Below are 225,660 nucleotides of genomic sequence, written 5' to 3'. Positions count from 1 at the left end.
CATTTCGATGCGCGCATGGACGTCGTCCCAGACCGCACGATGGGTGAAATTTTCGACCGGGATCGTCCCGCCGAGTTCGCGGTTGATGCGTTCGAGCAGATTGAGATTGAACGCCGCGGTGACCCCGGCGGGGTCGTCATAGGCCCGTTCGAGAATCGCGACATCCTTGATCCGGTCGATACCGATCAGCAGCAGAGCGCCGTCGCCGAGCGCCTCGCGCCAATCCCGCAGAAGATCGACGGCGGTGCGTGCGACCATGTTGCCGATCGTCGAGCCGGGAAAGAAGCCGAGTTTGGGCAAGGCGGCGATTTCGCGCGGCAAGGATACGCGCTGGGTGAAATCGGCCTCGACCGGATAGATGGCGAGACCCGGGAAGCGCGCCGCCAGCGCGAGCGCGCTGTCGCGAAGAAAATCGCCCGAGATATCGACCGGAACATAGGCCGCGGGCGCAATCGCATCGAGCAGCAGCGGCGTCTTGGTCGAACTGCCCGATCCCAGTTCGACCACCGCGCGGCCGGGACCGACCGCCACGGCGATATCGGCGGCGTGGCGGGTGAGCAGGCCGGTTTCGCTGCGTGTCGGATAATATTCGGGGAGCGCGGTGATATCCTCGAACAACGCCGATCCGGTCGCATCGTAGAACCAGCGCGCGGGGACCGCCTTTTGCGCCTGCGACAGCCCGGCGTGGACGTCGGCGCGAAAGGCCATGTCGACGCCGGCGTCGTCGGCCGAAACCTGACGAAGATTGCGCACAACGCCCATGGTCAAAGATCCTTCGCGAGCCGCACGCCGGTGAACTGCCAGCGCTGGTGCGGGTAGAAAAAGTTGCGACAGGTCGGCCGCATATGGCCGCGCGGGGTCGCGACGCTGCCGCCGCGCAGCACGAACTGGCCGCTCATGAACTTGCCATTATATTCGCCGACCGCGCCGGGCGCGGCGCGGAAGCCAGGATAGGGACGATAGGCGCTGCCGGTCCATTCCCACACGCTGCCGAACATCTGTTGCAGGCCCGTGTCGGCGGCGGGCGCTGCGACGGGCTGGACGGGGCCGGCCGCATCGAGCTGTGCGCCCGAGGCGGGGTCGAGCACGGCGGCCGCCGCCTCCCATTCGATTTCGGTCGGCAGGCGCGCGCCGGCCCAGCTCGCGAAGGCGTCGGCCTCGAAGACGCTGATATGGGTGACCGGCGCCGCGGGATCGATGTCCTGCCAGCCCGCGAGAGTGAAATATCGCCCGTCCTGCCAGTAGGCGGGCGCCGCCACATCCTTGTCCTGCACCCAAGCCCAGCCGTCGCTGAGCCAGAGCGACGCGGTGCGATAGCCGCCGTCGGCGATAAATTGTTGCCACTCGCCGTTGGTCACGGGACGGCTGGCAAGCGCGTGCGGCGTGAGGAGCGCCGAAAAGCGCGGGCCTTCGCAGTCGAAGGCGAAGCCGTCGCCGGCATGGCCGATGCCGACCACCCCCTCGGCGCCGCGCACCCAGCGCATCGGCGCGGCGTCCCCGCTGCGCGTCAAAGGCGCCGAAAACTGCGCAACTTTACACTGAATCGCACCCTGCTCCCACACCGCGGGGCCGAGCGGATTCTGCGCGAAGAGATGCTTGATGTCGGTAAGCAGCAATTCCTGATGCTGTTGTTCGTGATGGATGCCGAGGGTGACGAGCGCCTGCGCTGCGCGCGGCAGATCGGGCAGCGCGCGCTGGACCGCGGCATCGACATGCGCGCGCCAGACGCGGATTTCATCGAGCGACGGGCGCGTCAGCAGCCCGCGTTGCGCGCGCGCGTGGCGCGCGCCTTCGGCCTCGTAATAGCTGTTGAAAAGAAAGGGATAGCGTTCGTCGAACAGCCGGTATCCGGGAAGATGATCGCGCAGCACGAAGGTTTCGAAGAACCAGGTCGTATGCGCGAGGTGCCATTTGGCGGGCGAGGCGTCGGGCATCGACTGGACGCTGGCGTCGGCATCGGACAACGTCGCGACGAGATCGAGCGACAGGTGCCGCGTCGCGGCGAAACGCCGGGTCAGCGCCTCGATCGGATCGGCCTCGGTCGCGGACGGAGCATCGGTTCGGCTGGCCATGGGCAGATAATCCCCCGGGGTGCGATTCGGTTTCGCGGCTGGCCCCGATTATGGGTGCACACCGATGGATTGTCTAGAACATTAAGGGAACAACGCCGCCCACGAGGCGATTGACCGCTTGCGACGGGGTGTCGGCTTTGGGGTGGGAAGCGGACGTTCCAGATTATCAAGTGAGATTGGTATCAACGAACATTTCGGCGAATTGCTGGGCAGGTAGTTTTACGCCATTTGCGGCCGCGATCCGCTGATTCTTGGTCCACATTTCTCGGATTAGTTCTGGCATTTTTTCGGGCAGTTCCATCGCAGTGGCGATTGCATTCTGCCAAGTCCCGTCGCCGCCGAAAGTGCCGGTAAGCTTTGGAGCCATTGCCTGTAGGCGTGAAGCGTCGTTCTCGGAGAGGTGGTCGACTGACCAGAGAACATAAAGCTCCAATAATCGAAGCATCGGCTTGCCGACGTAGCGCTCGGGGTCGGTGTTGGTAACAGTTTCGAGGGGCGGCGGCGCTGCTTCCTTTTTCGACCATGGCCAGCCCATAACCCCTCCCAATAATCTCAGAGAGCATAGACTGCCATGACGGGCTTATGTCCGCAATCGGTCGATAACGGCCATCCGACAGGCGATCCGACAGGCGGCCGCCATGCCTGCGTCAGCGCGTCGCGCCGGGTTTCCAGAGGATGTCACCGCCCGCCGCTGCGTTGATGTGCCGGGTGAGCACGAACAGATGGTCCGAAAGGCGATTGAGATAGGACAGCGCGATCGGGTTGAGGTCGCGCCCCTGCGCCGCGGTCACCGCCGCGCGTTCGGCGCGGCGCGCGATGGCGCGCGCGAGGTGCAGCCGCGCCGCGGCTTCGGTGCCGCCGGGCAGGATGAAGCTGCGCAGCGCGCCGAGTTCGGCGTTCATCGCGTCGATCTCGTCCTCCAGCCGCGCGATCTGGCCGGGCACGATGCGCAGCGCCATTTCGTGCGGTCCGAAACCGAACTGGATGTCGGGCGGGGTCGCAAGGTCGGCCCCGAGGTCGAACAGTTCGTTCTGGATGCGCGACAGCATCGCAGCTTCGTCGCTCGCCGGGTCGAGCACGGCGGCGGCAATGCCGATCGCGCTGTTCGCTTCATCGACGTCGCCGATCGCCGCCATCAGCGCATCGGACTTGGCGACGCGCGACCCGTCGACGAGCCCGGTGGTGCCGTCGTCGCCGGTGCGCGTATAGATCTTGTTGAGCTTGACCATGATACCGGGTGCGCGGCGCTTATTTGCCGGCGGCGACGAAGCCGATCAGGACGAGCAGGATGATGGTGATCGCCTGCCATTTGACGCGCGCCATCATCATCCGGTTCTGGAGCCGCTGGTTTTCCTCGACCTTGCCGTCGATCGCGGCGCGGTGTCCCTGCGCGAAATAGAGGAGCCCCCGCGCGAGCGAGAAGAGGACGAAGCCGGCGGCGACCACGACGCCAAGGACAAGCAGGATTTCCATGCCCTTCATTTAGGGATTTTGCAGGAAAAATCCAGTGGGAAGCCGGCCGTGCAAGAGATCGTCGGCGAGCCGCCGCCCGTCGAGACCCGCGGCGCGCAGCGAGGCGAGCGAGGCGGCCGCGTCGCGCTTTGCGAGCCGCTTGCCGTTGGGGCCGCAGACGAGGCCGTGGTGGCGGTAGAGCGGGACCGGCAGGTCGAGCAGGGCCTGGAGCAGGCGGTGGACGTCGGTCGAGGCGATCAGGTCGGCGCCGCGGATCACATGGCTGACCCCCATGGCGGCGTCGTCGAGGCTGCTCGCGAGGTGGTAGGAGGCGGGCGCATCCTTGCGCGCGAGGACGACGTCGCCATGCGCCAGAGGCGCGGCGCGGCGCGCGCCCTGCCCCTCCTCTTCCCATGCAAGTTCGCCGGTCGTGGCGACCGCCTTCGCCATGTCGAGGCGCCAGCAGTGCGGCTCGCTTTCCAGCCGCCGGCGGCGCTCGCTCTCCGCCAGATGGCGGCAGGTGCCCGGATAGGCCGCCCCCGCCGGACCGTCGGGCGGGCCGTGCGGCGCGGCGAGGCTCGCGGCGATGTCGGCGCGGGTACAGAAGCAGGGATAGACCAGCGCGCGCGACCGGAGAGCGTCCAATGCCGCCGCATAGCGATCGAGCCGCGCCGACTGGCGCACCGGATCGCCGTCCCAGTCGATCCCGAGCCATTCGAGGTCGGCGAGCGCGGCCGCGACATAGATCTCGCGCGAACGGCTGCCGTCGATGTCGTCGATGCGGATGCGGAACCGCCCGCCCGCGCCGCGCGCCGCGGCATGGGCGAGCAGCGCGCTATAGGCGTGGCCGAGATGGAGTTCGCCGGTCGGGCTCGGAGCGAAACGCGTCAGCATGGCGGCGAAAGGCAAACCAGATGCTGTGGGCGATCCGTATGATTCATTCCATATCTTGCGGAACATGCCCCCTTGACGCCAGATTCTGATGCGGCATGTAATGATGCTGTCACTTCGGGAAGGCAGTGGCGCGCCAACCCGCGCAGCACAGGGGGCAGCGTCCAAAAGCCATGTTCCATCCCGATCTTGCCCGACATCCCGACAGTTGTCCCGCGCTCGTCCTCAACGCCGACTATACGCCGCTGAGCTATTATCCGCTGAGCCTGTGGCCGTGGCAGACCGCGGTCAAGGCGGTATTCCTCGACCGCGTCACCATCGTCGAGAATTACGAGCGCGAGATTCACTCGCCGACGCGGACGATGCCGATCCCGAGCGTCATCGCGCTCCGCCAATATGTCAAACCGTCGCAATATCCGGCCTTCACGCGCTTCAACCTGTTTCTGCGCGACCGTTTTGCGTGCCAATATTGCGGATCGGCCAAGGACCTGACCTTCGACCATGTCGTGCCGCGCCGGCTGGGTGGACGCACCACGTGGGAGAATGTCGCAACGGCGTGCGCACCGTGCAACCTCAAGAAGGGCGGGCGCACCCCGGCGCAGGCGCACATGCCGCTCCACCGCCAGCCGTGGCGCCCGACGAGCTGGCAGCTCCAGGACAACGGCCGCTGCTTCCCGCCCAACTATCTGCACACGAGCTGGATCGACTGGCTCTATTGGGACGTCGAGCTCGAAGGCTGACGGGAACATAACGAACGCGACAGCGTAGGTTCACCGGGGCGGTTTTAGGGGACCGCCGACAAAAAAGGAGAACAGTCATGGTTCGTTTCGCCCGCACCCTCGCGCTCGGCCTCGCCACCCTGCCGCTCGCCGCCTGCGCGACGCTGATGCCGTCCGAAGAGCCGGTGTCGGTCACCGGCAGCATCACCTACCGCGAGCGCATGGCGCTGCCCCCGACGGCGCAGGTCGAGATCCAGCTCGCCGACGTCAGCCGGATGGATGCGCCGTCGCGCACGATCGCGCAGCAGAGCTTCACCGCCGACGGGCGGCAGGTGCCCTTCGCCTTCTCGCTCACCGTCGACCAGCGCAAGCTCGATCCGCGCGGCCGCTATTCGGTCTCGGCGCGGATCAGCGACGGGTCGGGGAAGTTGATGTTCATCACCGACACGCACAATGGCGTGACCTTTGACGGACGCCCGCGGATCGACATGGGGACGCTCGTCCTGATCAGGACGCGCTAGCTGTTCCCCGGACAGTCGATGTCGACGGGAATGTTCATCTCCCTGAGCATCTGTTCGATCCCGGCATAATCGAATTGCCATTCTTCATCGTCGCCGAGCGAGCGATCGCCCGGCGACATCGCTACGCCGCGGCAACAATAGCAGACACGCAGTTCCGCAACCTGCGCCCCGTCAGCATCGAAATACCGAAAGAAATGGTGCGGGATGAAACAGGCCGCCTCGGCGTCGTTCTCGAACTCTTCGCGCGTCATGCGATATCGAAAGACGGACCGGTCGAGGCGTGCACGCTGCGCGGGCGTAAGCAGAATACCATCCCCGTCATTCATGAGCTCCACCACGCGCGGCAGCTTGGGTTCTGTATCGCCTTTCACAAAAAGTCGAACTTCGACCGCCTCGCGCGGCGGGACCATCAACCGCCGCTCGCCGGGCTTTAATGCCCCAAGGCCTCCATGGGTGGAATTTGGCGCTCCCATCGTTGCCCCGAGCACCACTCCTATGGCCACGAAAAGCGCCACCCACATGGCGAAGACGGCATTCCGGCTTTTCATATTCGTCCCCCTATCAACGAGAATTGCGCGGCCCTGTCCGATTTGCAACCGCGCATCATCGCCGACAGTTCACCAGCCATTTGCGACAAACACCCAACCGGAACCTCCGGCTGGAAGGCCCAAGCAGACAGCATGCACAAAATTTCGGGTAGAGCGGGCGCATAGCTATGCGCCAAGCGCATAGCTTGACCCCGCACCTTCGCAGGTGCAGCAAAGGCGGCCATGGGCCCGCCGATACAGATCTCGCAAAATCCCGACATCCGCTATCTCGGGCGGATCCTCGGCGACGTCATCCGCGCCTATGGTGGCGACAAGCTGTACCGGCAGACCGAATATATCCGCTCGGCGAGCGTCGACCGGCATCGTGGCATCGCGGGCGCCGAGGCGATCGACCCGGGGCTCGACGCGCTGAGCCTCGACGACACGATCGCCTTCGTGCGCGGCTTCATGCTCTTCTCGATGCTCGCCAACCTTGCCGAGGACCGGCAGGGGGTTGCCGCCGAGCCCGAGGCGACGGTGGCCGCCGCGCTCGCGCGGCTGGCAGGCGACGGGATCGACGCGCGCGCCGTCGCCGCGCTGATGGAGGCGGCGCTGGTCGCCCCCGTGCTCACCGCGCACCCGACCGAGGTACGCCGCAAGTCGGTACTCGACCACAAGAACCGCATCGCCGAACTGATGCTGCTGCGCGACGCCGGGGTCGACGAGACCCCCGAGGGCGACGTGGTCGAGGATGCGATCCGCCGGCAGGTCGTGCTGCTGTGGCAGACGCGTCCGCTGCGCACCGAAAAGCTGTTCGTCGCCGACGAGATCGACAATGCGCTGACCTATTTGCAGGGCGTCTTCCTGCCCGTGCTGCCGAAGCTCTATGCGCGCTGGGAAGGCGAGCTGGGGCAGCGCCCCGCGAGCTTCCTGCGTGTCGGCAGCTGGATCGGCGGCGACCGCGACGGCAATCCCTTCGTCACCGCCGAGACGCTGCGGCTCGCGACGGGATCCAACGCCGCCGCGGTGCTCGGCCATTATATCGATGCGGTGCACGCGCTCGGCGCCGAGCTGTCGGTGTCGTCGGCGCTCGCGCCGGTGCCCGACACGGTCGAGGCGCTGGCCGCGGCGAGCGGCGACAGTGCGCCCAGCCGCAGCGACGAACCCTATCGCCGCGCGCTGTCGGGAATCTATGCCCGGCTGACCGCGACCTACGCCGCGATCGCGGGGCGTCCGGCGCCGCGCCCTTCGGCGCTGCCGGGCGAACCCTATGCGACGCCGGAGCATTTCCGCCGCGACCTCGTCACGCTCGCCGACGGACTCGAAGCGAGCGGCGAGGGCCAGCTCGGCGGGATCGGCGCGCTCGGGCGGCTGATCCGCGCGGTCGAGGTGTTCGGCTTTCACCTCGCAACGCTCGACATGCGCCAGAACAGCGCGGTGCACGAGCGCGTGCTCGCCGAACTGCTGAGGGTCTCGGGGGTCGAGGCCGATTATCTGGCGCTCGACGAGGAAGCCCGCATCGCGCTGCTGCGCCGCGAACTCGCCAGCAACCGCCCGCTCGCCGCGCCGTGGCACCGGTGGAGCGAGGAGACGGCGGGCGAGCTCGCGATCGTCCACGCCGCCGCCGATGTACGCGCGCGGCTGGGCGACGACGCGATCTGCCAGTGGATCATCAGCAAGGCCGAAAGCCTGTCCGACCTGCTCGAGGTGCATGTGCTCGCACGCGAGGCGGGGCTGTGGACCGCGGGCGGCACCGACAGCCTGATGGTCGTGCCGCTGTTCGAGACGATCGCCGACCTCGACGATGCCCCCGCGATCATGGCGCGCTATTTCGCGCTGCCCGAAATCGCGCCGCAGGTCGCCGCGCGCGGGCATCAGGAAGTGATGATCGGCTATTCGGATTCGAACAAGGACGGCGGCTATCTGACCTCGACCTGGGGGCTGCACCAGGCGTCGGACGCGCTGACCCCGGTGTTCGCGGCGGCGGGGACGTCGATGCAATTGTTCCACGGCCGCGGTGGCGCGGTCGGGCGCGGCGGCGGCAGCGCCTTTGCCGCGATCCGCGCCCAGCCCGCGGGTACGGTGCAGGGGCGCATCCGCATCACCGAGCAGGGCGAGGTAATCGCCGCGAAATTCGGCACCGCCGACAGCGCGGTCTCCAACCTCGAGGCGATGGTCTCGGCGAGCCTGCTTGCGAGCCTCGAGCCCGAGGGGCTGTGCGCGCAGGACTGCATGCGCTTCACCGCGGCGATGGACGCGCTGTCGGATACCGCCTTCGCCGCCTATCGCGGGCTGGTCTACGACACCCCGGCGTTCCGCGATTTCTTTCGCGCGATGACCCCGATCGCCGAGATCGCGACGCTCAAGATCGGGTCGCGACCGTCGAGCCGCACCAGATCGACCGCGATCGAGGACCTGCGCGCGATCCCGTGGGTGTTCAGCTGGGCGCAGGCGCGCACGATGCTGCCCGGCTGGTACGGGACGGGCGAGGCGTTCGCGGCCTTTGAAGACAAGCCGCTCCTCGCGGATATGGCGCAAAGCTGGCCCTTCTTCGGCGCGCTGCTCGGCAATATGGAGATGGTGCTTGCCAAATCCGACATGGGGATCGCGGCGCGCTACGCCGAGCTCGCGGGCGGTGTCGACGGGCATGACGCGATCTTCGGGCAGATCAGGGACGGCTGGCACCGCGCCCACGACGGATTGCTGACGATCACCGGCCAGACGCGATTGCTCGAAAACAACCCCGCCCTCGAGGCGTCGATCCGGCTGCGCCTGCCCTATATCGAGCCGCTCAACCTGCTCCAGATCGAGCTGATGAAGCGCCACCGCGCGGGCGAGACCGATCCGCGCATCGCCGAGGGTATCCAGCTGACGATCAACGCGATCGCGACCGCGCTGCGGAACAGCGGATAGGCGCGACTCCACCCGGCCCCGCCCGATGCAACCGGGGGCGGGGCCGGGTTCCGGCGCCTATTTCGAAACGATCCGCACCTCACCCCTGGCATTCGCCCCGTCGGGGGTGAAGCCGATGGTGAAAGCATCGCCATCCTTGTCGGTGCCCGCCAGCGTGTCGCCGGTGCGGCTCACCTTGACCGATTTTTTCGCGAACTCGCCCGCCATCCAGTCGGCCGCCTTTGCCGGCGTCGTCGGCGAGGTGAAGCCGAATTTCACCACCGCGTCCTTCGCGCCATCCTTGTCGTTCGCATTGATGTCCATCGTGGTGATCGTGCTGCCCGGAAACAGCTTCACCCCGTCGATGTCGAAATCGCTGGTGATGTCGAGATCGGCGATATCGGGAATGTCGAGGTCGATATTGACCCCGTCGCCGTCGATCTTGAGCTTGCCGCCGTCCTTGCCCGAGGTGATGCGGACCCCGCCCCCGTCGCCGTCGGCGTTGATGCTGACCTCGGGGCCCGCCTTCTTTTCCTCGCCCTGCCCGCAGGCGGCAAGGAGCATCATCGGCGGAATGAGGAAGGCGAAACGCATGGCACATCTCCTTGGTGAGTTATTAAGATAATACACTGCGGAGATTGGTGAGTCAATTTCCCCTCGCACCGTCATGCCGGACCTGATCCGGCATCCATAGCGGCGATGCCGTCATGGACCCCCGATCAGGTCCGGGGTGACGATGAAAGAAACGGCGCTTTAAGCGTCGATGCTGGTCTTGAGGTCGCCGTGCACCAGCCCGCCGTCGACGGTGATCGTATCGCCGACGACATAGTCGCCCGCCTTCGACGCGAGGAAGATCGCGGCGCCCGCCATGTCCTCGGGGACGCCGATGCGCTTCACCGGGATGCTCTTCGCGACCGCGTCGCCATGGTCGCGCGCGGCCTTGTTCATGTCCGACTGGAAGGCGCCGGGGGCGATCGCGGTGACGAGGATATGGTCGGTGACCAGTCGTGCCGCCATGCGCTTGGTAAGATAGAGGATCGCCGCCTTCGACGCGTGATAGCTGTAGGTTTCCCACGGGTTGAGGCGCATGCCGTCGATCGAGCCGATGTTGATCACCTTCGCGGGGCGGTCGGCGCTGCCCCCGGCCTTGAGCAGGCCGTGGAGCGCCTGCGTCAGGAAGAAGGGCGATTTGACGTTGATGTCCATCACCTTGTCCCAGCCCGCCTCGGGGAAGCCCTCGAACGGCTCGCCCCATGCGGCGCCGGCGTTGTTGACGAGGATGTCGAGGCGTTCCTCGCGCGCCTCGAGTTCCTTGGCGAGCGCGCGGCAGCCCTCGACGGTCGAAAGGTCGACGGGGAGCCCGATGACCTTGCCCGGATAGCGCGTTTCGAAGTCGGCGACGGCTTCCTCGATCTGCGCGGTCTTGCGCGCCGAGATGTAGACGCGCGACGCGCCCGCGGCGAGATAGCCCTCGACGATCATCTTGCCGATGCCGCGCGAGCCGCCGGTGACGAGCGCGATGCGGCCGTCGAGGCCGAACATGTTCTGAAGGTTCATAACCCTGTTCCTTTTTCCGTTCGTCCTGAGCTTGTCGAAGGACCGTTCTTCCCCGCGGCGTCCGAAAGAAAGGACGGCCCTTCGACAAGCTCAGGGCAAACGGGATTTGGGATTCTCGGTCGGCCTCAATAGCCGTTCATCCGGGCGACCTGGTCGATGTGGTAATGCACGTCGCCCATAAACTCGGCGAGCGCGCGGTCGCGTTTCATGTAGAGGCCGATGTCATATTCGTCGGTCATGCCGATGCCGCCGTGCATCTGGACGCCTTCGCGCACCGCGAGGTTGGCGGCGCGGCCGGCCTTGGCCTTGGCAACCGAAACCATCAGCTTCGCGCCCGCGCCGCCCTCGTCGAGCAGTTGCTGCGCCTTCATCACCGTAGCGCGCGCGACTTCCATCTCGCCATAGAGATGTGCGGCGCGGTGCTGGAGGCCCTGGAATTCGCCGATCAGTTTGCCGAACTGCTTGCGTTCCTTGAGGTAGGTGATCGTCATGTCCATTGCGCCCTGCCCGACGCCGACCATTTCGGCGGCCGCACCGGTGCGCGTCGCGGCAAGCAGCGCGTCGAGGATATCGCCACCGGCATCGACCTCGCCGATCACCGCGTCGGCATCGACCTCGACCCCGTCGAGCGTGACATGGCTCGCGAGGCTGGAGTCGACGAGGCGGCGCGGATCGGCGGTGACGCCCTTGGCATCCTTCGGCACCGCAAACAGGGTGATTCCGCCGTCGGTCTTCGCCGCGACGATGCTCATGTCGGCGACATGGCCGTGGAGGACGAAGCTCTTCCTGCCGTCGATACGGAAGCCGTTGCCGGCGCGCGTCGCGGTGGTGGCTATGCGATCAGGGCGGTGCTTCGCGCCCTCGTCGATCGCGAGCGCGATGATCGCTTCGCCCGATGCGATCGCGGGAAGCCAGCGGCTCGCCTGCGTGCCGCCCGCCTTGGCGAGCGCGGCGACCGCGCCGACGCTGGTCGCAAGGAAGGGCGACGGGGTCAGGTTGCGGCCGACTTCCTCGAGCACGATGCCCGCCTCCATATGCCCCATGCCGAGCCCGCCATGCGCTTCGGGAACGAGCATGCCGGGCAGGCCCATTTCGGTGAACTGCGCCCAGAGGCCCTGCGAAAAGCCGGTGGCGTCGGCGCTGTCGCGCAGGCTGCGGAGGTGCGCGACGGGCGCCTGTTCGGCCACGAAGGGCGCGACGCTGTCCTTGAGCATCGCCTGGTCGTCATTGTGATAGAGCGGCATATCTGTCCCAATCTCTTTTCGTCATCCCAGCGAAAGCTGGGATCGTTGGCGGTCCGAGCCGCCCTGTCCCGATAGCGGCCCCAGCTTTCGCTGGGGCGACGATTCACGCCCCCGGCAAATCCAGAATCCGCTTGGCGATGACGTTGAGCATGACTTCGCTCGTCCCGCCTTCGATCGAATTGGCCTTGGTGCGCAGCCAGGCACGCGGACGCGCGCCGCCCTTGGTCTCTTCGCTGTCCCATTCGAGCGCTTCGCTGCCGCCGCCCGACATGACGAGTTCGTGGCGGCGCTTGTTGAGTTCGGTGCCGACATATTTCATCATGTTCGACGAGGCGGGATGCGCGCGGCCGGTCTTCCACATGTCCATGAAGCGTTCGCCCATCGCGCGATACGCAAAGACGTCGACGTCGAACGCCGCCATTTCGGCGCGCAGGATCGGGTCGTCGAGTTCGCCATTCTCGTTCTTGCCGAGCGATTTCGCGAAGAGCGCGCCGATGCTGACCATGTCGCCGCCCGCGCCGCCGCCCGAGATCATCTCGCGTTCATGGCCGAGCAGATATTTGGCGACGTCCCAGCCGCGGTTGATCTCGCCGACATATTGCGTCTTCGGCACTTCGACATCGTCGAAGAAGGTTTCGCAGAAGGGCGAGTTGCCGCTGATCAGGAGGATCGGTTTGGTGGTGACGCCCTTGCTCTCCATATCGAAGAGCATGAAGGTGATGCCCTGATATTTGTTCGCCTTGTCGGTGCGGACGAGGCAGAAGATCCAGTCGGCCTTGTCGGCATAGCTGGTCCAGATCTTCGATCCGTTGACGACCCAATGATCGCCCTTGTCCTCGCCGAAGGTCTGGAGCGACACGAGGTCGCTGCCCGAGCCGGGTTCGGAATAGCCCTGGCACCAGCGGATTTCGCCGCGCGCGATCGGGTTCAGATAATGGACCTTCTGCTCCTCGGTGCCGAATTGCAGCAGCGCGGGGCCGAGCATCCAGATGCCGAAGCTGTCGAGCGGCGAGCGCGCGTTGATGCGCTTCATTTCCTGCTTGAGGATCTTGGTCTGCTCGGGGGTCAGCCCGGCGCCGCCATAGGCCTTGGGCCAGTCGGGAACGGTATAGCCCTTGGCGACGCAGGCCTCGAGCCACGCCTTCTGGGCGTCGTTCTTGAACACCCAATTGCGTCCGCCCCAGCAGACATCACCCTCTTCCCGGATCGGTTCGCGCATTTCGGCGGGGCAGTTCGCCGCCAGCCATTCCCGCACCTCGGTGCGGAAAGCGTCCAGTTCGCTCATCCTTTTGGCTCCTCTTCTGGCGTCAAATCTACGTCCGCTTCGCTACTTTACGCAAGCGTCAACTTGAGCCGTGCGGCCTGCCGTTACGGCGCCGTAGCGTCGGATCGGCCGCCGTTGACGCGGCCCGTTGCGCGCCTAAGCTAGGTGGCAAAAGAAAACGGGAGAGGTCCAATATGCGATTCGCAGGCAAGGTCGCCGTAGTCACCGGCGCAGCATCGGGCATCGGCAAGGCCGCGGTGCTGAAACTGGCGGCGGAGGGCGCGCACGTCTTCGCCGCCGACATCGATCTCGCGGGTGGACAGGCGCTCGCCGCGGCGTCGAACGGGAAGATCGATTTCGTCCCCTGCGACGTCACGCGCCCCGCCGACATCGAAGCGCTGATGAACACCGCGGCGGCGAAGGGGGGCGGCATCGACATCGTCTTCAACAACGCCGCGGCGGGAGGCGATCGCGCCCCGATCGACGAGATCACCCCCGAAGGCTGGGACCAGACGATGAACCTGGTCCTGAAATCGGTCGCGATGGGCATCCGCTACGCGAGCCCGCACATGAAGGGACGGAAAGGCGCGAGCATCGTCAACACCGCAAGCGTCGCGGCGCTCGGCGCGGGCTATTCGCCGACCGCCTATGCCGTCGCCAAGGCGGGGGTGCTGCACCTGACCAAGGTCGCGGCGACCGATCTCGCGCAATATGGCATCCGCGTGAACGCGATCTGCCCGGGTTTCATCAACACCAACATCTTCACCGCGTCGCTCGACGTCCCCGACGACAGCAAGGATGCCGCGAAGGCGATCATCGCGGGCATGAGCGCGGCGGCGCAGCCCGTCGCGCGCGGCGGCCAGCCCGAGGATATCGCCAATGCCGTCGCCTATCTCGCGAGCGAGGAGGCCTCGTTCATGACCGGCACGCATATGCTGGTCGACGGCGGGCTGACGATCGGCCAGCGCCATGCCTGGGACCCCGAGGCGCCGGGAATGTTCGACGCGCTCGTCGCGATGGAGGATGCCGCAAAGGCCGGGACGCCCGCGTGACCGCGATGGCGAGCGCGGTTCCCGTCCCCGCGAAATTGCCCGTCCGCCTGAAGGTCATGCACGGCCTCGGCAGCATCGCCTATGGCGTCAAGGACAACGGCTTTTCGACCTTTCTGCTGCTCTTCTACAATCAGGTCATCGGGCTCGACGCCGGGATCGTCGGCGCCGCGATCATGGTCGCGCTGATTGCCGACGCCTTTGTCGACCCGGTAATCGGCGAACTCACCGATCGCACGCGAAGCCGCTGGGGCCGCCGCCTGCCCTGGCTTTACGGCGCGCCGGTCCCGCTCGCCATCGCGTGGATGCTGCTGTGGCACCCGCCCGCGATGAGCGACGCGATGACGGTGGCCTGGCTGATCGGGCTCGCGATCATCGTCCGCTCGCTCGTGTCGATGTGCGAAGTGCCGTCGGTCGCGATCGTCCCCGAGCTCACCGCCGACTATGACGAACGCACCGTCGTGATGCGTTACCGCTTTCTCTTCGGCTGGGGCGGCGGCCTGATCATCCTGCTACTCGCCTATGGCGTGTTCTTCGGCGGCGCGAAGGGGCTGGTCGATCCCGACGGCTATTTCCCCTATGCGCTCGCCGGCGCGCTGATGATGGCGGGTGCGGTGCTGGTGTCGGCCGCCGGACAGCACAAGCGGATCGCGGTGTCGAACCTTCACGACGTCAAGCCCGCGACGACGCTGCGGCACATATTGGCCGAGATGCGCGACACGCTGTCGAACCGCGCCTTCCTGTGGCTGGTGTTCGCCGCGCTGTTCGGGTTCATCAACCAGGGCATCACCTTTTCGATGAACAATTATCTGCTCAGTTTCTTCTGGCAGTTCACGCAGGGCGAGATGATCGCCTATGTGTTCCTGCTCTTCGGATCGATGGTCGCCGCCTTCGTGCTGGTTGCGCCGCTGTCGGCCCGGCTCGGCAAGCGCGACGGCGCGATCGTCGCCGGGGCGATCTCGCTGCTGGTCAACAGCGGCATCTATTTCGCGTGGATCCAGGGCTTTTTCCCCGGCCTGCCCGGCAAGCCGAGCGTCGCGACGATGTTCGCGCTGGTGTTCGTTTCCAACAGTTTCTCGATCATGCTGATGATCCTGTCGTCGTCGATGATGGCCGACGTCGTCGAAGCGTCGCAGAGCGAGACCGGGCGGCGGTCCGAAGGGCTGTTCTTCGCCGGCTATTTCTTCATGCAGAAATGCGCGACCGGGATCGGCATCTTCATCGCAGGGCTGATCCTCTCCTTCGCCGCCTTTCCGGCGAACGCGAAACCGGGAGAGGTCGGCGACGCGGTGCTCGGCAACCTCGCGATCGGCTACAGCCTCGCGATCCTCGTGATCGGCGTCCTGGGGCTGATGGTGATGCGGCGCTTTCCGATTTCGCGCGCCGATCACGAGGCGCGGCTGGCGCTGCTCGACGACGCGGCGCGCGCCGAGCCCGATGCGACGGGCGCGCATCCGTAACGGAAAATATCCGGGCGCAACGAAAGGATGTAATTTTCGGGGCGCAGGGCTTGGCAAGCGGGGCCGAATCGGTCCAAAGGTTTACGCGAACGTAAAGGGAAGGATGCGAAGATGGATTTCGACCTCACCGACCGGCAGGTCTTTTGGCGCGACCGGGTGCGCGATTTCATCGATCGCAAGGTGCGCCCCGCGGTGCCCACCTATAACGAGCAGGACAAGGCGGGCGACCGCTGGAAGGTCATCCAGGTCGTCGAGGACCTGAAGGCCGAGGCAAGGGACGCCGGAATCTGGAACCTGTTCATGCCGCCGCGCAGCGCCGCGCACCACCATGTCGACGAAACGATCGCCTTCGAAGGCCCCGGCCTCAGCAACCTCGAATATGCGCTGTGCGCCGAGGAAATGGGCCGCGTCGGCTTCGCCAGCGAAGTGTTCAACTGCTCGGCGCCCGATACCGGCAACATGGAAGTGTTCCACCGTTACGGCACCGCGGCGCAGAAGCAGAAATATCTGGTCCCGCTGATGAACGGCGAGATCCGGTCGGCCTTCCTGATGACCGAGCCGCAGGTTGCCTCGTCCGACGCGACCAACATCGAGACGCGGATCGAGCGCGACGGCGACGATTATGTCATCAACGGCACCAAATGGTGGTCGTCGGGCGCGGGCGACCCGCGCTGCAAGATCGCGATCGTCATGGGCAAGACCGACTTCGCCGCGAAGCGCCATGCGCAGCAGTCGATGGTGCTGATGCCGCTCGACGCGCCCGGCGTGACGATCAAGCGCCACCTGCCCGTCTTCGGCTATGACGATGCACCGCACGGCCATATGGAAATCGAGCTCAAGGACGTCCGCGTCAACGCCGAAGAGGCGATGCTGCTGGGCGAGGGCCGCGGCTTCGAGATCGCGCAGGGCCGCCTCGGGCCGGGCCGCATCCACCATTGCATGCGCACGATCGGCGTCGCCGAGGAGGCGATCAGCAAGATGGCGAAGCGGCTGCAGTCGCGCGTCGCCTTCGGCAGGAAGGTCGCCGAATACAGCATCTGGGAACATCGCATCGCGCGCGCGCGCATCGACATCGAGATGACGCGTCTCCTGTGCCTCAAGGCCGCCGACATGATGGACAAGGTCGGCAACAAGTCGGCCGCCGCCGAGATCGCGATGATCAAGGTGCAGGCACCGAGCATGGCGCTCCAGATCATCGACGACGCGATCCAGGCGCATGGCGGGGCCGGCGTGTCCGAGGATTTCGGGCTCGCCAAGGCTTATGCGCACCAGCGCACCCTGCGGCTCGCCGACGGTCCTGACGAGGTCCACGAACGCGCGATCGCGCGGATCGAATTCGCCAAGCACAGCGACGCGAGCGATCCGGGCTTCTCGTCGGGTGACATCGGCGTTTCGCGTTAATTATCTCCGTTCGCCCCGAACCTGTCGAAGGGCCGTTCTTCTCTTTGACGACCGAGCAAGAAAGAACGGTGCTTCGACAGGTTCAGCACGAACGGCTTTGAGGGAAACATTATGACCAAAGCCGCGATTCTGATCGAGCCCGGCAAGCCGCTGTCGATCGAGGACATCGTCGTCGACAAGCCCCGTCCGCACGAGGTGCGCATCCGCACCGCCGCGTGCGGCCTGTGCCATTCGGACCTGCATTTCATCGACGGTGCCTATCCGCACCCGCTGCCCGCGATCCCCGGCCATGAGGCCGCCGGCATCGTCGAGGCGGTCGGCAGCGAGGTGCGCACGGTCAAGGTCGGCGACGCGGTCGTCACCTGCCTCAGCGCCTTTTGCGGGCATTGCGAATTCTGCGTCAGCGGCCGCATGTCGCTGTGCATGGGCGGCGACACCCGGCGCGCGCCCGGATCGGCGCCGCGCATCACGCGCCCCGACGGATCGCCGGTCAACCAGATGCTCAACCTCAGCGCCTTTTCGGAGGTGATGCTGGTCCACGAACATGCGTGCGTCGCGATCGACCCCGACATGCCGCTCGACCGCGCTGCGGTGATCGGCTGCGCGGTGACCACCGGCGCGGGAACGATCTTCAACGCGTGCAAGGTGACCCCGGGCGAGACGGTCGCGGTGGTCGGCTGCGGCGGCGTGGGCCTGGCGACGATCAACGCGGCGAAGATCGCCGGCGCGGGGCGCATCATCGCCGCCGACCCGGTGCCCGAAAAGCGCGAACTGGCGATGAGGCTGGGCGCGACCGACGTCGTCGACGCGCTCGCAGACGACGCCGCGAAGCAGATCGTCGAACTGACCAAAGGCGGCGTCGACCATGCGATCGAGGCGGTCGGGCGTCCGGCATCGGCGAGCCTTGCGGTCGCGTCGCTCCGCCGCGGCGGCACCGCGACGATCCTCGGCATGATGCCGCTTTCGGAAAAGGTCGGCCTCGGCGCGATGGACCTGCTCTCGGGCAAGAAGTTGCAGGGCGCGATCATGGGCGGCAACCGCTTCCCCGTCGATATCCCGCGCCTCGTCGATTTCTACCTGCGCGGGCTGCTCGACCTCGACAGCATCGTCGCCGAAACCATCCCGCTCACCCAGATCAACGAAGGATTCGACAAGATGAAGAAGGGCGATGCCGCGCGGTCGGTGATCGTGTTCGACCAATGACCACGGCCATGGACGCACAGAAACTCTTCTCGGGCACCGTCGCGCCCGAGGGCGCCGACCTGCTCGACGAGGCGAAACTCACCGCCTGGATGGAGGCGAATGTCGAGGGGTTCAGCGGCCCGCTGACGCAGGGCAAGTTCGCCGGCGGCCAGTCGAACCCGACATACAAGATCAGCGCGCCGTCGGGCAATTATGTCCTGCGCCGCAAGCCCTTCGGCCAGCTGCTCCCCTCGGCGCACGCAGTCGACCGCGAGTATCGGGTGCAGGCAGGGCTGTACAAGGCGGGCTTCCCCGTCGCGCGCCAATATGGGCTGTGCACCGACGACAGCGTCGTCGGCAGCTGGTTCTACGTCATGGGCATGGTCGACGGCCAGACGATCTGGGACGGCGCGATGCCGGGATCGACGCCGGAGAATCGCCGCGCCACCTATCATGCGATGATCGACACGCTCGCCGCGCTGCACAATGTCGACGTCGAGGCGGCAGGGCTGTCGGACTATGGCAAGCCCGGCAATTATTTCGGCCGCCAGGTCGACCGCTGGACCAAGCAGTATCGCCTCTCCGAAACCGAGACGATGGACGAGATGGAACAGCTCATCACCTGGCTGTCCGCGACTTTGCCCGAACAGACGCGCACCAGCGTCGTCCATGGCGATTACCGCATCGACAATATGATCTTTGCGAAGGACCGCCCCGAAGTGCTCGCGGTGCTCGATTGGGAGCTGTCGACGCTCGGCGATCCGCTCGCCGACTTCACCTATGTCGCGATGGCGTGGGTGACCGAAAATGGCGGGCGTTCGGGCGTGATGGACCTCGACCGCACGAGCCTCGGCATCCCCGAACTCGACGAGGTCGTCGAGCGTTATTGCGCCGCGACGGGACGCGACGGGGTTCCTGACCTGAACTGGTATTTCGCCTATAATTTCTTCCGCCTCGCCGGGATCATGCAGGGGATCAAGAAGCGCGTGATCGACGGCACCGCGTCGTCGAGCCATGCGAAGGAGATGTCCGAACGCGTGCTGCCGCTGGCGCAGAAGGCGTGGGACTTCGCGAAGAAAGCGGGCGCGTGAGCCTGTTCGACCTCGGCGGCAAGGTCGCGATCATCACCGGATCGTCGCGCGGCATCGGCCGTGCGATCGCCGAGGAATATGCCGACCATGGCGCGAAGGTCGTGATCACCAGCCGCAACCTCGGCCCGTGCGAAGAGGTTGCGGCGGCGATCAACGCGAAGCATCCGGGCGCCGCGATCGCGGTGTCGTCGAGCCTGTCGTCGAAGGAATCGCTGCAGGCGATGGTCGATGCCGGACGCGCGGCGTTCGGCCCGATCGACATCCTCGTCTGCAACGCCGCGTCGAACCCGCATTACGGGCCGATGGAAACGATCAGCGACGAGGCGCTGCGCAAGACGCTCGACCATAATATCGTCGCGCAGCACTGGCTGATCACGATGGTCGTGCCCGACATGCGCAGGACGGGATCGGGATCGATCATCCTCGTCTCTTCGATCGGCGGGCTGCGCGGTTCGCCGATCATCGGCACCTATGGCATCACCAAGGCGGCCGACATCCAGATGGCCAAGAATCTCGCGCGCGAGTTCGGGCCGTCGAACATCCGGGTCAACGCGATCGCGCCGGGGCTGGTCAAGACCGACTTCGCGAAAGCCCTGTGGGAAAATCCCGACAATCTGAAGGCGTCGGTGTCGAACGCATGTCTGGGGCGCATCGGCGAACCGCGCGAAATCGCGGGCGCAGCCGTGTTCCTGGGGTCACAGGCTTCGAGTTTCATGACCGGACAGACGGTCGTGCTGGATGGAGGTGTCGTGGTATGAGCGGAGCATTGGACAGCAAGGTCGCGATCATCACGGGAGCGGGCAGCGGCATCGGCCGCGCGAGCGCGCTGCGCTTCGCCGCCGAGGGCGCCAGGCTGGTGCTCGGCGACAAGACGGCGGCGGTGCACGAAACCGCGAAGCTGGTGCAGGAGGCCGGCGGCGAAGCCGTGGCGCTCGAGATCGACGCGGGGGTCGAAGCCGACGTCGCGCAGCTCGTGGCGACCGCGAAAGACAGCTATGGCGGCCTCGACGTCGCCTTCGCCAACGCCGGGATCATCGGCGACATGGGCGGCATTTTCGATTTCGATCCCGCCGCCTGGGCCGAGACGCTGCGCGTCAACCTGATCGGCCCCGCGCTGATGGTGAAGCACGCCGGCAAGGCGATGGTCGACCAGGGCCGCGGCGGCGCGATCGTCCTCACCGCGAGCGTCGCGGGTATCAATTCGGGCGCGGGCCCGGGGGCCTATTCCGCGTCGAAGGCGGGGGTGATCAACCTCGCCAAGGTCGCCGCGCAACAGCTCTCGACGAGCGGCGTGCGCGTCAACGCGGTGTGTCCCGGCCTGACCGAAACCGGCATGACCAAACCGACCTTCGACTATGCCAAGGCGAAGGAGGTCACGCACAAGCTGGGCCAGCTCAATCCGCTCCGCCGCGCCGCGCAGCCCGAGGAACTCGCCAATGTCGCGCTCTTCCTCGCCAGCGACCAGGCGAGCTATGTCAACGGACAGGCGATCGCGGTCGACGGCGGCCTCACCAGCTCGCACCCGGTGACGCGCCAGCTGCTCGGCCAGACCTCGCACTGACGAAAGGACGCGCGCGATGCAGTATCGGCAGCTGGGCGACAGCGGGATCGAGGTTTCGGCGATCTGCCTCGGCAGCTGGCTGACCTATGGCGTCGGGGTCGACGACAGCGCCGGACGCGCCTGCGTCGACGCCGCCTTCGACGCGGGCATCAACTTCATCGACACCGCCAACGTCTATGGCCGCGGCGCCACGGAGGAGTTTCTGGGCCGCGCACTACAGGGCCGCGCGCGCGACTCCTATGTGCTCGCGACCAAGCTCTTCTTCCCGATGTCCGACAGCGACAAGGGGCTCAGCCGGGCGCAGGTCGCAAAGCAGATCGACGCGAGCCTGACGCGGCTTCAGACCGACCATGTCGATCTCTACCAGTGCCACCGCTACGACCCCGACACCCCGCTCGAAGAGACAATGGACGCGCTCAGCGAGGTCGTGCGCAGCGGCAAGGCGCGCGCGATCGGTTTTTCCGAATGGGCGCCCGAACAGATCGAGGCGGCGGTCGCCCTCGCCCCGCCGTCGGTCAAATTCGTGTCGAGCCAGCCGCAATATTCGCTGCTCTGGCGTCGTCCCGAGGCAAAGGTGATCCCGGTCAGCATGGCCAACGGGATCGGTCAGATCGTCTGGTCGCCGCTCGCCATGGGGGTGCTCAGCGGCAAATACGCCGCCGCCGCCGCACCGCCGCCGGACAGCCGCGCCGCGGGCGAGGATGCGCATTTCATGGGCCGCTATCTGACCGATCCGGTGCTCGAGGCGGTGCAGCGGCTCACCCCCCTCGCCGACAAGGCGGGCTGCACCATGGCGCAGCTCGCGATCGCCTGGGTGCTCGCGCAGCCGGGCATCACCAGTGCGATCATCGGCGCGAGCCGACCCGAGCAGCTCAAGGAGACCGCAGCCGCGGCCGATCGCGCAATCGACCCGGCACTGCTCGCCGAAGCCGCCGCCATCCTCGAAGGAGTCCGCATTTCGTGAGCCGTTCCGTGATCCAGGGTTTCGACACCGCGCGGCTCGACCGCATTCCGGCCTTCCTCAAGGCCAAATATATCGACACCGGCCGCCTGCCCCACGCTGCGACCCTGGTGTCGCGCCGCGGCGAGGTCGCGCACCGCTCGTGCATCGGCGAGGGCCGGCCCGGCGAGGCGCTGAAGGACGACGCGATTTTCCGCATCGCGAGCATGACGAAGCCGATCACCAGCATCGCTTTCATGATGCTGGTCGAGGAGGGCAAGGTCGCGCTCAGCGATCCGCTCACCAAATATTGCCCCGAATTCGCGGATACCGGCGTGTTCGTCGCGGGGGGCGGCAACGTCCCCTTCCTGACGCGCCCGCCCGCGCAGCCGATCCGCATGGTCGACCTGCTGCGCCACACATCGGGGCTGACCTATGGCTTCCAGGAGCGTACCCCGGTCGATGCCGCGTATCGCAAGGCGCGGATCGACGATTTCGACGCCGATTACACGATGGACAGCTTCATCGCCGACCTCGCAAAGATTCCGCTCCAGTTCGACCCCGGCGCGCACTGGAATTATTCGATGGCGACCGACGTGCTCGGCGCGGTGATCGAGCGCATCGAAGGCAGGCCATTCGCCGAGGTGTTGCAGGCGCGCATCTTCGGCCCGCTCGGCATGGTCGATACCGGATTCCGGGTCCCCGCCGAACAGCAGCACCGGCTGGCCGACGCCTATGCCTTTCACCCCCGCGACAGGATGCAGGGGTTTGACGAAGGCGCGCGCAGCCGCTGGGCGAAGGACAGGAGCTTTCATTCGGGCGGCGGCGGGCTCGCCTCGACGGTGGGCGACTACCACCGTTTCTGCCTGATGCTGCTCGGCGGCGGCAAGCTCGGCGACACGCGGATCATCAGCCGCAAGACGCTGGACCTGATGACGTCGAACCATCTCGTCGGCGGGGGCGACCTGACGCAGCACAGCGTCGGCATCTTCAGCGAGGACGAGAATGCCGGGGTCGGTTTCGGGCTCGGCTTCGCGGTCACGCTCGATCCCGCGCGCGCCGGCATTCCCGGATCGGCGGGCGATTTCTACTGGGGCGGCATGTTCTCGACCGGCTTCTTCGTCGATCCGGTCGAGGAAATCTGTATGGTGTTCATGACGCAGCTCATGCCCTCTTCCACCTATCCCGTGCGGCGCGAGGTCAAGACCCTCGTCCACGCCGCGCTCGATGACTGACATTAGACCAAGGAGTTCTCCCATGTCCGAAGATACACCGATTTCCGTCACGATGGAAAAGGACGGCGACGTCGCCGTCGTCATCGTCAACAATCCCCCGGTCAACGCGCTCTCGTGGCACGTCCGCCAGGGCCTCGCCGACCATTTCGCCGCCGCGCTCGCCGATGACGGCGTCAAGGCGATCGTGCTGCGCTGCGACGGCGGCACCTTCATCGCCGGCGCCGACATCAGCGAATTCGGCAAACCGCCGCGCGGCCCCGATTTCAACGCGGTGCTCAACAGCATCGAAGCCGCGACCAAGCCGGTCGTCGCCGCGATCCACGGGACAGCCCTTGGGGGTGGTCTCGAAACCGCGCTCGTCTGCCACTATCGCATCGCCGTCCCCTCGGCGAAGCTCGGCGTGCCCGAGGTCAAGCTCGGCCTGCTGCCCGGTGCCGGCGGCACCCAGCGCCTGCCGCGCGTCGTCGGGGTCGAGGCCGCGGCAACGATGACCTCGCTCGGCGAACCCGTCCCCGCACCCAAGGCGAAGGACATGGGCCTCGTCGACGCGCTCGCGGGCGAGGATAGCCTCGCCGCCGACGCGATCGCCTTTGCCCGCACCAAGATCGCCGACGGCCCGCGCCCGACGCGCGAACGCGCGGTGTTCGGCGATGTCGGCGTGATCGAGCAGCTCAAGACCGCCAACGCCAAGCGCTGGCGCGGCTTCGACGCGCCTTACGCCAACCTCGCCTGCGTCGAGGCGGCGACGCGGCTGCCCTTCGACGAAGGCCTCGCCTTCGAACGCCAGGAATTCGGCAAGCTGATGTTCGGCAGCCAGTCGGCGGCGCAACGCCACATCTTCTTCGCCGAACGCCAGGCGGCAAAGATCGACGGCCTGCCCAAGGACACCAAGCTGCGCGACGTCAAGAAGGTCGGCGTGATCGGTGCCGGCACGATGGGTGGCGGGATCAGCATGAACTTCCTGCAAAAGGGCCTCCCGGTCACCATCGTCGAGATGGAACAGGATGCGCTCGACCGCGGCGTCGGCGTGATCCGCAAGAATTACGACGCGAGCGCCGCCAAGGGCCGCTTCAAGCCCGAGCAGGTCGACGCGATGATGGGGCTGCTGACCCCCTCGCTCAGCCTCGACGACCTCGCCGACTGCGACCTGATCATCGAGGCGGTCTATGAGAATATGGACGTCAAGAAGGAGCTGTTCGGCAAGCTCGACAAGATCGCCAAGCCGGGCGCGATCCTCGCGTCGAACACCTCCTATCTCGACGTCAACGAGATTGCGGCGTCGACCAGCCGCCCCGCCGACGTCGTCGGCATGCACTTCTTCTCGCCCGCCAATGTGATGAAGCTGCTCGAAGTGGTGCGCGGCGACAAGACCGCCGACGATGTACTCGCCACCGCAATGGCCACCGGCAAGAAGATCGGCAAGGTCGCCGTCGTCGCGGGCGTGTGCCACGGCTTCATCGGCAACCGCATGCTCGCGCCGCGCCAGCTCGAAGCGCAGAAGCTGCTGCTCGAAGGTGCGACCCCGGCGCAGGTCGACAAGGTCCACACCGATTTCGGCATGCCGATGGGGCCGTTCCAGATGTCCGATCTCGCCGGCGTCGACATCGGCTGGCACCGCGACCCCAACCGTATCGAAAGCATCCGCGACGCGCTCTGCGCCGAAGGGCGCTGGGGTCAGAAGAAGCAGGCGGGCTTCTACGACTATGACGACAAGCGCAATCCGTCGGAAAGTGCGCGCGTTGCCGAAATCATCGACCATTTCCGCCAGAAGGCGGGGATCGAAAAGCGAGAGATCAGCGATCAGGAAATCGTCGAACGCACCCTGTACCCGATGGTCAACGAAGGCGCGCTGATCCTCGCCGAAGGCAAGGCACAGCGCGCGAGCGACATCGATGTCGTGTGGATCTACGGCTATGGCTGGCCGGTCTATCGCGGCGGTCCGATGTTCTGGGCCGGGCTCGAAGGCACCGACAAGATCGCCGCGGCGCTCGAAAAGCACGGCTTCGAAGTCGCGCCTTTGCTCAAGGAGAAGGCGGCGGCAAAGGCCGGCTTTTAAACCTTTCGCACGATAACAAGAAAAGGCCGCCTGTCCCGATGCGGGGCAGGCGGCCTTTTCTTTGTCAATCCGTCGCCGCAATCCTGCACGGGACGTTGCGATTCAGGGTTAAAGCGCTGGCAGCATCTGCCGTTAGGGCGGAGTATGACGCCCATGCCGCTCCTCGCCGCCCTGCTGCTTGCCGGAAACGCGCTGGCCGCCGCGCCCGTGCCGACGCCGCAGGCGACCGCCGTCGCCGTGGCCCGTGCGCGCATATTGGCGCCCGCCGAGATACGGCGCGTGGACGGGCGGATCGAGGTGCGCACCGGCGAGCGCAAGGCGCCGACGCAGGTGCATCGGAGCGACCGCAAGGACGGCGGCGAGACGGCGGATTTTTACTGACTTGGCCCCAGTGATCGTCACCCCGGACTTGATCCGGGGTCCATTCACGCAGCGTTTGGAAGAATGGATCCCGGATCAAGTCCGGGATGACGAAACTGGTGGAAGATGGTTCCCGGCGTTCAGCCCTGCAAGGTCTGGATGATCGCCGAAAAGTCGCGGCCGTCCTTGTCGGCCTCGACGAACGCCTCGTAAAGTTCGCGTGCCTTCGATCCCATCGGAACGTCGGCGTCGACGCTTTCCGCCGCTTCCATCGCGAGGCGCAGATCCTTGAGCATCAGCGCCGCCGCGAAACCGCCGGCATAGCCATTGTCGGCCGGCGTGACCGGTCCGACGCCGGGCAGCGGCGCGTAAGAGGTCAGCGACCAGCATTGCCCCGACGAGACGCTGGCGATGTCGAAGAAGGTCTGCGGGTCGAGCCCGAGCTTCTGCGCGAGCGCGAGCGTTTCGCACGTCGCGATCATCGACGCGCCGAGCAGCATATTGTTGCAGATCTTCGCCCCCTGGCCCGCACCCGCACCGCCCGCGTGGATCACCGCCTTGCCCATCTTGGCGAGGATCGGTTCGGCGCGCGCGAAGCCTTCGTCGGTGCCGCCGACCATGAAGGTCAGCGTGCCGGCGTTGGCGGCGGCGATGCCGCCCGACACCGGCGCGTCGACCGCGACGAGGCCCCTGGCGGTCGCGGCCTCGATGTTGGCGCGCGCGGTTGCGACGTCGATCGTCGAGCAGTCGAGCAGCAAGGTGCCCGGAACGGCATTGGGGAAGACATCACCGTCATAGACGCCCGCGACATGCTTGCCCGCGGGGAGCATCGTCACCACCGCTTCGGCGCCGGTGACGGCTTCGGCGGCCGATGCGGCGCGCGTGCAGCCCGCCTCGACGGCGCGCGCCAGCGCCTCTTCGCTAAGGTCGAAGGCGCGGACGTCATGCCCCGCCTTGGCAAGATTCGCAGCCATGCCGCCGCCCATATTGCCGAGCCCGATGAATGCGATTTTCATATTTCTCTCCGTCGCCCCAGCGAAGGCTGGGGCCGCTATCGTTAGGACGCCTCCGATCCCAGCTTTCGCTGGGATGACGCTTGGCTCACCGCCCCTTCCACACGCCTTCGCGCTTTTCGATGAAGGCAGCCATGCCTTCGGCCTTGTCCTCGGTCGCGGCGAGGATCTGGAACAGGCGGCGTTCGTAGATCAGCCCCTGGTCGAGCGAGGTCTCGAACGCCGCGTTGACCATGTCCTTGTTCACCATTGCGGCCATCGGCGGCATCGATGCGATCAGCGTTGCGGTCTTCACCGCGTCGTCGACCAGCGTCGCATGGTCGACGACGCGGGCGACGAGGCCCGAGCGCTCGGCTTCGGCGGCGTCCATCATCCGGCCGGTGAGGCACATTTCCATCGCCTTCGCCTTGCCGATCGCGCGGGTCAGCCGCTGCGAGCCGCCCATGCCCGGTGCGACGCCGAGCTTGATTTCGGGCTGGCCGAACTTCGCCTTCTCCGACGCGATGATGAAGTCGGCCATCATCGCGAGTTCGCAGCCGCCGCCGAGCGCGAAGCCGTTGACCGCCGCGATCCACGGCTTGCGGACCTTCTTCACGAAGTCGCTCGTCCATTTCGAGAAGAAGTCCTCAAGGTAGAAGTCGGCGGCGGGTTTGTCGGCCATTTCCTTGATGTCGGCGCCCGCGGCAAAGGCCTTGTCGCCCGATCCGGTGAGGACGGCGCAGCGCTGGCTGTCGTCGGCCTCGAAGGCAGCGAACGCCGCGATCAGATCGTCAAGCACGCCCGAGTTGAGCGCGTTCAATGCCTGCGGGCGATTGAGCGTGACGAGCGTGACGGCGCCGCGCTGTTCGACGAGTAGGGTTTCGTATGCCATGCGATTCTCTCCGGATTTTTCGTCATGCCGGACCTGATCCGGCATCCCGCTTGGCAACGCTGCGGAAGCGGGACCCGGATCAGGTCCGGGGTGGCGAGGTTAAGCGAGGGGTTTCCATTCTTCGTCGGCGGGCAGCGGGGCGAAGATCGACGCGATCAGATCGTCGCCCACCCCCTCTGCCGTCGCCGGATTCCATTGCGGCGCATTGTCCTTTTCGACGATCACCGCGCGCACCCCCTCGGCGAAGTCGGGGCGCGTCAGCACGCGGCTGCCGATGCGATACTCCATCGCCATGTTCGCGGCGAAATCGGGCAGGTCGAGGCTGTCGGCGAGCTGACGTAGCGCGACCTTGCAGGTTTGCGGGCTCTTGGTGCGGAGCGCCGCGAGTTCCTTTGCCGCCCAATCGCCCGGATCGGCTTCGAGCGCGGCGAGGATGTCCTCGAGCCGGTCCGACGCAAAGAGCCGGTTGATTTCGGCGATATGCGCGAGGATTTTCGCCTCGGGCGGGGTTACCGACAGTTCGCCGAGGATGCCGCCGATACGATCGGGGTGTTCGGCGATGCGCGCCTTGGCCTCGGCGAGCTTGTCCGAGGGCAGATAATGGGTCGCGAGGCCGAGCGCGAGGCATTCGGCGCCGTCGAGCCGCGCGCCGGTGAGCGCGAGGAAGGGCCCGACGCGGCCTTCGAGCCGCGACAGATACCAGCCGCCGCCGACGTCGGGGAACAGGCCGATCCCCGTCTCGGGCATCGCGAGCCGCGTATTTTCGGTCGCGACGCGATATTTGGCGGGCAGCGAAATGCCGACGCCGCCGCCCATGGTGATGCCGTCCATGAAGGCGACCACCGGCTTGTCATAGGTGAAGAGCAGGTGGTTGAGCTGATATTCATCGTGGAAGAAACGGCGGCCCGAGGCGCCGTCGTCGGTCAGCGCCGAATTGCGCAGGAAGGCGATGTCGCCGCCGGCGCAGAAACCACGCCCCTCGCTATGGTCGAGCAGCACCGCCTGCACCGCGGCGTCGTCGCGCCAAGCGACGAGCGCCCCGGTCATGGCATGGACCATGTCGAGGTTGAGCGCATGGATCGCCTTGGGGCGGTTGAGCGACAGGCGGCCGGTGGCGCCCTCGGTCGAGATCAGCATATCGTTTGAAGATTCTGGGGTCATTGGCGCAGCAGGTCCCGTCCGACGATCATCCGCATGACCTGGTTGGTTCCCTCAAGGATCGAATGGACGCGGAGATCGCGCCAGAAACGCTCGATCGGATAATCCTTCAGATATCCGTAGCCGCCGAACAGTTGCAGCGCGTCGTTGACGACCTTGCTGCCATTGTCGGTCGCGAGCCGTTTCGCCATCGCCGAGAAGCGCGACTTGTCGGGGGCGTTCGCACTGACCTTCGCCGCGGCGAGATAGAGCAGCGCGCGCGAGGCTTCGAGGTCGGTCGCCATGTCGGCGAGGGTGAATTGCGTATTCTGGAAATCGGCGATCGGCTGACCGAACTGCTGACGGTCCTTCGTGTAGGCGATCGCCTCGTCGAGGCAGCGCTGCGCGCCGCCGAGCGAGCAGGCGCCGATGTTGAGGCGGCCGCCATCGAGCCCCGCCATCGCGAAGCGGAAGCCGTCGCCCTCGGCGCCGACGAGGTTTTCGACCGGCACGCGGCAATCCTCGAAGATCACTTGTGCCGTAGGCGATGCATTCCAGCCGAGCTTCTTTTCGGGCGCGCCGAAATTGAGCCCCGGCGTGTCCTTTTCGACGACCAGGCAGGAAATCCCCTTCGACTTCTCGTCGCCGGTGCGGACCATGCAGACATAGATGTCGTTGTAGCCCGCGCCCGAGATGAACTGCTTGGTGCCGTTGAGCACATAATGGTCGCCCTCGCGCTTCGCGGTGGTCTTGAGCGCTGCGGCGTCCGACCCCGAACCCGGTTCGGTCAGGCAATAGCTCGCGATCTTTTCCATGCTGACGAGGCTCGGCAGGAAGCGCGCCTTGATCCCGGCGCCGCCGAAGCGGTCGATCATCCACGTCGCCATATTGTGGATCGAGACATAGGCACTCGTCGCGGGGCAGCCATAGGCCATCGCCTCCATGATCAGCGCCGCCTCGAGCCGGCCGAGCCCGATGCCGCCCGATTCCTCGGCGACATAGATCGCGCCGAAGCCGAGCTCGCCCGCCGCCTTCCACACGTCGACGGGATAGTGGCTTTTCTCGTCCCATTCGGCCGCAAAGGGCGTGATGCGGTCGGCGGTGAACTTGCGCGCCATGTCCTGGATGGCGAGCTGGTCGTCGGTGAGCTGGAACTGGTCGGTCATTTTCCGTTCTCGATGATGGCTTCGGCTTCGATTTCGACTTTCCACTCGGGGCGGATCAGCGCGGGGATGACGAGCATCGTCGCGGCCGGGCGGATATCCTTGAATATGGCGCCGTGCGCATGGCCGACCAGATCGGCATCGGCGGGGTCGGTGATGTACATGCGCGTGCGCACGACATCGGAGAAACTGCCGCCGAGCGCGGCCAGCGCTTCCCCGATGATCGCCAGACAGCGCGCCGCCTGTGCGCCGGCATCGCCGGGGGTCGACGTGCCGTCGGGCTCGATCGGCGCGCAGCCCGCCACGTCGATCCGGTTCCCCACCCGAACCGCGCGGCTGTAGCCGTAGACGGGTTCGAATGGGGAAGCCGACGCATGATTGCGACGCGAATGGTCAGCCACAGCTGACCTGCGTGACCTTGTAGGCGTCGTCGTACATGATGTTCAGCCGGTCCTGCCGATAATCCATCGTCATCGCCGAACGCGGCGGGCCCCAGCGCAAGGTGCGCGCGCCGCTGGCCTTGAGCGCGCTCGCGCCGAGTTCGGGGCTCGCGGTCTGGCCGACGAACGACTGCGCGGCGTCGACCTTGCAGCTCATCTCCGCCGACGGCGGCGGGGTCGATTCGACAGGGGTTTCGCTGCTCGCGCAGGCAGCAAGCGGCAAGGCGGCGGCAAGTGCCAAGATGCGAATATCCATCCTTCGTCTCCCTTTCAAAACGCCGTCAGCCGGCACAGCGCGTATAGCGCAGCGACCCCGCGGTGCCACCCTCGCCATAGTCGCGGCGGACCAGCGCCTTGCCGCCGTCCGCCACGTCCAGCAGCATCAGCCGGTCCCATTCCTGCCCCTCGCCGCTGAACTTGTAGTCGGCGACGATGCGGTTCGCGCTGCGCTCGCGAACGCGCGCGAGTTCGCCGTGCGATTCGTGGAAACGCAGGTTCGCGGCGTCGATCACCAGCGCGGTCAGATCAGTACCCGGACGCTTGGCGCAATCGCCCGCGTCGAGCGCCCAGCGCCCCCGGATCGCAGCAGGGATTGCCTTGTCGCCGCTGCCGATGCCCGGCTCGGGCGCGACAGGCGGCCGAAGCGCGGGGTCGGGCCTATAGTCTTCCGCCCCCGCCGGTTCGGCCGGCGCGGGTGGTGCGGCATCGGGCTGCGCCGCGACGCTCGCTTTTTCTTCGGTCGCGGGCGCCCTCTTGTCCTCCGCACCGCCACACGCGGCGAGCAGCAGAACCAGGGGCATCGTCCATCGTATCATCATCCTTCTCCTTCGCGAGGAGAAATGCGCGATGTCCGACGCCGGTTTCATACCGCCTGCCTCGTCAGCCCATCGTCGGGATGACGAAGGCATTGCCGCCATCGGGCGACCCGTCGGGCCAGCGCGCGGTGATCGTCTTGACCTTGGTCCAGAACTTCACGCCTTCCATGCCGTGCTGGTTGGTGTCGCCGAACGCCGAGCGCTTCCAGCCGCCGAACGTATGATAGGCGACGGGCACGGGAATCGGCACGTTGATGCCGACCATGCCGACGTTGACGCGCGCGGCGAATTCGCGCGCGGCATGACCGTTGCGCGTGAAGATCGCGACGCCGTTGCCATATTGATGCTTGCTGGGCAGTTCGAGCGCGGTTTCGAAATCGGGGGCGCGGACGATCTGGAGCACCGGGCCGAAAATCTCTTCCTTGTAGCTTTCCATGTCGGGGGTGACATGGTCGAAAAGCGTCGGACCGACGAAGAAGCCCTTTTCGTGGCCCTGCAGCGCAAAGCCGCGGCCGTCGATGACCAGTTCGGCGCCTTCCTCGGCGCATTTGGCGATCCAGCCCTCGACCTTCTGCTTGTGCGCCTCCGTCACGACGGGGCCGTAATGCGCTTCGGTATCGGTCGACACGCCAACGCGGAGTGCTTCGATCGCGGGGATCAGTTTCTCACGCAGGCGGTTCGCGGTGTCTTCGCCGACGGGGACGACGACGGGCAGCGCCATGCAGCGCTCGCCCGCCGAACCGAAGGCCGCACCGGTGAGGTCATTGACCACCTGGTCGAGATCGGCGTCGGGCATGACGATTCCGTGGTTCTTCGCGCCGCCCATCGCCTGCACGCGTTTGCCGTTCGAAACCCCGCGGTTGTAGACATAATGCGCGATATCCGACGAGCCGACGAAACTGACCGCGCCGATGTCGGGATGGTCGAGGATCGCGTCGACCATTTCCTTGTCGCCGTGGACGGTCTGGAAAATCCCCTCGGGCATGCCCGCTTCGAGGAACAGCTCCGACAGGCGCACCGGGACCGAGGGGTCGCGCTCGCTGGGCTTCAAAATGAAGGCGTTGCCGACCGCGGTCGCGACGCCGCCCATCCACAGCGGGATCATCGCGGGGAAGTTGAACGGGGTGATGCCCGCGCCGATGCCGACCGGCTGGCGCATCGAATAGACGTCGATCCCGGGGCCGGCGCCCTGCGTATATTCGCCCTTCAGCACGTGCGGGATGCCGCAGCAGAATTCGATGACTTCCAGCCCGCGCTGGATGTCGCCCTTCGAATCGGCGATCACCTTGCCATGCTCGGCCGACAGCATTTCGGCGAGCTGGTTCATATTGGCTTCGACGAGGCGCTTGAATTCGAACATCACGCGCGCGCGGCGCTGCGGGTTGGTCGCGGCCCATGCCGGCTGCGCCGCCTTCGCCGCGGCGACCGCGCGGTCGAGGATGGCGCGATCGCCGAGCGCGACCTGCGCCTGCACGCCGCCATTATTGGGGTCGAGCACGTCGCCGAAGCGGCTGCCGCCGCCGGTGCCGCCGGCGATATGATGGTCGATCTGTCGCATTGTCCGAGTCTCCCGCAAGAAGTTGGCGCCGACTGACCCCAATCGCCGCACGATTGCAAGGGATAGACTTGCAGGACTATACTGCATAATTGCAGGCAATGGACTGGGACAGGCTGCAATATTTCCTGATGGTCGCACGCCACGGCACGCTCGCGCGCGCCGGGCAGGCGCTGCACGTCGACGCGACCACGGTGAGCCGCCGGGTGAGCGCGCTCGAGGCTGCGCTCGGCCAGACGCTGTTCGAGCGCGCGCCTTCGGGTTTCGTCCTGACCGCGGCGGGGCGCGCGCTCGTCCCGCACGCCGAGGCGATGGCGGCGGCGGCGGCGCGCATCCATCTGGCCGAGGGCGGCGGGTCGGCGCTGTCGGGACAATTGCGCGTCAGCGTCTCCGAAGGCTTCGGCAACAGCTTCATCGCACCGCGCCTCGCGGGCTTCGTCGCCGCGCATCCCGAGCTCGAGATCGACCTCGTCGCCTCGTCGGGTTTTCTCAACCCGTCGCGGCGCGAGGCCGACATGGCGGTGCTGCTCGCGCGGCCGCGCAAGGGTCCGCTGATCACGCGCAAGCTGTCCGACTACAGCCTCGGCCTCTACGCCCCCGCCGCGCGGCTCGACTGGCAGGACGCGGTCGCCGCGACACCGCTGTCGCGCGCGGGCATCCCGGTGATCGGCTATATGCCCGACATCCTCTATGCCCCCGAGCTCGACTATCTGGACGAGATCGAGCCGGGATTGCGCGCCAACATCCGGTCGTCGTCGATCCTCGCGCAGCGACGGATGATCGCGGGCGGCGCCGGGGTCGGCGTGCTCCCCTGCTTTCTCGCCGCGGGCGATCCGGCGCTGGTGCGCGTGCGCCCCGGCCAGACGATCGCGCGCGCCTTCTGGCTCGCGCTCCACCGCGACGTCGCGCCGCAACCGCGCATCCGCGCCTTCATCGACTGGCTCGACGCCGAGGTGCGCGAGAACCGGGGGCTGCTGGTTCCGGCGTCGCCGGAAATCTAGTCATCGTCATTGCGACCCCGGCAAAAGCCGGGGGAAGCGACCCAGAGCGGTTTACGCACATTCTGGATTGCCGCGTCGCCTTCGGCTCCTCGCAATGACGGGGGCGATGTGACGGGACGCGTCTTGACAAGCGCCCGACCGACAGCGCTAATAGAACAAATCAGGAACATCATGCCCAGCGAGTCGCACCCTTCTATCGCCGGCCTGCGCCGGCGTCTCGCCCGGATCACCGGCGAGACCCAGCCGCGCGCGACAAGCGCGGGGCGGCTCGCGAGCGGACATGCCGGGTTCGACGCCGCGCTCCACGGCGGCTTGGCGACCGGCCGTGTCCATGAATTTTTCGCCGCCGACGCGCTCGACGCGACGAGCGCCGCCGCCTTCGCCGCGCTGCTCGCGCTCCGCCTCCCCGGCCCGGCGCCGCTGGTCTGGCTGCGCACCGCCGACGCGGGACGGCGCGGCGGACATATTTATGCGCCGGGTATCGCCGAACTCGGCGGCGATCCCGACCGGCTGCTACTGATCGAGGCGCCCGACCCCCAATTGCTGCTCGCCTGCGCCAACGACGCGGTCCGCTGCGCGGGTTCGGCGGCAGTCATCGTCGAAAGCTGGGGCAAATTCCCCCTGCTCGACCTGACCGCGGGGCGCCGCCTCGCGCTCGGTGCGCGCGACGCGGGAACGACCCTGCTGCTGCTGCGACTGAATGCGGCGCCTTCCCCCTCGGTCGCCGAAACGCGCTGGAGTGTCGCCGCGGCACCCTCGCGCGCGCTCGAGGCCAATGCCCCCGGCGCTCCCGTCTTCGACCTCGAACTCCTGCGCTGGCGCGGCGGCGCGGCGGGCGGGCGCTGGCAAATGGAATGGCAACATGACGGACAAGTCTTCGGGGACCCGGCGCTATCTGGCGCTGTTCTTCCCGTGGCTGCCCGCCGAGCGATGGCTTCGCTCGGCGCCGCGGCCGCCTGACCCTCCACTCGTCTTCGCCGAAAAGGCACGCGGCGCGCTCCGTCTCGCGAGTGTCGATCCGGCGGCGCAGGCGGCCGGGCTTGCTCCCGGCATGCCGCTCGCCGACGCGCGCGCGCGGGTGCCCGAGCTGCTCGTCGTGGCGCACGATCCGGTCGCCGACGCCGCCTGGCTCGACCGGCTTGCCTTGGGCTGCAACCGCTATACGCCGCTGGTGGCGATCGACGCCCCCGACGGGCTGATCCTCGACATCGCCGGCACCGACCATCTGTTCGGCGGCGAGGCGGGGCTGGTCGCCGATGTCGAAATGCGTCTCGCCCGCCTCGGCATGCACGTCCGCATCGCGCTCGGTCCGACCGCCGACGCGGCGCGCGCGCTCGCGCGCTACCAGACGCGCCCCGCTCCCGACGAGACGCAGGCGGTGCGCCGCCTGCCCGTCGCGGCGCTCGAGCTGGAACCCGAGGCGACGACCGCACTGGTGCGCGCCGGCCTCAAGACGATCGGCGAGCTTGCGAACCGGCCGATGGCGAATATCGCCGCGCGCTTCGGCGCCGATGCTGTCGATGCGCTGCGCCGCATCCTCGGCGACGCGCCGAGCCCGCTCGACCCGCGCATCGCCCCGCCCCCCGTCGCGGCCGAGCGCCGCTTCGCCGAACCGCTCGGCAGCACCGCGCATGCCACGAAGGTGCTGGCCGAACTGGTCGGGGAAGCGATGGAAGAGCTGGGCGAACGCGGCAAGGGCGGGCGCCATTTCCGCGCCACCTTTTTCCGCAGCGATGGCCTGGCACGCAGCATCGCGATCGAAACCGGCCACCCGACGCGCGACACCGCGCTCGTCATGCGCCTCTTCGCCGAACGGATGGACAGCCTCGCCGACCCGCTCGACCCCGGTTTCGGTTTCGACATGATCCGCCTCGCGGTGCCGCGACTCGAAGCGCTCGGCGCGACGCAATTGCGGCTCGAAGGCGGCGCGGTGCGCGATCCCGTCATCGACGAACTCGTCGACCGGATGACGACGCGCCTCGGCCGGAAGCAGGTGAAACGTCTGCTCGCCGCCGACACGCATATTCCCGAACAGGCGCAGCTCGCGCTGCCCGCGATCGACGCCCCGCCGCCCGCACCGTGGCAGACCCCCGAGCCCGGCGAGCCGCCGGCGCGCCCCTTCCATCTCTTCGACCCGCCGCAGCCGATCGAGGTAATCGCCGAGGTCCCCGACGGCCCGCCGCACCAGTTCCGCTGGCGGCGGCAGGCGCATGCGGTGCGCCGCTACGAAGGCCCCGAACGTATCGCCGCCGAATGGTGGCGCCGCCGCGACAACGCCGGGCTGACGCGCGACTATTACCGCGTCGAAGATGCGCAGGGCCGCCGCTACTGGCTGTTCCGCCACGGGCTCTACGACGAAAAACCCGACCCGCGCTGGTATATCCACGGGGTGTTCGCATGAGCACGGAACCATCCCCGAGCGCTCCGCCCGAACTCGCCTTCGCCGAACTGGTCACGGCCACGAACTACAGCTTCCTGCGCGGCGCCTCGCACCCCGCCGACATGGTTGCCGAAGCGATCGCGCTCGGCATGACGGGCCTCGGCATCGCCGACCGCAACAGCGTCGCGGGGGTCGTGCGGGCGCTGACCGGGCTACGCAAGCTGGGTGAGGAAGCCGCCGAAGAGGGGACCGAACTCCCACCGTTCAAGCTCGTCGTCGGGGCGCGGCTGGTGTTCGACGACGGGACGCCCGACATAATTGCTTATCCGGCGACGCGCCATGGCTGGGGCCGCCTGACGCGCATGCTCACCATCGGCAATCGCCGCGCCGAGAAGGGCAATTGCATCCTCAAGTTCAAGGATCTGCTGATCCATTGCGAGGATCTGTTGCTGATCGCGATAGGCTCGGAGCAGGACGAATTCCTGCTGCACCGCCTCGCAAGGGCTGCGCCCGGGGCGCTGTGGCTCGGCACGACGATGCCGCATGGCGGAGCGGACCGCCGCCGCCTTGCCCGGCTCGAAGCGCTCGCCGACCGCGTCGGCATTCCGCTGCTCGCGACCAATGACGCGCTTTACGCAACGCGCGAGCAGCGGGCTTTGCACGATGTCGTCACCTGCATCCGCGAAGGCACAAATCTGAACGATGCCGGCCGCTTGCTGCGCGCCAATGGCGAACGCCATCTGAAATCGCCGAAAGAAATGCACCGCCTGTTCCGCACTTGCCCCGGAGCGGTCGACGAGAGCCTCAAGATACTCGATCGCATCAGCTTTTCGCTCCGCGATCTCGAATATGAATATCCGCACGAGCCGGTACCCGAAGGGTGGGAGCCGCAGAGCTGGCTGGAACATATGGTGATGGAAGCCGCCAACAAGCTGCACTCCGACGGATTGCCGCAGCGATGGCAGGATGTGCTCAAGGAGGAACTGACCCTCATCCGCAAATGCAATTTCGCCTGCTATTTTCTGACCGTCCACGACATCGTCAAATTCGCACGCACACAGAATCCTCCGATCCTGTGTCAGGGGCGCGGGTCGGCGGCCAATTCGCTCGTCTGCTACCTGCTCGAAATCACCTCGATCGACCCGGTCGCGAACAATCTGCTCTTCACGCGCTTCCTGTCCGAAGAGCGGCGCGAGCCGCCCGATATCGACGTCGATTTCGAGCACGAGCGACGCGAGGAGGTGATGCAATATGTCTATCGCCGCTACACAAGACGGCGCGCGGGGATCGCCGCGACGGTGATCCATTATCGCCCGCGTAGCGCGGTGCGCGAGGTCGGCAAGGCGCTGGGGCTCAGCGAGGATGTGACGCAGCGGCTCGCCGACACGACCTGGGGCAGCTGGGGCAGCGAGATGCCGATCGAGCGTTTCGTCGAAGCCGGCCTCGACCCCGAGCAGGACGATATCGCGCGGCTGCAATGGATGGTTTCGCAGCTGCTGACCTTTCCGCGCCACCTGTCGCAGCATGTCGGCGGCTATGTGCTGACCGAGGACCGGCTCGACGAGACCGTGCCGATCCATAATGCCGCGATGGAGGATCGCACCTTCATCGAATGGGACAAGGACGACATCGACGAGCTGGCGCTGATGAAGGTCGATGTGCTCGCACTCGGCATGCTGACCTGTATCCGCAAATGCTTCGACCTGATGCGGCTGCACGATCTGGGCGACCACCATCTCAAATCGCTCCCTGGAGAAGATCCGGTCGTTTACGACATGCTGTGCAAGGGCGACAGCATCGGCGTCTTTCAGGTCGAGAGCCGCGCGCAGATCAACATGCTGCCGAGGCTGCGCCCGCGTGAATTCTATGACCTTGTCATTCAGGTCGCGATCGTCCGGCCGGGGCCGATCGAGGGAGATATGGTCCACCCATATCTGAAACGCAGGAACGGCGAGGAAGCGGTGGATTATCCTTCGCCTGCTCCGCCGCACGATCCCAGGGAACTCTACCACCTGCTGAGCAGGACATGTGGCGTCCCGCTGTTTCAGGAGCAGGCGATGAAGCTCGCCATCGTCGCTGCCGAGTTCACGCCGGACGAGGCCAACGGCCTGCGGCGCGCGATGGCGACCTTCCGCAATGCCGGGACGATCCATCAATATAAGGAAAAGATGATCGGCGGCATGGTCCGCCGCGGTTACGAGCCCGATTTCGCCGCGCGCTGCTTCAAGCAGATCGAGGGCTTCGGGAGCTATGGCTTTCCCGAAAGTCATGCCCAATCGTTCGCCAAGCTGGTGTATGTCTCGTCGTGGCTGAAATGCCATCATCCGGCGGTCTTCGCCTGCGGCATCCTCAATTCGCAGCCGATGGGTTTCTACGCCCCCGCGCAGCTCGTGCGCGACGCGCGCGAACATGGGGTCGAGGTGCGCGAAGTCGATGTCAATTTCAGCGGCTGGGACAACAGCCTCGAACGGCGGGAGGATGGCGCGCTCGCGCTGCGGCTGGGGTTCCGGCAGGTCGACGGGTTTCGCGCGGAATGGGCGGAAAAGCTGGTCGCAGCGCGAAGCCATGACTTCACATCGATCGAGGAGCTCGCGCGCCGGGCCGGCCTGCCCGCGCGCGCGTTGCGCCTGCTCGCCGAGGCCGACGCCTGCCATTCGCTGGGACTCGAACGCCGTCCGGCGCTGTGGGACGCCCGGCGCGTGCGGCAGGGGGTGCTTCCCCTGTTCGGGGCGGCCGGGGCGGACGAACTCGGCGCCGAGGCCGATGCGCAACTGCCGCCGACCCCGCTCGTCGAACAGGTGCTGACCGATTACCAGACGACGCGGCTGTCGCTCAAAGGCCATCCGATGGCTTTCCTGCGCGACCGGCTCGCGCGCGAGGGACTGTCGAGTTGCCTCCAGACCGGCGCCGCGAAAAACGGCGCGCTGGTCCGCACCGCGGGGGTGGTGCTGATCCGCCAGCGCCCCGGCAAGGGCAATGCGATCTTCATCACGCTCGAGGACGAGGGCGGGATCGTCAATGTCTTGCTCTGGGCCCGCCAGTTCGAGCGCTACCGGCGTGCCGTCATGGCGTCACGGCTGATGGAAGTCGCGGGCGAGGTCCAGCGCAGCCGCGAGGGCGTCGTCCACCTGATGGCCAGTCGCATCGTCGACCGCACCGGCCTGCTCGACACGCTCGGCGACGGTCCCGCGCCGCACCCCGACCTTTGCCGCGCCGACGAGATCGCGCATCCGCAGCCGCCGCGCGGCGCGCGCCACGGCCATCCGCGCGACGTGCGCATTCTGCCCCGGTCGCGCGATTTCCATTGAGCCGCGCCGTATCCTTTTCAGCAGGTCAGCGCGGCCTCGAACAGACCGCGGAAGCGATCGGCGCATTCGGCGACCTCGGCCGCGTCGCCCGAAAAGCCGTCGACCATCATGATCGTGCGCAGCACACCCACCCCCGTCAGGATCGCGAGCAGCATGTTCGCGCGCAACTCGCCCTGTTCGCCGCCGATCAGTTCGGTCAGCGGGCCGAGCACGTCGAGCTGGACAAGGTCGCGGATGATCTGCCCCGCCCTGGGCGACGACGCCGAACGCAGCATGATGATGAACATCTCCATCCGCTGTTGCCGGTCGTCGCCCTCGTCCTCGACGACGATCTGGGCCAGAAAGGCAGGCAGGTCGGCGATGTCCTGCGCGTCGCGGAACAGCCGCGGCCGCGTTTCGTCGGCGAGCACTTCACGGAACAGCCCTTCCTTGCCGCCGAAGTACCGGCTGATCAGCGCGACGTCGACCTTTGCGTCGCCCGCGATGTCGCGCAGCCCCACGCCGTCATAGCTTTCGCGCAGGAAACGCTGGTGCGCCGCCGCGAGGATGCTCGCGCGCGTCGCGACAGCGTCACGCTTTTTGATTATGATCTCTCTCTCCATGCGCCGCATTTATCGCGGCTGAGAAATAAATCAACAGCTGTTGACTTGTTTTGTGATGCAGATTAGTCGGCGCGAACCGGCATCGTGCAGCGACTCCCCCCTCCCTGCCGCGCGGTGCCGGACCGCCCTGAAAAGAAAAGATATCGCCCATGACCCTGCGCCGCCCCCTCGCGCTTTCGCTCCTCCTTTCGCTGCTGCTTTCCGCCTGCTCGGGCAGCGACGACGCCCAGGGCGGCCCGCCCGCGCTGCCCGTGACCGCGGCGGCTCCGCTGGTGCGCGAAATCACCGAATGGGATGATTATGTCGGCCGGTTCGAAGCGGTCGACAGCGTCGAGGTGCGCCCGCGCGCCTCAGGCTATCTGCAGCGCGCGCATTTCACCGACGGCCAATATGTCCGCGCCGGGCAGTTGCTGTTCACCATCGACGCCCGCCCGTCGCAGGCCGCGCTCGACCAGGCGCGCGCGCAGCTCGCGCGCGCGTCGGCGACGCTCGCCAACGCCAAAACCGAGCTCGCACGCTCGACGACGCTCGCCGCGTCGCAGGCCGCGAGCCAGGAAGAGGTCGAGCAGCGCCGCGCCGCGGTGCGCACCGGCGAAGCCGATGTCGCCGCCGCCAACGCCGCGATTCGCGCCGCCGCGCTCAACGTCGGCTTCACCCGCGTCGTCGCGCCAATCTCGGGCCGCGTATCGCAGCGTCTCGTCGATCCGGGCAATTCGGTGAGCGCCGACCAGACGGTGCTGACGACGATCGTGTCGACCAGCCCGATCCACTTCAGCTTCCAGGGTTCCGAGGCGAGCCTGCTCGAATATGAACGCCGCGGCGACACGCTGCAGGGTTCGCCGGTGCGCATCAAGCTGCAGGGCGAAGATGACTACAGCCGCACCGGCCGCATCGATTTCGTCGACAATGCGCTGTCGACCGGATCGGGAACGATCGCGGTGCGCGCGGTCGTCCAGAACCCCGACGGCAAGCTGCGCCCCGGCCTGTTCGGCCAGCTCCAGCTCGCCGCCTCGGCGCCGCGCCCGGCGTTCCTGCTCCCAGATACCGCGATCGTCACCGACGGCGCGCGCCGCGTCGTCTATGTGATCGGCCCCAAGGACGTCGTCCAGGCACGCCCGGTGCAGCTCGGCCCCGTGATCGACGGGCTGCGCGTGATCCGCTCGGGCATCACCGCCAAGGACCGCGTGATCGTCGGCGGCCTCCAGCGCGCGATGCCGGGCAAGCCCGCCAAGGTCGAAGCCGGCCGGATCGGCAATGACGGCAAGGTCATCACCTCCAAGGTCGCCCCGGCGGCCAAGGCCCCGGCCGCCGCCGAGGGAGCGAAGAAGTGAATTTCAGCCGCTTCTTCGTCGACCGCCCGATCTTCGCGGCGGTCATCGCGATCTTCATCACGCTGATCGGCGCCTTCGCCTATCCGCAGCTGCCGCTCGCCCAATATCCGGAGATCGCGCCCCCGACGATCAGCATCACCGCGGCCTATCCGGGCGCCTCGTCCGAGACGATCGCCGAGACGGTCGCCTCGACGCTCGAGCAGGAAATCAACGGCGTCGAGAATATGCTCTATCTCCAGAGCAGCTCGACGCAGGGCGCCGCACAGATCACCGTCACCTTTCAGCCGGGCACCGACCTCGATGCCGCGCAGGTGCTGGTTCAGAACCGCGTCGCGCTCGCCGAGCCGCGCCTGCCCGAACAGGTGCGCCAGATCGGCGTGCAGGTGAACAAGCAGGAATCGGGCTTCCTGATGATCGTCGCACTGACGTCGAGCGATCCCGCGGTCGACACCGACTATGTCGGCAACTACGCCAACTCGACGCTGCGCGACCGGCTGCTGCGCCTCGAGGGCGTCGGCGGCGTGCAGATCTTCGGCGGCGGCAATTATTCGATGCGCGTGTGGATCGACCCCGACAAGGCGGCCGCGCGCAACATGACCGCGCCCGAAATCGTCGCGGCGCTGCAAAGCCAGAACGTCCAGGTCGCCGGCGGTTCGGTCGGCGCCCCGCCTTATGGCAAGGGCAACCCGGCGTTCGAACTGCCCGTCGAGGTCCCCGGCCGCCTCGTCACGCCCGAGCAGTTTTCCAATGTCGTCATCAAGACCGACACGCAGAACGGCGCGATCACGCGGCTGAAGGATGTCGCGCGGGTCGAACTCGGCAGCCAGGATTATGGCGTGCGCGGCGTGTTCGACGGCAAGGAAGGCGTCGGCATGGCGGTGATCCAGCAGCCGGGCGCCAACTCGCTCAACGCCGCCAATCTGGTGCTTCAGGAAATCGAGAAGGCCTCGGCCGACTTCCCCCCGGGGCTCGAATATTCGATTCCGTTCAACCCGACCGAATATGTCCAGGCGTCGGTGACCGCGGTGCAGGAAACGCTCGTCGAGGCGATCTTCCTCGTCGTGCTCGTCGTGCTCGTCTTCCTCCAGACTTGGCGCGCCGCGATCATCCCGATCGTCGCGATCCCGGTCGCGCTCGTCGGCACCTTCTTCGTCCAGCTCGCGCTCGGCTATTCGATCAACTCGCTGTCGCTGTTCGCGCTCGTGCTCGCGGTCGGCATCGTCGTCGACGATGCGATCGTCGTCGTCGAAGCGGTCGAAAAGCATATGCGCGAAGGGCTCGGCCCGCGCGAGGCCGCGCACCGGACGATGGGCGAAGTGTCGGGTGCGCTGATCGCGATCAGCCTCGTGCTCGTCGCGGTGTTCGTGCCGACCGCCTTCGTCCCCGGCATTCCCGGCATCTTCTACCAGCAGTTCGCGGTGACCATCGCGGCGGCGACGCTCTTCTCGCTGCTGACGTCGCTGACGCTGTCGCCCGCTATGGCGGCGCTGCTCCTGAAGCCGCACGAAACCGGCCACCGCGAAGAACCGAAAAATCCGCTCCTGCGCTTCGGCCGCCGCGCTGCGGACAAGTTCAACAGCGGTTTCGACAATCTCGCCGACCGTTATGGCCGCACGACCGCGAATCTGGTCCGCAAGACCGGACTGATGCTCGTCATCTATGCGGTGCTGCTCGCCTTCACCGGCTGGCGGCTCACCGACACCCCGACGGGTTTCATTCCCGATCAGGATCAGGGCGTGCTGATCGGCGTCGTCCAGCTGCCGCCGGGCGCGTCGCTCGACCGCACGAGCGACGTCCTGAAGCGCGCGCAGCAGGTCGTGTCGGGCGTCGAGGGCGTCGACAGCATTTCGACCTTCGCGGGCCTCGACGGATCGAGCTTCTCGACCGCGTCGAACGCCGGCACGATGTTCATCCGCCTGACCGACTGGGGCGAACGCGGCAAGGAACGCAGCGCGGTGGCGCTGTCGCAGCAGCTGTCGGGTGCGATGGCGGCGGCACTTCCCGACGCCAATGCCTTTGTCATCGCACCGCCCGCGGTGCCGGGGCTCGGCACCGGCAACGGCTTCACGATGATGCTCCAGGCGACCGGCGGCGGCAGCTATCGCGAGCTCGAACAGGTCACCGGCGCGATGATGGGCGGCGCCCAGCAGGTGCCCGAAGTGACGCAGGTCTTCTCACTGTTCAACACCGGAAGCCCGCGCATCTTCGCCGACGTCGACCGCGACAAGGCGCAGATGCTGGGGGTCGACCCGAGCCAGGTCTATGCCGCGCTCGGCACCTATCTGGCGTCGACCTATGTCAACGACTTCAACTTCCTCGGGCGGACCTTCCGCGTGACGGCGCAGGCCGAACCGACTGCGCGCAGCAAGATTGAGGATGTCGGCCGGCTGCAGGTGCGCTCGACCTCGGGCGAAATGGTGCCCCTCTCGTCGGTCGCGACCTTCCGCGACGACAGCGGACCGACGCGCGTCGTGCGCTACAACATGTTCCCCGCGGTCGAACTGCAGGGCGCGGCAGCATCGGGCGTCTCGTCGGGTGCGGCGCTGACCGCGATGGCAGGGCTGGCCGCCAAGACGCTGCCGGCGGGCTTCTCCTACGAATGGACGGGGCTTGCCTATCAGGAAAAGGCGGCGGGCAGCGGCGCGGTGCTGATCTTCCTGCTCGCGGTGGTCTTCGTCTTCCTCGTGCTCGCGGCGCAATATGAATCGCTGCCGCTGCCGCTCGCGGTGATCCTGATCGTGCCGATGTGCATTCTCGCGGCGATGCTCGGGGTCAATCTGCGCGGGATGGACAACAATATCCTCGTCCAGGTCGGTCTGGTCGTGCTCATCGCGCTCGCCGCGAAGAATGCGATCCTGATCGTCGAGTTCGCCAAGCAGGCCGAGGAACAGGATGGCATGAACGTGCTCGATGCCGCGGTCCATGCCGCGCGGTCGCGCCTGCGCCCGATCCTGATGACCAGCTTCGCCTTCATCTTCGGCGTCCTTCCGCTCGCGGTCGCGAGCGGGCCGGGACAGGAGATGCGGCAGGCGCTCGGGACGTCGGTGACCTTCGGCATGCTCGGGGTGACCATCTTCGGCCTGATCTTCACCCCCGTGTTCTATGTCGTGTGCCGCGGGCTCGGCGACCGGATGAAACGCAAGGGGGCAAACAAGACAGACAATGCGGACGATACGCCGCTGGAGGCGCAATCATGACCCGCAAGCTGAAACCCACCCTCGCGCTCGCCGCCGTCAGCGCCCTCGCGCTGTCAGCGTGCACCGTCGGTCCGCGCTATGTGTCGCCGACCCCCGCGGCGCCGTCGCAGACCCCCTTCCTCGAAGCGGGCAAGTCGCCCGCCTTCACCGGCGACCAGCCGCCGGGGCAATGGTGGAGCCTGTTCGGCGACCCGTTGCTCGACGATCTGGTAAGCCAGGCGCTGGTGGCGAACACCGACCTGCGTGTCGCCGCCGCCAATCTGGCGCAGGCGCGCGCGGTGCTGCGCGAATCGCGCGCCGGGCGGCTGCCGACGACGAGCGTCGGCGCCAGCGGTACCTATGCGCGGCAGCGCAACCCGCTCGGCGCCGGGTCGGTCGAGGGCGAAAGCTATGACGTCGGGCTCGATGTCGGTTACCAGGTCGACCTGTTCGGGCGCGTCGAAAGCGCGATCCGCGCGAGCCGCGCCGACGCCGATGCCGTGCAGGCGGCCTTCGACCTGACGCGGATCACCGTCGCGGCCGAAACGACGCGCGCCTATTCGGACGTCTGTTCGTACAATCGCCAGATCGCGGTCGCCGAAGACACGCTGCGCATCCAGCAGAACACCTTCGACCTGACGCGCCGCCTGTTCGAAGGCGGCCGCGCGACGCGGCTCGAAACCGGTCAGGCGGGCGCGCTGCTCGAACAGACGCGCGCCGCGATTCCGACGCTCACCGCGCAGCGCTCGGCGGCGCTCTATCGCCTCGCGGTGCTCACCGGCAAGCCGCCGGCCGAAGCGCCGCAGGCGGTACTCGCGTGCCAGGCGCCGCCCGAACTCGCACGCCCGATCCCGGTCGGCGACGGCGCGACCCTCCTTGCGCGGCGCCCCGATATCCGCCGCGCCGAGCGCCAGCTCGCCGCCGCGGCGGCGCGCGTCAACGTCGCCACCGCCGACCTGTTCCCGAGCATCCGCCTCGGCGGTTCGATCGGCACGACCGCGCCGTCGGTCTCGGGTCTCGGCTCGTCCGACGGCTTCCGCTTCTCGCTCGGGCCGCTGATCTCGTGGAGCTTCCCCAATATGGAGGTCGCGCGCGCGCGGCTGAAACAGTCCGAAGCCGGCGCCGACGCCGCGCTCGCGACCTTCGACGGCGCGTGGCTGTCGGCGCTCGAGGAAACCGAAGGCGCGCTCGCAGCCTATGCCGGCGAACTCGATCGCCTCGCGGCGCTGCGCCGCGCCGCGGCCGAGGCGGGCGAAGCGGCGCGCATCGCGCGGCTGCGCTATCAGGCGGGGCGCGAGGCTTTTCAGGTCGTGCTCGACGCCGAACGCTCGCTCGCCGCGATCAACGCCAGCATCGCCCAGTCCGAACAGGCGCGCGCGACAAGCCTCGTCTCGCTCTTCCTCGCGCTCGGCGGCGGCTGGCAGGAAACGGCGGTTTAGGCGGGCGACAAGGGCATCGTGTGTTAAATTCGCAGCATCCCCCAATCCGTTTGTGCTGAGCCTGTCGAAGCACTGTTCTTCTTTCTGCGACACCCGCAAGAAAGAACGGCCCTTCGACAGGCTCAGGGTGAACGGGTCATATGGCGCACACAGCGCGCCCAAGCCCCTCCCTGAAGGGGAGGGGTGGCAGGCCTTATCCCGCGATCTTTGCGCGCACGGCTTCGGCCTGGCGCATGATGTTCGCGACCACCTCGGCGCAGGTGGGGATGTCGTGGATTAGCGCCTGGCTCTGCCCGCTGGTCCAGATGCCGCCGTCGACGTCGCCGTCGCGCAGCACATTCTCGCGCCCGCGCACGCCCGCCATCAGATGCTTGACGTCGTCGAAGGTCTTGGTCGGGTCGCGCTGGATTTCGGCGACCTCGACCGACACGGCGTTCTTGGCGACGCGTGCGGTGTTGCGCAACGTCCGGCCGACGAGCACGGTGTCGGTCTCGTTCGCATCGACGATGCGTTGCTTCACATTCTGGTGGATCTTCGCCTCGACCGTCGCGCAGAAGCGCGTGCCCATGTTCACCGCATCGGCGCCGAGCGCGAGCGCGGCGATCAGGCTGCGTCCGTCGGCCATGCCGCCCGACGCGATGATCGGCGTGTCGGGGAGCGCGTCGACCGTCGCGGGCAGCAGCACGACGAGGCCGACATCATCCTCGCCGGGGTGGCCCGCGCATTCGAAACCGTCGATGCTGATGACGTCGACGCCCTTCTTCACCGCCGACACCGAATGGCGGACCGAGGTGCATTTGTGGATGACCTTGACGCCCTCTTCCTTGAAGCGCGGCAGATGGTCGGTCGGCGCGCGGCCCGCGGTCTCGACGATCTTGATCCCGCTGGCGATGATCGCCTCGCGATAATCGTCATAGGGGATCGGGTTGATCGACGGCAGCAGCGTCAGGTTCACGCCGAAAGGCTTGTCGGTCAGCTTGCGCGTCGCCTCGATCTCGTCGAACAGCGCCTGCCCGGTCGGATACATGTGCGCGGTGATGAAACCCAGCGCGCCGGCATTCGCGACCGCAGCGACCAGTTCGCCATAACCCACGCCGGTCATGCCACCCATCACGATGGGGGTCTCGATGCCGAACATCTCGGTGATACGCGTCTTGATCATGTGTCCTCCCATTTTCTGTCGCCAAGCCCTTGGCGCGCCCGCGGGTGGCGATCAAGCCCGATAATGCCGATAGCCACGCGCGCGCGGCTCGGGCAGGATGCAGGCGGTTCGGCACTGACGGAAGGAAGACGATGGTGATGAAACGGCGTATCGGGATGTCGCTCGCCCTGTTCGGCAGCCTGGCCGCACTCTCGGTGGCGACCGCGGCGCACCCCCCCGCCTACGACCTCGTGATCCGCGGCGGCACGCTCTACGACGGGTCGGGCGCGGCGCCGGTCGCGGGCGATGTGGCGATCCGCGGCGACCGCATCGTCGCGGTGGGCAAGGTCGACGGCAAGGGCAGGACCGAAGTGCCGGCGAACGGCATGGCGGTCGCGCCGGGCTTCATCAACATGCTGAGCTGGGCGACCGAATCGCTGATCGCCGACCCGCGCAGCCAGAGCGATATCCGGCAGGGGGTGACGCTCGAGGTGATGGGCGAAGGCTGGTCGATGGGCCCGATGAACCCCGCGATGAAGACGCAGGAAACCGAGCGCCAGGGCGACATCAAATATCCGATCGAATGGACCAGCCTCGGCGACTATCTCGGCTGGCTCGAAAAGCGCGGCATCGCGACCAATGTCGCAAGCTTCGTCGGCGCCGCGACGGTGCGCGTGCACGAGCTCGGCGAAGGCGACGTCGATCCGACCCCCGAACAGCTCGCGAGGATGCAGGCGCTGGTCCGGCAGGCAATGAACGAGGGCGCGCTCGGCGTCGGCAGCTCGCTGATCTACGCCCCCGGCTCCTATGCCGAAACCGACGAACTCGTCGCGCTCACCCGCGAGGCCGCGCAATGCGGCGGCATGTACATCAGCCACATGCGCTCCGAGGGCGACCGGCTCGAGCAGGCGGTCGACGAACTGATCGAGATTTCGCGCCGTTCGGGCGCGCCCGCCGAAATCTATCACCTCAAGATGGCGGGGCGCGACAATTGGGGCAAGCTCGCGCCGGTCGTGGAAAAGGTCGAGGCGGCGCGCGCCGCAGGGCAGCGCATCACCGCCGACATGTACACCTATACCGCGGGCGCGACGGGACTCGACGCGGCGATGCCGACCTGGGTGCAGGCGGGCGGGCTCGAGGCGTGGATCGAACGGCTGAAGGACCCCGCCATCCGCGCGCGCGTCGCCGCCGAGATGAAGGGGCCGGGGAGCGACTGGGAGAATCTCTATCATGGCGCGGGCGCCGACAAGATGATCCTGTCGGGTTTCAAGAACGACGCGCTCAAGCCGCTCACCGGCAAGACGCTCGCCGAGGTTGCGGCGATGCGCGGCAAGAGCCCCGAGGAAACCGCTATGGACCTTGTCGTCGAGGACGGGTCGCGCGTCGGCACCGTCTATTTCCTGATGTCCGAGGACAATGTGCGGCGGCAGGTGCAGCTGCCGTGGATGAGCTTCGGGTCCGACGCCGCATCGCAATCGGCCGAAGGCGTCTTCCTGAAATCGGGCGCACACCCGCGCACCTACGGCAATTTCGCGCGGCTGCTCGGCCGCTATGTCCGCGACGAAAAGCTGATCCCGCTCGAAGAGGCGGTGTACCGGCTGACCACCCTGCCCGCGACGAACCTCGGGATCAAGGAACGCGGCGCGCTGAAACCCGGCTATCACGCCGATGTCGTGATATTCGATCCCGCGGCGATCGCCGACCGCTCGACCTTCGAAAAACCGCACCAATATTCGGTCGGCGTCCGCGACGTTTTCGTCAACGGCGTCGCGGTGCTGAAGGATGGCGAACCCAGCGGCGCAACCCCGGGGCGTGCGGTGCGCGGCGCAGGCTGGCAGCGCTGCCGCTGACCGACACGCGGCGCGCGGTCAGGCCGGCGGCGGGGCGGACAGCGCCTCGGGCGGGTTGAGCGCGTTGATCGCCGCGCGCACCCGCGCCTCCGCCTCTTCGCGCGGCAGGCCCGCGGGGACCGTCTCGCCGACGCGATAGGTGATCGTTCCCGGCCATTTGACCCAGCGGCGCGGCGGATAGGCGATGCCGCTGTCCACCGCGACGGGGACGACATCGACGCCGAGCAGCCGGTACATGCCCGCAAAGCCCGGGCGCAGCGGCGGCGCTTCGCCGTGCGCGACGCGCGTGCCTTCGGCGAACAGCACCAGCGGGCGCCCCGCCGCGAGCGCCCCCTTCGCCGCGCCGAGCATAGCGCGCATCGCCTTGCCCCCGCCGTCGCGGTCGACCGGGATCAGCCCGTAAAAGCGCGCCGCCTGGCCCCAGACGGGGATCGAGAACAGCTCTTCCTTGGCGAACACCGCGGGATGCCGGAACAGCATCGGTTGCTCGACCGTCTCGAACGCCGATTCATGCTTGAAGACATAGAGCACCGGCGCATCGGGCATCGCGCCCTCGACGACGATGCGCTGACCGAGGAGAAAGCGGCAGAACAATCGGTGCGCCTGCGCCCAGATGCGCACGAACCAGATCGTCGCCTTGTGCGAGATCGGCAGCGAGATCACCGCGCCGATCGACGAAAAGCTGCTCATCGCCACGAAGGCGATCCAGAAGAGGATCGAGCGGACCAGCGCGACCGGATATTTCACAGGCCGAGCATCCCGCCCGCCAGCCCCGCGAGATATTTGTGATACTCGCGGAACAGCGTCGCGAAATTGGGCTGGCTGCGTACCGCATCGGGGACGATCTTAACGTCGCTGCCGATCGCGCGGCCGATTTCATATTCGGCACGGCGCATGTGCCAGTCGGTGGTGATCAGCCGCACGCTCTTGTAGTTGCGCCGCGCAACCCAGGTCGCGACCTCGGTCGCGTTCGAACGCGTGTCCTCGGCCTCGAAACCCAGCGCGATGCAGCAGTCGAACAATTGCTGCGGGCGCTTATATTCGGCGGCGAGTTCGCGCGGCTTGACCTCGCGCGCGACGCCGCTGATCAGCAGGCGCTTCGCGGTCCCCACCTCGAGCCGTTCGAGCGCGCGGTCGATGCGCCCGGGACCGCCGGTCAGCACGACGATCGCGTCGGTCTTTTCGTCGCCCGCGGGCAGCGGCAGCAGCAGCGCGAACCAGGCGAAGCCGAGCACCCAGACCAGGAACAGGATGGAAATCAGGCGCTTGATCATAAAATCTTCTTGAGCGCGGCGAGCAGGGTCAACCGCGCGGTCAGGGCTGCGAGCGCGATAGCCAATAGCGGCAGCGCTGCCAAGAGCGCCCAGCCCGCCGGCCCGAGCGAGGCGGTCGCGGCGAGCCCTGCGGTGACCCCCGACCATTGCCAACCGATCAGCAGGATGATCGCGGCGGCGACCGCCGTCCCCAGCGCGATGCCGTAGGCGGTGTCGATCGCGATGCGGCGCTGGAACAGCCGCGTGATCTGGCGGTCGGTGGCACCGATCAGATGGAGCATCTCGATCGTCGCATAATGGGTGCCGAGCGCGGCGCGCGCGGTCATGATCACGATCGCCGCGCTCGCCGCGGTCATCAGCACGACGAGCCCCGCCGCAACCCATGCGAGGCTGCGGATCAGTCGTGCGACCGGACCCAGCCATTCGGCGTGCGGGATGACGCGCGCGCCCGGCGCGACCTCGGCGACCAGCGCACGAAGCTGCGCGAGCTGGCCCGCGCGCTCGCCCCCGACAAAATCGATGTCGACGAGCGCCGGCAGCGGCAGCGAGCGCAGCACCGGATCGTCGCCGCCCGCGCTGCCGAGCCACTGGCCGAGCGTCGCGACCAGTTCCTCCTGCGCGACGCGACGCGTGCCGCGGATATAGGGCGCCGCGGCGGCGCGGCGGGTGAGCGCAGCGGCCTGCTGCGCGCGCACTTCGGGGTTGGCGGTGACGATCTGCACCGTCACCCGGCCGGCGATCGCGTCGCCGATATTGTTCGCCGCGCGCGCCAGCCCGACCCCCGCCCCGGCGGCGAGCAGGGTCAGCATCATCAGGATCGCGATCACCCACGGCGTGGGGCCCGACAGACGGCGGTCGGGCAAAAGACGGCGATGCTGGACGGGAACGCGCGGGATGATCATAGTGGCATCGCGCCCCTAGGCCCGGTTCGCCGGCGGGTAGCGCAGCGCCCCCGTCGGATCGGCGAGCCGGCCCTTTTCGAGCCGCATCATCTGCGCATTGTCGATGCGGCTGATCAGGTGGATGTCGTGCGTCGCGACGATCACCGTGGTGCCGAGGCGGTTGAGCGCCTCGAACAGGCCGAGCAGCCGCATCGCCATTTCGGGATCGACGTTGCCCGTCGGTTCGTCGGCGACGAGCAGCTGCGGACGCGCGATCACGGCGCGCGCGATCGCGACACGCTGCTGCTCGCCGCCCGACAGCGTCGGCGGAAAGGCCTCGGCGCGCTCGTTGAGCCCGATCCAGCTCAGCATCTCTCCCACCGGCCCCGCAAGATCGGACTCGCCGACCCCCGCGATGCGCAGCGGCAGCGCGATATTGTCACGCGCCGACAAATGCGGGATCAGCCGGAAATCCTGGAAGACCACGCCGATGCGGCGGCGAAACCCGGGCAGGCGATGGCGCGGCATGCTGACCAGATCCTCGCCGAACAGCCGCACCAGCCCGCGGCTCGGCCGCTGCGCGAGGTAAAGGAGCCTCAGCAGCGAGGTCTTGCCCGCGCCCGACGCGCCGGTGAGGAAATAGAAGCTGCCGGGCTGGAGATTGAAGCTGACGTCGGACAGGATTTCGGCATCGGGGCCATAGCGCAGCCCGACGCGGTCGAATTCGACCATCGCGCCGCCGGTGCGGCCGGGGGCGGCATCCGTCATGGCGTCACGCCGGAGCGGCGGCCCCGGTTTTTTCGCGTCCATGGTGCAGCACAGGCCCGCATGATGCGCCTCTCGCATGGCTTTCCCGCAAGGACAAGCGCCGAGTAGGCACGTCCCGGCGACGCGGGCCTTGCATGCCGCGAATCGCCGTGTTTAGAGGGGACATGATCCTCGCCTGCCCAGCCTGCCACACGCGCTACGTCGTCCCCGATACGGCGATCGGCGCCAACGGCCGCACCGTGCGTTGCGCCAATTGCCGCCACAGCTGGTTCCAGGAGCCCGCGGCCGGCGCCACCGCCGCGTCCGTGGCGCCGCCGATGGCACCCGCCGCGGCCCCGCCGCCGCCCGCCACGCCCGCCGCTGCGCCCGTCCCGCCCCCCGCTGCGGTCGCAGAACCGCCGACCGCCTCGCCGCCCGTCGCGCCGCCTCCGCGCGCCGATGCCCCGGTCGAAGCGCCGCCGCCCGAGACTCCGCCCCCCGCGGCGTTCGTGGCGCCCGCCGCACCCGAGCCCCGGGTCATGGTGACCGAAAGCGAGGCGCCGCTGCCGCATCGCCGCCCGCGCCGCAATCCCGCGAAGCGCTGGACGCTCGTCGCCGGGGCGGCCGCCGCACTGATGATCGCCGCGACCGGCGCGCTTTACTGGTTTGGGCTGCCCGGCTGGGCGCAGGGGCTGGGGCTTCCCGGGCTCGCCGACGAACCCGATCTCGTGATCGAGCTGCCGCCGAACCAGGACCATCGCGAACTCGCCGACGGCACCATCTATTTCGCCGCCTCGGGAGTGATCATCAACCCGACCGACCGCGAACAGCGCGTCCCGCCGATCCTCGCCGAACTGCGCGATGCGCAGGGAACGATCGTCTACAGCTGGACGATCAAGCCGCCGGTGCGAACGCTGCCGCCGAACGAAAAGGTCAATTTCAGCGAGGCCAAGCTGGACATTCCGCGCCGCGCCGAACAGCTGACGGTCAGCTGGGCGCTGCCGAAGAACTAAATCTGTCCTCCGCGGCCAGATTAAACCCGACCCGACCCGTGGCGTCACGCCGTCACAGGCTGAGCGCGGCCGCCAGCGACAAAAGGAAGCTCGTCAGCGTCGCGACGACGATCGGGGCGAAGCTGCGCCACCCCTGATCGAGCAGCAGGTGCAGCCGCGCCTTCATCGCGGTGGCGACGATCGCGAGCAGCAGCAGCGCCTGCGCGCCGTTCGCCGCGGCATCGGTGAGCGGCCGGGGGATCGCGACGAGCGAATTCACCCCCGCGACCGCAAGAAAGCCGAGAATGAACCACGGCAGGCGCAGCGGGATTCGCGCCTTGGTTCCTTCGGCTTCGCCGCTCCGCGCGAGCCACAGCCCGACGAGCATCAGCATCGGCGCGAGCAGCGCGACGCGCGCGAGCTTGACGATCGTCGCGACCTCGCCCGCGGGCGCCGAGAAGGAAAAGCCGCCGCCGATCGCCTGCGCGACGTCGTGGATCGACGCGCCGATCAGGAAACCCGCCTGCGCATCGCTGAGCCCCAGCTGCGCCGCGAGCACCGGATAGAGCGTCATCGCCAGCGCGCTCGCGACGGTTATGCCGACGAGGGTCAGCGTGAAGCGCGCCTGGTCGACGCGCTTGTCGCCGATCAGCGAATAGAGCGCGAGCGCCGCCGACGCGCCGCAGATCGCGGTCGCGCCGCCCGCGAGCAGCGCGGCGTGGCGGTCCTGCCGGAACAGTCGCGCGCTCGCGACGGTCACGACGATCACCGCGAGCATGATCAGTACCAGCAGCGCAAAGGGCCACGGGCCGAGTTCGGCCAGCTGCACCGCGGTGATTCGCGCGCCGACGAGCACGATGCCGATGCGCAGCGCGGTCTGCGACATCAGGTCGAGCCCGGCGTGGGTGCGCTTGTCCTGCGACAGGAAGCTCAACGACAGACCGATGAGCAGCCCCATCAGCACGATCGGCGCGGCGTAATGATCGGCGAGCCAGGCGGCGGCGAGCGCGGCGATGGCAGTAACGAAAGCGCCGGGCAGATAGTCGCGCCAGCGGTGGCGCGCCGGCGGATGCGCCTCGAGCTGCATCTCGCCGTAAAGGTCGGCGGCCATCGGCCAGCGCTCTGCGTCGAATGTCCGGCCCCGGTCCATGGCTCCGCTTTGCACATCCGCAGGCGGGCGTCGATAGGCCATTGTGGGCGCGCCGCTCCCTTGCTAGAGGCGCGCTTCTACCGGCACCCGTAGCTCAGCTGGATAGAGCGCTGCCCTCCGAAGGCAGAGGTCAAGCCTCAAAATCAGGCTTCCCATTCCAAATAGATGGTTGATTTTATTCGGAATTTTCGCGGTGTTTCAGCGAACCAATCTGGTGAAATCGCTTCACGTAAGCATGACGTAAGCATACTGCGTAGTATCATAGAGTACGAAGGGCCACCGCAGAGTGGCGCGGTCGCGAACCGAGCAGTCGGACCATCCTGCATCGAATCCGTTGACCGATGACCGTTTGACCGGCTAGGCAGCGCCGCGAAGCACCCGTAGCTCAGCTGGATAGAGTGTCGCCCTCCGAAGGCGAAGGTCACAGGTTCGAATCCTGTCGGGTGCGCCAATATTCGCAGCGTGGTGCGCGCCTTCATATCGTGGACGACATTTGGTGGCTGGATTCGTCCTGGCCCCCACAGGTTGTGGTGGACAGCGACTCCCAATTGTGATTCACACCGTTGAGGCGGGTTTGGGGGAAGCGAGCATGGGTGTTTCGGCGCTGCAAGTTCGGGAAATGGATCCGGATTTGGACGACAATTACCAGGAGCGGGTGAACGCTTGGCTCGTGAGCTGCTTCGGCGACGAGGCGGCCTACGATAGGCTCGATCGTACCCATCGATTTCTGGAAGAAGCACTTGAGCTTGCGCAAGCTGGCGGGTGCACGCGCGATGATGCCATCGCGCTTTTGAATTATGTTTTCACGCGGCCAGTCGGTGATGTCGCTCACGAAACAGGCGGTGTCATGGTCACGCTTGCTGGTATGGCGCATGCTCACAATGTCGACATGAACGCCGCCGGTGAAGCCGAACTGGACCGCAATCATCGCAGAACATCCGCAATTCGCGAGAAGCGGAGCCGCAAGCCGCCAAACTCGCCGCTACCCCAGTGACAACTGGAAGCGACCGCAGTGGCGCCACTGAAACCTCGGTTCTGCGGATAACGTCCTGTGATTGTGCTGTCGTTCGACACCCCAGAATTGAGGGATGGATGCACCAAGCTGCAGAATATGCAGGCGTGGATCGGACCCGTGGAAGCCCAATCCCTCGTTCAGATGATCGCGGACATTGAAGCGTTTCAGAATGCAGCTGAGATGATTGCTTTTCTTGGAGCCAACGTGGACGGGCAGGGTTGTATAGTGATAGATTTCAGCCGGAAGCATCGCGCGATATTGCGGCCCACACTTCCCGATGCGCCGCTCGACGCCGACGGGAGGCCTGTTTGGGCCCAAATTCGCCGCTTGATGTTGACCCAAATAGTGGAGCTCTGACGATGGAGAACACCACTTCACACGCCGATTGGTTTTCCTGCCCGGGAGACAGCCTTGTTGCCGCCATGCAGCGCCGCGGTGTAGCCGCGTCGGATCTGGCCGGCCGATTGTCAGGAGGAATGGCTCAGCTGCGTGGATTAGTGTCGGGGCTTGAGCCAATCGATCCTGAATCCGCGGCTGTAATTGGCCTCACGGTTGGCGGCTCGATTGAATTCTGGCTCAAGCGCCAAGAGAATTACGAGCTTGCTCTGGAGCGCGCGGTCGCGTCCGTCCCGCCGGAAGAGGCAACCGTGTGGCTTAGTGCAATTCCGGCGCCGGGACCGGCGGCTCGTGGCAAGTTGAACGACGATAGGCGCAACGAGGAGCTTCGGCGCAGGCTTGCATTCTTCGCCGTCGGAACACTTGGCGCTTGGCAAGGCCGGTATGGAGCCGAAAATCGGCAGGCAAGGTTTCGGACCTCGCTGACATTTTCCTCCCACGAAGGCCCGACCTCGTTGTGGCTGCGGGAGGCTGAACTTGAAGCTACCATTGCTGACACGGCCGTATGGAACCCAGAAGCGCTTGAAGCCCGTTTGAGGGAGATCAAGAAGCTTTCGTTCATCCGCCGGCCAGGCCGGTTCCTGCCACTCCTGAAAAAGCTCCTCGCGGAAGCGGGGGTCGCACTCGTGATAAAGCGTACGCCGCAAGGTTGCAGGGCTAGCGGTGCAAGCAGGATGATAACGCCTGAAAGGGCGATGATATTGTTAAGTTTCCGATACAGGTCAGACGAGCAGTTCTGGTTCACTTTATTTCATGAAATCGGTCATCTCCTGCTGCACGGCGCGCGGGCGTTCGTTGACGAAGACGAGATGCCTGACGACGCCTGTGAAGATGAGGCCAATGCGTTCGCCGCCTCGCTTGTCGTTCCCCCTCACATGGAGCGCGACTTCGAGAGTTTGCCGGCTCGGCATAAGGACATTACGCGGTTTGCTATTCTCGCGGATGTGGCACCGGGCCTTGTGCGCGGCCAAATGGAACACCGTGGACGAATTCCGCCGTTCCGATTGACGTTCTTACGAAGAAACTGGACTTGGGCAGAGATCGACGAGGCGATCGCTAGCCTTTGAAATGCTCAAACTGCCGCGGCTTTTTCTGCCAGTTGCAGAGTGAATCCTCCAAGATCTCCATGCCGACGTTCAGATGCTGGTCGAGCTGATTGAGTCTCGCCTGGATATCAGCGGTGGACACATTCGCTTTTCGATCATTAAAAAACAGCAGCTTCGCTCCATTTGTTGGACCCGTCGCCCCATCGAGATATGCCGAGCCGGCCTCGGCCGGGATCAATCCATATCTGGCCAGCATTGCGACCCAGTCGAAGCGTCCAAGGCGGCCGAACCCCTTAACTGGGATTGCCCGGTAGAACGCATCAAAAATAACATGGGGGTCATTGCCGGCCGCTTGCACCAGCCCGGCGAAGTGAGGCACATGACCGCCGCTCGCGGACACCCAACCGATATATGTCGCGAATGAACCGCCGATTGGACGGTTTGCATCAGGCCGCATGCTTTCATACTTTCTGTGGTTGCCGAATTTTCCGCGAATTTTTCGCCAGTTCGCTGTGAGCCAGGCCGTGAGCGCGGCCGGGTTTCCGCTCACTGTCGCCCAATCCCATTTACCTTGGCCGAGCTTACCGTACACGTCCTTGAGGCGCGTCCATCCGCTGACTTCAGGCTTAGCAAAAAACACCATGAGGAATATCAGCCACGCCGCCTCGTCGATTTGACCGGACTGAATCAGATAGACGACGCCAGCTTCGGCTTCGAAAGCCGGATCATTGGGATCCGCTCGCCGCGCCGATATCGCTCCGCGCTTTTGAAGGATCTCGAAATATTCCTCGCGCCGGATGCTCGCAATAATTTGTCGGCTCAGTACGTAGCGTTCAACCGGTGTAGGCATGCCCGGGAGGGGCGCAACGTTCTGTTCGAAGGCGACGAGCGCTTGCTCGATCTGTTGGCGCCGCGCTTCCTTTTTCGGCCACTTCATTCGCTCATTCCTTGATTTTTCGCTGCGGCTCGTTCGAGTTTTGCCGACTGCTTATCGCGCCGGTCATCGATATAGGTTTGGAACAGGGGGTCCGTCAGCCCGGATCGGATCGCGTCAATCTTGTCCGGGTGGTCGGCGAAGCGGGCCTGCACAAGGCGTAGGAGATCGGCCCAATAGGGTGGGAGGAGGGACATGAGCTCCGTCGGATCGCCGCTTCCCGTCCGGATCTGCTGCTCGGCCTCAAGAATTTTATCCACCAACGCGAACGGGTCGCCGGCAGGCATCGGAGGCATTTCAACCAGCCGGTGATGACCTTCTTGCGTGTAGCGCGATGCGTTTTCTTCATGCTCTTCGTACAGATGGAAGCTGCCGACCATCTGGATGTATTCACCGAGCCCAACCCCTAGACGATTAGCAATCATCTCCTGCAGCATCGTAAAACAGAACACGTCGTGTGGAAGCCCGAGATACGCATCATTCGAGCGCAATGATGCCATCAGATGAAGCTTTTCGTCCCTGATGAAGAACTGCAGCGTAGTTGTGCAGGGAACCTCTGCGTCGATCTTCAGGTCCTTCGCCGCATAGAGCTGCAAGACGGCGCGCCGGGTGTGGGGCTTTCTTTCGAGTAGATCAATTACGGCCTCAATCTGATCGAGACCATAGGTCGAGAAGAGGCGCGGCCCATAGGCACCGTTGATCCGACCATCCGGTCCGATCTCTTTCTTGTAGTTCGGAATATATGCGGTGATGAAATCGATGTCGTCAGATTTGGTCAGATACCAGAGAAACTCTCCCAGCGCGCTGAAAGGAAGCCCCCGATCATTTGATCGGCTTAGCCGAGCCCGCGGGTGACCGATCCGAATAGAAACGCCGATGAGTTCCCGGTGATCGCCGCGTGAGCCTTCATTGGGAACTCCCAAACTTTGCAACTTCTTATAGGCCTCGATAAGTATGTCATCGAGGCTATCGCCGATTATCTCCATTTGCCCTCCCCAGAGCTATATTTTCCGCTCTTAGATCGGTGTCCAGGACACTTCTCAATGGCAAAAGCGACATTTGATCCGATCTGAACTTAGATGAGGCTTCCCCCTTTTGTAGATGCTTATCGCAATTGCACTCAGCGGAAGGGCATACCTGTGCACTTTTCGCGCATTTATCTCCATATAGTCTCCAACATTGATCGATGAATCGGAAAGCATCGAGGTCTTCCGACGGGTTTCCCGGCAAGGGAGCGAGCGGGCTGGCGCTACGCCCCCGCCCGCGCACGCCACGCCTCTGCGGCGAAGATTGAGAGTGAGAGGGATTCAGGATGCCCCGTGACGGGCGGAGGCTTGGAGAGAGGCTCCAAGCGCTCGTCACGGAGACTTACCATGACCCTTCCCATCCCCGCTGCGACCCTGGACCCATTGGGGTACAAGGTTGATATATCGCGCGGCCAACGCATTGGTCGCGTCTCATCCGAATGGTTCTCGCGCCCCGATGATGAGCGCTATCTTTCGCTGAGTGAGCTTTATGAGGCGGTGCGAGCGCGGGCTGAGATTGCTACTGCCCGCACCGTCGAAACCCGCGCGATCCGGGTCGAGGCAGCGAGCGATAATCCCGAGCGGCTCAGCCTTCTCCTTCCCGATCGCCACGAGCCTGTGGCGCCGACCCACTGGTCATTCGGACAGCTTTGCAGCCTCGTGGGCGCGCCCTCCAGCTATCTGCGCCAGCTGCCTTCGGCGCTGGCGGGCATCAACATGCAGCATGGGTTGCTGGCGCATCGGGGCGAGCTGGTGAAGACCCTCGAGACTGGCGACGGCCGCACCGAACTGCGGGCGGTCACCGGCCCGGATTATGGTCGCATCTGGGATCATGAGCTCGTGTCGGCGGTTATGAAGATCGCCGGCGACGGCACGGGCGACACGCGCTGGAAGGTGCCGGGGACGCTCGACTGGTCGTCGATGCGGCACAATCCGTTCGTCGAGGTGACCAAGGACACGACGACGCTATATGCAAGCGACCGCGACGTCTTCCTCTTCCTCGTCGACGATGCGAACCCGATCGAAACGGGACGGTTGCCGAACGGCGATCCCGATCTCTTCTTTCGCGGCTTCTACTGCTGGAACAGCGAGGTCGGCGCCAAAACACTCGGCATGGCCACCTTTTTTCTGCGGGCCGTTTGTATGAACCGAAACATCTGGGGCGCCGAAGGCTTCGAAGAGATCAGCATCCGCCACAGCAAATTCGCCGCAGGACGGTTCGCGCAGGAGGCGGCGCCCGCGCTGGAGCGCTTCGCTTCGTCGTCGGCCGGATCCTTCCTGAATGGGATCAAGGCGGCGCGCGCCGCCATCGTCGCGCGCGACATCGACGAAAGGCAGAGCTTCCTGCGCAAACGCGGCTTCTCGAAGGGCGAAACCGACAAAATCATCGCGACGGTCCTGCAGGAAGAAGGCCACCCGCCGTCTTCGATCTTCGACTTCGTGCAAGGAATTACCGCGGTTGCGCGCGATCGGTCGCATCAGGACGCGCGCCTTGAACTCGAAGGAAAGGCCGCGAAACTGCTCGCTTCGGTGCACTGACTCCTGTCGGCTCACTTATCCGGCGTGGCCCTGTTCCGAAGAGGAAGAGGGCTGCGCCGGAGCCATGACGGGCCAGAGGTCGAGAGAGAGTCTCGCGGCCGCCCGTCATGGAGATGAGTCATGACGAAACATGTGAAAATCAGCCTCAGCGGCGCGCGCGATATCCCGTTCAGCGCCCTTGTCCTGAGCCAGGCGAATGTTCGCCGCGTGAAGGCCGGGGTGTCGATCGACAGCCTTGCCGCCGATATCGAGCGACGCGGCCTGCTCCAGAGCCTGACCGTTCGCGCCCAACGCGACGACGAAGGACAGGAAACCGGCAAGTTCGAAGTGCCGGCGGGTGGCCGGCGCTTCCGCGCGCTGCAGCGGCTCGTCAAGACCCGCCGCATGGCCAAGACCGAACCGGTGCCGTGCATTGTCCGCGACGACGACAGCGTGTCGGCCGAGGAGGATTCGCTTGCCGAGAATGTCCATCGCGAGCCGCTGCATCCGCTCGATCAGTTCCGCGCGATGCAGAAGCTCGTCGAGCAGGGGAGCGACGTCGAGACCATCGCCGCGACCTTCATGGTGACGCCGGCTGTGGTGAAGCAGCGGCTGAAACTCGCCGACGTCTCGCCGAAGCTGCACGACATCTATGCCGAGGACGGCATGACCCTTGAGCAGCTGATGGCCTTTTCGGTCGCCAGCGATCATGCGCGCCAGGAACAGGTCTGGGAGATGCTCCAGACGAGCCACAACCAGCAGCCCTGGTTCATCCGGGCGCGCCTCACCGAAGACAAGGCGCGCGCGTCGGACAAGCGCGTGCGCTTCGTCACCCTCGATGCCTATCTCGCCGCGGGCGGTCATGTCTTGCGCGATTTGTTCGAATCTGACGACGGCGGCTGGCTTGAGGACGTCGCGCTGCTCGATCGTCTCCAGACCGAAAAGCTCGACGCCGAAGTCGCGGTGATCGCGGCCGAGGGCTGGAAGTGGATCGAGACGGCGGTCGACTTCCCCTATGGCCATAACTTCGGGCTGCGGCCGATCGATGGCGAGGAACCGCCCGCGAGTGCGGAGGATGAAGCCCGCCTCGAAGCGCTTCGCGAAGAGGCCGACCGGCTCGAAGACCAATGGGCCGGCGAGGACGAAATCCCCGACGAAGTCGCCGCGCGCATCCAAGCGATCGACGAGGAGATCGCGCCCTTGGTCTCGAAGCCGCTTGTCTATGATTCCGCCGAGATCGCGATTGCCGGCACCTTCGTCAGCATCGATGTCGATGGCTCGCTCCATATCGAGCGCGGCTATGTCCGGCCCGAGGACGAGCCTGCCGAACCTGTCGACGAGACTACGGACGAGGCGGGCGGCGACGAGGGCGCTGGCGAGCGGCCGGATGACGCGATCGCGCCGGACAGCGAAAGCGCGCCTGCCGAAAGCGCAGAGGAGGAGGAGGACCCCGACGATCTGCTTCGCCCGCTTCCCGACAGGCTCGTCACCGACCTCACGGCGCATCGCACCCTCGCGCTCCGCGACGCGGTCGCATCGAACCCGATGGTTGCCTTCGCGGCCATTCTGCACGCGCTCGTTCTCGAGACCTTCTATACCTGCGCCATCTCGGCGAGCTGTGTAGGCATCTCGATGCGCAGTAACCGGCTGGTCGGCTACGGGACTGCGCTCAACGACACCGCCTCGGCGAAGGCGCTCACCGAGCGCCACGAAAGCTGGTCCGCGCGGCTGCCCGACGCGACCGATGCGTTGTGGGAGACGCTCGCCGCATTCGATGCCGATGAGCAGGCGGCGATCTTCGCCCATTGCGTCTCGTTCGGTGTCGATGCGACCTGGGAGCCGGCGACCCAATATAATCAGGGCCGGGTGTCGGCGCGCGCGGTCGCGGCACGCATCGAGCATTCGCACATCCTCGCACGGGCGGCTGGCCTCGACATGGTCGGCGCTGGCTGGACGGCGACGGTGGCCAATTATTTCGGCCGCGTCACCAAGCCGCAAATCCTCGCAGCGGTCGAGGAGGCTTGTGGTGCCGATGTTGCGGGCCGGCTCGTCGGAATGACGAAGCCGGAGATGGCGAGCGCAGCCGAAGAGCTGCTTCAGGGCAAAGGCTGGCTCGCCAAGCCGCTTCGCACGCCCGAGCCGGTCGGCGCAGCCGACTTGCAGGCGGCGAACGACGACGACGCACCTGAAACCGGCGGCGAAGATCGTGGCGGGGGAGACGAGGGCGATACGATCGAAGCGGTGGCGGCCGAATAGGCCCTTTCGCCATCCGAATATGGGAAGCCCGGTTCCGTGCCGGGCTTCCCTTTTTTCTGCCCCGGCCTTGAAAATGAGGACGCAACGACGAACATCGAGGCTTCGTCACTGGCAGGGGCTGCCGGTCCGCTTTGCACGGCGCTCTCGATCGAGAGGGCGCCGTGCGAACCGCGATGGAAAGGAGCCTCTATGTCCGATCCTGCCACCGAAATCGCTCGCCGGTTGAGCGAAAATGCCGAGGCGGTGTGCCGCCGCTACCTCTCGAATGGGCGTCGCGAGGGCCATTACTGGATGGTCGGCGACATCCACAACGTCGCGGGCCGGAGCCTCTATGTCCGCCTGTCGCGTAGCGCGGACGGGCGCGGCGCAGCGGGCAAATGGACCGATGCCGCCAGCGGGGACCATGGTGACCTGCTGGACATCATCGCCACCTCCTGTGGCCATTCCGATTTTCGCGAAACGCTGGAGGAGGCGCGCCGCTTTCTCAGCCTTCCGCCGGCACCTGTCGCTTCTCGAAACCCGGCTCCGCGCAAAGGTCCTGCTGGGACGCCGGAAGCAGCACGCAGATTGTGGGCCGCGTCGAAGCCTATGGCCGCGACCATTGCCCGTGCCTATCTCGCCGGCCGGATGATCCACGCCTTGGCGCCGAGCGAACCGCTGCGCTTTCATCCCCATTGCTTCTATCGCCGATCCGAAGACGACGCGCCGGATACAAGGCCGGCGTGGCCCGCCATGATCGCGGCCGTGACCGATCTCGAGGGCGCGATCACGGGCGTTCACCGCACATGGCTCCATCCCGAAACTGCGGACAAAGCCCCGGTCGCCTATCCGCGCCGCGCCATGGGGCATTTGCTGGGTCATGGCGTCCGCTTCGGGCGGGCGGCCCCGGTGATGGCCGCGGGCGAAGGTCTGGAGACGATCTTGTCGCTGCGACAGCTGCTGCCGTCGATGCCCATGATTGCCGGGCTCTCGGCCGCGCATCTCGGCGCCCTCGCCTTTCCCGCCGGGCTCCGGCGCATTTACATTGCCCGCGACGACGACACGGCCGGAGCGGTCGCGCTTGCCGTGATCAGCGAGCGGGCGACGGCAGCCGGGATAGAAACTGTGCCGCTTGAGCCTGAATGCGACGACTTCAACGGCGACCTGATGACGCTCGGATCATCCCGCCTCGGCGCGTCGCTTCGCCTGCAGCTCAAGGCAAGCGATCGCCGCGTGCATTTCTGAGGTCTTCGGAGGTGCCGGGACGGGGGTGTGGCCGGCTGCGGCAGCCTATTCTGGCCTGCTACTGCTGGGCGCGCCTCGGCCTTCGCGAGAGGGCGACTGCGCCCGGCAGGCCGGGAGCGCAATGGTGGCCGTTCGGCTATTTTCCGCCGGGGCCGTGCGGCCCCTTTGCATCGCGAGGCAAAATAGCCTTCGTCCGCCATCCTCCGCTGCGCTCCGGCCGCGGCGTCCGCCGCGATGCGAACCCGCCCTGCCGGTCGCGGGCCGTCGCCACGAAGGCCGCGCGAGGCGCGGCTCAGGCAGACGGAGACCTCGCATGAACGACGCAGGAGATACCGACCAGGCATACCCGCCCGAACCGGGCACCACGGCCTATTTGCTCCAGGAGATGCAGCTCTTCGGCCATCGGCCCTATGAAGACGAGCCTGATCCGCGACCGCTTCCCGATGCACGGATCGCGGGCGGAGCGGTCGCCGACATGTTCGACGCGCTGACGGCCTGCCTTGCCGACACGAGGATCGAACCCGACCTCGAGGACCTGCTGTGGCATCTGGTGAACCTCTTCCACCGCGCCGGCGACCGGGTTGAACGCGCGCTTGACGACAATGAGCAGCTCCAGCGACGGCTGCAGCGTGAGCAGGACGGCAGCGAAATCCGCTCGGTCGAACTTGAGCGCGCCATCCGCGAAGGCATTTCGCTGATCGAGCGGCGCGACGCGATGGAGTTCTTCCGCGAGGCCGCGGCAGAGCAGTTTCGCATTCATCTTCGCAAGGCTTGGGCACCGCGGACGGGATCGCGCGCGATGCATCGAACACTCACGGCATCGCTGATCGATAGCCGCGATTTCCTGGATGCCCGGCTTCGAGAGAAAGCGGCGGCACTGCTACCGGCCGGGACGCGCATCGCCTTCACTGGCGGCAGCGACTGCGATCCCGCGGCCATATGGGACGCGCTCGACAAGGCCAAAGCCCGCTACAATGACATGATTTTACTGCACGGCGCCACGCCGACCGGGGCGGAGCGCGCGGCAGCCTGCTGGGCCGAAAATCGCGGCACTGCGCAGGTCGCTTTCCGGCCCGACTGGAACCGGCACGGCAAGGCAGCGCCGTTCAAGCGCAACGATCGACTGCTCGAGGCTCTGCCAGTGGGCGTCATCGTCTTTGCGGGCACCGGCATCCAAGACAATCTTGCTGACAAGGCCGCGAAGATGGGCATTCCACTTTGGGATTTTCGGAACAAGGGGCGCTGAAGCCAATTTGGAGGGCGGATTGAGAATTAGCCTCAATCTGGTTCTATCTCTCGAATATAGTAGGAATATATGAGGTTAGCCTTCAATTTCACATTCTCCCAAGATCGCCTGGACCAGCGGCGGTCACGCCGTCGGCGGCCAGCCTTGTAAGAGGGCGGGGTTGCCGGCCCTTACGAGGGGCACGCGGATCGGCTGGTTCGGAAACGGCGGTCGGCGCGCCATGGTTCGTAATGCCGACGATCGACGCCGCCCACGTTTTCGAGCTCGAGTTCGCGCGTGTGAAGACCGGAGCCAACCTCGCCGATCTTCTTCGTGAGGCCTGCGCCGCGATGGGCTGCGCGTGGTTCGCGCTTAGCCATCACCTGGATTTTCTCGCAGCGCCTGAGAAGGGGGTTCGCGTTCACAATTATCCGGAGGATTGGGCCTATTGGTTCGATCAAAACCGCTTGGGCCCATCGGATCCAGTGCACAGGGCGAGCCAGCGCAGCAGGGCCGGCTTTCTTTGGCACGATATGCGCCGCTACGACACGCCGCGCGCCGGCGACGAGATCGTCCTCGCCGAAGCCCAGCGTCATGGCATCGGTGACGGGCTGACGGTGCCCGCCCATATACCAGGCGATGCTCATGGCTCGGTGTCTTTCGCATGGCGGCCGGGCAGCGCAGCCGATCCGGACGCGCTGCAATTTGCCCGTATGATAGGCGGGGCCGCCTTCGAGGCGGCGGATCGCATCGCTAATCCCGACCGCTCGCGCGCCGCTCCACGCCTTACCGACCGGCAGCGCGAATGTGTCATCTGGGCGGCCAAGGGAAATCCGATCTGGCGGATCGGACGCCATCTCGAGCTCTCGCCCGATACCGTTCGCGAGCATCTGCGCAATGCCCGGCTACGCTACGGTGCCAATGGCGGCATCATGCTGACGGTGCGCGCGCTCTACGATGGCGATATCAGCTTCGTCGACATCGCCCGTCGCTGAAAAAAACGCCGCACCCCCCTATCATGCTATGGTGCGGCTGAAAAAAGCGGTTCAATTGGATCGCCTCTTTGAAAGGAGGCATCCATGTTGCTTATCATCGACCATCAGAACCGAACGCGCGAGCATCAGGCGCTCCGCTCGATGTTCGAAGCGCGCAAGCGCGTTTTCATCGATCTTCTCAAATGGGATTTGCCGGCGCTGGCCGGGCGGTTTGAGCTTGATCATTTCGACGACGTCGATGCGACATATCTGATCGCGACCGACGAGGCCGGCAATCATCTCGCCTCGGCGCGGCTCCTGCTGACCACCCGGCCCGCTCTCCTCGACAGTCTATTCCCGGGGCTTGTCGCGGGTGACATTCCCCAAGGGCCTGATGTGCTGGAGATTACCCGCTTCTGTCTGTCGCCCGGAATTGGGGCGCGCCAACGCAGGATTGCTCGCGACGCCTTGCTGGTGGGGCTCGCCGACTTCGCTCTGGCGAATGGAATTCGGACCTACACCGGCGTCGCCGAGCTTCCCTGGTTCCGCCAAATCCAGACATTCGGATGGGACTGCCGGCCGCTCGGCGAGGCGGTCCTGCATCGCGGGCAGGCCCTCATGGCGCTGCGCATCGATATCGATAGTTCGACGGTCGCGAAGCTCGCGTCTGCGGGCATCGTCAGCCATGCTACCGCGGCATCGTCCGCGCGCGCCGCATGAGGAGGCCGGGATGATCATCAATCCAGCGCTCGACATCGCGACGCCCCCGTCACCCGCTGCCCGCAAGCTGATGGATGAAGGCTTTGCCATTTTGAGGAACGCAGTCCCTGTCTCGCTGATCGACCGGGTCGCCGAAGATCTTGGCCCTCGATATGCAGCAACGCCCTTTTGTGAGGGCGGCTTCTATGGCGAGCGCACCAAGCGGTTTGGACGCCTTCTGCTGCGTTCGCCGCACATGGCCGACCTGGTCATGAGACCGGCGATCCTCGATCTTGCCGAACATGCGCTTGGCAACTGGTGCGATAGGATCCAGCTCAACCTTTCCCAGGCAATCGAGCTTCACCCCGGCGCGCTGCCGCAGTTTCCGCACCGCGATCAAGATATGTGGCAGGGCGCGCTCGGCGACGTCGAATATCTCATCAACGTGATGTGGCCGCTTACGCCATTCACCGAAAAAAATGGTGCGACGATCATCTGGCCCCGGAGCCATGGCGTCGAAGCGCTCGTCGAGGAGGTAAAGGAACCGCCGATTATCGCCGAGGCCGACCCGGGCGATGCGATCGTTTTTCTCGGATCGACGCTGCACGGCGCGGGCGGCAATCGCAGCACGGATGTCAGGCGTGGGATCATTATCAGCTACTGCCTTGGGTGGCTCAAGCCTTACGAAAACCAGTGGCTCGCCTATCCGCCCGAGGTGGCAAAGGAGTTCCCACCCGATCTCGCCGCACTCGCCGGCTATGCTCAGCACCGTCCCAATCTCGGGAATTTCGAAGGACAATGCCCCTCGGTGCTGTTTGATGGATATCCGGCCGAACCACTGGCAGCCATCGATGCTCTTCGTCCCGACCAGGACGCCCTGCTTGCGGACTATGTCGCGGCTCAACGCGAGGGTCGCGAGGACCTAGCGGCATGAACGCGGGCTCGACCATGGAGCGGGTCTATCTCGACCTGAAGGCGAGGATAGTCGGCGGAGCATATCCGCCCGGTACGCGGCTCGACCCATTCCACCTTGCAAAGCGGCTGGCGGCAAGTCCAACGCCCGTGCGCGAAGCGCTTCACCGCCTGTCGGGAGAGCGCGTTGTCGATAGCTGGCATCAGGAGGGTTTTCGTCAGCCGATCTTCGCCGAGTCCGATCTTTGCGATCTTTATATTTGGGCGGGTGCACTTCTCGGGCTCGCACTTCGCGATCCGGCGCTTCGCCAATCCGAGACCGCGGCATTGCTTCCGACGATGGAAGTCGAGGACTATCCGGCACGAGTCGCGCGGCTGTACCGAGCCGTCGCTCTCCTGGGCGACAATCGCGAGATCCGTTTCGCAATCGCCAATATGATCGACCGAAGCGAGTTTTTCCGTGCTGCTGAGGCGCGCGCCGACCCGAATGCCGCTGAGGAACTCGCTTCGATGGAGACGGCCTTTCTGCGCGAACGCTGGGCCGAACTACGAAGGAAAAGTGCGGCTTTTCACCGTCGACGCGTGGCTCGCGCCGGAAGGGTCGCTGCCGAGCTTCGGCCCAGGTCGCAAACAATCGGATGATATTCTTCTGATCGGGAAAGCACATAAATTCTATTTTTTACAAAGGCGTAAGATCATGCCGCCGCAATCCCGCGGCATTTTTGGAGGTAGCGACATGACACGCGAAACCAATGACATCGTCGAACTGGGCTCGGTCAGCACCGAAACCGCCGGCGACCTCGGCCCGCCCGTCGAAATCGGCGGCAAGGACCGGCAGAACGGCATCAGCCTCGACTGAACCGTTCGTTCGGGTGTCGGCGCTTGCGCCGGCACCCGGATCGAGGAGGGAATTGCATGGGATGGATATTGGCACCGGGCGTCGGCTTCTGCCACGCCGGCGACGACCTCATCTTTCTCGACGTTCGGCGCGATCGCTATATCGAGCTCCGCGGCGAACGGCGCGCGGCGTTCGAGCGGCTCTGCGCCCGCGAGCCGAATGACAGCGAGGCAATGGAAGGCCTGATCGACACCGGGCTCTTTGCGCGAAGTGAAACTGCCACCGCGATCGTCCCCCTCGATGTCGACGTCCCGACGATGGATCTCGCCGCTGCACCCATCCCACGAAATCGTCTGGCATCCATCGCGGCCGCCGCGCATTCGCTCTATTGGGCGCGCCAGGCACTTCTTCCCGGACGTCTTGCCACGACCCTCGACGGATTTGCGGCGGCGAAGCGAGCAAGGCCAAGCGACCCCGACGACATCGGGCTCGCCGCACTGGCATCGGTCTATGGCGAAGCGCGCCGATGGGTTCCGGTCCCCCCACGCTGTCTGGTCGATGCACTCGCGCTCTATCGGCTGTCGCTTCGGAACGGCTTTGTCCCAACCCTCATCTTCGGTGTCCGCTCCAGCCCCTTTGCGGCCCATTGCTGGCTGCAATCGCATTCGGCCGTGCTGACCGGAACCGCCGAAGAGGCGCATAATTATCATCCGGTGCTCGCCATATGATGGACCGTGGAATTCTCGCTATAGTTGGGGCGCCGGGGCTCAAGGCCGCGGTGGCCCAGGCCGCCGCCGATCATGGTCTTGACCGCATCGACAAACTTGACGGTCTCGCGCTCTATGCCGGTGCTGGGCTGAAGCGCTCGCGCGCGCCGGCGTCCAACGTCATTCTCGGCGATCATTTCTCGAACGGGTCCTTCAGCGTCGAGTGGGGCAGTTTCCTCACATTCTCCGCGGGGACCGGAAGACCGACCGAGATCAGCCGCGCCCCGCTGACCGGCCTGCCGCTCTATTGGTGCCGCACGGGCGGCGGGCTGCTGCTCTTCTCCCATCTCGAACTTCTGCGGGGGCTCCATGTCGAGACCGGCGTTGACGTCGACTTCCTCCGCCACCTTCTCGCCTACAGCAACCACCGAACCGCGCGAACGGGCCTCGCGCGTATAGAGGAATTGCTTCCGGGAACGCGGCTCGCCTTCGATGGCCATGTGACGCAGGTCAAACCGATCTGGTCGCCATGGCCGCATGCCGGCAAGCAAATCTACTACCGTGACGCGGTGCCGCTGCTCGATATCACCATCCGGAAATGCGTCTCGGCCTGGGCGAACGAGCGCCGGGAAATCATGCTCGAGCTTTCGGGCGGCCTCGACAGCTCGATCGTCGCCGCGGCGCTTGCTGCCGGGGACCATGGTTTCGCCGCCGCGACGATTGCCACTGCCAGCCCCGACGGTGACGAACGTCGCTATGCCCGCGCCGTTGCCGAGCGCTGCGGCGCCGCGCTTGCCGAATATCTTCACGACGACAGCGAGCTCGATCTCGCCGCGGGTCCGCGATTCTTGTCGCCGCGCCCCGCGACTTACGGTGTGCTTGCCGGGATCGATGCGGCCCTCGGGGCCGCGACGGCGCAGCTGCCGGGCGCCAGCATCTTCACCGGGATCGGCGGCGACAATGTCTTCGCCATCACCCGGTCGATTCTTCCGGTGATCGATGCGCTCAAGACTCGCGAGCCAATCAGGCGGCCCGCCGCGGCGCTGCGCGATTGCGCCCGGCTGTGCGACGTCACCGTCTGGCATGCGGCGCGCGCGGTGTTCCGCCATTGGCGCCGGCCACCAGCTACCGGCTGGCCGCGCGACGACGACTATAGTTGTCGATCAGCATTGCCCGACGCCCCCTTGCCGCACATCTGGGACCATGGGGGCGAGCGCATTCCCCCCGGCAAGATCCGCCACGTCCAGTCGATCCAGCGCATCCTCGATTTTCTCGACCGGCCGGGGCGCTGGTATGGCCGCGACGTCGTTGCCCCACTGCTGTCGCAACCGGTTGTCGAGCTTTGCCTCTCGATCCCGGGCTGGCAGTGGGTCGCCGGCGGTCACGATCGCGCGGCGGCGCGCGCGGCCTTTGCGCCGCGCCTCCCCGAATTTGTCGTCTGGCGCCGCAACAAGGGACGGCTCGAGACACTTTGCGCCAAGGCGTTCATGGAACAGCGCGCCAGACTACGGCCGATCCTGCTTGAAGGGCGCCTCGCCCGCGAGGGGCTACTCGATCGCGAGCGGATCGAAGCCTATCTCGCGCGCGAACGCCTCGCGGGCGATTATGACTATTTCCGGTTGCTCGAGCTCGCCGATATCGAACTGTGGGTCGCGTCGGTCGAAGGCTTCGGGCGCGTGCCCGCGAGCCTCGCCCAGCGGGCATATTGACCGGCCTTGTCCGGATCGGGGTCGATATGGCCCTGCAGCCAGTAGCGAAACCAGTCGAGGTTGCGCTGGTAGACTGCGTGCTTTTGCCGCGGCTCGACCTTTATATGAGGGGCGAAGGGAAAGACATGCAGCTCGCCTTTGCCCGCGGCAGTCAGCCGCGCCTGCAGTTCGGGCGATTGCCGCGCCTCCTGCTCGGGGAGTTGCAGCAACACCGGAGCGTCGATCCGATCGACCTGAAGCGATGGCGAGCGGCGTCGCCAGTCAGCAAGATCGGTGTCGGGCGGACCCAGGCCCCAAACCTGTTGTAGGTTCTGGCGGAAGAAATCGCGGCCGATTCCTGCGTTGAACCAATAATAGGCGGGTTCAGCCTGAACCGAGGCAATCGACACCGCTTTCAGAAACTTGCTGTGCGTCGCCGTCCACATCGCGACTTCGCTCCCGAAGCTGAGGCCGCCCATGCCGACCCGCTGCGGGTCAGCGACGCCGCGGCGATCGAGCTCGGCAATCGCGGCGCGCACCGCGGCGAGCCCGAGATCGTAACGCGCCTCGCCGGTCGCATTGGACGTCGGCAGCTGGTTGATGCACAGCGCGGCGATGCCGCTGCGTGCTAGGGCGCGCAGCGGCCACTCATTGCCGAGCCCGCCGCGCAAATAGCCCGCACAGCGATAGTAGGTGATGAAGAGCGGCAGCCGCCCGGGGATCTTCGGACGGACGAGCCAGCCCGACGCGCGGCTGCCGCCCACCCGCCACTCGATCGCCTCGGTGAGAAGATCATCGCGGTCGGGAAGCTCATTGGGCTTGTCGAGAATTTGGGTGGCGCCATCGGCCAGTGCGATCCGCAAGAGGTGCGGCGGCGTCGCCGCATCTTCCGCCACGCAGAAGAGCGCCTCGCGCGTACCAGCGCAGGGCGTATTTTCACCCCCGCCGCCGAGTAGGCCCTCGGTCGTTATCAGCGGTCGAAGCCCCGTGGCGGGATCCCAGACAAGGATATTGTTGCGGATATGCCGGTCGCGCGTCGTTAGGGCGAACCGACCGTCGCCGAGCGCAACATGCGTCCACAATCGAGCGCCGCTCCCGCTGTCGCAGCGTTCCGCCTTCATGCAGATGCCCTGCGCCGCAGCCGCACGCTCCGCCGCCTCTGGCAACGCCGGTTGCGCAGTCGTCAGCATCTCGCTTTCATCGGCGGTGGCGGGGCGGTCATCACCGGTGGCCGGATGGCGCGTCCGGACTTGACGCGGCACCTTCGCCAGCAGTGCTTCGCGGTCGAACCAGTCGCCGTTGAGCCGCTGGCTCGCCGGGCGGCCCGCAATCATCGCGCCGCGGAATAATGTCTGGGCGAGGTCGACCCGCCCATCGACCAATATGCCATTGTCGCGTTCCGCTTCCTCGGCGCGTTCGATCGCAGCCCGCGACGGCCCGGTCTCGTAAATGAGGGTGCCTGTCGCGCTGATCGCGAAGCGCTCGACATCCGCGTCGCCGACCACATAGGGCGCGAAAGCCCCGTCGGGGCTGCCTTCCCACAATCCGGTGGCGCCGCCGATCGTTGCCCGGATATAGAAGTGCTCGCTGTCGGGCGCCCACCGCGCGGCACCCGGTTCGACAAGGCCGGTACCGTTCCAGCTCGCGGGCCCGCCATCGCCGACAGGACGCGGCGGCGATGCGCCATCGGCGGCGACGAGATACCAGCCAGTCTCGATCCGCCCGCTCACGGTCGACGGGCGCTCGCGGCGATAGAGCAGCCAGCGCCCGTCGGGAGAGGCCGCGAGCCCCGAGAAATCGGTCATCTCGACAAGCTCGCGGGGGCTGGTCTGGGCGACCGCCGGCGACGCGGCCGCAAGGAAGGGCGCCGCCCAGACCAACTTCTTCACCATCGGATCGTCGCCTGCACCGCGACCGATCGTCCCACGGGGCTCGCTTTCTCCGGATCATAGGCGAGCGCCGAATTGTTGGTGCGGCTCTCGACATAGGGTGGGCCGCGATCGAAGATGTTGAGCGCACTGATCGCAAGCTGCAGGCCGCGTTCGTTCTCGCCGCCGCCAAAGCGCTGCGACAAGCTGAGGTCGACGGTGGTCCATGATGGCACGCGCGCGGCGACGGCCGGGATCGGATTGAGATAGCCGCTTATGTAATTGACGAAGGCAGTCGCTGCGAAGCCATTCTTCGACCAGCCGGCGCGCCCGCGAAGCCGCCATTTGGAAGGGTTCGCGAACGTCCCCGCGACATCGATCGCGGGCGTTCCCGGCGTGAGCCGTCGGTCGATCCGGAAGATATGACTTCCGGCGAGTCCGAGATCGATCGTGCCGCCCGCCAGCTCCGGCGCATAGCCGATATCGAAATCGATCCCCGTCTGGCGCACCGACGAGAGGTTGCGCACCTGGCCGTCGACGATCGCATCGACGTCGCCCGGCGCCAGCCCGAGCGGGTTGGTGAAGGTCGGGAAGGCGAAATAATAGGCAAGGAGCTCGGACGAGGGATTATCATTCACAATTCCGCCGAAGAGATCGCGCCGCGTCAGAAAGCGCAGATAATCTTCGGTCACCGAGCCGATGCGGTCGCGATAGTCGACATCATAATAGGTCATCGCAGCCTTGAAGCCCGGCAACATGGCAGGCGCGATATCGAAGCCGGCGGTCCAGGTCGTGGCGCGCTCGGGTTTGATCCCGGGGCCATAGCCGAACAAGCCGATGACATTGGCGGTGCCGGTCGGCGAGGTGGGATCGGGCAGCTGGAACGTCGTATAGTTCGAGACGGTCGGACCGATCAGCTCGTCGAAGGCCGGGGCGCGGAAAGAGGTGCCGAAGCTGCCGCGCAGCGCGAATCCGGACAGTGGCTCCCAGCGGATTCCTATCTTTGGATTGGTGGTGCGGCCAACGTCGCTATAATCTTCCACGCGCCCGGCAATCGAAAGGTCGAGGCGATGAAATCCGGGCGTCGCATTGTCTTCGCCGAACAGCGGCACGAACAATTCGACATAGGCCGAGCGGACATGGCGCGGACCCGGTAAGCCGGTGAGCGGGGCCGTGCTCGGGACCAGGCGGCTGAGGTCGTTGATCGTCAGATTGGAATAACGCTCGCGGCGATATTCGGCGCCAAGCGCCAGCCTGATATCGCCGCCCGGCAAGTGCAGCAGCGGCCCGTCGGCGCGAAGCGCCGCCGACCAGCTTTCGAAATCGTCGCGCGAGCCGATGCTGCCGCGGATCGCCGCGATAGTCGCGGGATTGTTCGCCGTGCCATTGCCGAAGATATTGAACGCGGTGGCCGGGTTGGTGTCGGCTAGCGCAGCGGTCAAACGCGCCCGGTTCGGGATATTGATGCTGTCCGACCGGCTCTTCTGCCGGCCATAGGCTCCGCCGAGCTGCACCTGCCAACGCCCGAACGTCTGCTCGAGACCCGCCGCGGCGCTGATACCCCGCACGCGGCCTGTGTCGATCGGCGGGCCGAGGTCATTGGCAAAATTATAGTTGACCGTGACCGGCTGGTTCGTCCCGATCGGATCGACGTAAAAGGGGTTGGTGACGGGGACGCGTGCGGCGCTCAGATATTGATTGAGCGCGACCTTGCGATAGTTGCGCTGCGCAGCGAGGACGCTGGTGCGGAGCGTGAGGCTGCCCGTCAGATCGAGCTCGCCGGCGAGATAGAGGCTATGGACGCGCTGGCGCGGGAGCAGATCGCTCGCCGCGCGCCGGTCTCCTCGATTGCGCGTGCCCGCCGTCAGGTCGGCGGGCGTGAGCGCGGTGCCGTCCTGCCCCTGCGGGATGGCGAAGGTCTGGCCATTTGCGGCGGTAATCGTCCCCGGAACCGCGAAGAGCGAGCGATAGTCGGGGCCGCCGAACGGCCGAAGATCTTCGGTCGCAAAGCGCCGGTCCGCGGCGGCGAGCGCGTCGCGCTCGCTGAATTGATAGGCGAGGGTCACATGACCGCCGTTCCAGCGCGTTCCGAATATCTGGCCGAACTGACGTTCGCCCATGTCCCCGTCGGCGGTGCCGATCCGGAAACTCGTCTCGGCGCCTTCGAAGCGATTGCGCAGGCGGATGTTCACCACGCCCGCCACCGCATCGGCGCCATAGATGGCGGATGCGCCGTCAGTGAGGACCTCCACGCGTTCGATTGCGCTCAGCGGGATCAGCGAAATGTCCGCGAAGACGCCGCCGAGGCCGCCGAGCGCCGGACGGGCGCCGTCGATCAGGACCAATGTCGACGATGGCCCGAGGCCGCGAAGGTTGATGCTTGACGCATAGGTGCCGTCGGTCCCCGAGCCGTTGCGCGTCGTCGCACCCAATGTCGTCTCGTTCGGGCCGCCGCCGAACGACTGCGGCAGCGCCTGAAGCACTTGCTGGACCGAACCCATGCCGCTCTTTTCGATCTCGCTGCGGCTGAGTGTCAGGACGGGCGAGCCCGTGGGACCGGCTCCGCGGATCCTCGTGCCCGTGACGATGATGGTGCTTTCCCCGGATCCTTCAGTCGAATCTGCGCTCGCTGGCGCAGCGGCGTTTCCCGCCCGCAGCACGAGCGCGCCATCGACGAGTTCCGGCACCAGCCCCGATCCGGTCAGCAGCCGCGAAAGCGCGCGATCCGATGACATTCGTCCGCGCACCGAAGTCGACCGCCGCCCCTTGACCAGCTCGGTCGCGAAGAGGATCGGGCGCCCCGAGACCTCCGAATATTCCCGAAGCGCATCGCCGAGCGGCTGGGCCGCAATGTCATAGTCGCGCTGCTCGGTCTGCGCCTGCGCCGCGACCGGACAAGGCGCGCCGACGGCGCATCCCGCGCCCAGAAAAGCGGCCAGAAAATTCTTGTTCATCCCATCCTCCCAGCGGCCTGCATGGCCGTCTGAGGGGGCAAGACGTAAGCGAGTGAAAAACTCCTAGTTGGTCATCTGGGCATCAGCACATAGCCGCCCGCCTGCTCTTTCATGTCGAGGTCGAGCGCGATCGCAAGCTGGCGTGCGAGCGATCGTACATCCGAAACATCGAAGCGCCCGCTCACGAGCCGCCCGCCGATCGCCGTGTCGGCGAGCCGGATTTTGGCATTGCCGACACGATTGGCGCGGTCGATCACAGCGCCGAGGGGCAAGCCTTCCGCCACGAGAAGGTTCGCCTCGCGGCTTTCGGTGACGGGATTGACCATGGTGGTCGTCCCGCCGGCGGGCTTGGTCTCGATGAGCATGGGCGCATCCTTCTTGACGGCGGCGCGCTGGCCGGGACGGAGGCGAAGCGAGGTGCCCGGCCTGGCGGTGGCGCGAACCTCGACCGAACCTTCGACAAGATGGACGATCGGCCGCGGTCCCGTCAGGTCGACCTCGAAGATCGTGCCCAGGGCCGTGGTTTCGCTTCCGTCGGCCTCCACACGAAAGGGTCGGGCGGAATCATGGGCAACACTGAACCGGGCGCGCCCGCCGCGAAGAATGACGCGGCGTTCGCCAGGCGAAAATTTCGTCTCGATGCGCGCGCCATCCGTCAGCGCGACCCGCGTGCCGTCCTCGAGCCGCAGCTCGCCGCTTTCATTCCCGGCGACGACTGGCTCGGAGCCACGATTGCCGATCAGCACCCAGCCGAATGCGAGCGACACGGCAAGAATAAGCGCCGCGGCAAGCGCCCAGCGGCCGTTCCTCGCTGCCGGTGCGGGCGGAACAGCAGCTTTGCGATGGGCGGCGAGATACTCCGGCGCGACGCCGGCTGTCAGCAGCCAATTCTCTTCGGCCAAATCATAGGCCGCAGCATTTTCAGGATCGGCCCGCCATGCCTCGAACTCGGCTTTGTCTGCGGCCGTATGGGGCGCGCGTATGCGCGCGAACCAATAGTCCGCTTCCGTGTCGCGGTCGCTCACTTAGTGTCGGCCCGTGCCTTGCGGATTGCGATCATCGCCTGCGCGATATGCCATTCGACGCCCTTCACGCTGATCCCTTTCGCTTTCGCGATTTCCTCATAGCTCATGCCGTCGAACCGATGCATCACGAATATAGAACCAGTTTGGGGCTTTAATTTCTCGATCGCCTCTCCGACCCGCCGCATCGTGTCGCGGGCTTCGAGTGCGGCATGGGGGTCGGGGCCTGCGATATCCTCATCCTCGAAACTATGGTGCTGCGCTGTCTGGCGCGCCGTGTCGGCGCGCGCGCGGTCGGTAAGCAGATTGCGCGCGGTGCTAACGAGATAGGCGCCCGGCTTTTCGATCAGCGCCAGCTTCTGGCCCTTCGCCATCGCGAGGCGCCGAAAACATTCCTGGACGAGGTCACCAAGGTCCTGCTTCGGCGCACGGCGACGCAGATAGCGTGCAAGCGCAGGCTGATGCGCATTGTATATCGCTTCCATTCTGGCGGTCTGGCCGAAGCCCGTCCAGTCGCTCGGCGGCACGGGGTCGCCGCTGCTCAAGGCTTGTGAGCGGGCCTGTTCGTCTTCGAAATCCATGTCCATCGCCTTCAGGGCGGGCCGGAAGACGGGATGCCGGGTGGTAAGAACATACTCGGAAAAAATATGCGCCGCCGCCTTTAGCCCGAAGGCTTGGACATACGCGTCGGCCACCCGGCAACGGATGGGAATATCATAAAGGACCGAGCGGAATTCTTACGTTCCGGCACCGCGCGCCTTCTGGCCCGGTGCCTTGCAAGCATAACCCGACGTAACGTCAGGGCAAGGGTGCGTCGGGCAATTGGGTCCAGATTGAGTCTTTTTTGCTACCCGGAACCTCGAGGCGCCAAGATCAGATTTCCCGTTTTCGGATCGCTCGGCCGGTCCTATTTCGTGCTGCGCTGCAACGCTTGTTATTGATTTGTTCGCCTCTGTACCCTATGTGGGCATCAATCGCACCCGCCCGGCCTCTGTCCGCAAGGATATGCACACTGGGCGGGTCTTTTATTTTGGGCTCCGCTGACGCATGAATATGCTGCATGTCACGACCCTATACCAAGCCCACCCTCACCTATGCACAGCAAATTGCCCATCTCCGCGCCAACGGGATGGACATCGCAGATGAGCCCGCGGCAGAGGCGTGGCTGCGCCACGTCAGCTATTATCGCTTGAGCGCATACTGGCTCTATTTCGAACATCCCAAGGGGCAGGCGGGGCCGCGTTTTATTCCCGGCACAACGTTCGAACGCGTCACTGCGCTATATGATTTCGACCGCCTGCTTCGGCGCCTGCTCATGCGCGGAACCGAACATGTCGAAGTCGCGCTGCGCGGAAGCTGGGCCTATCACCTCGCCGACCTCGGCGACGGCCACAGCTATCTGGACGCCAGCCTCTACAGCGACCGGACCGACTATCATCTCCGCCTCTCGAAACTCGCCGGCGAAGTCGGGCGCTCGAACGAAACCTACATCAAACATTATCGGCAGAGCTACGACGTGCCGGCGCTGCCGCCGGTCTGGATGGTCGCCGAAATGATGTCGTTCGGCCATCTGTCGCGCTGGTACTCGAGCCTCGCCGACCGCGCGCTGCGCAGCCGCATCGCGGCTCCGCTCGGCCTTCCCGAAACGGTCCTCGTTCCGCTGGTCCGCCATGTGACCGACATCCGCAACATCTGCGCGCATCACGGCCGTCTCTGGAACCGCGGCTTCCTCGCGCCGCCCAAGCTCGCGCAGAAGCCGCAATCTCTTCAGGCGACGATCGACCAGAATGCGACCCAGGCCCCGGCGAAGCTCTACAATGCGATCTGCATGATCGGTCATGTCATCCGCACCGTCGCACCGGACTCGACCTGGATTGCGGACATGGCCGCTCATATTGCGACCCATCCCGAGGGCGACATCGGATCGATGGGCTTTCCGGCGAACTGGCAGCAGCGTCCGCTCTGGCTGCCCTGAACCAGTGGTAACGCGCTAACGCCGGCGATAGGGCTCGCACGCGATCCCGTCGCCGTCGCCGTCCATTTCGGGCCGGTACCCGGGTTGGCCTCGCCTCAGCGGGGCCGCACCTGCGGCCCAGGCTTCCTTGCAATTGCGGAAATATACCCCGGTCGGCGCCGGTGCGCGAACCGGCGCACGGGTTGGCGCCGCCTCCCGCGAAAGACTTGGCGTTCGGCGTCCCGGCCCCGGATGCGCTGCGCGGTAGTCCGCCGGCATCTGGAACGTGCCGGACCAAATGCCCGTGCCGGCTGCGCGGGCGCGTGCCTCGGCGGCGGCATAACGATCGCTGAAATGCGGCAGGGCAACGGCGAGCCCCGCATCGACCATCGCGCCGGCGAGGTCGACCGAACCCGCCCGGCACGTTGCGACGATCCGGCCATAATCGTCGACATCCTTCTGCTCACACAAGACCGATTTACCGGAGACGAGGCTTGCGAGCTTCGAGGCGGCTTCCTTGCCGCATATCCAAGGGGCTCCGCCGCGTTCGCAGCTCTGCCCCAGTTCGGGTGCATCGACGCCGAAAAGCCGAACCGATATTCCGCTGAGATTGAGCGAATCCCCGTCGGCCGCGCGGGCCGGGCCGCTGATATCCTGCGCGAAGGCCGGAGCGGCGAAAAGTAGCAGGGCGGCGATGATCGTCGGTCTCATGCCCTTTCCATAGCGTGATCCCGTGAGCAAATCCTTGCTGACCATCGCAATCCTGCACGCACGGAGCCAGCCGGTGCCGATCCGGCGAGATGAATGGCGCGTCCGCGCGCGCAACGGCGCCGCACCGCCTTTTTCCCCGGCCGGGTTCCCGTCCTCCTCGCGAGCGCTTCGCGCGCAAAAAGCCGGTGCGGCGCCGTCCTCCGCTGCCGCTTCGGCCCTTCGGGTGCGCGCACGAGCCTGCCGCCATTCCCTGGCCGCCGGTGCCCCGGGGATGGCTCCGGGCTTCGCAGGAGCAATATCATGGCCGCAATCGGTCTTGTCAGCGGAACGAACGAGAAGGGTTTTGTAGGCCAGCTCACGACAATCTCGATCCGTGTCCCCATCGAAATCCGCCCCAATCCGGGCAAGAACGGCGAGGTGCAGCCCGATTATCGCATCTGGTCGAACGGTGTCGAATGCGGTGCCGGCTGGCTTCGCCGCAGCGAGGCGTCGGGCAATCTCTATGTATCCTTGACCCTCGAAGCGCCCGAGTTCGGACCGCGGCGCATCTATGCCAATCTCGGCCGCGCAGCAGGGCAGGACAATCCCGACGTCTACGCCTTGCTCTGGAATCCGGCAGATTGACCACGGTCGGCGGCATCCTTGCGGCTGGTTCAATCTCGGCGTGCAAGGGTGTCGCCACCTTGTTAGGGTGACCGTAATGCGCAGCAGCCTTGATCATCTTCCCCCGCACAAACAGCGCGAGCTCGAACGGATCGTCCAGATCATCTTCGAAGAATTCGAGGATGTCTTGGCGCTCGCGACGCAGGACTGGAAGCGCAAGGGGCGCATATCCAAGATCATTCTTTACGGTAGCTATGCACGCGGCGGCTGGGTCGACGAGCCGCATACCGCGAAGGGCTATCAGTCGGATTATGATCTGCTGATTATCGTCAACGACGATCGGCTGACCGATCGCGTCGAATATTGGTCCAAGCTCGACGATCGCCTGATCCGGGAGCTGTCGGTGACGAAGACGCTCCGCACCCCGGTGAATTTCATCGTGCATAGCGCTGGCGAGGTGAATGCCGGGCTATCGCAAGGTCGCTATTTCTTCATGGACGTCGCGCGCGATGGGATCGCGATTTATCAGGCGGCCGACGATGAACTGCCGGAGCCGCAACCGAAGACGCCGCATGCTGCGCTGGAGATGGCGCGGGAATATTTCGAGGAGTGGCTGCCGGCCGCAACTGGAATGCTTTCTACGGCTCGGTTCAGTCAAAGGGAAGGGCGGCTGAAAGACGCGGCGTTTCTCATGCATCAAGCTACAGAACGTCTGTATAACTGCGCGCTGCTAGTCTGCTCATTCTACTCGCCGCACGTCCACAATCTCACGTTTCTGCGTACTCAGGCGGAGCGCATTGACCCACGGCTGTATCACGCTTGGCCAAGGGAAGCGAAAGCCGACCGATCACGGTTCGAGAAACTGAAGGAAGCCTACATCAAGGCTCGTTACTCGAAGCATTATCGGATATCGGACGAAGAACTGTCGTGGCTGGGCGAGCGCGTCGGGGAACTGGCTGAACTAGTGGAGGCCATTTGTTCCGAACGAATCGCTGCGCTTGAGTCGACAGTCGCCGCCGCGAGTTGAAGCCAGATTAGCTGGTTGTTGGCAGCCTCTAGGGCGAAGTCTAAGGGTGGTCGGTAGGCGGTTGTTGACCCCCTTTAGGAATTCCCCCGCTCCACCGCGTCACCGCACCACCAGCTCTACCGCATCACACATCACCGCGTCACCGGGAGTTTCTTGATTTTTCCCTATTTTATGGGCAAAACTGGTGATGCGCTAAATCATAAATGCGAACTCAACATTTGAGTTTGCCATATTAAGGCCTGTTTAATACCAGACATGGTATCAAAAAGGCTAACATATGTACGTGATGGCTTAATTTTTGTGGCGCAGTTAAACCTTGAGATTTGTCGCGGACGGTGGCATAAGGTGCTCATCGTGAAGACCGAGTGGGCTATCGCGGACTCCAAATCCGGGCTGGACCACTAAAGCGCCACTGGTGATGCGGGGCGGCGTGAGGTTTCGTAGCGAAGAGAGTGGGGGTTCAAACCTATTCCCGGGGGGCGGCTTCCATCCCCGCCCCCTTCCTTTCTGATGAGGCGATTATGGCAAAGACGCGTACCATCCTAGCTCGCCATCTGGAGGCGAGGGCTAAGATATGGCCAGACATCACGAACCAGATGCTCTGGGACCGCACCGAGCGGGACGGCTTTGCGACGGTGCCCCGCGCGATGCCGCTCATCATGAGCATCATGGACGATATGTCGGGGAAAGGCTTTCCAGTCGGACAGACCTTCTTTGAAATGTGGTGCCGCCTCTATGATGAAATGTTCCTTACGCTGAACCGTCCCGAGGAAATGGCCTTCTTTGCAGGTTTTTCCGGGCAGCGGGCGGGAAGGACATGGCGTGACCGCGTTAAGCGACTGGCAGACCTAGGTTTCATTGACGTGAAATCAGGACCGCTGGGGGATCTCTCATATGCCATTTTCCTCAATCCCTATCATGTGATCAAGCGAGCCTATCTCAAGGGTGATGTGTTCGAGGACAAGTATCGTGCACTCGTGTTTCGCATGAACGAAATCGGCGCTACCGATCTCGATGACATTGATGATGAAGGTAACATGATTCTGCCTCCAGACGAGGAGGAGGAAGCAGAACCGAAACCCAAGCCCAAATTAAAGATCGCTGGCGGTCGAAGGAAACGTGCACTCAAGCTTTAGCCTGTGGCGCTAATCTCCTTCTCTATTGCGACTTGACGGTGATAGGGCGCCATGAAGTCCTCAGGCATACGCGCACCGATTTGATTAAGCATGCCGCGCGCCAAATAGTGCACAGCGCCAGCCTCTTCGTCGGCCGTCAGCAGGCCATTAAAGAATGTTGCGTAGGTGGCGAAGATCACGTCTACCGCATCGTTGCGAGCATGTTTGGCCTTCCGTGTCACAGCGCCCTTCTGCACAAGCCGCATCATGTAGACGAGATAGGTCAAAGTGTGGCGGAAGAGGAAGTGATCGACGAGATTCTTGTTGTTCGGCCACCTCGGTTTGTCGGGGTGGGCCGCAAAGGAGTTCGCGGTCAGGCGGTCAACCAGCTCGAGAAATTTGGTGCCAGTCTCAGGTTTCCATTGCTCGTTTCTGCGCATTCGCTGCAGTTCGGCATCGGTGAAATGCGCACTGAATTCTGAAATAGAAAGGTGCATGTCCCCGGCCTTGGCAAGCATCGACTTCATATGATCGGCAGCCCATTTGCCTCGTTTCAATAGTTGAGACTGAACCGATCGATCTCCCGCCGCCGCGCGATCGAGCAGGCCGGAGAAGTCTGCGATAGCCTTCGTCTCGGTCTTGGACACTAGACGCTTGCCTATGCCCGGAGTGCGCGGTTCGACGAGCGCAGCTGCTCGGGTGCCCTTCAAGGCGAGTATTTGGCGGGGAAAATCTCGAAGAACGGTCCATGACGCCTGGATCGAGAGGAGGCTATCGCCCCCAAATGCCTCCATCGCCGCATAATCCGTCAAGACAGCCATATTGTCGGCAGAGGCCGATAGGAGGCCGCGCAGCTCTTCGCTCTGCATCTGGTTGCTGTCGACTACGATCCGCATGGGGTGCGGCATAGCGCAGCATAGCGGCCGGATCGATAGCCTTGGCTTCCGTCATCCGCCACGCCATTCTAAAGAGCGCGGGATCTGCTGGGCGCACTCTGGCCTCGCGGGCTCGGCCAGGGGTCGCGCTGATGTTGGGCCGCGCGGCGCACTCGGCTCGCGTTCCTTGCGGAGCGGCGGCTAGGCACTGACGCGCATCGCACGCCGCCCCGCTGCGGGCACGCCAAGAGCGCGATTATATTTGGCGCCCTGCGGGCGGTACTTGCTTCGGAGGCAATCTGCTCCGAGTATCTGGTTCCGGAGGGGGAAGAGGTCATGCAGATTTCTAAACTGGAGATCAGCAATTTTCGCGGCATCAGCGACGGTTGCGTTCGGTTTACTGACCACACAGTGTTGGTAGGCCCCAATAACTGTGGGAAAACGACTGTCATCGAAGCGCTCGCGTTGCTGTTCGGACGCGAGCGGATGGTCCGCCAGTTGACCGAGCATGATTTCCATGGGAGCGACCCGGCGGCAGCTGATCGGATAGGGCTGGTGGCTACGATCACAGGGTTTGAAGACGACGATCCCGCACATCACCTAGATTGGTTCCGCGACGACCGCGGCGTCGTTAAATGGCTTGATCCATTGACGGGGAATGTGGCGCCTGTGCGCGGCGATTTAAGTTGGAAACTTGCATGTCAGGTCGCTTTTTCAGCACGATTCCATAGGCCCAGCCTAGAGGTCGAAACCCTCCGCTATTTCTACGATGACCAAGCCATGGGTGATGTCTTCGTCGAGGAAGCTGCTACCCTTTTTCCCGCCCGGCTCATTCGAGAGATGGGCTTCTTTCTTGTGCCAGCGAGCCGTACTTGGGATCGAACAATTTCCTTTGGTTCGGAGTTGTTTCGCAAAGTCATAGCAGCCGGGGGCGGTCAGCCCTCGGAATCCGTCCTCACCGAGCGCGATCGGTTGCGGACGCCGGATGACCGACTTGAGCAGGATGAGCGCCTGGCACCGATTGTCGGGCGTCTCGACGAGGAGCTTCGCGGTTTCTTTCGGAGTGCTCCGACTCTCCATCTCCGGGTCACGGCGACCGACAGCGAAGGACTTCTCGACGCGGTAATGCCTCATTATGCGCACAACGGAGCGCCACTGGCCCTACCTGCAAAGCGGCATGGCAGCGGCTTGCTATCGCTTCAGCACCTGCTGCTGCTGCTCCAGTTCGGCCGCCTTCGTGACGAGGCAGGCGAGGGCTTTTGGATGGCGCTCGAAGAACCTGAACTTCATGTGCCTCCGGCGCTGCAGAGACGCCTCGTGAGACGAATTCAGGCGTTGTCCAGCCAGACTTTCATTTCGACGCATTCGCCCATGGTGGCCGCCTTGGCCGATCCCTGCGGCGTTTCGGTCCTAAGGAATGATGACGGCATTCTATCATCCGTTCCGCTGCTTGCTTCAGCTTTGCCGCCGAACACGCCAAACAGCATTCGGAAACTGTATCAAGTGAACCGCATGGAAACGATCGGCGCGATTATGCACGATTTCGTGCTCGTCCCTGAGGGGCGCACCGATTTCGAGTGGCTCGGCTTGCTCGTTCGGAGCGTCGATCTAAAGCAAGGCTGGGACGACGATCAGGAATGTCGCTTCGACTCTCTTTTCGGCGTGATCCCGACCCACGATGGCGCGGTCAGTGCGACGGTGTCTGCGATCTCCGCTCTTCACCCGCGCGTCATAGCGCTCGTCGATGGAGACGCTGAAGGAGTTGGCTACGCCAATGCTCTCGTCGGGGATAATGCACCAAACTCGGGTATTATTTATCGATGGCACGACGGTGCCGCACTCGAAGATGCGATTGGATGGATCGTCGAGGCCGATGCCGACGCCTGTTTGGCGGCGATGCAACTTGATCCGGTGCCCGCTGACGTGCCGAGCTTGGTCGCCCGGCTCAAATCGGAAAACCGTCCAACCGGAGGGCTGAAAAAGGACAGCTCGGCTTATGAGGAAATTGCCGACGCGATCGGTGCAAACGATGCGTGCCGCGCACGTGCGCGCGAACTTCTGAATGCCATCGCAGCAATTGCATTGGGGGAAGTGACGCCGCGCTTCGCCGCGGATCCGGCCTCGCCGGCTATTAGGATATTCCAGCCTTGACCGTACGTGCCGTCCAAGGCGGCGCCGGATGCGGTAAGACGCATCGGCTGATGGCCATGCTCGCGGAAACGCTGGAAGCCAAACCGCTTGTTGACGGACAGCGCGTTCTAGCACTTACATTCATGCACGGCGCGCGCCGACGTCTGTCTGATCGCTTGCGATCAGTGCCCGGTCTAGACGGAAGACGTGAATGCACTACGATCGATGGCTTTGCTTGGCGTATTTCTCGTCGGTGGCGCGGGCTGGCGAACTCTCTGGGGCTTCCACCTGTCACCGAGGAACAGTTCAACGCGGTCTGCGATACGGCGGGCGCGCTACTCGAACAGCCCGTGGTCGCGAAATGGGTTGCGTCGAGCTTTCCGATCATATTGGTCGACGAGGGTCAGGACCTTGGGCCTGAACGATTGCGAATGCTGGTTGCCATATCGCAATCGGTCGAACTGCTCGCCGCCGCAGACGAGTTTCAATGTCTCGACCAAACATTGCGACCAAACCCCTTTGTCGCATGGCTGGGGAATGTCTGCGAGCCAGAAGGTCTGGTCCATGTTCACCGAACCAACCGGCCCGGCTTATTGACCGCCGCAACAGCTATTCGTGCGGGAAATGCTCCGGCAAATGGCCAAGGATTCAAAATTCTGACCGGTGCGGGTGACCCGCTGGCAGCAACGATGCTCGCGAACGCTATTGCTTGGCGACAGGGCGACGACGTTGCCGTGATCACGCCGGCCGTTCAGGGCGGGTACGCCCAGCGTGCCGTGATCCGCGTGGGACAGGGGGCCATCGGACAGCATGGAAATGGTCCTTTTTCAATCCGTTGGGAGGGAACGGATCATGAAATGGCCGGATCTATCGTTGCAGCTCTCAACCTGCCCGACGTCGCTGACGCAGTCACCACTCTTCAAGCACTTGGCGAGCTACCACCGTCGGGACCGGCACGGGCGGCCGTTCACTGGGTAAGGAAACAGGTCGATGCGTGCGGCCGTGTCGCATTCAGCCGCGCCGACGTTGAACGGGTTATATCTCGAAGCGTTACGTTTCAGCGCCAACACGGGCATTCGCAATCACACGACTTCGTGGCCATGACCGTCCAGCAAGCCAAGAACCGCGAATTCGACGGTGTAGTCGTATTCTGGCCTTATCAGGTTGGGGGAGATGCTGAGCAAAAGCGACGCCTGCTGTACAACGCGGTCACGCGGGCCAAGCGATGGTGCAATGTCATTGTCCAGTCGCCAAATATCCTGAACGGGCCACCTTTCACCTGACCTTGTCGACCTATCGGCATCAGTATTGGTCAGACCCTTGATGGCTTCTCTAGCCTTTCGAAACATTCGCAAGGCGCCCGCGTTCCACCGTCGCTCCCGCATCAGGGCTGGCAGCACTCTGCTTCTCCACCGTGCAGAAGCGAAAAATGCTGAGCGCCTCCGAATTACGGGCGCGTCTTGGCATCTGAAGGCGCCGGTCAGCGCAGGCCGCGGAAGGTGACTGACCAGCGCGGCTGGTCCATCGCCGCAATACTATGTTCCCACTCGTCGCGGACCTCGCCGGCGAGATGATAGATCGACCGCGGCGCGAGCCCGGCGCTCGCGCGCTCGAACCGTTCGCCCCGGCGCCGGCGGAAGCGCATCGTCGCGGGTGCGCCGAGCGAGACGCCGATCACATGCTCGAACACCGGCCGGTCCTTGTGCCAGCCGATCCCCGCGCCGGCACCATATTCGATCAGCAGAACTTGCTCCAAAGCGCGGGGATCGAGACCGCCAAAGCGTGCGGCGCGGGCACGCAGCGGTTCAATCCAGTCCGGGATGGGGTCGCCGGGCGCGAAGCGCCCGGTCTGGAAATCATAGGTCCAGCCGAACGAGCGCGTGAGCCTCTTGCCTTCCCATTGCTGGAACTGGAACGGGGTGAGCCGCGCGGCTTCGATGCGGGCAATCAGCTCAGCCTCTTCCGCGTCGGTGATGACACCGTCGCAATAGACGAGGCCGGGAAGCAAGGTTTGGCCGAATAGATCGGCTTGGGGAGCCTGGCGCGGCGCCCGCGCGGCGCCGGCGCGTGTCACAGCGCGAGCGCGGCTTGCGTTCGCAGCGGCTCGACGAACAGCGTGTGGCGTGGCGGCTCCGCGAATAATTCTTCGTTTGGGAGTGTTCCGTCGAGCCAGTGCATCACATTGCGCCGCTCGATGATCACGCCGTGGCGCGACTGATAGGGGATCACATCGGCGCCGGCCGGAATCGTGAGGATGCGGTAGGACAGTGGCCAGTCCGCGAGCGGCGGGTCCCAGACTGCGGCGAGATAGAAGAAATTGCCGCTATCGAGCGTCACCCGGTAGCGATGGTCGCCGGTGCCCATGCGGAACTCCGACGCCGGGATCAGGCAGCGGTGGTTCGGGAAGGCGCGGCCTTCGGCGCGAACGAAGCGATAATTGATGCCGTCGGAGAAACGCGGATCGGAACCCCACACCGCATTGACCATTTCGACTTCGGTCATATCGTCGGGATTGCGGCGGACAAGCGCCGTCACGCCGCCGCTCGGGGCCTCGGAATCAAAGGGTGCTGGCGTGGCCGTCATGATCGGAACATAATGGGAACGACAGTGAGTCGCAAGGGCCAGGGGACGACCGCGGATGTGCAATGATTACAGGCTGGAAGTCGATATCGCCTCGATCACCGAGGATTTCGAGGACCTCAAGATCAGGATCGACATGCCCGAGGGCGCGCCGAACGTCCCTGCGCGCGAAGATGTCCGCATAACCGATATGGCCCCGATCGTCCGCAGCACGGATGGGGGGGGCATGGGCGACTTGGTGAACCGGCGGTGGAGCTGGCCCGGGCCCAGCGGCAAGCCGGTCTATAATTTCCGCTCGGAAGGGCGTGATTTTACATCGCACCGCTGTCTGGTGCTCTGTGACGGCTTCTACGAATTCACCGATCCCGCCGACAAGGCGCAGAAGCGCCTCGATAAGTGGCTGTTCACAATGAAGGAGCATCGCTGGTTCTGCATGGCCGGCATCTGGCGCGAGTATGACGGCGGCGAAGCCTTCACCTTGCTCACCATGGATGCCGGTCCCGATGTCGCGCTTTACCATCATCGCCAGATCATCCCGCTTGCGCGCGACCAATGGGCGGCATGGCTCGACCCGCGCGTCCCCGCATCCGATGTCCTCAAATGGCTGCCCGAAAGGAGCCTCGAGCCGACCCAGGTCTTCGGCAAGCCGCCCGCGCAGGGCGCGTTGGCGCTGTGACCGAAGACTATGACCTCGATCGTTTCGTCGACGCACAGGCGCAGGCCTGGCCGCGCGCCCTCGACGAGATCCGGCGCGGCCGGAAGCGCTCGCACTGGATGTGGTATATATTTCCGCAGCTCGCGGGGCTTGGGCGGAGCGCGATGTCGCAGCGTTACGCCATCGTGGATGCGGACGAAGCGCGCGCCTATCTGGCGCATCCACTTCTCGGCCCCCGCTATGTCGAATGCGTAGAGGCACTGCAGGATCTGGCCGGCAGCGACCCGGTGGCCATATTCGGCGACGTCGATGCCATGAAGCTCCGCTCGTCGCTGACCCTGTTCGAAGCTGCCGGTGGCACGTCGCTGTTGGCGGCGGCGCTTCATCGCTGGTTCGGGGGGCAACGCGATGAGCGCACGATGAAGCTGCTGGCCGTCCCGGACCCCGGCTGAACATTGCTCACCAGACCGAGGGGGACGGATGGAGTTCAACAATCGCGAAATTGCGACGCTGGTCTGGAGCGGAATTCTGATCGCGGCGCTATTCTTCAATGCGCCCGTCCGGTCCGCGTTTCGCGCGATGCTGAGGGCGATGGCCCATCGTGCGATATTGATGATTTTCGCGGCGGCTACAATCTACGTCGCGGCCTGCGTGGCATTCCTGTCCTGGTGGGGCATCTGGACGTCTGACAATCTCAAATCGACGGTCGCATGGTCACTGGCGTTCGTTCCTGCGACGCTCTTCAATGTGAATCGCATCGACGACGACCGCACCTATTTTGGTCGAACAATCAGAAGCACGCTCGATTTGACCGGCTTGCTGGTCTTCATCGGGGGGCTTCAAAGTTTCAGCCTTCCGGTCGAACTGGCGATCGTTCCGATCATGACCTTTCTGGCGCTCGTCCACCATGTCAGCGAGCGCGACGCGGCGCACGCACCGACCGCGCGGTGTCTCGGAACATTCCTTCTCATCGTTGGTCTCGTTGTGCTGGGCTACAGCATTTATGCGACTGTCATCGAATGGCCGAAGTTCGACGTGCGGCAGAATGTCAGCGAACTCCTTGTCCCGATCTTGCTGTCGCTCCTCTTTCTCCCCTTCCTCTACGGTGTTTCGGTCCTCATCGTTTACGATCGGAACTTTGCGAACATCTCTTTTGCTCTGCGCGATAAGGGCTTGGCGCGCTTTGCGCGGCAGCGCGCCTTCTTTGCATTTCGAGGCGATCTCGATCTCCTCAAGCGATGGCGGCATATCATCGTGCAACGCCGGCCAACGGATCGGTTAGGCGTCGTCCAAGCGATTGCTCAGGCAAGGCGCGAGCAGGAGCGCGCCGTGCGGCGACCATATGTCGATCCCGCCGATGGTTGGTCGCCCTATGAGGCGATGGAATTTCTGGCGTCCGAAGGCTTCGCTCTACCTGCCTATCTCTGGTACTTCGACCGGTATCGCGCGAGCGCCGTTCATAAATTCGGCGACGCGCCGCTTGCGAATCACGCGACCTATTATGTGGAAGGCGACGAGGCGCGGGCTACCCTTCTCACGCTCGATCTTTGGATGTGGGGGGCGGAAAATAAGGAAAGCGACGAACAACGTTTGGCCGAACTCATAGCTCTGCTGATGCACCGCGCCGTCGGGCCGGAGGCCGTTGCAGCCTTTCGCGGTGCGCTCGACGAGAAGGAGAATGGCGTCTCGCTCGAATGGAACGGATATATCTTCCGGATCGAGAGCGACGAACCTGGTCCGTCGGGCCAATTTTCCGTGAGCTTCACGATCGCCCACCCTGCGGAGCCGGGGCTGGCTTCAGCCGACGAGACTCTTCAAGACTAGCAAACGAGTCGCCCCGACGGTCACTATTCTCCGCAGCTCTAGAACGGTGGATTTGCGGCGAGCGCGACCAGCGGACTGTCGATCTGCTACAGAGATAGGAAATGGCCCGGCACCTGTATGGGCCAGTCGCACGTGCCGATGGGAGGGATCATGGCGCTGGAACTCGATATTGCGTGGATCGGCCTTGGCGGAGTTGTCGTCGGCGGGCTGATTTCGGGGCTGACAACTTGGCTCGTTCAACTCGGCGAACGAAGGAAGTACCGGCGCGAGCGATCTTGGGACCTGCGCCGCGAGGCCTATACGGGAATCATCGGCAGCCTTGACCGGGCGCGCGCGATCCTTGCCTATATCGACAAGGGCTATGACGAGGATCCGCACGGCTTCGACGGAAGCGAACATGAACTGCGGGCCAGCAAGCAGATGATCGAGCAGATGCAGGCCGCACGCTTCGCCTATCATGCGCAGCGGCTGATTCTGTCCCAAGCTTTCATTGCGCGGTACGAAACTTATCTCGCTGACATGGACGCTGTGCAGGAAGCGAATCTCGATCCACCTGAAAAAGCGCATCAGGCAACGACCGCGATTGCCGATGCAGTTCTCGCTCTTGAAACTCTGGCCGCTACCGAAATGGGTTTTGACTTCGAATAAGCCTTCATAATCCGTGGCTTCGGCCGCGACCGGCTGAGCATCGTTTCTGCCAGCTTGACGATCATCCCGACTCAATGGAACATAAAGGGAACAATTGAGTCGATATCAGCATGACCGCACCGCCTTTTTCACAGCCCCGGCCGAGTGCCGAAGAGCTTCAAGCGCTTCGCGAGACCGTGTCGCGCGTCGAGGCAGCGCGTGGTCCGGTGCTGCCTTTTAGTGTCCGGCCGCTCGATCGTCTCCTTGCCGGCGGCGGGCTCGATGGCGCGGGCCTGCACGAGGTTGCGGCCGCCTCGGCAAGCTGGAGCGACGATGCGGCGGCGACGCTGTTTACGGCCGGGATCGCCGCGCGCTTCGCGGCGGCGCCGGGTGTGTCCACGCTCTGGGCGCTGACGCGTTTCGATCTTTACGCGCCGGGGCTCGAACAGGCCGGGCTCGGGCCGGACCGCATCCTCTACGCTGAGGGCCAGAATGACCGTGAGCTTCTCGCCATGTGCGAGGACGCGCTGCGCGATGGCTCGCTTGCCTGCGTCGTCGCCGAGGTGAAGGCCGCCGACCAGACCGCGACGCGGCGGCTGCAGCTCGCCGCGACCGAAGGCAAAACGCCGATGCTGCTCTACCGCCGCTACCGGCGCTACGGCCAATGTCCGCTCACCGACCTTTCGCTCGCTTGCACCCGCTGGCGGGTGGGCAGCCTCGCGTCGGGCCCGTTGTCGATGCCGGGCGTCGGGCGCGGGCGCTGGTCGGTCGAACTTGTCCGGCAGCGCGGCGGGCCGCCCTTTTCTCTCGAACTGGAGGCGTGCGATGACCAGGGTCGCCTCGCTCTTCCTGCCGCAACTCGCCATCGAGCGCTTGCGGCAGGCGGCGCCGATCTCGCACTCGGGCACGCGGCCTGAACCTGCGCGGCTCGCACCGCGCCTCCCCGAACCCGTCGATGACAATCCCGGCTCCTGCTCGGTGCCGCGCGGCGGCGGCTGGCGACCTGGCGCGCGCTGGGCGCAAGACGCGCGGCCTGATCGAACCGCGATCGACGCGTTGCCCGCGCATCAGCGACCGCCGATGCGCGAGCTCGGACGCCGCAGCGAGCCGGCCGCGCCGGTCTTTCGCCTCGCTCGCGTCGATGATGGAAGCCCGGCGTCCGGCGCCGCGCAGCCGGTGCCGGCACGCTGGGGCACACGGCCCACCATCCTGATTGCCCGGGCCGGCCAGCGCGATATCGTGACTGCCGCCTGCCCGCTTGCGCTCGATCTCGGCCTCGCGCCCGGCATGGCCGCGGCGCATGCGCGTGCGCTTTTCACCGATCTCGACGTGCTTGAGGCCGAGCCTGACGCTGATCGGGCCTGGCTCGACCGGCTCGCCTTGCATGCCGTGCGCCACTGGACGCCGACTGCCGCCGTGTCGGAAAGCGACGGGCTCTGGCTCGATCTCACCGGCACCACCCATCTCTTCGGCGGCGAGGAGCGCTTCGCGGCGCGGCTGATTTCCTTCATGCGGCGCGTCGGCGTCACCGCGCGCGTCGCGATCGCCGGCACGCCGGGCGCCGCACACGCGCTCGCGCGCTTCGGCGGCAGCGCGGCTCTGATCTTGCCGGAAGGACGGGAGGCGGAGGCGCTGGGCGAGTTGCCGCTGCGCGCGCTTCGTCTCGCACCCGAGGCGCTGGCCTCGGCGGCGCGCTTCGGGATTGAGCGGATCGCCGATCTTTATGCCATGCCGCGTGGCCCGCTCGCACGGCGTCTCGGGCGCGGTGCGGTCGAGCGGCTCGACCAGGCGCGCGGCTTTTTGCCCGAGCCGATCGTGCCCGTTGTGCCGTTCGAGACGCCCCTCGTGTCGCGGCGCCTCATCGAGTCGATCGCGACCGCCGAGGCGATCGAACAAGTGATCACCGATCTGGTCGCCGATCTGGTCGCCGATCTCGAAAGGCGCGGGCTGGGGGTACGTGCTGCGGTCCTCCGCTGCGAGCGGGTCGATGCGCGCGAGCAACTGGTCGCGATCGGCACGGCGCGCGCGACACGCGATGCGAAGCATTTGCTCCGCCTGTTCAAGCTGCGTATCGACAGGATCGAGCCGGGGCTCGGGATCGAGGCGATGGCGCTCGCGGCCCCGCAGGTCGAGGAGCTCGCGCCCGAGGCGATTATCTCCGCGCTCGATGCCAGGCCGCCTGCGCCCGATATCGCGCCGCTCGTCGACCAGCTCGCGGGGCGCGCCGGCGCGGCGGCGCTGTTCAGGCTCGAGGGGCGCGAAAGCGACGTGCCGGAGCGCGCGATCGGACGGGCCGGCCCGCTTGCCCAGCCCACCGGCTGGCCCGCCTGGCCCCGACCCATCCGCTTGCTCGCGCGGCCCGAAGCGCTCTCCGACGTCGTTGCGCTGCTTCCCGATCACCCGCCGCGTCGCTTTGCATGGCGCGGGCGGAGCTATCATGTCGTTGCGGGCGACGGACCCGAGCGCATCCATGGCGAATGGTGGCGAACGACCCGCGAAATGTGGGCGGTGCGCGACTATTTCCGGGTCGAGACCGAGAATGGCGAGCGCTTCTGGCTCTTTCGGCGCGGCGACGCGATCCACGACAATACCGGCGATTTGAGCTGGTATATGCACGGCGTATTCGGATGACGACCCCCGCCACAACCTATGTCGAGCTTCAGGTCACCAGCCATTTCTCCTTCCTGCGCGGCGCCTCGGCGCCCGAAGAATTGTTCGCCGCCGCAGCGCTGATGGGACATTCAGCGCTCGGACTATGCGACCGCGGCAGCGTTGCGGGAATGGTGCGCGGCCTCTCGGGTCAGGAGGCGACCGGCGTCCGGCTGATCCCGGGCGCACGCGTCGATCTGCGCGATGGCCGGTCCTTGCTGCTCTATCCCAAAGACCGAGCCGCCTGGTCGCGGCTGACACGGCTGCTCTCGCTCGGCAAGGCGCGTGGCGGCAAGGGCAATTGCTGGCTCGATTGGTCCGATGTTGCAGCATGGGCCGAGGGCTTGGTCGCGGTATTACTTCCGGATACCGCCAGCAAGCGGTTGCGCCTCGACGTCGGCGAACTGCGAGACCTGTTCGGACCCGATGCCTATCTTGCCTTGTCGTTTCGCCGCCGGCCCGGCGACTTCGCGCGGCTGCGCGCGCTCGATACGCTCGCCCGCGGCGCGGGCATACGCAGCGTAGCGATGGGCGACATTCTCTATCATGCCCCGGAGCGCCGGCCGCTGCAGGACGTGCTGACCGCGATCCGCGAAAAGACGACGGTCGATGCGCTCGGCTTCAAGCGCGAGCGCTTCATGGACCGCGCCCTGAAATCGCCCGCAGAGATGGAACGACGTTTCGCTCTATTCCCCGATGCGATTGCGGCAACCGCCGATATCGCATCGGCGTGCCGCTTCGACCTCGGCGAGATCCGCTACCAATATCCCTATGAGGAGGTGATGGCAGGACGCACCGCGCAGGAGGCCTTGGCTGCACTGACCGAAGAAGGCGCTGCGCGCATGTTCCCGGGTGGCGTTCCGCCTGCATATCGCAAGCAGATCGATCATGAGCTGCGCCTGATCGGCGAGCTTGGCTATGCGCCCTACTTCCTGACCGTGAATTCGATCGTCGCCGAGAGTCGGCGACGAGGCATTCTCTGCCAGGGACGCGGGTCGGCGGCGAACAGCTGCGTCTGTTTCCTGCTCGGCGTCACCTCGATCGATCCGATCAAGCATGAACTGCTCTTCGAACGTTTCGTGTCGGGCGAGCGAAAGGAGCCACCCGACATCGACGTCGACTTCGAGCACGAGCGGCGCGAGGAAATTATCCAGTGGATCTATGAGACCTACGGGCGCCACCGATCTGCGCTGACCGCAGTGGTCACCCGCTACCGGACACGCGGCGCGGTTGCGGAGGTCGGCAAGGCGCTCGGCCTACCGCGCGACCTTACCAAGATGCTCACCGGCCTCGTCTGGGGCTGGTCGGTCGACGGCATTCCCGACGAGCAGATCGCGAGCCTCAATCTCAACGCCGACGATCACCGGCTGCGGCTAACGCTCGATCTCGCCCAACAGCTGATCGGCACGCCGCGGCACCTGTCGCAGCATCCCGGCGGTTTCGTGCTGACTGAAGAGCGATTGGACGATCTCGTGCCGATCGAGCCCGCGCGGATGGAGGACCGGCAGATCATCGAATGGGACAAGGACGATATCGACGTCCTGAAGTTTATGAAGGTCGATGTGTTGGGGCTGGGGATGCTCGGCTGCATGAACCGCGCCTTCAATCTGCTGCGCGAGCATAAGGGTGTCGACGTCGGCATGGCCGATCTGCAGGACGACGATCCGGCCGTCTATGGCATGATCCAGAAGGCCGACACCTTGGGCGTCTTCCAGATCGAAAGCCGCGCGCAGATGTCGATGCTGCCGCGCATGAAGCCCAAATGCTTTTACGATCTGGTAATCGAGGTGGCGATCGTGCGTCCGGGTCCGATCCAGGGCGACATGGTGCATCCCTATCTCCGGCGCCGCGAGGGAAAGGAGAAACCGGAATACCCGCGGCCCGAGCTTCGCGCCGTGCTCGAAAAGACGCTTGGCGTTCCGCTCTTTCAGGAGCAGGCGATGAAGGTCGCGATCGTCGGCGCGGGTTTCACACCCGCCGAGGCCGACCAACTCCGCCGCGCGATGGCGACCTTCAAGCTCACCGGCGGGGTATCGCACTTCTTTGACAAGCTCGTCGGCGGCATGGTTGCGCGCGGCTATCCTCGGGACTTCGCCGAGCGGACCTTCAAGCAGATCGAGGGGTTCGGGAGCTATGGCTTTCCCGAGAGCCATGCCGCGTCTTTCGCCAAGATCGCCTACGCCTCCTGCTGGATGAAACATCATCATCCCGATGTCTTCTGCGCCGCGCTACTTAACGCCCAGCCAATGGGCTTCTACGCGCCCGCCCAGATCGTTCGGGACGCGCGCAATCATGGCGTCGAGGTGCGCCCGGTCTCGATCAACGACAGCCACTGGGATTGCACGCTGGAAGAGAGTGATGGACACTATCGCGCCGTGCGCCTTGGCTTTCGGCAGGTGCGGTCGCTAGCCAATATCCACGGCGCCGCGATCGTCGGGGCAAGGGGCGATCTTCCTTATAATAGCGTCGAGGATGTCTGGCGCCGCGCCGGCGTGCCGCGCGCGGCGATCGAGCGGATCGCCGAGGCCGACGGCTTTGCCTGCCTGTCGGAAGACCGGCGGCAGGGCCTCTGGAAGGTCCGCGGGCTCGGCGAAGCACCGCTGCCGCTGTTCGCGGCAGCTGACGCCCGCGAGGCGAGCTTCTCTCCCGAGGGACTCGAACCCGCGACGGCGCTGCGGCCGATGACCGAGGGACGCGAGGTAGTGGAGGATTATCGCACGCTGCAGCTGTCGCTACGCGCGCATCCCCTGAGTTTCCTGCGCGAGGAACTCGAAGCGATGGGGATCGTCCGGTGCGCCGATCTCGCGGCGACCCGCGACGGGCGGAATATCGAGGTGGCGGGCGTCATCCTCGTGCGCCAGCGCCCCGGGTCCGCGAAAGGCGTGCTCTTCATTACGATCGAGGATGAGACGGGGATCGCCAATGGAATTCTCTGGCCCGATCGTTTCGATATCTACCGGCGACAGGTCATGTCGGCCTCGATGATCGCGATGCGCGGACGGCTCCAGAAGGAAGGCGAGGTCATTCATATCATCTGCGACCGGATCGTCGACCACGATGCGATGCTTCGCTCTATCGCGCAGGGCGATGTTTCAATTGCGCACGGGCGAGGAGATGGGGCGCGAAACGGCGGCGGACCGGATTCGCGCGATGCGCCCCTGCGCATCCGCAGCCATGATTTTTGCTAGGAGATATGGAGCGGCGAACCGTCGTCCCGGCCAGCCAGTAAATTCGGCCTAGCGGCGACCCCGGCAATCAGACTATCCGGACCCTATGACCGACATCAGTCTCGACAAACTGCTCGATATCTCGCGCGCCCATCCGGCAACAGACCAGGAAAAGCGCGAACAGGAAATCAGCTTCGTCATCGGCAATGAGAATATCTCAGGCCATGCGATTCACCGGGGGACCGTCACCATCGCGATGCCCCGCGTCTCCCGGGAGGTTCGCGGTAGCGTTATAGTCGGTGAGGACAAGCCGTCGCTTCCCGAAGAGATTGGCGGGCTGGCGCGCCAATATCGTTTCATTCAGAACTTGGCGGAACGCCGCGCGGCAGGTGAAGAAGTGCCCATAACGCCCGACCTTGTGTGCCAACTCCACGCGGTGCTCGGCAGCGGACGGAACCCGGCGTTTGGCGCCTATCGGACTGTCGACGTCGAGATGCTCGGCAGCGAACATCGCCCCGTGCCGCCGGACGAAGTGGCGGCTGCCGTGCAAGCGCTCTGCGACGATCTGGCCGCTAGCTGGTCAGATGTCGAAGCGATCGCTCTCTCTGCCTATGCGCTCTGGCGGCTGAACTGGATCCATCCGTTCATCGACGCAAACGGGCGTACAGCCCGGGCCCTTTGCTACCTCATTCTCAATTTGAAATTCGAGATGCTGCTTCCCGGTACGCCAATACTCGTTGAGCAGCTCAAGGAGCGGCGCGAAGACTTCTTCGACACGCTGACGACCGCCGATCTGAGCTATCAGCGAACCGGCGAGGCCAACCTAGCACCGCTAGGCAACCTGATCGAGGAACTGCTATTCCGCCAACTACGGAGCTTGCCGGCCCTCTCCGAAAGGGAGGAAGATCAACTCGCCAAAATTGTTGCTCGTCGCATTGAACCGCTGCCTCCGGCAGTCCGGCAACAGCTTTTCGGAGGGGTCGACATCGCGTTTCGGTCATGGTCGATCGGTGACTATTTCCTTCTGTATGTGACGTCGGCCGCAGCGCTGGTCGAAGCAGAGACGCTGACGTCGCGCTTCGGCCAGCCATTCCCGGGACTACTAGCGATGCCGGGTGAACGCGCTACGGTTAGTCTGCGGGCTTCCGAACGCGGGACGATCGCCCGGCCGCGGACGTTCGAGGTGCGTGACGGCGCAGCCTTGTGGCTGGAGCCCAATGGCGCCGTCACTCTCGAACAGCCCTCGGTCGCGTTGCAACGGCAATATGGACTGCCGATCAACTGGTCGCTGAGCGGAACACTATATGTCGTTCGCAAAGGTGACGATCTGACCGAGTTCTGGGCCAACGATATAATCGACATGCTCGTATCGCGGCACATACAGGGAGCGCACTGACATGGCGCTCGATGCTGCGGAATTTGCTGCCTTCGAGGCATTGGTGCGAGGCAACGCCAGACGCGAACTAGAATGCCGACCCTATCTCGAGCACGCCGAAAACCTGCTGATCCGGCAAACCCTTCTCAGCACAGTGAGATTCATTGAGGTCCGCAGTTTCGCCGGAGATGCCGACTTAGTCGTCGCCGCCGACGTGTTGACCGATACTGGTGACGTTGAACGGGTCGCCTACTTCTGGGAACTGAAAGCGCCACAATGCTTCCTGTTCGAATATGACGAGAACAAAAATCGCTGTCGACCGACCCCCGATTTCGTAAAGGCCGAAAATCAGCTTCTCCACTATCTCGACGAGGCAGTCGGCAGCGACAGCGCTCGCACGCGGTTCGGGGTGATGGACCGCAAAAATATTCGTCCCGGCGGGATAATTATCGGCTCCAAAGACAGGATCTTGCGCTCGCCGGCACGGGCGAGCGACGTAGAGTTGGCTCAATCGGCGCTAAAGATGCGCACCGATCGCCTCTATTATTCTCAAGGTATCCGGGTCCTTCACTGGGACCGGGTTCTGGATTGGGTTCGCCCGACGAACATAATATGATGCCAAGCGCCGCGTTGGGAAGGCAACGTGACACGCTTTCCATACGGGTGGCCTTCGAGGGGCTGATCGCTGGCATGTGACTTGTCTCCGGGGATAGCACAGCACGACGCCGCTGGTTGCGCTATGTGACCCATACTGAGCACTCGGCGGTCGCCGGTCCATGGCGCCGTTCGAAGCGGAGCAGGCAGCGCGAAACAAGGAGCACCCCTTTGTCCCTCGACGGCCCCGCACCGCCGTAACGAATACGCTGGCCGGTGGCAGAATCCTCTTTGCTCGAATCCCTCCCGCTGTTTTCGCCGCGATGCGGGTCTCGCTCCGCCTAGTGCCGTCAACCCCCTGTGGGGGTTTGCCCTCGCGTGCCGCTCGGTGACGGCGGCTTGCGGCCCCTCCTTCTGGCGACATCGGGGAAGGTCCCCGAACAACCAAGGAGACTTCAAATGTCAAGCATCGCAAATCTCACCGTCAAGGATGACGGCAGCTTCGAAGGCACGCTTGCGACCCTCATGGTCACCGCGCCGATCGCAATCGTCCCGAACGGACGCAAGGTGAAAGACGCCGAACCCGATTACCGAGTCATCAGTCGCAAGAATGGCTACGAACTCGGCGCTGGCTGGGTGAAAACTTCGCAGACAGGCACCGAATATGTTTCGGTGTCGCTCTCGGCCCCCGAGCTCGGTCAGATCTTCTGCAACATCGCGAACGCGCCGGGCGACGACGCAACTAGAAAGGTCCTGATCTGGAACCCCCCGAGCTGACCCGGTGGGAACCGGGTCCGCCCACCGGGTGGGCCCGGCGCCGGAAATTGCAGATGTCCAACGATCGCGCGAACGGGTATTCAGCATTCATGCCCAAGCTAGCCGATGCCGTGAGAATGTACGCACCCGAGCGGTGGGGCCAAGTCGACAGGTTTCGCACCTTATGGCCGACAACCTATAAATTCCGGGCGCGTGAGCAGCGCGTGCTCGCCGGCGTGGAAAACCATTTCCACAAGGCCCTGACACTCCTTTCGATCAGCGAGAATCTTTTACCTGCGCTCGACGGCGACGAGGCGGAGCTCGAAGAACAGGGCTTCACGCCGGCCAACAATGCTCGCAATCTGGCTGCCGTCCTCGAGGGCGTGATAACCGAGCTCTATTCGGTCATCGATTGCACGGCCGAGATGCTGCACATCATTTACGGACCAACCACGACGCGATTCCGAAAGTCGACCCGGGGCCTTTTCAAGGATGTCGACAAGTTCACAGGGTCATTCCCCGAGCGGCTGAAGATCCTTATCAGGGCCGCTGACTGGTACGGCGAGCTTCGCAACATTCGCGACGAGCTGACGCACCGGGACGTCGGTAGTTGTTCGACCGACAATGACACCGGACTGGTCCGATATTTCCACTCCAGCTTCTGGAATGGTGAGCGGACGGAACCGATCGAAGACATCTTTGGCTGGCTGCGCGACAAGCGTGACGCTGTGAATGTTTTCATAGGAACCGTGTTCCACGAGCTGAACAGCACCATCGTCGCTGGGAGTGTCACCCAAATGTGCGGGATGACAAAGGGACGAATGCTGATGCGGCTGCTTGATGCAGCGCAGCCGATCGATTTCCACAATGGCACCTGCCTCTCCGCGAACTGGTTCGAAGAGGAAGGAGAATTTCGATGTCCGTTCGCAGATGGCTGCGGGGCCTACCAACGAAAGGCGACGCTGGAGCAACTTCAAGCGGCATTCCCGTCGGGCTGAGATAAGTCACGTTGCTAAGGTCGGCCTCCGGCCTGCACCCCGAGACTATTCGCTGTGCCCTCGCCATCCTCTGCCGTCCTCTGCCGCCATACTGATCCGTTGATACCAAGGTAGCATTTCGAAGAGATCTGCGTGGAACGGGTATGGCTTGCAGCTGGTTTTGGGGGCATCAAAATCAGAATGGAGCGAAGAGAAAATCCATCCTTTCGGCTTGCTTGCCAGGTCATCGAGAGCGCCCAGAAGCGATTCCTCGGTTGCAGTCTTCAGGACAGTCTCCAACTCATGGATCGAACAAAAGGCAATGGGCCTGCGATCCTCGGCCAGAATATCGCCATTGGCATCTGCACGGGCATGCGCCTCGGCGATCACGCGATCGAGGGCGGCGCTGCGGGCCGCGAACCACTCGTCGAGAGCCAGCACCAGTCCTATCGCCTTTGGCGATGCCGAGCGTCCCGTCAGGCCGCGCCGACAATCCGAGAAGAAGCGCCAAGCTTGGTACACGCCACTGATGATCTCATCATAATCTTTCTCGACATTCGGCTTTTCCCCAAAACGGACCTCGGCGCCCATCCACCTCGCCTTACACTCGATAGCGAGCAGGACATTGCCTAACCCGTCGAAGAGGATGATGTCGGACGTATCCCTATGGTTGCGGCCGACTTTGTATCGCCATTCCGGCTCGAAGCGCGCTTCTGGAAGCATTTTCGATAGCAGCGAGAGCGAATAGGCTTCGAAGTGCTTTCCGCAGTCATTCCTCACCGAACCGGTTCCCCCGACAATGTCGAAGAATAGGCCCGCCGTCAGGCGATAAGCAATAAGGTCTGGAATCGGCGCGATCATTCGATTTCGCTTCCTTCCGAAGACGACGCACGGGTAACGGCGCAATATGCTCGGTCGGTACGCGGTCTGCTGTTCGGGTTGCCGCAACCGGCTCGCTTTAGCACGAATGTCGTCGATGGGTAACGAGATGCGCGACAATACCTTCTGGAAACTCGCGATCGGTAGCCCAAAATGCGCGAGCTCGCTTAAATCGCCCATCGGCGCGCACTCAGGCGCATCGACGTACATCGCCATCAGCGCATATCCGGTGAAAGTAAGGTCGTTGATATTGAGGCCGTAGGTGTCCGCCAGATGTTGAGCGCAGGCTCCCTGGCCATAGATGAACGCACTACGATACAAATCCGGGACGTTGAAGAAGCCGCGTTGCCAGTCAAACTGACGGGCGGCGATGCGGCCCATTTCGACGTACATGCTGGTCACATGGCGGCGTGCACCATATTCGGCATTCTCTATGTTGCGTAGCAGGTTCACAATATCCGCCAGCGACCGCCAGCTCCGACAATTGAACGTTCGATAGAAATCATGCTTCGGGATCGTCAGGAGCTCGTTGGCGAGAGTGTCGAGTTCCCACGGATATATCGACCGCTTCGAGAACATCTTTCCGGGCTCGAGATCTTTCGGGACATCCCACAGCAGCGCGCCATCTACATTTGCGTCGCCACTTTGAATAGCATTCACGCTCCAGACCGCCCGAAGGACCTTCTCGTCGTCCGCGAGCGAGAGCTGCGCACGAAATGCCTTTATCCAGCGAGCCAAATCGGAAGCGTCACCGCCCATGGTCAATCTTGGAACTAGGCATTTTCATTGAAGTCCATCGCCTGCTTCAAATCCTCGGACCGGTACCCCCTTTATCGGCAGACGATCGAAGATTTCACCAGTGTCACTTTTAGCAACAAGCAATCATGGGCCGCGCGTAGCTTCTCATCCATCATCAGGGCTATCTCTCGGAGGCGGAAACGAGCCTGATTACAGTGGGCATGCAAGCAGGTCTTGTCTAGCCGGAAGGAGGGGCCGTTCGCAGAATGGCACCGGCGGAAGCGAAACTATCCTTCGCTCGAATAGCCGCTGATCCTTGGACCGGGGCGATGCCTCCTTCAATCAACCCGCGAGGGGTCCCTGCGCTGCGCTTTGGGCCTCCGCTTCGCTGCGGTGATTGCGGCCCGTCCCCGTCCGGCGGGGCGACTGTCGAGCGGGAAGGTCCCGCTCCCGGACAGGAGCCTCGATATGCCGCTTTCCACCGCCCAATCGCTCGGCTGGAATCTCGCCCGCACGATGATGACGGTCATCGTCCTGATCGAAACCGCCCAGGGATATTCCGTGATGCCGCTCGATGAGTTCGACGGCGATCCGAGCTGCATCGTCTGCGAATATGACCCCTTCAGTCGCTGACATCGGCGAAAAACCCCCAAGGTGGTTCCAGTTACGGTTCCGCCTCCGGGGCGCCGCTGCTATGATCGGACAGCAGAATGCGCTGTGGTGGTGGTGGCGAGCGCGTCCGACGGGAGGGCGCTTTTGACCTTTATGATCATCCTCGGCGGCGCAGCCGCCCTCTATTTCATTTGGCTCCTGTTCCGGCTCGCCACCTATGCGCTGCCGATCTATTCGGCGGTTGGCGCTGGCCTTTTTGTTCACACGCAAGGCTATGGAACCACCGCGATGCTGTTCGCCGGCTTCGCTACCGGCCTGATCGTCCTTCTGACGGGGCAGGCGGTCTTTGCATCGGCCAAGTCACCTCTCCTCCGTTTCCTCGTCCTCCTATTGTTCGCCGTGCCCGCGGGATTTGCAGGATATCAGGCCATGACGGGGCTGCTCGGGCTACTGATCGACGTCGGTGTCTGGGCAAACTGGCTGGCGGTCGCCGGCGGACTTGGCACTGCCTCCGCGGCATAGCGCGGTCTCGCAGGCACCGCCCCGGCATCGGGAGCATCGGCACCAGACTCGCAGTCCAACAAGTTCAACTCTTCGACGCCGCAGGCCTAGGCTGTATCGACATTCAGGGATTCCCAAGAGCGTTGGTGTCTGATTCATGAGTTTCCGCAGATTGCGGAGGTATCATGGGTATCAAGCGGTACGAGTTGAGCGAGGCGCAGTGGGTTCGGATCGCGCCGATGCTGCCCGGCAAGGCATCTGATCCTGGCCGCACAGCATTGGATAACCGCCTGTTTGTGAACGGTGTTTTGTGGGTTTTGCGGTCGGGTGCGCGCTGGTCGGACCTGCCGGAGCGCTATGGCAAGTACAAGACTGTTCACAAGCGCTTCACCCGCTGGGCCGCTGCCGGGGTGTGGGAAGGCATCTTCACCTCGCTCGCCCGCGATCGGGACAATGAGTATCTGATGATCGACAGCTCGATCGTGCGCGCCCATGCCCAAGCGGCGACGGGTCAAAAAGGGGGCTCGGCGACCAGGCTCTGGGGCGCTCCCGAGGAGGACTGACCTCCAAATGGCATATCGCGGTCGATACCTTCGGACGACCGGTGCGCTTCATCCTGACCGGCGGCCATGTCAGCGATGCCAAGCTCGCGATCCCGTTGCTGACCGGTCTCGACGCTCGCCATGTCCTCGCCGACAAGGCTTATGACAGCCACGCCATCCTCGACCATGTCGAAACCAGCCGCGCTCGGCCCGTCATCCCCCAGCGCGTCTGCATGCCACGCCGACGCGATTTCGACCCTGCCATCTACAGGCTTCGCAACCGGATCGAGCGCACCATCGGCAAGCTCAAACAGCTACGCCGCGTCGCCACGCGATACGACCGCCTCCCACACAACTACCTCGCAACTCTATACCTCGCCGCCATCGCCTTCTGGTGCTGAATGTCGATTCAACCTAGGCTTCATTTCCTTCCCGTTCCGGCAATCCTTTCCCCTTCGTCTCGCACCAACACGGCCTCTCGACATGCGCGATCTGACAGCAAACCGCTGACGCTGGCCGGCTTGCCGCAACGGCGCGCCTTCGACTTTCTTCCCCCGGCGTGCCGCCGTTCCTCGCGAGCCAAGAAAGCCGGATCGCGCCGTCCTCCGCTGCGCTGCGGGCCCTGCGGGCTGCGGCGCCGTCCCCTTGCTGCCCACCGATGCGCATCGAGGCCGCGCTGGTGCGGCTCGAGCCCAAGGAAAGGACAGCATCATGACCAAGATCGGCAGCTTCACGAAGACCGCCTCCGGCGAATATCAGGGCGAGATCATCACCCTTTCGGTGCAGGCGAAAAAGGTTCGCATCGTCCCCGACGCCAATGCCAGCGGCAACGCGCCGAGCCACCGCGTTTTCATCGGCGAAGCGGAAGTTGGCGCCGCTTGGCCGAAATCCACCCAGGATGACCGCCCCTATCTCTCGGTCAAGCTCGACGACCCGACCTTCACCGGTCCGATCTTCGCACAGCTCTTCGCCGGCGAGGGCGAGGCGCATGATCTCGTGTGGAACCGCCCGACCCGGCGCGGCAACTGACCGGCAGGCCATCGCCGCCCGGACCTGCCGGGCGGCGATAGTCCCAATTTGAGGCCTTTTCCCGACGAAATCGGGAAGCGATGGGCTAAGTATCGGTGCTTTATGCGCCGATAACCAGAAGCAGGGTCGCTGAGGAAATCGGCAAAATGCCTTTTCTTTGCACTCACTTGGCTTCTGGAGGTGCGCATGCAACCCACACTCGACTGGCGGTCCCCGGATTTTCCGAAGATATTCGAACTATATGATCGCGCCGACTTCGCGCAGGAATTCCTGCGCCGTAATCCGCGCTACCGCGCCGCCTATCGCGCCGGCACGGCACCGGGCCGGTCTCGTGCCGCGCTTCGCCGGCTCGCCCGCCACTGGGGGTTGGTTTTTCGCCGTTGATCCCGATGCGCCTGCCGAACGGGCGCCAGCCCTTTGGCGCCCCGAACTCTGCCCGTCGATCGCCATAGCAGCGCCGGCTCCGTCGAGCCTCCGGGGTCTCCCCTTGGCAGACATCTGCGCTTCGGACGGCATTGTCGCCGAATGGCTAGCTCATCGCGAGTGGCATCTTGTCCTCGCGATCGGCGGCCGGCGATACCGCCTTTCCATCGCTGATTGCCTGGGAAACGAGGCGCTCGCTTATGTGGTGCCCGCCGATGATCATGTCGCTGCGCGGCAAGCGGCGACCGGGGCGCTCCACGACTGGATCGCATCGCGCACCGTTTCGGTCCCGCCGGGCCAGCCCGGCACAACCGAGCGCTGGCGGCTGGTGCAGTGGCTGCGGCTGCTCGACGCGCTCGACGAGAAGATAAGCTCGCGCGACCTCGCGGCAGCCCTCATCCTCCCTGACGCCCGCTCCTATTCCGCTGCCGAGTGGGACACATCCAGCGAGCGCCGCCGTATCGCGCGCTGGCAGCGCGGCGCGATCGCGATGCGCGACGGCGGCTATCTCACCCTGCTCGCGGGCGGCTGATCGGGACATTCCGCAGCCCGTCACTTTGTCCGTTCCCGGATCAAGCCCCGATTTCCGATTGTCGCCTCCTTCCCGCCGCCCCCCTCTCGGGTGTCCGGCACGGCATCAGGAGACCCTCGATGAGCGATTTCGCCGCCCCCATTGTCCCGCGATTTCTGAAAACCCCCGACGCCGCCGTCCATCTCGGACTGTCCGCGCGCACGCTTGAAAAGCATCGCTGCTACGGAACGGGCCCCGTCTATCGCAAGCTCGGCGGCCGTATCGTCTATGCGATCGACGAACTGAACGCCTGGGCCGAAATCGGGCGCCGCAATTCGACCTCGGACCCCGGCAAGGGCACCATTCATCCCGCGCGTCCGGTTCGGCGCTGATGCGGTGCCCGTCCGCTCCCGTATCGCCCGCGGGGCGCGCTTCGCGGCCACTCGCCGCGTCGCGCACCGACGTAACCGAAGTCGAACTGACCTGGATCGAAGCACGCCTCGAGCAATGGATCCGCTTCGGCCGCGTCGCGGGCGAGCGGATCGTGAGCCGCAGCACCAAGGTCGTTGCGTTCCGTCCCGGTGCCATCTTTGCCGTCGTTCGCTGGATGTCGAACGACTATGGCACCGTCCATTCAAGCATCGCGATCGTCGCTGCGACGGCAGCCGGAGCGCCTTATGCGACGCTTCCGTTCGTTCGCCCCGGCGGCGATATTCTGCTTCGCATCGACGGCTGGCCCAAGGTTCAACGTGTGCTCGCGGCGGTCGACGCCGTCGAGGCGGTCGGCATCGACGCCTGTGATGCCGCGCCCGAGCATTGGCGGCACGTCGGCAACCGCATTGCGATCGGAATGCCACCGCGTCCCTATGGCCGCGATCGCCATGCGGCGTGGCTTCGCCGCCGGGCGATCGAGGCATGAACCGTCACTATCTTCGCGCAACGGTGGCGGCGACTTTGCTGTTCGGCGGCTCGTTTGTGGCGGTCGCCTGGGTCGCCCCGGCGCCGCGCTTGCTGTGGAATGCGAGCGCGAGTGCGCCTATCGGACTTTACCGGGTCGACACAGGCGCGCGGCCGGCCGCAGGCGATCTTGTCGCGATCGAGCCGCCTCCGCCGCTCGGCGACTGGCTCGCGCAGCGTGGCTATCTTCCCCGCGGTGTGCCGCTCCTGAAGCGCGTAGCGGGCGTTCCCGGTCAGCGCATCTGCCGCACGGGGGCATTCGTCACGATCGACGGTCACGGCGCCGCGCGCGCTGTCGCGCGCGATCGGCTGCGCCGGCCGCTGCCCATATGGCTCGGGTGCCGGATCATCGGACGCGGCGAATTCTTCCTTCTCAACGCGGCGCCAGACAGTCTCGACGGCCGCTATTTCGGCGCGATTTCCGCGACCGGCCTGGTCGGCGTTGCGCAGCCGATCTGGACCCGCGCGGCGCCCGGCGCGCCGCTGCGCTGGCGCCAACCCCGCATCGATCCGAACCCAAACCTCGAACAGACAGGAGAATGATGATGATCATTGGCACGTTTCGCCACAGCAATGACGGTTATGAGGGCCGCATTCACACGCTCGGTTTCGACGCTGCGGTCACCATTGCCCGCGCGCCTTTCTCGGAAGTGGAGGGGGCTCCGGCGTGGAAGGTGTTTCTGGGAGACCCGGCTGCCGGCATCGAGATCGGCGCGGGACGTTTTCGCAGTGGATCACGCGGCATCTACCTAGCGCTGCAGATCGACGATCCTCTTTTGGCGGCGCCTTTGACGGCCAACCTGCATGGCTCGGATCAGCGGGACGGAGAACATTGGCTCATCTGGTCGCGACCTGACGCGCACGAGAAAGACTGAGCCATGGCCCTCGCGTCGGCCTTTAGCGTCGGCTTCGCGCTGCGCTGCGCGGTCGCCTGCACTGCAGCGTTTGGCGCGTTCGCCGTGCCGCCAGCTTGTGCTGCGACTGCGCCTGCGACGAACAATGCTGCGCATCCCTATGCAGCCCCGGTTGCCGAAGCGGCGCAGCGCTTCGGTATCCCGGAACTGTGGATATGGCGCGTCATGCACGCCGAGAGCCGCGGCAATCGGGGTGCCGTCTCGCACGCCGGAGCGATGGGTTTGATGCAAATCATGCCCGCGACCTGGACCATGTTGTCGGCGCGCCATCGGCTGGGAAACGACCCGTTCAACGTCCGCGCAAACATCCTGGCGGGCGCGGCCTATCTGCGCGCGATGTGGGACCGCTACCGCGACGTCCGCCTGATGCTCGCGGCGTACAATGCCGGACCAGGGCGCGCCGACGCCTTCGCGGCAGGACGACGCGGATTGCCTGCCGAGACGACTGCCTATGTTCGCCGGATCGCTCCCGAACTCGCCGCATCGGATCCGACTTCGTTTGTATCCGCGCCTGCGCCGGCGGTCCCAAGCTGGCGCGACGCGTCGCTTTTCGCAGCACAGCCGCCGGTGAGCGACAGGGGCGAATCGCGCACCGGATCGCTGCCGACGATGCGCGACGAGGCTGTCCGGCTGCCTATGCCGACCACGCCGAAAGCGCCGCCGAATCCGCTGTTCATTCCTCTGTCTGGAGCCGCCGAATGACGCCGGTTGCCACCCGCGACGGCAGCGCGCTTGGCTCGTCGTTCGGGCCAATTGCGGGTTGCTGGAGGGCTAGTCTGGGAGGGCGAGATAAAAGACGTGCCAGCTTCCGGCGCGTAGGTGGTTGGTTTCATGCAACAATCGCATATGGCTCCGGCGGCGCCCTGCCATACATAACAGGTGAAAATCCTTGCCTCGCAAAGGCTTGCGATATGGCAGCCGTCCCATGAGCTCCAGCGACAGCGATTTTCGGATCCGGCCGGGAAGAGGGCGCGATGCCGGTCGCGGTTCGGGCGGCAGGGGCCAGCGGCTCGCGGCGCAGGTTCGCCGCGCCGCCGCGCGGCAGGGGCTCACGCCCTTGCGCAAGGGCGGCGGTGGCGGCACGCTGCGGCTAGGGCGCGGTCGGCGCGCGGTGGCGATGGCGCGCTTCCGGGCGAACGGCCGGCGCGTCGTCGTCAAGGCGCGCATCGTGCGGCACAAGGGCATGCGCTTTCGCGCCGCGCCGCTCGCCAAACATATATCCTATCTCGAACGTGACGGCGTCACGCGCGACGGGCGCGATGCATCCCTGTTCGACGCTCAAGGCGACGCGGCGGACCGGAGCGCGTTCGGGGCGCGCTGCGACGGCGACCGGCATCATTTCCGTTTCATCGTCAGCCCCGAAGACGGGGGCGCAATGGACGATCTTCGCAGCTTCACGCGCGAGCTCATGAAGGACATGTCGCATGATCTCGGGACCGGCCTTGATTGGGTCGCGATCGACCATTGGAATACCGACAATCCGCACATCCACATCCTTGTCCGCGGTGTCGCCCGCGATGGATCTGACCTTGTCATCGATCGTGCCTATGTGAGCGAGGGCATCCGTTTCCGCGCCGAGGAACGCGTCACGCTCGAACTGGGCGTCAGAAGCGAGCGCGAGATGACCCAGGCGATCGAACGCGAGGTCGATGCCGAGCGCTGGACCAGCCTGGACCGGAAGATCGGACGCGCGACCGCCGAGAGCGGCGGCCTTCTCGATCTCCGCCCTGCACCCGCTGCCGATCAGGCGTCGGACCGGATGCTGCGCGGCCGAGCGGCGACTCTCGAGCGGCTCGGTCTGGCCGAGCGCCTCGGCCCCGCCATGTGGTTGGTCGATCCGGGGGCCGAACGCGCGCTGCGCGATCTCGCCGACCGCGGCGACATCATCAAGACGATGCACCGCGCGATGCAGCAGAGCGGAATGGCTTTCGACGCGTCCGTGCTGGCGCTGCACGGTGAGGCGCCGCGCGATCCGATCATCGGCGGCCTCGTCGCGCGCGGCCTCGACGACGAGCTCGCCGGCAGCGCCTTCGCGATCGTCGACGGCGTTGATGGCCGCACTCATCATATCCGCTTCGACGACATTGAGTGGACCGGCGATGGGAAGCCGGGCGCGATCGTCGAGTTGCGCAGCTGGGAAGGGCGCGGAGGCACCGCACGGCTGTCGCTCGCGGTGCGATCTGATCTCCCGCTTGGCGAGCAGATCGGGGCGCAAGGGGCAACCTGGCTAGATCGTCAACTTGTCGCGCGCGACACCGCCCTTGCGGGATCGGGATTTGGGCTGGCGGTGCGCGATGCGATGGACGCGCGCGCGACATTTCTCGAAGGCGAGGGGCTCGCCCGGCGGCAGGGTCAAAGGCTGGTGATGGCGAGCGGTCTCATCGAAACACTGAAGCAGCGCGACCTCGACACCGCGCAAGCCGTCATCGCGGCGCGAACGGGCCTCGCGCATCAGCCCCCGACCAACGGCGAGCATGTGAGCGGCATTTATCGCGAGCGCATATCGCTCGCTTCGGGGCGCTTTGCGATGATCGACGACGGGCTCAGCTTCCAGCTCGTTCCCTGGCGCCCCGCGCTCGATCGCCACCTCGGACAGCACGTCGCCGGAACGATGGCTGCGGGTGGCTCGATCGACTGGTCGCTCGGGCGCGGTCGCGGGATCGCTATTTGATGAAAGGTCGGACGGAATGAATGATCGTATCCTCTGGGGTCAGATCGCCGCGGTCGGCGCCATCGTGACCGCCGCGATATGGACCGCGACACAATGGACCGCGGCCTCGCTCGGATTTCAGCCCGAGCTTGGCGCGCCCTGGTTTCGGATTGAAGAATATCCGGTCTATCTGCCCCCCGCCTTCTTCTGGTGGTGGTTTGCCTTCGACGCCTATGCGCCGGCCATATTCCTCAAGGGCGCCGGCATTGCCGCATCGGGCGGCCTCCTCTCCATCATCGTCGCAATCGCGATGTCAGTCTGGCGCGCCCGCGAGCGCCGCCGCGCCGAAACCTATGGCTCGGCGCGTTGGGCGAGCAAGCGAGAAATCCGCAAGGCCGGCATGCTCGGGTCCGATGGCGTCATTCTCGGTCGCACGGGCAGCGCTTATCTCCGTCACGATGGCGCCGAGCATATTCTCTGCTTCGCGCCAACAAGGTCGGGCAAGGGTGTCGGCCTCGTCGTCCCGACATTGCTCACCTGGCCGGGGAGCTGCATCGTCCACGACATCAAAGGCGAGAACTGGCAGCTCACCGCGGGCTTTCGCGCGCAGCACGGCCGGGTTCTGCTCTTCGATCCTACCAACCGCGCCTCGGCCGCCTATAATCCGTTGCTCGAAGTCCGCCGCGGCGAATGGGAAGTGCGCGACGTGCAGAACGTGGCCGATGTGCTGGTCGACCCAGAAGGAAGCCTCGAGAAACGCAATCACTGGGAAAAAACGAGCCACGCGCTGCTCGTCGGGGCGATCCTCCATGTCCTTTATGCGGAGCCGGACAAGAGCCTCGCGGGGGTCGCGGCCTTCCTGTCCGATCCACGCCGACCGATTGCCGCGACGCTCCACCGGATGAAGGCGACCCGCCATCTCGGAGACCGGCCGCACCCGGTCGTCGCCGCGGCGGCGCAGGAATTGCTCAACAAGAGCGAAAATGAACGCTCGGGCGTTCTGTCGACCGCGATGTCCTTCCTCGGCCTGTATCGCGATCCGGTTATTGCGGCGGTCACCGGATCTTCCGAATGGCGGATCGCCGATCTTTTGGACGGGTCCGGACCGGTATCACTTTATCTGGTCGTCCCGCCCGGAGACATCAGCCGCACCAAACCGCTCATCCGCCTCATCCTCAACCAGATCGGTCGCCGTCTCACCGAGGAACTCGGGCCGCGCGATCGGTCGCGGCGGTTGCTTTTGATGCTCGACGAATTTCCCGCGCTGGGTCGCCTCGATTTCTTCGAAAGCGCGCTCGCCTTCATGGCGGGCTATGGCATCAAGGCTTTCCTGATCGCCCAGTCGCTCAACCAGATTGAGAAGGCCTACGGCCTCAACAATGCGATCCTCGATAATTGTCACGTCCGGGTAAGTTTCGCGACCAATGACGAGCGGACGGCCAAGCGCATCTCGGATGCGCTCGGGACCGCCACTGAAATGCGCGCGATGAAGAATTACGCTGGCCATCGCCTTTCACCTTGGCTCGGCCATCTCATGATTTCGCGAACCGAAACGGCGCGCGCATTGCTGACGCCCGGCGAGGTCATGCAGCTGCCGCCCGATGAGGAGATCGTTATGGCGGCAGGCGTCGCGCCGATCCGCGCGCGCAAGGCGCGCTATTATCGAGACCGACGGCTTATGGCCCGAATCCTTCCGCCCCCGGCCGTCGGCCGAACGCCGAAGCCACGAAGCGACGATTGGTCGCAGTTGCCGGAGCCACAACGGCCGGCTCCTGATAAGCGGGAGGGTGACGAGGAGGCCACCGACAGGACCGACGCAGAGAATGCGGGCATCCGGCAGGAGCCCGAGCTTCCGCTCCACGAGGATATCGCGCCCATTCCACCGGTCCCCACGGGTGAGTTTGATTTTGGCGAGGAAGATAGCCAGGGCGACGCCGCCCGCCTTCGTCAGGCCGCCGACCGCCGGATGGCGCGAAATGCTCGTACCGCGTCGCTCGATCCGAATGACGGGATCGACCTTTGACCAAGACCAGCATCAAACAGACCTTCCGCCTCGACGCCGACCTGGTTCGCCTTGTGGCGGAACGGGCGCGGCAGCGCCGGCTGACCCGCACCGAGATCGTCGAGGCCGCGCTCGCCTCTTTGCTCTCGGCCGATCATGAAGAACGGTTGGAGGCGGCGCTCTCCAAGCGGATCGATAAGTTGGCGCGAGGGCTCGATCGGCTCGAATGGAATCTCGACCTGTCGAACGAGGCCTTCGCGCTCTTTGTCCGCTTCTGGCTGACAAGTACCGCGCCGCTTCCGGACACGGCGCTACCCGCCGCGCAGGCGACGGGACGCAAAAGATGGGAGGGATTTGTGGAGTCGCTCAGCCGCCGGATGGAAGCCGGTCCCAAGCTAGCCGAAGAACTATCAAGAGATGTGGGCAGCAGCTCTTCTGATTGAGATACGCGGCCCACTGTTCAGCCATGGGACGCAACACACCCAGCCCGTCATTTCCAGTCGCCTCGATTTCTGCCAGTTTGACTCATGTCTTATCTCGATCCGACTACTTGGCGCGCGTTCACCAAAGAGGAAATGAGCGCCTATCTGGCCGACTTGCGATCCCCAAAGGTCCCGAAGAAGGGCGGTCGTCGCAAAGGCGGCAACAGGCCCGTCCTTGTGCTTCAGAAGACGATCTCGCCCTTCGATGCCTACACCTATCTGCACGCGCGATTTGGGGCTCCGAACGGACTTCAAACTTTCCTTGCACGGGACGATTCCGACAATCTCTTCCACTGGGATTATTACCTGAAGGCCGGCGACGCGACCCTCCAGTTCGTCGGTGCAACCGAAGAAGTGCATGTCTGGTTTGAAGGCAGATTCTCCGATGCGGACTGCCTAACGTTCATCGCGAACATGCGAGCCGATTTCGGGCGTGTCGCTGAGGAGAAAGGGCGGTTCGCGTCCTCTCTTGAAAAGTGGAACATCTTCCCGAACCAGTATCTCGCCATCGCGAACCGCTGCGCCGAGCTCTACGACACGATATGTGACGCCCTGCCGAAGGTCGAAAAGAAGATTGTGGCAGACAATCTCGCCACCCAGAATCTGGCTCGGGAAAAGAACAATAAATCCCACGCCAAGCTGATGACGGCGATCACCACGGCGCCGACCGAGCTTTCCGTCCTGATACCCGTCATGTTCGAATCCTTCATCGGCTTGCTCGTCGCCGGTTTCATCAAACCGGAGATCAAGCGCGACCAGGCCGCCTTCACGGCATTTGTCCGGCTCCCTCTCAATCAGAAGCTCGAGCGCCTCGCGGATAACTGCCGCGGGTTTGCACGGCCGATCGAACAGAACAATCCTGCCTTTGGTCGATACTGGTCTGTGGTGAATCGCAGGAATGATCTCCTTCACGGAAATGTCGATCCTGTCGGCGATGCGTTGGAAGTTGTATATTTTCACGGGAAGCGCCCGCTCTACAAATCGGGCGGCGACCGGATCCGCCAGCTTTGGCTGCGGCTGATCGACCAATATAATCCCCGGGGCGTGGTTGATGATTATCTCGCGATGCATGCCTTCATCATCGAGATTCTGGATCATCTGACACCTGCCAACCGCAATACCCTCGGATATATCATGGGAGATTCGCAGCCCGGCTGGGACAATAAGCGCAAAATCTTCGGGATTCTCTTCCCCGAGGTGGTCGCAACCTCCGTATTCGGCGAGCTTCGATATGATTGGCAGCTACAGCCCCCGGTCAAGCCCGAGCAGGCAGTCTGATCAGTCAGATGCAGACGGAGGAGCGCTGTCGATGAACGCGATCCGCCTTTCGATAAGTCTGCGCTGCTGCTCGAGTTGATCTCGATTTCCCGATAGCTTGATGTAAGACAGGAGCGCCCTGTGATCGGCTAGGTCCTGCCCCTCGAATATCCAGTGATTGATGTGCCGCGAAAGCAGCATCCGCAGGAACTGACATTGCGGATGGAGATCATCGCCAGCGCCGCCGGCATGGACATAGTCATTCCGAAGCCTGGCGATATGCTCCAGCTTCCACCTGGACAATGTTGGATCGCCTTCAGCGAACAGAACACGATCGAGTATTTTTTCGTTCGATCCCCCCTTCGCATCGGCTTCGACATAGAGTTGCTCCAGCGCGGACCAATAGCGAAGTAGCCGATGACTGCTGTCGCGCGAGGCAAAGCCGTCCTGTAATAGCATCGTCGCGCGAACGAGAACCTCCCGAAAGGGATGGTTTTGGAGTGCGGCCAAGGCCCGGCGCACATAAGGTATTAGTTCCAGGACGCGCGACATCCTGAGCGGATGCGTCTTCCAACTCTCTTCATCATAGTCGGGATTGTACCAGATACGGTCCTCGCCCCGGAACGCTCGACGCTCGAAAAGAAACTGGTTCGGACCCAGCCACAATCCACCCTCGGTCCAGTTTCGCCCGCCCCACTCATAATAGCGTCCCCACGTCTCATACAGGTTCGCGAGTCCGAGAACGAGTTGAAGGGCGTCCATCATCCGGTCGACGGCTCGCTGATCTTCGCGCTCGTCGCAGGAGAGAATGACATGGCCAAACCCGTCGGGCTTCCTGGGATAAATCCTGCCGACGCCGCTCAGAAGATATTCCTCAACCCGGAGCCAAGGGGGGAGGTTCGCGGCACTCCGAATGCTGACGCCTTCCCAATCGAGCCGAAATCCCGGCGCATGCGACATGTTCTGCGCTCGAAACTTGGTCCACATCGTGAATTTACGTCGGGGGACGGCCAAGGCGGTCCGATGGATGCCGCTGGCGTGTTCGATAATGGCTTCGGCGGTAAGCGGTCCGGCGCGGCGGCTCTGGATCAACGCCCTTCTGAATAGGCGGACCGCTTCTGACCGGCTGATCGAAGGTGTGACAGCAAAGGCATCGGGCAGAATCTCGTAGAGTTCCTGAAAATCGTGCCTTGTATAGCTCAACCCCTGTTCGGAGAGCGCAGTGTGCTCTTCAAAATCGCGGAGGAGCGCCATCAGCGCGCGGTCGTTTACGAGCTTCCTGCGGGTTATTGGCATAGCTGACGTTTCCGGCGGCGCGGTCGCCTGTCATCAATTGGTGGAGTGCTGGCCTTTAGCCTCTGATCACCGCATCGCGAGCAACTTATTCCGGAGCTTCCAAGAAATAGGCGCGCAATCGGTGCGCGGTGTCGGGACGAAGCCGGATTAGGCTGCGGCGGGCATCCATCAGATCGGGGGTTCGATCGACGAGCCCTGCGTCGCAAAGCTTCTGGACGAGGCGAAGGGCGCTGCTCATCGGAATGGTCGAGGCTACGCAAAGGTCGCTGGTCGATAACGTCTTTCCCTCTCCCTCATGGATGAACAGGTCGATGAGCATCTCCCACGCAGGTTCCCCGAACAACGCCTCGGCACCGATGAGTTGTCGCCGCAATAGTCGTCGGCGCATGGTCGCGCGCGCATTGTCCAGCGCGGCGCCGTTATCCCCATTTGGCCCCCTTCCGGGTGATTTTAATGTCACGCCCGCTGTCCCCGAACGCTGGCGGGCGATCTGGTCGCGGCTGGTGATATGACGCGTGTGGCTAGCGCCGACCACAATATGGTCGACCAAATTGATGTCGAGCGACCGGGCAACGGCGTCGATATGCTGCGTCGCTCGCTTGTCCTCCTCGCTCGGGGTCGGATCGCCGCTCGGATGATTGTGGATGAGGATGAGGCCCGCCGCGTTCAGCTCAAGCGCGCGGCGGAAGATCGTCCGCGGATACAGGGCGAGGTGAGCGAGCGTCCCGTTTTGGAGGCATTCGTCGGCGATCAGCCGGTGGCGAACGTCGAGGAAGAGAATCCGAAGCGTCTCGTCCCTGAGTGACCCCATCGATGCAATGAGATATCGGCGAAGAATGGGGTCCAGAGGATCGATCGGCGCTGCATCCAGATCCCCCCGCATTGCTTCGAGAAACATATCATGTGCGCGAGTGAGTAGCAGCGCCACGTTCGAATTCATGCCGAGAACGCGTGCAAGGGCCTCGGGGGATTGCGACCAGATGTTTCCGAGGCTGCGAAACTCGGCCAGCAGCGCTGACGCTATCGGTTCGCTGCTGTCCGGCTCGATTGCCGAAATAAAGGCACCCAGGACGGATCGCTGCCGTTCCGTCTCAGCCGTTGTTGATGCCGCCAGGTTGCCGCGACGAGGAGCGGTGCGAGAGGCCAGGAACCGGCAACCTGCATGGTGAGATAAGCCGCTGAGTGCAGGTCCACCTCGATCGCACGTGTCGAATGCGCGAGGAGGGGCAGGAATTGCAGGGCCGCCGCGATCATCGGCCAGAAGCGATGCGCCGTCAGCGCAATAGCGAGCGTCGCTGCCGCCGCTGCGACATCGATTATCAGGTGACCTGTGTCCACCGAGAGAAATCGAACCGGAACGAACAGGTGCAGGACTTGATCCGTCAGAAGCATGACGAGCAGCACAGCCGCCATCGCACGTTCGGGTGCGCCGCCCCTGCGCGCCGCATAGGCAAGGGCCACCAGCAGGATTGTCACGAAGAAAGCGATCCGCACCATCGCGATCACAAACCATGCCGGTGGCTCCTGGTCAATCTCGTCAAAGGGCAGCGATATGCGCTGCCGAATTGGGCGCGAACTCCGGGCATTCGTGGAGATCGAGCCCAGCATTCTCGCGGCCGATTTCGGCGAGCTCGCCATGAACACGCAAAATATCGCCGCTGACCCCGACGAGCGCGACTTGCGCTTTGGCCAGCCGCTGGATCGTCGCATGACCGCGGGCCGCCGGGACACCGAGCGTATCGCGTCGGGCGGTGACCACGGTCGCCATCAGCGACGACACGGCGATCAACGCATCGTCGATCTGGGTTTCAGCGGCGGGCACTGCTTTTTGGAGCCGCGCTGCATTCATATTGATCGGCTGGGTCATAACTTCTCCTTTCCGGAGACGCGGTGCGTCCCGGTTCGATGAACATGAGGGGTGGAGAGATTAGCTGGAGAGCAGCCGCGTCAGCGTCTGCCCGATGGCGAGACCCGCAAGGATGACGAGGAGCAGGAACAGGAATATCGCTGCCATGATTGCTATCCTCGTTGCCGGTTTGGAATCGCGCCTCCAGATATTCCCGAACGGCGGGCTGCTGCCCGATCGTTCTGTATCCGTCCCGAGGCTGGCTAACAGTCCCGGATCGTCGGTCGAACGCCCGTCTGGAAAGTGGGATGGCACCAGCCGTGGCGGTTGGGGAAGTATGATCGGATCACATAGTATCTGATCATAGGTCAGTTTGAGGCGCGCGTAGATCATAGCGGCCTCGTCGCGGCCAGAGGCACCCAAGATATTGCGAGCCGCGGTCAGCCGGAGATCCACCGCCTGCTTGGATATATCGAGGCGGCGAGCGATCTGCTTCGACGTCTGGCGTTCGAGCAGCAGATCGAGGCAGGCCCGTTGCTTGTCAGTCAGTCGCGCCCAGCACGCTGCTTCATCAAATGGGTGCGACCCCGAATCAGTCATAGTAACACTGTTGTCAAAATCGCGCGCAGCACAAGCTACCTGCTCAAGTTCGCGGTTGCTTCCAGCATGTTACCCGCGCGGCTGCTACGCCACTCCCTGTCTTCCTATCCCATGGTACGACGAAACCAAAAGCTTGTTGAACTCCGCTATTTTATGCGTCTCTTACTCGTCCCCGTCGAGCCGGGCACCCTCGCCCGGCCTCAGAATTGGGGATCCCGATGGGCGCAGAACCGATCCGGCTGGAGGCACGTCATCGCAGCGCGCGCATGCTGCGCACGGCGATGGGCGATGCGATCGCGGGCTGGCTCGCCGACCCCGAAGTCATCGAAATCATGCTCAATCCCGACGGCCGTCTCTGGGTTGACCGGCTGGGCCGAGGTATCGAGGATAGCGGTGAAAGGCTGAGCGCTGCCGACGGCGAGCGCATCATCCGCCTCGTCGCGCATCACGTCGGCGCCGAAGTGCACGGAGCGGCACCACGTGTGTCCGCGGAGTTGCCCGATGGCGGCGAGCGCTTTGAGGGTCTGCTGCCGCCCGTCGTTGCTGCCCCGACCTTTGCGATCCGCAAGCCTGCGATCGCGGTCTTCACGCTCGATGATTATGTCGCCTCGGGCATCATGTCGGCGGGGGCCGCCGCGATGCTGCGCGCCGGCGTACGCGATCGGCTCAACATTCTTGTCGCGGGCGGCACCGGTACTGGCAAGACGACGCTCACCAACGCTTTGCTCGCCGAGATCGCGGGAAGCCGCGACCGGATCGTGCTGATCGAGGACACACGCGAGCTTCAATGTGCTGCGCCGAACCTTGTGGCCCTGCGCACCAAGGAAGGCGTCGCGACACTCTCCGATCTCGTTCGCTCGTCACTGCGCCTGCGGCCCGATCGCATCCCGATCGGCGAGGTGCGCGGCGCCGAAGCGCTCGACCTCCTGAAAGCCTGGGGCACCGGTCATCCGGGCGGTGTCGGAACCATTCATGCCGGCAGCGCGCTCGGTGCGCTCCGCCGGATGGAGCAGCTCATCCAGGAAGCGGTCATCACCGTCCCGCGCGCGCTGCTCGCCGAAACGATCGATCTCGTCGCCGTGCTCGTCCGCGACGGAACCGGGCGGCGCCTCTCCGAGCTTGCACGGGTCGACGGGTTCGACCGGCTGACCCTCGAATATCGCCTCACCCCCCTCATCACCCCCGAAGGAGACAATCGATGATCCATGCCCTGCGGCATGGCGCGCGCCGCGCCATGCTCTGCTCCACCGCTATTTTTTTTGCTGTCGCTGGGGCGGCACCCGCCCACGCCGGCGGCTCGTCGATGCCATGGGAAGCGCCGCTCCAGTCGATCCTCGAGAGCATCGAGGGGCCGGTCGCCAAGATCGTGGCCGTGATCATCATCATCGTGACCGGGCTCAGCCTCGCCTTCGGCGACACCTCGGGCGGTTTCCGCCGGCTGGTCCAGATCGTGTTCGGCCTGTCGATCGCCTTCGCCGCCTCGAGTTTCTTCCTCTCCTTCTTCTCCTTCGGCGGCGGAGCGCTCGTCTGATGCGCCGGGAGGAGGAGGTGCCGGGTTATTTGGCTCCGGTTCACCGGGCGCTGGCCGAGCCCATCCTCCTGGGCGGCGCCCCGCGATCGCTCGCGATCGTCAACGGCACGCTCGCCGGTGCCGTGGGCCTCGGCCTCCGCCTCTGGATCGTCGGCCTCGTCCTCTGGGCGGTCGGCCATGCCCTTTCGGTCTGGGCGGCGCGCCGCGATCCCGCCTTCGTCGACGTCGCCCGGCGTCACCTCAAATATCCTGTCTGGATGCGCCCATGATGAATCTCTCCGAATATCGATCCAAATCCGCCCGCCTCGCCGATTTTCTCCCTTGGGTCTGCCTGGTGGCGGAGGGCGTGGTGCTGAACAAGGACGGCTCCTTCCAGCGAACGGCGCGCTTCCGCGGGCCCGACCTCGACAGCGCCACGCCCGCCGAACTGGTCGCTGTCACGTCGCGGCTCAACAGCACGCTGCGCCGGCTCGGCTCGGGCTGGGCGGTGTTCGTCGAGGCCCAGCGCGTGCCGGCCATTTCCTATCCCGTGTCCGAGTTTCCCGATGTTGTGTCCGAGCTCGTCGATATCGAGCGCCGTGAGCAGTTCCGCGAGGAAGGCGCGCATTTCGAGAGCTTCTATTATCTGACTTTGCTCTGGATGCCGCCCGCCGAGGAAGCCGCGCGCGCCGAGGCCTGGCTCTACGAGGGACGCTCGAAGACCGGAGTCGATCCCAAGGAGCTGCTCGCTGGGTTCATCGATCGCACCGGCCGCGTGCTCCATCTCGTCGAGGGCTTCATGCCGGAGGCCGAATGGCTGGATGACGGCGAGACGCTGACCTACCTGCACAGCTGCATCTCGACCAAGGTCCAGCGCGTCCGGGTGCCCGAGACGCCCGCCTATCTCGATGCGCTACTTGCCGACGAGGCGCTCGTCGGCGGGCTCGAGCCGCGGCTCGGCGATCATCATCTGCGCACGCTCACCATCACCGGCTTTCCGAGCGTCACCTTCCCGGGCCTGCTCGACGAGCTCAACCGGCAGGCGTTCGGCTATCGCTGGTCGTCGCGCGCGATCATGCTGGACAAGACCGACGCCACGAAGCTGCTCACGAAAATCCGGCGCCAATGGTTCGCGAAGCGCAAGTCCGTCGCCGCGATCCTCAAGGAGGTGATGACGAACGAGGCCTCGGTCCTGATGGACAGCGATGCGTCGAACAAGGCGGCCGACGCCGACATGGCATTGCAGGAACTCGGCGCCGACGAAGCCGGCATCGCCTATGTCACCGCGACGATCACGGTCTGGGATCGCGATCCGGGACAAGCGGCGGAGAAGCTGCGGCTGGTCGAGAAGGTCATCCAGAGCCGCGACTTCACCTGCACCGCCGAAAGCGTGAATGCGCTCGAAGCCTGGTTCGGGAGCCTGCCCGGCCATGTCTATGCCAATGTCCGCCAGCCCCCGGTATCCACCCTCAATCTCGCCCACCTGATCCCCCTCTCGGCGGTGTGGGCGGGGGCGGAACGGGACGAGCATTTCGGTGATGCCCCCTTGCTCTACGGCAAGACCGAAGGTTCGACCCCGTTCCGCCTTTCGCTCCATGTTGGCGACGTCGGCCACTGTCTTGTCGTCGGGCCGACCGGCGCCGGGAAGTCGGTGCTGCTCGCGCTGATGGCGATGCAGTTTCGCCGCTACGAGAGAAATCAGATCTTCGCCTTCGATTATGGCGGGTCGATCCGCGCCGCCGCGCTCGGCATGGGAGGCGACTGGCAGGATCTCGGCGGCGCCCTTCACGATGGGGGCAGCGAAGGCTCGGTGGCGCTGCAGCCGCTCGCCCGGATCGACGAGGCGGCCGAGCGGGCTTGGGCCGCCGAATGGCTGGCTGCGCTGCTTGGCGGCGAAGGCGTTGCGGTCGATCCCAGCGCGAAGGAGCATATCTGGTCGGCGCTGACCTCGCTCGCCACGGCGCCGGTCGCCGAGCGGACGCTCACGGGACTTGCGGTCCTGCTCCAGTCGCAAGACCTCAAGCTCGCGCTCTCGCCCTATCTTGTCGGCGGCCCCTGGGGCCGGCTGCTCGATGCCGAGGCAGAGCATCTCGGCTCCGCGCGCGTGCAGGCGCTCGAAACCGAAGGGCTGGTCGGCGCCTCGTCGGCCGCGACGGTGCTCTCCTATCTGTTTCATCGGATCGAGGGCCGCCTCGACGGTTCGCCGACTTTGATCATCATCGACGAGGGCTGGCTCGTGCTCGACAGCCCGGCCTTCGCGGCGCAGCTTCGCGAATGGTTGAAAACGCTCCGCAAGAAAAATGCGAGCGTGATCTTCGCGACGCAGAGCCTCGCCGATATCGAAAGCTCCCCGATCGCGCCCGCGATTATCGAGAGCTGTCCCACGCGGATATTCCTGCCGAACGAGCGCGCGGCAGAGCCGCAGATCGCGCGGGTCTATGAGCGCTTCGGGCTCAATGACCGGCAGATCGAGATATTGAGCCAGGCGACGCCAAAGCGCGATTATTATTGCCAGTCGCGCCGCGGCAACCGGCTGTTCGACTTGGGGCTGGGCGACATCGCGTTGGCCTTCGCCGCCGCCTCCTCGAAATCCGACCAGATCCGGATCGGCGAGCTGATCGCCGTGCATGGCCAGCAGCAGTTCGCGGCCGCCTGGCTCCGGCACCGCGGCCTCACCTGGGCCGCCGACCTGCTCGGCCATCTCGAAATCGCAGCCCCCTGAAGGAGTGAAGTTGATGAAGAAGAGTTTCTATCGTCGCGCCGCGCTGGCCGGTCTGATCGCGATCGCGGTGGTGCCGGCTGGCACGGTCGCCGTGCCGGCTGCGGCGCAGATCGGCGGGATCGTTCACGATCCGCGTAATTATGCCCAGAATATCCTGACCGCCGCGCGCACGCTCGAGCAGATCAACAACCAGATCAAGCAGCTCCAGAACCAGGCGACGTCGCTGGTCAATGAGGCCCGCAACCTGCAGAGCCTGCCGACGTCGACGCTGCAGGAGCTGCAGGGGCAGGTCGATCTCACCCGCGAACTGCTTGGGCAGGCGCAGCGGATCGCCTTCGATGTCGGCGACATCCAAAAGGCGTTCGATACCCGCTACAAGGGCGGGGCGCTGACGGGGCCGCAGGCCGCGCTGGTCGCCAATGCCGAGGCGCGCTGGAACGACAGCGTGGGCGCCTTTCAGGATGCGATGAAGGTTCAGGCCGGCGTCGTCACCAATATGGGCGCGGCGCGCCAGTCGATCTCGACGCTCGTCACGGCAAGCCAGTCGGCATCGGGCGCGCTGCAGGCGGCGCAGGCGGGCAATCAGCTGCTCGCGCTCCAGTCGCAGCAGCTCGGCGATCTCGCTGCCGCGATCGCGGCGCAGGGCCGCGCCGAGATGCTCGATGCCGCACGCGCGGCGGCGACCGAGGCCGAAGGGCGCGAACGCTTCCGCCGCTTCCGCAGGGGCAATTGAGATGGGCCGGGCGGGGAAGCTCGTCGCCGGAGCGATCGTCGGCGGAATGGCGCTGACGATCGCACTGCTGGCCGCAGTCGATCCGCCCGCGCCGCGCGCGTCCGCTCCCCCGCAGATCTCCGGAGCGGACGCACGACCCGAGCTCGAAGGCACGCTGCGGCGCTGCCGCACCGTCACTGTCGCCGATCCCGAGTGTGAGGCCGCATGGGAAGCGAAGCGCCGCCACTTCTTTGGCCAGGAAAGGCAAGACAGATGAACGATACCGGCGTCATCGACCAATTCCTGTCGGTCTTCTCGACCTACATCGACAGCGGCTTCGGGCTGCTCGGCGGCGAGGTCGGCTTCCTGTCCTCGACGCTGATCGTGATCGACGTGACGATCGCGGCTCTATTCTGGGCGTGGGGAACCGACGAGGATGTTCTCCAGCGGCTCGTCAAGAAGACGCTCTACATCGGTGTCTTCGCCTTCATCATCGGCAATTTCCAGAGCCTCGCCACGATCCTGCTCGAAAGCTTCGCAGGTCTCGGCCTCAAGGCGAGCGGCGGCGCCATGGCGATCGGCGATTTCATGCGTCCCGGCGTCGTCGCAGAGACAGGGCTCGATGCGGCCGAGCCGCTGCTCGACGCCAGCGCCGATCTTTTGGGACCCGTCGGACTCTTCACCAACTTCGTCCAGATCATGATCCTGCTCGTCGCGTGGGTGATCGTCGTGCTGGCCTTCTTCATCCTCGCGGTGCAGGTCTTCGTGACGATCCTCGAGTTCAAGCTCGTCACCCTTGCGGGCTTCGTCCTCATTCCTTTCGCCTTTTTCGGGCGAACGGCTTTCATGGCCGAGCGGGTCCTCGGGCATATCATATCCTCGGGTATCAAGGTGCTGGTCCTCGCCGTGATCACCGGCATCGGCACGACGCTGTTCGATCGCTTTCTCGATGCTGGTATCGGTCCCGAGCCCGACATCGAGCAGGCGATGGCGATCGCGCTCGGCGCGCTGACCCTGCTCGGCCTCGGCATCTTCGGGCCCAGCATCGCCAATGGCATCGTCGCGGGCGGACCCCAGCTTGGAGCCGGCGCTGCTGCCGGGACCACTGTCGCGGCGAGCGCCACGCTTGCCGCCGGCGCAGCCGGCACGGCGCTCGCGACCGGCGCTGCCGCAACGGCGGCGCGCGGTGCGGCCGCGGCGGGCGCCCGGGGCGCCGGAAGCGCCTCGGGGGCTTATTCCGCAGGCGCGGCCGGAAAGAGCGGGGCGAGGGCGGTTGGCTCGGGTTTGGCCAATGTTGCCCGTACCGCGGCGAGCGGCGCCGCAGCGCCGCTCCGCAGCGCGGCCGAAAAGATCCGCGCCAACTTCGAGGCTGGTCGAGATGCATCCGCGGATGGCGCGGCGCCCACCAAGCCCGCGGACCGACCGCCAGCCTGGGCCGCCGCGATGCGCCGCCGCCAGATCGTGACGCAGGGGGCGACCATCGGCGCCCAGACCCTGAAGGGCGGCGACAGCCACGGCGGCGGCTCGGCTCCCGACATCAGTGAAAAGGACTGATCGATCATGTTCAAAAGACCCACCAACCATTATGGCCGCGCGCCCGAGCCGGTCACGCCTTACCAGCGCGCCGCGCAGGTCTGGGACGATCGCATCGGTTCGGCCCGCGTGCAGGCGAAGAACTGGCGGCTTGCCTTCTTCGGTTCGCTCCTGCTTTCAGGCGGTCTGGCCGGCGGCCTCATCTGGCACTCGGCGCGCGGCACGATCACGCCCTGGGTCGTCGAAGTCGACAAACTCGGCGAGGCCCGCGCCGTCGCGCCGGCGGACGAGGATTATCAGCCGACCGATCCGCAGATAGCATTCCATCTCGCGCGTTTCATCGAGCATGTCCGCGCGATCCCGGCCGACCTGGTCGTGCTGCGCAAGGATTGGCTCGCGGCCTACGACTTCACGACCGCGGCCGGGGCGCAGGCGCTCAACGACCATGCACGAAACAATGACCCCTTTGCCGAGGTCGGGAAGTTCCAGGTCGCGGTCGATGTCTCGAGCGTAATCCGCGCCTCGAAGGACAGCTTCCGCATCGCCTGGTCCGAACGCCGCTATCAGGACGGGAGCCTCATCGAGACGTCGCGCTGGTCGGCCATCCTCACCGTCGCCCATGTGCCGCCGCGCACCGCCGACGCGCTCCGCCGCAATCCGCTCGGCGTGTTCGTGTCCGCTATTTCCTGGTCCAAGGAGCTCAATCAATGAAGGCTATTTTTCATATGTCCCTGCTCGTCGGCGCCGCTGCGCTCGGCGCGGCGGCGCCCTCCTTAGCGGCCGAAAACCGCGATGCGAAGGCGAATGTCGGGCGCGCCAATGACGCCGCGCGCGTGCAGCCCGATCGTGCGACCTTTCTCAACGCGATCCAGAAATATGCCTGGGCCGAGGGTGCGCTGTACCAAGTCTATGCGTCGCCGGGGCGGGTCACCGACATCGTGCTGCAGGAAGGCGAGGAACTCGTCGGGCCGGGGCCGGTCGCGGCCGGCGATACGGTGCGCTGGATCATCGGCGACACGGTGAGCGGCAGCGGTGCCGCGCGGCGCGTTCATATCCTGGTGAAGCCCACGCGGCCCGACATCATGACGAACATCGTCGTGAACACGAGCCGGCGGACCTATCACCTGGAGCTCCGCGCGACGCCCGCCACCTATATGGCGTCGGTCTCCTGGTCCTATCCGGAAGCCGAGCTGATCGCGCTGCGCGCCGCCGAGGCCGAGCGTGAGCGGGCGGCACCCATTGCGGCCGGGCTCGACCTTGGGTCGCTCAACTTTCGCTATCGCCTCTCGGGCGACAAACCCGACTGGCGCCCCGTGCGAGTCTTTGACGATGGGCGGCAGACCTTCGTCGAGTTCGGCGACGATATTGCGTCGGGTGAGATGCCGCCGCTGTTCGCCACGGGCGCGAAGGGAGAGACGGAGCTTCTCAACTACCGTGTCCAGGGACGCTTCATGATTGTCGACCGGCTGTTCGAGCGCGGCGAACTGCGCATGGGCGCCGGCCGCGCGGCACGCAAGGTGATCATCGAGCGCGCCTTGCGCCCGCGGGAACGCTCATGAGCGGCCCGGAACAGGTCGAGAAGCTGGTGGCGGGGCCGCCAGCCGCCCCGCCGCTCGGCGCCGAACCCTTCCGGCTTGGCGCCGAACCGCCGACGGTGATGCGCCTGTCGCGCAGGGCGCTCGCCATCATCGGCGGCGTCTCGGGAGTCGCGATCGGCGGCGCTCTGCTTTACGCGCTCCAGCCGGCGGCGCCCAAGGTGCCCGAGAATCTCTACGACAGCGACCGGGCGAACAAGTCCGAGCTCGTGACCGGCGCGCCGGGAGACTATGGCAAGATCCCGAAGCTCGGCGAGCCGTTGCCCGGCGATCTCGGACGGCCGATCCTCGCGGCGCGCGAGAAGGACGAAGCGGTACCAGTCCCGCCGATAGGCGCGCCGACCAAAGATCCGAGGGTTGCGGCGGCCGAGCAGTCGCGCGCGCGCGCCGCGCAGGAGCGCGAGAGCGCCCGCGCCAGCCAGCTCTTCCTAGGCAGCGGCGCCTCGGCTGCGACGGCGTTGCCAGAGCTTGGCGGCAGCGGGCCGCAAGCGTCCGCAGACGGACCGCGGCCCAATGCGGTCGCCGCCGACCGGCGGCGAGGCTTTCTCCGGGGCGGCGGTGCGCGACCGACCGAGAGCATGGCGCGGATCGTCGCCCCCTCGTCGCCACATGTGATCCAGGCCGGCAGCGTGATTCCGGCCGCGCTCATCACCGGTATCCGCTCCGACCTTCCGGGGCAGATCACCGCGCAGGTGACCCAGAATGTCTATGACAGCCCTACGGGGAGGTTCCTGCTGATACCGCAGGGCGCCAGGTTGATCGGTGAATATGACAGCGAGATCGCCGACGGGCAGAGCCGGGTCCTGCTTGTCTGGGAACGCCTCATCCTTCCGGGCGGCCGTTCGATCGCGCTTGATCGCGAACCGGGCGCGGACGCGTCGGGCCGGGCAGGTCTCTCCGACCGCACCGACCATCACTGGGGCCGGGTACTGCGCGCGGCGCTCGTCTCGACCATGCTCGGTATCGGCGCCGAAGCGGGATCGGGCGGCGATGGCGCCCTCATCCGTGCGCTTCGCGATGGAACGCAGGACAGCGCGAACGAGGCGGGCCAGCGGATCGTGGAGCGCGAAATGAAGGTCCCGCCGACGCTGACCATTCGTCCCGGCCATCCGCTGCGGGTCATCGTGACACGCGATCTCGTCTTCGAATCTGAAGGCGGCGAAGGATGAGCGCGCTTCGTCTCGGACCGATCGCCGACGACAAGCCGGTCAAGCTGACGATCGAGCTCCCGGGGCGCCTGCACCGCGAACTCCTCGTCTATGCCGAGGTCCATGCCAAGGCGACCGGCCTCGCCGAGCCGTTGCCGCCCGAGAGAATCGCAGTGCCGATGATCGAGCGTTTCATCGCCGCCGATCGAGGATTTGCGACGGCGCGGCGGCAGCGCTGAAAGGCGCCGCTTGTGCGTTCGGACGCCGGCAACAATTTGGTCGAGCCCGTGTCGATCGGGGCCGCGCCAGGGCTCGGCATGCACCTGTCGACATTAAGGGGCGGCGCGAAGGGACCAGTCTGCCGCGCCGCCCCGAAAGCTGCCACGCGCGGTGGGGGCGCGCGTGGCTGCTCGATCTATCTCCTTACTGCGCTCCGCGCCGTACGCAGCTTCGTGATCCGTAAGCCGGGAACGCCGGCGCGATCGACCGCGCGCCGCCAAGCCGCAAGCTCTTCCACGCTCAGACGGTAACGCGCGCAGGCATCGCTCGCCTCGAGCAGCCCGCCGTCGATCGCCGCGAGCACTTCCGCCTTGCGGCGGCTCACCCAATAGGCTGTGCACGAAGGCGGCAGGTCGCCGAGCGATATCGGCCCGCTCGGTCCCATGACGGATCTCTCGATACGGTTCGGTTCCAGCACTGCGACGTCTCCATTCGCCTTGTGCCCCCCGCGTGAACCTGCCGCTCTAAGGTTAACAAATGGTTTCGAAATGCGGTTCCGGATAGGAATTTACGCTACGGAAGCCCGGCGCCCGTCGCTTTTGGCGTTTTGGTCCAATCGGTGGCGGTGCGTAGCACATAACGGCGCCGGGCGACCCAGAAGAGCTCGCCTTTCTTGCAAGGGCCAGATCTTCATTCCTGCGCCCGCCCGTCTACCTGTCGGGCGGGCGTTTTTTTCCTTATCCTACAGGAGGGCCGCTTCCGGATCAGGTGGCGGGCTCAGGGCTTGGCCGGAAGCGTGACTATTCTTCGGCCAAAAGATCGGGCGTCCGCCGAATAGGCCCCCGGGCCTCCGAGCGTCAGCGCGGCAAGCGCCGACAGGTGGCAAAGCGTCATAGCCAGGCTTCCCCCCATCGGGGCCTCGACAAGCGCCAGGGCCATGCCAGCGAGGGCGGCCGCCCGCGTCCGAAGACCGAGAAGCAGCGCGAGGGCCAAAAGTCCTGCCACCCACGACTGGATGGCAGCCGCCGGGAGCGGATCCAGCGCGAGTGCGGCAGCATTGGAGAGGCGCATCAGCAAAAGGCCAGCGCCGAGAGTCCCCCCAGGATACTCGGGAAAGAATGATCGCATGGCCCAGCGATATGAGCGCGGGCAGGCCCAAGATACATCCCGATATTGGGTAGGACGGACTTAGCCTTTTGGGGATGAAGAGTGTCTGCGAAGAGCGTAGAACGGCGCATCTGGATCTCTGCTGTGGGGGACGCAGGTGGGCCACATGAAGACATCCGCACCGAAGACGCTCCGGCACCGCGCCGCGCTCTTGCTTCTCGGGATGTCGCTGGTCGCGGGCCTTCCACCGGCCGATAAACCGGCCTTCGCCCTCGATCCTGACCGCGGCATCGACCAGTATCGACATACGCGCTGGACCCGCGACGATGGCGCCCCCGCCCCGATTCATGCGATTGCGCAAACTCGCGACGGCTATCTCTGGCTGGCGAGCGGCGACGGCCTGTTCCGGTTCGACGGGATCGCTTTCGAGCGAATGGATGCCGACGTCGAGGACGCGACCGGCGGGCCGCGAACGCTTCTGGTTACGAAAAACGGCGACCTCTGGACGAGCTATTCCGCGTCGGGCCGCTTCGCCGTATACCGTCGCGGCAAGCTCTCTTTTGTCCCCACCCCGCGCTTCGACGGGGAAGTCGTGCATATGATCCAGACCCCGGACGGCGATATCTGGGCGGCAATCGGACAGGTCGGCAGGCCGCTACTGCGATATCGGAACGGCGCGTGGACCGAAGTTCAGCCGACAGCGGGCTTCGGGCGCGACAGCAACACCGGCCTTGCCGTGACGCGCGACGGCGCGCTCTGGGTGGCTTACCGCGACAAGATCTTCCGCAAACAAAATGGAAGCGACCGCTTCGAGCTGGTCATTTCGCAGCCCGGCATGCGGTCTCACCTCGCGACCGACAGCGAAGGGCGGCTCTGGGCCCGCGACACGCTCGGTGTCAGGCCGGTGACTGGCCCAGGGGGGCGCTGGTCCGGCAAGCCCGCTGCGTTCAGTTATCCGACCGAAAAGGTCCGGCGCGGCTTCACCATCAGGTTCGACAAGGATGGCAATCTCTGGGTGGCGCGGCGCGGGGACGGGATCGAGCGCCTGCGCCTGCCGTCCGCACTCGGCCCGGGCCATGCGCCCGCCCCATCGACCGAATTTCTCGCAGCCGATGGTCTGACGTCGGATGCGACCCTTGCGGTCTTCGAAGATCGCGAGGGAAATATATGGGTCGCGACATCGCTGGGTCTCGACCGGTTCCGCAACGCCAATGTCGCGACCGAGAAAGCGCTCACCAAGCCCGCCGCTTTTGGTGACATCCTGCACGTCGCGCGCGATGGAAGCGTCATCATCGCGCAGGCAGACAGCATCTACCGCGCCCGGGCGCACGCGGCGCCCGAGCTTCTGGAAGGCGGCACCGCCGAGCCCGAGGCGGTGTGCGACGGACCCGGCGGCGCGATCTGGGTCGTGCTCGCCGACCGGATCCTGGCCATATCGGGAACGTCGCGGCGCTCGCTCGCCCGGCCCTCGGGTACCGAAACGGGAATCTATGCCTGCGGTCTCGATCGCTGGGGCCGGATGTGGATGACCGCGGCAGGAAGCGGTCTCTACCGCCAAACCGCGAGCGGCTGGTTCAACATCCCGGCCAAACCCGAAAAACAGGAATTTTATCCGACCCAGCTGGTGCGGGATCCCGCGCAGGGGGATGTCTGGATGATCTGGGGAACCGACCGCTTCGCGCGTCTCGAGGCCGAAGGCCAGACCCTCGTGACCGCCAATCGACCGTCGCTAGGCACCATTTACACGATGGCGCCGGCCCAGACCGGCATATTGATCGCTGGAGCGGATCGCATCGGCCGTCTGAAGGACGGCAGGATCACGGCCCTCGGTTTCGACCGCGTGCCGGGATTGCGCGGCGTGAACGGCATCGCTCAGACGGCGACCGGAGAGACGTGGGCGCTCGGCTATCAGGGCTTTGTGCGCATGCGCTCGGCCGACTTCGAACGCGCCCTGACCGATCCGCAATTCACGGCGCCGCACCGCGTCTTCGACTTTGTCGATGGCCTTCCCGACCGCTACGCTCGGCAAAGCATGCAATCGCTGGTCCAAGGCGGCGACGGGCGAATCTGGGGAGCGACGCTCGCCGGGACGGTATGGATCGACCCCGCGCATATCCAGGCGAACAAGCTGCCTCCGCCCGTCGCAATCGGAACGCTGATTGCCGGCGGCGTGAAATATTTCGACCCCGACCAGGTTCGGCTCCCGGCCGGCAGCTCGTCGCTCACTTTCGGCTTCGCGGCCCTCAGCCTCGGCGTGCCGGAGCGGGTTCAAATCCGTTACCGGCTCGAAGGCCAGGATGCGGATTGGATCGACCCGGGGGGCCGGCGCCAGGCAAGCTACACGAACCTCGGACCCGGTACCTATCGCTTTCGGGTCATAGCCGCGAACGAGGATGGCATATGGAACCGGAAGGGCGCGGTGCTCGAGGTGACAATTCCTCCGACATTTCTCCAGTCGATCTGGTTCAAGATGCTTGCCGCGCTTGTCCTGCTTGCGCTTGGCGCCGCAGCCTATCTATTCCGGGTCCGGCAGCTCGAGGCGCGCCTGCAGGGCCGTTTCGACGTCCGGATAGCGGAGCGCGAGCGCATCGCACGGGAGCTCCACGACACGCTTCTGCAAGGCTTTCAGGCGCTGATGCTCCAGTTCAAGGCCGGTGTAAATCGCCTGCCTGCGAGCGAACGGAAGCCGCTGGACGAAGCGTTGGCGCGCGCGCAGGGCGTGCTGGTCGAAGGCCGCGACCGCGTACGCGATCTTCGGGCTCCGCGCAGCGACGCCGGTCTGGAGACGGTGCTTCTCGATCTCGCCCGAGATATCACGGCAGGTTCCGGGATCGATGTCAGGATGGCCAGCGAGGGAACGCCGCATGGCCTCCACCCGATCGCCTTCGAGGAAATCGAGCGGATCTGTGAGGAAGCGATACGGAACGTCGTCCATCATTCGGAAGCGGGCACGCTTCGAATCGACTTGTTGTGGGGCGCCCGCGACCTCAAGCTCGCGCTTCGCGACGACGGCAAAGGAATTCCGGAAGATGTCGCCTCGCAAGGTTCCCGTAGTGGTCATTACGGGCTGGTCGGGATGCGCGAACGGGCCGAGCGCATCGGCGCGGACCTGACGGTAAGCAGCCGGCCCGGCAGCGGTACCGAAGTGGTGCTGTCCATCCCGGCGGCCGCTGCATATGGTGGGCGCCCCCCGGGACTTTTCGAACGGCTCCGCTCACTGTTTCCCTTGCGAAAGCATAAGCCTTGAAACCAGAACGTCCCATCCGGCTCCTCATCGTCGACGATCATGTCATGCTGCGCGAGGGGATTGCCGCCATCGTCGAGCCCGAGGCGGATATCGAAGTCGTCGGCGAAGCCGAGAATGGCGCGGAGGCCGTCGACCTGCACCGCAAGCTGCGGCCCGACGTGACGCTGATGGACCTCCAGATGCCGGTCATGTCCGGCCTCGAGGCCATTGCCGCCATACGTGCGGAATCTCCCAATGCGCGCCTCGTCGTCCTGACCACCTATTCGGGCGACGTGCAGGCGGTGCGCGCACTCAAGGCCGGCGCATGCGGCTATCTGCTCAAAAGCTCACTCATCGACGAACTGCTGACCGCTATTCGTTCGGTTCATGCGGGACGTCGCTATGTGCCTGCGGAGGTGGCGCAGGAGATCGCCATTCATGCGGCCGAGGAGCCGCTGAGCCCCCGCGAGATCGCTATTCTCGAGCAGGTCGCGACGGGCAAGGCGAACAAGCTCGTCGCCTGGGAACTGTCGGTGTCGGAGGAAACGGTGAAGGCGCATCTACGCACCATCTTCATCAAGCTCGGCGTCGCCGACCGCACGCAGGCGGTCACGACCGCGCTCCGCCGGGGCATCATCACCCTCTGATCTTCCCGGCCACCCGTTCGCATCGCACCGACTGGACAGCATCGGTCCCGCCCATTAACTCCCCGCCGCAAGGGGTCGCTGGAGTCAGTTCATTGCCGGAGACAGTTGCGCCGGAATCGCCGCCGGGGACGCAGAGCCTGGAAGCAGTCTTCGTTGCCGAGCGCGCCCGGCTGCTCGGCTTTCTGAGGCGCATCGGCGCTGCGGAAGAGGCCGAGGACATATTGCACGACGCGTGGATCCGGATCCGCTCGCTCGACCGGCCGGTGCCCTCCGAAGCCCTGGCCTATCTCTACCGCATGCTGCACAATCTCCTTATCGATCGCAGGCGATCGGCGCAGCGGCTGCTTCACCGCGATACGGCGTGGGCCGAGCTCGGCAGTGGCTCGGACGACGGCCGCCAGACCGAACCCGATGTTGAAAGCCGTGCCGTCGCAGTCGACGAAGTCCGCGCCGCCTACCGCATCATCGACGGTCTCGGCGAACCGGCAGCCGGAATCTTCCGGCGGCACCGGCTTGAAGGTCAGACCCAGCGTTCGATCGCCGAGGAGCTTGGCATGGGCCTCAGCACCGTCGAGAAACATTTGCGCCGCGCCTATGCGGCCCTCCTCGCATTCCGGGAGGGAGACCGGCATGACTGACACCGGGCGGAATCCACCGGCCAGGCCAGTCGAGCGCATCCGCGAGGAGGCGCTCGACTGGGTCATCCGGCTGCGCGGCGGCGCCGCCGCCGACTGGGAGGCGTTCGCAGCCTGGATGGAGAGCGACACACGCGCACCGGCGATCTACTGGCGCCTGGCCGATGCCGATGCCGGCGTCGCCGAGGCGCTATCCGCTCCCCGACCGGCGGTCGCTCTTCCGATACCGGTGCGCAGGGCGCCGGGGCGGCGCCGCTGGATGACCGGTGGCATCCTCGCCCTTGCGGCGTCCATTCTGCTGCTTCTCTTCCTGCGCCCGGAAAGCGCGACCTACAGGGTCGTGACCGAGCCGGGCGAAACGCGCGAGGTGGCACTCGAGACGGGGAGCGATCTTCTGCTCAATGGCGGCACCGAAGTGCTGCTCGATCGGCGCCGGCCCCGCGAGGTCCGGCTCGTGCGCGGCGAAGCCCGCTTTACCGTTGCGCATGACGCGAGCCGGCCGTTCCGTGTCCAGGTGGGCGACGCCGAGATCGTCGATCTCGGGACCCGCTTCGCGGTAACGCAGGATGGCGGCCGTCTGACGGTGGCAGTCGCCGAAGGACGGGTCCGGTACAGCGCTGGCAGTCTCCGGCGCGACCTGTCGGCGGGAGACATTCTCGAAGTGGACGTCAAGGGCCGGGCCATCGCCGGGCGCGTCGATCCCGGCGACGTTGCCGCATGGGCCGAGGGCCGGCTCGTCTACGACCGCGCCGATGCGGCTCGGGTCGCGGCCGACCTAAGCCGCGCCACCGGTCTCGAAATCGCCGTCGCGCCGGCGGTGGCCGACAAGCCGTTCAGCGGCGGTCTCCGCCTCGGCGCGCGCGATGCAGGCACCGTCCGCCGCGCCGCGAGCCTGATGGGTCTGACGGTGCGGCGCCAGGGTACGGGGTGGATATTGGAGGAACCCGCTCCGGGCTCCCGATGAAGCAATTTGCCGCGCTGTTCCTGCTGGCGGCACCTGCGGCCGCGTCGGCCCATGAAGGATCGGCCGAGATCGACGTGCCGGCAGGGTCGCTCGGTTCGGCCGTCGCGACCCTCTCGCGCCAGGCCCAAATCGATGTGGGCGTCGAGGATCCGGCCCTCCAGCGATACCCGACACCGCGGGTGCGCGGCCGGATGAGCGCGCCCGCCGCGCTCGACCTCCTGCTGCGCGCGACGCCCGCGACCTGGAAGCGGGGGCGCGGCGGACTGTTTCACATCGTCCGCCGTCCGCGCAGGGTGGTGCGCGTCCGGGCCGTACCGCCCCCGCCCGCGCCATCGCCGATCGCTCCCGTCGCCGAAATCGTGGTCACCGCCTCGAAGCGCGGCGAAGAGCTCGGCTGTTATCCCGCAACGGTCCAGATCCTCGGTGGGGATGCGTTCGGGCCATCCGCGACCGTGGACAGCGCGGGTCTCATCCGGCGCCTGGCGCAGCTCGGCTCGACCGAATTCGGGCCCGGGCGCAACCGGCTCTTTCTTCGAGGTCTCATCGAATCGAGCTTCAGCGGTCCTGGGCAAACGACCACAGGGCAGTATTTCGGCGATATTCCTATCAACTATAACGGCCCCGACCCGGCGCTTCGGCTCCCCGACGTCGAGCGCGTCGAGGTCCTCGAAGGCCCGCAAGGAACGCTCTACGGGGCCGGCACACTCGGCGGGGTCATCCGTGTCGTGCCGCGCGCGCCGCGCGCGGGATCCTTCGAGGGTAGCCTGTCGATCGGCCTCACCTCGCTTTCGCATGGCGAGGCCGGCGGAAATGTGTCGGCGACGATCAATGTTCCGGTCGGAGAGAATGCCGCCCTGCGGGTCACCGGCTATGGCGCGCGCGAAGGCGGCTATATCGATATCCCCGCGCTCGGACGCTCCAACGTCAACCTGACGTCGGTGCGCGGCGGACGCGGGGCATTCGGCTTCGATGCCGGCGACTGGACGGTGGAAATCGGTGCGCTCACCCAGACGATCCGGGCGCAGGGCAGCCAGTGGACCGAGGCCGGCGCGCCCGCATACATCCGTCTGACCCCGGCGGCCGAGCCTTATGGCAGCGGCTTCCACCTGTCGCACATCGCCGTGCGCCGCAGCGTCGGAGAAGCCGAACTCGTCTCGACCCTGGGGCTGGTCCGGCGCTCGATGCGGCAGCAATATGACAGGGGCTCCGCTACCATGCCGTCAGCGGTCAGCCAGCGTGACGCCTCGGACCTTCTCGTCGGCGAGACGCGCCTGTCGCGCAAGCTCCCAGGAGGAGCCGGATGGCTTCTCGGTCTCGCCTATATGGAAAGCGACAGCCGCACGCGGCGATACGACGGACTCGATTCGACCTTCGCGGCGTTGCGACAGCGCGCCACCAACCGGGTCGGCGAGATCACGCTTTTCGGCGAAGCCAGTGTCGATATCGTCGCCCGCCTTACCGCGACCGCGGGGCTGCGGGTGGATTATACGCAGCTGAGCGGCGATGCTTGGGCTCGGGCAAATCTCGGTGCGCTCCCCGGGACGGGCAAGCCCCTCGTGGCGCGGCTCCATCGCCGTGACCTGCGCGCGCATCCCGGCCTCGCTATCTCCTTCGCACCGTCGGAAGGGGCGCTCTTCTATGTCCGCTACCAGGAAGGCTTCCGCCCTGGCGGAGTCGGAGTGGTGGGTCTCAAACCCGAGGTTCATCGCGGCGACGACATGCGATCATGGGAACTCGGCCACCGCATCGACCTTGCTCGCGAGCTCGAGTTCGGCGCATCCTTGTCCTATGCGCGGTGGAACGACATTCTCGCGGAAGTCGTATCCCGGACCGGCGACCTCATGACCGCCAATATCGGCGACGGAAGCCTCACGTCGCTCGAGGCGCAGCTGCGCTGGCATCCCTCGGGGTGGAGGCTGTCCGCGGGCGTGCTCCTCACCCGTGGTCGGCTGACCGATGCCGACATCGGTACCGTGGTTCTTCGCGGCGACCGTCTTCCCAATGTCGCACCGCTCAGCTTCCAGACCTCGGTGGCGCGCAGCTGGGATGTCGGCAACGGGCTCGAACTCGGCCTGTCCGGCGACCTGCGCTATGTGGGGGCGTCGCGCATCGGTGCCGGGCCGCTCCTCGACACCCGGCAAGGAGGCTATTTCGACGATCATGTCGCCCTCCGACTTGGTGGCGCGCGCGCCGGCATCAGTCTCGAAATGTCGAACCTCACCGATGCGCGCCGCAACCGCTTCGCGCTCGCCTCGCCTTACCGGGTGTACGATCTGATCGAGACCAGCCAGCGTCCACGCATGGTGAGGATCGGTTTCGACGCAGCTTTCTAAGCCGCGCGGGCCACGCCGCGAAACTTTTTTACCATGCCATAAGGTGTCGCTGTTCCGACGTCGTTTTGTCATTAACGGGATAGATCGTTTCATCTGAAACGGCTTCGGACCGGCGGCGCTCGCGCCGCCGGTCCTGCTGGTCGATCCCGCCATAAGACAAACGGGAGTTCGGCTTTGCAGCATTTCAAGGGTCTCGCCGCCGCGTCGCGGCATCATGTCACTTCCTCGCACCGGGTTCGCCTCGGTCTCGGGACCTGCCTTGCGGGAGCTGCGGCTGCCCTGCTCCTCGGCGCGGCACCGGCCCGCGCCGAAAATGCCGACATCTCGGTCCTTCGTGCGCCCTTGCACCGCCTGCCGGCGACCCAAACAGCGCGTCTCGCCGGCGACGAACCGCAGGATCTGACGCTCCATCTCGATCCCGGCACGCTCGTCGAAACCGACGCCGATTATGAGCATGGCATCACACTGACGAACTTCGCCGGCGGCTCGGTTCTGGTCGACGCCGAAGGTGTCACCGTGGCGACCGCCGGGTCCGGCTCCATCGGGGCGGTCGCTATCGCGACCGACGGCAATGCGGAAATCCGGATCGGCGACGTGCGCACCGGTGGAACAGAGGCTCATGGCGTCGTCGCGGGCTCCGCCAATGGGTCGGTCCGCGTCACCACCGGCTCGATCGCAACCACCGGCGACGCGGCCATCGGCATTCACGCAACCGGTTATGCGGGTCCCGTCGACGTGACGGCGGTGTCGGTGCAAACGTCGGGCAGCTATGCCACCGGCATTCATGCCATGTCGGGCGGCGACGTCGCGATCGACGTCGGTTCGATCCTGACCGGGGGCGATTATGCGGTCGGCATCCAGGCGCAGGCTGGCCAACGCCCGGTTTTCGACGAAGAGACCGGGCAGCCCATTCTCTCTGCGCCCGCCGACCTCTCCATCCGTGCGGATAGCATCGAAACCCGCGGCTATGCGTCGGATGGCGTCATCGCGACCAACTTCACAAAAGGGAGGACGAGCGTCGAGGTCGGCAGCATCAGAACCGAGGGCGACAACAGCTGGGGCGCCTATGCAGGCGGTTTCGGAGATGTCGCCCTTCACGCGGGAACGGTCGAAACCGGCGGAGACGGAGCGGTCGGGCTCGGCGCCGTAAGCTTCGGCGGTGAAATCTCGGTGAGCGGCGACAGCGTGGTGACGCGCGGCGATTTTTCGACCGGGATCAACGTCCTGAGCTATGATTTCACCCAGCCGACGACGATCACGGTCGGCAGCGTCGAAACGCACGGCAATGCGTCGACCGGCATCTACATGGGCGGGGCCTATTTCGAAGGAAATGAGGCCCAGGTTCTGACGATCAATGCCGACAAGGTCACCACCCACGGTACCGCTTCGACTGCCGTCGCCGTGCTCACCGGGGGCGACGTCACGATGGACCTTGGCGCTGTCCTCGCCGAGGGCGACCGCTCTCGCGGTGTCGTGATCAACAATGGCCTCGGCGATATCAATCTGACCGTCGACAGCATCGTCACCAAGGGCCGCTCGCAATTCGGGCGCGACACGGCCGGGCTCGTGATTTCGAACAATCACGGGACAGTCAACGCCGCAATCGGGTCGATCGAGACCAGCGGGAGTAACGCGCCGGCGGTCCTCACCAACGGTTATGACACGGATCAGCGCTTCACCATTTCGGGTGGACTCACCACCTCCGGCGATCATGCGACCGCGTTCCAGGCGTTTGTCGATACCGGATCGCTCTCGCTCGATGCCGGCGCGATCACGACCAAGGGTAGTGACAGCCACGGCGTGTTCGCGAGCGTCCGCTCGGGCGACGTTTCGATCCGTACCGGCACGATCGATACCGCGGGCGATGGCTCGGCCGGTATCATTGCCCAGGCAGCGAGTTATGACGGTACCGTCCACGCGATCACTATCGATGCCGGCAGCATTGCGACTCATGGCGAGAATGCGAAGGGCGTCAACGTTCTGGCGCTCGGCGGCAGCGCGGACATCAAGGCGGGAACGATCAGCACCGCGGGCGACGCGGCGAGCGGCATCAAGGCGATCGCAGTCTCGGGATTTGATAGCAACGGCCGCCCGTTCGGCGGCGATCTCGCGATCGAGGTGGGAGAAATCAGCACCGGCGGCGACGACGCGCCGGGGATCGATGCGACGGCTTATGGTTCCGTCACGATCGACGCGGGCAAGATTTCGACCGGCGGCACGAACTCCGCGGGCATCAAGGCGCTTGCCTATGGCGACATCGACATCGACGCGGGCACTGTCGAGACGCGTGGCGATCATTCGGACGGGATTTTCGCGAACAGCAATGTCGGCGGCTATTCGGGGTCGATCAAGATCACCGCAGGCGAAGTGACGACGTCCGGCGAGGGATCGACCGCGATCCGCGCGACCGCTTATTATGGATCGACGTCGGTCAAGGTCGACAAGGTGACGACGGGCGGCATCGGAGCCGACGGCATCTACGCCTGGAGCTATTGGGGCGACAGCAAGGTCGAGGCGGGATCGGTCATGACGAGCGGGGAGGGGGCCCGGGGCATTACGGCCTATTCCGGCGGTACGACGACGGTGATCGCCGGCGATGTCACCACCTCCGGCGGCGGAACCTCCTCGGACTTCGATGCGGGGGCGATCAAGGCGGTGGGCGCCTCGGTCGTGGTCAAGGCGGGCAATGTCAGTACCAAGGGCGATTTCTCGAGCGGTATCTACGCCAATAGCAACATGGTCCATGACAATGGCCAGGTGAGCCGGGACATCAGCATCGCGGCGGGCGACATAGCGACCGAAGGCTTCGCCTCGCATGGCGTCGTCGCGATCAACCAGGCGCGCCGCGCGAACGTCGACATCGACGTCGGCAATGTGAAGACGAAGGGCGACTATTCGGTCGGCATCTATGCGCTTGCCCCCGCCGGCGACATCGCGGTGAAGGCGGACAGCGTCGCGACTGAAGGTCTCCAGTCGGTCGGCGTGGTGGCGATCAGCAACTATGGCGACATAGGTATCGACCTAGGGGCGGTGACGACAAGCGGCGATGGCGCTGTCGGCATCTACGCCTACTCCGGAGGCGGTCCGCGTGCAGGCGCGGCAACGGCGTCCATCAAGGCAGACAGCATTGCGACAAGCGGGGACTATGCGTCGGGTGTCGTCGCGATCGGTCTCGGCAAGGACAATGCGATCAATGTCGACGTCGGCAGCGTGTCGACCGAGGGAACGGCCTCGCGCGGCATTTTCGCTTACGGTCTTGGCGACATGACAGTCACCGCCGGAAAGGTCGAGACCCGCGGCGACGGGGCCACTGGCATCGAGGCCTTCTCCTTTGGCGGCGACATCAACGTCACGGCCGGGTCGATCGCCACGGAAGGCGATCTTGCGGCAGGCGTCTATGCGAGCACGCTGTCGGGCGACGTCAGCATCGAAACGGGCGACATCACGACCCGCGGTGATCTCTCGCAGGGCGTGCGCGCCTACAGCAGGACGGGCGACGTCCAGGTAACCGGCAAGGGGCATATCGCCACCAACGGAACCGGGTCCTACGGCATCCTTGCCTTCGGCAGCAGCAATATCACGATCGACAACAACGGCGCTGTCGAAACCCACGGGGACTTTGCGCATGGCCTCTATGCGCTTGGCCGTGGCGACGGCGCCACGACCGTGACGAACAGCGGTTCGGTAACCGTCACCGGCGCCGGCTCGGCGGGTATCAGGGCGCTCGCTTCCAATGCCGGTGCCGGCATCAAGGTCTCCTCGACCGGAAGCATCAATGCGCTCGGCGACTATACGGCAGGCGTGGTCGCGGTCATACCGCGCAGCCGCGATGCCGGCGGCCCCGCTAAATCGATGATCGACATCGATGTCTCCAAGGTCACCGTTACCGGTAATGCGACCACGGGCATCCTCGGGCTGAACTATTCCGGCGACGTCCACATCCGGGCTGGCTCCGTCGCTCTCGATGGCAAAGGCATTGGAATTTCGGCGATCGCGGCCGGGTCGATCACGGTAGACACCGGTGGAATCAAATCGGGCGGCCGCGGCGTCATTCTCGTCAGCGGGGCGGGTTCGACGCTCAACGTGACGGGCGATATCGTCGCACCCAATCATGTCGCAGTCGAAATGGGCTCGGGCAGCGGTCAGTCGGTGCTGAACGTCGCCAAGGGGGCGACGATCATCGGGGGCGGCAAGCGGAACCCCGCCGACGGAAGCTACACGGGACCGGGCAACGCGGTCATCCTCGGGTCCGATACGGGCGTCGTCGTCCACAATGCGGGCACCATCCGCAATCTTGGCGATCGCTACACGATCTTCGTCGCGGATCATTATGACAGCGACTGGCAGCCGATCCCCTGGACCGGGGCGCAGATCGAAAACAGCGGCGTGATCGAAGGCAATCTCCGCCTGACCGCGGGCGACGACGTCACGACCAACTCCGGAATCTTTGTCGCGACGCGCGACAGTGTTTTTGGTGAAGGCGACGACCTTTTCACGAACAGCGGGGTCCTTCGCATCGGTGCGGCCGGCGTAACAGCGCGTGCGGCGCCGGGCGCCACGGGGCTTTCGGTCCGGTTCGACGGGCTGGATCGGTTCGAGAACAGCGGTCTCGTCGATCTTCGAAACGGCACCGTCGGGGACACGCTTGTTTTGCCCGGAACCTTCACCGGATCGGGCGGCTCGACGCTCGCGCTCGATATCGGATCGGGCACCGCCGATCGCCTGGTCATCGAGGGCGCGGCTACCGGCACGACGAACATTGTCGTCGGTGCGGCACCGAGCGAGGCGACGCTGTTCGCGGGATCGGTCGAGATTATCAAGGTCGGCGCAGGGTCTGACGCCAACGCCTTCACGATGACGGGCAGCGATGCGGGCTTCGTCCGATATGACATGCGCTTCGACAGCGCGACGGGCACCTATGGCGTGACGAGCGCCGCAGGAAGCTCGGTCTATCGGCTCGCGAAGCTGAACGAGGGCGTACGCGCGATCGGGGACCAGTCGGCGAAGGCGTGGAGCACCCACATGGCCGAACTGCGCGATGCCGGCGATGGCGCCAAGCGGCTATGGGGGCAGATGTACGGTCACGTCACGAACCGCGATGGCCGGCTCGGAACCGCATCGCTCGACTATCGCCAGGACTTCTTCGGCGGGCAGCTTGGCTATGATGTCGGTGGACGCGAGAGCGACGATTCGACGCTTTTGTTCGGCGTAACCGGCGGATATTTGGGCTCGCACCAACGCTTTGAGGATGGCAACGAGCGCGCGCGGTTCAACACGCTCAGCTTCGGCGCCTATGCGTCCTACCGCAGCGACCGGCTGTTCGCGAACCTCTTCGGCCAATATGCCCATGTGAACGTCGCCGCCCGCGGTGGTCCCGCCGCCGACGCCTGGTCGGACGACAGCAATGGTGATCTTTTCGGGGCACAGGCCGAATTTGGTGCGCGCTTCGGCTCGGATCGCATGTTCGTCGAGCCGGTAGTTTCGCTCACATGGCAAAGCGGTTCGATGGGGTCGGTCCATGCCTATGGGCAGACCGTCGCTTTCGATGACGATAGCGCGCTGACCGCCCGCATCGGCGGGCGACTCGGCGCGGAGCTTCAGCTCGGCGGTGAGTCCAAGGGCGTGATCTACGCACGCGCCAATTATGTCGACGCCATCGGCGGGAAGGCAGGCGTGCTCTTCACGAGCGGCGGCGTCAGCCAGTCGATCGACGCACCGGACGCCAAGGGCTTCGCTGAAGCGGCGGTCGGTCTCAATATCGTCTCCACCGGCCCCTTGAGCGGGTTTATCGAAGGCGATGCGGCGCTGGGCGGCGGCGCCAAGGGCGGCGGCGGCCGTGTCGGTATCCGCTTCAAATTCTGACCCCTGAGCAGGGCCCGGTCCGATGCCGGGCCCTGCGACCGTTACGAGTAGAGACCATGACCGATTCAGACGCATCACAACCCGCTTACGCCGTTGGAACGGCAGGCGCCGGCAAAGCGTTCGCGCCTGGCGAGGCGCCGGCGAGCGAACCGGGCAAGACCAATATATCGGTATCGCGGGGCCTCAACGCCTGGCTGCGCGCGCGCCGCACCAGCCTCGCTTTCACAAGCTATCAAACGGGACAGCTCTTCCTCGTCGGGTCGCATCCGAACGGAACCATCTCGTTCAACCAGCAGAATTTCAGCCGTGCGATGGGACTGTGCTGGCGGCCGGGCCGCCTCTATCTGGGGTCGCTCTTCCAGCTCTGGCGCCTGGAGGACATGCTGCGGCCCGGCGAGATCGGCAACCGCATTTTCGACGCGGTGCTCGTTCCGCGAAACGCGCAGACGACGGGCGACGTCGATATCCACGAAGTCGGCGTCGACGGTAGCGGGCGCGTCATCTTCGTGAACACCAAATATAGTTGTCTCGCCACGCTCGATCTCTCTCACAGCTTCAAGCCGATCTGGAAGCCGCGTTTCATCTCGAAGCTCGCGCCCGAGGATCGCTGCCATCTGAACGGGCTGGCCATGGACAAGGGCGAGCCGCGCTTCGTGACGGCGGTCAGCCGCTCGGACGTTCTGGCAGGGTGGCGCGAGCGGCGCCATGAGGGGGGCGTTCTCATCGACGTCAGCAACGACCGGATCGTGACGGATCAATTGTCGATGCCGCACTCGCCGCGCGTCGTCGGCGACCATATCTATGTGCTCGACAGTGGGCGCGGCCAGATCGTCCGCATCGATCCTAATCTGGGTGAAAAGACCGATATCGCCTTCTGTCCCGGGTTCTTGCGCGGGCTCTCGGTGGTCGACGGCCATGCCATCGTCACCGTATCGAAACCGCGCAACGGCACATTCTCGGGGCTGCTCCTCGACGGCGAGCTCAAGGCCCGTGATGCCGAGCCCTGGTGCGGCATATTGATCGTCAATCTGTCGAGCGGTGACGTCGTCGAATGGATCAGGCTAGAGGGGCATATCAGCGAGCTGTTCGACGTCGCCGCAATGCCGGGTGTGACCTGCCCCATGTCGGTGGGGCCCGCTTCGGCAGAAATGCACAATACGATCAGTTTCGATCCGATCGAGGAAGTTCCCATAGCCCAGGTCGCCTGAAGGAAAACCAGAGTCTGTTCAGTCTCCACGCCGGGGCGGAGGGGACTTGCTATCCGCGGCAGAAGCGCCCTGACCGGCTTCGCCTGCGGGCCCGTCCTGGCGGAGTTTCGCTTTGGCGCGGGCGTTGAGACCGGACCAGGATGCCTCGGTGCCCGCTTCCTGCGCTCTGTTCACATATTGCGAGGCGACCAGCCACCCCTTGGTCGGCCTGAGAGCAAGAACGCAGGGAATTGTCATCAGGGGCAGTGAGACAAGCAGGTGCACCCACCAGGGCGGGCGCAGCATGACTTCGAACCCGACGACGAGGAAAAGCAGCGGAAAGGCGATGAAGCAGAGCGCGAAAAAGGCGGGACCGTCGTCGGGGGTGGCGAAATCATAATCGAGGCCGCAGGCCGGACATTCGTCCTCGACTTTCAGCCAGCCCCGAAACATGCTGGCGCTGCCGCAGCGCGGGCAGAGCCCGCGCAGCCCGACGCTATAAATCCAGCGCCACCCGCGATGGTCGTCGCTTTCGGTATCGTCACCCGAGGAAGGCAAGCGATGTGGTCCAGAGGCGCTCGGCGTTGCCGGGGTCGAGCGCATAGCCCGCGACGCCGCCGCTGAAATCAGTCGGTCTCGCCGTGATACGCTGTGCCTCGTTGCAATCCTCGAAATAAAGACCGCTGACCCCCTCGAGCAGGGGGGATGCGGCAAGCAGAACCGACGTCGACGCGCCTTGCTCGACCGTCTTTCTGAGTTCCACCGGTGTCCGCAGCCCGCCCGTGTGCTGCTGGAGACCTGTCGCGATCGCGCCCGGATTGAGTGCGTTCGACACGATGCCATCGTCCTTCCACCGGTTCGTGATAGCGACCGAAAGTAGGGCGCAGGCCGACTTCGACTGCCCATAGGCTCCGATCGGGGTGTAAGGAATGAAGTCGAAGCGAAGGTCGTCGAACAGAACCGGGCTGAACCAGTGTCCGCTCGAGCTCAGCGATACCACGCGTGCGCCGTTCGCCGCGGCAAGCGCAGGCCGGAGCCAATAGGTCAGCGCGAAATGCCCGAGATAATTGGTGCCGAACTGCAACTCATGGCCTTGCGCGGTTTTCTGGAGCTCGGGTGTCGCCATGATCCCGGCATTGTTCACCAGAATATGCAGCGGACCGTTCCAGTCGTCGGCAAAGCGGCGGACCGAAGCGAGATCGGCAAGATCGAGCAGGCGCACGTCGATGGCCTTGTTGCCGGTCGCCTGCCTGAGCTCATCCGCGACGCTTTCGGCCGCGCCCGGCCGGCGGACAGCGAGCGTCACCTCGGCTCCCGCGGCAGCGAGCGCACGCGCGGTCTCGATCCCGATCCCGGCTCCGCCGCCGGTAACGATCGCCTTGCGACCGGCGAGATCGACCCCTTCGGCGACTTGCATCGCGGTGCTGGCGAAACCGAAGGGAGTCGTGAAACGCATGATACTCATTCCTTTGTGGGCCTTCGCCGCCGGCCCGCCTGTTCGGCACGTTCGGCCGGTCAGGCCTTGAGGAAGGCGACGATATCGGGGTTGATGATGTCGGGATGGCTCGCGAACATGCCATGGGGCAGATCCTTGTAGACCTTGAGCGTCCCGGCCTTCAGCAGCTTGACCGCGAGCGGTGCCGAATCCGCGAAGGGAACGACCTGATCGTCTTCGCTGTGCATGACGAGCGTCGGTACGTCGATCATCTTCAGATCCTCGGTAAGATCGGTTTCGGAGAACACCTTGATGCAGTCGTAATGCGCCTTGGTCCCGCCCATCATACCCTGGCGCCACCAGTTGCGGATCAAACCTTCGTATATCTTGGCGCCCGGCCGGTTGAAGCCGTAAAACGGGCCGCTTGCGACATCGAGGTAGAATTGCGCGCGGTTCGCGGCCAGCGCGGAACGATAGCCGTCGAACACCTCGATCGGCGTGCCGCCCGGGTTGCCCGGCGTCTTGAGCATCAACGGCGGAATGGCGCTGATAAGCACCGCCTTCGCTACCCGCCCTTTCCCATGCCGTGCGACATAGCGGGTTACCTCGCCGCCCCCGGTCGAGTGACCGATATGGATCGCGTCCCTGAGGTCGAGCGCCGCGACGAGTTCGGCGACGTCGGCCGCATAGGTGTCCATGTCATTGCCATGATCGGTCTGGGTCGACCGTCCGTGGCCGCGGCGGTCGTGCGCGATGACGCGGTAGCCGAGCGCGAGGAAATACAGCATCTGGTTGTCCCAGTCGTCCGAACTCAGCGGCCAGCCGTGGTGGAAGACGATGGGCTGGCCCGAACCCCAGTCCTTGTAGAAGATTTCGGTGCCGTCCTTGGTGGTGATCTTGCCCATGGGTTTGCGTCCTTTCTGGCTCGAGGGATGGGATGAAGCAGCCGGCGCCGCACTGGCGGCGACAGGAAGCGCCGCGGCAATCGTGCCGCCGACGGCGCCGAGCAGGATGTCGCGTCGCGAGCCGGTAAAGGGGGTCGGCGCGGAAGCTTGTTGGGTCGTCATGTCGTTTGTCCTCCTTCGGTTTTGAATTTCCTGAGATTGGGCGGCAGCATCTCCCAGAGCCGCACGAGTTCGCCGACCGACCGAGCCCGCAGCTTGCGCTTGAGGTTGCCGCGGTGAATCTTGACGGTGATCTCGCTGATGCCGAGATCATAGGCGATCTGCTTGTTGAGCTTGCCGAAGGCGACTGCGCCCATCACCTGCCATTCGCGCGGCGTCAGCTTCGCGACCCGCTCCATCGTCTGCCGGGCGGAGCGATCGGCTTCGCGCCGCGCCCTATCCCGTTCGAGACCGAGGTCGACCGCCTCGCGCAGGGCATTTTCGCCGACGGGCTTCAGGAGAAAGTCGACAGCGCCATTTTTCATCGCGCGAATGCCTGTCGCGAAATCGCCGCCGCGCGAGAGATAGACGATCGAGCGCTTGAGGCCGCGGTCGCGAAGATATTTCTGAAAATCCAGCCCGCCGGGGAGCCAGGCATCGACAAGATAGCAGGTTGCGCAGTCGGGAAGCACCGCCTCGAGCATTTGAGGGAGCGATGAAAAGGCGACGGCCGAATGGCCCGCAGCGATGAGACGGCATAACAAGGCATCGCGCGTCGCCGGGTCGCCATCGACGATGACGACAAGCGAAGCCGCTTCCGCCGCTAGCGGCGCTGCGGCCGGCGATGGCGTTGCCGCCTTCCCGCCGGGGTTCGCCATGTCGGGACGGCCAACGCCCAGTCCAGGATAGCCGCGGGGCGGGGGACGGAGGGGCGTCCTGGACTGGGGGCCGGGGGAGAGCAAAGGGGTCATCGGAAATCGGTCCTTTTCGACGCGTCTTTCTGCGGCCATCTTCTCCGTTATCGGCTCTCTCGCCCATCCCGATGCAAGCTAGAAGGCGTATCCCAAAGCGGGTGCCAAGCCTGTTGCCCTGTGCCGGCCAAAGCGGGTCGCGGTGCGGGCTAAGCTGCGATCAATATTCAAATCTATCGGTTATCGTCGCGGGCCGGGCATACCGCGCGCGAGAGTCCTGTCGAACCGTCAAAGATCGGATGGAATGCCGGGATCGTTGCCCGTGCTACGCCCGGGCACGACGATCGTCTTGCGGCCGAAGAGCAGAGCATCGATCGACCACGCTCCCGGCCCCAGGAGAGCGAGCGCGAACGCATCGAGCAACTGGATGGCCGTGGCGGCGCCGTCGCCGGAGGCCGCATCGGTCAGCGCGGCGAGGCAGCAGATCGCGGCAAGCAAACGCGCACGGAAGCCGCAGAGAAGGCCGGCGATGAGCAGACCGATGCCGACGGGTTGCCACAGGGGCGCTGCGGTTCGGAGCATGTCCGCAAGAAGCGGTATGGCGACCGAGCAGCGCAGGAGTGCGAGACCGAGGGCGGCCGCGCCCCCCGGATAGGAAGAAACGATCGATCGCATGCCCGAGGCTTAGGCAATCGTATATCGTAATATAATGTCGAATGGGGTATGCGATGAATAGACTTTCGGGTGCTGCCTCCGGCGCGCCCCATGGTTGACCTGCGACCGTGTGAGCGGCGCAAAAGTGGGAAGGCGTGGATGGGGCGTGTCGCAAGGCAAGTCCCACCGGGTAAATTCGGGTCGCATTCGGTGGGGACAGAAGGCCTTCGGAGGGCTGTCGCGGCGCTGCTTGCGGCGTCGCTGTCGCTCGGTTCCCCCGCTGCCGCGCTCGATCCCGAGCGGAGCATTCACCAATATATCCACACGAAATGGGGCCGGTCCGAAGGCGCGCCCTCACCGGTGAGCGACATTCTCCAGACGCCGGACGGCTTCCTCTGGATGTCGAGCGGCGCCGGTCTCTACCGGTTCGACGGGATTCGCTTCGAGCGAATGGATCGAGGGGTCGACATCGCGATCGAGGGACCGCCGGTGCAGCTTTTTCTGACGCGGAGCGGCGATCTTTGGGTGAGCTATCTCCTTTCGGAGCGATTTCGCGTCTACCGCGGCGGCAAGCTCGCCCTCGTCCCTTCGCCGCCGACCAACGGACAGGTCGTCGATTTCGCCGAGACGCCTGACGGGGCGATCTGGATCGCGATCGGGCAGATCGGTCAACCGATGCTGCGCTACGCCAAAGGACGCTGGACTCGTGTTGACCCGACCGCAGGCCTCAGAAAAAGCAGCTATGACACGCTCGTCACCGGCGATGGCGCGCTGTGGGCCTCCTATAATGACGCGCTTTACCGGCTGCCCCCTCGCGCCACGCGGTTCGAACTTTTTCTCGCCAGCCCGCGGGCACGGATGCGGATCGCTACCGATCGGCAGGGGGCGCTCTGGCTCACCGACAAAAGGGGAAGCCGGGCGATAACCGGGCCGGGCGGCAGCCTGCGTGACGCATTGCCTTCGAACATCTATCCGAGCGATGCCTTTCGTCGCCGCGGCAAAACGCTCTTCGACCGGGACGGCAATCTCTGGGTTGCACGTCGGCGGGACGGGCTTGAACGGCTGCGCGCGCCCCCCGGCCGCGCCCCGGCGGCGGCGGCGGCGTGGGAATATCGCGCTAGCGACAGCCTCACGTCCGATACGACCCACGACATCTTCGAAGACCGGGACGGCAATATCTGGGTCGGGACGGCGCTCGGTCTCGACCGGTTCCGCAATGCGAACGTCATCGTCGAGCCGGGCCTCAACAAGCCGGCCGCCTATGGCGACATCCTCTTCGCCGGGCGCGACGGCGCCATCTATATCGGGCAGCGCGATGCGGTTTATCGCGTCGTCCCGCGCGGCGGCCCGGTTGCGATCGTCACCGGCATCAACGAGCCCGAAGCGGTCTGCGAAGGGCCGGATAACGCAATCTGGATCGTCGCGGCAGACGGAATCGTCATCTGGAGAAACGGTGACGTCCGCCGGATCCCGCCACCAACCGAGCGCGAAGACGGGGTTTTCGATTGCGGGCTCGACCGGTCGGGCCGCCTCTGGATGGGCGCGGCGGGCAGCGGCCTCTACCGCTGGGACGCCGGCAAATGGCATAATCTGCCTGCCAATCGCGCCGCGCGCTTTTCGCCTACCCAGATGGTACGCGACAGCGCGGGCGACCTTTGGGTGCTCTGGGGAAAGAACAAGGTCGCGCGTCTCGCTGGCGGCCCGCCCGAGGTTCACGACGTCGGCCAGCATGCTGCACTCGGAGCGGTTCGCACCATCAGCCCGGCCCCCCGGGGGTTATGGCTCGGTTATGATCGCGGCCTCGGGCGGCTCGACGATCGGGGTCTTTCGGTTGCGGACATACGCCAGATTCCCGCGCTCGAACGCGCAATGGGCGTATTGCAGAGGGGTGCGCGGGAAACCTGGATCTTTGGCGAGATGGGTGTGAGCCGTCTCGACACGGCCGCGATCGAACGCGCCTTTCGCGATCCGGGCGTCATTCTGCGCGCCCGCAGCTACGGCTTTCTCGACGGCTTGCCGGACGTGCGTGCACGGGCACGCAACCGCAGCCTCGTCGCCGGCGGGGACGGACGCCTGTGGGCCTCGACCGATGCCGGCTCGGTCTGGATCGACCCAGCGCGCCTCCATTCCAACACCCGGCCGCCCGGCGTCGCGATCGGATCGCTGACGACGCGCAAGGCCCGTTTCCTGGACCCTGTGAACCTGACGCTTCCCGCCGGCACGGCGCAAGTGTCGATCGGCTTCGCAGCGCTGGCGCTCGGCATGCCCGAGCGGGTTCAGATACGCTACATGCTGGAGGGCCAGGATGACCAATGGGTCGATCCGGGAATGCGGCGGCAGGCCTTTTACACGAATCTCGGGCCGGGCGATTATCGCTTCAGGGTGATCGCCTCCAACGAAGACGGGGTCTGGAACCGCGAGGGTGCGACGCTGACCTTCAGCATCGCCCCGACCTTCGTCCAGACGACCGCTTTCAAATTCCTCCTCCTCCTCGCCGGCCTGGCAGCGGTCGTCGCTCTCTACCGCTTCCGGATGCGCCTCCTGACGCGGAGCCTTCAGGCGCGGTTCGACATCCGCATTCAGGAGCGCGAGCGCATCGCCCGCGAGATACATGATACGCTCCTGCAAGGCTTTCAGGGTCTCGTCCTGCGGTTTCAGGCCATCGCAAACAGCTTGCCGAAAGGCGCAGCCTCTCGGACCGCGATCGACGAGGCTCTCGAGCGCGCCGATGCCGTGCTTGTTGACGGTCGCTCCCGGATCCTGGACCTGCGACTCGAGCCGTCGGAGACCGATCTCGCCCGCGCGCTTGTGGCGCGCGCATCCGAAATTGTCGGGCCGGACGGGCCGCGTGTCGAGTTGACGCGCGAGGGCGCCGCGCGCGCCCTTCATCCTCTGATCCGCGAAGAGGTCGAGCGCATCGCGGAGGAGGCACTTCGCAATGCGCTCCATCATGCCGAGGCCTCGCGGATCGAGATTCTGCTTCACTGGGGCGCCCAAGAGCTTTTGCTCGCGGTCCGCGACAATGGTATCGGTATGCGCCCGTCGATCTTCGACGACGCGCGACGCGGAGGCCATTTCGGGCTCGTGGGCATGCGCGAGCGCGCGGAGCGGGTGGGCGGGCAACTGACGGTCACGAGCCGCGAAGGGGCAGGAACCGAGATCGCCCTGACGCTGCCTGCCCGCGCCGCATACGAGAATTACGACCTGTCGCTCTTCGGCCGGCTGCGGAGAGTGTGGAAGGGAAGGTCAGCGCCATGACGGGCAAAGCGATTAGAATCCTTACCGTGGACGACCATGTCATGCTCCGCGAAGGCATCGCCGCTATCGTCGCGCAGGAAGCAGATATGGAGATCGTCGGCGAAGCGGCCAACGGAGCCGAGGCAGTCGAGGCACACCGGAATCTTCGGCCCGATGTCACCTTGATGGATCTGCAGATGCCGGTGATGCCAGGGCTCGATGCCATCGCCGCCATTCGGGCGGAAAGCGAGAATGCCCGCATCGTCGTATTGACGACCTATGAAGGCGATGTTCAGGCCGTGCGCGCACTCAAGGCGGGTGCGTGCGGTTTCCTGCTCAAGAGCTCGGTCCGCAAGGAGTTGCTCGAGACGATCCGCGCCGTGCATGCCGGACGCCGGTACCTTCCGGTCGAGATCGCTCAAGAGATTGCGATTCATGCCGCCGAAGAACCTCTCAGCCCGCGCGAAATAGCCATTCTCGAACTGGTCGCCGCCGGCAAGGCGAACAAGACGGTCGCGTGGGAACTCTCGGTTTCGCAGGAGACGGTGAAGGCGCATCTGCGCAGCATCTTCTCCAAGCTCGACGTCACCGACCGGACGCAGGCAGTCACCACCGCGCTGCGGCGAGGCATCATTTCGCTTTAGGAACGCGCAGCTATCGGAGCGTGCGAACTCATACCAAGGCATGACTACCGGTCCCGGGCGATGTGAGGGAAGTTCGTCTGGCACGAACGGCTGCCCCCGCAGCCCAGACCAGGAAGGATCGATCATGCCCTTTGTGAACGTCAAGCTCGTCGACGGAGTCTTTACCCCCGAGCAGAAGCACGAAATGGCCAAGGCCCTCACCGACGTCATGGTTCGCTTCGAAGGGTCCGAGGCCTTCCGGGAAGTCGTCTGGGTTCTCATCGAAGAACTTCACACCGACGGGTGGCACATCGGCGGGCGCCCGTTCGCGGGTCCCGCGTCCTTGATGCAGTCGCTCGAGAAGTCGAAGGCGATCGTCGAAATGATCGACGGTCAGCCGAAGACCCGCGCCGAATTCGCCGCGCAGCTGCCCCCCGCGAGCTGACGCGCGTTCGGCGCTACCAGGGGGCGGCGGGCCGAGCCGGTCCGCCGCCTCCACCCAGAGGGGGTTGTCATGACGCCTTTATCTTGCGAAGCCGCCAGCGTTCCGGCCGCTGCCGAAGTTTTGCCGCCGATCGCCGTGCCATCGCACAGCGAGGCTGATCACCGGATCGCGAACAGCCTTCAGATCCTGGGTGCTCTTCTCGGTCTGCAAGCGCGAGACAGCGGCAGCGAGGAGATTGCGGAAGCACTCGGAGCCGCCTCGCGCCGCGTCGCTGCGATTTCGGCCGTCCATCGTCAATTGTACAAATCGGCCACCGGGCGCCACATCGAATTGGCCGCCTACCTTGACGAGCTTGCGCTCGGTCTGGAGGAAGGGACATCGCCCGTCCGCCCAGGGCGCGCGGTTCGCGTGTCGGCGGTAGAGGTTCATGTCGGTGCCGAACAGGCGATCGCCGTCGGCGTCCTGGTAACCGAACTTGTGCTCAATGCCTGGAAGCATGCCTATAGGCCGGGTGCGTGCGGCGATATCCTTATCGACGTCGATCGCCGCAGCGACGGCATGCTTCGTCTCGAGGTGCGGGACTTCGGCCGCGGCCTGGCCCGGCAGCCGAGCGCTGCGGCGCCGGGTATGGGAACGCGGGTGATCGAAGCGATGGCACGAAAGCTCGGCGGGCGATATTCCTATCGGGACGCGCAGCCCGGCACTGCCTTCACGCTTGAGGCGGACCTTGACGTCTGGTTACGTCAATGAACCCTCTCCCGGCGGTCGTCTGTCGGCCCGAGTCTCCTCGTCCCCCTCGCGGGTGAATGTTCGAAGATGGCAGCCGAAGCACGACCGGGCCATACAGTTCGCCGGCCCGTCCGGCCTGTGGGGCGAGGACGATCAATTGTGTCGGCTCGGACCGATGTTATGGGGTCCTTATGACAACGCTGCACTCGACCGAAACCTTCATCCCCACACCTGCCGGAAAGCTGTTCGCGCGGGAATGGCGCCCCAAGACCATCGGCGGGGACGCGTGCATCATCATGTTTCACGACAGCCTGGGTTCGGTCGATCAATGGCGCGATTTTCCCGCGCGCGTAGCAGAAATCGCGGATCGGCGTGTGATTGCCTATGACCGGCTGGGCTTCGGGCGGTCCGGTGCGAACCCCCGGCTCCTTGCGCCGGACTTCGTGCGCGATGAGGCGGTATCCGCGCTTCCTTATATTCGGGACACGCTCGCAATCGACCGGATGATCCTGTTCGGCCACAGCGTCGGCGGCGGCATGGCGGTCGCGACGGGAGCCACCTTCGCCGCCGAAACGGACGCTGTCGTCACAGTTGCCGCGCAAGCCTTTGTCGAAGATCGCACTCTTGCCGGGATCGAGGAAGCAAAGCTCGCGTTTCAGGCTCCCGGACAAATCGAACGTCTCGCCAAATATCATGGCGACAAGGCGCGCTGGGTTCTCGATGCTTGGATCGAGACATGGCTGGCACCCGACCGTGCCGACTGGACGCTCGACGACGATCTGCGCCGCCTGCAATGCCCGATACTGGCGCTCCACGGCGACCATGATGAATATGGTTCGCGCGCCCATCCCGACCGGATTGCGGCGCTCGCAGGCGGGCGTGCCGAGGCGGTGCTGCTCAAGAACTGTCATCATATGCCGCACCGTGAGATGCCCGGCGAGGTCCTGCAGCGCACGGCCCAATTCCTGAATACGCTCTGACGGCACCTTCCCGAATTGGGCGCAGGATATGACAAGGCCGGACGATCTTTCGATCGCCCGGCCTTGCAGCGCGGTCATCAGGATCAGAGCGCGACGTCGATCACAAGCTTCCCTTGCGCCGACCGGTCCGCGATCGCGGCGTGGGCGTCGGCCGCCTCGTCGAGCGTAAAGCGGCGCGGGTCGAGACGGGGCACCAGCTGACCGGCTTCGACGAGCTGCGTCGCTTCGGCCATGATCTCGCCGTGGTGAGCGCGTCCCTCGCCGGTGAGGAGGGGCAGAAGCGTGAAGACGCCCGAATAGGTCGCGGCCCGGAACGACAGCGGCGCGAGGGCATGCGTGCCCCAGCCGAGGCAGCTCACCACATGACCGAAGCGCTTGACCGCGACGAAGGCGGTGTCGAGAACCGGCCCGCCGACCGTGTCGTAGACGAGATCGAAACCGGTTCCGCCAGTAAGCCGCTCGACATAGTCCGCGACGGGCTCCTCGCGGTCGATAGGGATCGCGCCGAGCGAGGCGAGATATTCGCCGCGGCTCGCGTCGTCGACAGCGAACACCTTGGCGCCGCGAGCGAGGGCAATCTGGACCGCGACATGTCCGACGCCGCCGGCGCCGCCGAGTACCAGAACCGTCTGGCCGGCGCTGACCCTGGCGCGGTCGACCAGCCCTTCCCAGGCCGTGATCGTGACGAGCGGCAGGGCGGCCGCCTCGCGCATCGAGATATTGGCCGGCTTGCGCGCGAGCAGCGCGGCGTCCACGGCCGCATATTCAGCAAGCGAGCCCTGGACGTTACCGACGCCGCCGGTCATGCCCCACACCTCGTCGCCGGGCGCGAAACCCGTGACCTCGGTGCCGACTTCCTCGACGACCCCGGCAAGGTCCATGCCGAGGATGCCGGGAAAGCTGTGCCGCGCGTGGGCGGCCTGGCCAGCCCGGATCTTCGTGTCGAGCGGGTTCACGCCGCTCGCATGGACGCGCACGAGGACCTGGCCGTCGCCGATCTGGGGACGTTCGGTCAGCACCGACCGGAAGGGCGCATTGGCTTCGTCGAGCATCAAAGCTCGCATGGGAGTCTTGGTCATGGTCAGTTCCTTTTCATTCGGTGATTTTGACGAAGCCCTGCTGGACGAGCTGGATCGTCCGGGCCATCGCGTCGAGGTTGATCCGGATGCCCGGCAGAAGATCGGCGTTGACCCAGCCGTTCGCTTTCGCCGTCGCACCGCACAATTCCATCTGGACGCCGGTCGCCTGAAGATCGGCGACGAGCTGCTTGTAGGGATTGCCCGTCGCGATATTGCGCGACGCATTATAGGCGTCGTCGTGCAGCGCCACATGGCCGGCATTGGTGTGGAAGACGGTGATCACCTCCGAGGCAGCGCCCCAGTCGGCGATATCCCCCGTGATGAGACCCAGGTGAAACAGCGCGGCCGGCAGGTCGCCTTCGAAGGCGAGACCGCCGATGCTGTGAACCGATTTCACTTCGGCCAGCTTGACGGGGATGTCGATGGTGAGGAGCCTTTCGTCGGACATGGTGCTTTCCTTTCGGTGTCCGGGCCGGGGGCGGACCGGAAGGGGGAAGTGACTTTGCCTCACGAGAATATGCTCTTCCCGGCCCCGGAAAATTCATACGTTGGTTTCGGATTCATGCCCTCCTCAACGGCTCGCCCCCGGCAGGGGGGCTGCCGGGGGCGCACGGGGCGGGGTCCTGGGAGGATGCCCGGGGCGAGGCGGACCGCCGCCGCCGTGTCAGGGTGTCAACAGGAGCTTGCCTGTCGAACGACGCGATTCGATATCCCGGTGGGCATCCGCAGCCGCCGCGAGAGGGTAGCTCTGCCCGATGTGAAGCCGGAGTTCGCCCGATCGCAGCCAATCGAACAGTTGACGCGAACGCGCCAGCAGCGCGGCGCGGGTCCGGACATGATGCATGACGACCGGGTAGGTGATCTTGATGCTTTTCGGAATCGAGAAAGGGTCGATCGGAGGCAGCGGCTCCATGAGCGGCCCGAACAGGGCGAGCGTTCCATGATAGTCGACAAGATCGAGCGAGGTTCGAAAGCTTTCCGCTCCGGTGCCGTCGTAGACCACATCGACGCCGCGGCCGCCGGTGATCGCCAGCACCCTGTCACCGATCTCGTCGCCGCGGCCGACGAGCACATGAGCGGCGCCGGCCTCGCGCGCGAGCGCGACCTTCGCCTCGCTCGATACCCGCGCGATGACTTCGCCGCCCAGCAGCTTGATCATCTGGGTGAGGAGCAGGCCTACGCCGCCCGACGCCGCATGAACCAGCGCAACGTCGCCGGGCTTCACCGCGTGGCTTTCGAACACGAGATTGCTCGCGGTGAGGCCTTGCATCATAATCCCTGCGCCATCCTCGAACGACAGATCGTCCGGCAAAGGCACCAGCTGGTCGGCCGGGGCGATGAGCTGCTCAGCATAGCTCCCCCAGGCAAAATACCAGGCAACACGGTCGCCGGGACGAATGTCGACGACCCCCGGCCCGACCGCGAGCACCGTGCCGGCGCCCTCGACACCGGGCACGACCGGAGCGGACTTGCCGGGGGTGAGACCCCGGCGCGTGCCCGTGTCCATGAAGTTGACGCCCGCGGCACTCACCGCGACGAGGGCTTCACCGGCAGCCGGGGAGGGCAGTTCCGCTTCTTCGAGTTCCAGCGCTTCGGGGCCGCCGAAGGTGCGAACGACAATCGCTTTCATTTCTCGTCTCCTTGCTTTCAGGCCGCGCCGACGGCGTCGCCGCGCTGCGCAATCGTGTCGATCAGCCGGTGAAGGGCGACGGCGTCGTCGAAACTCGGCGCAAGCGACGTCCCTTCGAGCATGTCCGAGGCGAGCCGTTCATAGGCGAGCGCCACGCTTTGCGCGGGGCCGGCCTCGAAGCGTGCGGCACCATATTTCTCAGGGATGTCCAGCGCGTGCAGCGTCTCGTCGCCGCGAGCGCCGCGAAGGTCGAACTCGCCGATCCCGACATAGCCGACAGGCGCCGTCAGAATCAGATCGCCGGCGGTGCCGTTGATCTCGACGTGGAAATTGGTGCCGCGCGACAGGCCGCCGCGGAAATGCGCCGACAGCGCCGCGCCGTTGCCGAGGCGTCCGGCAACCATCACCTGGTCGGCGACGGACATCGGTACTTCGGCGCCGGTCTCCTCGATGCGAATGGTGGGCCTAGCCGTGCCGAGCACCGCTGACAGCGTGTCGAACTCGCTGCCCAGGACATGAAGCAGCCCGTCGAGCGAATGCGCGAACGGTACATTCAGCATGGCCGCGCCGCTCGCCGGGTCGAGCGTGTACGCAAAGCCTTCGCTCAGTGTTTCGCCCCAGACGATACCCGAGCCGATCATGGTCGCCGAGAGCGGCTTGCCCACATAGCCTTCGGCAAGGAGGTCGCGCAGATAGGCGAAGGCCGGGATGGCGCGGGTCTGGAGGCCGATCGCGGTCCGGACGCCGTGCCGCGCGGCGAGATCGCGCATCGCCGACGCCTCCGCAAGGCTCGTGCCGAGCGGCCATTCCGAAAAGACGGCCTTTCCGGCAGCCGCAGCTTTGGCGACCAGATCGCGGTGTTCGAGCACCTTGACCGCGACGACGACGAGATCGACGTCGTCATGCGCCACCAGTTCGTCGGCCGAGCCGAAAGCATGATCGACGCCATATTTGGCGGCCGCCGCCGCGGCGACGTCGGGCCGATGATGGCTGACGGCGCTGATCCGATACTGGGGAAGCTGAAGCAGGGCGGGGACGTGGGCCGTGGTGGCCCAGCCCTTGTCGGGATGCACGCCGATGATGCCGACGTTGATGCGATCTTTGGTCATGATGATGTCCTAGGCCTGGGTGATTTCGAGAATGGTGCGGCGCAGCTCGAGTTCGGCGATGCGCCAGCCGTCCGGACCGGACTCCCAGATTTCATGATAATGGCCGTAGCCGTTCATCCGCGCGGTCTCGCCGGGAGCGGCGTCGGGAAAGAGGATGAGATCCTCCATCGACCAGATTGCGGCGACACGGCCATCGGGGCGTTCCTCGATTTCGGCGTTGTGGACCTGGTGGATCGATCGGCCCTTTTCGAGGAACTGGCTCGACAGGGCGACGAACGCGTCGCGCTCGTCGAAGGCGAACAGAAGCTCGCCGTCGGGATCGAACATCCGGATCTTCGGGGCTTCTGCGAGGAGCCCGGAGAAGGCCTCCCACTGCTTGGTGTCGACGAAGCGGCAGTAGCGGGCCTTCGCCGCTGCTACCTCGTCGGTCGGGCTTCCCTTAGTCATGGTCTTGTTCCTGCTTCTGGAGGGGAGAAAAGCCGGGTCCGGCGCTGCCCGCCTCTTGCGGGTCGGCGCCTGACCGTCGGATTCGGATCAATTCTGGATGAAAGCGAGCAGGTCGGCGTTGACCTGTTCCTTCATCGTAATCGGCATCCCGTGCGGGCCGCCTTCGTAAATCTTGAGCTGGCCCTGCGGCAGGATGCCGACCGCGAGCCGCGCCGAGGCGTCGATCGGGACGATCTGATCGTCCGATCCGTGCAGAACCAGCGTCGGGATGGTCATCCGTTTCAGGTCTTCGCTGTAGTCGACCTCGGAAAATTCATGGACGCAGTCATATTGGCCCTTGAGGCCGCCCATCATGCCCTGCAGCCAGAAATGATCGCGCGTCCCTTGCGAAATCGCCGCCCCCGGCCGGTTGTAACCGAAGAAGGGCGTCGTCAGATCCTTGTAGAACTGGCTGCGGTTGTCGAGCAGCGCGGCGCGGATGTCGTCGAACGCCGCAAGCGGCGTCCCGTGCGGGTTGGTTTCGCTCTGCAGCATGACCGGCGGAACGGCGCTGATCAGAACGGCCTTCGCCACGCGGGCGGTCCCGTGCCGCCCGATGTAATGGGCCACTTCGCCGCCGCCCGTCGAATGGCCGACGAGGACGATGTCCCGAAGGTCGAGCGCCTCGATCAGCGCCGCGAGATCATCGGCATAATGATCCATGTCATTGCCGTCCCAGACCTGGTCGGAGCGGCCATGGCTGCGGCGATCGTGAGCGATGACCCGGTAACCCCGTTCGCCGAGGAATTGCATCTGGCTGTCCCAGGCATCGGCCGTGAGCGGCCAGCCATGACAGAAAAGGACGGGCTGGCCGGCTCCCAGATCCTTGTAATAGATTGAGACGCCGTCGGGGGTCTTGATGAAGCTCATGATCCTACTCCTCGCTGCTGCGCGAAAGATTTCGCGGTTTCGACCGGAGCATTTTCAGGTCGGCGGGACCGCTTTCCCATCATTCTTAGGTTTTAATTCGGCTCCGCCCGCTTCAGTCGAAGACGTTGGCCGCGGGCGGGTCGCTCGCCGGAAAACTGTCTTCGAGTGCATGGTCGATCCGTTCTTCGATTGCGGCGCGCGGCTCGGGGGCCGGAGGCGCCGTCGGCGCGGGACGCCGGCTTTCTGTTTCTGATTTCGACATGACCTGTCTCCACGGCGGGCACGGCTGTGCCCGCTACGAGACAAACATAGGATCGTACCCGGCCGTGATGATTCACATCTTGGTATGACTGGACGGCGGGCGCGCCGTGCCCGGGATCAGCGGTTAAAGCGGCTCGCCGTTTCCTCGCGCGCGCCCAGTTCCTCCGCCATCCGGACGAGATCGGCGAGCGAGTCGGCCTGCATCTTGCGGGTCATGTTGCCGCGGTGGATCTTGACCGTGATTTCGCTCAGCCCCAGCCGCGCTGCGATCTGCTTGTTCATCAGGCCCGCGGTCACCAGTCCCATGATTTCCCGCTCGCGGTTGGTGAGGGCATTGTAACGCTGCCGCGTGCCGTCGAGTGCGGCGCTCGCCTGGCGCCGCACTTCGTCCTTGCGGATCGCGTCCGACACCGCAGCGAGAAGGACATCGTCCGAAAGCGGCTTGGAAAGGAAATCGAGCGCTCCCGCACGCATCCCGCGCACCGTCATCGGAATGTCGCCATAGCCGCTCATCAGGATGACCGGCACCGCGATGTCATTGCCGGCGAGTTCCTCCTGGAAGTCGAGACCATTGGCATCGCCGAGATTGATGTCGAGCAGAAGACAGGCGGCACGATCGACGCTCTCGCACATGACGAAATCGGATGTCGAGGCGTAGGTCTGGACCGAGAATCCCTCCGAGCGCAGCAGACTTTCGATGCTGCCCCGGATGTCCGGATCGTCGTCGAGCACGCACACGAGCGGCGGCAGCGGCACCGCGTTTTCGGAAGCCGCGTCGTGGCCGCTGCGGTTTTGCCTGATCAGCATAACACATCCTCCAGCTTGTCGATGAGAAGGTCGCCGTCGATCGGCTTGACGAAGAAGCCGGCGATACCCTGTTCCTCGGCGCCTTGGCGAACGATGTCGGTCGGAAACGCCGTCATGAGAATGACCGGCAGCGAAGGTCGGTCGCGCGCGATCTTCCGATGCAGCTCGAGGCCGTTCAGTCCCGGCATATTGAAATCTGTGAGCAGGCAATCGACGATATCGCGATGCGACGAGGCGAGAAAGCTTTCCGCGCTGCGAAAGCAGAACGGACGATAGCCCGCCGATCGCAGCAGGCTCTCGATGCTGGTGCGGACATCTTCATCGTCGTCGACGACGCCCACCAATTTACTCGGCACGTCACTTCTCCTGACAGGACGGTCCGCAACAGCAGCTGCGCCGCCCCGCCGCCATCATACCTAAGGATGATGTGAGGCCTGTATAGCATGTCTGCGGCGCCCTTCGTCCCTCAAAGCGCCACAGGGATGGTGAAGCTGATCGTGGCTCCGCCCTCGGGATTGTTGGCCGCGGAAATGCGCCCGCCATGGGCCTCGACGATCGACCGCGAAATCGACAGCCCCATTCCCATCCCGTCGGGTTTCGTCGTATAAAAGGCATCGAAGAGGGCGTGAGGCTCGATCCCGACAATACCGCTGCCGCGATCGGCGACCTCGATACGCGCCATGCCTTCGGCATCTTTGGAGGCCGTGACCAATATGTCGCCCGCCGGGCCGGTACCCGCGCTGGCATGGATCGCGTTCATGATCAGATTCACGAGAATCTGCTGGATCTGGACGCGGTCGGCCGCGATGCGGATGTCCGGCGGCTCGATGTCGGTGCGGATCGCGATCCGGGCCGCGCACGCTTCCCGATCGACCAGCGCCAGCGCTTCTCCGACGAGTTCGGCGAGCGAGATCGCTTCGATCTGGGCACTACCCTTGCGGGCGAGGGTCCGGACCCGCGTAATGATGGCCCCCGCGCGCTCGCTATTCGCGTCGATCCGCTCGATGCAATTGGCCACTTCGTCGAGGTCGGGCGTCTCGCGCTTGAGCCAGCGGCGCGCCGATTTCGCATAGGTCATGATGGCCGAAAGCGGCTGATTGACCTCATGCGCGATCGACGCGGCGAGCTGGCCGAGGATCGACACGCGCGACGCATGGGCGAGTTCGACCATATTGCGTTCGAGCCGGGCCCGGTCCTCGTTTCGCTCGGTCATGTCGATCGCCATGATGAGGACGCGCGACCAGGGTTCGCCCTCGGGAACGAGTCTCACGCGCAGAACGACGTCGATCGGCTTGCCCTTGAGGTTGTTGATCCGTGTCTCGACCTCGACCAGGTCTTCGCCTCCCGCCAGCCGAGCGAATAGCGTTGCAAGCGCAAGACCGTTCGTTTCGGGGTAGCGCGCGATCACATTCTTCCCGATCAACTCGCTACGATCGGCGACGCCGAACAGTGCCGCAGCCGCCTGGTTCGCCTCGTGGATATGCGGCGTTGCCGCCACCTTTCGGAGCAGGTCGGGATTAGCCAGCAGATGGGCCTGCAGGTCTTCGCCATCCGGAGCGATCGTCTCGAGAAGCTGGCGCACACCGGTCCAATCGGTTTCCCAAGCGGCGAAGCCGGCAGCATTGAAAATGGCCCGGTAGCGATTTTCGGAAGCCCGCCGCGCGGCATCGGCCCGGCGCTGCTCCGACAAGTCGATGCTCGCCTCGATCAGGCCGTCCGGCGCGCCGGCGAGGTTGCGCCGGCGGACCATGCGCGTCGACACGGTAAAGGGTGCGCCATCCTTGCCCGTGCCCGACATTTCTTCGGTGAGCGCACCGCTTTGCTCGAGCCGCTGCTTTGCCGCCTCGCGCGGTGCATCGAGCGCGATGAGATCGTCATAGGCACGGCCGATCGCTTCCTCCGCGGACCAGCCATAAATATGGGCGGCCCCCTCGTTCCAGCCTGCCACCCGGTCGTGACGATCGAGAACGATGACACTATCGTGCGTCAGCGCGAGAATATTCGCCTGCTCGCTGCACAGCTTTCTTGTGCTGAGGATGCCATAGGAAAGGATGGTGGTGGCGCCGATCGCGGCAAGGCTCACGCCCAGCCGGACATGCGCGGCGCCCACCGCCTCGCCCCAATGGCCGGCGAGAAAGGCGATCATCGCCGCGAGGGCGGCGATCACGCCTCCCAGCGCGACGATCCCGGTCCTGCCCGCGCGGGTCAGAAGGATGATGCAGAATGTGTAGAGCACGGCGATGGCCCCGCCGAGCGGGCTGAACATATCGACCGCGAAGATGCCGATGCCGAGCGCCAATGCGAGCAGCGCGAACACGGTCGATCCTGTAAACTTCGTCCCCATCGGACCCCTCCGGACGCGCAGCATGCTTACCGCTCCTCCCCGCCATCGCACTGGATCCGAGCCGCGGGCAAGCGCAATCGGCAGGTCTAAACCTTCATATTAGTTACTCGCCCCGCCAACTGACCGATGATCGGCTCCTCGCAACAGTATCGGAGTCACATCATGAGCAATATTCTTATTCGCCGCCCGGGTCTGGCCTCGAGCGCCCTTCTTGCTTTCGCCCTTGCTGCCGGCGCGTCGGCGCACGCTGCCGAAGCAGCCAAAACGCCCTATGACATCATCAACACCGCGACCGCGGCCTCGCCCGTCACCCCGACCGCGCTGCGCGGCAATGTCACCGTGCTCGATGGAGCCGGCGGTTCGATCGTCGCGCTCGCAGGGCCGCAGGGTCTGCTGCTTGTCGACGACGGCATCGCGGTGTCCCGCGCGAAGATCGAGGAGGTGCTGACCGGCCTGCGCCCTGGCGGACTGAACTTCGTCATCAACACGCACTGGCACTGGGACCACACCGATGGGAACGGCTGGGCCCACGAAGACGGTGCGAAGATTATCGCGCAGCGCAACACCGCTGCCCATCTCGACAAGACGATCCGCGTCGTCGAATGGGGACATACCTTCGATCCCGTGCCTGCGGGCTACCGCCCCGCGATGCTCGTCGACGAAGAGAAGGTGATGACCTTCAACGGCGAGACCGTCGAAATCCGCCACTATATGCCCTCGCACACCGACGGCGACCTTTCGGTATATTTCCGCAAGGCCAATGTGCTGGCCACGGGCGACACCTGGTGGAACGGCGTTTATCCCTTCATCGACTATGTCGCCGGCGGTAGCATCGACGGCATGATCCGTGCGGCCAACTGGAATATCGAGAAGTCCGGGGCGGACACCATCGTCGTGCCCGGTCACGGCCCGGTCGGCTCGCGCGCCGATCTTGTCGCCTTCCGCGACATGCTGGTGACGATCCGCGACCGTGTCGCGGCGCTGAAGGCGCAGGGCAAGTCGCTCGATGAAACCATCGCCGCCAAGCCGTCGGCCGAATTCGATGCGAAGTGGGGCGGCGGTGTGATCAACCCGGCGCTGTTCACCCAGCTCGTCTACCGCGGCGTCTGAACCCTCTCTCCCCCCTGGGCGGCGACCGGATAGCGGTCGCCGCCCTCTTTTCACGTGGCAATCGGTGCGGCGATCGCCGCAAGCGCCATCATCGCCGCCTTGGGGTCGAGTCGCAGCTGAAGTCCGCGCTGACCGCCGTTCACATAGATATAGGGCTCGGCGAGCGCGCTCTCCTCGACCGCCGTCCGCACCTGCCTGCGCTGCCCGAAGGGGCTGATGCCGCCGACGTGATAGCCGGTCAGCCGTTCGGCATCCGCGGGCGCCATCATCGCCGCCGACTTGCCGCCGAACGCGGCTGCAAGCTTCTTCATCGAAACTTCGCGATCGGAAGGCACGATCACGCAAACGGGCTTGCCGTCGACTTTCGCCATCAATGTCTTGAGCACCCGGCGGGGCTCTTCGCCAAGCGCTAAGGCCGCCTGGACGCCGATGCGCTCCGCGCCGGGATCATAGTCATAGGTGAAGGTCTCGAAGGCGATTCCGGCCTTGTCGAGCATTCGGGTTGCTGGCGTGGTCCGTGCCATGCCGATTCTCCATAAGTTCTTGGACGCGTTCGCCCTAACCGGTGGGCGCGACTAGTCGAAGCGGCGGCGCGTGCAAATTCGTACCTAGGTATGAATGGCGCCGGGGTCGCTTGTGTTGAAAATGATCGCGCATCGGCCGCGCGCGGGCGCGGTGAGAAGGAGCGGGACCATGGCGCAATCCTTTGAATTCGACGGCGCGCGGGGCAATCGCCTGACCGGACTCGTCGACCGCCCTGCGGCAACGCCGCGCGGATGGGCGATCTTCGCCCATTGCTTTACTTGCGGCAAGGACAGCCTTGCAGCGGTACGAATTGCACGCGCTCTCGCACGGCAGGGCATCGGCGTCCTGCGGTTCGACTTCGCCGGCCTCGGTTCGAGCGAGGGTGCGTTCGGCGAGACGCGCTTCGCGGACAATGCCGACGACCTGATCGCAGCCGGTCGGGCCATGGAAGCGGAAGGAATGGCGCCCGCGCTCCTCATCGGCCACAGTTTCGGAGGGGCGGCAGCGCTTGCCGCTGCCGGAGCGATGCCGACAATAAAGGCGGTCGCCACGATCGCGGCGCCCGCCGAAGTCCGTCACGTCCTGCACCTGGTTGATCCGGCGAGTCTGGCGCGCATCGAAAGCCAAGGGCGCGCGGACGTCCTGCTCGCCGGTCGGCATTTTACTCTCGACCGCGCGTTCGTGGCCGATGCGCGCCAACAGGATTTGCTGCCGCGCGTCGCGACGCTGCACCGACCGCTCCTGCTTCTCCATGCGCCCCGCGACGAGCTGGTCGGGATCGACAACGCCTCGGCGCTGTTCGGCGCCGCGAAGCACCCCAAGAGCTTTGTCTCGCTCGGCGACGCCGACCATCTTCTCACCGGCCCCGGCGACGCTGAGTTCGCCGCCGCGATAATTGCCGCATGGGCGCCTCGATATTTGCCGGTATTGAAAGCCGACCTGGAGGCGCCGGACGGAGGGGGCGTTCTCGCCGAGGAGACCCTCGGGGGAAAGTTCCAGCTGGCGATGCGCAGCGGTTCGCACAGCTTCTATGCCGATGAGCCGATATCCGAAGGCGGGCTCGATACGGGGCTAGCACCCTATGAACTGGTATCCGCGGGACTCGCCGCCTGTACGACCATGACGATGCGCCTTTACGCCGATCGAAAGGGCTTTGCGCTCGCAAAGGCGAGGACAATCGTGACGCACGACAAGCGCAGCGGGCAGAGTCCGGAAGATGTGTTTACCCGAACGATCGAACTTGAAGGAAACTTGTCCGATGAAGCGCGCGACAAGATTTTGGCCATTGCGGAGCGATGTCCAGTCGATCTGACGCTCGTTCGCGGTTCGGAAGTCGTAACGCGTCTGGCGACCGCACGATAGCGCGCGTGCGCTCATTATCCCGGACGTAATTGCATAATCCACGAACCGGGTATCAGATGACGCCCCAACATGTAGGGGTGGTGCGCGATGCTATATTTCCGGTGCTTCCTCGTGGCCGTGCTTCTGGCAATAATCGCCTACACGAGCGTGACCATCTCGCATCATGGCTGGAATCTGCTGCCGATCTTCTTCGGCGACATGATGGCCATGACATGGCCCGGGCAGTTCAATTTCGACTTTTTCACCTTTCTGCTCCTATCCGGACTGTGGACCGCCTGGCGCAACGAGTTCCGTCCAGCAGCGATCGGGCTCGCGCTTGGGGCGACATTCGGCGGGATGCTCTTCCTTTCGGCCTATCTCCTATATCTCAGCTACCGAACCTCGGGGAATATCGCCGCTGTGCTTCTGGGCCCCGGTCGGCTGCAACGCCTCAGGGGGGCCATGTCTCCGGAATGATGCCGAGGGTCAGGCAGCAGCTATCGAGGCCGTGCGGACGCGCGCACCTCCGCTGCGGGACACCAGCGCAATGTCTCTTCGCCGAACTCCGGGTCGCCGATGGCAATCCGGTCCGGACCTAAGACCCTCAACGTCTCGCCGGTAGCTGTGTCGGTGACCCACCCCGCGCCGCGCCGCTTTGCGCCCGCGAGAGCATTCATCTTATTGGGGTTGAAAGCCTGCATGTCGATCCAGCCTATCCGCTTCCCGTCATAATAAAGGATAAGCTCCTGGCTTGAACCGCAGGCGGCGCGGACAGGCATATAATGGCCCGGGCGAATATTGAACGGGGCCATGGGAGGCGGAAGCCCGGGCGCGGCGACCGGCGCGTCGCTCGATCCTCCCGCCAGTTGCGGCCGCGCTACGCGGATCGCGTTCTGCATCGTCGCCGGAAGCTGGGCGAAGTCGCACTTCAGATATGGCGTGTCGCTGATGTCGACGCCGCCAGTGCCGTTCCGAAAATCGACGCTCCGCATCGTGAACTTACCGGGCGCGGTCGCCTTCACCGCGAGACTTCCGTAGGGCCCGCTGTCTTCCTGAGTCCAAGCGAGCGTATATCCCAGATAATATTTGCTGGTTCCTGCATATTGACGACCGGTCGGCGGAGGGCCGCTGCGCTGGATCATATTTACGCGCGCGGTCGCCTTGTAGCCCGGGCCGCCGGGGAATACCTGTCCGAAGTTTGCGCCGTCATAGAAGAAGACCGCGCTGGCGCTGGCGCAACCCTCGCTGGCATCGGCATAGACACCCTGTTCGATGGACAGCGCGCCCGCGGCGTAGGCGGGCGAGGTTGCGAGCATGGCTGCTCCGCCGACCAGCGCCACGGTCGTTCGATCGATGGCCCCCATAAATTTTCTCCCCCTGTCCCCGGATGCGAAACTTATGCATGCTTTCAGAGGGATCGCCACAAATTTCCTACGGAGACGAGAGGCCTCACGTCCGCGTCTCGGATACGCCTGCTCTAGCACGCGGCGATGGATTTTCGCGCGCAACTCCCAGCTTTCGGTTCGCGCTCCTTTGTTTGGACGATCCCGAGACAACGACGTCGGCTGCGGGGCAGCGTCCCGCACCCTCCACGGCCCTGCCTTGACGCCGTGAATCGCGTCGTCTCTAATCGGGACGTCTGATGGGGGATCGGCATGGCGATTGCGAGCAAGATTGCAAGTCCGGAAGAAGCGGTGGTCGAAGTCCGCACAGGCGTAGTCGAGGGGAACCAGAACTGGTCGCGGTCGGACATCAATGTGCGCACGACGACCACCCATGACGCAGCGACGGGCCATGGCCGCAGCGATTTAGACGTATCGACGACCTCGACCGAGGAGCTCAGATTGTTTGTGCGCGACGATGCCGGGCAGGAGTTCGAGATTCGGGCTCACGGCGTCGGCTTCGGGTTTCGGGAAGGGCAGCGGGTATCGGCGATTTATCTCGCATCGGCCGGGGATAGCCAGCGTAGCGACCGGGATAATCTGGTCGGCCTGATCAATCACTCCACCAGTAAACACACCCTTTTCGACAGCAGCGTGCGCAAGCGGATCAGCGGTCCGGTGGGGCTGCTCGGAATGGTTGTCGGCCTGGCTATGGTCATCGCAGGCCCCATCCTCGTCTACAAGCTGTGGAGCGCCTTTGGTCCCGGCGACGAGGACTTCGGGTGGATTTTCATAAAGGGGCTTGGATCACTGGTAATCGGCGTCTTCGGCGCGTTGTTTCTTCACTCGCGGCTGAGTGCGATGTTTTCACCGAAAGGGCCGACCATCGAAGAGGCCGTCTTCGAACGCCTTCGAGAGGCGAGGGACGCTTCAATGGAACAGGAGAAAAGCCGGATGGTCTCAACGTCGGAATGACTGCCAACCGGCATCAAGCGCCTGATGGCTGCGGTTAGGCGGCACGCTCCTTAGCTTGATGTCGGGCTTGGACACTGTGTCAAACGGAGCGGATATGCATAGCGTCGCGGCAACTCCCAGAATCAGGCTTCGCGCGTTTTCGGCCGACGATGTCGAGACCTTGATCGCGATTGCGGACGACCGTCGCATCGCCGACGCGACGATCTCGGTCCCACACCCATTCGGCAAGCCGGACGCTGAAAAAATCATTGATCAGAGCATGACCGACCCGCGAACTGCCACGAACCTCCCATTCGCGGTCGAACTGCTTTCGACCGGCGAACTGATCGGCGTCGTCGCGCTTTATAGTATCGACCGTGATCATGGTCAGGCAGAGATCAGTTTCTGGATAGGATCAAAGCATGAGGGAAAAGGACTCATGCGCGAGGCCGCAGAGGCACTAATCAATTACGCGTTTGATGTCATCGGAATGAACCGGCTCGAAGCCTATCACATGATTCGCAATACCGCGTCGGAAAGGCTTCTTGATCGGCTGGGGTTCCGCGCGGAGGGATATTTGCGCGAGCGGGTGCGCAAATGGGGCATGCTCGAGGATGTCAAGCTCTGGAGCCTACTCGCCTCCGACCGCAGACCTGCTCGCGCCGATGGCGGCCCTCCTCTTCCCTCGTAATCACGCTGGTACGTCGCATCGGCTCCGCTCCGCTAATATGCGATGGAGGCGGTGGATCCTCTGCGCCGGTTTTTAAGGAACCTGCTTATCCTCGGTTGGCGGGGGCGCGGGCGGTGGAAGTTTGCTGCCTCGTGATAAACTCGGCCAGTGCGGTCCTTCGGGCCTCTCTGTCGAGCGAATAGGCGCGCTGTTTGAAAACCATGCCGTCGAGCAGTGCGCTTATATATCCCGCCAACGTATCAGCGGCCATTACCAGCGCTGCGTCGAGTACATGGATGTATTTGCTCGTCACGGTTCCCTTGGCATGTCCCATGAGAGCGGCAATCGTAACTTCGGTGAAGCCGAGATCGTTGCCGATGCTTGCAAAGCTGTGGCGCAGCACGTGGGGCGTCACGCCCTCCAGAGGCGAACCCAGAAAAATCTCGTTCCAATGGTTCGGCAGACCTCCGAAAAACGTGTCCTCTCCGCGCGGCCCTGCAAATACATATGTACCATTGTCGGCGCATTGGCGTCGCTCCAGAAATTCCACGACCGGCAGTCCGATAGGTCGGACCGACTTGCCCTCCTTGCTTTCGGCGAGCCGGAGGCAGCTGCCCTCAATATCGACGTCGCACCATTTGAGAGTGATGATTTCACTGCGCCGGCACCCGGTCAACGCAATCTGGCGAATGATCTCGATCGTGGGCCCGAATTTTTCGATTTGTGCTGCTTCCCGAAGCATACGCCCGAGGATGCGATATTCGCCGTCACTCAGCCGCCGCGACCGGACGTTGTCCTTGGGGCGTTTGATGCCATGAGCCGGATTGCTGTCGATTATGCCGAGATCGACCGCATAGGTGAGAATCCCTCCGATCAAGCCAATCGTCCTGGCCGCGGTCCCCGGGCCGCCCCTTACGTTCGCGCGCCCGCGAAGCTTGTTCGTCTTGATGAAAGCCTTGGTCTTGCCCGCCATGATGTCGCGCATGACCTTCGTCAGGATCGCTTTGGTGAGATCCTTGACGCGGCGGGTCCCCAGAAGCGGAATCACATGCCGCTCGATGCGACCCAGATCGATATCCACGGTCGATTTTTTCTTTGGGCGACCGCCCTTCCCGAGGATCAGGCCGTCTTTGAGGTCCTGCATGTAGACTTCGCAAAGTTCCTTCATGGACACAGCCTTGTTGAGCACTGCGCGCTCTTCGGCCGGGTCTTCACCTTGGGCCACGCGCCCCAGCTGAGACTTGGCCTCGCGCCTTGCTGTCTCGGGCGTCCAGACGCCATGAACGCCGATAGTGTATCTTCGCGAACGCCCGCTCGATCGATACTGGATCAGGTAGCTGCGCTTCCCGGTCGGGAAAACGCGAAGGCCAAATCCGGGAAGCTCATCGTCCCAAAGGACATAATCCTTCTCTTCTGCTACAGCAGCTTCAATTACGCGTTTTGTAAGTTTGGCCATCGAGTTCGCTCCCGATTTCACCCCGTTTCGCGTAAGCACCACGTAAGCACGCGGGAGGAAATCGGGGCGAATGCAAGGTTACGACAGCGAAGAACGGCAGATCAATAATAACGTGTTATTAGAGTATCTTAGGGACTAAAAACTTGCTCTGGCGTTTGCTGTCGTAGGTATGCTAGTACCTCCTCCGAAGGCAGAGGCCAGGGGTTCGAATCCCTTCGGGTGCGCCATTTCCCTGCCGCCGCGGTGAGACGCGTCCCGCAATCCCCCTGTCCGCGCGCGACGGGCGCTTGCCGCCGCGCCCCGGTTCGTGGTAGCGCGGCGCCGATGCGAGCGGCGTTCACCTCCCTGATGCTCATCCTGTCGATGCTGTTCGGCAGTCTGGTCGTGCCCGCCTTCGCCGACGCGGGAACCGCGGGGCACGCCTTCGAAATCCTCGACACCGATTGCCACGCCGAAACCCGCGACGACGCGCGCGACGCGCCGGGCGACCCCGGCCAACCCGCCGCAATCCACGTCGATCATCATCATTGCTCGAACGGGCTCGTCCCGCCGGCAACCGGCGCGGCGCGGACCGGGCTTCGCGCCCGCGGCCCGCTCTTTCCCGTGCCGGCATCGATGATGGAACCGCACGACGCCGCGCCGCTCACCGAGCCGCCCGCCGCCTGATCGCCGCCCGGCGCGACCCCGTTCGCGCCCCGTACGGACGATCAGGAGCTAGATCATGCATGCATATTTGCGCGCCGCCATGCTGGCGGGGACGCTCTGTGTGGCCGGGCCGACCGCCTTGGCTGCACCCATTACCCTGGACGATGCCCTCGCCCGCGGCCGCGACGCGTCGCCGCGAATCGCGAAGGCCGAAGCCGAGCTGAAGGCCGCCGAAGCGCGCGCGCTGCAGGCCGGCGTCGCGCCCAACCCCGAACTCGGGATCGATGTCGAAAATTTCAGCGGCACCGGCCCCTATCGCAGCTTTCGCCAGACCGAAACGACGCTCGCGATCAGCCAGTCCTTCGAGCTCGGCGGCAAGCGGCGCGCGCGCAGGGCGGTTGCGGGCGCCGAGCGCGATCTCGCGCGGCTGGCGCTCGCGCGCGAGGTGGCGGCGCTCGACTATGACGTGCGCGCCGCGCACGCCGAACTGCTTGCCGCCGAAGCACGCGGCGCGCTGGCGCGCGAATCGCTCGGCCGCGCGCGCGATCTCGCGCGCATCGCCACCGACCTTGTCGACGTCGGGCGCGATCCTCCGCTTCGCAAGCTGCGCGCCGATGCGCTGGTCGCCGAAGCCGAGGCCGAGCTGGCGCAGACCGCGGGCCGATTTGTCACCGCGCGCCGCCGCCTTGCGATGCTGACGGCAAACGACGACCCCGAGCTGTCGGCGGTCGCCGGCGAGCCGCCGCGCATCGCCGCCGCCCCCCCGGACACGCCGAGCCTCGACGAACGCATCGCCGCCGCCGGGCGCGAGGCGGCGCAGGCGCGCGTCCGGCTCGCGCGCGCCCAAGCGGTCCCCGACGTCACCGCTTCGGGCGGCGTGCGCCACTTTCGCGAAGCGCGCGAAACCGCGATCATCGCCGGAATCTCGATCCCCCTGCCGCTGCGCGACCGCAACCGCGGCGGGATCGCCGCTGCCGAGGCCGAGACGCTCGCCGCCGACGCCGCGCTGGCGCAGTCGCGCCTCGAGGCGGGGTTCGACCGCAAGGACGCGGCGCTGCGCGCGACCATCGCCGCCGAACGGCTCGCGGTGCTGGACGGACCGTCGCTCGCGCAGGCCGAGGAGGCCGCCCGGCTCGCCGAGGTCGGTTACCGGGCGGGAAAATTCTCGCTCGTCGAGCTGATCGACGCCCGCGAAGCGCTCACCGCCGCCCGCCGCAACATCATCGAAGCGCGGCTCGACCGCGCGCTGGCGCTCGCCGCGCTCGCGCGCGCCGCCGCGCAGTGAAGGACCCCGACATGACCAACGAACGCAATCGAATCAAATGGATCGCCGCCGGCACAGCGGGCGTCCTGCTCGCCGCCGCAGGCGGAGTACAGATTGGCCGCACCCTCCTCGCCCCCGGCGCAGAGGCCGGCGCAACGCCGGACGCAGGCGGCGAAGACACGCACGACGACGAAGGTTTCGTCGCCATCGACGCCGCGCGCGCCCGCGCCGCGGGGATCGTCACCGAAGGCGCGGTGGCGGGCGGATTGGGGGCCGAGATCATCGCCCAGGCGCGCGTTGCCGCCACCCCCGACGGCGAGGCCGTCCTCGCGGCGCGCGCCGACGGCACCATCGTTCGCATCGACCGGCGCCTCGGCGACCGCGTTCGCGCGGGCGACGTCGTCGCGACGATGGAGAGCCGCGAGGCCGCGAGCCTCGCCGCCGAACGCAGCGCCGCGGCGGCGAGGCTCGCGCTCGCACGATCGGCCTATAGCCGCGAAAAACGCCTGTTCGACGCACGGGTGACGGCACGGCAGGACCTGGAAGGCGCGGCCGCGGCGCTCGCCGAGGCCGAGGCCGAGGCGCGGCGCGCCGACGCCGCCGCCGCTTCGTCGAAGCTGAGCGGCGACGGCCGCCGGCTCGCGGTGGTCAGCCTGATCTCGGGCCAGGTGACGCGCGCCGACGCCCGGCTGGGCGCGCATGTCACCGCGGGAACCGAACTGTTCCGGATCTCCGACCCCGAACGGATCGAAGTCCATGCCGCGGTCCCCGCCCCCGATGCGCGGCGCGTCCGCCCGGGCGACCGCGCGGCGATCGAACTGCCCGGCGGCGCGGTGCTGCCCGCAACCGTCCGGTCCGCCACGCCGGGGCTCGACCCCGACAGCCGGTCGATCACCATCGTCCTCCACCCCGAAGGCAGCGCACCGCTGGCGCCGGGTCAGGCGCTGCGCGTGCGCATCGCGCCGCGGACGGGCGCTGCGACAACCACGATCGCGCTGCCCGAAGAGGCGGTGCAGACGATCGAGGGGCGCGAAATGGTCTTCGAGCGATCGGCCAAGGGATTTCGCGCAACCCCCGTCACCACCGGCCAGCGCAGCGCCGGACGCATCGAGATCGTCGCCGGGCTGAAACCCGGGGCGCTCGTCGCGACGCGCGGCGCCTTCCTGCTCAAGGCCGAGATCGGCAAGGGCGAGGCGGAGCATTGAGATGATCGAGAAACTCATCGCAGCGTCGATCCGCTTTCGCTGGAGCGTCATCGTCGCCACACTGATCGTCGCCGCCTTCGGCATCGCGCAGCTTTTGAAGCTGCCGATCGACGCGGTCCCCGACATCACCAACAAGCAGGTACAGATCAACACCGCCGCGCCCGACCTCGGCCCGGTCGACATCGAGCGGCTCGTCACCTTTCCGGTCGAGACCGCGATGGCAGGCATTCCCGGCCTGACCGGCTCGCGCTCGATCTCGCGCAACGGCTTTTCGCAGGTCACGCTCGTCTTCTCCGACGGCACCGACCTCTATTTCGCACGCCAGCAGGTCGCCGAGCGGCTCAACCAGGCGAAGGGCGCGCTGCCCGACGACGCCGAACCCGCGATGGGGCCGGTGTCGACCGGGCTCGGCGAGGTGCTGATGTATGTCGTCGACTTCGCCCCGCGACCGGCCGCGGCAAAGGGCCGCGCCGCGGGCACACCGGGTTTCCAGCCCGACGGCAGCTACCTGACCCCCGCGGGCGAGCGGTTGACCGACGAGGTCGCGCGGCAGGGCTATCTGCGCTCGGTGCAGGACTGGGTGATCGCTCCGCAGCTCAAGACCGTCGCGGGCGTGGCCGGGATCGATTCGATCGGCGGTTATGAAAAGCAGTTCGTCGTCCAGCCCGACGTCGCGAAGATGGCGAGCTACGGCATCGCCTTCGCCGATCTCGCCGACGCACTCGAACGCGCCAACATCTCGGTCGGCGCCAATTTCGTCGAACGCGGCGGCGAGGCCTTTCTCGTCCGCGCCGACGGGCGCATCCGCACGCTCGACGAGATCGCGCGCGCGGCGGTCGCCTCGCGCGGCGGGGTCCCCGTCCTCGTGCGCGACGTCGCGACGGTGTCGATCGGCGGCGACCTGCGGACGGGTTCGGCGACGCGCAACGGCAAGGAGGTCGTCGTCGGTACCGCGCTGATGCTCGCCGGGGGCAACAGCCGCATCGTCGCCGCCGACGTCGCCACCCGGCTGAAGGCGGTCGCGCCGTCGCTGCCGCCCGACATCGCCGTCGAAGCGGTGCTCGACCGCTCCGCGCTGGTCGATGCGACGATCGGCACGGTCGAGAAAAATCTCGCCGAGGGCGCCTTGCTCGTCGTCGCGGTGCTCTTCTGGCTGCTCGGCAATTTCCGCGCCGCGATCATCGCCGCGCTGGTGATCCCGATCTCCTTCCTCGTGATGGGGACCGGCATGACCGCCACCGGCACCTCGGGCAATCTGATGAGCCTTGGCGCGCTCGACTTCGGGCTGATCGTCGACGGGTCGATCATCATCATCGAAAACTGCCTGCAACGCCTCGCGCACCGCCAGCAGGCCGAGGGCCGCCTGCTCACCACATCCGAACGCCTGCACGAGGTGTTCGAGGCATCGCGCGAAATGATCCGTCCGACGCTTTATGGCCAGGCGATCATCTTCCTCGTCTTCGTCCCGCTGCTCGCCTTCACCGGGGTCGAGGGCAAGACCTTCTCGCCGATGGCGATCACGGTGATGCTCGCGCTGGCCGGCGCGTTCGTCGCATCGCTGACCTTCGTCCCCGCGATGGTCGCGCTGCTCATCCGCGGCGAAGTCGCCGAAAAGGACGTGCGGGCGATCGCGTGGGTCAAGCATCGCTATGCTCCGCTGCTGCAACGCATCGTCGCGCGTCCGTGGCCGTGGGTCGGCGCGGGCGCGGGCACCTTCGGCGCCGCGGCGCTCGCCTTCGCAATGCTCGGCAGCGAATTCCTGCCCGTCCTCGGCGAAGGCAATCTGGCGATGCAGGCGCTGCGCATCCCCTCGACCTCGCTCGCCCAGTCGACCGCGATGCAGCGCCAGGTCGAAGCCCGGGTGGCGACGCTGCCCGAGGTCGCCTTCGTCTATTCGAAGACGGGCACGGCAGAGGTGGCGAGCGATCCGATGCCGCCCAACGCATCGGACACCTTCATCATCCTCAAGCCGCGCGACGAATGGCCCGCGGGGGTCGAAACCCGCGGCGACGTCATCGCGCGCGTCGAGGAACGGCTCGCGCCGCTCGTCGGCAATGCGTTCGAGATCAGCCAGCCGATCCAGCTGCGCTTCAACGAACTGATCGCCGGGGTGCGTGGCGACGTCGCGGTCAAGATCTACGGCGACGATCTCGACGCGATGGAACGCACGGCGGCCGAGGTTGCCGCGGTGCTCGACGGGGTCAAGGGCGCCGCCGACGTCAAGGCCGAACAGACGGCGGGCTTTCCGGTGCTCGACGTCCGCTTCGACCGCGACGCGATCGCGCGCCACGGGCTCGACCTGCGCGACGTCAGCGATACCGTCGCCGCGGCGATGGGCGGGCGGACGGCGGGGATCGTCTTCGAAGGCGATCGTCGCTACGACATCGTCGTCCGGCTGGGCGACGCGGTGCGCAACGACCTCGACGCGGTCGGCGCGCTGCCGGTGCTGCTGCCCGGCGAGGGCGGCGCGCGCGCGTCGGTGCCGCTGCGCGAACTCGCGCGCTTCACCTTCTCCGAAGGGCTCAACCAGGTCAGCCGCGAAAACGGCAAGCGGCGCGTCGTCGTCCAGGCGAACGTCCGCGGCAACGACCTCGGCTCGTTCGTCGCCGAAGCGCGGGCCAAGGTCGCCGAGCAGGTCAAGCTGCCCCCCGGCAGCTTCATCGAATGGGGCGGCCAGTTCGAAAACCTGCAGGCGGCGTCGGCGCGGCTGGCGCTCGTCATCCCGCTCGTCTTCGCGGCGATCTTCGCGCTGCTCTTCGTCGCGCTCGGCGGGGTACGCCAGTCGCTCGCGGTCTATTCGGCGATCCCCCTCGCGCTCGCCGGCGGCGTCTTCGCGCTGCTGTTCGCCGGCCTGCCCTTTTCGGTGTCGGCCGCGGTGGGGTTCATCGTGCTGTCGGGGGTGACCGTGCTCAACGGGCTGGTCGTGATGACCAGCATCAACCAGCGGCTGGCCGCCGGACGGACGGTCGACGCGGCAATCGCCGAGGGGATGATGGAGCGCGTGCGCGCGGTGCTGATGACGGGGATCGTCCCCGCGATCGGCTTCGTCCCGATGGCGCTCGCGACGGGAACCGGCGCCGAGGTGCAAAAGCCGCTGGCGATCGTCGTGATCGGCGGGCTGATGACCTCGACCCTGCTCACCCTGTTCGTGCTGCCCGCGATCGGCCGCCTGCTGCTGCGGCCGCCCGCGGCGGCCGACGGAGCCCATGAAGAGCTCCGGCCCGACGCGCCCCAAGCGGCGGGCTAGGCCGGGGGCCGGTGCAAAAGCCGATTGCGAAAGCCCCGCGTTCCGCTATGGGCGGCGGCGCGGGGCAAATAGCCCCGCATGATCGCGCCGGTGCCCCATGGGGCTTAATAGGGAACAGGGTGAGGGGGCCGCATGGGCACCGAATCCCGGGCTGTCCCTGCAACTGTAAGCGGCGAGCGCGATGCACCGGTGCGGCCTTTGCCGGACCAGCCACTGGGGATCATCCCCGGGAAGGCGTGCATCGCGCCCTGACCCGCGAGCCAGGAGACCTGCCGGCGTGGGTCGCTCACTGCCTCGGTCCAGGGAAAGGCCAGGGCACGGAGACCTCCGTCGAGCGACGACCAGGCGGCTGGAGCCGCCTCGGTGCGAGCGATGCGGGCCCGTGCGCCGGCCCGCCTCCTTGCGCCGGCCGGTCGCGTCCGCTTCCGGCAGGCTCCCGCCCTCGCTGTCGGCGCGCGGGGGTTTTCGCATGCTGAAATACGGTCCTTCCATCATCGCGCTGGCGGCGGCAACGCCCGCGCTGGCGCAGACCGCCGACACGCCCGCCGACCCGCGCCCCGCCGGCGACATCATCGTCACCGCGTCGCGCTCGGGCGACGGCGTGCCCGCCGGACGGCTCGGCGCCTCGGTCACCGTCATCGATGGCGCAGCACTGGACCGGCGCCAGACACGCTTCGTGTCCGACATATTGCGCGACGTGCCCGGACTCGCGATCAGCCGCACCGGCGCGAGCGGCAGCCTGACGCAGGTGCGCGTGCGCGGCAGCGAGGCGAACCACGTGCTCGTCCTCGTCGACGGGATCGAGGTCGCCGACCCCTTTCAGGGCGAATATGATCTGGGTGGGCTGCTCGCCGATCCGGCGGCGCGGATCGAGGTGCTGCGCGGGCAGCAGAGTTCGCTCTACGGTTCCGACGCGATCGGCGGGGTGATCCACTATATCACCCTGTCGGGGCGCGAGGCGCCGGGATATAGCGCGCGGATCGAGGGCGGATCGTTCGGCACGATCGCGGGCAGCGCGCGCGCCGCTGGGGCGTCGGAGACGTTCGACTATGCCGTGTCGGGCAGCTATTACGGGACGAAGGGCTATGCGACCGCGCGCGGCGGCACGCGCGACGTCGGCTCCGAAAACGCCGGCGCGACCGCCAAATTCGGCTGGACGCCGGCCGAGAATTTCAGGCTCGGCGGGGTGCTGCGCTACAGCTACAGCGACGCCGACAACAACGACAGCGAGTATGACACCGCAAGCCCGCGTTTTGGCTACACGATCGACAGCCCCGGCGTGCACGTCACCAACGAATCCTTCTACGGCCTGCTCTCGGCCGAACTGACCGCGCTCGACGGGCGCTGGGTCACCGCCTTGTCGGGGCAGTTCGCCGACACGACGCGCAAGGGGCTGACATCCTTCGGGCTGAGCTATGGCGACAAGGGCCGGCGCTACAAGGGATCGCTGACCTCGAGCCTGCGTTTCGGAAACGACGCGGTGCAGCACAGGCTGACCGGCGCGGTCGATGTCGAACGCGAGGATTTTCGCAGCCTTACCCCCTTCTCCTTCCAGGGCCGGCGCCACACCGACAATATCGGTCTCGTCGGCCAATATGAGCTGGTCGCGGGCGAGTTGTCGCTCGGCGGGTCGCTGCGCCACGACGATAACGACCGCTTCGACGACAGCACGACCTGGCGCGTGCAGGGCAGCTACCGCCTGCCAACCGGCACCCGGCTGCGTGGCGCCTATGGCACCGGGGTCAAGAATCCCGGCTATTTCGAGCTCTTCGGCTATGTCGACGGCCGCTACATCGGCAACCCCAACCTGCGCCCCGAAAAATCCGAGGGCTGGGAAGGCGGGATCGAGCAGAGCTTTGGCGCCAGCGACTGGGCGACGCTCGGCGCGACCTGGTTCGATGCGGTGCTGACCGACGAGATCTTCACCACCTATCCGCCGCCCAGTTTCGAGGCGACCCCCGCGAACCGGACGACGAAGAGCAAGCAGCACGGGATCGAGGTCTTCGCGAGCGCGCGGCCGATCCCCGAGCTGGCGTTTGACCTCGCCTATACCTGGGTCGCATCGAAGGAGGACGGCGTGCGCGAGATACGGCGGCCGCGGCATGTCGCGAGCGTCAACACGACGCTGTTCAGCGCCGACCGGCGCTTTTCGGGAACACTGACGCTGCGCTACAACGGGCAGCAGATCGACGCCGCCTATACCGACCCCAGCTATGTGCCGGTGATCGTGTCGCTGAAGGACTATGTGCTGATGAACCTCGGCGCCGAATATCGGGTCCGCCCCGGCGTCACGCTCTTCGGCCGCGTCGAAAATATCCTCGACGCCGATTATGAGGAGGTGTTCAGCACCGTCGGCGCGGGTCGTTCGGCTTATGCCGGCGTCCGGCTGAGCTTCTGACGGGAGCGCATGATGAAAGCCCGGACCGACGCCGAGCACAAGGCGAAGATGCAAAAGCTGCAAGCCGCGCAGGCGAAGAAGGTCGCGACCAAGACCGTCGAGAAAGGCCTGCTCATCGTCCACACCGGACCCGGCAAGGGCAAGACGTCGGCCGCGCTCGGCATGGCGGTGCGCGCGATCGGCCACGGCATGAAGGTCGGCGTCGTCCAGTTCGTCAAGGGCGCGATGGCGACCGGCGAGAAAGCGGTGTTCGACCGCTTTCCCGACCTGATCGAATTCAAACCGATGGGCGAGGGCTTCACCTGGGACACGCAGGACCGCAGCCGCGACATCGCGGTCGCGCGCACCGCGTGGGACGAGGTCCGCCGGATGATCGCCGACCCGTCCTACGCGATGGTGATCGCCGACGAGCTCAATATCGTGCTGCGCTACGACTATCTGCCGGTCGATGAGATCCTCGAAGCGCTCGCCGCCAAGCCCGCTATGACGCACGTGATCGTCACCGGCCGCAACGCGCCGCAAGTGCTGATCGACGCCGCCGATCTCGTCACCGAAATGGCGCAGGTCAAGCATCCGTTCCGCGAACAGAATGTCCGCGCGCAGGCGGGGATCGAATTTTGAGCGCGCGCGCGGCGCTGATCGCGGGGCTGTTGCTCGGCGGCGCGGGGGCGCTGTGGGCGACCGCACCGCGCGCTGCGCCGCCGGCGCCCGCGACGCCGCAGCGCATCGTCTCGATCAACCTCTGCGCCGATCAGCTCATCCTCGCGCTCGCCGACCGCAACCAGATCGCCGGGCTGTCGCGCAACGCGCAGGACCCCGAAATGTCGGGCGAGGCGGCGGCGGCACGCGGCCTGCCGTTGCTCAGCCAGTCGGCCGAGCAGATTCTGGCGATCGAGCCCGACCTCGTTGCGGGCATGCCCGCCAGCCGCAGCGCGGCGCTCGCGGCCTTGCCGCACAAAAATTATCCGCTGCTCGACCTCGAAACCGCTGACCGGCCCGACCAGATCTACGCCTCGATTCGCCAGACCGCCGCCGCGATCGGCCATCCGGCGCGCGGCGAGGCGCTGGTCGCGCGGATGGAGCGCGAGCTTGCCGGGCTGCCGAAGCCCGGGCGCGGGCGCGTCGCCGCCTATTACCAGCGGCGCGGCTATATGACCGGCACCGGCACGCTGATCGACGAGATGATGGGGCGGCTCGGTCTCGTCAATCTCGCGGGCCGGCTCGGCAAGCCGCCGCTGTCGCAACTGAGCCTCGAGGAAATGGTCGCGGCGCGCCCCGATTTCCTGATCGTCGAGAGCGCAACCGATATCGTCACCGACCAGGGCAGCGAAATGCTCCACCATCCCGCGCTCGCCGGCATCCCGCGGATCAGCGTGCCGCAGGCGTGGACCGTGTGCGGCAGCCCCGCCTACACCCGGGCGGTGCGCAGCATCGCCGACCAGATCGCCCGCCACGATGCCCGCGACGCTCGCAATGCAAAGGTGACGTCATGACGCGCCGCGCCCCGCCGCGCGCGCTGCTGATCGCCGCGCTCGCGCTGCTCGCGCTCGGCGCGGGGATTGCCTCGCTGCTGTTCGGCGCGGTCGATCTGTCGGTGGCGCGGCTGTGGACCGCGGCGGTGCACGGCGGCGATCCGGTCGCATCGACGATCCTCTTCGAACTCCGCCTGCCGCGCACCCTGCTCGCGCTCGTCGTCGGCGCGATGCTCGGACTCGCGGGCGCTGCGTTGCAGGGTTATTTGCGCAATCCGCTCGCCGAACCCTCGGTGCTCGGCACCTCGAACGCCGCGGCGCTCGGCGGTGTGGCGGCGATCTATTTCGGCTTCGCTGAACTCCATGTCGCGACGCTGCCGCTGCTCGCGACCGGCGGAGCGCTGCTGTCGCTGGTGCTGCTCTTTGCGCTCGCCGGCCGCGCCGAAAGCCCGCTGACGCTGATCCTCGCGGGCATCGCCGTCGGCACGCTCGCGGTCGCGGGCACCAGCCTCGCGCTCAACCTGTCGCCGAACCCCTTCGCGGCGATGGAGATCATGACCTGGCTGCTCGGCAGCCTCGAGAACCGCTCGTTCCAGCACCTGTGGATCGCGCTGCCATGCATCGCCGCCGGGACCGCGATGCTGCTGTGGAACGGCCGCGCGCTCGACGCGCTGACCCTCGGCGAGGATGCCGCGCAGGCGATGGGGGTCGATCTGCGCGCGATGCGCCTCCGGCTGCTCGCCGGTACCGCGATCGGGGTCGGCGGCGCGGTCGCGGTGTCGGGAGCGATCGGCTTCGTCGGTCTGATCGTCCCGCACCTGATCCGACCGCTTACCGACCGCAGCCCGTCGGCGATCCTGCTGCCCTCGGCGATCGGCGGCGCCGCGCTGCTGACGCTCGCCGACCTCGGGGTACGCATCATCCCGACCACCAACGAACTCAAGCTCGGCGTCGTCACCGCCTTCCTCGGCGTGCCCGTCTTCCTTGTCCACCTGATGCGGGAGCGGCGACTGTGGTGATGCTGGCGCTCGAACATGTCGGCGTGACGCTCGGCCGCCGCGCGGTCGTCGCGAACGTCAGCGCGGCCTTCGCCCCCGGCACGCTGACGGGCATCGTCGGCCCCAATGGCGCAGGCAAGTCGACGCTCGCGCGCGCAATGCTCGCGCTGGTCCCCGCGACCGGACGCGTCACGCTCGACGGCGACGATGTCGCGGCAATGCCCCGCGCCGCACTCGCGCGCCGCATCGCCTATCTGCCGCAGGGCCAGACGCTGCACTGGCCGCTCACCGTCGAGCGGCTCGTCGGACTCGGCCGCCTGCCGCACCTCGCGCCGATGTCGAAGATCGGCACCGCCGACGCCGATGCGATCGCCCGCGCGATGGTCCGCGCCGACGTCGCGGGTCTGCGCAACCGGATCGCCACCGAATTGTCGGGCGGCGAGCGCGCGCGCGTCCTCTTCGCACGCGCGCTCGCGGTCGAGGCGCCCGCGCTGATCGCCGACGAACCGCTCGCCAGCCTCGACCCCGGGCACCAGATCGACGTGATGGAACTGATGCGCGCCGAGGCCGACGCCGGCGCGCTGGTGATCGCGGTGCTCCACGATCTCACCATGGCGGCGCGCTATTGCGACCGGCTGCTGCTGATCGACGAGGGTGCGATCGTCGCCGACGGCGCCCCCGCCGACGTGCTCACCCCCGACCTCTTGCGCCGCGTCTACGGCATCGACGCGCGCGTCGAGAGCGGCGGCGACTGGCCGACGGTCACCACCTTCGGCCGCGCGCGGCCATGACCGCCGAAGCAGTCTACGCCAGCGAAGGCTATGCCACGGTCCCGCTGTTCGACCCCGGCTTCGTGCGTGAGGCGCGCGCCGACATCGCCGAGCATATCGACCGGCTGGCGTGCGCGCTCTACCTGCCCTTCGAGCAGAGCTGTCCCGACGCGCCGCTGACCGAACGGCTCGACCGCATCTTCGCGCGCGAACGCAGCGTCGCCAACCTGCTGCGCGTCGCGGTCTGCACCGACGCGCATCGCGGGCCGCGGCTCCAGGCGCTCGCAAACGATCCGCGGCTGAAGGAAACCGCCGAGGCGCTCACCGGCCGCACGCTCGCGAGCCAGGTCGTGCGCGTGCGCGCGAGCATCGCCTGCTTCCCCGAACATCGCCACGCGTGGCACAGCGACGTCGCGCGCGACGACGGCACCGGATGCGGCAAGGTGGTCGTCACCGCGTGGATCCCGCTCGGCGATGCCGGTCCCGACAGCGGCGGGCTCGAAATCGCGGCGGGACGCCAGCCGGCGCCGCTCGGCGAGCAGGTGGCGGGCGGCTTCGAAATCCCCGAATATCGCCTTGCGGGCCTGCCGCGCGCCCGACCCGAATGCCCGACGGGCACAGCGCTGTTCCTCGACCGCTTCACCCCGCACCGCACGCTTCCCGCACCCGCTTCGCGTTTTGCGCTGGTGGTCTGGATGAAGGCGGCCTGATCATTTTGCCCGACCCTATTGCAACGCAGCAATTGACCGCCGCGCAACATTCGATGTAACGCGCCGCCAGCGACAGGTTCCCCGAAAGGGGATTCAAAGGGAATGGGGTGCGAAACCCCGGCTGCCCCTGCAACTGTAAGCGGCGAGTCATCGGGCCATATGCCATTGGGACCAGCAGGTCCTGAGAAGGCGGCCCGAAACGGCACCGACCCGCGAGCCAGGAGACCTGCCCGTCGCCGTCGTCTTTCGCGCGGACAGGGTGTGCCGGGCGGACGGGGAGTGAACCCGAGCGACGACAAAGGTGGCCGCGTGCCTGCGCGGGCCGATGTCGCGCGTCCCCGACGGACAACCGCATCGACCGCGCGTGCGAGCGGCCTTGTCGATGGGGTTATCATGTTCAGGACTGTTTTTCGCACCACCATATCATTGGTCGCCATCGCGGCCGCCCTGCCCGCTCTCGCCACAGAGGCCGGCGAAGCCGACGGCATCATCGTCACCGCAACGCGCACGCCGCTGGCGATCGACGAAATCCCGGCCTCGATCACCGCGCTCGACAAGGCGGCGATCGACCGTTCGCAGGATATCGGCGTGACCGAATTGCTGCTGCGCACCCCCGGGGTCAGCATCTCGCGCAACGGCGGCTACGGCACCGCGACCGCGCTGCGCATCCGCGGCGCCGAATCCGAACATACGGTCGCGGTGATCGACGGGGTCAAGCTCAACGATCCGTCGTCGACCGGCGGCGGTTTCAATTTCACCAACCTGCTCGTCGGCGACATCGACCGCATCGAGGTGCTGCGCGGACCGCAGTCGATCCTGTGGGGCAGCCAGGCGATCGGCGGTGTGGTCAACATCGTCACCGCGTCGCCGCACAAGCCGCTCGAAGGCAGCTTCGACCTCGAGGCCGGGTCGCGCAACACCGTCAGCGCACGCGCCGCGCTCGGCGGCCGCACCGGGCCTCTCAGCTGGCGGATCGGCGGCCAGCGCTTCACCACCGACGGCATCTCGTCGCACGCAAAGGCGTTCGGCGGGGTCGAGCGCGACGGCTATCGCAACACCAACCTGTCGGGCCGCGCCGAACTCGCGCTCGCCGACAATGTCAGCATCGATGTGCGCGGCACCTACGCCAGCGGCCACGTCGAATTCGACGGCTTCAACGCCGACAGCGACGACTATGGGCTGAACCGTGAATTCGTGGGTTATGCCGGGTTGAACGTCGACGTCATGGACGGGCGCTTCCGCAACCGCGTCGCCTATGCCTACACCGACACCAACCGCGACAATTACAACCCGACGCGCGCGCGGCCGCAGAGCTTCGACGCCGAAGGGCGCAACAAGCGCTGGGAATATCAGGGCAGCTTCGCGGTCAACGATCGCATTTCGGCGATCTTCGGGGTCGAAAATGAACGGTCGGACTTCAAGAGCCGTTCGCCCGCGGCCTCGCTTGGCGCCCCCCTGCCGCCCTTCGCGGTCGGCAAGGCCGAACTCACCAGCGTCTATGGTCAGCTCAGCGTCGAGCCGGTCGACGGGCTGACGCTCAATGGCGGCGTCCGGTACGACGATCATGATCGTTACGGCGGTCAGACCTTGTTCGCGGCGGGCGGCGTGTGGCGGCTGCCGACCGGAACCGTGCTCCGCGCGAGCTATGGCGAGGGCTTCAAAGCCCCCTCGCTCTACCAGCAGTTCAGCGAATATGGGAATATCGCGCTCGATCCCGAGGAAGCGCGCGGCTGGGAAGCCGGTATCGAACAGCATCTGTTCGATCGCAAGGTCGTGATCGGCGCGACCTGGTTCGATCGCACAACGACGAATCAGATCATCTATAATAGCTGCCCGGCCCCATCCACCGACCCCGCGGCGCCCCCACCCGACCCGATGTGCTTTGTCCCGGGCGATCCGACAACGCCGCGCTTCGGCTATTATTCGAACGTCGCGCGCAGCAAGGCGCACGGGATCGAGGCGGCGGCGGCGCTGACCCTCGGCGGACTGACGCTCGACGGAAACTATAGCTGGATCGTCGCCGAGGATCGCTCGCCGGGCAATAATTTCGGCAAATGGCTGCCGCGGCGCCCGCGCCACACCGCCAATGCATCGGCGAGCTATGCCTTCGGTTTCGGGCTCGAACTCGGTGCCGCGGTGCGCTGGTCGGGGCAGAGCTTCGACAATGCGAGCAATGCGACGCGGCTCGACGACTATACGCTCGTCGACCTGCGCGCCGAAGTGGCGCTGTCCGACGCGGTGAAGCTTTTCGCACGCGCCGAAAATATCTTCGACGAGCAATATATGACGGCGCTCCGCTATGGCGCGCTCGGCCGCAGCGTCTACGCGGGCATCCGGGGGCGCTTCTGATGGCGGCGCTCCCGAACCGCGGCGCGTCGGCGCTCTGGGTGTCGTTGCTCACCGCCGCGAGCATGGCGACGACGCTCGCACTCGGCTGCGCAACGCCCTTCCCCGCGCTCGCGGCGCTTGCGGCGGTGCACATGCGCCGCCGCGACGGCCTCGCGCTGATGCTGCTCGCCTGGGCGGCGAGACAGGCGATCGGCTTCGCGCTGCTCGGCTATCCGCGCGACGGCAGCACGCTCGCCTGGGGCGTGGGGCTCGGTACCGCCGCGGCGGGTTCGGCGCTCGCCGCCCATGCGGCGCTGAGCGCACTGACCTATCGCTCGGTCGCGGCGCGATTGGCGACCGCCTATGCCGCGGGCTTCACCGCCTTCAAGGCCGTGATCCTCGGCTGGGCGCTGATCCTCGGCGGGCTGCACACCGCGATGGCACCCGACCTGCTCGCCGAACAATTCGTGCGCAACGGTGCCATCCTCGCCGGGCTCTACCTGCTCTATCGCCTGTTCGTCGCGGCAGGGGTGCCGGCGCCGCCGCGCCCGGTCGCCGCATGACCGGCGCGCGATGCTGACCCCGGTCGATCCCGGCCCCGCGGTCGTGGCGTGCAGCACCTGCCGACACGACCGCATGGCGCGCACCGATGGTGCGGGCGTCACCGGCGGCGCGCGGCTGATCGAGGCGCTCGAACGCATCAAGGCGGGCGACCCACGCTACGCCGGGATCGCGGTGCAGGCGATGCCGTGCCTCTTTGCCTGCGCAGACCATTGCACCGTCCACCTGCGCGCGCCGGGCAAGGTCGGCTACGTCCTCGGCCGCTTCGTCCCCGATGTGGAGGCGGCGCGCGCGATCCTCGATTACGCCGTCCATTATGCCGACAGCGAGCATGGCCGCGTCGCCTATGGCCTCTGGCCCGAAGGGGTGAAGGGGCATTTCATCACCCGCACCCCGCCGCCGGGTTTCGTCGCCGAATGACCGCCTTTCCGACCATCGCCGCCTTCGAGGCCGCGCTCGCCGACCTTCGCGCACCCGACACCCGCGCCCAGGAAGCCGCGCGCGTCCGGCAGGCGCAGCTCACCAAACCCGCCGGTTCGCTCGGCCGGCTCGAAGAGGTCGCGATCTTCTTCGCCGGCTGGCAGGGACGCGAGCGTCCGCGCCTAGATCGCGGCCGCGCCGCGATCTTCGCCGGCAATCATGGCGTCACCGCGCACGGGGTCAGCGCCTTTCCGCCCGGCGTCACCGCGCAGATGGTCGCCAATTTCCGCGCCGGAGGCGCGGCGATCAACGCGCTGGCGGCGGCTGCCGGGCTCGAACTGACCATCGTCGCGCTCGACCTCGACCGCCCGACCGCCGACTTCACCGCCGCCCCCGCGATGTCCGACGCCGAATGCCTCGACGCACTCAACGCCGGCGCCGCGACGGTCGATCCCGATCTCGACCTGATCCTGCTCGGCGAAATGGGGATCGGCAATTCGACCGCCGCCGCGGCGCTGTGCGCGCGCAGCTTCGGCGGCGACGCGGCGCGCTGGGTCGGGCCAGGCACCGGGGTCGACGATCAGGGCGTCGCGCGCAAGGTCGCCGTCGTCGAACGCGCGCTCGCCGTCCACGCCTATGCCGCGCCTTCGGCGTTCGAAACGCTGCGCCGCGTCGGCGGGCGCGAGATTGCGGCGATGGCGGGCGCCGCGCTGCACGCGCGCCGGCTCGGCGTCCCGGTGCTGCTCGACGGCTTCATCGGCTGCGCCGCGCTCGCGCCGCTCGCCGTCGACAATCCTGCGATCACCGGTCATTGCCTCGCGGGCCATTGTTCGGCCGAACCCGGCCACGCCGCGCTGCTCGCCGCGCTCGGGCTCGACCCGCTGCTGATGCTCGACATGCGGCTCGGCGAGGGCAGCGGCGGCGCGGTCGCGGCGGGGGTGATCCGCGCCGCGCTCGCCGCGCATAACCAGATGGCGACCTTTGCCGAAGCCGCGGTGTCGGGGTCGCTGTGACGAGTTTCGCGCTCCATTTTCTGCGCCACGGCGCGCCCGCCACGCCGGGTCTGCTGCTCGGGCGCACCGATATGGCGCCGACCGCTGCCGGCATCGCCGCCTGCGCGGCGCAGGCCGCCGGCCTCGCGGTCGAGACGCTGATCAGTTCGAACCTCTGCCGTGCGCGCGACGCGGCAACCCTGATCGGCGCGGCGGCCGGATTGCCGGTCGTGTCCGATCCGCGCTGGCGCGAACTCGACTTCGGCGACTGGGACGGCCGCCCCGGATCGGCAATCGACGCCGAAGCGCTCGGACGCTTCTGGAGCGACCCCGACGCGCATCCGCCGCCGGGCGGCGAACCCTGGTCGGCGCTCGTCGGACGCGTGTCGGCGGCGCTCGCCGATCTCGCGCCGCGCCCGACCCTGATCGTCACCCACGGCGGCGCCATCCGCGCCGCGCTCCATCGCCTCTGCGGTTTTGACCAGCGCCAGCTCTGGTCGTTCGACCTGCCCTATGCGGTGCTCGTCTCGCTGCAAGTCTGGCCGGGTGAAAGCCCGCACGCGCAACTGGTGGCGATCCGGCCATGAAGAGCCTGATCGTCGCGATCCAGTTCCTGACCCGGCTGCCGACCCCGCGCTTCGCGGTCTCGGGCGACGAATTCGCGGCCTCGATGCGCTGGTTCCCCGCGGTCGGGCTGATCGTCGGCGGACTCGTCGCGGCGGCAGGCTGGGCCGGAGCGCGGCTCGATCCGTGGACCGGCGCTTTCTTCGCGCTGCTGTTCTGGGTCGCGGTAACCGGGGCGCTGCACCTCGACGGGCTCGGCGACATCGCCGACGCGCGCGGCGCCGCGCACAGGGACAAGGCGCACATGCTTGCCGCGATGTCCGACCCGCACGTCGGCAGCTTCGCGGTCGTCGCAATCGCGCTGCAACTGCTCGCCAAGCTCGTCCTGCTCCACGCGCTGCTCGACGCGCACGCCTGGGCCGCGATCGCGCTCGTCCCCTTCGCCGCGCGCATCGGCCCTTTGCTCTGGTCGCGCTGGCTGCCCGATCTCCACACCGGGCTCGGGTCGAAGTTCCGCGGCGCGATACGCCCCGTCGATGTCCTTGTCTGGGCGCTGGCGCTCGGTACCGCCGCCATCTGGTCGCGGTCGCTGCTCGCCGCGCCCTTCGTGCTGATTCTCTGGGGCTGGTGGCTCCATCGCACGATCGGCGGCATCTCGGGCGACGGCCATGGGGCGGGGATCGAGGTGAGCGAGAACGCGCTGCTGCTCGCCGCGCTCGTCTGGCTCCATCTCGCATGAACGGCGACTGGACCTGGCACGGCGGCGCGCTCGCGGCGGCGCAGCGGCATTTCGGCGGCGACGCGCGCGACTGGATCGACCTGTCGACCGGGATCAACCCCGATCCGTGGCCGGGCGTGGCCAGTCTCGCGATCGACTGGCAGCGATTGCCCGAAGCCGGCGCACTCACGGCGTTGGAAACCGCAGCCGCCACCAGCTTCGGGATCGATCCCGCCTATGTCTGCGCGGTGCCGGGGAGCGAGATCGGACTCCGCCTCACCGGCCGCCTGATCGGCGGCGCGGCACACCATGTCGTCCCCGCCTATCGCACTCATGGCGCGATGATCGCCGCCAGCACGCCGGTCGGCGCCGACGACATGATGCAGCATGGCGATACGCTGATCCTCGCCAATCCGAACAACCCCGACGGGCGGTGCCTCACCCCCGATATGCTCGCCGCGCTGCTGGACCGGCGCGACGCGGGGAGCTGGCTGCTCGTCGACGAAGCCTTTGCCGACGGCGATCCGGCGGCGAGCGTCGCCCCGCTTGTCGGCGACGGAGCGCGGTTGATCGTCTTTCGTTCGTTCGGAAAATTCTTCGGGCTCGCGGGGGTACGCCTCGGCTTCGTAATCGCGCCGCGCGACATCGTCGCCGGGCTGCGCGACCTGCTCGGCGCCTGGCCCGTCTCGGCGGCAGCGGCGGCGATCGGCACCGCGGCGTATCGCGATACGGGCTGGATCGCCGCGACGCGGGCCGCCCTGCCGCGCCGCGCCGCGGCGCTCGACGCGATGCTCGCGCGGCGCGGCTACACCGCCACCGGCGCCTGCCCGCTGTTCCGCCTGATCGAGACGGAGGGTGCCGGCGCATTGTTCGAGCGGCTGGCGCACGCGCGCATCCTGACGCGCCCCTTCGCCGAACGCCCCGACTGGCTGCGCCTCGGCCTGCCCGCCGACGCCGACGCGCTGGCGCGGCTCGAGGCGGCGCTTGGCTGAGCCGGTCGCTCTCGCCGCGCTGGCGCTCGACGCCGTGCTCGGCTGGCCGCAGGCGCTCTATCGCCGCATCGGTCATCCGGTCGGTCTCTTCGCGCGCCTGATCGCGGGCTGCGAGCGGCGCTGGAACCGCCCCGAAGCGCGATTCGCGACGCGACGTGCCCTCGGCACGCTGACGCTGCTGCTGCTCATCGGTGTCGTCGGCGGCGCGGCCTGGGGTCTCGAAGCGCTGCTGCTCGCACATCTCGGCCCGCACGGCTGGATCGCCGTCGCGCTGCTCGCCTGGCCCGCACTCGCGCAGCGCAGCCTGTTCGATCATGTCGGCGCGGTGGCCGCGGCGCTTGAAGGCGGCGACCTGCCCGCCGCGCGCATCGCGGTGAGCGCGATCGTCGGCCGCGACACCGCCGCGCTCGACGAAAGCGGCGTCGTGCGCACCGCGATCGAGAGCCTCGCCGAAAGCTTCTGCGACGGCGTCGTCGCGCCATTCTTCTGGCTCTTGCTGCTCGGGCTGCCCGGCGTCTGGGCGTACAAGGCGATCAACACCGCCGACAGCCTGATCGGGCACCGCGAGGAACGCTGGCGCGCTTTCGGCTGGGCGGCCGCGCGCAGCGACGACCTCGCAAATTTCGTCCCCGCGCGTCTGTCGGGGATGCTGCTCTGCCTTGCCGGAGGACGCGGCTGGCGCACGATGCGACGCGATGCGCGCAAGCATGCCTCACCCAACGCCGGCTGGCCCGAAGCAGCCATGGCAGGCGCTTTGGGGGTTCGGCTCGCGGGACCGATCGCCTATGACGGCGTCATGCACGCCAAAGACTGGATCGGCGACGGACGCGAAGTCGCCGCGGCGCCCGACATTCGCCGCGCCTTGCGCGTCTATCTGGGCGCCTGCGCCCTGCTGTGGCTCATCGCCGGAGGTTTTGCATGGGCGCGCTGATGCTCCAGGGCACCGGGTCCGACGTCGGCAAGTCGGTGCTCGTCGCAGGGCTGTGCCGCGCCTTCGCCAACCGCGGGCTGGCGGTGCTGCCGTTCAAGCCGCAGAATATGTCGAACAATGCCGCCGTGACGTCGGACGGCGGCGAGATCGGACGCGCACAGGCGCTGCAGGCGCTCGCCTGCCGCGTCGCGCCGCACAGCGACATGAACCCCGTGCTGCTAAAGCCGCAGGCCGACCGTACCTCGCAGCTCATCGTCCATGGCCGCGTGCGCGGCACGCTCGGCGCCGCCAATTTCCGCGAGGCGCGCCGCCCGCTGCTCGCCGAGGTGATGCAGAGCTATGAACGGCTGCGCGGCCAGTGCGACCTCGTCATCGTGGAGGGCGCGGGGTCGCCCGCCGAGATCAACCTGCGCGCCGGCGACATCGCCAACATGGGCTTCGCGCGCGCCGCCGGCCTTCCGGTGATTCTCGTCGGCGACATCGACCGCGGCGGGGTGATCGCCTCGGTGGTCGGGACCAGGACGGTGATCGATGCCGCGGATGCCGCGATGATCCGCGGCTTCCTGATCAACAAGTTCCGCGGCGACCTCGCGCTGTTCGCGGACGGTTATCGCGCGATCGAAGACCGCAGCGGCTGGCGCGGCTTCGGCGTCGTCCCCTGGCTCGCCGCCGCCGCGCGACTGCCGAGCGAGGATGCGGTGATCCTCGAACGCCGCGCCGATGCGCGCGAGGGGCGCAAGCTGATTGCCTGTCCGATCCTGCCGCGCATCTCGAACTTCGACGATCTCGACCCCTTCAAGCTCGAACCCGGGGTCGAACTCGTCATGGTCCCCCCGCGCCGCCCGATTCCTGCCGAGGCGGCGATCGTCGTCCTGCCGGGATCGAAAGCGACGATCGCCGACCTCGCGGCGCTGCGCACCGAGGGCTGGGACATCGACATCATGGCGCACCACCGGCGCGGCGGACTGATCGTCGGGCTGTGCGGGGGCTATCAGATGCTCGGCCGCCGCATCGCCGACCCGCATGCGATCGAGGGACCGGCGTCCGAAGCAACGGGGCTCGGGCTGCTCGACGTCGACACCCTATTATCGCCGGCCAAGACGCTGCGCCCCGCGCGCGGCACCGCGCTGGATACGCCGGTCGAGGGCTATGAAATGCATATGGGCGAAACCCGGGGGCCCGACACTGCGCGGCCCTTCGCCCTGCTCGAGGACGGCGGCACCGACGGCGCGGTCGATCGCAGCGGCACGGTGATTGGCTCCTATCTCCACGGCCTCTTCGCCTCGCCCGGCCTGCGCCGCGCGCTGCTCGCCCGCATCGGGGTCGAGGGGAGCGGGCGCGACTATGCCGCCGACGTCGACGATGCGCTCGACGCGATCGCCGCCGAACTTGCCGCGCACGTCGACCTCGACGGCCTGCTGCGCATCGCGCGGGGCGGCGCGTGACATCGCGCCGCCTGTTCGTCCTCGGCGGCGCGCGTTCGGGCAAGAGCCGCCTTGCGCAGCACCGCGCCGAAGCGCTCGCCGGACGCCATATCTTCGTCGCGACCGCCGAGGCCTATGACGACGAGATGCGCGATCGCATCGCGCGCCACCGCGCCGACCGCGACGCGCGCTGGTCGACCGTCGAGGCGCCGCGCGACCTCGCCGCCATGCTCGCCGCGCACGACGCGGACGATGCGGTCATCCTCGTCGACTGCCTGACGCTGTGGGTATCGAACCTGCTGCTCGCCGGGGCCGATATCGGCGCCGCGACCGATGCCCTGCGCAATGCAATGGCAAGCATCCGGGGCCGGCTCATCCTCGTCGCGAACGAGGTGGGTTACGGGATCGTCCCCGACAATGCGCTCGCGCGCCGCTTCCGCGACGACGCCGGGCGCGTGAATCAGACGGTCGCGGCGATAGCGGACGAGGTCGTTCTGGTCGCCGCAGGGTTGCCGCTGCGCCTCAAATGACGGGCTGCGCTGGCCGCTCCGCGCTCTTAGTGCTTGCGGCCGAAATCGGGCGCGGCATCGTCCTGTCCCTGCTCGATGATCGAGCGACGGATCGTGCGCGTGCGCGTGAACCAGTCCTCGAGCTTGGCGCCGTCGCCACGGCGGATCGCCTGCTGGAGCACGGTCAGATCCTCATTGAAACGCTGCAAGGTCGCGAGCACCGCATCCTTGTTGGCGAGAAACACGTCGCGCCACATCACCGGGTCGCTCGCGGCGATACGCGTGAAGTCGCGGAAACCGCCCGCCGAATATTTGATAACCTCGCTCTCGGTCACTTCCTCAAGTTCGCTCGCGGTGCCGACGATCGTATAGGCGATCAGGTGCGGCAAATGGCTCGTCACCGCGAGCACCATGTCGTGATGCGCGGCGTCCATGACGTCGACCCGCGCGCCGAGCGCCTCCCAAAAGGCGGACAGCGCGGCGACCGCGTCTTCGGACGCCCCCGCGCCGGGGGTGACGATGCACCAGCGCCCTTCGAACAGGCTCGCAAAACCGGCCGCCGGCCCGCTGTTCTCGGTCCCGGCGACCGGGTGCGCCGGAATGACGGCATGATCGGGGAGCGCCTTCGCCAGCGCCTCGGCGACGCTGGTCTTCGACGAACCGACGTCCGAAATGATCGCGTCGGCCTTGAGCCCCGGCGCCATGGCGCGCGCCGCGTCGGCCATGCGCCCGACCGGCACCGCGAGGATCACCAGATCGGCCCCGGCGACGGCTTCGACCGCATCGTCGACGATGGCATCGCACAGCCCCAGCGCGCGCGCCTCGTCGCGTACCGCGGCGCTGGCGTCATGCCCGGTCACCGTCACCAGGGGCATGCGCTCGGCAATCGCACGTGCGAGCGACGAGCCGATCAGCCCCAGCCCGACAACGGCAACCTTTTCTATTGCCATCAGCCTTCGACCGCGGCGCGGATCGCCGCGGCGAGCCCGCGCGTCTCGTCTTCGGTGCCGATCGTCATGCGCAGCGCGCCCGGCAGCCCCTGCCCCGGCAGCCAGCGCACGATATAGCCTGCATCCATCAGCCGGTTGTAGACCGTCTCGGCACTCACCGCGCCCTCGAACAGCACGAGCAGGAAATTGCACGCCGACGGCACGACGCGCAGGCCATGGTTGCCGAGGCTTTCGATTTCGCCCGTCAGCCAGGCGCGCCACCTGGCATTATGCTCGCGGCTGCTTGCGACGAATGCCTCGTCGCCGAGCGCCGCGACCGCCGCCGCCTGTCCGGCGCGGGTGACGTTGAACGGCAGGCGGATGCGGTGCAGCGCCGAAATCACCTCGGCGCTGGCATAGCCCCAGCCGATGCGCTCGGCGGCAAGGCCGTGGATCTTCGAAAAGGTGCGCGTGACGAAAACATTGGGCTCGGTCTTGGCGAGCTCGAGCCCGCCGTCATCCTCGGCCGCCGACAGATATTCGCTATAGGCCTGATCGATCACGAACAGCACATTCTTCGGCAGCCCGGCGTAGAGCCGCTGGACCTCCGCGCGCGTTGCGAGCGTGCCGGTCGGATTGTTCGGATTGGCGAGATAGACGACGCGCGTCCGCTCGGTCACCGCCGCGAGCAAGGCATCGACGTCGGTCGCATAATCCTTGTCGTCAGCCTCAACCGGCACCGCGCCGACGCGGCGCGCCGCGATCTCGTACACCGCGAAGCCATAGCGCACATAGAGAATCTCGTCCCCCGCCCCGGCATAGGCGCCCGCTGCAAGGTGGAGCAGTTCGTCCGACCCGTTGCCGCAGATCACCCGCGCGGGATCGAGCCCGAACTTCGCGGCGATCGTCTCGCGCAGCTCGTTGGCACCCGGATCGGGGTAGCGCGACAGGGCGTCGGGGGCGCCCTGCGCCGCGGCAAAGGCCGCCCGCGCCTTTTCGCCCGTGCCGAGCGGATTTTCGTTTGCGCTCAGTTTGATCAGCGGTCGGCCATCGGCGCCTGCCGACTTGCCGGGAACATAGGGAGCGATGCCGCTGATCCACGGCTTCGGGGTGAGGGTCGGGGTCGCGTCGGTCATGCCGCGCCGTTTAGCGGCTGCGCGGCCCGAGTCCAGCACGTTGACAGCCCCCGCCCGCGCGCTTAGCCCCGCGCGATCATGGCGAGCCTGCTCCACCAGATTCAGCACCAGGGCGTGACGATCGCGAAACCGCTGCCGCTCGACAGCGGACAGGTGCTGCCGTCGGTGACGATCGCCTGGCAAAGCTATGGCGCGCTCAACGCCGACCGGTCGAACGCGGTGCTGATCTGCCACGCGCTCACCGGCGACCAATATGTCGCGAGCGACCATCCGGGGACGGGCAAGCCCGGCTGGTGGGCGCGCATGGTCGGCCCCGGCAAGCCGATCGACACCGACCGGTTCCACATCATCTGCGCCAATGTGCTCGGCAGCTGCATGGGGTCGAGCGGCCCCGCGACTCCCGATCCGGCGAGCGGCGTCCCGCTCGGCATGGCCTTCCCGGTGATCACCATCGCCGACATGGTGCGCGCGCAGGCGATGCTGCTCGACCATCTCGGCATCGACCGGCTGCACGCGGTGGTCGGCGGCTCGATGGGCGGGATGCAGACGCTCGCCTGGGCCGCGCACTATCCCGAACGCCTCAAGTCGGCCGTCGTGATCGCCAGCGCAGCGCGCCATTCGGCGCAGAACATCGCCTTTCACGAGGTCGGCCGACAGGCGATCATGGCCGATCCCGACTGGCAGGACGGCCAATATTACGGCAGCGCGCGCGCGCCCACGAAAGGACTCGCGGTCGCGCGCATGGCGGCGCACATCACCTATCTGTCCGAAGAAGGGCTGACCGAGAAATTCGGCCGCCGCCTGCAGGCGCGCGACATCAAGAGCTTCGGGTTCGACGCAGATTTCCAGATCGAATCTTATCTGCGGCATCAGGGGCTGGCCTTCACCGATCGGTTCGATGCCAACGCCTATCTCTACATCACCCGCGCGATGGACTATTTCGATCTCGCCGAGCCGCACGACGGCCGCCTCGCGGGCGCGTTCGCGGACGCCAGGGACGTGCGCTTCACGCTCGTCAGTTTCGACACCGACTGGCTCTATCCGACCGCCGAATCGCGCCGCATCGTCCAGGCGCTGCAAAGCGTCGGCGCCGCCGCGAGCTTCGTCGAGCTTTCGGCGCCCTTCGGCCACGACAGCTTCCTTCTCGACGTGCCCGCGCTCGACCGCATCGTCGCGGGCGCGCTCGGCGGAGGCTTTTGATGGCGCTGCGTCCCGACCTCGCGATCATCGCCGGCGCGGTGCCACCGGGTGCGCGCATCCTCGACGTCGGCTGCGGCGATGGCGAACTGATCGAGGCGTTGCAGGCGCGCGGCGTCGATGCGCGCGGGCTCGAAATCGATCCCGCCAACGTCACCGCGGCGATCGCGCGCGGCCAGTCGGTGGTGCAGGGCGACGCGAACCACGACCTCGCCGACTATCCCGACGATGCCTTCGACTATGCGATCCTGTCGCAGACGCTCCAGACCACCGAGCGCCCCGACCTGGTGGTCGACGAACTGCTGCGCATCGCGCCGCGCGCCTTCGTCAGCTTCCCCAATTTCGCCCACTGGCGGGTGCGGCTTGCCCTGCTGTGGGGCGGGCGCATGCCGGTGACGCGCCTACTGCCCGTCGCCTGGTACGAGACCCCGAACATCCACCACGTCGCCGTCAGCGATTTCCGCGACCTGCTGCGCGACAAGGGCATCGGAGTCGAGGGAGCCTGGTATCTGTCGGGCGACAAGCCGACCAGCGACGCCGCCGCCAGCTGGCGCGCCGAACATGCGATCTTCCTGATCCGGCGGGCATAGCCGCAGCCCTCCCCCGTCGCGCGTCAACGGGACGGGGGATCGTCAGCGCTTCCGGATTCCGTCGGCGATCAGCGCATTGGCGCGCGCCGCAACAGCGGCGACATCGTCCTCGGTATCCCACACGCCGAAGCGCAGCCCCAGAAACACGTTCATTCCCATGATCGCCCACGCCTCGACCTCGCCCAGGCCGTCGCGCAACTCGCCGCCGGCGCCGCCCGCCTGCAATCGCGCCGCGATGCGCTCGGCGGTGGTCGCATAATGGGCACGGAAACTGTCGGGATCGACGAATTCGGCCTCGTCGACGATCCGGTAGATTTCCTGATGCGCGCGCGCGAACTGAAGAAAGGCCGCAAGGGCCCTCCCCTCGGCGTCGATCGCGCCGGTCGCACCTTCCATCGCCGGCGCGACATGGTCGCGCACGCGGTTCGACATGTCGGCGACGAGCCCGCGGAAGATCGCATCCTTCGAATCGAAATAGGTGTAGAAGCTGCCGAGCGCGGTCCCCGCGCGGCGTGTGATGCCGCTGATCGAGGCATCGTGAAAGCCGCGCTCGCCGAACTCGACCGCCGCCGCGTCGAGCAATTTACGCAGCGTCCGGCGCCCGCGCTCGGTACGCGGCACCTTGTCGGGATTGCCCGCCTCGGCATCGGGCATCGCAACGCGCGGCTGGTCCATCATCTGCCTTCCCGTCCTCCCCGCTTCGGGCGCCGCACGCACCCCTCGAAACGGGCACCGCGCCGCGGCCAGCGTGGCTTTTTCGCATCACTGCCGACCAAAAGACAGCAGTTTCATATTCCAAGTTGAAACTTGGTTCACCTTTCATTATTGACCGGCGCGCGGCTTGGCAAGACCGGGCCCAAGAATTTCATAACGGGGCGGCGAGGGGTCGCCCGCGACATGGGAGATGATCATGCGTCCTTTCGCCCGCCGCCTGCGCCGTGCCGTCTGTGCCACCACCACGCTGAGCCTGCTCGCCTTCGCCCCGTCCGCCTTCGCACAGGACAGCGATCCCGCTGCGAGCGCCGATGAAGGCAGCGAGGAAATCATCGTCACCGCACGGCGCCGCGACGAACGCCTGCTCGACGTGCCGATCGCGGTGAGCGCGATCTCGGGTGACGCGCTCGAGGCGCGCGGCGCGCTCGACCTCACCGACGTCGGCAACATCACCCCGAACACCACGCTCGAAACCTCGCGCGGAACCAATTCGACGCTCAGCGCCTTCATCCGCGGCGTCGGCCAGCAGGATCCGGTCCCGGGCTTCGAGGCGGGCGTCGGCATCTACCTCGACGACGTCTATCTCAACCGGCCGCAGGCCGCGGTGCTCGACATCTATGACGTCGAACGGATCGAGGTGCTCCGCGGGCCGCAGGGCACGCTCTACGGCCGCAACACGATCGGCGGCGCGGTCAAATATGTCACCAAGATGCTGCCGCAGGACTTCAGCCTGAAGGCGCGCGCCACCTATGGCACCTACGACCAGGCCGAGGGCGTGCTGACGGTCAGCGCCCCCGTCACCGACATGCTCCGCATCGGCGGTTCGGTCGCACGCCTGTCGCGCGGCGGCTTCGGCGACAACCTGACCGTGCCCGGGGTCGAGAATTACAACAAGGATGTGTGGGCGGGCCGCGGCACGCTCGAATTCGGCGGCTATGGCGCGCCGGTGCTGATCCGCATCTCGGGCGACTATACCCGCGACAAGTCGGATCCGCGCAACGGCCACCGCCTGATCCCCGGCCTGCTCTCGGGCGCCCCCGTCCTCGACGACGTCTACGACACCCGCGCCGGGCTCAACGATCCGAAGCAGGACATCAAGGCCTGGGGCCTCGCGATGAATGTTTCGGCCGAACTCAGCGACAATCTGACGCTGCGCTCGATCAGCTCGTGGCGCAAGGACACCAGCTACACCCCGATCGATTTCGACAGCCTCGCGAGCGTCGACGTCGACGTTCCCGCCGTCTATCGCAACGAACAGCTGAGCCAGGAATTCCAGCTCCTCTACGACAGCGACCGGCTGCACGGGCTCGTCGGCTTCTATTATCTCGACGCCAAGGCCTACACCAAGTTCGACGTGCTGCTCGCGACCACGGGTACGCTGCTCAGCCTGCCCGGCTTCGCGCAGCAGACGATCGGCGACGTGCGCACCGACACCTGGTCGGTGTTCGGCGACTTCACCTTCGACGTCACCGACCGGCTGCACATCTCGGCCGGCGGCCGCTACACCGTCGATCGGCGCGACAGCTTCGTCTTCAAGCAGAACCGCCTGTTCGGTGCCGACCCCGAATTCGGCGGCACCGGGGTGGCACTCGGCGCGCCGATCACCAATTTCAACGGCAAGGCGCGCTTCAAGAAATTCACCCCGCGCGCGTCGATCTCCTATGACGTCCACGACGACCTGATGATCTACGCATCCTATTCGAAGGGCTTCAAGGGCGGCGGCTTCGACCCGCGCGGCAGCGCCAACGTCCGCGCGATCGACGTCAACAACGACGGCGTCTTCGCCTATGACGAGATATACAACTTCTTCCTGTTCGAGCCCGAAACGGTCGACAGCTACGAAGCCGGGATCAAGGGCGCGACCGCCGACGGCAACATCAACTTCGCGCTGACCGGCTTCTACGCCGATTACAAGAATGTCCAGATTCCGGGTTCGGTCGGCATCGACGCGAACAACGACGGCATCTTCGAAGGCTTCTCGGGCGTCACCACCAACGCCGCCTCGGCAACCTTCAAGGGGCTGGAACTCGAAACCTCGGCGCGCTTTGCGCACGATTTCGCCGGCGCCGGATCGCGGATGAGCTTCCAGGGCACGCTCGGCTATATCGACGCGCAGTACGACGAGTTCATCGGCAACCTCGGCACCGACGTCTCGGACATCACCGACATCCAGAACACGCCGAGCTGGACCGCTTCGGGCACGCTCGGCGCGCTGGTTCCGGTCGGCGACGGCGACGTCAACTTCTCGACCACCCTCTCGTATCGCAGCAAGACGCAGCAGTTCGAATATCCCAGCCCCTATCTCGACCAGAAGGGCTATGCTTTGTGGGACGCCAGCCTCGTCTACAGCTTCGGCGGCGACCGCTATTCGATCGGCGTCCACGGCAAGAACATCCTCGACAAGCGCTACAAGACCTCGGGCTACCAGTTCCTCGTCGTCAACCCGGCGACCGGCCTGCCCGTCACCAACGCCAGCGGCCTGCCGACCCCGTCGCTCGGCCGCGAAGGCGTCGCGACGGTCTTCTACGGCAACCCGCGGCAGGTGTTCGTCACGGGGACGGTGAAGTTCTGACCGGGAATTTATCGAAAAAGGGGGGAGAGGGGCGCTGGCGACAGCGCCCCTTTTTCTTTGTGTGGTCACCCTGATAGGGTCAGGTCATGAGCGATCCTCGATATATCCATCTGTCCGCTGGCGGGGAATTGCCCCTACTCCCCGCGCACCCATTCAAGGCCGTGGTGATCATCGAGATGCCGGTAACCCCCGAATGGCGTGACCTGACCAGCACATGGCTCGTGGAAAGCGGATGCCGATACATGATGGCATGGGGGCACGAATGTACCCTCTGGGACGACAGCGTGGATTGGGCCAGTCTCGAACAGTTCGACTACGGTAACAGTCCCGACGCCCCTTTCGTCATGACCACTTGGCACGACAAGGAACCACTTTCCGAGGTTCTCTGGTTCGCCGGCTACGCCGCCTCACATCCCGACATCGTGCTTGAACAGCTTATACTCATCCACATCGCGCCGCAGGGCGAACAGGCGAGAATATTGAAGGCGTTTCGCGAAGCACAGTCCGGCTGACCGGCTCTTCACCCGCCCAGCACCGGCGCACCGCCCCGCGCGACCATGCGTTCGCCATCGATCACGATCGGGCTCGCCACGCCATCGACGAACGCGCCCTCGGGGCGGAAGCGCAGGCCGCGCGCGATCACCTGCGGGTCGGCGAATACCCCGGCGAGGTCGTTGATCGGCCCCGCGGGAACATCCTCGGCCTCGAGCGCGAGCGACAAGGTCTGCGCGTCCCAGCCCGCGATCTTCGCCGCGAGCAGCGGGATCAGCTCGGTGCGGTTCGCGAGCCGCGCCGCATTGGTCGCAAAGCGGGCTTCGTCGGCCCAGCCGGCCTCGCCGAGCACCGCGCACAGCTTCCTGAACTGCCCGTCGTTGCCGACCGCGATCACCAGCTGGCCGTCGGCGGTCGCAAAGGCCTGATAGGGGACGACATTGGCATGGCCATTGCCCATGCGCTTCGGCGACACCCCGCTCGCCAGATAATTGGCGGCCTGGTTGGCGAGCACCCCGACCTGGCAATCGAGCAGCGCCATGTCGATATGCGCGCCGGCGCCGGTGACGTCACGGCGTCGCAACGCGGCGAGGATCGCGACCGCCGAATACATCCCCGTGAAGATATCGGCGTAGGCGACGCCCGCCTTTTGCGGCGCACCGTCGGGCTCGCCGGTCAGCGACATCGCGCCGCCCATCGCCTGGATGATGAAATCATAGCCCGCGCGGTGCGCATAGGGGCCGGTCTGCCCGAACCCCGTGATCGAGCAGACGATCAGCGTCGGGAAATCGGCACGCAACGTCGCGGGGTCGAGCCCGTATTTGGCGAGCCCGCCAAGCTTGTAATTCTCGATCACCACATCGGCCCCGGCGATCAGCGCGCGCACCTCGGCCTGTCCCGCGGCGGTCGCAATGTCGATCGCCACCCCCGACTTGCCGCGGTTGGTGCTGTGATAATAGGCCGCGCCCAGATTTTCGCCGTCGGCGCCCTCGATGAAGGGCGGCCCCCACAGTCGCGTGTCGTCGCCGGCGCCCGGACGCTCGACCTTGACAACCTCGGCGCCAAGATCGGCGAGCAATTGTCCGCACCAGGGACCCGCAAGCACCCGCGCCAGTTCGACGACGCGGATGCCCGCCAGCGGCTTCGGGTCAGGCAAAGGCCGAAATGCCGGTGATCGCACGGCCGAGGATCAGCGCATGGACGTCGTGCGTGCCCTCATAGGTGTTCACCGTCTCGAGGTTCACCGCGTGGCGGATGACATGATAGTCGGCCGAAATGCCGTTGCCGCCGTGCATGTCGCGCGCCACCCGCGCGATGTCGAGCGCCTTGCCGCAATTGTTGCGCTTGAGCAGGCTGATCATGTCGGGCGCGACATGGCCCTCGTCGATCAGCCGGCCGACGCGCAGCGCGGTCTGCAGCCCCAGCGCGATTTCGGTGAGCATGTTGGCGAGCTTCAATTGCACGATCTGGTTCGCCGCGAGCGGACGTCCGAACTGCTTGCGCTCGAGCGTGTAATTGCGCGCCGCCTCGTAGCAGAATTCGGCCGCGCCCATCGCGCCCCAGCCGATGCCGTAGCGCGCACGGTTGAGGCAGCCGAAGGGCCCCTTGAGCCCCGAGACGTGCGGCAACAGCGCATCCTCGCCGACCTCGACCCCGTCCATCACGATCTCGCCGGTGATCGAGGCGCGCAAGGACACCTTGCCCTCGATCTTCGGCGCCGACAGACCCTTCATGCCCTTTTCGAGGATGAAGCCGCGGATCGCGCCGTCATGCGCTTCCGACTTCGCCCACACGACGAAGACGTCGGCGATCGGCGAATTGGTGATCCACATCTTCGCGCCCTTGAGGCGGTAGCCGCCCGCGATCTTTTCGGCGCGGGTGCGCATGCCGCCGGGGTCGCTGCCCGCGTCGGGTTCGGTCAGCCCGAAACAGCCGACGAGTTCGCCCGACGTCAGCCCGGGCAGATATTTGCGCTTCTGTTCCTCGCTGCCATAGGCGTTGATCGGGTGGATCACGAGGCTGCTCTGCACCGAACAGGCCGACCGGTACCCCGAATCGATCCGTTCGACCTCGCGCGCGATCAGCCCGTAGCTGACATAGCTCAGGCCCGCGCCGCCATATTCGGGGTCGATCGTCGCACCGAGCAGCCCGAGCGCCCCCATCTCCGACATGATCTCGCGGTCGAACCGCTCTTCGAGGAAGGCCGAGGTCACGCGCGGCAGCAATTCGCCTTCCGCATAGGCGCGCGCGGCGCCCTGGATCATCCGCTCCTCCTCGCTGAGCTGGGCGTCGAGCATCAGGGGGTCGAGCGGGTCGAGCGCGACGACGCGCTGCGGATCGGCGAGGGCCATGGAACGGGGCTTTCTCTTGACGCGAGCGCCCCGGACCGGAACGCGCGCTAGGGGGTGGTCGCGGCCGGGGCTTTTCCGGCCATCGCGGCAGCGGCGCTGTCACGCGGCTCCAATATCGCTGCGGTCTCGATCAGGTCAAGCGCCCGGCGTGCCTCGTTGTAGCGGCGCGCATCGATCAGCCAGTCGTTCGCCGCGGCCGCACCGGGCATCGCCTGTACCTCCTCGATCGCCTTGTCGGCCATGCCCGCGGCGAGGTACCGCCGCGCGCGGTCGAGGCGTTCGGTCGCACGCGGCGACTGCGTGCCCGCGGCGCGCACCACGAACAATTCGCCCAGTTCGCGGCGCAGCCCGGTCCACAGGCTGCCACCGTCGCCCTGTCGTCCCACCAGTTCGGGGGCGGCCGCGTCGAGTTCGGCGCGCAATTGTTCGAGCGTCACCGGCTCGCGCGAGGTGTCGATGATCGTCTTGACCGCATTGGGCTGGTCGTCGCCGAAGCGCAGCCGCAGCTGCGCCTCGAGATAGCCGAGCGACAGGCCGCGATCGAGCGCGCGGCGCACCGCAAAAGCGACGAGCAGTCCTTCGGCGCGCGAGGCATTGCCCGACGCCGACGCCGCTTCGAGCGTGATCCGCGACAGGCGCTGTTCGAGCTCGGCAACCCGTGCGGCGAGCGCATCGGCACCTTCGGGCGCGATCACCGCGAGCGGCGGCGGGGTCGTGCTCACCGGCGCCGGCGCTTCGCCCGACCCGGCCACCGCGAGCGTGCCGCCGGGGGTCACGGTATCGATCACGCGGGTCTGGGTGACGTTGCCGCCGGTTTCCAGCCACCGGTTCATCGCCCAGCCGCCCCCGACGATTCCGATCACCAGCAAGATCAGCCCGGCAATCGCCAAGCTACGGAAAGATGGCCCTTTGCTCGACCTTTCCTCGCCCGTCAGGACGGGGTTCTCGCTGCTTTCGATTGCCATAAACCTCTTTCGAACGACCCTATTTTTGCGCCTTTTGGCACAAATGATGCGCCGCTGTCACCATTGCCGCATCGTCGGGGGTGGGCGTAACGGTAACCCCGGCCCAGCCATCGCCCGCCGCTGCTGCCGCCTTCGCGCTGATCGCGATCAGCGACAGATGCGCGCGCCGCGCGCCGGCCAGCGCCCCGATCCGTGCCGCGCCGCGCGTCGAATGCGCCAGCACCACCGCCGGCGCCGCGGTCAGCGCATCCCACGCCGCGGGCGCTTCGAGCGGATCGACACCATAGCAGGGAAGCGGCGTCAGCGTCGCGCCCCGCGGGTCGAAGACCGAGCGCTCGCGTCCCGACAGCCACAGGATACGGGGCCTGTCGTACGACGTCATGGCGTCGATCAGATCCTGCGCGTCGGTCGCGCCGGTGCATTCGACGCGCAGCCCGGCCGCCGCCGCCGCCGCACCGGTCGCGCTCCCCACTGCGTGCACGGGCAGCGCGGCGAGCTTCGCCAGCTCCGGTCCGGCCAGCCGTACCGCCTGCGCGCTGGTCAGGAGCAATATGTCGAAATCGCCCGGATCGGGGGCGGTCCAGGGCAGCGCGTGCGCCGCGAACAGCGGCAGCGCGCGCGCGTCGAGCCCCAGCGCCGCCGCGCGAGCCACCGTCGCGGCATTGCCCGGCTCGGGCCGCGTGACGAGAACCGGCAGGCGCGCGCTCATGGCGCGAACAGGCGCCGCACCGTTTCGGGCGCTTCGGCGAGCAATCGCGCGGCAAGCGCCGCGACCGCGCCATCGGCGCCCACCAGCGTGTGGCCGATCGCATGGTCGGCGCCATCCTCGGAATAGATTTCGGCGTCGAGCCGCAGCGTGCCGTCGGCCTCGAAACGCGCGTGCGCCGCCACCGGCGAGCGGCAATCGCCCCCCAGCGCAGCCAGAAAGGCGCGCTCGGCGGCGACCGCACGATGCGTCGGTTCATGGTCGACCACGACGATCAGCCCGCGCGTCGCGGCATCGTCGCTGCGGCACTCGATCCCGATCGCGCCCTGCGACGCCGCGGGGAGCAGCGTCGCGATATCCTGCACCGTCCCGACGTCGTGCATGCCGAGCCGTTCGAGCCCCGCCGCCGCGAGCAAAGTCGCATCGGCATCGCCCGCCGCCAGCTTGGCGAGCCGCGTCGCGACATTGCCGCGCAGCAGCACCGCGTCGACATCGGGGCGCAGCCGCCGGATCTGCGCTGCCCGCCGCGGGCTGCTCGTTCCCAGCCGTGCGCCCTGCGGCAGGTCGGCGACCGTCGCCGCGACCGTCCCTTCGCGCACGACCAGCCGGTCGCGCGGGTCGGCGCGCGGCAGCATTGCCCCCAGCGCGAAGCGCGCGTCGCGGATCGTCTCGACATCCTTCAGGCTGTGCACCGCGATATCGATTGTCCCTGCGTCGAGCGCCGCATCGAGCTCACGCGTCCACAGCGCCTTGCCCCCGACCTCGGCAAGTGCGCGGTCCTGGATGCGGTCGCCGGTCGCGGTCATCGGCACGATGGCGAGCGCCGCCGGGTCGAGATCGTGCGCGGCGATCAGCGCGGCGGCCGCCATATGGGCCTGCGCCATCGCCAGCGGCGAGGCGCGCGTGCCGATGCGCAGCGGCCGGGCGGGAGTGGGAAGCGGGATCGAAGCCATGCGCCGCTGCTAGGGCGTCGCGGCGCGAAAGGGAAGATGCGCGATCGTCCCGCCCACCGCACCGACCCGTCCAGCCGGGCCTTGCCCTGCCGCGCCCCGTCCGCGTAAAGGGACGCGCAAGACCATGCCTCTCATCCTCGGCCTCGAATCGAGCTGCGACGAAACCGCGGCAGCGCTCGTCGACAGCGACCGGCGCATCCTCGCGCACCGCGTCGCGGGGCAGGAGGCCGACCACGCCCCCTATGGCGGCGTCGTCCCCGAGATCGCGGCGCGCGCGCATGTCGACCGCCTCGCACCAATCGTCGAACGCGTGCTCGCCGAGGCGGACAAGACGCTCGCCGACGTCGACGCGATCGCCGCGACCGCCGGCCCCGGGCTCATCGGCGGGGTGATGGTCGGACTCGTCACCGGCAAGGCGCTCGCGCACGCCGCGGGAAAGCCGCTGATCGCGGTGAACCATCTCGAAGGCCATGCGCTCAGCCCACGCCTCGCCGATCCGGACCTGCAATTCCCCTATCTGCTGCTGCTCGTCTCGGGCGGCCACTGCCAGCTTTTGCTCGTGCGCGGCGTCGGCGACTATCGCCGCCTGGCCACCACGATCGACGACGCCGCGGGCGAGGCGTTCGACAAGACCGCAAAACTGCTCGGCCTCGGTTACCCCGGCGGACCCGCGGTCGAGCGCATTGCGAAGGATGGCGACCCCAAGGCGGTGCCGCTGCCGCGCCCGCTCGTCGGCAGCGCCGAACCGCATTTCTCCTTCGCCGGATTGAAGAGCGCGGTCGCGCGCGCCGCCGCCAGCGGCGAACACAGCGTTCCCGACCTCGCGGCCTCCTTCCAGCAGGCGGTGGTCGACTGCCTCGTCGACCGCAGCCGCATCGCGCTGTCGGCTTGCCCCGAAGCGACGGCCTTCGTCGTCGCGGGCGGGGTCGCCGCCAACGGCGCGATCCGCACCGCGCTCACCGCGCTCGCGACCCGCCACGACAAGCCCTTCGTCGCGCCGCCCTTGTGGCTGTGCACCGACAATGGCGCGATGATCGCCTGGGCGGGCGCCGAACGCCTTGCGGCGGGCCTCACCGACCCGCTCGACGTCGCGGCGCGCCCGCGCTGGCCGCTTGATCCCGAGGCCGAGGTCGTGCGCGGCGCCGGGGTGAAGGCATGACGTCATACCGGAATTTCGGCGTCGTCGGCGGCGGCGCGTGGGGCACCGCGCTCGCGCAGCTGCTCGCGGCCGGCGGCGCGCCGGTGACGCTCTGGGCGCGCGAGGCCGACGTCGTCGCGGCGGTCAACACCGAGCATCGCAACCCGGTCTTCCTGCCTAGCGCGCCGCTGTCGTCGTCGCTGCGCGCGACCGGCGATCTCGCCGACCTCGGCGCGTGCGACGCGTTGCTGGTCGTCGTCCCCGTGCCCTATATGCGCGCGGTGCTCGCCGCGCTGCCCACCGGCGCGGCGCCGCTGATCCTGTGCAGCAAGGGCATGGAGGCGGACAGCTTCGCCTTCCCGGTCGACATCGCGCGCGACGTCGCCCCCGGGCGGCCGCTCGCGATCCTGTCGGGCCCGACCTTCGCGCACGAGGTCGCCGCGGGCCTGCCCACCGCGATCACTCTCGCCGCCGAAGAGGCCGCGCTCGCCGACGCGCTCGCGCAGGCAATCGCGCGCCCGCATTTCCGTCCCTATGTCTCGACCGACGTCATCGGCGCCGAGATCGGCGGTGCGGTCAAGAATATCCTCGCGATCGCGTGCGGCATCGTCGACGGCGCGGGACTCGGGCTCAACGCGCGCGCCGCGCTGATCAGCCGCGGCTTTGCCGAGATGACGCGCTTCGGACTCGCGCGCGGCGCCGCGGCCGAAACGCTCGCCGGCCTCGCGGGACTCGGTGACCTCGTGCTCACCTGCACATCGAGCAATTCGCGCAACTTCGCGCTCGGCCAGGGGCTCGGCCGCGGCGACGACATCGCGGCGCTGATGGCCGACCGCCGCACCGTCGCCGAGGGTGCGTTCAGTGCCCCGGTGGTCGCTGCCGCCGCCCACGCCGACGCCATCGACATGCCGATCACCGACGCCGTCGCGCGGCTCGTCGCGGGCGAGATCCGCGCCGCCGAAGCCATTCAGGCGCTGCTCAGCCGGCCGCTGCGATCCGAGGGCCGGTGACACGACGCACAAGATTGCCTGCCCCGTCGCGGCGCGCTAGGTTGCGCCGCGGGGAGAAGCAGAAGGGGCGCCAGGCTTGAGCCAGACGGATAGCGCGGTGCCGCTCGCATCGCCCCCTGCATCGGGTGACGCGCCCTCGCGCGACGCCGATACCGCTGCACTCGCCAAGGGCGGGCGCACCAATTTCTTCGGCTTCCTCCTGCGCCTCGTCGCGCGCCTGCCTTTCCTCTATGTCGCCGGCCGCTGGTACGGACCCGAAGCCGTCGGACGCTTCGCCTTTGCCGTGCTCGTCATCGAACTCGTCGCCCAACTCGCGACGCTCGGGCTCAAGCGCGGGCTGGCCGAACAGCTCAGCAAACCCGGCGCCGACCCGCGCATCACCGTGTGGGACGGCATGTTCGTCGCCTTCCTCGCCTCGGCGCTCGGCTCGCTCATCCTTTTCCTGCTGCCGCAATTCATGTTCCCGAGCGGCGACATCAGCGCCTCGGACCGCGCGATGGCCTTCCTCGTCTTCGCGATTGCCGGGACCGAGATCGCGCTCGCGGCCTGCGCCTATCGTTTCGACATCGGCGCGACGGTGCGCGCGCGCGCGGTGGTCGAACCGTGGGTGATCAGCATCGCCGCCGCGGGCTTCTGGTTCGTCTCGCCCCCCGACGGGCTGATGCTCTCCTACGCCGCCGCGATGCTCGGCGCCTTCCTCACCGCGCTCGTCCCGATGATCCGCCACTATGGCGGCCCGGGCGTCTGGCGTCCGCAACCGTCGCAGCTGATCCTGCTCGCGCGCCGCAACGCGCCGCTCGCCGCCGCCGACGCGATCGAATGGGGTACGCGCCGGCTCGACCTCTTCATCCTCGGCCAGTTCACCTCGCCGACGATCTACGGCATCTATTATATGGCGCAGCAGGTCGCCTCGCTGCCGCAGAAGCTCAAGACCAGCTTCGAACCGATTCTCGGCCCCGTGATCACCCGCAACCTCGCCGAAAACCGACTCGCCGCCGTGGCGGCGCAGGTCAGCCAGGTCGGCTTCTGGATCATCGCCGCGCAGGCCGGGGTCGCGCTCGCGCTCGGCATTCCGGGCGAAGCGGTGATGGGGCTCGTCGGTCCCGAGTTCGTCAGCGGCACCGCCGCGCTCGCCTTCCTGCTCGCCGCCGAGGTCGTCGCCGCAACCGCAGTCGTCAGCGAGGCGGCGCTCGTCTATGTCGCGCGCCACCGCAACCTGCTGATCAGTCTCGCGACGCTCGCGCTTCAGGCGCTGCTCAGCGTCGCGCTGATCCTTTGCGCACAGGCGATGGACCTGCCCCCCATCTCCTATGCCGCCGCGGTCGCGCTCGCGCTGATGCTTGCGCTCGGTTTCGCGTCGGTGGTCAAGGCGCGGCTGCTGTCGCGCATTCTGGAGGCTCCGGTGAACAGCCTGCGCTGGGCGCTCGTCTGGGCGACCGCGGGGGCGGCGATCCTCGGCTGGGGCGCAACGCAGCTTCCCGAATGGGCCGAACTGCTCGTCGGCGTTCCGGTGATCCTCGGCATCTACGCCTGGCTGATCTGGACGCGTGGTTTCGGCCCGGAAGATCGCGCGCTGTTCCGCAAGCACCCCGATTCCGCACCCCCAGCCGCGGCGTGATCTTCCGCCGCGGTCCCGGGCTGCGGTTGTCGGGGACTATTTCACCGCTTCCTGCGCCGCATCGCCGACATCCTGTGCGGCGTCGCCGACCTTTTGCGCCGCTTCGGTGATCGCACCGGTCTCGGCCCTCTCGTTGCCGAGGAACTGGAAGGCGATGAACGCGGCGACCGCGACGACGACCAGCAGCACCAGCATCATGCCCATGCCGCCGCCGCGCCGCGGCTCGCGGTCGACGATCGTCGTCGTGTGCGTCGTCCCGTCGGGATCGCGCGTGGTGTGGATTTCATCGGCCATAAGAAAACTCCTATGCTCAATGGCGCATAGGACGCTTCGCGCCGCCGAAGGTTCCTAGCCGAGGCGCTCGGCGACCTTGGCCTTGAGGTCGGTCTGCGCGCGCGGACCGACCTGCGCGATGATCTCGCGCGCGCAGACCGCGCCCATCGTCAGGCACTCGGCCATGCTGCGACCGTCGGCGAGCCCCGCCAGGAAACCCGCCGCGAACAGGTCGCCCGCGCCCGTCGTGTCGACGACCGTGTCGATCGGCTCGGCCGCGACCTCGGTGCGCTCGCCGCCCGCGAGCGCCACCGCCCCCTTTTCGCCGCGCGTCGCGACGAGGAGCGGCACTTCGGCCGCAACCTTGCCAAGCGCGGTCTCGAAATCGCCTTCCTGCGCCAGTTCGAGCAATTCGGCCTCGTTGGCGAACAGGATGTCGATCTCGCGCGCCGCCGTCATGCGGCGGAAATCCTCGCGATGCCCGGCAACGACAAAGGTATCGGACAGGGTGAAGGCGACGCGGCGCCCCGCGGCGCGCGCCAGCGCGATCGCTTCGGCCATCGCCGCGCGCGAGGCGTCGGCGTTCCACAAATAGCCTTCGAGATAAAGGATATCGGCCTCGGCGATCAGCGCGGCGTCGAGCGATTCGCGTCCCAGATTCTGCGATGCGCCGAGGAAGGTGTTCATCGTCCGCTGCCCGTCGGGGGTGACCAGGATCAGGCAGCGCGCGGTCGGTTCGCCGCCGGCGGCCGCCGGCGTGTCGAACGCGACGCCAAGCGAGGTCAGGTCGTGGGTGAACACCTGGCCGAGCTGATCCTTCGCGACCTGGCCGATGAAACCGCAGCGCCGCCCGAGCGCCGCCATCCCGGCGAGCGTGTTCGCGGCGCTGCCGCCCGACATCTCGACCGCCGGGCCCATCGCGGCGTAGAGGCGGGTGGCCTCGGCGGCGTCGATCAGCCGCATCGATCCCTTGACCAGCCCTTCGCTCTCGATCAGCGCGTCGTCGGCGCGGGCGATGACATCGACGATCGCATTGCCGATGGCGACGACATCGAAACGGGCGGTGGAGGCCATGAAATATCCTGTGCTGCGTGAAAAAAGCTGCGCGCGGCTTTAGGGACGCGGCGGCCGCAACGCAAGCGCGCCGCGCCGCACACCATCGCGACCGTTGCGGCGCTTGACGCGCCCCGCGCCGCCGCGCATCCCGGCGCAATGGCCCGCGCCGTCCATGCCCTGCTGCTCGCGCTCGGCGACCTGCCGCGCCGCCCCGTGCTCGCGATCCTCGTACAGAGCCTCGCGCTCACCCTGCTGATCCTCGCCGCCGCCGCGACCACACTCTTCTTCGCCGTGCGCCAGGCGCTCGACCATTGGCAATGGCTTCGCGGCGCCGACCTCGACATGGCAGGCATCGTGATTGCGCTCGGCCTGCTCGGCGCGAGCTGGCTGCTTTTCCGTGCCGTCGCGATCATGGTCGTCGGTCTGTTCGGCGACGCGATCGTCGCCGATGTCGAGGGACGCCACTATCCCGCCGCCGCGACGCGCGCGGTACGGGTGAGCTTTGCCCGAAGCCTGCGCCTCGGCCTCGCCTCGGTCGCCCGGCTCCTGCTGGTCAATCTCGCCGCGCTCCCCCTCTACATCGCGCTGCTCTTCACCGCGATCGGCGCGCCGCTGCTCGCCTTCGCGATCAACGCCGCGCTGCTCGGCCGCGACCTCGAAGCGATGGTGCTCGCGCGCCATCCCGATGCGCCGCGCCTCGATCGCGGCGCGCGCTGGGCGCTCGGCACGCTGTCCGCCGCGGCTTTCCTGGTGCCCGTCGTCAACCTGTTGGCGCCGATCCTTGCCGCGGCTATGGCCGTCCACCTCATTCACCTGCGCGCCGCCGGCGGGCAACAGGAGCGCCCATGACGTCTTTCCATCGCCCTCTCGCCGCCGCGCTCGGCACCCTCTCGCTTGCCGGATGCTCGGCCGCCGTCCCGGCGCCGCGCAGTTCGCCGCCACCCGTCGTCTCCGCACCGCCGCCGACGATCGTCCGCCCGGTGCAATCGAACAGCCTGATCGGCCAGAGCCCCGACGCGGTCGGCCGCCTGTTCGGCAAGCCGCGCCTCGACGTCACCGAGGGCGCGGCGCGCAAGCTCCAGTTCGAGGGCAGCGCCTGCGTCGTCGACATCTATTTCTACGCCCCGCGCGCAGGCGCCGCGCCCGTCGCGACGCACGTCGATGCGCGCACCCCCGACGGCCGCAGCACCGAACCCGATAGCTGCGCCGCGGCGCTGCGCCGCTAGGCTGACGTCATTCCGCCAGTTCGCCGAGCGCCCATATCGCCGCCTCCGCGACGACCGCGGATTCGTCGCTTTTCAGGCGCTCGAGCGCCGGGCGAAGCCGCGCGTCGCCGCTGTTTCCCGCCGCGATCGCCGCGTTGCGCACCATGCGGTGGCGTCCGATGCGCTTGATCGGCGAACCCGCGAACACCTGCCGGAACCCCGCATCGTCGAGGTCGAGCAGGTCGCCGAGCGCCGGCGCCGCCAGCTCGGCGCGCGGCAGATAGGCGCGATGGCGCGTCGCCGTGTCGGCGAACTTGTTCCACGGGCACACCGCGAGGCAATCGTCGCAGCCATAGATGCGGTTGCCGATGCTGCGCCGGAACTCGACCGGGATCGGCCCGGCATGCTCGATCGTGAGGTACGAGATGCAGCGCCGCGCATCGAGCCGGTATGGTGCTGGAAAGGCATTGGTCGGGCACGCCGCCTGGCACGCCGAACAGCTGCCGCACGTGTCGCGCCCCGGCATCGACGGCACCAGGTCGAGCGTGGTGTAGATCGCACCGAGGAACAGCCAGCTGCCATGGTCGCGGCTGACCATGTTGGTGTGCTTGCCCTGCCAGCCGAGCCCCGCCGCCGCCGACAGCGGCTTTTCCATCACCGGCGCGGTGTCGACGAAAACCTTGACTTCGGCGTCCTTCACCTCGGCGACGAGCCAGCGCGCGACATGCTTGAGCGCCTTTTTGACGATGTCGTGATAGTCGCCACCCTGCGCATAGACCGAGATGCGCCCGCGGTCGGGGTACGCGGCGAGCGCGAGCGGGTCGTGCGCGGGGGCATAGCTCATCCCCAGCGCGATCACCGAACGGACCGCGGGCCACAGCCCCTCCGGCGACCCGCGCTGCTCGGCGCGGCTTTCCATCCACAGCATCTCGCCATGGCACCCGTCGGCGAGCCACGCGTTCAGCCGCGCCGCGGTCTCGGGCGCCGCGTCGGCGCGCGCGATCCCGAACGCCGCGAACCCCTGTTCGCGCGCGACCGCTTCGAGCCGCTGTTCGAGCGTGACGGGAGAGGCGGGCAAGGCTTCGGCAACCATTGGCGCCCTATACGCGAGCCGCCCCGCCATGGCATAGAGGGCTCAACGCCATTTCGCAGGACCAGATTTTGACCGATCTCAGCGTCGAGGCCCGCGGCCTCACCAAGACCTTCGGCGGCTACCGCGCGGTCGACCATGTCAGCCTCGAAGTGCCCGCGGGCAGCATCTACGGCGTGCTCGGCCCCAATGGCGCGGGCAAGACCACCAGCCTGCGCATGACGCTCGGCATCATCGACCCCGACGAAGGGTCGAGCCGCCTGCTCGGCGGACACAAACCGCAGTCGGTGCGCAACCGAATCGGCTATCTGCCCGAGGAGCGCGGCCTCTATCCCGGCATGAAGGCGCGCGAGGCGATCGCCTTCATGGGCGCGCTGCGCGGGCTCGACTGGTCCGAGGGTCGCCGCCGCGCCGCGACCTTCATGGGCGAACTCGGGCTCGAACGCGTGATCGACGAAAAGATCCGCAAGATGTCGAAGGGCATGGCGCAGATGATCCAGCTGATCGGGTCGATCGTGCACGCCCCCGACCTCATCGTGCTCGACGAGCCCTTCTCGGGGCTCGACCCGGTCAACCAGGAGCGGCTCGAAATGCTCGTCCGCCGCGAGCGCGACCGCGGCGCGACGATCCTCTTTTCGACGCATGTCATGGCGCACGCCGAGCGCCTCTGCGACCGCATCGCGATCATCGCGCGCTCGGCGCGGCGCTTCGAGGGCAGCGTCGACGACGCGCGCGCGCTGCTGCCGATGCAGGTGCGCTACACCCCGCGCGCCGAAGCCGAAGTCGCGGCAGTCGCCGCACTGCTTCCCGCAGGCGCCGAATTGCGCGGCGAGGCGTGGCATTTCGCGATTCTGGACACCGACGTCGAACCGCTGCTCGCGCGCATCACCGCGAGCCATCTTGGCGTCACGGGCCTCTCGATCAGCCGCCCCGCGCTCCACGACGCCTTTGTCCATATCGTCCGCCAGGTCGACGCGGGGTTCGACGCCGATCCCGCCGGCGACGCGATCGAGGAGGCGAGCGCATGACCCCCTTCATCCAGAGCATGCTCGTCGTTGCGCGGCGCGACTTCCTCGCGATCGTCGCGACCCCGACCTTCCTGCTCTTCCTGCTCGCGCCGCTGTTCATGATCGGCATGGGACTCGCCGGCGGCATGGGCGCGTCGCAGCTCGCCGACAGCGCGCGCGGCGCGGGGCGCCTCGTCGCGATCGCCGACCCCGCCGACATCGAAGCGCTGCGCGCCGCCGATGCGCGGCTGCGCACGGTGATGCCGCGCGAACCCGCGCTGCTCGAACTGCGCGTCGCGACCCCCGCGGCCGACCCCGTCGCGGTCGCGAAGGAAAAGGGCAGCGACACCTATGCGGTGATGAGCGGACCGCTCGCCGCGCCGCGCATCGTCGAACGCGAGAAGGACAGCAGTTCGGGCCGCTATCTCGTGCTGCTCGCGGGCGAGGTGCTGCGCAGCCGCGCCGCGGGTGACCTGCCGCCCGTGACCCCGCGCATCGAGGCGCTCGCCAGCGGCGGCACCAGCATCGCGGTGCAGCAGTCGCTCGGCTTCGGCGCGGTCTTCACCATCTTCCTCCTGACCCTGCTCCTCGCGGGCCAGACGGTGAGCTCGCTCGCCGAGGAAAAAGGCAACAAGGTGATCGAGATCCTCGCCGCCGCGGTGCCGCTCGAAAGCGTCTTCCTCGGCAAATTGCTCGGCTTCCTCGGGGTCGCGGTGCTGTTCATCGCCTTCTGGGTTGTGATGGCGATCGGCGGTGGCCTTGTCGCCGCGGCGCAGGTCGACCCCGCCGCGCTCGCCACCGCGGGCCAGGCGGGCAAGGCCGCCGCGGCGATCGGAGCAACCCCGGCGACCGGCTGGGGCTTCTTCCTCGGCATCGGCTTCGTCTATTTTGTCCTGTCCTTCCTGCTGCTCGGCGCGGTCTTCCTCGGCGTCGGCGCGCAGGCGGCGACGGTGCGCGAGATCCAGATGCTCAGCCTGCCGATCACCATCTTCCAGGTCGGCATGTTCAGCCTCTCGGCCGCCGCGGCAAGCGCACCGGGCAGTTCGCTCGCGAACTTCGCGCAAATCTTCCCCTTCTCCTCGCCGCTCGCGATGGCGGCGCGCGCCGCGACCGACGACGCCCTCGGCGTCCACCTGCTCGCGCTCGGCTGGCAGGCCTTGTGGGTCGCGCTGGTGATCTTCATCTCGGTCCGCCTCTTCCGCGCGGGTGTGCTCGGCGGGCGCAGCGACTGGAAGTTCTGGCGGCGGAAGAAACGGACGTAGCCGCCTCCCCCGAATCGGAGCGGCTTGTGAGACGACAAATCCCGCCATTGACAGAATTGTAAATAGTGGCATTCTGCAACTGAATCGGCCGCGCCAGACGGCCTTCGGAAAGAGGAGCCCCCATGGCCAGTATCATTCGCGAAGCCCCCGCCGTCGCCGACCCGTTCGACGTCTCCCGTGCCGAATTGTGGAGCGAGGATCGCTGGCAGCAGCCGATGGCGCAGCTTCGCGCCGAATCGCCGATCTATCGCTGCGAGGATTCGAAATTCGGCCCCTATTGGTCGGTGACCACCTACAAGCCGATCCAGCATATCGAGGCGCTGCCCAAGGTCTTTTCCTCGTCGTGGGAATATGGCGGCATCACCGTCGCCGGCGACGGCCTCGAGCATCTGCAGGAGGGCGACGTCCCGATGCCGATGTTCATCGCGATGGACCCGCCGCAGCACACCGCGCAGCGCCGTACCGTCGCACCGGCCTTCGGCCCCTCCGAAATCGAGCGCATGCGCGCCGACACCCAGGCCCGCACCGCGGCGCTGATCGACACGCTGCCGGTCGGCAAACCCTTCGACTGGGTCGAAAAAGTGTCGATCGAACTCACCACCGACATGCTCGCGATCCTCTTCGACTTCCCCTGGGAGGATCGCCACAACCTCACGCGCTGGTCCGACGCGCTCGGCGACATCGAAAATTTCGATACGGTCGAAAAGCGCCAGGCTAGGCTGGCGCAGGCGTTCGAAATGGGCGCCGCCTTCAAGCAATTGTGGGACAGGAAAGCACAGAACCCCGGCCCGCACGACTTGATCTCGATCATGCTCCAGTCCGACGCGATGAAGCATATGAGCGAGAATGAGTTCATGGGGAACCTCATCCTGCTCATCGTCGGCGGCAACGACACGACGCGCAATTCGATGTCGGCCTATGCCTATGGCCTGCACAGCTTTCCCGAGGAGCGCGCGAAGCTCGAGCGCGATCACAATCCCGAACTCGCGGTCAATGCGATGCACGAAATCCTGCGCTGGCAGACCCCGCTCGCGCACATGCGCCGCACCGCGACCGAGGATACCGAATTGTTCGGCCACCAGATCCGCAAGCGCGACAAGATCGCGCTCTGGTACGCCTCGGCGAACCGCGACGAGAGCATTTTTCCCGACGGCGACCGCATCATCGTCGACCGCGAGAATGCGCGCCGCCACCTTGCTTTCGGCTATGGCATCCACCGCTGCGTCGGCGCGCGCGTCGCCGAGCTCCAGCTCACGACGCTGATCAGCGAAATGCAGAAGCGCCGCCTGCGCGTGAATGTCCTCGCCGAGCCCGAGCGCGTCCATGCGAGCTTCGTCCACGGCTATCGCCACATGCAGGTCGAACTCGAAAAATATTGACCGCGGTCACAGCCGGGCGCACCCCTTTGGTCCAACGGGGGCCAAAGGAGCCCGGCCATGATCGAACGACGCATCCTCATCGGCGGTATCGCGCTCGGCGGCGCGCTGATCGCCGCCCCGCTGCTCTTCGCCAGGAATTCGGCGCGGCCCAGGGCAGAGCCCGGCTGGCGGCTTTCCGAGGCCGAATGGAAGAAGCGGCTGACGCCCTTCCAGTACCGGATATTGCGCGAAGCGGGGACCGAACGTCCCTTCACCCACCCGCTCGACAAGGAAAAGCGCGCCGGGACCTTCCTGTGCGCGGGCTGCGCGCTGCCGCTCTATTCGAGCACGACCAAATATGACAGCAAGACGGGCTGGCCGAGCTTCTGGGCGCCGCTCAAGGGTGCGATCGCGACCTCGACCGACTACGAGCTCGGCTATCCGCGTACCGAAGTCCATTGCCGGCGCTGCGGCGGGCATCTCGGCCATGTCTTCAACGACGGGCCGAAACCCACCGGCAAGCGCTATTGCATGAACGGCGCCGCGCTGGTCTTCCGCCCCGCCTGACCGCTCAGCGCGCCGCCGCCGGGCGTACGCGCCACACCGACAGCCCCGCGCGGCTCGCGATCGGCACCGGCTCCAGCCATGCCGGCGGCCTGCCGGCGAAAAGCTGCGCCGCCAGCGCATCCTTGCGCGCGCGGCGATATTTATCGAAGTCGTTCGCGGTGGGGCAAAAGACGATCAGCGTCGCCCCATTCTTGCGTACCAGCGCCTCGGCCTTCGCCGGATCGCCGGTAAAGATGTGCAGCGCGTCGGCCATCGCCTCGCGGTTGCGGTGATGCCCGGTCGCCACCATTCCGTGCCGCGTCCAGAAGATCAGCGGCGCGCCGAGGTCGATCGGGGTCAGCACCGTCGTCGGCGGCAGTGCGTCGAGCGCGGCGATCGCCGCCGGGTCGAGGCAGGTCTGCCGATAGGGACCCGTCTTTTCCGCAGAGTCGTCGCGCGGCGCGGGCAGGATCGGCGCCAGCACGGCCGCGGCGGCCGCGGCACCGATCAAAGGCAGCGTCAGCCCCGCCAGCGCCGAGGCGAAGACGCGCGGCAGCGGCGACGACAGGCTCCGTGCCCGGCCCCAGATCAGCAGGCCGAGCCAGGCGCAGCCGGGAATCGCGAACAGGTGCGCGGTCGATGCGCTGCGCAGCACGAACAGCGACAGCGCCGCCGCGCCCGACAGCGCGACGATCACCGTCGCCCACGTCCGGCGATCCGCGGCGCGCGCAGAGGCGCGCCACGCGAGCAGCGATCCCGCCAGCCCGGTCAGCGACGGCACCAGCACATAGAGCATGGTGTTCGGCGTCGAGGCCCAGACCGGCTGGCCCTCGAGGATGTTGCGATACCAGTAATGCACGACGATCGGGTCGAGCGAGGCGAAGGGGCCGGCGGCACATTGCGGCGCGGTCGCGACCAGCGCGCCGGCGGCGAGTCCGCCCGCCCCGGCGAGCAGCGCAAAGCGGATCGCGCGGCGGCCGGGATCGGCCGCGGCGGCCGCGAACACGGCGAGCGCGGCGACGGCAAAGGCGGCGAGATAGGGCGCCGACAGCGAATCGCACCAGTCGCCGACGATTCCCGCAGGTCCGCGCGTGAGAAACTGGAACAGCAGCGCACCCCCCGCGAGCCCGCCCATATAGCCGGTCAGCCGCGCGCGCTCATCATCGCGGCCGTTCAGCGCCCAGCGCAACGCTGCGAGGCCCGCAAAGAGCGCGACGATCGGCAATCCCTCGATCGAGACCGCGAGCAGCGCGGCGGCGCACAGCCCGCCGATCAGCCCCGCGCGCAGTGTCGCCGGGCGCAGCGCCTGTCCCATCACCAGCATCGCGAGCAATATCTGCCAGCCGTGGTGATCGACGCGCAGCGGCCGGAACTGGATGAGGATGAACCCCGAGGCCGCGAGGAACAGCGGCGCGACCCACGCGATCCGCCGGTCGGGAAGATTTCGGTAGCCAAGGACGCAGGCGACGCACAGCGCACCGCCGAGGAGGAGCGGCCACAGCGCCATCACCGCCCGTTCGGCCGTCGCCTGCCCGAGCAGCGGCTCGAGCAGCCACAGCGCCGCGGCGATCGGCGCATCGACGAGGCGCGACCAGTGCATCAACACCCCGCCCCCCGCCGGATTGACCCGATATTGGGTGAGATCCCACCAGCCCTGCCCCGCGAGCAGGTCGCGCACCTGCGCCATGCGCATCGCGTCGTCGGTGTCGCTGAGCCGCAGATCGACGATCGCGTCCCAGCGCACGACGATCGCGAGGATGCTCATCGCCGCCCAGACGAGCAGCGCGAACCGGATCGGGGTCAGCCAGGTCGCGGCCGCGCCGCGTCCTGCCGCGGAAACCGGATCCGGCCCCGCGCCGCCGTCGGCGGTCGCGGCCGCGCCGGTCATGCCGCCGCGGCCCGAAAGACGATGTGGCGGCGCAGCATATAGGTGGTCTGGAAGCTGATCACGATCGCCGCCAGCTTGGCGAGGCGCGGATCGAGCCCGAGCGCGGTGCCCGTGCCGACGATCGCGGTGGTCACCGCGAGCCCGACGAGCGCCGAGCCGACGAACAGCATCTTCTGGCGGTGGCGTTCGCCGGTGCCGCGCGCCGCGGCGCCGTCGGCGAAGACGAGCCGGCTCGACACCAGCCAGTGCACGAGGATGCCCGCGCAATAGCCGACCGCCGATGCCGCCATCGCCGCAAGCCCGGCGTCGAGCAGCAGCAGGAACAGCCCCGCGTCGCTGCCCAGCGCGAGCACGCTGGCGAGCAGATAGTTGATCCAGCGGACTTCGCCGCGGCGGACCGTGTCGATCAGCCTGATCAGGGGTTGCGGCATGACGTCACCCTCCCCGGCCGGGCTCACGCCGCCTTCGCGACGCGCGCCGGAACGTCGCGCACCGACGCGAGCGCGGCCTGTTCGCCCTCGGTGCCGCTCTCGTGATATTCGGCGTCCTCGTTGACGCCCCAGATGTCATAGACGCGCTCGCCGGCGACGATGTTGCGCACCGTCAGCATCGCGGTCATCATCGCATGATCCTGGTTGTTGTAACGGTGCATGCCGTTGCGCCCGACCATGTGCAGCGTCGGGTAGCGCGCCTCGAGCTCGCTGCGCATCGTCTCGACATGCGCTGCATAATCATCGTCATAGACCGGATATGCTTTTTCCTGCCGCACCACCGCGCCGCCGACCACGTCCTTGGGATCGCAGAGGCCGAGGATCGCCATCTCGCGCTTGGCGAGTTCGACCAGATCGGCGTCGCTCGACGCCCAGAGGCCATCGCCTTCGAAGCAGAAATATTCGAGCCCGACGCAGGCAAGGTCGGGGTCGGGCACCATTTCGGGTGACCAGCTGCGGAAATTCTGCACCCGGCCGACCTGCACCTTGCTATCGTGGATATAGATCCAGTTGTCGGGGAACAGATCCTCCGACCGGATCTTCAATGCGACGGTCAAAAAGTCGCGATATTTGAGGTTGGGCGCCGCGCCCAGCGCGCACGCGGGCAATGGATGGATGCGCGCCGCGAGTTCGCGCATCGGTGCCGAACTGATGACATGCGCGGCATCGATCACGACGTCGCCGTCGGGCCCGGTCGCGGTGAGCCGCCAGCGGCCCGAAACCTGATCCTGCGTCACCTGCTTGAAGCTGTGCCCCATCAGCACATGATTGCCGCCGGCTTCGACCTTGTCGCGCGCGGCCTCCCACATCATGCCCGGCCCCAGCCGCGGATAGCGGAAGGTTTCGAGCAGGGTCTTGGTCGCCATGCCGTCATTGGGCGCCTTGTTGAGCCCGAGGCTGCGCTTCAGCCCGTCGAGCACCGCGGCGCCGAGGCTCAGCCCCTTGATGCGCTGCGCCGCCCAGTCGGCCGACATTTCGTCGCACGGCATGCCCCACACCTTCTCGGTATAGGTCTTGAAAAAGATCGAATAGAGCTTCCGCCCGAACTGGTTGATCGTCCAGTCCTCGAAGCTGCGGACCTTCTTGTTCGGGAACAGCTTCGCCTGTGCATAGCTCGCCATGCACAGCGTCGAACGGATGATGCCGAGGTTCCACAGCGCCTCGAACGCGCGCAGCGGATAGCTGTAGAATTTGCCCTCATAATAGATGCGGCTCATCCGCGGGCGCTGGATGAAATCGTCGGGCAGAATCTCGTTCCACAGGTCGACGACTTCCTGGCTCTTCGAAAAGAAGCGGTGCCCGCCGATGTCGAAGCGGAACCCCTCATGCTCGACCGTCCGGCTGATCCCGCCGACATAGGTCGGGTCCTTCTCGATCACTATGACCTTGTAGCCTTCCTTGGTCAGCAGATAGGCGGCGGTCAGCCCGGCCGGGCCCGCGCCGATGATGGCGACGTCGGCGCTGGTCGGACGGCTTTTCGACACTTGGGCGTTGGTCACTTGGATATTCCCCCACACAGCAAATTGCTGCGCTCAGCCTTGCGATAAATATGGATAAGAACTGGTTAACGCGGGCGCGGGATTCACGCGCAAAGGCCCGACGAAGCGCCGTTCGCGTCAATCGGCGACGCGGTACACGCGCAGTTCGCCCGACGAGAGCGCCGCCACCGGCTCGAGCCATCCGATGCGCGCGCCGCGCAGCAGATGCGCCGCCAGCCCGTCGGGGCTGACCGCGGCGGTGTTGGCGACCTCGGTCTGGCGGGTGCACAACACGAGATAATCCGCACCCTCGGCGCGGACGATCGCGCGCGCGGCGTCGGGCGGCGCGAGAAACGCCGCAATGACGCGGTTCATCGCGGCATGATTGCGGTGATGGCCGGTCGCCACGACGCTGTGCGGCGTCCCGGTCAGCAGCGCGGGTCCGATATGCACCGGCGCGAACACCAGCGCCGGCGGCGCCTTGGCGAGCGGCGCCAGCATCGCCGCGGTCGGGCAGCGCGCGGTGGTCCCCGCCGCGGCGGAGGAAGCGGTCGCTTGTCCCGTCCCCGGCGCCACCAGCTTCATCGCCAGCAGGCTGTCGACCAGCGGAAGCGCCGGCAGGAGCAGCAGCGCCGCACCGATCCGTCCCGGCGCGGTCCGCCGCGCGCGGCTCCAGCGCCACAGCGCGGTCGCCAGCGCGGCAAAGGGTGGCACCATATAGGCATGCGCGACCGCGATCGTGCGCGCGACAAAGAGCGCGAGCAGCGTGCTGCACAGGATGAGAAAAACCATCCGCATCCAGTTTTCCGCTTCGGGTCGCCCGCGCGCGCGCCGGCACGCCCAGACCAGCGCGGCGCCGCCGACGAGGGTCGGGCCAAGATAGAGCGCCGCGACCGCCGGTTTCTGCTCCCACAACGGGCGTCCCTCGGGAATCAGATCGTACCAATAGGTGCGGACCAGCGGTTCGAGCGCGGCGAAGGGTCCGGCAAGGCAGTCCGGTCCGGTCGCAACCAGCGCCGCCGCGCCGACCGCGCCCGCGAGAGCGACGACCAGCAGGCGACGCGGCAGCGCCGCCGCGAAACCGCCCCCTGTCGCCAGCACCGCCGACAGCACCGCGCCGGCCGACGCCACGGCGGCCAGATAGGGTAGCGAAAAACTGTCGCACGACGCGTCACGAAGCCCTGCACCGCCGCGCATCAGCAGGAGCCAGAGCGCCGGAATCAGGACGAGTCCCGCCGAAAAACCCGCCAGCCGCGCGTCGTTGCCGCCGTCGCGCAGCCAGTCGAGGATGAAGAGCGCCCAGAAGAAGATCAGGAAGGGCAGGCCTTCGAGCGAAATTTCGACATAGAGGCTCGCGACGAAGGCCGCAGCGATCCCGGTCGCGAAATCTCCCGGCCGCAGCGCCAGCCATAGCAAAGTGACCGCGAGCAACAGTTGCCAATTGTGATGGTCGATGTTCAGCGGCGCAAAATAATGGACGAAGGTCAGGCTGCTCGCCGCGATCGCCAGCCCGGCCAGCGCGAACGCCCGATCGCCGAGGATGCGAAGCAGGCGCGAAAAGACGAGCAGCAGCGGCAGGATGAGCAGCAACGGATAGATTGCCACCGCCCAGCGTTCGGCCGCCGCCGGTTCGGCGAACAGCCGCAACACCGCGATCACCGCGAACAGCTGCGCATCGATGAACCGCGACCAGTGCATCAGGCCGCCGCCGTCGGCGGGGTTGACGCGATATTGGGTGGTGTCGAACCACCCCTGTCCCGCGGCCAGATCGCGCACCTGCGCCAGCCGCATCGCATTGTCGGGGTCCGAAAAGGTCAGCGTCGCGATCGCGTCGCGATGCACGAGCAGCGCCGCCGCGCCGAAGAGCAGCCACAGCAACAGCGCGAATAGGTCGGGGGTCAGGCGATGCGCCGCCGCGCCGTGGTGGCTGGTTTCTGGCATGCTCCCCGATCCCGCGTCCGGTCGGGCGCCCCTGCCCGATCATCGACGGCTAGCCGCGCCGCGCTAAAAACTGGTTAACCGGGTCGTAACGCTCCCGCGGCCCCGCCCGCCGAAACCGTCAGATCCGGATGATATGTGCGCGTTTGCGTCCCAGCGACTTGGCGCGGTAGAGCGCCTGGTCGCATTCGGCGAGCAGGCGGCCCGGCGCGAGCGCCGCGGGGTCGTCGCCCGCCACCACGCAACCGCAGCTCACCGTCAGATGCGGCGCCGCCGACGACCCGAGATGCGGGATGGCACGTTCGGCCAGCGCCTCGATGATCCCCGCCAGGATCGCCTCGGGACGGGTGACGCCCGGCAACAGCAGGACAAATTCCTCGCCGCCGTAGCGCGCGGCCAGATCATAGGGACGCCGCGCCGCCGATTTCAGGATGTCGGCGACCACCTGCAACGCCTCGTCGCCCAGCCCGTGCCCATAGAAATCATTGTAAAGCTTGAAATAATCGACATCGATCATCGCGACGCAGACCGGGTCGCCGGTGCGTGCGGCGTGCAGGCAGGCCTTGACCAGCGCCTCGTCGAGCCGGCGGCGGTTGGCAAGGCCGGTCAGCGGATCCTCGAGCGCCTGCTGCTGAAGCGCCGCCTCGGCGCGCCGCATGTCGGTGACGTCGACGACGAACCCCACGCTGCGTGTCGCGATCCCGGCTTCGTCCGCGAAAACGCGCGCCGCCGAACGCACCCAGCGCACCTCGCCCTCGGGGCGCACGATGCGAAACACGATGCCATAATCCTCGTTGGCGGCGATCAGCCGCGCCGCGGTCTGTTCGATTTCGGTGGCGCGGTCGGCGTCGTCGGGATGGATCAGCGCCCGGAATTCTTCGATCGACCGCACGGGCTGCGCGGGGTCGCGGCCCATGATCCGGTACCATTGCTCGTCGCAGTGCATTTCGAGCGTCGCCATGTCGAGGTCCCATATTCCGAGGCCCCCTACCCGCGCCGCCAGCTCCAGCCGCTCGTGGACGAGCCCCAGCTCGCGGCCCCGTTCGGTCACCCGCGCCTCGAGCCGGTCGTTCATCTCCTCCATCGCCCGCCGCGCCGCTTCGCGGTCGCTGACGTCGCGCGCCAGCCCGAAGAACAGCTTGCCTCCGTCGATCAGCTGGCACGTCAGGCGGATCTCGACCGGAAAGGTCGATCCATCCTTGCGCCGCGCAATCTCGTTGAGGCTCATCGCCAGACCCGGCGGGGCGTTGCGCCAGCGCTCCAGATTGTCCGCCGGGGCCGCCCCGGCGGAAATATCGTTGATGGTCAGTTGCTGCAGTTCGTCGAGCGTATAGCCGAGGTCGCGGCACGATTGCGCATTGGCGTCCAGATAACGACCCGTTTCATCGTGCACGAAATAGCCGTCGGGAACGCTCTCGAGCAGGCAGCGAAGGCCAGGGAAATCGATCGGCGACAAGCGGGCTCCGCGACTGGCGTTGCGAGGTTTCAACGATGCGATGATGGCACCATCCGGACCGGCGCGCCAGCGCGAACCGGCGCGATCCCGGAACCTATGGCCCACCGCCGCCCGCCGTACCCGGGGGTTCGCGCGCGCCGGGGCCGGCCCCGGCGCCGGCGTCGGCCAGATCGCGGCGCAATGGCTTCAGCGCCAGCGTCCCGAGCCGTACGCGCGGCGTCGCCCGGCCCGGCGCGGCGGTCACCGCAAAGTTCGCATCGACGCGCACCGCCGCCGCCGACGCCTTGGCGATACGCACCGTGTAGCGTCCGTAAGCGACGCTTTCGAAAAGGAAATATCCATCGAATTCGCTGAGCGTCGTCGCGCGTACCCGGCCTTCGGCGTCGACCAGCTCGAACGCCAGCCCCGCGATCGCATTGCCGCCGTCGCGCATCGCCACGCCTTCGATCTCGCCCGCCGCGGTCATCGGGATCATCACCCGGGTCGCGACCCCCGGGCGCGGAGTGACGACGACACCGGGCAGCGCGGGCTGGACATAGGGGTCGGGCAGGCTGCCCGCATCGACCCCGATCATCACCGCGCGAAACGGCTCGAGCCCGTCGATCGTCGCGGTTCCCGCTGTGCTCGTCGCCGCCTCGGCGACGGCGTGCCCCGCGGTCAGCGGGACGCCCGGCATCGCCGCCTCGCCGGGCTGGCGCACCCCGTCGCCATTGTCGTCCATCCACACCTCGGCGAGCACCTGGCCGCGGCCGCCGAGCTTCTCGCTCGACATCCGCCAGCCGCCGCCGGCCGCGCCGCCGGACCGCGGCCCGAAGCTGAAGGCGAGCGACAGCGACGCCGCGACCGATCCGTCGCTTGCCACCTCGCCGAAAGCCGAAAGCTGCAACGCCTTGAACCGGCGGGAATATCCGATACCGGCGCGCCCGCGCTCCAGCCCCTTGTCATACCCCAGCTCGGCGCGCCATTCGGCCTCGCCGCGCCCCGCCCACTCGGCGACCAGCGTCGCGCGCGAATCGGCACTCGCGCCCGACAGCGCCAGGCGCGCCTCGCCGCGCAGGCGGACGCGCCCGATCCGTGCATTGGCGAGCAGGGTCGCGGTCAGATTGTCGGGCGGGTCGGCACCGGCGGGGGTGCTGGTGCGCGCCCAGTCGAGCTGGCCGGTGACGGTCAGCGCGCGAAAGCCCGCCGATGCGCGCGCCGAGGCTTCGACGCTGGTCTGCCCCGACGTCCGCTCGATCCGGCGCAGGTCGAAATGCAGCGGCAGAATCGTCCGCCCCAGCCGGACCGGCTGGTCGACCGACAGCTGGACCAGCTCCGCGACATCGCCCGCAAACCGGTCCGACACGAAACCGCCCCAGCCGCGCATCGCCTCGGCGCGCACATAGGTCTCGCCGAACGCCGCGAGCCAGCTCGCGCGCGCCGCGCTGCCCCCGCCCCCTTTTCCCGGCGCGTCGGCGCGGCTCGCCGCCACCTCGAGCAACGTCGGCCCGATTGCCCGGCGCAGCGCGAATTCGCCATAGTTGCGCCGGACATTCTCGATCATCAGGCTGTGTGCATAAAGGGCGGCGGACGTGCGCGCATCGAGTCCGCGCTCGATCCCCAGCGTGCCGCGCCAGCCGCGCCGGAACGGCCCGCGCCGCCGGTTTCCGAAGGCGATCAGGTCGGCATTTTCCTGCGCGACCCCTGCCCAATACCAGGTCTGCTGCGGCGGGATCGAATCGATCCCAACCTGCATCTCCTTGATCTCGCGCCTGATCTGTCCCTGCGGGCCATAAAGGACGATCTCGAAACGATTCGCCCCGTAAAAGAGCGGCACGTCGAGAAATTCGTAGCGCCCGTCGCCATTGGGGCTCGCGAAGGCGAGCAATTGTCCGTTGCGATACAGTTCGGCATCCCACCCCGCGGGCAGGTCGCCGCGAAAGTCGGTCCGGTCGAACGCGTCAGGCCGCTCGACCGGGCGATTGGTGAGCACCGCGCCGCGTCCCGGCGCCGAACCCGCGACGAGCCCGGTCGCAAGCAGGCTGACGTCGCCGGCCGCATAATGCGTCGCCTTCAGCGGCCCGAGCAATTGGCCCGCCGGATCGGTGCGATAGAGCCGCAGCCGCAGGCTGTCGGGCACCCCGTCATTGTCCGACGACAGCCGCGCATCGAAACTCTGCCCCAGCGCTTCGCCCGCCGCGAACAGCTCGTACCGCGCCTGGACATGCGATCCGCCGCGCTTGTCCGATACCGCCCCCAGCGAGGCCACGACGTCGACCGACGGCGTCGCCCACAGGCTGTACGGCCGGCTCGCCTGCGGCAGCTTGGCGAGGTCGAACGGCGCCGCGGGCCTGATCGCCGCCGCGCGCGCGCGCCGCTCGGCGGCGAGCTGGAAGGGCAGTTTTTCTTTCGAATCGATGCGCAGCACCGCGTTCGACAGGTCGGGTACCAGCGGCAGGTCGAGCCACGCCGATAATTGCGCGACATCGACGCACCAGCCCGCGGCAGTATCGCGGATCGCCGCGGGGCCGATCGCGAAGCTGCGGCTGCCGCTGCGCACCGCGCCCGCGTCGCGGTCGATCGTCAGCCCGCGCCGCTCGTCGAACACCCAGCCGGTTGCGCGGCGCGACTTTTTGTCGAGCCGCACCGGCAGGTCGAGCGCGAGGATGACGTCGGCCAGGTCGACGCACACCCCCGCCGGGGTCTGGTATCCGCGCACGCCGTCGCCGAGCCGCAATTGGCCCGATCGCAGGTCGAACAGCCAGCTGTCGTCCTCATTGGGCTGCCAGTCGCCGGAAAGCTCGCCCTTTTCAAACGCCTGCGCGCCGGTCGGCGCAAGGCCGGCCAGCGCCAGCACGGCCGCGAGGAGCCGCAGGAGCCGCAGGAGCCGCAGGAGCCGCAAGAGGAGCGCGCGAACCATGGTCGCGCCGTCGACAATCTTCTCCGCCCGTCAGCGCACCACCCGGTCGGCTTCGTCGATCGTACCGCCGCCGATCTCGCGATCTTCGCTGTAGCGGATGCGCACCGGGCCGCGGAGCCTTGCCGCCAGTTCGGCGGGAACGCGCAGCGACACCGTGCGCGCGCCGACCTCGGGATAGATGGCGATGCCGCGCGCGCGCAGCAGGGGTTCGGCGACTCCCGGCCGCGTCACCTCGATATCGCCATAGACCGAGCGGTTGCCCGTGCGCGTCAGGTCGAAGGCAAAGGCGGGGCCGTCGGCGGTCTCCTCGACCCGCGCCGCGCCGATCGACGCCGTGGCGCCCAGCGCGCCGACGCGCACGATCACCGGGATGGTGATGCCATAGATCGGGGTGAGCGCGATCGACACCCCGCCGCTCGCCGCCTTCGCACCGTCGGTCGCGAGCGCCGCGTCGGGAACCGCGCGGAACAGCATGTGCGCGCGATATTCGCCTTCGGGCGTGCCTTCGGGCACGCGCACCCCGACGCGGATCACCTGCGGCTGGTTCGGCGGCAGTACGACGCGCCGCGGCGAGAAGCTGATCATCGCCAGCGCCGCCTTTTCCGTGTCGCTGGCCTCGGCCTCGGCGATCTCGTCGAGGCCGCCCGCCGCGGTCATGCGCTTGATCTCGAGGCTGATGCGATAGGTTGCCGGAGTGCTGCCGATATTGTTGAGCACCACCTCGGTCCCGCGCGTTCCGTCGAGGACGATCCGCGTCGGCGCGACGAGCAGGTCACCCGCGGCGCGCGCGGGCAGCACGCCCGCGACGAGCGCGAGCGAAAAGGTGAGCAGAATCTGCGTGATACGAAACATGGACACGATCCCCACAATCGTTGGTCCGGGTGGTCCCCACCGCCCGTTGGTCGCATCCTGCCTGCCCGAACATGGTTGATATTTCGCTAACCACGTGGCCGCCGCGCCCCTTCGGCGCCCT

At 66.4% G+C, this 225,660-nt stretch carries 209 protein-coding genes, 1 tRNA gene and 2 riboswitches (1 of these 212 only partly in view); of the genes, 131 read left to right on the top strand and 79 right to left on the bottom strand.

The annotated features are described in order from the left end of the window. The 6 genes from egtD to gluQRS form a co-directional block, all read right to left on the bottom strand. On the bottom strand, nt 1-762 hold the 5' portion of the coding sequence (egtD, locus tag EAO27_RS19340; protein WP_242773915.1) for an L-histidine N(alpha)-methyltransferase. The gene continues 225 nt to the left of window position 1, outside the view; 762 of the gene's 987 nt are visible here — the first part of the coding sequence; its start codon is at nt 760-762; its stop codon lies off the left edge, out of view. A gap of 2 nt (nt 763-764) precedes the next feature. After that, a complete protein-coding gene (gene egtB / locus EAO27_RS19335) occupies nt 765-2,072 on the bottom strand; it encodes an ergothioneine biosynthesis protein EgtB (RefSeq protein WP_242773913.1) in 1,308 nt (435 codons plus the stop codon). A 166-nt stretch (nt 2,073-2,238) separates the two neighbouring features. Further along, nucleotides 2,239-2,607: a hypothetical protein gene (locus tag EAO27_RS19330; protein ID WP_242773910.1), complete on the bottom strand. Its 369-nt coding sequence runs from the start codon at nt 2,605-2,607 to the stop codon at nt 2,239-2,241. A gap of 112 nt (nt 2,608-2,719) precedes the next feature. Beyond that, complete coding sequence (locus EAO27_RS19325) at nt 2,720-3,301, bottom strand: cob(I)yrinic acid a,c-diamide adenosyltransferase (protein WP_242773908.1); 582 nt, start codon at nt 3,299-3,301, stop codon at nt 2,720-2,722. 19 nt (nt 3,302-3,320) lie between these two features. Beyond that, nucleotides 3,321-3,554: an HIG1 domain-containing protein gene (locus tag EAO27_RS19320; RefSeq protein WP_242773906.1), complete on the bottom strand. Its 234-nt coding sequence runs from the start codon at nt 3,552-3,554 to the stop codon at nt 3,321-3,323. Beyond that, nucleotides 3,555-4,418 (bottom strand): tRNA glutamyl-Q(34) synthetase GluQRS, encoded by an 864-nt coding sequence (gluQRS, locus tag EAO27_RS19315; RefSeq protein ID WP_242773897.1) that lies wholly within the window; start codon nt 4,416-4,418, stop codon nt 3,555-3,557. A 170-nt stretch (nt 4,419-4,588) separates the two neighbouring features. On the opposite strand from gluQRS, the gene EAO27_RS19310 reads away from it, so the two are divergent. Next, nucleotides 4,589-5,155 carry an HNH endonuclease gene (locus tag EAO27_RS19310; protein WP_242773895.1) on the top strand — a complete coding sequence of 189 codons (567 nt, stop codon included), beginning with the start codon at nt 4,589-4,591 and terminating at the stop codon, nt 5,153-5,155. Between the two features lie 77 nt (nt 5,156-5,232). Then, nucleotides 5,233-5,655, top strand: coding sequence for a YbaY family lipoprotein (locus EAO27_RS19305; RefSeq protein WP_242773893.1), 423 nt, complete (start codon nt 5,233-5,235; stop codon nt 5,653-5,655). Here the strand turns inward: EAO27_RS19305 and EAO27_RS19300 are convergent. Then, nucleotides 5,652-6,203: a hypothetical protein gene (locus EAO27_RS19300; RefSeq protein WP_242773891.1), complete on the bottom strand. Its 552-nt coding sequence runs from the start codon at nt 6,201-6,203 to the stop codon at nt 5,652-5,654. The two genes, EAO27_RS19305 and EAO27_RS19300, sit on opposite strands and share 4 nt — an antisense overlap. Nucleotides 6,204-6,425: 222 nt before the next feature. Between EAO27_RS19300 and ppc the strand changes: the two genes are divergently transcribed. Beyond that, nucleotides 6,426-9,095, top strand: a complete 2,670-nt coding sequence (gene ppc, locus EAO27_RS19295) for a phosphoenolpyruvate carboxylase (RefSeq protein WP_242773889.1) — start codon at nt 6,426-6,428, stop codon at nt 9,093-9,095. A 57-nt stretch (nt 9,096-9,152) separates the two neighbouring features. On the opposite strand, the gene EAO27_RS19290 is transcribed toward ppc, so the two are convergent. The 4 genes from EAO27_RS19290 to EAO27_RS19275 all read right to left on the bottom strand — a co-directional run bounded on the left by EAO27_RS19290 (nt 9,153) and on the right by EAO27_RS19275 (nt 13,160). Beyond that, nucleotides 9,153-9,668: a hypothetical protein gene (locus EAO27_RS19290; RefSeq protein ID WP_242773886.1), complete on the bottom strand. Its 516-nt coding sequence runs from the start codon at nt 9,666-9,668 to the stop codon at nt 9,153-9,155. 159 nt (nt 9,669-9,827) lie between these two features. Beyond that, a complete protein-coding gene (locus tag EAO27_RS19285; RefSeq protein WP_242773883.1) occupies nt 9,828-10,631 on the bottom strand; it encodes an SDR family oxidoreductase in 804 nt (267 codons plus the stop codon). Nucleotides 10,632-10,756: 125 nt separating this feature from the next. Next, nucleotides 10,757-11,875, bottom strand: coding sequence for an acyl-CoA dehydrogenase family protein (locus EAO27_RS19280; protein WP_242773880.1), 1,119 nt, complete (start codon nt 11,873-11,875; stop codon nt 10,757-10,759). Between the two features lie 103 nt (nt 11,876-11,978). Next, on the bottom strand, nt 11,979-13,160 hold the full coding sequence (locus EAO27_RS19275; protein ID WP_242773875.1) for an acyl-CoA dehydrogenase family protein: 1,182 nt from the start codon (nt 13,158-13,160) through the stop codon (nt 11,979-11,981). 173 nt (nt 13,161-13,333) lie between these two features. On the opposite strand from EAO27_RS19275, the gene EAO27_RS19270 reads away from it, so the two are divergent. The 11 genes from EAO27_RS19270 (at nt 13,334) to EAO27_RS19220 (ending at nt 25,495) form a co-directional block, all read left to right on the top strand. Then, complete coding sequence (locus EAO27_RS19270; RefSeq protein WP_242773873.1) at nt 13,334-14,191, top strand: SDR family oxidoreductase; 858 nt, start codon at nt 13,334-13,336, stop codon at nt 14,189-14,191. Nucleotides 14,192-14,196: 5 nt separating this feature from the next. Next, nucleotides 14,197-15,648, top strand: coding sequence for an MFS transporter (locus tag EAO27_RS19265; RefSeq protein ID WP_242780662.1), 1,452 nt, complete (start codon nt 14,197-14,199; stop codon nt 15,646-15,648). Nucleotides 15,649-15,759: 111 nt separating this feature from the next. After that, nucleotides 15,760-17,049 (top strand): acyl-CoA dehydrogenase family protein, encoded by a 1,290-nt coding sequence (locus EAO27_RS19260; protein WP_242773871.1) that lies wholly within the window; start codon nt 15,760-15,762, stop codon nt 17,047-17,049. A gap of 111 nt (nt 17,050-17,160) precedes the next feature. Continuing rightward, complete coding sequence (locus EAO27_RS19255) at nt 17,161-18,252, top strand: Zn-dependent alcohol dehydrogenase (protein WP_242773869.1); 1,092 nt, start codon at nt 17,161-17,163, stop codon at nt 18,250-18,252. An 8-nt stretch (nt 18,253-18,260) separates the two neighbouring features. Then, entirely contained in the window at nt 18,261-19,322 is a 1,062-nt protein-coding gene (locus tag EAO27_RS19250; RefSeq protein ID WP_242773858.1) for a phosphotransferase family protein, read from the top strand. After that, nucleotides 19,319-20,080, top strand: coding sequence for an SDR family oxidoreductase (locus EAO27_RS19245; RefSeq protein ID WP_242773849.1), 762 nt, complete (start codon nt 19,319-19,321; stop codon nt 20,078-20,080). The genes EAO27_RS19250 and EAO27_RS19245 overlap by 4 nt, the downstream gene beginning before the upstream one ends. Beyond that, nucleotides 20,077-20,883 (top strand): SDR family NAD(P)-dependent oxidoreductase, encoded by an 807-nt coding sequence (locus EAO27_RS19240; protein ID WP_242773811.1) that lies wholly within the window; start codon nt 20,077-20,079, stop codon nt 20,881-20,883. Before EAO27_RS19245 ends, EAO27_RS19240 begins: the two co-directional genes overlap by 4 nt. Nucleotides 20,884-20,899: 16 nt before the next feature. Next, complete coding sequence (locus EAO27_RS19235; RefSeq protein WP_242773801.1) at nt 20,900-21,847, top strand: aldo/keto reductase family protein; 948 nt, start codon at nt 20,900-20,902, stop codon at nt 21,845-21,847. An 8-nt stretch (nt 21,848-21,855) separates the two neighbouring features. After that, on the top strand, nt 21,856-23,058 hold the full coding sequence (locus tag EAO27_RS19230; protein ID WP_242780660.1) for a serine hydrolase domain-containing protein: 1,203 nt from the start codon (nt 21,856-21,858) through the stop codon (nt 23,056-23,058). A gap of 22 nt (nt 23,059-23,080) precedes the next feature. Beyond that, entirely contained in the window at nt 23,081-25,114 is a 2,034-nt protein-coding gene (locus EAO27_RS19225) for a 3-hydroxyacyl-CoA dehydrogenase NAD-binding domain-containing protein (protein WP_242773799.1), read from the top strand. Between the two features lie 153 nt (nt 25,115-25,267). Next, entirely contained in the window at nt 25,268-25,495 is a 228-nt protein-coding gene (locus tag EAO27_RS19220; protein WP_242773795.1) for a hypothetical protein, read from the top strand. 119 nt (nt 25,496-25,614) lie between these two features. Here EAO27_RS19220 and mmsB read toward each other — a convergent pair whose 3' ends face one another. The 8 genes from mmsB to EAO27_RS19180 all read right to left on the bottom strand — a co-directional run bounded on the left by mmsB (nt 25,615) and on the right by EAO27_RS19180 (nt 32,471). After that, entirely contained in the window at nt 25,615-26,529 is a 915-nt protein-coding gene (mmsB, locus tag EAO27_RS19215; protein WP_347567149.1) for a 3-hydroxyisobutyrate dehydrogenase, read from the bottom strand. A gap of 46 nt (nt 26,530-26,575) precedes the next feature. Further along, a complete protein-coding gene (locus tag EAO27_RS19210; RefSeq protein WP_242773777.1) occupies nt 26,576-27,358 on the bottom strand; it encodes an enoyl-CoA hydratase-related protein in 783 nt (260 codons plus the stop codon). 99 nt (nt 27,359-27,457) lie between these two features. Beyond that, nucleotides 27,458-28,519, bottom strand: a complete 1,062-nt coding sequence (locus EAO27_RS19205) for an enoyl-CoA hydratase/isomerase family protein (RefSeq protein WP_278190107.1) — start codon at nt 28,517-28,519, stop codon at nt 27,458-27,460. Further along, nucleotides 28,516-29,661, bottom strand: a complete 1,146-nt coding sequence (locus EAO27_RS19200) for an acyl-CoA dehydrogenase family protein (RefSeq protein ID WP_242773773.1) — start codon at nt 29,659-29,661, stop codon at nt 28,516-28,518. The genes EAO27_RS19205 and EAO27_RS19200 overlap by 4 nt, the downstream gene beginning before the upstream one ends. Further along, nucleotides 29,658-30,059: a RidA family protein gene (locus EAO27_RS19195; protein ID WP_242773771.1), complete on the bottom strand. Its 402-nt coding sequence runs from the start codon at nt 30,057-30,059 to the stop codon at nt 29,658-29,660. The genes EAO27_RS19200 and EAO27_RS19195 overlap by 4 nt, the downstream gene beginning before the upstream one ends. Continuing rightward, nucleotides 30,052-30,354, bottom strand: a complete 303-nt coding sequence (locus tag EAO27_RS19190) for an I78 family peptidase inhibitor (RefSeq protein WP_242773769.1) — start codon at nt 30,352-30,354, stop codon at nt 30,052-30,054. The genes EAO27_RS19195 and EAO27_RS19190 overlap by 8 nt, the downstream gene beginning before the upstream one ends. 25 nt (nt 30,355-30,379) lie before the next feature. Further along, a complete protein-coding gene (locus EAO27_RS19185; RefSeq protein WP_242773757.1) occupies nt 30,380-30,916 on the bottom strand; it encodes a hypothetical protein in 537 nt (178 codons plus the stop codon). 61 nt (nt 30,917-30,977) lie between these two features. After that, nucleotides 30,978-32,471, bottom strand: coding sequence for a CoA-acylating methylmalonate-semialdehyde dehydrogenase (locus EAO27_RS19180; protein ID WP_242773750.1), 1,494 nt, complete (start codon nt 32,469-32,471; stop codon nt 30,978-30,980). A 98-nt stretch (nt 32,472-32,569) separates the two neighbouring features. Here EAO27_RS19180 and EAO27_RS19175 point away from each other — a divergent pair, with 98 nt between their 5' ends. From EAO27_RS19175 to EAO27_RS19160, 4 genes are all read left to right on the top strand, one after another. Then, the gene (locus tag EAO27_RS19175) at nt 32,570-33,469 is read left to right on the top strand and encodes a LysR family transcriptional regulator (RefSeq protein ID WP_242773748.1); all 900 of its coding nucleotides are present in this window, start codon (nt 32,570-32,572) and stop codon (nt 33,467-33,469) included. A gap of 171 nt (nt 33,470-33,640) precedes the next feature. Continuing rightward, a complete protein-coding gene (locus EAO27_RS19170) occupies nt 33,641-34,429 on the top strand; it encodes a hypothetical protein (RefSeq protein WP_242773745.1) in 789 nt (262 codons plus the stop codon). Beyond that, nucleotides 34,332-35,870, top strand: coding sequence for a DNA polymerase Y family protein (locus EAO27_RS19165; protein ID WP_242773737.1), 1,539 nt, complete (start codon nt 34,332-34,334; stop codon nt 35,868-35,870). The genes EAO27_RS19170 and EAO27_RS19165 overlap by 98 nt, the downstream gene beginning before the upstream one ends. Further along, complete coding sequence (locus EAO27_RS19160) at nt 35,867-39,157, top strand: error-prone DNA polymerase (protein ID WP_242773735.1); 3,291 nt, start codon at nt 35,867-35,869, stop codon at nt 39,155-39,157. Before EAO27_RS19165 ends, EAO27_RS19160 begins: the two co-directional genes overlap by 4 nt. A gap of 17 nt (nt 39,158-39,174) precedes the next feature. On the opposite strand, the gene EAO27_RS19155 is transcribed toward EAO27_RS19160, so the two are convergent. Next, nucleotides 39,175-39,759 carry a TetR family transcriptional regulator gene (locus EAO27_RS19155; protein WP_242773732.1) on the bottom strand — a complete coding sequence of 195 codons (585 nt, stop codon included), beginning with the start codon at nt 39,757-39,759 and terminating at the stop codon, nt 39,175-39,177. A gap of 149 nt (nt 39,760-39,908) precedes the next feature. Here EAO27_RS19155 and EAO27_RS19150 point away from each other — a divergent pair, with 149 nt between their 5' ends. From EAO27_RS19150 to EAO27_RS19140, 3 genes are read left to right on the top strand one after another with little or no spacing between them, the layout of a single operon-like run. Continuing rightward, on the top strand, nt 39,909-41,090 hold the full coding sequence (locus tag EAO27_RS19150) for an efflux RND transporter periplasmic adaptor subunit (protein ID WP_242773729.1): 1,182 nt from the start codon (nt 39,909-39,911) through the stop codon (nt 41,088-41,090). Then, nucleotides 41,087-44,287, top strand: a complete 3,201-nt coding sequence (locus EAO27_RS19145) for a multidrug efflux RND transporter permease subunit (RefSeq protein ID WP_242773726.1) — start codon at nt 41,087-41,089, stop codon at nt 44,285-44,287. The genes EAO27_RS19150 and EAO27_RS19145 overlap by 4 nt, the downstream gene beginning before the upstream one ends. Beyond that, on the top strand, nt 44,284-45,705 hold the full coding sequence (locus EAO27_RS19140; RefSeq protein ID WP_242773723.1) for a TolC family protein: 1,422 nt from the start codon (nt 44,284-44,286) through the stop codon (nt 45,703-45,705). Before EAO27_RS19145 ends, EAO27_RS19140 begins: the two co-directional genes overlap by 4 nt. Nucleotides 45,706-45,898: 193 nt before the next feature. Here the strand turns inward: EAO27_RS19140 and EAO27_RS19135 are convergent, their stop codons facing one another. Beyond that, nucleotides 45,899-46,867: a nitronate monooxygenase family protein gene (locus tag EAO27_RS19135; protein ID WP_278190106.1), complete on the bottom strand. Its 969-nt coding sequence runs from the start codon at nt 46,865-46,867 to the stop codon at nt 45,899-45,901. 137 nt (nt 46,868-47,004) lie between these two features. Here EAO27_RS19135 and EAO27_RS19130 point away from each other — a divergent pair, with 137 nt between their 5' ends. Further along, a complete protein-coding gene (locus EAO27_RS19130; RefSeq protein WP_242773716.1) occupies nt 47,005-48,696 on the top strand; it encodes a D-aminoacylase in 1,692 nt (563 codons plus the stop codon). Between the two features lie 18 nt (nt 48,697-48,714). Here the strand turns inward: EAO27_RS19130 and EAO27_RS19125 are convergent, their stop codons facing one another. From EAO27_RS19125 to ftsE, 4 genes are read right to left on the bottom strand one after another with little or no spacing between them, the layout of a single operon-like run. Beyond that, nucleotides 48,715-49,443: a lysophospholipid acyltransferase family protein gene (locus tag EAO27_RS19125; protein WP_242773713.1), complete on the bottom strand. Its 729-nt coding sequence runs from the start codon at nt 49,441-49,443 to the stop codon at nt 48,715-48,717. Beyond that, nucleotides 49,440-49,970 (bottom strand): YdcF family protein, encoded by a 531-nt coding sequence (locus EAO27_RS19120; RefSeq protein ID WP_242773710.1) that lies wholly within the window; start codon nt 49,968-49,970, stop codon nt 49,440-49,442. Before EAO27_RS19120 ends, EAO27_RS19125 begins: the two co-directional genes overlap by 4 nt. Beyond that, nucleotides 49,967-50,833, bottom strand: coding sequence for a cell division protein (locus EAO27_RS19115; protein ID WP_242773708.1), 867 nt, complete (start codon nt 50,831-50,833; stop codon nt 49,967-49,969). The genes EAO27_RS19120 and EAO27_RS19115 overlap by 4 nt, the downstream gene beginning before the upstream one ends. Nucleotides 50,834-50,887: 54 nt before the next feature. Beyond that, nucleotides 50,888-51,619, bottom strand: a complete 732-nt coding sequence (gene ftsE / locus EAO27_RS19110; protein WP_242773705.1) for a cell division ATP-binding protein FtsE — start codon at nt 51,617-51,619, stop codon at nt 50,888-50,890. Nucleotides 51,620-51,783: 164 nt separating this feature from the next. On the opposite strand from ftsE, the gene EAO27_RS19105 reads away from it, so the two are divergent. Continuing rightward, nucleotides 51,784-52,611: a zinc-ribbon domain-containing protein gene (locus tag EAO27_RS19105; protein ID WP_242773702.1), complete on the top strand. Its 828-nt coding sequence runs from the start codon at nt 51,784-51,786 to the stop codon at nt 52,609-52,611. 52 nt (nt 52,612-52,663) lie between these two features. On the opposite strand, the gene EAO27_RS19100 is transcribed toward EAO27_RS19105, so the two are convergent. Then, nucleotides 52,664-53,740: a putative sulfate exporter family transporter gene (locus tag EAO27_RS19100; protein ID WP_242773700.1), complete on the bottom strand. Its 1,077-nt coding sequence runs from the start codon at nt 53,738-53,740 to the stop codon at nt 52,664-52,666. Between the two features lie 374 nt (nt 53,741-54,114). Between EAO27_RS19100 and EAO27_RS19095 the strand changes: the two genes are divergently transcribed. The 4 genes from EAO27_RS19095 (at nt 54,115) to EAO27_RS19080 (ending at nt 56,218) form a co-directional block, all read left to right on the top strand. Further along, nucleotides 54,115-54,191, top strand: a tRNA-Arg gene (locus EAO27_RS19095). 138 nt (nt 54,192-54,329) lie between these two features. Beyond that, complete coding sequence (locus tag EAO27_RS19090) at nt 54,330-54,734, top strand: hypothetical protein (RefSeq protein ID WP_242773697.1); 405 nt, start codon at nt 54,330-54,332, stop codon at nt 54,732-54,734. 63 nt (nt 54,735-54,797) lie between these two features. Next, nucleotides 54,798-55,112 (top strand): hypothetical protein, encoded by a 315-nt coding sequence (locus EAO27_RS19085; RefSeq protein ID WP_242773694.1) that lies wholly within the window; start codon nt 54,798-54,800, stop codon nt 55,110-55,112. A gap of 2 nt (nt 55,113-55,114) precedes the next feature. After that, a complete protein-coding gene (locus EAO27_RS19080) occupies nt 55,115-56,218 on the top strand; it encodes an ImmA/IrrE family metallo-endopeptidase (protein ID WP_242773692.1) in 1,104 nt (367 codons plus the stop codon). Here EAO27_RS19080 and EAO27_RS19075 read toward each other — a convergent pair. Both EAO27_RS19075 and EAO27_RS19070 read right to left on the bottom strand, forming a co-directional pair. Beyond that, nucleotides 56,208-57,134: a hypothetical protein gene (locus tag EAO27_RS19075; protein WP_242773690.1), complete on the bottom strand. Its 927-nt coding sequence runs from the start codon at nt 57,132-57,134 to the stop codon at nt 56,208-56,210. The two genes, EAO27_RS19080 and EAO27_RS19075, sit on opposite strands and share 11 nt — an antisense overlap. Next, complete coding sequence (locus EAO27_RS19070) at nt 57,131-58,117, bottom strand: thymidylate synthase (protein WP_242773688.1); 987 nt, start codon at nt 58,115-58,117, stop codon at nt 57,131-57,133. Before EAO27_RS19070 ends, EAO27_RS19075 begins: the two co-directional genes overlap by 4 nt. A 387-nt stretch (nt 58,118-58,504) precedes the next feature. Here EAO27_RS19070 and EAO27_RS19065 point away from each other — a divergent pair, with 387 nt between their 5' ends. From EAO27_RS19065 to EAO27_RS19015, 11 genes are all read left to right on the top strand, one after another. Further along, nucleotides 58,505-59,695 (top strand): DUF932 domain-containing protein, encoded by a 1,191-nt coding sequence (locus EAO27_RS19065; RefSeq protein WP_242773686.1) that lies wholly within the window; start codon nt 58,505-58,507, stop codon nt 59,693-59,695. 120 nt (nt 59,696-59,815) lie between these two features. Next, nucleotides 59,816-61,930: a ParB/RepB/Spo0J family partition protein gene (locus EAO27_RS19060; RefSeq protein WP_242773684.1), complete on the top strand. Its 2,115-nt coding sequence runs from the start codon at nt 59,816-59,818 to the stop codon at nt 61,928-61,930. A 189-nt stretch (nt 61,931-62,119) separates the two neighbouring features. Further along, a complete protein-coding gene (locus EAO27_RS19055; protein WP_242773681.1) occupies nt 62,120-63,154 on the top strand; it encodes a toprim domain-containing protein in 1,035 nt (344 codons plus the stop codon). Between the two features lie 313 nt (nt 63,155-63,467). Beyond that, a complete protein-coding gene (locus EAO27_RS19050; RefSeq protein WP_242773670.1) occupies nt 63,468-64,400 on the top strand; it encodes a DUF2493 domain-containing protein in 933 nt (310 codons plus the stop codon). A 230-nt stretch (nt 64,401-64,630) separates the two neighbouring features. Beyond that, complete coding sequence (locus tag EAO27_RS19045) at nt 64,631-65,374, top strand: autoinducer binding domain-containing protein (protein ID WP_242773668.1); 744 nt, start codon at nt 64,631-64,633, stop codon at nt 65,372-65,374. Between the two features lie 84 nt (nt 65,375-65,458). Beyond that, nucleotides 65,459-66,073, top strand: coding sequence for an acyl-homoserine-lactone synthase (locus EAO27_RS19040; RefSeq protein WP_242773666.1), 615 nt, complete (start codon nt 65,459-65,461; stop codon nt 66,071-66,073). 70 nt (nt 66,074-66,143) lie between these two features. Then, nucleotides 66,144-66,986 carry a phytanoyl-CoA dioxygenase family protein gene (locus EAO27_RS19035; RefSeq protein WP_242780658.1) on the top strand — a complete coding sequence of 281 codons (843 nt, stop codon included), beginning with the start codon at nt 66,144-66,146 and terminating at the stop codon, nt 66,984-66,986. Then, on the top strand, nt 66,983-67,606 hold the full coding sequence (locus EAO27_RS19030; protein ID WP_242773663.1) for a GntR family transcriptional regulator: 624 nt from the start codon (nt 66,983-66,985) through the stop codon (nt 67,604-67,606). The genes EAO27_RS19035 and EAO27_RS19030 overlap by 4 nt, the downstream gene beginning before the upstream one ends. A gap of 94 nt (nt 67,607-67,700) precedes the next feature. Then, nucleotides 67,701-67,823 (top strand): benenodin family lasso peptide, encoded by a 123-nt coding sequence (locus EAO27_RS19025; RefSeq protein WP_242773654.1) that lies wholly within the window; start codon nt 67,701-67,703, stop codon nt 67,821-67,823. A 56-nt stretch (nt 67,824-67,879) separates the two neighbouring features. Further along, entirely contained in the window at nt 67,880-68,530 is a 651-nt protein-coding gene (locus tag EAO27_RS19020; RefSeq protein ID WP_242773651.1) for a lasso peptide biosynthesis B2 protein, read from the top strand. After that, the gene (locus tag EAO27_RS19015) at nt 68,527-70,218 is read left to right on the top strand and encodes an asparagine synthetase B family protein (RefSeq protein ID WP_242773648.1); all 1,692 of its coding nucleotides are present in this window, start codon (nt 68,527-68,529) and stop codon (nt 70,216-70,218) included. The genes EAO27_RS19020 and EAO27_RS19015 overlap by 4 nt, the downstream gene beginning before the upstream one ends. Here EAO27_RS19015 and EAO27_RS19010 read toward each other — a convergent pair. The 4 genes from EAO27_RS19010 to EAO27_RS18995 form a co-directional block, all read right to left on the bottom strand. Continuing rightward, nucleotides 70,119-72,089 carry an Atxe2 family lasso peptide isopeptidase gene (locus EAO27_RS19010; protein WP_242773645.1) on the bottom strand — a complete coding sequence of 657 codons (1,971 nt, stop codon included), beginning with the start codon at nt 72,087-72,089 and terminating at the stop codon, nt 70,119-70,121. The genes EAO27_RS19015 and EAO27_RS19010 overlap by 100 nt on opposite strands. Continuing rightward, nucleotides 72,083-75,019: a TonB-dependent receptor gene (locus tag EAO27_RS19005; RefSeq protein ID WP_242773624.1), complete on the bottom strand. Its 2,937-nt coding sequence runs from the start codon at nt 75,017-75,019 to the stop codon at nt 72,083-72,085. The genes EAO27_RS19010 and EAO27_RS19005 overlap by 7 nt, the downstream gene beginning before the upstream one ends. Nucleotides 75,020-75,090: 71 nt before the next feature. Further along, nucleotides 75,091-76,044, bottom strand: a complete 954-nt coding sequence (locus EAO27_RS19000) for a FecR domain-containing protein (RefSeq protein ID WP_242773621.1) — start codon at nt 76,042-76,044, stop codon at nt 75,091-75,093. Further along, nucleotides 76,041-76,736 carry a sigma-70 family RNA polymerase sigma factor gene (locus EAO27_RS18995; RefSeq protein WP_242773607.1) on the bottom strand — a complete coding sequence of 232 codons (696 nt, stop codon included), beginning with the start codon at nt 76,734-76,736 and terminating at the stop codon, nt 76,041-76,043. The genes EAO27_RS19000 and EAO27_RS18995 overlap by 4 nt, the downstream gene beginning before the upstream one ends. 365 nt (nt 76,737-77,101) lie before the next feature. Here EAO27_RS18995 and EAO27_RS18990 point away from each other — a divergent pair, with 365 nt between their 5' ends. Then, nucleotides 77,102-78,016, top strand: coding sequence for an Abi family protein (locus EAO27_RS18990; protein ID WP_242773604.1), 915 nt, complete (start codon nt 77,102-77,104; stop codon nt 78,014-78,016). 15 nt (nt 78,017-78,031) lie between these two features. On the opposite strand, the gene EAO27_RS18985 is transcribed toward EAO27_RS18990, so the two are convergent. After that, on the bottom strand, nt 78,032-78,751 hold the full coding sequence (locus EAO27_RS18985; protein ID WP_242773601.1) for a thermonuclease family protein: 720 nt from the start codon (nt 78,749-78,751) through the stop codon (nt 78,032-78,034). A 255-nt stretch (nt 78,752-79,006) separates the two neighbouring features. Between EAO27_RS18985 and EAO27_RS18980 the strand changes: the two genes are divergently transcribed. The 3 genes from EAO27_RS18980 to EAO27_RS18970 all read left to right on the top strand — a co-directional run bounded on the left by EAO27_RS18980 (nt 79,007) and on the right by EAO27_RS18970 (nt 81,472). Continuing rightward, nucleotides 79,007-79,330 (top strand): DUF736 family protein, encoded by a 324-nt coding sequence (locus EAO27_RS18980; protein WP_242773598.1) that lies wholly within the window; start codon nt 79,007-79,009, stop codon nt 79,328-79,330. Nucleotides 79,331-79,406: 76 nt separating this feature from the next. Further along, nucleotides 79,407-80,336 (top strand): HEPN domain-containing protein, encoded by a 930-nt coding sequence (locus EAO27_RS18975; protein WP_242773595.1) that lies wholly within the window; start codon nt 79,407-79,409, stop codon nt 80,334-80,336. Between the two features lie 521 nt (nt 80,337-80,857). Beyond that, the gene (locus tag EAO27_RS18970; RefSeq protein ID WP_242773592.1) at nt 80,858-81,472 is read left to right on the top strand and encodes a hypothetical protein; all 615 of its coding nucleotides are present in this window, start codon (nt 80,858-80,860) and stop codon (nt 81,470-81,472) included. Here EAO27_RS18970 and EAO27_RS18965 read toward each other — a convergent pair. Next, entirely contained in the window at nt 81,469-82,347 is an 879-nt protein-coding gene (locus EAO27_RS18965; protein WP_242773589.1) for a hypothetical protein, read from the bottom strand. The two genes, EAO27_RS18970 and EAO27_RS18965, sit on opposite strands and share 4 nt — an antisense overlap. A 315-nt stretch (nt 82,348-82,662) precedes the next feature. Here EAO27_RS18965 and EAO27_RS18960 point away from each other — a divergent pair, with 315 nt between their 5' ends. Then, nucleotides 82,663-84,477 (top strand): AAA family ATPase, encoded by a 1,815-nt coding sequence (locus EAO27_RS18960; RefSeq protein WP_242773586.1) that lies wholly within the window; start codon nt 82,663-82,665, stop codon nt 84,475-84,477. Beyond that, complete coding sequence (locus tag EAO27_RS18955) at nt 84,474-85,739, top strand: ATP-dependent helicase (protein WP_242773583.1); 1,266 nt, start codon at nt 84,474-84,476, stop codon at nt 85,737-85,739. Before EAO27_RS18960 ends, EAO27_RS18955 begins: the two co-directional genes overlap by 4 nt. Nucleotides 85,740-85,936: 197 nt before the next feature. On the opposite strand, the gene EAO27_RS18950 is transcribed toward EAO27_RS18955, so the two are convergent. Together EAO27_RS18950 and EAO27_RS18945 are read right to left on the bottom strand one after the other, a co-directional pair. Further along, the gene (locus EAO27_RS18950; protein ID WP_242773580.1) at nt 85,937-86,464 is read right to left on the bottom strand and encodes an alpha-ketoglutarate-dependent dioxygenase AlkB; all 528 of its coding nucleotides are present in this window, start codon (nt 86,462-86,464) and stop codon (nt 85,937-85,939) included. Between the two features lie 62 nt (nt 86,465-86,526). After that, nucleotides 86,527-87,039 carry an SOS response-associated peptidase family protein gene (locus EAO27_RS18945; RefSeq protein WP_242773577.1) on the bottom strand — a complete coding sequence of 171 codons (513 nt, stop codon included), beginning with the start codon at nt 87,037-87,039 and terminating at the stop codon, nt 86,527-86,529. A gap of 55 nt (nt 87,040-87,094) precedes the next feature. Here EAO27_RS18945 and EAO27_RS18940 point away from each other — a divergent pair, with 55 nt between their 5' ends. From EAO27_RS18940 to EAO27_RS18890, 11 genes are all read left to right on the top strand, one after another. Further along, nucleotides 87,095-87,712, top strand: a complete 618-nt coding sequence (locus tag EAO27_RS18940; protein WP_242773574.1) for an SOS response-associated peptidase — start codon at nt 87,095-87,097, stop codon at nt 87,710-87,712. Next, a complete protein-coding gene (locus tag EAO27_RS18935) occupies nt 87,709-88,143 on the top strand; it encodes a DUF1810 domain-containing protein (protein ID WP_242773571.1) in 435 nt (144 codons plus the stop codon). The genes EAO27_RS18940 and EAO27_RS18935 overlap by 4 nt, the downstream gene beginning before the upstream one ends. A 28-nt stretch (nt 88,144-88,171) precedes the next feature. After that, nucleotides 88,172-89,515 carry a hypothetical protein gene (locus EAO27_RS18930; RefSeq protein WP_242773568.1) on the top strand — a complete coding sequence of 448 codons (1,344 nt, stop codon included), beginning with the start codon at nt 88,172-88,174 and terminating at the stop codon, nt 89,513-89,515. Nucleotides 89,516-89,665: 150 nt separating this feature from the next. After that, complete coding sequence (locus tag EAO27_RS18925) at nt 89,666-90,163, top strand: hypothetical protein (RefSeq protein ID WP_242773560.1); 498 nt, start codon at nt 89,666-89,668, stop codon at nt 90,161-90,163. A 110-nt stretch (nt 90,164-90,273) separates the two neighbouring features. Then, on the top strand, nt 90,274-91,059 hold the full coding sequence (locus EAO27_RS18920) for a protein ImuA (protein WP_242773557.1): 786 nt from the start codon (nt 90,274-90,276) through the stop codon (nt 91,057-91,059). Further along, nucleotides 90,968-92,773: a DUF6504 family protein gene (locus EAO27_RS18915; RefSeq protein WP_347567096.1), complete on the top strand. Its 1,806-nt coding sequence runs from the start codon at nt 90,968-90,970 to the stop codon at nt 92,771-92,773. The genes EAO27_RS18920 and EAO27_RS18915 overlap by 92 nt, the downstream gene beginning before the upstream one ends. Beyond that, a complete protein-coding gene (locus tag EAO27_RS18910) occupies nt 92,770-95,979 on the top strand; it encodes an error-prone DNA polymerase (RefSeq protein ID WP_242773554.1) in 3,210 nt (1,069 codons plus the stop codon). Before EAO27_RS18915 ends, EAO27_RS18910 begins: the two co-directional genes overlap by 4 nt. An 85-nt stretch (nt 95,980-96,064) precedes the next feature. Then, complete coding sequence (locus EAO27_RS18905; protein WP_242773551.1) at nt 96,065-97,354, top strand: Fic family protein; 1,290 nt, start codon at nt 96,065-96,067, stop codon at nt 97,352-97,354. 1 nt (nt 97,355) lies between these two features. Continuing rightward, a complete protein-coding gene (locus tag EAO27_RS18900; protein ID WP_242773548.1) occupies nt 97,356-97,949 on the top strand; it encodes a Shedu anti-phage system protein SduA domain-containing protein in 594 nt (197 codons plus the stop codon). A gap of 437 nt (nt 97,950-98,386) precedes the next feature. Next, nucleotides 98,387-98,704, top strand: a complete 318-nt coding sequence (locus EAO27_RS18895) for a DUF736 family protein (protein ID WP_242773545.1) — start codon at nt 98,387-98,389, stop codon at nt 98,702-98,704. Nucleotides 98,705-98,757: 53 nt separating this feature from the next. Continuing rightward, the gene (locus EAO27_RS18890; RefSeq protein ID WP_242773542.1) at nt 98,758-99,681 is read left to right on the top strand and encodes a hypothetical protein; all 924 of its coding nucleotides are present in this window, start codon (nt 98,758-98,760) and stop codon (nt 99,679-99,681) included. A gap of 45 nt (nt 99,682-99,726) precedes the next feature. On the opposite strand, the gene EAO27_RS18885 is transcribed toward EAO27_RS18890, so the two are convergent. Then, a complete protein-coding gene (locus EAO27_RS18885; protein WP_242773539.1) occupies nt 99,727-101,304 on the bottom strand; it encodes a hypothetical protein in 1,578 nt (525 codons plus the stop codon). Between the two features lie 441 nt (nt 101,305-101,745). Between EAO27_RS18885 and EAO27_RS18880 the strand changes: the two genes are divergently transcribed. The 15 genes from EAO27_RS18880 to EAO27_RS18810 all read left to right on the top strand — a co-directional run bounded on the left by EAO27_RS18880 (nt 101,746) and on the right by EAO27_RS18810 (nt 113,178). Beyond that, nucleotides 101,746-101,910, top strand: a complete 165-nt coding sequence (locus EAO27_RS18880) for a hypothetical protein (protein ID WP_242773537.1) — start codon at nt 101,746-101,748, stop codon at nt 101,908-101,910. A gap of 132 nt (nt 101,911-102,042) precedes the next feature. Next, on the top strand, nt 102,043-102,411 hold the full coding sequence (locus EAO27_RS18875) for a hypothetical protein (protein ID WP_242773535.1): 369 nt from the start codon (nt 102,043-102,045) through the stop codon (nt 102,409-102,411). Nucleotides 102,412-102,581: 170 nt separating this feature from the next. Next, a protein-coding gene (locus tag EAO27_RS18870; RefSeq protein WP_242780416.1) for an IS5 family transposase occupies nt 102,582-103,333 on the top strand; the annotation gives its coding sequence in 2 pieces (ribosomal slippage) (nt 102,582-102,921 and nt 102,921-103,333; 753 coding nt in all). A 310-nt stretch (nt 103,334-103,643) separates the two neighbouring features. Next, a complete protein-coding gene (locus tag EAO27_RS18865) occupies nt 103,644-103,961 on the top strand; it encodes a DUF736 family protein (RefSeq protein WP_242773533.1) in 318 nt (105 codons plus the stop codon). A gap of 186 nt (nt 103,962-104,147) precedes the next feature. Further along, nucleotides 104,148-104,345 carry a DUF6499 domain-containing protein gene (locus EAO27_RS18860; RefSeq protein WP_242773531.1) on the top strand — a complete coding sequence of 66 codons (198 nt, stop codon included), beginning with the start codon at nt 104,148-104,150 and terminating at the stop codon, nt 104,343-104,345. 103 nt (nt 104,346-104,448) lie between these two features. Next, the gene (locus EAO27_RS18855; protein WP_242773528.1) at nt 104,449-104,916 is read left to right on the top strand and encodes a DUF2285 domain-containing protein; all 468 of its coding nucleotides are present in this window, start codon (nt 104,449-104,451) and stop codon (nt 104,914-104,916) included. A 119-nt stretch (nt 104,917-105,035) separates the two neighbouring features. After that, the gene (locus EAO27_RS18850) at nt 105,036-105,287 is read left to right on the top strand and encodes a helix-turn-helix domain-containing protein (RefSeq protein ID WP_242773525.1); all 252 of its coding nucleotides are present in this window, start codon (nt 105,036-105,038) and stop codon (nt 105,285-105,287) included. Next, nucleotides 105,287-105,814, top strand: a complete 528-nt coding sequence (locus EAO27_RS18845; RefSeq protein WP_242773522.1) for a DUF2840 domain-containing protein — start codon at nt 105,287-105,289, stop codon at nt 105,812-105,814. The genes EAO27_RS18850 and EAO27_RS18845 overlap by 1 nt, the downstream gene beginning before the upstream one ends. Beyond that, the gene (locus EAO27_RS18840) at nt 105,811-106,395 is read left to right on the top strand and encodes a S26 family signal peptidase (protein WP_242773520.1); all 585 of its coding nucleotides are present in this window, start codon (nt 105,811-105,813) and stop codon (nt 106,393-106,395) included. Before EAO27_RS18845 ends, EAO27_RS18840 begins: the two co-directional genes overlap by 4 nt. Beyond that, nucleotides 106,392-106,727 carry a DUF736 domain-containing protein gene (locus EAO27_RS18835; protein WP_242773515.1) on the top strand — a complete coding sequence of 112 codons (336 nt, stop codon included), beginning with the start codon at nt 106,392-106,394 and terminating at the stop codon, nt 106,725-106,727. The genes EAO27_RS18840 and EAO27_RS18835 overlap by 4 nt, the downstream gene beginning before the upstream one ends. Nucleotides 106,728-106,730: 3 nt before the next feature. Continuing rightward, on the top strand, nt 106,731-107,468 hold the full coding sequence (locus tag EAO27_RS18830) for a lytic transglycosylase domain-containing protein (protein ID WP_242773512.1): 738 nt from the start codon (nt 106,731-106,733) through the stop codon (nt 107,466-107,468). 223 nt (nt 107,469-107,691) lie between these two features. After that, nucleotides 107,692-109,437, top strand: coding sequence for a DUF3363 domain-containing protein (locus EAO27_RS18825; RefSeq protein WP_242773508.1), 1,746 nt, complete (start codon nt 107,692-107,694; stop codon nt 109,435-109,437). A 16-nt stretch (nt 109,438-109,453) separates the two neighbouring features. Further along, entirely contained in the window at nt 109,454-111,439 is a 1,986-nt protein-coding gene (locus tag EAO27_RS18820; protein WP_242773505.1) for a conjugal transfer protein TraG, read from the top strand. Beyond that, nucleotides 111,436-111,861 carry a ribbon-helix-helix protein, CopG family gene (locus EAO27_RS18815; RefSeq protein ID WP_242773502.1) on the top strand — a complete coding sequence of 142 codons (426 nt, stop codon included), beginning with the start codon at nt 111,436-111,438 and terminating at the stop codon, nt 111,859-111,861. Before EAO27_RS18820 ends, EAO27_RS18815 begins: the two co-directional genes overlap by 4 nt. 132 nt (nt 111,862-111,993) lie before the next feature. Next, nucleotides 111,994-113,178, top strand: coding sequence for a hypothetical protein (locus tag EAO27_RS18810; protein ID WP_242773496.1), 1,185 nt, complete (start codon nt 111,994-111,996; stop codon nt 113,176-113,178). Here the strand turns inward: EAO27_RS18810 and EAO27_RS18805 are convergent, their stop codons facing one another. From EAO27_RS18805 to EAO27_RS18785, 5 genes are all read right to left on the bottom strand, one after another. Then, a complete protein-coding gene (locus EAO27_RS18805; RefSeq protein ID WP_242773494.1) occupies nt 113,179-114,411 on the bottom strand; it encodes a hypothetical protein in 1,233 nt (410 codons plus the stop codon). Between the two features lie 127 nt (nt 114,412-114,538). Next, nucleotides 114,539-115,393 carry a JAB domain-containing protein gene (locus EAO27_RS18800; RefSeq protein ID WP_242773492.1) on the bottom strand — a complete coding sequence of 285 codons (855 nt, stop codon included), beginning with the start codon at nt 115,391-115,393 and terminating at the stop codon, nt 114,539-114,541. Nucleotides 115,394-115,473: 80 nt separating this feature from the next. Beyond that, entirely contained in the window at nt 115,474-116,061 is a 588-nt protein-coding gene (locus EAO27_RS18795; RefSeq protein WP_242773482.1) for a hypothetical protein, read from the bottom strand. Next, nucleotides 115,991-116,320 carry a hypothetical protein gene (locus EAO27_RS18790; RefSeq protein WP_242773480.1) on the bottom strand — a complete coding sequence of 110 codons (330 nt, stop codon included), beginning with the start codon at nt 116,318-116,320 and terminating at the stop codon, nt 115,991-115,993. The genes EAO27_RS18795 and EAO27_RS18790 overlap by 71 nt, the downstream gene beginning before the upstream one ends. Nucleotides 116,321-116,380: 60 nt before the next feature. Then, complete coding sequence (locus EAO27_RS18785; RefSeq protein WP_242773478.1) at nt 116,381-116,899, bottom strand: helix-turn-helix transcriptional regulator; 519 nt, start codon at nt 116,897-116,899, stop codon at nt 116,381-116,383. A gap of 218 nt (nt 116,900-117,117) precedes the next feature. Between EAO27_RS18785 and trbB the strand changes: the two genes are divergently transcribed. The 11 genes from trbB to EAO27_RS18730 are packed head-to-tail and all read left to right on the top strand — an operon-like array spanning nt 117,118 to nt 126,358. Continuing rightward, nucleotides 117,118-118,101, top strand: a complete 984-nt coding sequence (trbB, locus tag EAO27_RS18780; RefSeq protein WP_242773476.1) for a P-type conjugative transfer ATPase TrbB — start codon at nt 117,118-117,120, stop codon at nt 118,099-118,101. A gap of 32 nt (nt 118,102-118,133) precedes the next feature. Further along, a complete protein-coding gene (locus EAO27_RS18775; protein ID WP_242780654.1) occupies nt 118,134-118,430 on the top strand; it encodes a TrbC/VirB2 family protein in 297 nt (98 codons plus the stop codon). Then, nucleotides 118,430-118,699, top strand: a complete 270-nt coding sequence (locus EAO27_RS18770; protein ID WP_242773459.1) for a VirB3 family type IV secretion system protein — start codon at nt 118,430-118,432, stop codon at nt 118,697-118,699. The genes EAO27_RS18775 and EAO27_RS18770 overlap by 1 nt, the downstream gene beginning before the upstream one ends. Then, nucleotides 118,696-121,131 (top strand): conjugal transfer protein TrbE, encoded by a 2,436-nt coding sequence (trbE, locus tag EAO27_RS18765; RefSeq protein WP_242773451.1) that lies wholly within the window; start codon nt 118,696-118,698, stop codon nt 121,129-121,131. Before EAO27_RS18770 ends, trbE begins: the two co-directional genes overlap by 4 nt. Before the next feature lie 13 nt (nt 121,132-121,144). Beyond that, nucleotides 121,145-121,864 carry a P-type conjugative transfer protein TrbJ gene (gene trbJ, locus EAO27_RS18760; RefSeq protein WP_242773449.1) on the top strand — a complete coding sequence of 240 codons (720 nt, stop codon included), beginning with the start codon at nt 121,145-121,147 and terminating at the stop codon, nt 121,862-121,864. Further along, entirely contained in the window at nt 121,794-122,120 is a 327-nt protein-coding gene (gene trbK-alt / locus EAO27_RS18755) for a putative entry exclusion protein TrbK-alt (protein WP_347567094.1), read from the top strand. The genes trbJ and trbK-alt overlap by 71 nt, the downstream gene beginning before the upstream one ends. Beyond that, nucleotides 122,117-123,397: a P-type conjugative transfer protein TrbL gene (gene trbL, locus EAO27_RS18750; protein ID WP_242773430.1), complete on the top strand. Its 1,281-nt coding sequence runs from the start codon at nt 122,117-122,119 to the stop codon at nt 123,395-123,397. The genes trbK-alt and trbL overlap by 4 nt, the downstream gene beginning before the upstream one ends. 6 nt (nt 123,398-123,403) lie before the next feature. Then, the gene (gene trbF / locus EAO27_RS18745; protein ID WP_242773418.1) at nt 123,404-124,087 is read left to right on the top strand and encodes a conjugal transfer protein TrbF; all 684 of its coding nucleotides are present in this window, start codon (nt 123,404-123,406) and stop codon (nt 124,085-124,087) included. Continuing rightward, on the top strand, nt 124,084-124,935 hold the full coding sequence (gene trbG, locus EAO27_RS18740) for a P-type conjugative transfer protein TrbG (RefSeq protein ID WP_242773415.1): 852 nt from the start codon (nt 124,084-124,086) through the stop codon (nt 124,933-124,935). The genes trbF and trbG overlap by 4 nt, the downstream gene beginning before the upstream one ends. Then, complete coding sequence (locus tag EAO27_RS18735) at nt 124,932-126,140, top strand: TrbI/VirB10 family protein (protein WP_242773408.1); 1,209 nt, start codon at nt 124,932-124,934, stop codon at nt 126,138-126,140. The genes trbG and EAO27_RS18735 overlap by 4 nt, the downstream gene beginning before the upstream one ends. Next, nucleotides 126,137-126,358 (top strand): DUF2274 domain-containing protein, encoded by a 222-nt coding sequence (locus EAO27_RS18730; RefSeq protein ID WP_242773405.1) that lies wholly within the window; start codon nt 126,137-126,139, stop codon nt 126,356-126,358. The genes EAO27_RS18735 and EAO27_RS18730 overlap by 4 nt, the downstream gene beginning before the upstream one ends. 176 nt (nt 126,359-126,534) lie before the next feature. On the opposite strand, the gene EAO27_RS18725 is transcribed toward EAO27_RS18730, so the two are convergent. Continuing rightward, nucleotides 126,535-126,783 (bottom strand): DUF1153 domain-containing protein, encoded by a 249-nt coding sequence (locus EAO27_RS18725; RefSeq protein WP_242780652.1) that lies wholly within the window; start codon nt 126,781-126,783, stop codon nt 126,535-126,537. Between the two features lie 828 nt (nt 126,784-127,611). On the opposite strand from EAO27_RS18725, the gene EAO27_RS18720 reads away from it, so the two are divergent. The 7 genes from EAO27_RS18720 (at nt 127,612) to EAO27_RS18690 (ending at nt 142,320) form a co-directional block, all read left to right on the top strand. Continuing rightward, nucleotides 127,612-130,692: a sensor histidine kinase gene (locus EAO27_RS18720; RefSeq protein WP_242773402.1), complete on the top strand. Its 3,081-nt coding sequence runs from the start codon at nt 127,612-127,614 to the stop codon at nt 130,690-130,692. Then, a complete protein-coding gene (locus tag EAO27_RS18715; protein ID WP_278190104.1) occupies nt 130,689-131,318 on the top strand; it encodes a response regulator transcription factor in 630 nt (209 codons plus the stop codon). The genes EAO27_RS18720 and EAO27_RS18715 overlap by 4 nt, the downstream gene beginning before the upstream one ends. Nucleotides 131,319-131,410: 92 nt before the next feature. Then, the gene (locus EAO27_RS18710; RefSeq protein WP_242773389.1) at nt 131,411-131,956 is read left to right on the top strand and encodes an RNA polymerase sigma factor; all 546 of its coding nucleotides are present in this window, start codon (nt 131,411-131,413) and stop codon (nt 131,954-131,956) included. Beyond that, nucleotides 131,949-132,917 (top strand): FecR domain-containing protein, encoded by a 969-nt coding sequence (locus tag EAO27_RS18705; protein ID WP_242773386.1) that lies wholly within the window; start codon nt 131,949-131,951, stop codon nt 132,915-132,917. Before EAO27_RS18710 ends, EAO27_RS18705 begins: the two co-directional genes overlap by 8 nt. Beyond that, complete coding sequence (locus EAO27_RS18700) at nt 132,914-135,250, top strand: TonB-dependent receptor (RefSeq protein ID WP_242773383.1); 2,337 nt, start codon at nt 132,914-132,916, stop codon at nt 135,248-135,250. The genes EAO27_RS18705 and EAO27_RS18700 overlap by 4 nt, the downstream gene beginning before the upstream one ends. A gap of 174 nt (nt 135,251-135,424) precedes the next feature. After that, complete coding sequence (locus tag EAO27_RS18695) at nt 135,425-141,112, top strand: pertactin-like passenger domain-containing protein (protein ID WP_242773371.1); 5,688 nt, start codon at nt 135,425-135,427, stop codon at nt 141,110-141,112. A 56-nt stretch (nt 141,113-141,168) separates the two neighbouring features. Then, a complete protein-coding gene (locus EAO27_RS18690) occupies nt 141,169-142,320 on the top strand; it encodes a TIGR03032 family protein (RefSeq protein WP_242773368.1) in 1,152 nt (383 codons plus the stop codon). 18 nt (nt 142,321-142,338) lie between these two features. Here the strand turns inward: EAO27_RS18690 and EAO27_RS18685 are convergent, their stop codons facing one another. From EAO27_RS18685 to EAO27_RS18665, 5 genes are all read right to left on the bottom strand, one after another. Further along, nucleotides 142,339-142,857 (bottom strand): DUF983 domain-containing protein, encoded by a 519-nt coding sequence (locus EAO27_RS18685; RefSeq protein ID WP_242773365.1) that lies wholly within the window; start codon nt 142,855-142,857, stop codon nt 142,339-142,341. Then, nucleotides 142,841-143,755, bottom strand: a complete 915-nt coding sequence (locus EAO27_RS18680) for an SDR family NAD(P)-dependent oxidoreductase (protein ID WP_242773362.1) — start codon at nt 143,753-143,755, stop codon at nt 142,841-142,843. Before EAO27_RS18680 ends, EAO27_RS18685 begins: the two co-directional genes overlap by 17 nt. A 59-nt stretch (nt 143,756-143,814) precedes the next feature. Further along, nucleotides 143,815-144,639 (bottom strand): alpha/beta hydrolase, encoded by an 825-nt coding sequence (locus EAO27_RS18675; protein WP_242780650.1) that lies wholly within the window; start codon nt 144,637-144,639, stop codon nt 143,815-143,817. A gap of 158 nt (nt 144,640-144,797) precedes the next feature. Further along, on the bottom strand, nt 144,798-145,496 hold the full coding sequence (locus EAO27_RS18670; protein ID WP_242773360.1) for a LuxR C-terminal-related transcriptional regulator: 699 nt from the start codon (nt 145,494-145,496) through the stop codon (nt 144,798-144,800). A gap of 321 nt (nt 145,497-145,817) precedes the next feature. Then, nucleotides 145,818-146,204 carry a hypothetical protein gene (locus EAO27_RS18665; protein WP_242773352.1) on the bottom strand — a complete coding sequence of 129 codons (387 nt, stop codon included), beginning with the start codon at nt 146,202-146,204 and terminating at the stop codon, nt 145,818-145,820. Nucleotides 146,205-146,543: 339 nt separating this feature from the next. On the opposite strand from EAO27_RS18665, the gene EAO27_RS18660 reads away from it, so the two are divergent. The 5 genes from EAO27_RS18660 (at nt 146,544) to EAO27_RS18640 (ending at nt 152,197) form a co-directional block, all read left to right on the top strand. Next, the gene (locus EAO27_RS18660) at nt 146,544-149,441 is read left to right on the top strand and encodes a sensor histidine kinase (protein ID WP_242773349.1); all 2,898 of its coding nucleotides are present in this window, start codon (nt 146,544-146,546) and stop codon (nt 149,439-149,441) included. Next, the gene (locus EAO27_RS18655; RefSeq protein ID WP_242773336.1) at nt 149,438-150,064 is read left to right on the top strand and encodes a response regulator transcription factor; all 627 of its coding nucleotides are present in this window, start codon (nt 149,438-149,440) and stop codon (nt 150,062-150,064) included. The genes EAO27_RS18660 and EAO27_RS18655 overlap by 4 nt, the downstream gene beginning before the upstream one ends. Nucleotides 150,065-150,188: 124 nt before the next feature. Continuing rightward, complete coding sequence (locus tag EAO27_RS18650; RefSeq protein ID WP_192648314.1) at nt 150,189-150,488, top strand: 4-oxalocrotonate tautomerase family protein; 300 nt, start codon at nt 150,189-150,191, stop codon at nt 150,486-150,488. A gap of 69 nt (nt 150,489-150,557) precedes the next feature. Next, complete coding sequence (locus tag EAO27_RS18645; RefSeq protein WP_242773332.1) at nt 150,558-151,238, top strand: sensor histidine kinase; 681 nt, start codon at nt 150,558-150,560, stop codon at nt 151,236-151,238. A 56-nt stretch (nt 151,239-151,294) separates the two neighbouring features. Continuing rightward, a complete protein-coding gene (locus EAO27_RS18640; RefSeq protein WP_242773314.1) occupies nt 151,295-152,197 on the top strand; it encodes an alpha/beta hydrolase in 903 nt (300 codons plus the stop codon). A gap of 83 nt (nt 152,198-152,280) precedes the next feature. Here the strand turns inward: EAO27_RS18640 and EAO27_RS18635 are convergent, their stop codons facing one another. The 10 genes from EAO27_RS18635 to EAO27_RS18590 form a co-directional block, all read right to left on the bottom strand. Then, nucleotides 152,281-153,276, bottom strand: a complete 996-nt coding sequence (locus tag EAO27_RS18635) for a zinc-dependent alcohol dehydrogenase family protein (RefSeq protein ID WP_242773311.1) — start codon at nt 153,274-153,276, stop codon at nt 152,281-152,283. 13 nt (nt 153,277-153,289) lie between these two features. Next, nucleotides 153,290-153,724, bottom strand: a complete 435-nt coding sequence (locus EAO27_RS18630; protein ID WP_242773309.1) for a DsrE family protein — start codon at nt 153,722-153,724, stop codon at nt 153,290-153,292. Between the two features lie 216 nt (nt 153,725-153,940). Continuing rightward, nucleotides 153,941-154,906, bottom strand: coding sequence for a quinone oxidoreductase (locus tag EAO27_RS18625; RefSeq protein ID WP_242773307.1), 966 nt, complete (start codon nt 154,904-154,906; stop codon nt 153,941-153,943). Nucleotides 154,907-154,923: 17 nt separating this feature from the next. Then, nucleotides 154,924-156,015, bottom strand: a complete 1,092-nt coding sequence (locus EAO27_RS18620; RefSeq protein WP_242773305.1) for a Gfo/Idh/MocA family oxidoreductase — start codon at nt 156,013-156,015, stop codon at nt 154,924-154,926. A 9-nt stretch (nt 156,016-156,024) separates the two neighbouring features. Next, nucleotides 156,025-156,462: a nuclear transport factor 2 family protein gene (locus EAO27_RS18615; RefSeq protein WP_242773303.1), complete on the bottom strand. Its 438-nt coding sequence runs from the start codon at nt 156,460-156,462 to the stop codon at nt 156,025-156,027. 87 nt (nt 156,463-156,549) lie between these two features. Beyond that, nucleotides 156,550-157,371 (bottom strand): alpha/beta hydrolase, encoded by an 822-nt coding sequence (locus EAO27_RS18610; RefSeq protein ID WP_242773301.1) that lies wholly within the window; start codon nt 157,369-157,371, stop codon nt 156,550-156,552. Nucleotides 157,372-157,483: 112 nt separating this feature from the next. After that, nucleotides 157,484-157,633 carry a hypothetical protein gene (locus tag EAO27_RS18605; RefSeq protein ID WP_242773298.1) on the bottom strand — a complete coding sequence of 50 codons (150 nt, stop codon included), beginning with the start codon at nt 157,631-157,633 and terminating at the stop codon, nt 157,484-157,486. 116 nt (nt 157,634-157,749) lie between these two features. Further along, the gene (locus EAO27_RS18600) at nt 157,750-158,439 is read right to left on the bottom strand and encodes a response regulator (RefSeq protein WP_242773295.1); all 690 of its coding nucleotides are present in this window, start codon (nt 158,437-158,439) and stop codon (nt 157,750-157,752) included. Then, nucleotides 158,433-158,780, bottom strand: coding sequence for a response regulator (locus EAO27_RS18595; protein WP_242773293.1), 348 nt, complete (start codon nt 158,778-158,780; stop codon nt 158,433-158,435). Before EAO27_RS18595 ends, EAO27_RS18600 begins: the two co-directional genes overlap by 7 nt. Before the next feature lie 125 nt (nt 158,781-158,905). Continuing rightward, the gene (locus EAO27_RS18590; RefSeq protein WP_242773290.1) at nt 158,906-160,783 is read right to left on the bottom strand and encodes an ATP-binding protein; all 1,878 of its coding nucleotides are present in this window, start codon (nt 160,781-160,783) and stop codon (nt 158,906-158,908) included. A gap of 162 nt (nt 160,784-160,945) precedes the next feature. Here EAO27_RS18590 and EAO27_RS18585 point away from each other — a divergent pair, with 162 nt between their 5' ends. Then, entirely contained in the window at nt 160,946-161,893 is a 948-nt protein-coding gene (locus tag EAO27_RS18585) for an MBL fold metallo-hydrolase (RefSeq protein ID WP_242773287.1), read from the top strand. Between the two features lie 50 nt (nt 161,894-161,943). On the opposite strand, the gene ybaK is transcribed toward EAO27_RS18585, so the two are convergent. Beyond that, nucleotides 161,944-162,417: a Cys-tRNA(Pro) deacylase gene (ybaK, locus tag EAO27_RS18580; protein WP_242773283.1), complete on the bottom strand. Its 474-nt coding sequence runs from the start codon at nt 162,415-162,417 to the stop codon at nt 161,944-161,946. A gap of 169 nt (nt 162,418-162,586) precedes the next feature. Between ybaK and EAO27_RS18575 the strand changes: the two genes are divergently transcribed. Together EAO27_RS18575 and EAO27_RS18570 are read left to right on the top strand one after the other, a co-directional pair. Beyond that, nucleotides 162,587-163,780 carry an alpha/beta fold hydrolase gene (locus tag EAO27_RS18575; protein ID WP_242773280.1) on the top strand — a complete coding sequence of 398 codons (1,194 nt, stop codon included), beginning with the start codon at nt 162,587-162,589 and terminating at the stop codon, nt 163,778-163,780. 111 nt (nt 163,781-163,891) lie between these two features. Next, nucleotides 163,892-164,236, top strand: a complete 345-nt coding sequence (locus tag EAO27_RS18570) for a hypothetical protein (protein WP_242773278.1) — start codon at nt 163,892-163,894, stop codon at nt 164,234-164,236. A 20-nt stretch (nt 164,237-164,256) separates the two neighbouring features. Here the strand turns inward: EAO27_RS18570 and EAO27_RS18565 are convergent, their stop codons facing one another. Further along, the gene (locus EAO27_RS18565) at nt 164,257-165,123 is read right to left on the bottom strand and encodes a hypothetical protein (protein WP_242773260.1); all 867 of its coding nucleotides are present in this window, start codon (nt 165,121-165,123) and stop codon (nt 164,257-164,259) included. 291 nt (nt 165,124-165,414) lie between these two features. Between EAO27_RS18565 and EAO27_RS18560 the strand changes: the two genes are divergently transcribed. Together EAO27_RS18560 and EAO27_RS18555 are read left to right on the top strand one after the other, a co-directional pair. Continuing rightward, nucleotides 165,415-166,116: a hypothetical protein gene (locus EAO27_RS18560; protein WP_242773258.1), complete on the top strand. Its 702-nt coding sequence runs from the start codon at nt 165,415-165,417 to the stop codon at nt 166,114-166,116. A 94-nt stretch (nt 166,117-166,210) separates the two neighbouring features. Continuing rightward, the gene (locus EAO27_RS18555) at nt 166,211-166,786 is read left to right on the top strand and encodes a GNAT family N-acetyltransferase (protein WP_242773255.1); all 576 of its coding nucleotides are present in this window, start codon (nt 166,211-166,213) and stop codon (nt 166,784-166,786) included. 85 nt (nt 166,787-166,871) lie between these two features. Here the strand turns inward: EAO27_RS18555 and EAO27_RS18550 are convergent, their stop codons facing one another. Then, nucleotides 166,872-168,221 (bottom strand): site-specific integrase, encoded by a 1,350-nt coding sequence (locus EAO27_RS18550; RefSeq protein ID WP_242773252.1) that lies wholly within the window; start codon nt 168,219-168,221, stop codon nt 166,872-166,874. A 324-nt stretch (nt 168,222-168,545) separates the two neighbouring features. Between EAO27_RS18550 and EAO27_RS18545 the strand changes: the two genes are divergently transcribed. The 20 genes from EAO27_RS18545 (at nt 168,546) to cobU (ending at nt 190,390) form a co-directional block, all read left to right on the top strand. Next, nucleotides 168,546-168,887, top strand: a complete 342-nt coding sequence (locus tag EAO27_RS18545) for a hypothetical protein (protein ID WP_242773249.1) — start codon at nt 168,546-168,548, stop codon at nt 168,885-168,887. Between the two features lie 55 nt (nt 168,888-168,942). Then, nucleotides 168,943-170,151 (top strand): TolC family protein, encoded by a 1,209-nt coding sequence (locus EAO27_RS18540; protein WP_242773245.1) that lies wholly within the window; start codon nt 168,943-168,945, stop codon nt 170,149-170,151. An 11-nt stretch (nt 170,152-170,162) separates the two neighbouring features. Beyond that, nucleotides 170,163-171,335 carry an efflux RND transporter periplasmic adaptor subunit gene (locus tag EAO27_RS18535; protein WP_242773235.1) on the top strand — a complete coding sequence of 391 codons (1,173 nt, stop codon included), beginning with the start codon at nt 170,163-170,165 and terminating at the stop codon, nt 171,333-171,335. Nucleotide 171,336: 1 nt separating this feature from the next. Beyond that, entirely contained in the window at nt 171,337-174,582 is a 3,246-nt protein-coding gene (locus EAO27_RS18530; protein WP_242773232.1) for a CusA/CzcA family heavy metal efflux RND transporter, read from the top strand. Between the two features lie 71 nt (nt 174,583-174,653). Further along, nucleotides 174,654-174,874: riboswitch (cobalamin riboswitch) on the top strand. A gap of 177 nt (nt 174,875-175,051) precedes the next feature. Next, nucleotides 175,052-176,980 (top strand): TonB-dependent receptor, encoded by a 1,929-nt coding sequence (locus EAO27_RS18525; protein ID WP_242773229.1) that lies wholly within the window; start codon nt 175,052-175,054, stop codon nt 176,978-176,980. A 12-nt stretch (nt 176,981-176,992) separates the two neighbouring features. Further along, nucleotides 176,993-177,601 (top strand): cob(I)yrinic acid a,c-diamide adenosyltransferase, encoded by a 609-nt coding sequence (cobO, locus tag EAO27_RS18520; RefSeq protein ID WP_242780648.1) that lies wholly within the window; start codon nt 176,993-176,995, stop codon nt 177,599-177,601. A gap of 50 nt (nt 177,602-177,651) precedes the next feature. Then, on the top strand, nt 177,652-178,473 hold the full coding sequence (locus EAO27_RS18515; protein WP_242780646.1) for an ABC transporter substrate-binding protein: 822 nt from the start codon (nt 177,652-177,654) through the stop codon (nt 178,471-178,473). Next, nucleotides 178,470-179,471 carry an iron ABC transporter permease gene (locus tag EAO27_RS18510; RefSeq protein WP_242773226.1) on the top strand — a complete coding sequence of 334 codons (1,002 nt, stop codon included), beginning with the start codon at nt 178,470-178,472 and terminating at the stop codon, nt 179,469-179,471. Before EAO27_RS18515 ends, EAO27_RS18510 begins: the two co-directional genes overlap by 4 nt. Further along, entirely contained in the window at nt 179,465-180,241 is a 777-nt protein-coding gene (locus EAO27_RS18505; RefSeq protein WP_242773224.1) for an ABC transporter ATP-binding protein, read from the top strand. Before EAO27_RS18510 ends, EAO27_RS18505 begins: the two co-directional genes overlap by 7 nt. Beyond that, on the top strand, nt 180,238-180,930 hold the full coding sequence (locus EAO27_RS18500; RefSeq protein WP_242773222.1) for a hypothetical protein: 693 nt from the start codon (nt 180,238-180,240) through the stop codon (nt 180,928-180,930). The genes EAO27_RS18505 and EAO27_RS18500 overlap by 4 nt, the downstream gene beginning before the upstream one ends. 57 nt (nt 180,931-180,987) lie before the next feature. Then, nucleotides 180,988-181,179, top strand: a riboswitch (cobalamin riboswitch). 144 nt (nt 181,180-181,323) lie between these two features. Continuing rightward, nucleotides 181,324-183,279, top strand: coding sequence for a TonB-dependent receptor (locus tag EAO27_RS18495; RefSeq protein ID WP_242773220.1), 1,956 nt, complete (start codon nt 181,324-181,326; stop codon nt 183,277-183,279). Continuing rightward, nucleotides 183,279-183,821 (top strand): hypothetical protein, encoded by a 543-nt coding sequence (locus tag EAO27_RS18490; protein ID WP_242773217.1) that lies wholly within the window; start codon nt 183,279-183,281, stop codon nt 183,819-183,821. Before EAO27_RS18495 ends, EAO27_RS18490 begins: the two co-directional genes overlap by 1 nt. 10 nt (nt 183,822-183,831) lie before the next feature. Continuing rightward, nucleotides 183,832-184,239: a DUF1636 domain-containing protein gene (locus EAO27_RS18485; RefSeq protein ID WP_242773215.1), complete on the top strand. Its 408-nt coding sequence runs from the start codon at nt 183,832-183,834 to the stop codon at nt 184,237-184,239. Beyond that, complete coding sequence (cobT, locus tag EAO27_RS18480) at nt 184,236-185,252, top strand: nicotinate-nucleotide--dimethylbenzimidazole phosphoribosyltransferase (RefSeq protein WP_242773206.1); 1,017 nt, start codon at nt 184,236-184,238, stop codon at nt 185,250-185,252. The genes EAO27_RS18485 and cobT overlap by 4 nt, the downstream gene beginning before the upstream one ends. Next, on the top strand, nt 185,249-185,818 hold the full coding sequence (locus EAO27_RS18475) for a histidine phosphatase family protein (RefSeq protein ID WP_242773204.1): 570 nt from the start codon (nt 185,249-185,251) through the stop codon (nt 185,816-185,818). Before cobT ends, EAO27_RS18475 begins: the two co-directional genes overlap by 4 nt. Next, on the top strand, nt 185,815-186,534 hold the full coding sequence (locus tag EAO27_RS18470; RefSeq protein ID WP_242773202.1) for an adenosylcobinamide-GDP ribazoletransferase: 720 nt from the start codon (nt 185,815-185,817) through the stop codon (nt 186,532-186,534). The genes EAO27_RS18475 and EAO27_RS18470 overlap by 4 nt, the downstream gene beginning before the upstream one ends. Then, a complete protein-coding gene (locus tag EAO27_RS18465; RefSeq protein WP_242773200.1) occupies nt 186,531-187,505 on the top strand; it encodes an aminotransferase class I/II-fold pyridoxal phosphate-dependent enzyme in 975 nt (324 codons plus the stop codon). The genes EAO27_RS18470 and EAO27_RS18465 overlap by 4 nt, the downstream gene beginning before the upstream one ends. Then, on the top strand, nt 187,498-188,436 hold the full coding sequence (gene cbiB / locus EAO27_RS18460) for an adenosylcobinamide-phosphate synthase CbiB (protein WP_242773190.1): 939 nt from the start codon (nt 187,498-187,500) through the stop codon (nt 188,434-188,436). Before EAO27_RS18465 ends, cbiB begins: the two co-directional genes overlap by 8 nt. Then, nucleotides 188,424-189,881, top strand: coding sequence for a cobyric acid synthase (locus EAO27_RS18455; RefSeq protein WP_242773180.1), 1,458 nt, complete (start codon nt 188,424-188,426; stop codon nt 189,879-189,881). Before cbiB ends, EAO27_RS18455 begins: the two co-directional genes overlap by 13 nt. Then, a complete protein-coding gene (gene cobU / locus EAO27_RS18450) occupies nt 189,878-190,390 on the top strand; it encodes a bifunctional adenosylcobinamide kinase/adenosylcobinamide-phosphate guanylyltransferase (protein WP_242773177.1) in 513 nt (170 codons plus the stop codon). Before EAO27_RS18455 ends, cobU begins: the two co-directional genes overlap by 4 nt. 26 nt (nt 190,391-190,416) lie before the next feature. Here the strand turns inward: cobU and EAO27_RS18445 are convergent, their stop codons facing one another. Next, a complete protein-coding gene (locus tag EAO27_RS18445; protein WP_242773174.1) occupies nt 190,417-191,319 on the bottom strand; it encodes a prephenate/arogenate dehydrogenase family protein in 903 nt (300 codons plus the stop codon). Then, complete coding sequence (gene hisC / locus EAO27_RS18440; RefSeq protein WP_242773165.1) at nt 191,319-192,434, bottom strand: histidinol-phosphate transaminase; 1,116 nt, start codon at nt 192,432-192,434, stop codon at nt 191,319-191,321. The genes EAO27_RS18445 and hisC overlap by 1 nt, the downstream gene beginning before the upstream one ends. Nucleotides 192,435-192,512: 78 nt before the next feature. On the opposite strand from hisC, the gene EAO27_RS18435 reads away from it, so the two are divergent. Further along, on the top strand, nt 192,513-193,634 hold the full coding sequence (locus EAO27_RS18435; RefSeq protein ID WP_242773163.1) for a homoserine O-acetyltransferase: 1,122 nt from the start codon (nt 192,513-192,515) through the stop codon (nt 193,632-193,634). Next, nucleotides 193,634-194,221, top strand: a complete 588-nt coding sequence (metW, locus tag EAO27_RS18430) for a methionine biosynthesis protein MetW (protein WP_242773161.1) — start codon at nt 193,634-193,636, stop codon at nt 194,219-194,221. The genes EAO27_RS18435 and metW overlap by 1 nt, the downstream gene beginning before the upstream one ends. A 42-nt stretch (nt 194,222-194,263) precedes the next feature. On the opposite strand, the gene EAO27_RS18425 is transcribed toward metW, so the two are convergent. Continuing rightward, nucleotides 194,264-194,899 (bottom strand): TetR/AcrR family transcriptional regulator, encoded by a 636-nt coding sequence (locus EAO27_RS18425; RefSeq protein WP_242773153.1) that lies wholly within the window; start codon nt 194,897-194,899, stop codon nt 194,264-194,266. Between the two features lie 232 nt (nt 194,900-195,131). Here EAO27_RS18425 and EAO27_RS18420 point away from each other — a divergent pair, with 232 nt between their 5' ends. Together EAO27_RS18420 and EAO27_RS18415 are read left to right on the top strand one after the other, a co-directional pair. Then, nucleotides 195,132-197,507: a TonB-dependent receptor gene (locus EAO27_RS18420; RefSeq protein WP_242773149.1), complete on the top strand. Its 2,376-nt coding sequence runs from the start codon at nt 195,132-195,134 to the stop codon at nt 197,505-197,507. Nucleotides 197,508-197,593: 86 nt separating this feature from the next. Beyond that, a complete protein-coding gene (locus tag EAO27_RS18415; RefSeq protein ID WP_242773146.1) occupies nt 197,594-198,019 on the top strand; it encodes a hypothetical protein in 426 nt (141 codons plus the stop codon). Nucleotides 198,020-198,027: 8 nt separating this feature from the next. Here EAO27_RS18415 and EAO27_RS18410 read toward each other — a convergent pair whose 3' ends face one another. From EAO27_RS18410 to hemC, 5 genes are all read right to left on the bottom strand, one after another. Continuing rightward, nucleotides 198,028-199,155, bottom strand: a complete 1,128-nt coding sequence (locus EAO27_RS18410; protein WP_242773143.1) for a CaiB/BaiF CoA-transferase family protein — start codon at nt 199,153-199,155, stop codon at nt 198,028-198,030. Further along, on the bottom strand, nt 199,148-200,350 hold the full coding sequence (locus EAO27_RS18405) for an acyl-CoA dehydrogenase (RefSeq protein WP_242773140.1): 1,203 nt from the start codon (nt 200,348-200,350) through the stop codon (nt 199,148-199,150). The genes EAO27_RS18410 and EAO27_RS18405 overlap by 8 nt, the downstream gene beginning before the upstream one ends. Before the next feature lie 47 nt (nt 200,351-200,397). Then, nucleotides 200,398-201,240: a mitofilin family membrane protein gene (locus EAO27_RS18400; protein WP_242773138.1), complete on the bottom strand. Its 843-nt coding sequence runs from the start codon at nt 201,238-201,240 to the stop codon at nt 200,398-200,400. Between the two features lie 94 nt (nt 201,241-201,334). Then, on the bottom strand, nt 201,335-202,024 hold the full coding sequence (locus EAO27_RS18395; protein ID WP_242773136.1) for a uroporphyrinogen-III synthase: 690 nt from the start codon (nt 202,022-202,024) through the stop codon (nt 201,335-201,337). Beyond that, nucleotides 202,021-202,974: a hydroxymethylbilane synthase gene (gene hemC, locus EAO27_RS18390; RefSeq protein ID WP_242773134.1), complete on the bottom strand. Its 954-nt coding sequence runs from the start codon at nt 202,972-202,974 to the stop codon at nt 202,021-202,023. Before hemC ends, EAO27_RS18395 begins: the two co-directional genes overlap by 4 nt. A gap of 124 nt (nt 202,975-203,098) precedes the next feature. Between hemC and tsaD the strand changes: the two genes are divergently transcribed. The 3 genes from tsaD to EAO27_RS18375 all read left to right on the top strand — a co-directional run bounded on the left by tsaD (nt 203,099) and on the right by EAO27_RS18375 (nt 206,740). Beyond that, complete coding sequence (tsaD, locus tag EAO27_RS18385; RefSeq protein ID WP_242773131.1) at nt 203,099-204,133, top strand: tRNA (adenosine(37)-N6)-threonylcarbamoyltransferase complex transferase subunit TsaD; 1,035 nt, start codon at nt 203,099-203,101, stop codon at nt 204,131-204,133. Beyond that, nucleotides 204,130-205,122, top strand: coding sequence for an NAD(P)H-dependent glycerol-3-phosphate dehydrogenase (locus EAO27_RS18380; RefSeq protein WP_242773128.1), 993 nt, complete (start codon nt 204,130-204,132; stop codon nt 205,120-205,122). The genes tsaD and EAO27_RS18380 overlap by 4 nt, the downstream gene beginning before the upstream one ends. 97 nt (nt 205,123-205,219) lie before the next feature. Beyond that, nucleotides 205,220-206,740, top strand: a complete 1,521-nt coding sequence (locus tag EAO27_RS18375) for a lipopolysaccharide biosynthesis protein (RefSeq protein WP_242780644.1) — start codon at nt 205,220-205,222, stop codon at nt 206,738-206,740. Between the two features lie 36 nt (nt 206,741-206,776). Here the strand turns inward: EAO27_RS18375 and EAO27_RS18370 are convergent, their stop codons facing one another. Both EAO27_RS18370 and EAO27_RS18365 read right to left on the bottom strand, forming a co-directional pair. Next, nucleotides 206,777-207,034, bottom strand: coding sequence for a hypothetical protein (locus EAO27_RS18370; RefSeq protein WP_242773127.1), 258 nt, complete (start codon nt 207,032-207,034; stop codon nt 206,777-206,779). Nucleotides 207,035-207,088: 54 nt separating this feature from the next. After that, nucleotides 207,089-208,087 carry an adenosine kinase gene (locus EAO27_RS18365; RefSeq protein ID WP_242773116.1) on the bottom strand — a complete coding sequence of 333 codons (999 nt, stop codon included), beginning with the start codon at nt 208,085-208,087 and terminating at the stop codon, nt 207,089-207,091. 138 nt (nt 208,088-208,225) lie between these two features. On the opposite strand from EAO27_RS18365, the gene EAO27_RS18360 reads away from it, so the two are divergent. Together EAO27_RS18360 and EAO27_RS18355 are read left to right on the top strand one after the other, a co-directional pair. Next, nucleotides 208,226-208,918, top strand: a complete 693-nt coding sequence (locus EAO27_RS18360; protein WP_242773114.1) for an EI24 domain-containing protein — start codon at nt 208,226-208,228, stop codon at nt 208,916-208,918. Then, entirely contained in the window at nt 208,915-209,295 is a 381-nt protein-coding gene (locus EAO27_RS18355) for a hypothetical protein (RefSeq protein ID WP_242773113.1), read from the top strand. Before EAO27_RS18360 ends, EAO27_RS18355 begins: the two co-directional genes overlap by 4 nt. Nucleotides 209,296-209,302: 7 nt before the next feature. Here EAO27_RS18355 and queG read toward each other — a convergent pair whose 3' ends face one another. Beyond that, nucleotides 209,303-210,367, bottom strand: a complete 1,065-nt coding sequence (queG, locus tag EAO27_RS18350; RefSeq protein WP_242773112.1) for a tRNA epoxyqueuosine(34) reductase QueG — start codon at nt 210,365-210,367, stop codon at nt 209,303-209,305. A 68-nt stretch (nt 210,368-210,435) separates the two neighbouring features. Between queG and EAO27_RS18345 the strand changes: the two genes are divergently transcribed. The 4 genes from EAO27_RS18345 to msrB all read left to right on the top strand — a co-directional run bounded on the left by EAO27_RS18345 (nt 210,436) and on the right by msrB (nt 214,558). Beyond that, the gene (locus EAO27_RS18345) at nt 210,436-211,392 is read left to right on the top strand and encodes an ATP-binding cassette domain-containing protein (protein ID WP_242773111.1); all 957 of its coding nucleotides are present in this window, start codon (nt 210,436-210,438) and stop codon (nt 211,390-211,392) included. Then, entirely contained in the window at nt 211,389-212,633 is a 1,245-nt protein-coding gene (locus tag EAO27_RS18340; protein WP_242773110.1) for an ABC transporter permease, read from the top strand. The genes EAO27_RS18345 and EAO27_RS18340 overlap by 4 nt, the downstream gene beginning before the upstream one ends. A gap of 122 nt (nt 212,634-212,755) precedes the next feature. Continuing rightward, nucleotides 212,756-214,012 (top strand): cytochrome P450, encoded by a 1,257-nt coding sequence (locus EAO27_RS18335; RefSeq protein ID WP_242773109.1) that lies wholly within the window; start codon nt 212,756-212,758, stop codon nt 214,010-214,012. Between the two features lie 57 nt (nt 214,013-214,069). Beyond that, on the top strand, nt 214,070-214,558 hold the full coding sequence (gene msrB, locus EAO27_RS18330) for a peptide-methionine (R)-S-oxide reductase MsrB (RefSeq protein WP_242773108.1): 489 nt from the start codon (nt 214,070-214,072) through the stop codon (nt 214,556-214,558). Between the two features lie 4 nt (nt 214,559-214,562). On the opposite strand, the gene EAO27_RS18325 is transcribed toward msrB, so the two are convergent. The 7 genes from EAO27_RS18325 to EAO27_RS18295 all read right to left on the bottom strand — a co-directional run bounded on the left by EAO27_RS18325 (nt 214,563) and on the right by EAO27_RS18295 (nt 225,539). Next, the gene (locus EAO27_RS18325; RefSeq protein ID WP_242773107.1) at nt 214,563-216,425 is read right to left on the bottom strand and encodes a hypothetical protein; all 1,863 of its coding nucleotides are present in this window, start codon (nt 216,423-216,425) and stop codon (nt 214,563-214,565) included. Continuing rightward, entirely contained in the window at nt 216,422-216,856 is a 435-nt protein-coding gene (locus EAO27_RS18320; protein WP_242773106.1) for a GtrA family protein, read from the bottom strand. The genes EAO27_RS18325 and EAO27_RS18320 overlap by 4 nt, the downstream gene beginning before the upstream one ends. A gap of 23 nt (nt 216,857-216,879) precedes the next feature. Then, on the bottom strand, nt 216,880-218,415 hold the full coding sequence (locus EAO27_RS18315; RefSeq protein WP_242773105.1) for an NAD(P)/FAD-dependent oxidoreductase: 1,536 nt from the start codon (nt 218,413-218,415) through the stop codon (nt 216,880-216,882). Nucleotides 218,416-218,532: 117 nt separating this feature from the next. Further along, complete coding sequence (locus EAO27_RS18310; RefSeq protein ID WP_242773104.1) at nt 218,533-220,335, bottom strand: hypothetical protein; 1,803 nt, start codon at nt 220,333-220,335, stop codon at nt 218,533-218,535. Between the two features lie 118 nt (nt 220,336-220,453). Beyond that, nucleotides 220,454-221,788: a GGDEF domain-containing protein gene (locus EAO27_RS18305; RefSeq protein WP_242773102.1), complete on the bottom strand. Its 1,335-nt coding sequence runs from the start codon at nt 221,786-221,788 to the stop codon at nt 220,454-220,456. A gap of 94 nt (nt 221,789-221,882) precedes the next feature. Next, a complete protein-coding gene (locus EAO27_RS18300; protein ID WP_242773068.1) occupies nt 221,883-224,687 on the bottom strand; it encodes a carboxypeptidase-like regulatory domain-containing protein in 2,805 nt (934 codons plus the stop codon). 30 nt (nt 224,688-224,717) lie between these two features. Continuing rightward, on the bottom strand, nt 224,718-225,539 hold the full coding sequence (locus EAO27_RS18295; protein ID WP_242773065.1) for a molecular chaperone: 822 nt from the start codon (nt 225,537-225,539) through the stop codon (nt 224,718-224,720). Nucleotides 225,540-225,660 lie beyond the last annotated feature (121 nt).

The organism is Sphingopyxis sp. YF1, from assembly GCF_022701295.1.
In the GTDB taxonomy this organism is placed as follows: domain Bacteria; phylum Pseudomonadota; class Alphaproteobacteria; order Sphingomonadales; family Sphingomonadaceae; genus Sphingopyxis.
The sequence above is the reverse complement of the archived record's forward strand: the minus strand, read 5'-3'. Positions and strand labels throughout refer to the sequence as shown.

What these genes read in the sequence shown, in the direction of transcription:
- EAO27_RS18800 (WP_242773492.1), bottom strand. Translation starts at nt 115,393, where the DNA reads ATGAATTCGAACGTGGCGCTGCTACTCACTCGCGCACATGATATGTTT.
- cobO (WP_242780648.1), top strand. Translation starts at nt 176,993, where the DNA reads ATGAAAGCCCGGACCGACGCCGAGCACAAGGCGAAGATGCAAAAGCTG.
- EAO27_RS18325 (WP_242773107.1), bottom strand. Translation starts at nt 216,425, where the DNA reads ATGACCGGCGCGGCCGCGACCGCCGACGGCGGCGCGGGGCCGGATCCG.
- EAO27_RS19025 (WP_242773654.1), top strand. Translation starts at nt 67,701, where the DNA reads ATGACACGCGAAACCAATGACATCGTCGAACTGGGCTCGGTCAGCACC.
- EAO27_RS18775 (WP_242780654.1), top strand. Translation starts at nt 118,134, where the DNA reads ATGCTCTGCTCCACCGCTATTTTTTTTGCTGTCGCTGGGGCGGCACCC.
- EAO27_RS19060 (WP_242773684.1), top strand. Translation starts at nt 59,816, where the DNA reads ATGACGAAACATGTGAAAATCAGCCTCAGCGGCGCGCGCGATATCCCG.
- EAO27_RS19240 (WP_242773811.1), top strand. Translation starts at nt 20,077, where the DNA reads ATGAGCGGAGCATTGGACAGCAAGGTCGCGATCATCACGGGAGCGGGC.
- EAO27_RS18820 (WP_242773505.1), top strand. Translation starts at nt 109,454, where the DNA reads ATGAATGATCGTATCCTCTGGGGTCAGATCGCCGCGGTCGGCGCCATC.
- EAO27_RS18295 (WP_242773065.1), bottom strand. Translation starts at nt 225,539, where the DNA reads ATGTTTCGTATCACGCAGATTCTGCTCACCTTTTCGCTCGCGCTCGTC.
- EAO27_RS19310 (WP_242773895.1), top strand. Translation starts at nt 4,589, where the DNA reads ATGTTCCATCCCGATCTTGCCCGACATCCCGACAGTTGTCCCGCGCTC.
- EAO27_RS19175 (WP_242773748.1), top strand. Translation starts at nt 32,570, where the DNA reads ATGGACTGGGACAGGCTGCAATATTTCCTGATGGTCGCACGCCACGGC.
- EAO27_RS18860 (WP_242773531.1), top strand. Translation starts at nt 104,148, where the DNA reads ATGCAACCCACACTCGACTGGCGGTCCCCGGATTTTCCGAAGATATTC.
- EAO27_RS18445 (WP_242773174.1), bottom strand. Translation starts at nt 191,319, where the DNA reads ATGGCAATAGAAAAGGTTGCCGTTGTCGGGCTGGGGCTGATCGGCTCG.
- EAO27_RS18565 (WP_242773260.1), bottom strand. Translation starts at nt 165,123, where the DNA reads ATGGGGGCCATCGATCGAACGACCGTGGCGCTGGTCGGCGGAGCAGCC.
- EAO27_RS18500 (WP_242773222.1), top strand. Translation starts at nt 180,238, where the DNA reads ATGACCGCCGAAGCAGTCTACGCCAGCGAAGGCTATGCCACGGTCCCG.
- EAO27_RS19300 (WP_242773891.1), bottom strand. Translation starts at nt 6,203, where the DNA reads ATGAAAAGCCGGAATGCCGTCTTCGCCATGTGGGTGGCGCTTTTCGTG.
- EAO27_RS18915 (WP_347567096.1), top strand. Translation starts at nt 90,968, where the DNA reads ATGACCAGGGTCGCCTCGCTCTTCCTGCCGCAACTCGCCATCGAGCGC.
- hisC (WP_242773165.1), bottom strand. Translation starts at nt 192,434, where the DNA reads ATGACCGACGCGACCCCGACCCTCACCCCGAAGCCGTGGATCAGCGGC.
- EAO27_RS18925 (WP_242773560.1), top strand. Translation starts at nt 89,666, where the DNA reads ATGGCGCTGGAACTCGATATTGCGTGGATCGGCCTTGGCGGAGTTGTC.
- EAO27_RS19320 (WP_242773906.1), bottom strand. Translation starts at nt 3,554, where the DNA reads ATGAAGGGCATGGAAATCCTGCTTGTCCTTGGCGTCGTGGTCGCCGCC.
- EAO27_RS18510 (WP_242773226.1), top strand. Translation starts at nt 178,470, where the DNA reads ATGACGCGCCGCGCCCCGCCGCGCGCGCTGCTGATCGCCGCGCTCGCG.
- EAO27_RS18785 (WP_242773478.1), bottom strand. Translation starts at nt 116,899, where the DNA reads ATGACTGATTCGGGGTCGCACCCATTTGATGAAGCAGCGTGCTGGGCG.
- EAO27_RS18600 (WP_242773295.1), bottom strand. Translation starts at nt 158,439, where the DNA reads ATGCTGATCAGGCAAAACCGCAGCGGCCACGACGCGGCTTCCGAAAAC.
- EAO27_RS19015 (WP_242773648.1), top strand. Translation starts at nt 68,527, where the DNA reads ATGATGGACCGTGGAATTCTCGCTATAGTTGGGGCGCCGGGGCTCAAG.
- EAO27_RS19030 (WP_242773663.1), top strand. Translation starts at nt 66,983, where the DNA reads ATGAACGCGGGCTCGACCATGGAGCGGGTCTATCTCGACCTGAAGGCG.
- EAO27_RS18895 (WP_242773545.1), top strand. Translation starts at nt 98,387, where the DNA reads ATGTCAAGCATCGCAAATCTCACCGTCAAGGATGACGGCAGCTTCGAA.
- EAO27_RS18370 (WP_242773127.1), bottom strand. Translation starts at nt 207,034, where the DNA reads ATGGCCGATGAAATCCACACCACGCGCGATCCCGACGGGACGACGCAC.
- EAO27_RS19265 (WP_242780662.1), top strand. Translation starts at nt 14,197, where the DNA reads ATGGCGAGCGCGGTTCCCGTCCCCGCGAAATTGCCCGTCCGCCTGAAG.
- EAO27_RS18720 (WP_242773402.1), top strand. Translation starts at nt 127,612, where the DNA reads ATGAAGACATCCGCACCGAAGACGCTCCGGCACCGCGCCGCGCTCTTG.
- EAO27_RS18830 (WP_242773512.1), top strand. Translation starts at nt 106,731, where the DNA reads ATGGCCCTCGCGTCGGCCTTTAGCGTCGGCTTCGCGCTGCGCTGCGCG.
- EAO27_RS18770 (WP_242773459.1), top strand. Translation starts at nt 118,430, where the DNA reads ATGCGCCGGGAGGAGGAGGTGCCGGGTTATTTGGCTCCGGTTCACCGG.
- EAO27_RS19155 (WP_242773732.1), bottom strand. Translation starts at nt 39,759, where the DNA reads ATGGAGAGAGAGATCATAATCAAAAAGCGTGACGCTGTCGCGACGCGC.
- EAO27_RS18905 (WP_242773551.1), top strand. Translation starts at nt 96,065, where the DNA reads ATGACCGACATCAGTCTCGACAAACTGCTCGATATCTCGCGCGCCCAT.
- EAO27_RS18310 (WP_242773104.1), bottom strand. Translation starts at nt 220,335, where the DNA reads ATGCCAGAAACCAGCCACCACGGCGCGGCGGCGCATCGCCTGACCCCC.
- EAO27_RS18620 (WP_242773305.1), bottom strand. Translation starts at nt 156,015, where the DNA reads ATGACCAAAGATCGCATCAACGTCGGCATCATCGGCGTGCATCCCGAC.
- trbF (WP_242773418.1), top strand. Translation starts at nt 123,404, where the DNA reads ATGTTCAAAAGACCCACCAACCATTATGGCCGCGCGCCCGAGCCGGTC.
- egtB (WP_242773913.1), bottom strand. Translation starts at nt 2,072, where the DNA reads ATGGCCAGCCGAACCGATGCTCCGTCCGCGACCGAGGCCGATCCGATC.
- EAO27_RS19040 (WP_242773666.1), top strand. Translation starts at nt 65,459, where the DNA reads ATGTTGCTTATCATCGACCATCAGAACCGAACGCGCGAGCATCAGGCG.
- EAO27_RS19260 (WP_242773871.1), top strand. Translation starts at nt 15,760, where the DNA reads ATGGATTTCGACCTCACCGACCGGCAGGTCTTTTGGCGCGACCGGGTG.
- EAO27_RS18970 (WP_242773592.1), top strand. Translation starts at nt 80,858, where the DNA reads ATGGCAAAGACGCGTACCATCCTAGCTCGCCATCTGGAGGCGAGGGCT.
- EAO27_RS19330 (WP_242773910.1), bottom strand. Translation starts at nt 2,607, where the DNA reads ATGGGCTGGCCATGGTCGAAAAAGGAAGCAGCGCCGCCGCCCCTCGAA.
- EAO27_RS19285 (WP_242773883.1), bottom strand. Translation starts at nt 10,631, where the DNA reads ATGAACCTTCAGAACATGTTCGGCCTCGACGGCCGCATCGCGCTCGTC.
- EAO27_RS18380 (WP_242773128.1), top strand. Translation starts at nt 204,130, where the DNA reads ATGACGTCATACCGGAATTTCGGCGTCGTCGGCGGCGGCGCGTGGGGC.
- EAO27_RS18495 (WP_242773220.1), top strand. Translation starts at nt 181,324, where the DNA reads ATGTTCAGGACTGTTTTTCGCACCACCATATCATTGGTCGCCATCGCG.
- EAO27_RS19160 (WP_242773735.1), top strand. Translation starts at nt 35,867, where the DNA reads ATGAGCACGGAACCATCCCCGAGCGCTCCGCCCGAACTCGCCTTCGCC.
- EAO27_RS19070 (WP_242773688.1), bottom strand. Translation starts at nt 58,117, where the DNA reads ATGGAGATAATCGGCGATAGCCTCGATGACATACTTATCGAGGCCTAT.
- EAO27_RS18835 (WP_242773515.1), top strand. Translation starts at nt 106,392, where the DNA reads ATGATGATGATCATTGGCACGTTTCGCCACAGCAATGACGGTTATGAG.
- EAO27_RS18585 (WP_242773287.1), top strand. Translation starts at nt 160,946, where the DNA reads ATGAGCAATATTCTTATTCGCCGCCCGGGTCTGGCCTCGAGCGCCCTT.
- tsaD (WP_242773131.1), top strand. Translation starts at nt 203,099, where the DNA reads ATGCCTCTCATCCTCGGCCTCGAATCGAGCTGCGACGAAACCGCGGCA.
- trbE (WP_242773451.1), top strand. Translation starts at nt 118,696, where the DNA reads ATGATGAATCTCTCCGAATATCGATCCAAATCCGCCCGCCTCGCCGAT.
- EAO27_RS18395 (WP_242773136.1), bottom strand. Translation starts at nt 202,024, where the DNA reads ATGAGCGCGCGCCTGCCGGTTCTCGTCACGCGGCCCGAGCCGGGCAAT.
- EAO27_RS19170 (WP_242773745.1), top strand. Translation starts at nt 33,641, where the DNA reads ATGCCCAGCGAGTCGCACCCTTCTATCGCCGGCCTGCGCCGGCGTCTC.
- cobT (WP_242773206.1), top strand. Translation starts at nt 184,236, where the DNA reads ATGACCGCCTTTCCGACCATCGCCGCCTTCGAGGCCGCGCTCGCCGAC.
- EAO27_RS18900 (WP_242773548.1), top strand. Translation starts at nt 97,356, where the DNA reads ATGGCGCTCGATGCTGCGGAATTTGCTGCCTTCGAGGCATTGGTGCGA.
- EAO27_RS18700 (WP_242773383.1), top strand. Translation starts at nt 132,914, where the DNA reads ATGAAGCAATTTGCCGCGCTGTTCCTGCTGGCGGCACCTGCGGCCGCG.
- queG (WP_242773112.1), bottom strand. Translation starts at nt 210,367, where the DNA reads ATGGTTGCCGAAGCCTTGCCCGCCTCTCCCGTCACGCTCGAACAGCGG.
- EAO27_RS18940 (WP_242773574.1), top strand. Translation starts at nt 87,095, where the DNA reads ATGTGCAATGATTACAGGCTGGAAGTCGATATCGCCTCGATCACCGAG.
- EAO27_RS18790 (WP_242773480.1), bottom strand. Translation starts at nt 116,320, where the DNA reads ATGACCCAGCCGATCAATATGAATGCAGCGCGGCTCCAAAAAGCAGTG.
- EAO27_RS19165 (WP_242773737.1), top strand. Translation starts at nt 34,332, where the DNA reads ATGACGGACAAGTCTTCGGGGACCCGGCGCTATCTGGCGCTGTTCTTC.
- EAO27_RS18730 (WP_242773405.1), top strand. Translation starts at nt 126,137, where the DNA reads ATGAGCGCGCTTCGTCTCGGACCGATCGCCGACGACAAGCCGGTCAAG.
- EAO27_RS18705 (WP_242773386.1), top strand. Translation starts at nt 131,949, where the DNA reads ATGACTGACACCGGGCGGAATCCACCGGCCAGGCCAGTCGAGCGCATC.
- EAO27_RS18930 (WP_242773568.1), top strand. Translation starts at nt 88,172, where the DNA reads ATGGAGTTCAACAATCGCGAAATTGCGACGCTGGTCTGGAGCGGAATT.
- EAO27_RS18335 (WP_242773109.1), top strand. Translation starts at nt 212,756, where the DNA reads ATGGCCAGTATCATTCGCGAAGCCCCCGCCGTCGCCGACCCGTTCGAC.
- EAO27_RS18850 (WP_242773525.1), top strand. Translation starts at nt 105,036, where the DNA reads ATGAGCGATTTCGCCGCCCCCATTGTCCCGCGATTTCTGAAAACCCCC.
- EAO27_RS18545 (WP_242773249.1), top strand. Translation starts at nt 168,546, where the DNA reads ATGCGAGCGGCGTTCACCTCCCTGATGCTCATCCTGTCGATGCTGTTC.
- EAO27_RS18405 (WP_242773140.1), bottom strand. Translation starts at nt 200,350, where the DNA reads ATGGCCCTCGCCGATCCGCAGCGCGTCGTCGCGCTCGACCCGCTCGAC.
- EAO27_RS19280 (WP_242773880.1), bottom strand. Translation starts at nt 11,875, where the DNA reads ATGCCGCTCTATCACAATGACGACCAGGCGATGCTCAAGGACAGCGTC.
- trbK-alt (WP_347567094.1), top strand. Translation starts at nt 121,794, where the DNA reads ATGCCGCACGCGCGGCGGCGACCGAGGCCGAAGGGCGCGAACGCTTCC.
- EAO27_RS19105 (WP_242773702.1), top strand. Translation starts at nt 51,784, where the DNA reads ATGATCCTCGCCTGCCCAGCCTGCCACACGCGCTACGTCGTCCCCGAT.
- EAO27_RS18590 (WP_242773290.1), bottom strand. Translation starts at nt 160,783, where the DNA reads ATGGGGACGAAGTTTACAGGATCGACCGTGTTCGCGCTGCTCGCATTG.
- EAO27_RS19090 (WP_242773697.1), top strand. Translation starts at nt 54,330, where the DNA reads ATGGGTGTTTCGGCGCTGCAAGTTCGGGAAATGGATCCGGATTTGGAC.
- EAO27_RS18735 (WP_242773408.1), top strand. Translation starts at nt 124,932, where the DNA reads ATGAGCGGCCCGGAACAGGTCGAGAAGCTGGTGGCGGGGCCGCCAGCC.
- EAO27_RS18810 (WP_242773496.1), top strand. Translation starts at nt 111,994, where the DNA reads ATGAGCGCCTATCTGGCCGACTTGCGATCCCCAAAGGTCCCGAAGAAG.
- EAO27_RS18825 (WP_242773508.1), top strand. Translation starts at nt 107,692, where the DNA reads ATGAGCTCCAGCGACAGCGATTTTCGGATCCGGCCGGGAAGAGGGCGC.
- EAO27_RS18535 (WP_242773235.1), top strand. Translation starts at nt 170,163, where the DNA reads ATGACCAACGAACGCAATCGAATCAAATGGATCGCCGCCGGCACAGCG.
- trbG (WP_242773415.1), top strand. Translation starts at nt 124,084, where the DNA reads ATGAAGGCTATTTTTCATATGTCCCTGCTCGTCGGCGCCGCTGCGCTC.
- EAO27_RS18680 (WP_242773362.1), bottom strand. Translation starts at nt 143,755, where the DNA reads ATGCGTTTCACGACTCCCTTCGGTTTCGCCAGCACCGCGATGCAAGTC.
- EAO27_RS18615 (WP_242773303.1), bottom strand. Translation starts at nt 156,462, where the DNA reads ATGACTAAGGGAAGCCCGACCGACGAGGTAGCAGCGGCGAAGGCCCGC.
- EAO27_RS18355 (WP_242773113.1), top strand. Translation starts at nt 208,915, where the DNA reads ATGACGTCTTTCCATCGCCCTCTCGCCGCCGCGCTCGGCACCCTCTCG.
- EAO27_RS19150 (WP_242773729.1), top strand. Translation starts at nt 39,909, where the DNA reads ATGACCCTGCGCCGCCCCCTCGCGCTTTCGCTCCTCCTTTCGCTGCTG.
- EAO27_RS18550 (WP_242773252.1), bottom strand. Translation starts at nt 168,221, where the DNA reads ATGGCCAAACTTACAAAACGCGTAATTGAAGCTGCTGTAGCAGAAGAG.
- EAO27_RS18340 (WP_242773110.1), top strand. Translation starts at nt 211,389, where the DNA reads ATGACCCCCTTCATCCAGAGCATGCTCGTCGTTGCGCGGCGCGACTTC.
- EAO27_RS19325 (WP_242773908.1), bottom strand. Translation starts at nt 3,301, where the DNA reads ATGGTCAAGCTCAACAAGATCTATACGCGCACCGGCGACGACGGCACC.
- EAO27_RS18990 (WP_242773604.1), top strand. Translation starts at nt 77,102, where the DNA reads ATGTCACGACCCTATACCAAGCCCACCCTCACCTATGCACAGCAAATT.
- EAO27_RS18845 (WP_242773522.1), top strand. Translation starts at nt 105,287, where the DNA reads ATGCGGTGCCCGTCCGCTCCCGTATCGCCCGCGGGGCGCGCTTCGCGG.
- EAO27_RS19005 (WP_242773624.1), bottom strand. Translation starts at nt 75,019, where the DNA reads ATGAACAAGAATTTTCTGGCCGCTTTTCTGGGCGCGGGATGCGCCGTC.
- EAO27_RS18415 (WP_242773146.1), top strand. Translation starts at nt 197,594, where the DNA reads ATGAGCGATCCTCGATATATCCATCTGTCCGCTGGCGGGGAATTGCCC.
- EAO27_RS19035 (WP_242780658.1), top strand. Translation starts at nt 66,144, where the DNA reads ATGGATGAAGGCTTTGCCATTTTGAGGAACGCAGTCCCTGTCTCGCTG.
- EAO27_RS19185 (WP_242773757.1), bottom strand. Translation starts at nt 30,916, where the DNA reads ATGATGATACGATGGACGATGCCCCTGGTTCTGCTGCTCGCCGCGTGT.
- EAO27_RS19250 (WP_242773858.1), top strand. Translation starts at nt 18,261, where the DNA reads ATGGACGCACAGAAACTCTTCTCGGGCACCGTCGCGCCCGAGGGCGCC.
- EAO27_RS19020 (WP_242773651.1), top strand. Translation starts at nt 67,880, where the DNA reads ATGGGATGGATATTGGCACCGGGCGTCGGCTTCTGCCACGCCGGCGAC.
- EAO27_RS18360 (WP_242773114.1), top strand. Translation starts at nt 208,226, where the DNA reads ATGGCCCGCGCCGTCCATGCCCTGCTGCTCGCGCTCGGCGACCTGCCG.
- EAO27_RS19210 (WP_242773777.1), bottom strand. Translation starts at nt 27,358, where the DNA reads ATGGCATACGAAACCCTACTCGTCGAACAGCGCGGCGCCGTCACGCTC.
- ppc (WP_242773889.1), top strand. Translation starts at nt 6,426, where the DNA reads ATGGGCCCGCCGATACAGATCTCGCAAAATCCCGACATCCGCTATCTC.
- EAO27_RS18625 (WP_242773307.1), bottom strand. Translation starts at nt 154,906, where the DNA reads ATGAAAGCGATTGTCGTTCGCACCTTCGGCGGCCCCGAAGCGCTGGAA.
- EAO27_RS18320 (WP_242773106.1), bottom strand. Translation starts at nt 216,856, where the DNA reads ATGCCGCAACCCCTGATCAGGCTGATCGACACGGTCCGCCGCGGCGAA.
- trbL (WP_242773430.1), top strand. Translation starts at nt 122,117, where the DNA reads ATGAACGATACCGGCGTCATCGACCAATTCCTGTCGGTCTTCTCGACC.
- EAO27_RS19080 (WP_242773692.1), top strand. Translation starts at nt 55,115, where the DNA reads ATGGAGAACACCACTTCACACGCCGATTGGTTTTCCTGCCCGGGAGAC.
- EAO27_RS18525 (WP_242773229.1), top strand. Translation starts at nt 175,052, where the DNA reads ATGCTGAAATACGGTCCTTCCATCATCGCGCTGGCGGCGGCAACGCCC.
- EAO27_RS18880 (WP_242773537.1), top strand. Translation starts at nt 101,746, where the DNA reads ATGCCGCTTTCCACCGCCCAATCGCTCGGCTGGAATCTCGCCCGCACG.
- EAO27_RS19135 (WP_278190106.1), bottom strand. Translation starts at nt 46,867, where the DNA reads ATGATCAAGACGCGTATCACCGAGATGTTCGGCATCGAGACCCCCATC.
- EAO27_RS18425 (WP_242773153.1), bottom strand. Translation starts at nt 194,899, where the DNA reads ATGATGGACCAGCCGCGCGTTGCGATGCCCGATGCCGAGGCGGGCAAT.
- EAO27_RS18890 (WP_242773542.1), top strand. Translation starts at nt 98,758, where the DNA reads ATGTCCAACGATCGCGCGAACGGGTATTCAGCATTCATGCCCAAGCTA.
- EAO27_RS19075 (WP_242773690.1), bottom strand. Translation starts at nt 57,134, where the DNA reads ATGAAGTGGCCGAAAAAGGAAGCGCGGCGCCAACAGATCGAGCAAGCG.
- EAO27_RS18675 (WP_242780650.1), bottom strand. Translation starts at nt 144,639, where the DNA reads ATGGGCAAGATCACCACCAAGGACGGCACCGAAATCTTCTACAAGGAC.
- EAO27_RS19205 (WP_278190107.1), bottom strand. Translation starts at nt 28,519, where the DNA reads ATGACCCCAGAATCTTCAAACGATATGCTGATCTCGACCGAGGGCGCC.
- EAO27_RS18490 (WP_242773217.1), top strand. Translation starts at nt 183,279, where the DNA reads ATGGCGGCGCTCCCGAACCGCGGCGCGTCGGCGCTCTGGGTGTCGTTG.
- EAO27_RS19130 (WP_242773716.1), top strand. Translation starts at nt 47,005, where the DNA reads ATGAAACGGCGTATCGGGATGTCGCTCGCCCTGTTCGGCAGCCTGGCC.
- metW (WP_242773161.1), top strand. Translation starts at nt 193,634, where the DNA reads ATGGCGCTGCGTCCCGACCTCGCGATCATCGCCGGCGCGGTGCCACCG.
- EAO27_RS18725 (WP_242780652.1), bottom strand. Translation starts at nt 126,783, where the DNA reads ATGGGACCGAGCGGGCCGATATCGCTCGGCGACCTGCCGCCTTCGTGC.
- EAO27_RS18655 (WP_242773336.1), top strand. Translation starts at nt 149,438, where the DNA reads ATGACGGGCAAAGCGATTAGAATCCTTACCGTGGACGACCATGTCATG.
- EAO27_RS18635 (WP_242773311.1), bottom strand. Translation starts at nt 153,276, where the DNA reads ATGACCAAGACTCCCATGCGAGCTTTGATGCTCGACGAAGCCAATGCG.
- EAO27_RS19180 (WP_242773750.1), bottom strand. Translation starts at nt 32,471, where the DNA reads ATGCGACAGATCGACCATCATATCGCCGGCGGCACCGGCGGCGGCAGC.
- EAO27_RS19275 (WP_242773875.1), bottom strand. Translation starts at nt 13,160, where the DNA reads ATGAGCGAACTGGACGCTTTCCGCACCGAGGTGCGGGAATGGCTGGCG.
- EAO27_RS18650 (WP_192648314.1), top strand. Translation starts at nt 150,189, where the DNA reads ATGCCCTTTGTGAACGTCAAGCTCGTCGACGGAGTCTTTACCCCCGAG.
- EAO27_RS19100 (WP_242773700.1), bottom strand. Translation starts at nt 53,740, where the DNA reads ATGGACCGGGGCCGGACATTCGACGCAGAGCGCTGGCCGATGGCCGCC.
- EAO27_RS18485 (WP_242773215.1), top strand. Translation starts at nt 183,832, where the DNA reads ATGCTGACCCCGGTCGATCCCGGCCCCGCGGTCGTGGCGTGCAGCACC.
- EAO27_RS19235 (WP_242773801.1), top strand. Translation starts at nt 20,900, where the DNA reads ATGCAGTATCGGCAGCTGGGCGACAGCGGGATCGAGGTTTCGGCGATC.
- EAO27_RS18540 (WP_242773245.1), top strand. Translation starts at nt 168,943, where the DNA reads ATGCATGCATATTTGCGCGCCGCCATGCTGGCGGGGACGCTCTGTGTG.
- EAO27_RS19255 (WP_242773869.1), top strand. Translation starts at nt 17,161, where the DNA reads ATGACCAAAGCCGCGATTCTGATCGAGCCCGGCAAGCCGCTGTCGATC.
- EAO27_RS18875 (WP_242773535.1), top strand. Translation starts at nt 102,043, where the DNA reads ATGATCATCCTCGGCGGCGCAGCCGCCCTCTATTTCATTTGGCTCCTG.
- EAO27_RS18435 (WP_242773163.1), top strand. Translation starts at nt 192,513, where the DNA reads ATGGCGAGCCTGCTCCACCAGATTCAGCACCAGGGCGTGACGATCGCG.
- EAO27_RS19200 (WP_242773773.1), bottom strand. Translation starts at nt 29,661, where the DNA reads ATGACCGACCAGTTCCAGCTCACCGACGACCAGCTCGCCATCCAGGAC.
- EAO27_RS18960 (WP_242773586.1), top strand. Translation starts at nt 82,663, where the DNA reads ATGCAGATTTCTAAACTGGAGATCAGCAATTTTCGCGGCATCAGCGAC.
- EAO27_RS18795 (WP_242773482.1), bottom strand. Translation starts at nt 116,061, where the DNA reads ATGCTGGGCTCGATCTCCACGAATGCCCGGAGTTCGCGCCCAATTCGG.
- EAO27_RS18465 (WP_242773200.1), top strand. Translation starts at nt 186,531, where the DNA reads ATGAACGGCGACTGGACCTGGCACGGCGGCGCGCTCGCGGCGGCGCAG.
- EAO27_RS18630 (WP_242773309.1), bottom strand. Translation starts at nt 153,724, where the DNA reads ATGTCCGACGAAAGGCTCCTCACCATCGACATCCCCGTCAAGCTGGCC.
- EAO27_RS19050 (WP_242773670.1), top strand. Translation starts at nt 63,468, where the DNA reads ATGAACGACGCAGGAGATACCGACCAGGCATACCCGCCCGAACCGGGC.
- EAO27_RS19305 (WP_242773893.1), top strand. Translation starts at nt 5,233, where the DNA reads ATGGTTCGTTTCGCCCGCACCCTCGCGCTCGGCCTCGCCACCCTGCCG.
- EAO27_RS19190 (WP_242773769.1), bottom strand. Translation starts at nt 30,354, where the DNA reads ATGGATATTCGCATCTTGGCACTTGCCGCCGCCTTGCCGCTTGCTGCC.
- EAO27_RS18965 (WP_242773589.1), bottom strand. Translation starts at nt 82,347, where the DNA reads ATGCGGATCGTAGTCGACAGCAACCAGATGCAGAGCGAAGAGCTGCGC.
- EAO27_RS18665 (WP_242773352.1), bottom strand. Translation starts at nt 146,204, where the DNA reads ATGCGATCGATCGTTTCTTCCTATCCGGGGGGCGCGGCCGCCCTCGGT.
- ftsE (WP_242773705.1), bottom strand. Translation starts at nt 51,619, where the DNA reads ATGACGGATGCCGCCCCCGGCCGCACCGGCGGCGCGATGGTCGAATTC.
- EAO27_RS18560 (WP_242773258.1), top strand. Translation starts at nt 165,415, where the DNA reads ATGGCGATTGCGAGCAAGATTGCAAGTCCGGAAGAAGCGGTGGTCGAA.
- hemC (WP_242773134.1), bottom strand. Translation starts at nt 202,974, where the DNA reads ATGGCTTCGATCCCGCTTCCCACTCCCGCCCGGCCGCTGCGCATCGGC.
- EAO27_RS18300 (WP_242773068.1), bottom strand. Translation starts at nt 224,687, where the DNA reads ATGGTTCGCGCGCTCCTCTTGCGGCTCCTGCGGCTCCTGCGGCTCCTG.
- EAO27_RS19045 (WP_242773668.1), top strand. Translation starts at nt 64,631, where the DNA reads ATGCCGACGATCGACGCCGCCCACGTTTTCGAGCTCGAGTTCGCGCGT.
- EAO27_RS18975 (WP_242773595.1), top strand. Translation starts at nt 79,407, where the DNA reads ATGCGCAGCAGCCTTGATCATCTTCCCCCGCACAAACAGCGCGAGCTC.
- gluQRS (WP_242773897.1), bottom strand. Translation starts at nt 4,418, where the DNA reads ATGCTGACGCGTTTCGCTCCGAGCCCGACCGGCGAACTCCATCTCGGC.
- trbB (WP_242773476.1), top strand. Translation starts at nt 117,118, where the DNA reads ATGGGCGCAGAACCGATCCGGCTGGAGGCACGTCATCGCAGCGCGCGC.
- EAO27_RS18640 (WP_242773314.1), top strand. Translation starts at nt 151,295, where the DNA reads ATGTTCGAAGATGGCAGCCGAAGCACGACCGGGCCATACAGTTCGCCG.
- EAO27_RS18610 (WP_242773301.1), bottom strand. Translation starts at nt 157,371, where the DNA reads ATGAGCTTCATCAAGACCCCCGACGGCGTCTCAATCTATTACAAGGAT.
- EAO27_RS18420 (WP_242773149.1), top strand. Translation starts at nt 195,132, where the DNA reads ATGCGTCCTTTCGCCCGCCGCCTGCGCCGTGCCGTCTGTGCCACCACC.
- EAO27_RS18690 (WP_242773368.1), top strand. Translation starts at nt 141,169, where the DNA reads ATGACCGATTCAGACGCATCACAACCCGCTTACGCCGTTGGAACGGCA.
- EAO27_RS19220 (WP_242773795.1), top strand. Translation starts at nt 25,268, where the DNA reads ATGCCGCTCCTCGCCGCCCTGCTGCTTGCCGGAAACGCGCTGGCCGCC.
- EAO27_RS18470 (WP_242773202.1), top strand. Translation starts at nt 185,815, where the DNA reads ATGAAGAGCCTGATCGTCGCGATCCAGTTCCTGACCCGGCTGCCGACC.
- EAO27_RS19290 (WP_242773886.1), bottom strand. Translation starts at nt 9,668, where the DNA reads ATGCGTTTCGCCTTCCTCATTCCGCCGATGATGCTCCTTGCCGCCTGC.
- EAO27_RS19270 (WP_242773873.1), top strand. Translation starts at nt 13,334, where the DNA reads ATGCGATTCGCAGGCAAGGTCGCCGTAGTCACCGGCGCAGCATCGGGC.
- EAO27_RS18575 (WP_242773280.1), top strand. Translation starts at nt 162,587, where the DNA reads ATGGCGCAATCCTTTGAATTCGACGGCGCGCGGGGCAATCGCCTGACC.
- EAO27_RS19055 (WP_242773681.1), top strand. Translation starts at nt 62,120, where the DNA reads ATGTCCGATCCTGCCACCGAAATCGCTCGCCGGTTGAGCGAAAATGCC.
- EAO27_RS18910 (WP_242773554.1), top strand. Translation starts at nt 92,770, where the DNA reads ATGACGACCCCCGCCACAACCTATGTCGAGCTTCAGGTCACCAGCCAT.
- EAO27_RS19010 (WP_242773645.1), bottom strand. Translation starts at nt 72,089, where the DNA reads ATGGTGAAGAAGTTGGTCTGGGCGGCGCCCTTCCTTGCGGCCGCGTCG.
- EAO27_RS18555 (WP_242773255.1), top strand. Translation starts at nt 166,211, where the DNA reads ATGCATAGCGTCGCGGCAACTCCCAGAATCAGGCTTCGCGCGTTTTCG.
- EAO27_RS19065 (WP_242773686.1), top strand. Translation starts at nt 58,505, where the DNA reads ATGACCCTTCCCATCCCCGCTGCGACCCTGGACCCATTGGGGTACAAG.
- EAO27_RS19120 (WP_242773710.1), bottom strand. Translation starts at nt 49,970, where the DNA reads ATGATCAAGCGCCTGATTTCCATCCTGTTCCTGGTCTGGGTGCTCGGC.
- EAO27_RS19225 (WP_242773799.1), top strand. Translation starts at nt 23,081, where the DNA reads ATGTCCGAAGATACACCGATTTCCGTCACGATGGAAAAGGACGGCGAC.
- trbJ (WP_242773449.1), top strand. Translation starts at nt 121,145, where the DNA reads ATGAAGAAGAGTTTCTATCGTCGCGCCGCGCTGGCCGGTCTGATCGCG.
- EAO27_RS18840 (WP_242773520.1), top strand. Translation starts at nt 105,811, where the DNA reads ATGAACCGTCACTATCTTCGCGCAACGGTGGCGGCGACTTTGCTGTTC.
- EAO27_RS19140 (WP_242773723.1), top strand. Translation starts at nt 44,284, where the DNA reads ATGACCCGCAAGCTGAAACCCACCCTCGCGCTCGCCGCCGTCAGCGCC.
- ybaK (WP_242773283.1), bottom strand. Translation starts at nt 162,417, where the DNA reads ATGGCACGGACCACGCCAGCAACCCGAATGCTCGACAAGGCCGGAATC.
- EAO27_RS18805 (WP_242773494.1), bottom strand. Translation starts at nt 114,411, where the DNA reads ATGGCGCTCCTCCGCGATTTTGAAGAGCACACTGCGCTCTCCGAACAG.
- EAO27_RS18980 (WP_242773598.1), top strand. Translation starts at nt 79,007, where the DNA reads ATGGCCGCAATCGGTCTTGTCAGCGGAACGAACGAGAAGGGTTTTGTA.
- EAO27_RS18365 (WP_242773116.1), bottom strand. Translation starts at nt 208,087, where the DNA reads ATGGCCTCCACCGCCCGTTTCGATGTCGTCGCCATCGGCAATGCGATC.
- EAO27_RS18645 (WP_242773332.1), top strand. Translation starts at nt 150,558, where the DNA reads ATGACGCCTTTATCTTGCGAAGCCGCCAGCGTTCCGGCCGCTGCCGAA.
- EAO27_RS18865 (WP_242773533.1), top strand. Translation starts at nt 103,644, where the DNA reads ATGACCAAGATCGGCAGCTTCACGAAGACCGCCTCCGGCGAATATCAG.
- EAO27_RS18945 (WP_242773577.1), bottom strand. Translation starts at nt 87,039, where the DNA reads ATGACGGCCACGCCAGCACCCTTTGATTCCGAGGCCCCGAGCGGCGGC.
- EAO27_RS18920 (WP_242773557.1), top strand. Translation starts at nt 90,274, where the DNA reads ATGACCGCACCGCCTTTTTCACAGCCCCGGCCGAGTGCCGAAGAGCTT.
- EAO27_RS18985 (WP_242773601.1), bottom strand. Translation starts at nt 78,751, where the DNA reads ATGGTCAGCAAGGATTTGCTCACGGGATCACGCTATGGAAAGGGCATG.
- EAO27_RS18455 (WP_242773180.1), top strand. Translation starts at nt 188,424, where the DNA reads ATGGGCGCGCTGATGCTCCAGGGCACCGGGTCCGACGTCGGCAAGTCG.
- EAO27_RS18605 (WP_242773298.1), bottom strand. Translation starts at nt 157,633, where the DNA reads ATGTCGAAATCAGAAACAGAAAGCCGGCGTCCCGCGCCGACGGCGCCT.
- EAO27_RS18530 (WP_242773232.1), top strand. Translation starts at nt 171,337, where the DNA reads ATGATCGAGAAACTCATCGCAGCGTCGATCCGCTTTCGCTGGAGCGTC.
- EAO27_RS18670 (WP_242773360.1), bottom strand. Translation starts at nt 145,496, where the DNA reads ATGGCGAACCCCGGCGGGAAGGCGGCAACGCCATCGCCGGCCGCAGCG.
- msrB (WP_242773108.1), top strand. Translation starts at nt 214,070, where the DNA reads ATGATCGAACGACGCATCCTCATCGGCGGTATCGCGCTCGGCGGCGCG.